Origin of the sequence: Streptomyces sp. NPDC003456 (assembly GCF_042878735.1) — a bacterium.
GTDB lineage: Bacteria > Actinomycetota > Actinomycetes > Streptomycetales > Streptomycetaceae > Streptomyces.
In genome coordinates this window covers 285,442-516,127 of record NZ_JBIAOK010000003.1, presented here as the reverse complement: position 1 = coordinate 516,127, position 230,686 = coordinate 285,442, and the positions used below count along the sequence as shown (strand labels likewise).

Annotated in this window: 191 protein-coding genes, 5 tRNA genes and 2 pseudogenes (1 of these 198 cut by a window edge); 70 read left to right on the top strand and 128 right to left on the bottom strand. The window is 72.9% G+C overall.

Annotated elements, in window-relative coordinates; all coding sequences use genetic code 11:
- The 4 genes from ACFYWG_RS13280 to hrcA all read right to left on the bottom strand — a co-directional run.
- Positions 1-688, bottom strand: the 5' portion of a protein-coding gene (locus ACFYWG_RS13280) for a 16S rRNA (uracil(1498)-N(3))-methyltransferase (RefSeq protein ID WP_383501627.1). Its footprint begins 53 nt before the window's first position; 688 of the gene's 741 nt are visible here — the first part of the coding sequence; it begins with the start codon at positions 686-688; its stop codon lies beyond the left edge, outside the window.
- Positions 685-1,755 (bottom strand): nitronate monooxygenase, encoded by a 1,071-nt coding sequence (locus tag ACFYWG_RS13275; RefSeq protein WP_389201223.1) that lies wholly within the window; start codon positions 1,753-1,755, stop codon positions 685-687. Before ACFYWG_RS13275 ends, ACFYWG_RS13280 begins: the two co-directional genes overlap by 4 nt.
- A gap of 167 nt (positions 1,756-1,922) precedes the next feature.
- On the bottom strand, positions 1,923-3,056 hold the full coding sequence (gene dnaJ, locus ACFYWG_RS13270; RefSeq protein WP_376323050.1) for a molecular chaperone DnaJ: 1,134 nt from the start codon (positions 3,054-3,056) through the stop codon (positions 1,923-1,925).
- Complete coding sequence (gene hrcA / locus ACFYWG_RS13265; protein WP_376323048.1) at positions 3,056-4,072, bottom strand: heat-inducible transcriptional repressor HrcA; 1,017 nt, start codon at positions 4,070-4,072, stop codon at positions 3,056-3,058. The genes dnaJ and hrcA overlap by 1 nt, the downstream gene beginning before the upstream one ends.
- A gap of 171 nt (positions 4,073-4,243) precedes the next feature.
- Between hrcA and ACFYWG_RS13260 the strand changes: the two genes are divergently transcribed.
- Complete coding sequence (locus ACFYWG_RS13260) at positions 4,244-4,975, top strand: MBL fold metallo-hydrolase (RefSeq protein ID WP_385413401.1); 732 nt, start codon at positions 4,244-4,246, stop codon at positions 4,973-4,975.
- Between the two features lie 31 nt (positions 4,976-5,006).
- Positions 5,007-5,816 (top strand): DUF3097 domain-containing protein, encoded by an 810-nt coding sequence (locus tag ACFYWG_RS13255; RefSeq protein WP_383501637.1) that lies wholly within the window; start codon positions 5,007-5,009, stop codon positions 5,814-5,816.
- Between the two features lie 4 nt (positions 5,817-5,820).
- Here the strand turns inward: ACFYWG_RS13255 and hemW are convergent, their stop codons facing one another.
- The 4 genes from hemW to lepA all read right to left on the bottom strand — a co-directional run bounded on the left by hemW (position 5,821) and on the right by lepA (position 13,571).
- Positions 5,821-7,053, bottom strand: a complete 1,233-nt coding sequence (gene hemW, locus ACFYWG_RS13250; protein WP_383501640.1) for a radical SAM family heme chaperone HemW — start codon at positions 7,051-7,053, stop codon at positions 5,821-5,823.
- Between the two features lie 27 nt (positions 7,054-7,080).
- Positions 7,081-9,297 carry a SpoIIE family protein phosphatase gene (locus ACFYWG_RS13245; RefSeq protein ID WP_389201219.1) on the bottom strand — a complete coding sequence of 739 codons (2,217 nt, stop codon included), beginning with the start codon at positions 9,295-9,297 and terminating at the stop codon, positions 7,081-7,083.
- A 268-nt stretch (positions 9,298-9,565) separates the two neighbouring features.
- Positions 9,566-11,440, bottom strand: coding sequence for an AMP-dependent synthetase/ligase (locus ACFYWG_RS13240; RefSeq protein ID WP_389201217.1), 1,875 nt, complete (start codon positions 11,438-11,440; stop codon positions 9,566-9,568).
- Between the two features lie 262 nt (positions 11,441-11,702).
- Positions 11,703-13,571 (bottom strand): translation elongation factor 4, encoded by a 1,869-nt coding sequence (gene lepA / locus ACFYWG_RS13235; protein WP_376323038.1) that lies wholly within the window; start codon positions 13,569-13,571, stop codon positions 11,703-11,705.
- A gap of 227 nt (positions 13,572-13,798) precedes the next feature.
- Between lepA and rpsT the strand changes: the two genes are divergently transcribed.
- A complete protein-coding gene (rpsT, locus tag ACFYWG_RS13230) occupies positions 13,799-14,065 on the top strand; it encodes a 30S ribosomal protein S20 (protein ID WP_086849999.1) in 267 nt (88 codons plus the stop codon).
- Between the two features lie 335 nt (positions 14,066-14,400).
- Here the strand turns inward: rpsT and ACFYWG_RS13225 are convergent, their stop codons facing one another.
- From ACFYWG_RS13225 to leuS, 9 genes are all read right to left on the bottom strand, one after another.
- A complete protein-coding gene (locus tag ACFYWG_RS13225) occupies positions 14,401-14,796 on the bottom strand; it encodes a nuclear transport factor 2 family protein (RefSeq protein ID WP_383501650.1) in 396 nt (131 codons plus the stop codon).
- 324 nt (positions 14,797-15,120) lie between these two features.
- A complete protein-coding gene (gene holA, locus ACFYWG_RS13220) occupies positions 15,121-16,110 on the bottom strand; it encodes a DNA polymerase III subunit delta (protein ID WP_376323034.1) in 990 nt (329 codons plus the stop codon).
- A 61-nt stretch (positions 16,111-16,171) separates the two neighbouring features.
- Entirely contained in the window at positions 16,172-16,417 is a 246-nt protein-coding gene (locus ACFYWG_RS13215) for a hypothetical protein (RefSeq protein ID WP_389201214.1), read from the bottom strand.
- Between the two features lie 236 nt (positions 16,418-16,653).
- Positions 16,654-17,484 carry an arylamine N-acetyltransferase gene (locus tag ACFYWG_RS13210; RefSeq protein ID WP_376323030.1) on the bottom strand — a complete coding sequence of 277 codons (831 nt, stop codon included), beginning with the start codon at positions 17,482-17,484 and terminating at the stop codon, positions 16,654-16,656.
- A gap of 4 nt (positions 17,485-17,488) precedes the next feature.
- Positions 17,489-20,047: a ComEC/Rec2 family competence protein gene (locus tag ACFYWG_RS13205; protein WP_389201211.1), complete on the bottom strand. Its 2,559-nt coding sequence runs from the start codon at positions 20,045-20,047 to the stop codon at positions 17,489-17,491.
- A 236-nt stretch (positions 20,048-20,283) separates the two neighbouring features.
- Positions 20,284-21,117, bottom strand: coding sequence for a helix-hairpin-helix domain-containing protein (locus ACFYWG_RS13200; protein ID WP_389201209.1), 834 nt, complete (start codon positions 21,115-21,117; stop codon positions 20,284-20,286).
- 590 nt (positions 21,118-21,707) lie between these two features.
- Complete coding sequence (locus ACFYWG_RS13195) at positions 21,708-22,553, bottom strand: DegV family protein (protein WP_376323024.1); 846 nt, start codon at positions 22,551-22,553, stop codon at positions 21,708-21,710.
- 72 nt (positions 22,554-22,625) lie between these two features.
- On the bottom strand, positions 22,626-23,429 hold the full coding sequence (locus ACFYWG_RS13190) for a hypothetical protein (protein ID WP_389201207.1): 804 nt from the start codon (positions 23,427-23,429) through the stop codon (positions 22,626-22,628).
- A gap of 232 nt (positions 23,430-23,661) precedes the next feature.
- Positions 23,662-26,532 carry a leucine--tRNA ligase gene (leuS, locus tag ACFYWG_RS13185; protein ID WP_389201205.1) on the bottom strand — a complete coding sequence of 957 codons (2,871 nt, stop codon included), beginning with the start codon at positions 26,530-26,532 and terminating at the stop codon, positions 23,662-23,664.
- Positions 26,533-27,001: 469 nt separating this feature from the next.
- Between leuS and ACFYWG_RS13180 the strand changes: the two genes are divergently transcribed.
- Both ACFYWG_RS13180 and ACFYWG_RS13175 read left to right on the top strand, forming a co-directional pair.
- Complete coding sequence (locus tag ACFYWG_RS13180; protein ID WP_389201203.1) at positions 27,002-28,261, top strand: cytochrome b/b6 domain-containing protein; 1,260 nt, start codon at positions 27,002-27,004, stop codon at positions 28,259-28,261.
- Entirely contained in the window at positions 28,258-29,865 is a 1,608-nt protein-coding gene (locus ACFYWG_RS13175) for an NADH-ubiquinone oxidoreductase-F iron-sulfur binding region domain-containing protein (RefSeq protein WP_376323017.1), read from the top strand. The genes ACFYWG_RS13180 and ACFYWG_RS13175 overlap by 4 nt, the downstream gene beginning before the upstream one ends.
- Before the next feature lie 108 nt (positions 29,866-29,973).
- Here ACFYWG_RS13175 and ACFYWG_RS13170 read toward each other — a convergent pair.
- The 10 genes from ACFYWG_RS13170 to ACFYWG_RS13125 form a co-directional block, all read right to left on the bottom strand.
- A tRNA-Ala gene (locus ACFYWG_RS13170) sits at positions 29,974-30,046 on the bottom strand.
- Between the two features lie 118 nt (positions 30,047-30,164).
- The gene (locus ACFYWG_RS13165; protein WP_006136074.1) at positions 30,165-30,398 is read right to left on the bottom strand and encodes a hypothetical protein; all 234 of its coding nucleotides are present in this window, start codon (positions 30,396-30,398) and stop codon (positions 30,165-30,167) included.
- A 3-nt stretch (positions 30,399-30,401) separates the two neighbouring features.
- The gene (locus ACFYWG_RS13160; protein WP_383509898.1) at positions 30,402-30,575 is read right to left on the bottom strand and encodes a hypothetical protein; all 174 of its coding nucleotides are present in this window, start codon (positions 30,573-30,575) and stop codon (positions 30,402-30,404) included.
- 200 nt (positions 30,576-30,775) lie between these two features.
- Positions 30,776-30,848: transfer RNA gene (locus tag ACFYWG_RS13155), tRNA-Ala, on the bottom strand.
- A 75-nt stretch (positions 30,849-30,923) separates the two neighbouring features.
- Positions 30,924-31,595 carry a histidine phosphatase family protein gene (locus ACFYWG_RS13150; RefSeq protein ID WP_383509922.1) on the bottom strand — a complete coding sequence of 224 codons (672 nt, stop codon included), beginning with the start codon at positions 31,593-31,595 and terminating at the stop codon, positions 30,924-30,926.
- Positions 31,586-32,032 carry a ribosome silencing factor gene (gene rsfS / locus ACFYWG_RS13145; RefSeq protein WP_376323015.1) on the bottom strand — a complete coding sequence of 149 codons (447 nt, stop codon included), beginning with the start codon at positions 32,030-32,032 and terminating at the stop codon, positions 31,586-31,588. Before rsfS ends, ACFYWG_RS13150 begins: the two co-directional genes overlap by 10 nt.
- A gap of 127 nt (positions 32,033-32,159) precedes the next feature.
- A complete protein-coding gene (locus tag ACFYWG_RS13140; protein ID WP_389201200.1) occupies positions 32,160-33,854 on the bottom strand; it encodes a LytR C-terminal domain-containing protein in 1,695 nt (564 codons plus the stop codon).
- Positions 33,855-33,870: 16 nt separating this feature from the next.
- Positions 33,871-34,614 (bottom strand): nicotinate-nucleotide adenylyltransferase, encoded by a 744-nt coding sequence (nadD, locus tag ACFYWG_RS13135; protein ID WP_383509904.1) that lies wholly within the window; start codon positions 34,612-34,614, stop codon positions 33,871-33,873.
- 85 nt (positions 34,615-34,699) lie between these two features.
- A complete protein-coding gene (locus ACFYWG_RS13130) occupies positions 34,700-34,864 on the bottom strand; it encodes a hypothetical protein (protein ID WP_003990192.1) in 165 nt (54 codons plus the stop codon).
- 212 nt (positions 34,865-35,076) lie between these two features.
- Positions 35,077-35,238, bottom strand: coding sequence for a hypothetical protein (locus ACFYWG_RS13125; protein ID WP_376323009.1), 162 nt, complete (start codon positions 35,236-35,238; stop codon positions 35,077-35,079).
- Positions 35,239-35,361: 123 nt separating this feature from the next.
- Here ACFYWG_RS13125 and ACFYWG_RS13120 point away from each other — a divergent pair, with 123 nt between their 5' ends.
- Complete coding sequence (locus ACFYWG_RS13120; RefSeq protein ID WP_383509925.1) at positions 35,362-36,486, top strand: M48 family metalloprotease; 1,125 nt, start codon at positions 35,362-35,364, stop codon at positions 36,484-36,486.
- A 45-nt stretch (positions 36,487-36,531) separates the two neighbouring features.
- Here ACFYWG_RS13120 and ACFYWG_RS13115 read toward each other — a convergent pair whose 3' ends face one another.
- From ACFYWG_RS13115 to proB, 5 genes are all read right to left on the bottom strand, one after another.
- Positions 36,532-37,602, bottom strand: coding sequence for a hypothetical protein (locus ACFYWG_RS13115; RefSeq protein WP_376323007.1), 1,071 nt, complete (start codon positions 37,600-37,602; stop codon positions 36,532-36,534).
- Positions 37,603-37,691: 89 nt separating this feature from the next.
- Positions 37,692-38,291: a hypothetical protein gene (locus ACFYWG_RS13110; protein WP_383509908.1), complete on the bottom strand. Its 600-nt coding sequence runs from the start codon at positions 38,289-38,291 to the stop codon at positions 37,692-37,694.
- A 166-nt stretch (positions 38,292-38,457) separates the two neighbouring features.
- Positions 38,458-39,744, bottom strand: coding sequence for a glutamate-5-semialdehyde dehydrogenase (locus ACFYWG_RS13105; protein ID WP_383509910.1), 1,287 nt, complete (start codon positions 39,742-39,744; stop codon positions 38,458-38,460).
- A gap of 73 nt (positions 39,745-39,817) precedes the next feature.
- A complete protein-coding gene (locus ACFYWG_RS13100; RefSeq protein ID WP_376334937.1) occupies positions 39,818-40,276 on the bottom strand; it encodes a hypothetical protein in 459 nt (152 codons plus the stop codon).
- A gap of 135 nt (positions 40,277-40,411) precedes the next feature.
- Positions 40,412-41,518, bottom strand: coding sequence for a glutamate 5-kinase (proB, locus tag ACFYWG_RS13095; protein WP_376334935.1), 1,107 nt, complete (start codon positions 41,516-41,518; stop codon positions 40,412-40,414).
- 324 nt (positions 41,519-41,842) lie between these two features.
- On the opposite strand from proB, the gene ACFYWG_RS13090 reads away from it, so the two are divergent.
- On the top strand, positions 41,843-43,930 hold the full coding sequence (locus tag ACFYWG_RS13090; protein WP_383509913.1) for a hypothetical protein: 2,088 nt from the start codon (positions 41,843-41,845) through the stop codon (positions 43,928-43,930).
- 60 nt (positions 43,931-43,990) lie between these two features.
- On the opposite strand, the gene ACFYWG_RS13085 is transcribed toward ACFYWG_RS13090, so the two are convergent.
- The 11 genes from ACFYWG_RS13085 to ACFYWG_RS13035 all read right to left on the bottom strand — a co-directional run bounded on the left by ACFYWG_RS13085 (position 43,991) and on the right by ACFYWG_RS13035 (position 59,726).
- Positions 43,991-45,148: a glycosyltransferase family 2 protein gene (locus ACFYWG_RS13085; protein WP_389201803.1), complete on the bottom strand. Its 1,158-nt coding sequence runs from the start codon at positions 45,146-45,148 to the stop codon at positions 43,991-43,993.
- A gap of 247 nt (positions 45,149-45,395) precedes the next feature.
- A complete protein-coding gene (locus tag ACFYWG_RS13080; RefSeq protein WP_389201195.1) occupies positions 45,396-47,528 on the bottom strand; it encodes a hypothetical protein in 2,133 nt (710 codons plus the stop codon).
- 169 nt (positions 47,529-47,697) lie between these two features.
- On the bottom strand, positions 47,698-49,194 hold the full coding sequence (locus ACFYWG_RS13075) for a D-ribitol-5-phosphate cytidylyltransferase (RefSeq protein ID WP_376334926.1): 1,497 nt from the start codon (positions 49,192-49,194) through the stop codon (positions 47,698-47,700).
- Positions 49,195-49,910: 716 nt separating this feature from the next.
- A complete protein-coding gene (gene obgE / locus ACFYWG_RS13070) occupies positions 49,911-51,347 on the bottom strand; it encodes a GTPase ObgE (protein ID WP_376334979.1) in 1,437 nt (478 codons plus the stop codon).
- Positions 51,348-51,457: 110 nt separating this feature from the next.
- Entirely contained in the window at positions 51,458-51,712 is a 255-nt protein-coding gene (gene rpmA, locus ACFYWG_RS13065) for a 50S ribosomal protein L27 (RefSeq protein ID WP_010041940.1), read from the bottom strand.
- A 14-nt stretch (positions 51,713-51,726) separates the two neighbouring features.
- A complete protein-coding gene (gene rplU / locus ACFYWG_RS13060; protein ID WP_333930614.1) occupies positions 51,727-52,047 on the bottom strand; it encodes a 50S ribosomal protein L21 in 321 nt (106 codons plus the stop codon).
- Between the two features lie 269 nt (positions 52,048-52,316).
- Positions 52,317-56,675: an Rne/Rng family ribonuclease gene (locus ACFYWG_RS13055; RefSeq protein WP_389201191.1), complete on the bottom strand. Its 4,359-nt coding sequence runs from the start codon at positions 56,673-56,675 to the stop codon at positions 52,317-52,319.
- Positions 56,676-56,933: 258 nt separating this feature from the next.
- Positions 56,934-57,716, bottom strand: coding sequence for a TIGR03936 family radical SAM-associated protein (locus ACFYWG_RS13050; protein WP_376334358.1), 783 nt, complete (start codon positions 57,714-57,716; stop codon positions 56,934-56,936).
- A gap of 48 nt (positions 57,717-57,764) precedes the next feature.
- Entirely contained in the window at positions 57,765-58,907 is a 1,143-nt protein-coding gene (locus ACFYWG_RS13045; protein ID WP_389201187.1) for a hypothetical protein, read from the bottom strand.
- 91 nt (positions 58,908-58,998) lie between these two features.
- A complete protein-coding gene (locus ACFYWG_RS13040; protein ID WP_385413451.1) occupies positions 58,999-59,229 on the bottom strand; it encodes a helix-turn-helix domain-containing protein in 231 nt (76 codons plus the stop codon).
- Positions 59,229-59,726 carry a DUF2975 domain-containing protein gene (locus ACFYWG_RS13035; protein ID WP_389201185.1) on the bottom strand — a complete coding sequence of 166 codons (498 nt, stop codon included), beginning with the start codon at positions 59,724-59,726 and terminating at the stop codon, positions 59,229-59,231. The genes ACFYWG_RS13040 and ACFYWG_RS13035 overlap by 1 nt, the downstream gene beginning before the upstream one ends.
- A 168-nt stretch (positions 59,727-59,894) precedes the next feature.
- Here ACFYWG_RS13035 and ACFYWG_RS13030 point away from each other — a divergent pair, with 168 nt between their 5' ends.
- Positions 59,895-60,557, top strand: a complete 663-nt coding sequence (locus ACFYWG_RS13030) for a GAF and ANTAR domain-containing protein (protein WP_376334360.1) — start codon at positions 59,895-59,897, stop codon at positions 60,555-60,557.
- Between the two features lie 281 nt (positions 60,558-60,838).
- Here ACFYWG_RS13030 and ACFYWG_RS13025 read toward each other — a convergent pair whose 3' ends face one another.
- The 12 genes from ACFYWG_RS13025 to ACFYWG_RS12970 form a co-directional block, all read right to left on the bottom strand.
- Positions 60,839-61,126, bottom strand: coding sequence for a hypothetical protein (locus tag ACFYWG_RS13025; protein WP_383504843.1), 288 nt, complete (start codon positions 61,124-61,126; stop codon positions 60,839-60,841).
- A gap of 147 nt (positions 61,127-61,273) precedes the next feature.
- On the bottom strand, positions 61,274-63,238 hold the full coding sequence (locus tag ACFYWG_RS13020) for a TIGR03960 family B12-binding radical SAM protein (RefSeq protein ID WP_385413456.1): 1,965 nt from the start codon (positions 63,236-63,238) through the stop codon (positions 61,274-61,276).
- Between the two features lie 88 nt (positions 63,239-63,326).
- Complete coding sequence (locus tag ACFYWG_RS13015; RefSeq protein ID WP_389201182.1) at positions 63,327-64,835, bottom strand: CHAD domain-containing protein; 1,509 nt, start codon at positions 64,833-64,835, stop codon at positions 63,327-63,329.
- Positions 64,836-64,917: 82 nt separating this feature from the next.
- Complete coding sequence (gene rodA, locus ACFYWG_RS13010) at positions 64,918-66,120, bottom strand: rod shape-determining protein RodA (RefSeq protein ID WP_383504853.1); 1,203 nt, start codon at positions 66,118-66,120, stop codon at positions 64,918-64,920.
- Positions 66,117-68,363, bottom strand: coding sequence for a penicillin-binding protein 2 (gene mrdA / locus ACFYWG_RS13005; protein WP_376334343.1), 2,247 nt, complete (start codon positions 68,361-68,363; stop codon positions 66,117-66,119). Before mrdA ends, rodA begins: the two co-directional genes overlap by 4 nt.
- 160 nt (positions 68,364-68,523) lie before the next feature.
- Positions 68,524-69,198, bottom strand: coding sequence for a rod shape-determining protein MreD (mreD, locus tag ACFYWG_RS13000; RefSeq protein ID WP_376334341.1), 675 nt, complete (start codon positions 69,196-69,198; stop codon positions 68,524-68,526).
- A 13-nt stretch (positions 69,199-69,211) separates the two neighbouring features.
- Positions 69,212-70,159 (bottom strand): rod shape-determining protein MreC, encoded by a 948-nt coding sequence (gene mreC, locus ACFYWG_RS12995; protein ID WP_389201179.1) that lies wholly within the window; start codon positions 70,157-70,159, stop codon positions 69,212-69,214.
- Between the two features lie 143 nt (positions 70,160-70,302).
- Positions 70,303-71,322, bottom strand: a complete 1,020-nt coding sequence (locus ACFYWG_RS12990) for a rod shape-determining protein (protein WP_006133575.1) — start codon at positions 71,320-71,322, stop codon at positions 70,303-70,305.
- 276 nt (positions 71,323-71,598) lie between these two features.
- A complete protein-coding gene (gene ndk / locus ACFYWG_RS12985) occupies positions 71,599-72,012 on the bottom strand; it encodes a nucleoside-diphosphate kinase (protein ID WP_376334337.1) in 414 nt (137 codons plus the stop codon).
- Positions 72,013-72,079: 67 nt separating this feature from the next.
- On the bottom strand, positions 72,080-72,436 hold the full coding sequence (locus ACFYWG_RS12980) for a DUF4233 domain-containing protein (protein WP_383504859.1): 357 nt from the start codon (positions 72,434-72,436) through the stop codon (positions 72,080-72,082).
- Between the two features lie 6 nt (positions 72,437-72,442).
- Entirely contained in the window at positions 72,443-73,966 is a 1,524-nt protein-coding gene (locus ACFYWG_RS12975) for a bifunctional folylpolyglutamate synthase/dihydrofolate synthase (protein WP_383504862.1), read from the bottom strand.
- 185 nt (positions 73,967-74,151) lie between these two features.
- On the bottom strand, positions 74,152-76,776 hold the full coding sequence (locus tag ACFYWG_RS12970) for a valine--tRNA ligase (protein ID WP_383504865.1): 2,625 nt from the start codon (positions 76,774-76,776) through the stop codon (positions 74,152-74,154).
- Between the two features lie 138 nt (positions 76,777-76,914).
- On the opposite strand from ACFYWG_RS12970, the gene ACFYWG_RS12965 reads away from it, so the two are divergent.
- A complete protein-coding gene (locus ACFYWG_RS12965; protein ID WP_389201175.1) occupies positions 76,915-77,880 on the top strand; it encodes a hypothetical protein in 966 nt (321 codons plus the stop codon).
- Between the two features lie 61 nt (positions 77,881-77,941).
- On the opposite strand, the gene clpX is transcribed toward ACFYWG_RS12965, so the two are convergent.
- The 5 genes from clpX to ACFYWG_RS12940 all read right to left on the bottom strand — a co-directional run bounded on the left by clpX (position 77,942) and on the right by ACFYWG_RS12940 (position 82,775).
- Complete coding sequence (gene clpX, locus ACFYWG_RS12960; protein WP_031114127.1) at positions 77,942-79,228, bottom strand: ATP-dependent Clp protease ATP-binding subunit ClpX; 1,287 nt, start codon at positions 79,226-79,228, stop codon at positions 77,942-77,944.
- Between the two features lie 181 nt (positions 79,229-79,409).
- Positions 79,410-80,117: an ATP-dependent Clp protease proteolytic subunit gene (locus tag ACFYWG_RS12955; protein ID WP_376334328.1), complete on the bottom strand. Its 708-nt coding sequence runs from the start codon at positions 80,115-80,117 to the stop codon at positions 79,410-79,412.
- Positions 80,118-80,226: 109 nt separating this feature from the next.
- Positions 80,227-80,832 carry an ATP-dependent Clp protease proteolytic subunit gene (locus ACFYWG_RS12950; RefSeq protein WP_030240055.1) on the bottom strand — a complete coding sequence of 202 codons (606 nt, stop codon included), beginning with the start codon at positions 80,830-80,832 and terminating at the stop codon, positions 80,227-80,229.
- A 285-nt stretch (positions 80,833-81,117) separates the two neighbouring features.
- Positions 81,118-82,506 carry a trigger factor gene (gene tig / locus ACFYWG_RS12945; protein WP_383504871.1) on the bottom strand — a complete coding sequence of 463 codons (1,389 nt, stop codon included), beginning with the start codon at positions 82,504-82,506 and terminating at the stop codon, positions 81,118-81,120.
- A 192-nt stretch (positions 82,507-82,698) separates the two neighbouring features.
- A tRNA-Pro gene (locus ACFYWG_RS12940) sits at positions 82,699-82,775 on the bottom strand.
- A 157-nt stretch (positions 82,776-82,932) separates the two neighbouring features.
- On the opposite strand from ACFYWG_RS12940, the gene ACFYWG_RS12935 reads away from it, so the two are divergent.
- Positions 82,933-83,003, top strand: a tRNA-Gly gene (locus ACFYWG_RS12935).
- Positions 83,004-83,353: 350 nt separating this feature from the next.
- On the opposite strand, the gene ACFYWG_RS12930 is transcribed toward ACFYWG_RS12935, so the two are convergent.
- Positions 83,354-86,062 (bottom strand): PQQ-binding-like beta-propeller repeat protein, encoded by a 2,709-nt coding sequence (locus ACFYWG_RS12930; protein ID WP_389201171.1) that lies wholly within the window; start codon positions 86,060-86,062, stop codon positions 83,354-83,356.
- A 94-nt stretch (positions 86,063-86,156) separates the two neighbouring features.
- Positions 86,157-86,351: a hypothetical protein gene (locus ACFYWG_RS12925; RefSeq protein WP_010041885.1), complete on the bottom strand. Its 195-nt coding sequence runs from the start codon at positions 86,349-86,351 to the stop codon at positions 86,157-86,159.
- 694 nt (positions 86,352-87,045) lie between these two features.
- On the opposite strand from ACFYWG_RS12925, the gene ACFYWG_RS12920 reads away from it, so the two are divergent.
- Entirely contained in the window at positions 87,046-88,164 is a 1,119-nt protein-coding gene (locus tag ACFYWG_RS12920) for an acyltransferase family protein (RefSeq protein ID WP_376334322.1), read from the top strand.
- A gap of 108 nt (positions 88,165-88,272) precedes the next feature.
- On the opposite strand, the gene ACFYWG_RS12915 is transcribed toward ACFYWG_RS12920, so the two are convergent.
- The 10 genes from ACFYWG_RS12915 to ACFYWG_RS12870 form a co-directional block, all read right to left on the bottom strand.
- Complete coding sequence (locus ACFYWG_RS12915) at positions 88,273-89,703, bottom strand: DUF6177 family protein (RefSeq protein WP_389201168.1); 1,431 nt, start codon at positions 89,701-89,703, stop codon at positions 88,273-88,275.
- 4 nt (positions 89,704-89,707) lie between these two features.
- A complete protein-coding gene (eccCa, locus tag ACFYWG_RS12910; RefSeq protein ID WP_376334785.1) occupies positions 89,708-93,685 on the bottom strand; it encodes a type VII secretion protein EccCa in 3,978 nt (1,325 codons plus the stop codon).
- A gap of 50 nt (positions 93,686-93,735) precedes the next feature.
- A complete protein-coding gene (locus ACFYWG_RS12905) occupies positions 93,736-95,283 on the bottom strand; it encodes a hypothetical protein (protein WP_389201165.1) in 1,548 nt (515 codons plus the stop codon).
- A 79-nt stretch (positions 95,284-95,362) separates the two neighbouring features.
- Positions 95,363-96,718, bottom strand: coding sequence for a type VII secretion integral membrane protein EccD (gene eccD, locus ACFYWG_RS12900; RefSeq protein WP_389201163.1), 1,356 nt, complete (start codon positions 96,716-96,718; stop codon positions 95,363-95,365).
- A gap of 76 nt (positions 96,719-96,794) precedes the next feature.
- Entirely contained in the window at positions 96,795-97,106 is a 312-nt protein-coding gene (locus ACFYWG_RS12895) for a hypothetical protein (protein ID WP_383505693.1), read from the bottom strand.
- A 115-nt stretch (positions 97,107-97,221) separates the two neighbouring features.
- Entirely contained in the window at positions 97,222-97,677 is a 456-nt protein-coding gene (locus ACFYWG_RS12890; protein WP_376334793.1) for an HD domain-containing protein, read from the bottom strand.
- Between the two features lie 95 nt (positions 97,678-97,772).
- Positions 97,773-98,129, bottom strand: a complete 357-nt coding sequence (locus ACFYWG_RS12885; RefSeq protein WP_389201161.1) for a hypothetical protein — start codon at positions 98,127-98,129, stop codon at positions 97,773-97,775.
- Between the two features lie 181 nt (positions 98,130-98,310).
- Positions 98,311-98,856 (bottom strand): hypothetical protein, encoded by a 546-nt coding sequence (locus ACFYWG_RS12880; protein WP_389201159.1) that lies wholly within the window; start codon positions 98,854-98,856, stop codon positions 98,311-98,313.
- Between the two features lie 114 nt (positions 98,857-98,970).
- Positions 98,971-99,339 (bottom strand): toxin-antitoxin system YwqK family antitoxin, encoded by a 369-nt coding sequence (locus ACFYWG_RS12875; RefSeq protein ID WP_385422001.1) that lies wholly within the window; start codon positions 99,337-99,339, stop codon positions 98,971-98,973.
- The gene (locus tag ACFYWG_RS12870) at positions 99,339-101,552 is read right to left on the bottom strand and encodes a hypothetical protein (protein WP_389201156.1); all 2,214 of its coding nucleotides are present in this window, start codon (positions 101,550-101,552) and stop codon (positions 99,339-99,341) included. Before ACFYWG_RS12870 ends, ACFYWG_RS12875 begins: the two co-directional genes overlap by 1 nt.
- Before the next feature lie 10 nt (positions 101,553-101,562).
- Here ACFYWG_RS12870 and ACFYWG_RS12865 point away from each other — a divergent pair, with 10 nt between their 5' ends.
- Positions 101,563-101,817, top strand: a complete 255-nt coding sequence (locus ACFYWG_RS12865) for a hypothetical protein (RefSeq protein ID WP_389201154.1) — start codon at positions 101,563-101,565, stop codon at positions 101,815-101,817.
- Between the two features lie 139 nt (positions 101,818-101,956).
- Here ACFYWG_RS12865 and ACFYWG_RS12860 read toward each other — a convergent pair whose 3' ends face one another.
- The 4 genes from ACFYWG_RS12860 to ACFYWG_RS12845 all read right to left on the bottom strand — a co-directional run bounded on the left by ACFYWG_RS12860 (position 101,957) and on the right by ACFYWG_RS12845 (position 104,486).
- The gene (locus ACFYWG_RS12860; RefSeq protein WP_384322089.1) at positions 101,957-102,304 is read right to left on the bottom strand and encodes a DUF6507 family protein; all 348 of its coding nucleotides are present in this window, start codon (positions 102,302-102,304) and stop codon (positions 101,957-101,959) included.
- Between the two features lie 99 nt (positions 102,305-102,403).
- Positions 102,404-102,718, bottom strand: coding sequence for a pore-forming ESAT-6 family protein (locus ACFYWG_RS12855; protein WP_376334802.1), 315 nt, complete (start codon positions 102,716-102,718; stop codon positions 102,404-102,406).
- 83 nt (positions 102,719-102,801) lie between these two features.
- Complete coding sequence (locus tag ACFYWG_RS12850) at positions 102,802-103,128, bottom strand: hypothetical protein (RefSeq protein WP_383505708.1); 327 nt, start codon at positions 103,126-103,128, stop codon at positions 102,802-102,804.
- A 179-nt stretch (positions 103,129-103,307) separates the two neighbouring features.
- The gene (locus ACFYWG_RS12845; protein WP_376333785.1) at positions 103,308-104,486 is read right to left on the bottom strand and encodes a PP2C family protein-serine/threonine phosphatase; all 1,179 of its coding nucleotides are present in this window, start codon (positions 104,484-104,486) and stop codon (positions 103,308-103,310) included.
- A gap of 161 nt (positions 104,487-104,647) precedes the next feature.
- On the opposite strand from ACFYWG_RS12845, the gene ACFYWG_RS12840 reads away from it, so the two are divergent.
- Positions 104,648-105,901, top strand: coding sequence for a GNAT family N-acetyltransferase (locus ACFYWG_RS12840; RefSeq protein WP_389201150.1), 1,254 nt, complete (start codon positions 104,648-104,650; stop codon positions 105,899-105,901).
- Between the two features lie 31 nt (positions 105,902-105,932).
- Here the strand turns inward: ACFYWG_RS12840 and ACFYWG_RS12835 are convergent, their stop codons facing one another.
- Together ACFYWG_RS12835 and ACFYWG_RS12830 are read right to left on the bottom strand one after the other, a co-directional pair.
- Positions 105,933-106,742: an Fpg/Nei family DNA glycosylase gene (locus tag ACFYWG_RS12835; protein WP_389201148.1), complete on the bottom strand. Its 810-nt coding sequence runs from the start codon at positions 106,740-106,742 to the stop codon at positions 105,933-105,935.
- Positions 106,743-106,884: 142 nt separating this feature from the next.
- Positions 106,885-107,370, bottom strand: coding sequence for a ribose-5-phosphate isomerase (locus ACFYWG_RS12830; RefSeq protein WP_383508611.1), 486 nt, complete (start codon positions 107,368-107,370; stop codon positions 106,885-106,887).
- A 278-nt stretch (positions 107,371-107,648) separates the two neighbouring features.
- Between ACFYWG_RS12830 and ACFYWG_RS12825 the strand changes: the two genes are divergently transcribed.
- On the top strand, positions 107,649-109,139 hold the full coding sequence (locus ACFYWG_RS12825; RefSeq protein WP_389201144.1) for an amino acid permease: 1,491 nt from the start codon (positions 107,649-107,651) through the stop codon (positions 109,137-109,139).
- A 104-nt stretch (positions 109,140-109,243) separates the two neighbouring features.
- Here the strand turns inward: ACFYWG_RS12825 and ACFYWG_RS12820 are convergent, their stop codons facing one another.
- Positions 109,244-111,205, bottom strand: coding sequence for a serine/threonine-protein kinase (locus tag ACFYWG_RS12820; protein WP_389201142.1), 1,962 nt, complete (start codon positions 111,203-111,205; stop codon positions 109,244-109,246).
- Between the two features lie 247 nt (positions 111,206-111,452).
- On the opposite strand from ACFYWG_RS12820, the gene ACFYWG_RS12815 reads away from it, so the two are divergent.
- On the top strand, positions 111,453-112,178 hold the full coding sequence (locus tag ACFYWG_RS12815) for an LPXTG cell wall anchor domain-containing protein (RefSeq protein WP_389201140.1): 726 nt from the start codon (positions 111,453-111,455) through the stop codon (positions 112,176-112,178).
- A gap of 79 nt (positions 112,179-112,257) precedes the next feature.
- Here ACFYWG_RS12815 and ACFYWG_RS12810 read toward each other — a convergent pair whose 3' ends face one another.
- Positions 112,258-112,839: a biotin transporter BioY gene (locus ACFYWG_RS12810; protein WP_376333771.1), complete on the bottom strand. Its 582-nt coding sequence runs from the start codon at positions 112,837-112,839 to the stop codon at positions 112,258-112,260.
- Positions 112,840-113,385: 546 nt separating this feature from the next.
- Here ACFYWG_RS12810 and ACFYWG_RS12805 point away from each other — a divergent pair.
- The 8 genes from ACFYWG_RS12805 to ACFYWG_RS12770 all read left to right on the top strand — a co-directional run bounded on the left by ACFYWG_RS12805 (position 113,386) and on the right by ACFYWG_RS12770 (position 121,980).
- Entirely contained in the window at positions 113,386-114,585 is a 1,200-nt protein-coding gene (locus ACFYWG_RS12805; protein WP_383508622.1) for an ROK family protein, read from the top strand.
- Between the two features lie 230 nt (positions 114,586-114,815).
- Complete coding sequence (locus ACFYWG_RS12800; protein WP_385420116.1) at positions 114,816-115,874, top strand: ABC transporter substrate-binding protein; 1,059 nt, start codon at positions 114,816-114,818, stop codon at positions 115,872-115,874.
- A gap of 5 nt (positions 115,875-115,879) precedes the next feature.
- The gene (locus ACFYWG_RS12795; RefSeq protein ID WP_383508628.1) at positions 115,880-116,734 is read left to right on the top strand and encodes an ABC transporter permease; all 855 of its coding nucleotides are present in this window, start codon (positions 115,880-115,882) and stop codon (positions 116,732-116,734) included.
- Entirely contained in the window at positions 116,710-117,444 is a 735-nt protein-coding gene (locus ACFYWG_RS12790) for an ABC transporter ATP-binding protein (protein WP_383508631.1), read from the top strand. The genes ACFYWG_RS12795 and ACFYWG_RS12790 overlap by 25 nt, the downstream gene beginning before the upstream one ends.
- Entirely contained in the window at positions 117,441-118,781 is a 1,341-nt protein-coding gene (locus ACFYWG_RS12785) for an LLM class flavin-dependent oxidoreductase (RefSeq protein WP_383508634.1), read from the top strand. The genes ACFYWG_RS12790 and ACFYWG_RS12785 overlap by 4 nt, the downstream gene beginning before the upstream one ends.
- 20 nt (positions 118,782-118,801) lie before the next feature.
- Positions 118,802-119,695, top strand: coding sequence for a TauD/TfdA dioxygenase family protein (locus ACFYWG_RS12780; RefSeq protein WP_389201135.1), 894 nt, complete (start codon positions 118,802-118,804; stop codon positions 119,693-119,695).
- Positions 119,696-119,815: 120 nt separating this feature from the next.
- Positions 119,816-121,198 carry an amino acid permease gene (locus ACFYWG_RS12775; RefSeq protein WP_383508639.1) on the top strand — a complete coding sequence of 461 codons (1,383 nt, stop codon included), beginning with the start codon at positions 119,816-119,818 and terminating at the stop codon, positions 121,196-121,198.
- Positions 121,199-121,332: 134 nt separating this feature from the next.
- Positions 121,333-121,980, top strand: coding sequence for a superoxide dismutase (locus ACFYWG_RS12770; protein WP_385420109.1), 648 nt, complete (start codon positions 121,333-121,335; stop codon positions 121,978-121,980).
- A 114-nt stretch (positions 121,981-122,094) separates the two neighbouring features.
- Here the strand turns inward: ACFYWG_RS12770 and ACFYWG_RS12765 are convergent, their stop codons facing one another.
- Positions 122,095-122,718 (bottom strand): histidine phosphatase family protein, encoded by a 624-nt coding sequence (locus ACFYWG_RS12765; protein ID WP_383508643.1) that lies wholly within the window; start codon positions 122,716-122,718, stop codon positions 122,095-122,097.
- 345 nt (positions 122,719-123,063) lie between these two features.
- Here ACFYWG_RS12765 and ACFYWG_RS12760 point away from each other — a divergent pair, with 345 nt between their 5' ends.
- The gene (locus ACFYWG_RS12760; protein WP_389201132.1) at positions 123,064-124,095 is read left to right on the top strand and encodes an NAD(P)-dependent oxidoreductase; all 1,032 of its coding nucleotides are present in this window, start codon (positions 123,064-123,066) and stop codon (positions 124,093-124,095) included.
- A 126-nt stretch (positions 124,096-124,221) separates the two neighbouring features.
- The gene (locus ACFYWG_RS12755; RefSeq protein WP_383508648.1) at positions 124,222-124,455 is read left to right on the top strand and encodes a hypothetical protein; all 234 of its coding nucleotides are present in this window, start codon (positions 124,222-124,224) and stop codon (positions 124,453-124,455) included.
- A 3-nt stretch (positions 124,456-124,458) separates the two neighbouring features.
- Here ACFYWG_RS12755 and ACFYWG_RS12750 read toward each other — a convergent pair whose 3' ends face one another.
- Positions 124,459-125,097 (bottom strand): DsbA family protein, encoded by a 639-nt coding sequence (locus ACFYWG_RS12750; RefSeq protein ID WP_376333748.1) that lies wholly within the window; start codon positions 125,095-125,097, stop codon positions 124,459-124,461.
- Positions 125,098-125,233: 136 nt separating this feature from the next.
- Between ACFYWG_RS12750 and pepN (ACFYWG_RS12745) the strand changes: the two genes are divergently transcribed.
- Together pepN (ACFYWG_RS12745) and ACFYWG_RS12740 are read left to right on the top strand one after the other, a co-directional pair.
- On the top strand, positions 125,234-127,810 hold the full coding sequence (gene pepN, locus ACFYWG_RS12745; protein ID WP_385420104.1) for an aminopeptidase N: 2,577 nt from the start codon (positions 125,234-125,236) through the stop codon (positions 127,808-127,810).
- Between the two features lie 196 nt (positions 127,811-128,006).
- Positions 128,007-129,047 (top strand): hypothetical protein, encoded by a 1,041-nt coding sequence (locus ACFYWG_RS12740; protein ID WP_376333744.1) that lies wholly within the window; start codon positions 128,007-128,009, stop codon positions 129,045-129,047.
- 108 nt (positions 129,048-129,155) lie between these two features.
- On the opposite strand, the gene ACFYWG_RS12735 is transcribed toward ACFYWG_RS12740, so the two are convergent.
- Entirely contained in the window at positions 129,156-130,916 is a 1,761-nt protein-coding gene (locus tag ACFYWG_RS12735) for a TIGR03767 family metallophosphoesterase (RefSeq protein ID WP_385420100.1), read from the bottom strand.
- A gap of 248 nt (positions 130,917-131,164) precedes the next feature.
- The gene (locus tag ACFYWG_RS12730) at positions 131,165-131,626 is read right to left on the bottom strand and encodes an NUDIX hydrolase (RefSeq protein ID WP_383511538.1); all 462 of its coding nucleotides are present in this window, start codon (positions 131,624-131,626) and stop codon (positions 131,165-131,167) included.
- Positions 131,627-131,873: 247 nt separating this feature from the next.
- On the opposite strand from ACFYWG_RS12730, the gene ACFYWG_RS12725 reads away from it, so the two are divergent.
- Complete coding sequence (locus ACFYWG_RS12725; protein ID WP_389201126.1) at positions 131,874-135,185, top strand: S8 family serine peptidase; 3,312 nt, start codon at positions 131,874-131,876, stop codon at positions 135,183-135,185.
- 57 nt (positions 135,186-135,242) lie between these two features.
- On the opposite strand, the gene ACFYWG_RS12720 is transcribed toward ACFYWG_RS12725, so the two are convergent.
- Together ACFYWG_RS12720 and ACFYWG_RS12715 are read right to left on the bottom strand one after the other, a co-directional pair.
- On the bottom strand, positions 135,243-136,034 hold the full coding sequence (locus ACFYWG_RS12720) for a hypothetical protein (protein WP_389201124.1): 792 nt from the start codon (positions 136,032-136,034) through the stop codon (positions 135,243-135,245).
- 1 nt (position 136,035) lies between these two features.
- Entirely contained in the window at positions 136,036-136,620 is a 585-nt protein-coding gene (locus ACFYWG_RS12715) for an RNA polymerase sigma factor (protein WP_383686079.1), read from the bottom strand.
- A 350-nt stretch (positions 136,621-136,970) separates the two neighbouring features.
- On the opposite strand from ACFYWG_RS12715, the gene ACFYWG_RS12710 reads away from it, so the two are divergent.
- Positions 136,971-137,990: an aspartate-semialdehyde dehydrogenase gene (locus ACFYWG_RS12710; RefSeq protein ID WP_376333736.1), complete on the top strand. Its 1,020-nt coding sequence runs from the start codon at positions 136,971-136,973 to the stop codon at positions 137,988-137,990.
- A gap of 81 nt (positions 137,991-138,071) precedes the next feature.
- Here ACFYWG_RS12710 and ACFYWG_RS12705 read toward each other — a convergent pair whose 3' ends face one another.
- Positions 138,072-138,551, bottom strand: a complete 480-nt coding sequence (locus ACFYWG_RS12705) for a DUF1203 domain-containing protein (RefSeq protein WP_383511810.1) — start codon at positions 138,549-138,551, stop codon at positions 138,072-138,074.
- Positions 138,552-138,747: 196 nt separating this feature from the next.
- On the opposite strand from ACFYWG_RS12705, the gene pepN (ACFYWG_RS12700) reads away from it, so the two are divergent.
- Positions 138,748-141,330, top strand: a complete 2,583-nt coding sequence (gene pepN, locus ACFYWG_RS12700; RefSeq protein WP_385420089.1) for an aminopeptidase N — start codon at positions 138,748-138,750, stop codon at positions 141,328-141,330.
- 92 nt (positions 141,331-141,422) lie between these two features.
- Here the strand turns inward: pepN (ACFYWG_RS12700) and ACFYWG_RS12695 are convergent, their stop codons facing one another.
- Positions 141,423-142,388: an EamA family transporter gene (locus tag ACFYWG_RS12695; protein WP_389201119.1), complete on the bottom strand. Its 966-nt coding sequence runs from the start codon at positions 142,386-142,388 to the stop codon at positions 141,423-141,425.
- 105 nt (positions 142,389-142,493) lie between these two features.
- On the opposite strand from ACFYWG_RS12695, the gene ACFYWG_RS12690 reads away from it, so the two are divergent.
- Positions 142,494-143,006 carry a MarR family winged helix-turn-helix transcriptional regulator gene (locus ACFYWG_RS12690; protein ID WP_376333728.1) on the top strand — a complete coding sequence of 171 codons (513 nt, stop codon included), beginning with the start codon at positions 142,494-142,496 and terminating at the stop codon, positions 143,004-143,006.
- A gap of 58 nt (positions 143,007-143,064) precedes the next feature.
- Here the strand turns inward: ACFYWG_RS12690 and ACFYWG_RS12685 are convergent, their stop codons facing one another.
- The 3 genes from ACFYWG_RS12685 to ACFYWG_RS12675 all read right to left on the bottom strand — a co-directional run bounded on the left by ACFYWG_RS12685 (position 143,065) and on the right by ACFYWG_RS12675 (position 145,758).
- The gene (locus tag ACFYWG_RS12685) at positions 143,065-143,352 is read right to left on the bottom strand and encodes a hypothetical protein (RefSeq protein WP_376333726.1); all 288 of its coding nucleotides are present in this window, start codon (positions 143,350-143,352) and stop codon (positions 143,065-143,067) included.
- Positions 143,353-143,415: 63 nt separating this feature from the next.
- On the bottom strand, positions 143,416-145,500 hold the full coding sequence (malQ, locus tag ACFYWG_RS12680) for a 4-alpha-glucanotransferase (RefSeq protein ID WP_389201116.1): 2,085 nt from the start codon (positions 145,498-145,500) through the stop codon (positions 143,416-143,418).
- Positions 145,501-145,758, bottom strand: a complete 258-nt coding sequence (locus ACFYWG_RS12675) for a hypothetical protein (protein ID WP_376333722.1) — start codon at positions 145,756-145,758, stop codon at positions 145,501-145,503. It abuts the gene before it with no gap.
- A 224-nt stretch (positions 145,759-145,982) separates the two neighbouring features.
- Here ACFYWG_RS12675 and ACFYWG_RS12670 point away from each other — a divergent pair, with 224 nt between their 5' ends.
- From ACFYWG_RS12670 to ACFYWG_RS12655, 4 genes are all read left to right on the top strand, one after another.
- Positions 145,983-148,871, top strand: a complete 2,889-nt coding sequence (locus ACFYWG_RS12670; RefSeq protein WP_389201112.1) for a beta-N-acetylglucosaminidase domain-containing protein — start codon at positions 145,983-145,985, stop codon at positions 148,869-148,871.
- 80 nt (positions 148,872-148,951) lie between these two features.
- On the top strand, positions 148,952-149,485 hold the full coding sequence (locus ACFYWG_RS12665; RefSeq protein WP_383504040.1) for a PadR family transcriptional regulator: 534 nt from the start codon (positions 148,952-148,954) through the stop codon (positions 149,483-149,485).
- A complete protein-coding gene (locus ACFYWG_RS12660; RefSeq protein ID WP_389201109.1) occupies positions 149,482-150,168 on the top strand; it encodes an ABC transporter ATP-binding protein in 687 nt (228 codons plus the stop codon). The genes ACFYWG_RS12665 and ACFYWG_RS12660 overlap by 4 nt, the downstream gene beginning before the upstream one ends.
- On the top strand, positions 150,165-151,505 hold the full coding sequence (locus ACFYWG_RS12655) for an FtsX-like permease family protein (RefSeq protein ID WP_389201107.1): 1,341 nt from the start codon (positions 150,165-150,167) through the stop codon (positions 151,503-151,505). Before ACFYWG_RS12660 ends, ACFYWG_RS12655 begins: the two co-directional genes overlap by 4 nt.
- An 82-nt stretch (positions 151,506-151,587) precedes the next feature.
- Here ACFYWG_RS12655 and ACFYWG_RS12650 read toward each other — a convergent pair whose 3' ends face one another.
- Positions 151,588-152,124 carry an HNH endonuclease gene (locus ACFYWG_RS12650; RefSeq protein ID WP_376332955.1) on the bottom strand — a complete coding sequence of 179 codons (537 nt, stop codon included), beginning with the start codon at positions 152,122-152,124 and terminating at the stop codon, positions 151,588-151,590.
- A gap of 314 nt (positions 152,125-152,438) precedes the next feature.
- Here ACFYWG_RS12650 and ACFYWG_RS12645 point away from each other — a divergent pair, with 314 nt between their 5' ends.
- The 14 genes from ACFYWG_RS12645 (at position 152,439) to ACFYWG_RS12580 (ending at position 171,485) form a co-directional block, all read left to right on the top strand.
- A complete protein-coding gene (locus ACFYWG_RS12645; RefSeq protein ID WP_376332952.1) occupies positions 152,439-153,542 on the top strand; it encodes a mechanosensitive ion channel family protein in 1,104 nt (367 codons plus the stop codon).
- Positions 153,543-153,901: 359 nt separating this feature from the next.
- Positions 153,902-155,110, top strand: a complete 1,209-nt coding sequence (locus ACFYWG_RS12640) for an ROK family protein (RefSeq protein WP_389201104.1) — start codon at positions 153,902-153,904, stop codon at positions 155,108-155,110.
- Positions 155,111-155,162: 52 nt separating this feature from the next.
- Complete coding sequence (locus tag ACFYWG_RS12635; RefSeq protein ID WP_389201102.1) at positions 155,163-156,500, top strand: ABC transporter substrate-binding protein; 1,338 nt, start codon at positions 155,163-155,165, stop codon at positions 156,498-156,500.
- Positions 156,501-156,503: 3 nt separating this feature from the next.
- Complete coding sequence (locus ACFYWG_RS12630) at positions 156,504-157,448, top strand: carbohydrate ABC transporter permease (protein ID WP_389201100.1); 945 nt, start codon at positions 156,504-156,506, stop codon at positions 157,446-157,448.
- Complete coding sequence (locus tag ACFYWG_RS12625) at positions 157,445-158,341, top strand: carbohydrate ABC transporter permease (protein WP_383504034.1); 897 nt, start codon at positions 157,445-157,447, stop codon at positions 158,339-158,341. The genes ACFYWG_RS12630 and ACFYWG_RS12625 overlap by 4 nt, the downstream gene beginning before the upstream one ends.
- Positions 158,342-158,343: 2 nt before the next feature.
- The gene (locus ACFYWG_RS12620; protein ID WP_389201098.1) at positions 158,344-159,609 is read left to right on the top strand and encodes a 6-phospho-beta-glucosidase; all 1,266 of its coding nucleotides are present in this window, start codon (positions 158,344-158,346) and stop codon (positions 159,607-159,609) included.
- Positions 159,606-160,571, top strand: coding sequence for an N-acetylglucosamine kinase (locus ACFYWG_RS12615; RefSeq protein ID WP_389201096.1), 966 nt, complete (start codon positions 159,606-159,608; stop codon positions 160,569-160,571). Before ACFYWG_RS12620 ends, ACFYWG_RS12615 begins: the two co-directional genes overlap by 4 nt.
- Before the next feature lie 141 nt (positions 160,572-160,712).
- Entirely contained in the window at positions 160,713-162,200 is a 1,488-nt protein-coding gene (locus tag ACFYWG_RS12610) for a hypothetical protein (protein ID WP_389201094.1), read from the top strand.
- Positions 162,201-162,229: 29 nt separating this feature from the next.
- Positions 162,230-163,273, top strand: coding sequence for a glutamate ABC transporter substrate-binding protein (locus ACFYWG_RS12605; RefSeq protein WP_389201092.1), 1,044 nt, complete (start codon positions 162,230-162,232; stop codon positions 163,271-163,273).
- A gap of 60 nt (positions 163,274-163,333) precedes the next feature.
- Complete coding sequence (locus ACFYWG_RS12600; RefSeq protein ID WP_389201089.1) at positions 163,334-164,668, top strand: hypothetical protein; 1,335 nt, start codon at positions 163,334-163,336, stop codon at positions 164,666-164,668.
- 17 nt (positions 164,669-164,685) lie between these two features.
- Positions 164,686-167,238 (top strand): tetratricopeptide repeat protein, encoded by a 2,553-nt coding sequence (locus ACFYWG_RS12595; RefSeq protein ID WP_389201799.1) that lies wholly within the window; start codon positions 164,686-164,688, stop codon positions 167,236-167,238.
- Between the two features lie 3 nt (positions 167,239-167,241).
- On the top strand, positions 167,242-168,546 hold the full coding sequence (locus tag ACFYWG_RS12590) for a PP2C family serine/threonine-protein phosphatase (RefSeq protein WP_389201087.1): 1,305 nt from the start codon (positions 167,242-167,244) through the stop codon (positions 168,544-168,546).
- Positions 168,547-168,651: 105 nt separating this feature from the next.
- A complete protein-coding gene (locus ACFYWG_RS12585) occupies positions 168,652-169,998 on the top strand; it encodes a VWA domain-containing protein (RefSeq protein WP_389201085.1) in 1,347 nt (448 codons plus the stop codon).
- A 32-nt stretch (positions 169,999-170,030) separates the two neighbouring features.
- Positions 170,031-171,485, top strand: a complete 1,455-nt coding sequence (locus ACFYWG_RS12580; RefSeq protein ID WP_389201083.1) for an FHA domain-containing protein — start codon at positions 170,031-170,033, stop codon at positions 171,483-171,485.
- A gap of 29 nt (positions 171,486-171,514) precedes the next feature.
- Here the strand turns inward: ACFYWG_RS12580 and ACFYWG_RS12575 are convergent, their stop codons facing one another.
- Positions 171,515-172,495: a methyltransferase domain-containing protein gene (locus tag ACFYWG_RS12575; RefSeq protein WP_376332922.1), complete on the bottom strand. Its 981-nt coding sequence runs from the start codon at positions 172,493-172,495 to the stop codon at positions 171,515-171,517.
- 59 nt (positions 172,496-172,554) lie between these two features.
- Here ACFYWG_RS12575 and ACFYWG_RS12570 point away from each other — a divergent pair, with 59 nt between their 5' ends.
- Positions 172,555-172,968 carry a globin gene (locus ACFYWG_RS12570; protein WP_376332920.1) on the top strand — a complete coding sequence of 138 codons (414 nt, stop codon included), beginning with the start codon at positions 172,555-172,557 and terminating at the stop codon, positions 172,966-172,968.
- A gap of 19 nt (positions 172,969-172,987) precedes the next feature.
- Here the strand turns inward: ACFYWG_RS12570 and ACFYWG_RS12565 are convergent, their stop codons facing one another.
- From ACFYWG_RS12565 to ettA, 3 genes are read right to left on the bottom strand one after another with little or no spacing between them, the layout of a single operon-like run.
- Positions 172,988-173,656, bottom strand: coding sequence for a hypothetical protein (locus ACFYWG_RS12565; protein WP_389201081.1), 669 nt, complete (start codon positions 173,654-173,656; stop codon positions 172,988-172,990).
- Positions 173,653-174,066 carry an acyl-CoA thioesterase gene (locus ACFYWG_RS12560; RefSeq protein WP_376332915.1) on the bottom strand — a complete coding sequence of 138 codons (414 nt, stop codon included), beginning with the start codon at positions 174,064-174,066 and terminating at the stop codon, positions 173,653-173,655. The genes ACFYWG_RS12565 and ACFYWG_RS12560 overlap by 4 nt, the downstream gene beginning before the upstream one ends.
- A gap of 2 nt (positions 174,067-174,068) precedes the next feature.
- Complete coding sequence (ettA, locus tag ACFYWG_RS12555) at positions 174,069-175,733, bottom strand: energy-dependent translational throttle protein EttA (protein ID WP_376332912.1); 1,665 nt, start codon at positions 175,731-175,733, stop codon at positions 174,069-174,071.
- 289 nt (positions 175,734-176,022) lie between these two features.
- On the opposite strand from ettA, the gene ACFYWG_RS12550 reads away from it, so the two are divergent.
- The 4 genes from ACFYWG_RS12550 (at position 176,023) to ACFYWG_RS12535 (ending at position 180,934) form a co-directional block, all read left to right on the top strand.
- Positions 176,023-177,138, top strand: coding sequence for a hypothetical protein (locus ACFYWG_RS12550; protein WP_389201078.1), 1,116 nt, complete (start codon positions 176,023-176,025; stop codon positions 177,136-177,138).
- A 295-nt stretch (positions 177,139-177,433) separates the two neighbouring features.
- Positions 177,434-178,609: a glutathione-independent formaldehyde dehydrogenase gene (locus ACFYWG_RS12545; protein ID WP_389201076.1), complete on the top strand. Its 1,176-nt coding sequence runs from the start codon at positions 177,434-177,436 to the stop codon at positions 178,607-178,609.
- A 214-nt stretch (positions 178,610-178,823) separates the two neighbouring features.
- Positions 178,824-179,762: an SRPBCC family protein gene (locus tag ACFYWG_RS12540; RefSeq protein WP_385420056.1), complete on the top strand. Its 939-nt coding sequence runs from the start codon at positions 178,824-178,826 to the stop codon at positions 179,760-179,762.
- Positions 179,759-180,934: a zinc-dependent alcohol dehydrogenase gene (locus ACFYWG_RS12535; protein WP_389201073.1), complete on the top strand. Its 1,176-nt coding sequence runs from the start codon at positions 179,759-179,761 to the stop codon at positions 180,932-180,934. The genes ACFYWG_RS12540 and ACFYWG_RS12535 overlap by 4 nt, the downstream gene beginning before the upstream one ends.
- A 51-nt stretch (positions 180,935-180,985) precedes the next feature.
- Here the strand turns inward: ACFYWG_RS12535 and ACFYWG_RS12530 are convergent, their stop codons facing one another.
- From ACFYWG_RS12530 to ACFYWG_RS12520, 3 genes are all read right to left on the bottom strand, one after another.
- A complete protein-coding gene (locus ACFYWG_RS12530; RefSeq protein WP_389201070.1) occupies positions 180,986-181,522 on the bottom strand; it encodes a hypothetical protein in 537 nt (178 codons plus the stop codon).
- A 99-nt stretch (positions 181,523-181,621) separates the two neighbouring features.
- Positions 181,622-182,218: a dTDP-4-dehydrorhamnose 3,5-epimerase gene (gene rfbC / locus ACFYWG_RS12525; protein ID WP_383504020.1), complete on the bottom strand. Its 597-nt coding sequence runs from the start codon at positions 182,216-182,218 to the stop codon at positions 181,622-181,624.
- A 27-nt stretch (positions 182,219-182,245) separates the two neighbouring features.
- Entirely contained in the window at positions 182,246-184,255 is a 2,010-nt protein-coding gene (locus ACFYWG_RS12520) for a glycosyltransferase family 2 protein (RefSeq protein ID WP_389201068.1), read from the bottom strand.
- Positions 184,256-184,474: 219 nt separating this feature from the next.
- Here ACFYWG_RS12520 and ACFYWG_RS12515 point away from each other — a divergent pair, with 219 nt between their 5' ends.
- The 3 genes from ACFYWG_RS12515 to rfbD are packed head-to-tail and all read left to right on the top strand — an operon-like array spanning position 184,475 to position 187,406.
- Positions 184,475-185,542, top strand: coding sequence for a glucose-1-phosphate thymidylyltransferase (locus ACFYWG_RS12515; RefSeq protein WP_383504018.1), 1,068 nt, complete (start codon positions 184,475-184,477; stop codon positions 185,540-185,542).
- Positions 185,539-186,525: a dTDP-glucose 4,6-dehydratase gene (gene rfbB / locus ACFYWG_RS12510; RefSeq protein ID WP_383504017.1), complete on the top strand. Its 987-nt coding sequence runs from the start codon at positions 185,539-185,541 to the stop codon at positions 186,523-186,525. The genes ACFYWG_RS12515 and rfbB overlap by 4 nt, the downstream gene beginning before the upstream one ends.
- 32 nt (positions 186,526-186,557) lie before the next feature.
- A complete protein-coding gene (gene rfbD, locus ACFYWG_RS12505; protein WP_389201797.1) occupies positions 186,558-187,406 on the top strand; it encodes a dTDP-4-dehydrorhamnose reductase in 849 nt (282 codons plus the stop codon).
- A 97-nt stretch (positions 187,407-187,503) separates the two neighbouring features.
- On the opposite strand, the gene ACFYWG_RS12500 is transcribed toward rfbD, so the two are convergent.
- The 9 genes from ACFYWG_RS12500 to ACFYWG_RS12460 all read right to left on the bottom strand — a co-directional run bounded on the left by ACFYWG_RS12500 (position 187,504) and on the right by ACFYWG_RS12460 (position 197,623).
- Positions 187,504-187,851, bottom strand: coding sequence for a MerR family transcriptional regulator (locus ACFYWG_RS12500; RefSeq protein ID WP_376332885.1), 348 nt, complete (start codon positions 187,849-187,851; stop codon positions 187,504-187,506).
- Between the two features lie 566 nt (positions 187,852-188,417).
- Positions 188,418-188,744: an SCO5918 family protein gene (locus ACFYWG_RS12495; RefSeq protein WP_376332883.1), complete on the bottom strand. Its 327-nt coding sequence runs from the start codon at positions 188,742-188,744 to the stop codon at positions 188,418-188,420.
- 57 nt (positions 188,745-188,801) lie between these two features.
- Positions 188,802-189,080, bottom strand: coding sequence for a CBS domain-containing protein (locus ACFYWG_RS12490; RefSeq protein ID WP_389201065.1), 279 nt, complete (start codon positions 189,078-189,080; stop codon positions 188,802-188,804).
- A gap of 202 nt (positions 189,081-189,282) precedes the next feature.
- Entirely contained in the window at positions 189,283-190,794 is a 1,512-nt protein-coding gene (locus ACFYWG_RS12485; RefSeq protein WP_389201063.1) for a DEAD/DEAH box helicase, read from the bottom strand.
- A 258-nt stretch (positions 190,795-191,052) separates the two neighbouring features.
- Entirely contained in the window at positions 191,053-191,256 is a 204-nt protein-coding gene (locus tag ACFYWG_RS12480; protein ID WP_028799214.1) for a cold-shock protein, read from the bottom strand.
- A gap of 513 nt (positions 191,257-191,769) precedes the next feature.
- Complete coding sequence (locus tag ACFYWG_RS12475; RefSeq protein ID WP_389201061.1) at positions 191,770-193,176, bottom strand: Cys-Gln thioester bond-forming surface protein; 1,407 nt, start codon at positions 193,174-193,176, stop codon at positions 191,770-191,772.
- A 276-nt stretch (positions 193,177-193,452) separates the two neighbouring features.
- Positions 193,453-193,929: a single-stranded DNA-binding protein gene (locus tag ACFYWG_RS12470; RefSeq protein WP_385420038.1), complete on the bottom strand. Its 477-nt coding sequence runs from the start codon at positions 193,927-193,929 to the stop codon at positions 193,453-193,455.
- A gap of 232 nt (positions 193,930-194,161) precedes the next feature.
- Entirely contained in the window at positions 194,162-196,012 is a 1,851-nt protein-coding gene (locus ACFYWG_RS12465; RefSeq protein ID WP_383506505.1) for a YfjP family GTPase, read from the bottom strand.
- Between the two features lie 3 nt (positions 196,013-196,015).
- The gene (locus ACFYWG_RS12460; protein ID WP_383506501.1) at positions 196,016-197,623 is read right to left on the bottom strand and encodes a dynamin family protein; all 1,608 of its coding nucleotides are present in this window, start codon (positions 197,621-197,623) and stop codon (positions 196,016-196,018) included.
- 321 nt (positions 197,624-197,944) lie between these two features.
- Between ACFYWG_RS12460 and ACFYWG_RS12455 the strand changes: the two genes are divergently transcribed.
- Positions 197,945-198,017: transfer RNA gene (locus ACFYWG_RS12455), tRNA-Arg, on the top strand.
- Positions 198,018-198,330: 313 nt separating this feature from the next.
- Here ACFYWG_RS12455 and ACFYWG_RS12450 read toward each other — a convergent pair.
- On the bottom strand, positions 198,331-199,416 hold the full coding sequence (locus ACFYWG_RS12450; RefSeq protein ID WP_389201058.1) for a CU044_5270 family protein: 1,086 nt from the start codon (positions 199,414-199,416) through the stop codon (positions 198,331-198,333).
- Positions 199,413-200,057: an RNA polymerase sigma factor gene (locus ACFYWG_RS12445; protein WP_389201056.1), complete on the bottom strand. Its 645-nt coding sequence runs from the start codon at positions 200,055-200,057 to the stop codon at positions 199,413-199,415. The genes ACFYWG_RS12450 and ACFYWG_RS12445 overlap by 4 nt, the downstream gene beginning before the upstream one ends.
- 237 nt (positions 200,058-200,294) lie before the next feature.
- Between ACFYWG_RS12445 and ACFYWG_RS12440 the strand changes: the two genes are divergently transcribed.
- Entirely contained in the window at positions 200,295-201,254 is a 960-nt protein-coding gene (locus tag ACFYWG_RS12440) for a D-2-hydroxyacid dehydrogenase family protein (RefSeq protein WP_389201054.1), read from the top strand.
- 154 nt (positions 201,255-201,408) lie between these two features.
- Positions 201,409-201,690, top strand: coding sequence for a chaplin (locus ACFYWG_RS12435; RefSeq protein ID WP_376332866.1), 282 nt, complete (start codon positions 201,409-201,411; stop codon positions 201,688-201,690).
- A gap of 136 nt (positions 201,691-201,826) precedes the next feature.
- Here ACFYWG_RS12435 and ACFYWG_RS12430 read toward each other — a convergent pair whose 3' ends face one another.
- From ACFYWG_RS12430 to chpG, 6 genes are all read right to left on the bottom strand, one after another.
- The gene (locus ACFYWG_RS12430; protein WP_385420028.1) at positions 201,827-202,693 is read right to left on the bottom strand and encodes a tyrosinase family protein; all 867 of its coding nucleotides are present in this window, start codon (positions 202,691-202,693) and stop codon (positions 201,827-201,829) included.
- On the bottom strand, positions 202,677-203,171 hold the full coding sequence (locus ACFYWG_RS12425; RefSeq protein WP_376332863.1) for a tyrosinase family oxidase copper chaperone: 495 nt from the start codon (positions 203,169-203,171) through the stop codon (positions 202,677-202,679). The genes ACFYWG_RS12430 and ACFYWG_RS12425 overlap by 17 nt, the downstream gene beginning before the upstream one ends.
- A 107-nt stretch (positions 203,172-203,278) precedes the next feature.
- Positions 203,279-203,797, bottom strand: a complete 519-nt coding sequence (locus ACFYWG_RS12420) for a hypothetical protein (protein ID WP_389201051.1) — start codon at positions 203,795-203,797, stop codon at positions 203,279-203,281.
- Between the two features lie 173 nt (positions 203,798-203,970).
- Positions 203,971-204,255 (bottom strand): hypothetical protein, encoded by a 285-nt coding sequence (locus ACFYWG_RS12415; protein ID WP_376332859.1) that lies wholly within the window; start codon positions 204,253-204,255, stop codon positions 203,971-203,973.
- A 170-nt stretch (positions 204,256-204,425) separates the two neighbouring features.
- Positions 204,426-205,055 (bottom strand): hypothetical protein, encoded by a 630-nt coding sequence (locus tag ACFYWG_RS12410; protein ID WP_383506483.1) that lies wholly within the window; start codon positions 205,053-205,055, stop codon positions 204,426-204,428.
- A gap of 248 nt (positions 205,056-205,303) precedes the next feature.
- Entirely contained in the window at positions 205,304-205,543 is a 240-nt protein-coding gene (chpG, locus tag ACFYWG_RS12405; protein ID WP_383506480.1) for a chaplin ChpG, read from the bottom strand.
- Positions 205,544-206,017: 474 nt separating this feature from the next.
- Here chpG and ACFYWG_RS12400 point away from each other — a divergent pair, with 474 nt between their 5' ends.
- From ACFYWG_RS12400 to ACFYWG_RS12365, 8 genes are all read left to right on the top strand, one after another.
- Positions 206,018-207,181 (top strand): glycosyltransferase family 4 protein, encoded by a 1,164-nt coding sequence (locus ACFYWG_RS12400; RefSeq protein ID WP_389201048.1) that lies wholly within the window; start codon positions 206,018-206,020, stop codon positions 207,179-207,181.
- Positions 207,178-208,602, top strand: coding sequence for an exopolysaccharide biosynthesis polyprenyl glycosylphosphotransferase (locus ACFYWG_RS12395; RefSeq protein ID WP_383506473.1), 1,425 nt, complete (start codon positions 207,178-207,180; stop codon positions 208,600-208,602). The genes ACFYWG_RS12400 and ACFYWG_RS12395 overlap by 4 nt, the downstream gene beginning before the upstream one ends.
- 6 nt (positions 208,603-208,608) lie before the next feature.
- Positions 208,609-209,952, top strand: coding sequence for an O-antigen ligase family protein (locus tag ACFYWG_RS12390; RefSeq protein WP_389201046.1), 1,344 nt, complete (start codon positions 208,609-208,611; stop codon positions 209,950-209,952).
- Between the two features lie 347 nt (positions 209,953-210,299).
- Positions 210,300-212,093, top strand: a complete 1,794-nt coding sequence (gene murJ, locus ACFYWG_RS12385) for a murein biosynthesis integral membrane protein MurJ (RefSeq protein ID WP_389201044.1) — start codon at positions 210,300-210,302, stop codon at positions 212,091-212,093.
- Between the two features lie 112 nt (positions 212,094-212,205).
- Complete coding sequence (locus tag ACFYWG_RS12380; RefSeq protein WP_389201795.1) at positions 212,206-212,898, top strand: polysaccharide deacetylase family protein; 693 nt, start codon at positions 212,206-212,208, stop codon at positions 212,896-212,898.
- Positions 212,895-214,046: a glycosyltransferase gene (locus ACFYWG_RS12375; protein WP_389201042.1), complete on the top strand. Its 1,152-nt coding sequence runs from the start codon at positions 212,895-212,897 to the stop codon at positions 214,044-214,046. Before ACFYWG_RS12380 ends, ACFYWG_RS12375 begins: the two co-directional genes overlap by 4 nt.
- A complete protein-coding gene (locus ACFYWG_RS12370) occupies positions 214,043-214,693 on the top strand; it encodes a lipopolysaccharide biosynthesis protein (protein WP_383506460.1) in 651 nt (216 codons plus the stop codon). Before ACFYWG_RS12375 ends, ACFYWG_RS12370 begins: the two co-directional genes overlap by 4 nt.
- Positions 214,690-215,793, top strand: a complete 1,104-nt coding sequence (locus tag ACFYWG_RS12365) for a GNAT family N-acetyltransferase (protein ID WP_389201039.1) — start codon at positions 214,690-214,692, stop codon at positions 215,791-215,793. The genes ACFYWG_RS12370 and ACFYWG_RS12365 overlap by 4 nt, the downstream gene beginning before the upstream one ends.
- A gap of 40 nt (positions 215,794-215,833) precedes the next feature.
- Here ACFYWG_RS12365 and ACFYWG_RS12360 read toward each other — a convergent pair whose 3' ends face one another.
- The 4 genes from ACFYWG_RS12360 to ACFYWG_RS12345 form a co-directional block, all read right to left on the bottom strand.
- On the bottom strand, positions 215,834-217,159 hold the full coding sequence (locus ACFYWG_RS12360) for a glycoside hydrolase family 26 protein (RefSeq protein ID WP_389201037.1): 1,326 nt from the start codon (positions 217,157-217,159) through the stop codon (positions 215,834-215,836).
- 360 nt (positions 217,160-217,519) lie between these two features.
- Positions 217,520-218,251: a chaplin gene (locus ACFYWG_RS12355; RefSeq protein WP_389201035.1), complete on the bottom strand. Its 732-nt coding sequence runs from the start codon at positions 218,249-218,251 to the stop codon at positions 217,520-217,522.
- 125 nt (positions 218,252-218,376) lie between these two features.
- Positions 218,377-218,628, bottom strand: a complete 252-nt coding sequence (locus tag ACFYWG_RS12350) for a chaplin (protein WP_383686135.1) — start codon at positions 218,626-218,628, stop codon at positions 218,377-218,379.
- A 207-nt stretch (positions 218,629-218,835) separates the two neighbouring features.
- Positions 218,836-219,231 carry a rodlin gene (locus ACFYWG_RS12345; protein WP_376334374.1) on the bottom strand — a complete coding sequence of 132 codons (396 nt, stop codon included), beginning with the start codon at positions 219,229-219,231 and terminating at the stop codon, positions 218,836-218,838.
- A gap of 246 nt (positions 219,232-219,477) precedes the next feature.
- Here ACFYWG_RS12345 and ACFYWG_RS12340 point away from each other — a divergent pair, with 246 nt between their 5' ends.
- Entirely contained in the window at positions 219,478-219,873 is a 396-nt protein-coding gene (locus ACFYWG_RS12340; protein ID WP_376334375.1) for a rodlin, read from the top strand.
- Between the two features lie 233 nt (positions 219,874-220,106).
- On the opposite strand, the gene ACFYWG_RS12335 is transcribed toward ACFYWG_RS12340, so the two are convergent.
- The 8 genes and pseudogenes from ACFYWG_RS12335 to iolC all read right to left on the bottom strand — a co-directional run bounded on the left by ACFYWG_RS12335 (position 220,107) and on the right by iolC (position 229,927).
- Positions 220,107-221,594 carry a VWA domain-containing protein gene (locus ACFYWG_RS12335; protein ID WP_389201031.1) on the bottom strand — a complete coding sequence of 496 codons (1,488 nt, stop codon included), beginning with the start codon at positions 221,592-221,594 and terminating at the stop codon, positions 220,107-220,109.
- A gap of 149 nt (positions 221,595-221,743) precedes the next feature.
- Positions 221,744-222,610 (bottom strand): ABC transporter permease, encoded by an 867-nt coding sequence (locus tag ACFYWG_RS12330; RefSeq protein WP_376334381.1) that lies wholly within the window; start codon positions 222,608-222,610, stop codon positions 221,744-221,746.
- Positions 222,607-225,261: a CocE/NonD family hydrolase gene (locus tag ACFYWG_RS12325; protein ID WP_389201029.1), complete on the bottom strand. Its 2,655-nt coding sequence runs from the start codon at positions 225,259-225,261 to the stop codon at positions 222,607-222,609. Before ACFYWG_RS12325 ends, ACFYWG_RS12330 begins: the two co-directional genes overlap by 4 nt.
- A 187-nt stretch (positions 225,262-225,448) precedes the next feature.
- Positions 225,449-226,837 carry an APC family permease gene (locus ACFYWG_RS12320; protein ID WP_383509284.1) on the bottom strand — a complete coding sequence of 463 codons (1,389 nt, stop codon included), beginning with the start codon at positions 226,835-226,837 and terminating at the stop codon, positions 225,449-225,451.
- Positions 226,838-227,058: 221 nt separating this feature from the next.
- Positions 227,059-228,561 carry a CoA-acylating methylmalonate-semialdehyde dehydrogenase gene (gene mmsA, locus ACFYWG_RS12315; RefSeq protein ID WP_376334387.1) on the bottom strand — a complete coding sequence of 501 codons (1,503 nt, stop codon included), beginning with the start codon at positions 228,559-228,561 and terminating at the stop codon, positions 227,059-227,061.
- A pseudogene (locus ACFYWG_RS12310) lies at positions 228,558-228,758 on the bottom strand (hypothetical protein); the annotation flags it as partial. The gene mmsA and the pseudogene ACFYWG_RS12310, both read right to left, overlap by 4 nt.
- Positions 228,759-228,824: 66 nt before the next feature.
- Positions 228,825-228,992: pseudogene (locus tag ACFYWG_RS12305) on the bottom strand (5-deoxy-glucuronate isomerase); the annotation flags it as partial.
- Positions 228,977-229,927, bottom strand: a complete 951-nt coding sequence (gene iolC / locus ACFYWG_RS12300; RefSeq protein WP_389201025.1) for a 5-dehydro-2-deoxygluconokinase — start codon at positions 229,925-229,927, stop codon at positions 228,977-228,979. The pseudogene ACFYWG_RS12305 and the gene iolC, both read right to left, overlap by 16 nt.
- Before the next feature lie 401 nt (positions 229,928-230,328).
- On the opposite strand from iolC, the gene ACFYWG_RS12295 reads away from it, so the two are divergent.
- On the top strand, positions 230,329-230,529 hold the full coding sequence (locus tag ACFYWG_RS12295) for a MerR family transcriptional regulator (RefSeq protein ID WP_333933447.1): 201 nt from the start codon (positions 230,329-230,331) through the stop codon (positions 230,527-230,529).
- The last annotated feature ends 157 nt before the right edge of the window (positions 230,530-230,686 follow it).

The following is a 230,686-nucleotide window of genomic DNA, read 5'->3' as shown; positions in this document are numbered from 1 at the left end:
CCGTCGACGTGCGCAGCACGCTGCGCCCGAGGCAGTACGCCCCGGCCCCCGCTTCCCCGAACAGCGCCAGCTCCTCCGGCGCCACGCCCCCTTCGGGCCCCACGACCAGCACGATCTCGCCGGTGGACGGCAGACCGGCCGTCGCCAAGGGCTCCTCGCCGCTCTCGTGCAGCACGGCCGCGAAGTCGGCCCCGGCGAGCAGGGCGGCGACCTGCTTGGTGGTCGCGGCGTCCGCGACGTCGGGGAAGCGCACCCGGCGGGACTGCTTGCCGGCCTCGCGGGCCGTGGCCCGCCACTTGGCCAGGGCCTTGGCCCCGCGCTCGCCCTTCCACTGCGTGATGCACCGCGCGGCGGACCAGGGCACGATCGCGTCGACCCCGACCTCCGTCATGGTCTCCACGGCCAGTTCCCCGCGGTCGCCCTTGGGCAGGGCCTGGACGACGGTCACCCGGGGCTGCTCCGCCGGTTCCTCGCTCACCGAGTCGAGCTGGACGATCAGCCGGTCCTTGCCCTCGGTGCCGAGCACGACGCAGTCCGCCCAGCGTCCCGCGCCGTCCGTGAGGACGACGTCCTCGCCGGCGCGCAGCCGCTTCACCGAGACGGCGTGCCGCCCCTCCGGGCCGTCGAGCACGTACCGGCCGCCGCCTCCCGCGCGGAAGTGCTCGACGACGAACACCGGTGCGGTCATCGCGCACCTCCCGCCAGCGCGGCACGGGCGGCGGCGAGTTCGCCGGCGAGCACCTCGACCAGGCGCCCGGCGGGCATCTCCCGGGCCATCCGGTGGCCCTGTCCGGCCCACAGCGCCATCCCCTGGGGGTCGCCGGCCTTGGCGGCGGCCTTGCGCAGCGGAGCGGTGAGGTGGTGGACGTCGGGGTAGGCGGCGGGGGCGTACGGGCCGTGCTCGCGCAGGAACCGGTTGACCAGGCCGCGCGCCGGGCGGCCGGTGAAGGCCCGGGTCAGCTCCGTGCGGACGAAGAGGGGGTTGGTCAGGGCCTGTTTGTGCAGGGCGTGCGCACCCGACTCGTGCGTGGGCAGGAAGGCCGTGCCCAGCTGGGCGGCGGCGGCGCCCGCGGCGAGCACCGCGGCGATCTGGCCGCCGCGCATGAGGCCCCCGGCGGCGACGACGGGGATGTCCACGGCCTCGCGGACCTGTGCGACGAGGGAGAGCAGTCCGAGGCCGCTGCCGTCGGTCTCGGGGGTGTCGCGGTGGGTGCCCTGGTGGCCGCCGGCCTCGATGCCCTGGGCGATGACGCCGTCCGCGCCGGCCCGCTCCACGGCCCGGGCCTCCTCGGGGGTGGTGGCGGCGGCCAGGACGAACGTGCCGACGCGGTGCAGGGTGTCGACCACCTCGCGGTCCGGGACACCGAAGTGGAACGAGACCACCGGCACCGGGTTGTCGCGCAGGACCACGAGCTTGGCCTCGAAGCCGTCGTCGCGTCCGCTCTCGGGGTCGCCGAGCTCGGTCTCGTACCAGGTCGCCTCGCCGGCCAGCTGGTGGGCGTAGACGTCCACGGCGGCGGGGTCGGCGAGGTCCGGGTGCGGCAGGAAGACGTTGACGCCGAACGGCCGGCTCGTGAGGCTCCTGAGCTGCTTGATCTCCTGGTACATCCCGTCGGCGGTCTTGTACCCGGCGGCGAGGAACCCGAGCCCGCCCGCCTCGCACACGGCGGCGGCGAGCTGCGGGACGGAGATGCCGCCCGCCATGGGGGCCTGCACGATCGGGAGCGGGAAGAGATCGGTCAGAGCGGAGGACATGACCGCATGTTGTCACGTCCTCCGCGCCCGTCCGAATCCGGCCTGCCGCAGGGCACAGACCAGAGGAATGCCCGCTTCCGCAGCCCCGCCGGACGGCCGGCCCACGGGCGACGGGCGGCGCTGCCCGCGCCGCCGGGGGGTCCGCTCAGCACCCCCCGGCCGCTGCGTCAGCGCCCGTTGAACGCGTCCTTCAGGCGCGAGAACAGCCCCTGCTGCCCCGGCTGGAACTGGCCCGTGGGGCGTTCCTCGCCGCGGAGTTTGGACAGTTCGCGCAGGAGGCGTTCCTGCTCGGGGTCGAGCTTGGTCGGGGTCTGGACCTCGACGTGGACGATGAGGTCGCCGCGCCCGCCGCCGCGCAGGTGGGTGACACCGCGGCCGTGCAGCGGGATCGACTGGCCGGACTGGGTGCCCGGGCGGATGTCGACCTCCTCCATGCCGTCCAGCGTCTCCAGCGGCACCTTCGTGCCCAGGGCCGCCGCGGTCATGGGGAGCGTCACCGTGCAGTGCAGGTCGTCGCCGCGGCGCTGGAACATCGGGTGCGGCAGCTCGTGGATCTCGACGTAGAGGTCGCCGGCCGGACCGCCGCCGGGCCCGACCTCGCCCTCGCCGGCGAGCTGGATGCGCGTGCCGTTGTCCACACCGGCCGGGATCTTGACGGTGAGGGTCCGGCGGGAGCGCACCCGTCCGTCGCCCGCGCACTCCGGGCAGGGCGTGGGGACGACCGTGCCGAAGCCCTGGCACTGCGGGCAGGGGCGAGAGGTCATGACCTGGCCCAGGAAGGACCGGGTGACCTGCGACACCTCACCGCGGCCGCGGCACATGTCACACGTCTGCGCGCTGGTGCCCGGGGCCGCGCCCTCGCCGTTGCAGGTGTTGCAGACGACGGCGGTGTCGACCTGGATGTCCTTCGTCGTGCCGAAGGCCGCCTCGTCGAGCTCCACCTCGATGCGGATCATGGCGTCCTGGCCGCGGCGGGTGCGCGAGCGCGGTCCGCGCTGCGACGCCGTGCCGAAGAAGGCGTCCATGATGTCCGAGAAGTTGCCGAAGCCGCCGGCCCCGAAGCCGCCCGCGCCGCCGCCGGCCTGCGAGAGCGGGTCGCCGCCGAGGTCGTAGACCTGCTTCTTCTGCGGGTCCGACAGCACCTCGTAGGCGGCGTTGATCTCCTTGAACCGCTCCTGGGTCTTCGGATCGGGGTTGACGTCCGGGTGCAGCTCGCGGGCGAGCCGCCGGAAGGCCTTCTTGATCTCTTCCTGCGACGCGTCGCGGCGCACGCCGAGTACGGCGTAGTAGTCCGTGGCCACTACGACTCCGCCAGGATCTGTCCGACGTACCGTGCCACTGCGCGTACCGCTCCCATCGTTCCCGGGTAGTCCATGCGGGTCGGTCCGACCACGCCGAGCTTGGCGACTGCCTCGCCGCCCGAACCGTAGCCGACCGACACGACGGACGTGGAGTTGAGTCCTTCGTGGGCGTTCTCGTGACCGATCCGTACGGTCACGCCCGGATCCTTCGCCTCGCCGAGCAGCTTGAGGAGCACGACCTGCTCCTCCAGCGCCTCCAGCACGGGCCGGATCGTGAGGGGGAAGTCATGACCGAAGCGGGTCAGATTGGCGGTGCCGCCGATCATCAGCCGCTCCTCGTTCTCCTCGACGAGCGTCTCCAGGAGTGTGGAGAGCACCGTGGAGACCGTACCCCGGTCCTCGTGCTCGAACGCCTCCGGGAGATCCTCCACCAGACTCGGCACATCCGCGAAACGGCGGCCCGCCACACGGCTGTTGAGGCGGGCGCGCAGATCCGCGAGCGAGGCCTCGCCGAACGGCGCCGGGCAGTCCACCACGCGCTGCTCGACCCGCCCGGTGTCCGTGATCAGCACGAGCATCACCCGCGCGGGTGCCAGGGAGAGCAGCTCCACGTGCCGCACGGTCGAGCGGGTCAGCGACGGGTACTGCACGACGGCGACCTGGCGGGTGAGCTGCGCGAGCAGCCGCACCGTGCGCGCCACGACGTCGTCGAGGTCGACGGCGCCCTCCAGGAAGTTCTGGATCGCGCGCCGCTCGGGCGCGGTCATCGGCTTGACGCCGGCGAGCTTGTCGACGAACAGCCGGTAGCCCTTGTCGGTGGGGATCCGCCCGGCACTGGTGTGCGGCTGGGCGATGTACCCCTCGTCCTCCAGGGCCGCCATGTCGTTGCGCACGGTCGCCGGGGAGACGCCGAGGTTGTGCCGCTCGGTGAGGGCCTTGGAGCCGACCGGCTCCTCGGTGCCGACGTAGTCCTGGACGATGGCGCGCAGCACTTGCAGTCTGCGTTCACTGAGCATCGCGCACACCTCCAGAAGTCGTCCGCCCGTTGCCCGCCGTTCGCGGCCTGGCACTCTGCGCGTGCGAGTGCCAGCATTCCCCGGCCCAGTGTACGGCGGTGGGGTACGCCCCCGGCAAGGCTGGTCGTGCGGCGTCGTGCCGCGGGCGGGGTGCACCGCTAGCGTCGCCCCATGACGGTGACTTGGGAAGAGGCCGGCTGGGAGCGGGTGGCCGCCGGGGTGGGACGGTGCCGGCTGCCGGTGTGGGACTGCACGGCGGGGCTGGTCGCGGGTGAGGGCGCGGTGCTCGTGGTGGACGCGGGATCCAGCCCGGCCGAGGGTGCGCGGGTGCGGGAGCAGGCGCGGTCGCTCACCGGTCACCGTGTGACGCATCTCGCGCTGACGCACCCCCACTTCGACCACGTCTTCGGGGCGGCGGCGTTCACGGGGGCGGAGGTGTTCGCGGCGGTGGGCGCGGACGCGGCGCTGACGCGGGCCCGGGACCGGGAGGAGCTGTACGAGGACGCGGTGCGCAACGGTCTGGCGGGGGATGTGGCACGCGCCTGCGCGGACCGGCTGGCGGCGCCCCGGCACCTGGTCTCCGGCGAGTGGACCCTGGACCTCGGCGGCGGGCGCACCGTGCTGCTGGCGAACGTGGGTCCGGGGCACACCGCGCACGATCTGGCGGTGCTGGTGCCGGGCGATCCCGAGGTGGTGTTCTGCGGGGACCTCGTCGAGGAGTCGGGCGAGCCGCAGGCAGGTCCGGACGCCGTGCCCGCGCGGTGGCCGGCCGCGCTGGACCGGCTGCTCGCCCTCGGCGGCGAGGACGCGCTGTACGTGCCCGGTCACGGAGCGGTGGTCGACGCGGGGTTCGTCCGGGCCCAACGGGACGCGCTGGCCGCGCGTTTCGGCGTGTCGTCGTGACCGTCCGGCGGCTTTCCCTATCGTCGTGCGAATGCGCCAGTACTCGACCGATCTGACTCCGCCGTGGAAGAAGCCGACGCCGGTTCCCGAGGTCCCGGCCGAGCCGGGCCTGGTGGTCGAGGAGCCCGGGACCGGGTTCTGCGGTGCGGTGGTCCGCTGCGAGGCGGGCACGGTGACCCTGGAGGACCGCTTCGGCAAGCACCGGGTGTTCCCCATGGAGCCGCGCGGGTTCCTGCTGGAGGGCAGGGCCGTGACACTGGTCCGGCCCGGCACGGGCGCTCCCGCGCGTCCCTCGCGCACGGCGTCCGGTTCGGTGGCGGTGCCCGGTGCCCGGGCGCGCGTGGCCCGGGCGGGCCGCATCTACGTCGAGGGCCGGCACGACGCGGAGCTGGTCGAGAAGGTGTGGGGCGACGACCTGCGCATCGAGGGGGTCGTCGTGGAGTACCTGGAGGGCGTGGACGATCTGCCGTCGATCGTGGAGTCGTTCGCACCCGGCCCGGACGCGCGCCTCGGCGTCCTGGTCGACCACCTCGTGCCGGGTTCCAAGGAGTGGCGCATCGCGCAGTCGGTGACGAGCGAGCACGCGCTGGTGGTGGGCCACCCGTACATCGACGTCTGGGAGGCCGTGAAGCCGTCGTCCCTCGGCATCGCTTCCTGGCCGCGGGTGCCGCGCGGCCAGGACTGGAAGACGGGCGTGTGCCGGGCCCTGGGCTGGCCGGAGAACACGGGTGCCGCGTGGCAGCGGATCCTGTCCGGGGTCCACTCGTACAAGGACCTGGAGCCCGAGCTGCTCGGACGGGTGGAGGAACTGATCGACTTCGTGACGGCACCGGCGGACTGACGTTTCAGTCGACCAGGTCCCGCACGACGCCGTCCGCCAGCAGCCGCCCCCGCAGGGTCAGGACGGCCCGGCCCTGCTCGTACGGGCCGGGCTGAAGCAGTCCGTCCGACAGCGCCCGGCGCGAAGCGGCCAGGCCCGCGTCGCGCAGCAGCGACAGCGGGACCCCGTCCCGCAGCCGCAGCTCCAGCAGGATCCGCTCGACCCGCCGGTCCTCCGCCGAGAGCACCTCACGCCCGGCCCCGGGCGACCGGCCCGCCGCGAGCGCCGCCGCGTAGGCGCCCGGGTGCTTCACGTTCCACCAGCGCACGCCGCCCACGTGGCTGTGCGCCCCGGGCCCGGCGCCCCACCAGTCGGCGCCCCGCCAGTACAGCTCGTTGTGCAGGCACCGGCCCGCTTCGGAGGTCGCCCAGTTCGACACCTCGTACCAGTCGAACCCGGCGCCGGAGAGCACCTCGTCGGCGATCAGGTACCGGTCGGCGTGGACGTCGTCGTCGGTCATCGGCACCTCACCCCGGCGGATGCGCCGGGCGAGCTGCGTGCCCTCCTCGACGATCAGGGCGTAGGCGCTGACGTGGTCGGGCCCGGCGCCCAGCACCGCGTCCAGCGAGGCCCGCCAGTCGTCGTCGGACTCCCCCGGCGTGCCGTAGATCAGGTCCAGGTTGACGTGCTCGAACCCGGCCGCCCGGGCCTCCGCGACGCAGGCCTCGGGCCGCCCGGGGGTGTGGGTGCGGTCCAGCACCTTCAGGACGTGCTGCCGCGCGCTCTGCATGCCGAAGGAGATCCGGTTGAAACCGCCCTCGCGCAGGGTGGCCAGATACGCCGGGTCCACCGAATCGGGGTTCGCCTCGGTCGTGATCTCGGCGTCCTCCGCGAGGCCGAACTCCTCGCGGATCGCCCCCAGCATCCGGACGAGGTCCCCGGCGTCCAGCAGCGTCGGCGTGCCCCCGCCCACGAACACCGTCCGCACGGCCCGCGGGTCGCCCCCCAGCACCTTGCGGGCCAGCCGGACCTCGTCCACCAGCGTCCCGGCGTAGTTGTCGCGGGAGGCGAGCACGCCGCCGGTGCCGCGCAGCTCGGTCGCCGTGTAGGTGTTGAAGTCGCAGTAGCCGCAGCGGGTCGCGCAGTAGGGGACGTGCAGGTAGAACCCGAGGGGGCGGTCGGCGGCCCCGGCGAGCGCGGACGCGGGCAGCGCGCCGTCGTCGGGGACGGGCTCGCCGTCGGGGAGTGCGGAAGGCATGCCCTCCATTGTCCAGCACCGGCGGGCTCACTCCGCCTGGAGCACCAGCAGCGCCAGATCGTCCGCGGGGGGCCGCTCGCCGAAGTCGTGCACGAGCTGCTGGATCCGCTCGGCTATCAGCTCCGCCCGGAGCCCCGCGCACCCGGCCAGCGCCGCCGCGAGCCCGTCCCCGTCGTCGAACTGCCGGGAACCGGAGCGGCGCTCGGTCACCCCGTCGGTGACGCACAGCAGGGTGTCCCCGGCGCGCAGGTCGAAGCTCTCGCTGGTGTACGTGGCGTCCTCGACCACGCCCAGCAGGGTCTGCGGCTGCGCGCAGGGCTGCACCTCGCCGCCCGCCCCGAGCAGCAGCGGCAGGGGGTGCCCGGCGGAGGCGACGGTGCAGTGGACCCCGCCGTCGAAGGGGACCAGTTCGCCGTAGAGCAGGGAGAGGAAGCGCGTCTGGGGGCCGTCGCCGGGCGGCGTCGGGCGGGCCCCCGCGGCCACCAGTGCCCGGGCCGCGGCGTCGGCGGCCTCGGTGGCGTCGTCGAGCAGGAGCTGGTTGAGGCGGTCCAGGACGTCGGCGACGCGGTAGCCCTCGCGGGCCAGCAGGCGCAGCCAGGGGCGGGCCAGGCCGATGACGACGGCCGCCTCGGGGCCCTTGCCCTGGACGTCACCGACGGCGAAGCACCAGCGTCCGTCGCCGGCCGGGAACAGGTCGTAGAAGTCGCCGCTGGGCCCGCCCTTGTCGCACGGCTCGTAGACGAGCGCGCTGCGCACGCCGGGGATCTCGGCCACGGCGCCGGGCAGCAGGCCGCGCTGGAGCACGGCGCTGATGGTGGCCTGGCGCGCGTACCGGCGGGCGGCGCCGACGGCGAGCGCGACGCGGCGGCTGAGGTCCTCGACGAGGCCGGTGATCTCGTCCGGGAAGCCGGCCGTCCCGGTCCGCCCGATGACCAGGGTGCCCAGGGGCCGGCCCCCGGCGACCAGCCGGTACGCCAGCGCGGCGCCGGGCCCGCCGAGGGCCTCGCCGGGCCAGGGGTGAGCGGCGGGCCCGGGCCGGGACGGGTCGGACGGCTGCGGCGGCTCCTTCTCCAGGGCCCGGCGCAGTTCCTCGACGCGGTGCTCGCTGCGGTGCCAGACGCGCGTGAGGCCGGGGCCGTCGGCGCCGCTCCAGCCGCCGGTGGCCTCGTCCTCCATCCACATCGCGCACCAGTCGGCGAGCCGCGGCACGATCAGCTGCCCGGTGAGCGCGGCGACCAGGTCCTCGTCGAGCTGGCCGGCGAGCAGGTCGGAGGCCTCGGCGAGGAAGGACAGCGCCCCGCGGCCCAGCCAGCCGCCGTCCTGCTCCTCGTACCGCTGCCGGCGCTCCTCCGGGCCGGCCGGGGCCGGCTGCCGCGACGGACCGTCCAGGTCCGGAGCATCGTTGCGACCGGCCCGCTCCCCGGGTCCGGGGGATCCGGCGGATCCTGGCGGCTCGGGTGCGAGGTTCTCCGCGAACCGCAGGTCGCGCGCGAGCGCGTGCTCCCCCGCGTGCTCGCCCGCGTACGCCGCTGCTTGCGCCTCCGCCCGCGCCCGCGCTTCCTCCTCCGCCGCCGCGGGCAGCCGCGCCCACACGGTCTTGCTGCCGGCGCGGTACGTGATCCCCCAGGACTCGGACAAGGCGCCGACGAGCCGCAGGCCCCGTCCGTGCTCGGGCGGCTCGGCGGACGGGTCCGGCCCGGCGCCGCGCGGGGCGCGGGAGGGGTGGTGGTCGCGGACCTCGACGACCAGCGCGGCCGTGTCCGGGACGTCGCCTTCGAGCCGGCACTCCAGCTCGACGACGGTGCCGGCGTGCACGACGGCGTTGGTGACGAGTTCGCTGACGACGAGCCGGGCGTCGGCGGCCAGGCGCTCGGTGAGGTGCGCGGCAGCGGGCAGGCCCGTCTCCGCCCACTCGGCGAAGGCGGCGCGCAGCAGGCTGCGGGCGGCGCCCGGCGCCAGGGAGCTGCCGGGCAGGGTGGCGTGCGCCCGCGCCTGCACCGGCAGGGACGCCTGCCCCTGCGCCTGCGCCGACAGGGACGCCTGCGCGTGCGTCGGGGCGGACGCCCGCGCGGTGGCTGCGGAGGCCCCGGCGACACCCCCGTGGGCGGCGGGTCCCTCGCCGACGGACGCCGCGGCAGCGGGCTCGGTGAGCCCTTCCCCCGCGGGTACGGACGGCCCCCGGGCGGGCGCAGGCGCCTGCTCTGCACGGGAGGCGGTCTCCCGTTGCGTCGGAATGGCCCCCATGGGCGGCTCCCCGGGCAGTTCGTGCGAATACGCCACAGTCGATGCCGACAGGGTGACAGACCGGCCCCGCCCATAAGCGCCGAGTTACCGAAGTGGGCCGCCACGAGTGAGAAGAGTGCTACGGAGGTGGTCGCAGAACGGTCGCGAGACGGTCGGATCCGAGCACCCGGGCGTCACCGCCCGTTCGTGGGGCGCCCCCGCGCCCGCGAGGACGACGACGGGCCGGCGCCTGTGCGGCGCCGGCCCGGGACGGATCACCGGAGACGTACTACGCCTCCCGGGACCCCTCGTACATCTCGTCGATCAGGTGCTTGTACTCCCGCTCCACGACGGGCCGCTTCAGCTTCAGGCTCGGCGTGATCTCGCCGTGCTCCACGTCGAGGTCCCGCGGCAGCAGCCGGAACTTCTTGATGGTCTGCCAGCGCTGCAGCCCCTCGTTGAGCTGCTTCACGTACCCGTCGACCATCTCCACCGTCACCGGCGCCGCCACGATCTCCGCGTACGGCTTGCCCTCGAGGCCGTTGTCCTTGGCCCACTCGGTGAGGGCGATCTCGTCGAGCGCGATGAGAGCCGTGCAGTAGTTCCGGTCCGCCCCGTGCACGAGGATGTTCGACACGTACGGGCACACCGCCTTGAACTGCCCCTCGACCTCCGCCGGCGCGATGTACTTGCCGCCCGAGGTCTTGATGAGGTCCTTCTTGCGGTCGGTGATCCGCAGGTAGCCGTCGGCCGACAGCTCCCCGATGTCGCCGGTGTGGAACCAGCCGTCCGGCTCCAGCACCTCGGCGGTCTTCTCGGGCAGCTTGTGGTAGCCCTCCATGATGCCGGGGCCGCGCAGCAGGATCTCGCCGTCGTCGGCGATGCGCACCTCCGTGCCGGGCAGCGGCTTGCCGACCGTGCCGGTGCGGTAGGCCTCGCCCGGGTTGACGAAGGACGCGGCCGAGGACTCGGTCAGGCCGTAGCCCTCCAGGATGTGGATGCCGGCACCGGCGAAGAAGTAGCCGATCTCGGGGGCGAGGGCGGCCGAGCCCGACACGCAGGCCCGCAGGTTGCCGCCGAAGGCCTCCCGGATCTTGGCGTACACCAGCGTGTCGGCGACCTTGTGCTTGGCGTTCAGCCCGAACGGCACGGTCGCGGTCCCGGTGCGGCGGAAGTTGTCCTGCGAGACCTTGGCGTACTCACGGGCGACCTCGGCGGCCCACTGGAAGATCTTGTACTTGGCTCCGCCGCCCGCGCGGGCCTTGGCGGCGACCCCGTTGTAGACCTTCTCGAAGATGCGCGGCACGGCGGCCATGTACGTCGGCTGGACCACCGGGAGGTTCTCGATGATCTTGTCGACCCGGCCGTCCACGGCGGTGACGTGCCCGACCTCGATCTGCCCGGAGGTGAGCACCTTGCCGAAGACGTGGGCGAGCGGCAGCCACAGGTACTGCACGTCGTCCCCGCCGACCAGCCCGGTCGCGGCGATGGCCTTGGCCATGTACGACCAGTTGTCGTGCGGCAGCCGCACGCCCTTGGGGCGCCCGGTGGTGCCGGAGGTGTAGATGAGGGTGGCGAGCTGGTCCTTGGTGATGGCCCCGACCCGCTCCTTGATCAGCTCCGGTTCCTTCTCCAGCCGGGCGGCGCCGCGCTTCTCCAGCTCGTCCAGGGTGAGGATCCAGTCGGCGGTCTCCGCGCCGGCCGGGTCCACGACGACGACGTGGGTCAGCTCGGGCAGCTCGGCCCGCTTCTCCTTGGCCTTGGCGAGCTGCTCGGCGTTCTCCGCGACGAGGACCCGGCTCTCGGAGTCCGACAGGATGTACGCCGACTCGTCGGCGTTGGTCTGCGGGTAGACCGTGGTGGTGGCGGCGCCGGCGCACATGATGCCGAGGTCCACCAGGATCCACTCGACGCGGGTGCTGGAGGCCAGGGCGACGCGCTGCTCGGGCTGCACGCCCAGCTCGATCAGGCCCGCCGCGATGGCGTAGACCCGCTCGGCGGCCCGGGCCCAGGTGAGCGACTTCCACTCGTCCGGCCCTTCGCCGGAGGACGAGGGCACCGGATAGCGGTAGGCCTCGGCGTCCGGCGTGGCGGCCACGCGCTCCAGGAAGAGGCCCGCCACGGAAGGCGGACGGTTCTCGATCAAAGTCTGTGTGTCGCTCACGACATCCTCCGGGCCCGCGACAGCGCGGCTGGCTCAGGTGCGGCTGGTTGGTCCTCACGAGCTGCAGGTCACGCCTGTTGTTTAACTGGTGAGTAACTATCGAGCAGGGATCAGCGTAAAGGTCGGCCGGTTCCTGCGTAAGAGGCCGCGGCCTGTCACTTCGTACAGAGAGCTACCCCGTCGACGCGTCGGGCCCGCCGCGCTTTCGCACGACGGGCCCTTGTTCTACCCGGTTTGCGGCGTAACCCGCGGTAATCCCCGGTTACTTCTTGGCCTTGCCCGACCCCGCGCTGTCATCGCTCGACAGGACCGCGATGAAGGCCTCCTGGGGAACCTCCACGGAACCCACCATCTTCATCCGCTTCTTGCCTTCCTTCTGCTTCTCCAGCAGCTTCCGCTTGCGGGAGATGTCACCGCCGTAGCACTTGGCGAGGACGTCCTTGCGGATGGCGCGGATGGTCTCGCGGGCGATGACCCGCGAGCCGATGGCGGCCTGGACGGGCACCTCGAACGCCTGCCGCGGGATCAGCTCCTTGAGCTTGGCCACGAGCCGGACCCCGTAGGCGTACGCCTGGTCCTTGTGGGTGATCGCCGAGAAGGCGTCCACCTTGTCGCCGTGCAGCAGGATGTCCACCTTGACCAGGCTGGACGTCTGCTCGCCGGTGGGCTCGTAGTCGAGCGAGGCGTAGCCGCGGGTCTTGGACTTCAGCTGGTCGAAGAAGTCGAAGACGATCTCCGCCAGCGGCAGCGTGTAGCGGATCTCGACCCGGTCCTCGGACAGGTAGTCCATGCCGAGCAGCGTGCCGCGCCGGGTCTGGCACAGCTCCATGATCGAGCCGATGAACTCGCTCGGCGCGAGGATGGTGGCCCGCACGACCGGCTCGTACACCTCCGAGATCTTGCCCTCGGGGAACTCGCTCGGGTTGGTGACCGTGTGCTCGCTGCCGTCCTCCATGACGACGCGGTACACCACGTTCGGGGCGGTCGCGATCAGGTCGAGCCCGAACTCGCGCTCCAGCCGCTCGCGGATCACGTCCAGGTGCAGCAGCCCGAGGAAGCCGACGCGGAAGCCGAAGCCGAGCGCGGCCGAGGTCTCCGGCTCGTACACCAGCGCGGCGTCGTTGAGCTGGAGCTTGTCCAGGGCCTCGCGCAGCTCCGGGTAGTCCGAGCCGTCGAGCGGGTACAGGCCCGAGAAGACCATCGGCTTGGGGTCCTTGTAGCCGCCGAGGGCCTCGGTGGCGCCCTTGGACTGGCTGGTGACGGTGTCGCCGACCTTGGACTGGCGGACGTCCTTCACCCCGGTGATCAGGTAGCCCACCTCGCCGACGCCCAGTCCGTCGGCGGGCAGCATCTCCGGCGAGTTGGTGCCGATCTCCAGCAGCTCGTGGGTGGCGCCCGTCGACATCATCTTGATGCGCTCGCGCTTGTTGAGCTGCCCGTCGATGACACGGACGTAGGTCACCACACCGCGGTAGGAGTCGTAGACCGAGTCGAAGATCATGGCGCGCGCGGGGGCGTCCGCGACACCCACCGGGGCGGGGACCTCCGCGACGACCTTGTCCAGCAGCGCGTCGACGCCGACACCGGTCTTGGCGGACACCTTCAGGACGTCGCCGGGCTCGCAGCCGATGAGGTGCGCGAGCTCCTCGGCGAACTTCTCGGGCTGCGCGGCCGGCAGGTCGATCTTGTTCAGCACGGGGATGATCGTGAGGTCGTTCTCCATCGCCAGGTACAGGTTGGCGAGGGTCTGCGCCTCGATGCCCTGGGCGGCGTCGACCAGGAGGATGGTGCCCTCGCAGGCGGCGAGCGACCGCGAGACCTCGTAGGTGAAGTCGACGTGCCCCGGGGTGTCGATCATGTTCAGGATGTGCGTGTTGCCCTTGTCGTGGGTCGGGGCCCACGGCAGACGCACGGCCTGGGACTTGATCGTGATGCCACGCTCGCGCTCGATGTCCATGCGGTCGAGGTACTGGGCGCGCATCTGCCGCTGCTCGACCACTCCGGTCAGCTGGAGCATCCGGTCGGCGAGCGTGGACTTGCCGTGGTCGATGTGCGCGATGATGCAGAAGTTGCGGATCAGAGCCGGGTCGGTACGGCTCGGCTCGGGCACGTGGCTGGGGATCGCGGGCACGCAGGGTCCTGATTCTTGAGGCGTCCGCAGTGTCTGCGGTCTCGGGTCGGATCGATACGTAGCCTCCATGGTCCCACGGGCGCGGACCGCGGACGGGTTTGGGCCGGGAAAGGGCGCGCTGGTAGCCTGAGTGGCTGTGCCTCATGCCCTCTCGCAGGAGGCGCGCTCAAGAAATCACCGGTACGGGACCCGAGCGGTGCCGTGCCAGAACCTGAGAAGGCTCATTCGTGGCGAACATCAAGTCCCAGATCAAGCGGATCAAGACCAACGAGAAGGCGCGGCTGCGCAACAAGGCCGTCAAGTCCTCCCTCAAGACCGCGATCCGCAAGGCCCGTGAGGCTGCTGCCGCGGGTGACGCCGAGAAGGCCACCGAGTACCAGCGCGCTGCCGCGCGTCAGCTCGACAAGGCCGTCTCCAAGGGCGTCATCCACAAGAACCAGGCCGCCAACAAGAAGTCGGCGCTGGCTCAGAAGGTCGCCGCGCTCAAGGGCTGACGTCTGATGTGACGCCGGAGGGAATCGAGCGGGCCCTCTCTCATCCGCTCCCGTCCGGCACCCCTTTCGGATCCGCGCGCGGCCTGCGTTCGCCACGCGGGCGCGGATCCAGCAGCGTGAACCGAACGGCCGGGTGTCCTCCTGTTCCCCATGGGAGGGCCCCGGCCTTCGGCCTTTTTCGGACCTGTGTCCCCTGGCCCGTGTCCTCGGACCTGTGTCCCCTGGCCCGTGTCCTCGGGCCTGTGTCCTCGGGCCTGTGTCCTCGGGCCCGTGTCCTCGGGCCCGTGTCCTCGGGCCGAGGGCGTGGGGTCTGTCAGCACTCCGGGCCTGTCTCCTCAGGACCAGAACTCGTTGCTCCTGTCGATGTCCTCGACGCATTCGTCGAGGTCGGTGACCTTGTCGCCGACGATCCGGAAGACGATGCATCCGGTGTCGTCGAGGCGCCTGCCGTTGCGCTCGGCCGTGAAGCGGGTCATGCCGACCGCGTGGCCGCGGCCGTCGACCGCGACGCCGATCAGTTCGGCACGCATCGTGCCCTGGGTCTCCGCGCCGAGCCGCTCGTACATCTCGATGATCGCGTTGACCCCTTTGAAGTCACCCGACAGCGGGTGGTCGCCGGGCACGTGGTGCGTGGCGTCCGCGGCCATCAGCCCGCGCAGGGTGTCCATGTCCCCGCGCGAGAAGGCCTCGAAGCCCTTGCGGACGAGCGCTGCGTGCGGGTGTTCAGCCATGATCCTCGCCACCTTTCCTGACTCGGCGACGTACGGCTGACTGCTTCGATTCTCCCTCCGGCCGCGCCCGGCGGCACAGCGGAGACTGGAATGCCGAGCGACGGAATGCTGAGTGGCGGAGTGCTGAGTGGCGGAGTGCTGAGTGGCGGAATGCTGAGTGGCGGAATGCCGAGTGGCGGAATGCCGAGCGGCGAAGCACCGGTGACACGGACGTCCTGGCAGGTGTCCCCGTGGCGGCGACCCGGCTCCCGGCCCCGCCCGGCCCGGGAGCTCGAGCGACAGGCCCGCCGCACATCGGGCGGGTCTGTACCGACCCCCGGTCGGTCAGCCCCTGCCCCGGGAGCGGGCCGCGCGGGCGATGGTGACGACCGCCTTCTCCAGGGCGTACTCGGGGTCGTCGCCCCCGCCCTTCACGCCCGCGTCCGCCTCGGCGACGGCCCGCAGCGCGGCCGCCACGCCGTCGGGGGTCCAGCCGCGCATCTGCTGACGGACACGGTCGATCTTCCAGGGCGGCATGCCCAGCTCCCGCGCCAGGTCCGCCGGCCGGCCGCCGCGGGCCGACGACAGCTTGCCGATGGCCCGGACGCCCTGCGCCAGCGCGCTCGTGATCAGTACCGGCGCCACTCCGGTCGCCAGCGACCAGCGCAGCGCCTCCAGGGCCTCCGCGGCCCGGCCCTCGACCGCCCGGTCCGCGACCGTGAAGCTCGACGCCTCGGCCCGCCCCGTGTAGTACCGCCCGACGACCGCCTCGTCGATCGTCCCCTCGACGTCCGCGACCAGCTGGGACACGGCCGACGCCAGCTCGCGCAGGTCGCTGCCGATGGCGTCGACGAGCGCCTGGCACGCCTCGGGGGTGGCGGACCGCCCGGCCGTGCGGAACTCCGCCCGTACGAACGCCAGCCGGTCCGCCGGCTTGGTCATCTTCGGGCAGGCCACCTCGCGGGCCCCGGCCTTGCGGGCCGCGTCGAGCAGGCCCTTGCCCTTGGCTCCGCCCGCGTGCAGCAGGACGAGGGTGATCTCCTCGGCGGGCGAACCGAGGTAGGACTTCACGTCCTTGACGGTGTCGGCCGACAGGTCCTGCGCGTTGCGCACGACGACGACCTTGCGCTCCGCGAACAGCGACGGGCTCGTCAGCTCGGCGAGCGTGCCGGGCTGCACCTGGTCGGGCGTGAGGTCCCGCACGTCCGTGTCCGCGTCGGCGGCCCTCGCGGCGGCCACCACCTCCTGCACGGCACGGTCCAGCAGCAGGTCCTCCTGGCCGACGGCAAGGGTCACCGGCGCGAGGGGATCGTCGTTCGCACTCTTCCTGGGCATCGCGACAAGCATCCCACGCGGCGGTGACAACGAGCCGAGGCGGCCGGACCCGCGGACGGGCCTACGGCTCCTCCCGCCAGCCCTCCCACTCCCCGGCGAACCGGTCCAGCTCGTCCGGGTCGAGCCGCTCCTCCTCGTCACGCAGGACGACCAGCCACTGCGCGTCCTCGGCATCGTCCTCACCGGCCAGCGCGTCCCGCACCAACTGCGGTTGCTCGGCGATACCGAACCGCTCCCCGAGCGCCTCCACCACTTCCTCGGCCGCGTCCCGGTCGGGCAGCACCAGCACATGTCGCACGTCACTCACGCCGGCCATTCTCCGACACGGGTGTCCGAGCCGGGGCGCCGGGCCGGTCGCGGCCGGGCCGGTCGCGGCCGGGCCGGTCGGGGACGGGGCATGTCGTGGGGCGAGGTGAGGCGGGGCCCGACGGAGCCGGATGCGGCTCGGGCCGGGTGGAGCCGGGGCCGGCTCGGGCCGGGTGGGGCCGGGGCCGGCTCGGGCCGGGTGGGGCCGGGGCCGGCCGGGTCCCCGGCGGCATCGCGCTACACCGGGTCCCGCAGGACCGGCACCTCGGCCAGTTCGATGCCGAACCTCTCGCGGTAGGCCGCGAGCACCTCCTCGTCCGTCTCCAGCTCCCGCTCCTCCCGCGTGCCGTCGGCCGCCGTCGCCGTCAGCTTCCGCCCGCCGAGCGTGATCCGCCCGCCCTCCTCCGTCACGCGGGAGCAGACCAGCGACCGTGTGAAGTGCGACTCCGGGGAGGTCCGGTGCCACCACGCCCCGGCCACGAAGTCGCCGAGCACCCGCGGCCGCACCTCCAGGCGGTACTGCGGCCGACCGTCCCGGATCACGTCCAGGTCCGCCGCCTCCGCGGTCCCGTGGCCGCCGCGCACCCCGGCCGCGTCCGGGCCCGCCTCGACGATCCGGAACGTGCCCGCCGGGTCCTGCTGCTCCCCACGCTCCCCGAACGCCAGCGGCAGATGGCTGTGCGCCCCGAACCCGACGTCGGCCAGCCAGTCCCCCGCGTCCACCGTGCGCACCCGCAGCGCGAGATGGTCGTACGGGATCCCGAGCCGGTCCCCGTCCGCGTGGACCCGCGCCGCCAGCAAGGTCACGTCGTACCCGAGCGCGGCGAGCAACGCCCCGAAGGCCCCGTTGAGTTCGTAGCAGAACCCTCCCCGGCGCGCCCCCACCACCTTGTCCAGCAGCCGCTTCTCCTCCAGCACGATCTCCTCGCCGAGGTGGACCGAGAGGTTCTCGAACGGCACCGTCTGCAGATGACGCAGATGCAGATCGCGCAACGCGTCGACGGTGGGCCACGCCGGCTGGTCGACTCCGAGACGGCGCAGATAGGCATCAACCTGACTTGGGTTCATGCCCTCAGTCTCGCGCCACCGTCAGCCCTCCGTCCCCTCCGGTGACCGCCAGCGCACCGTCCCGGTCCGTGCGCAGCACCACCGCGCCCCCCGCGCGCAGCGCCGCGACCGTGCCGGGGGCCGGGTGACCGTACGGGTTGTCCGCACCGCAGGAGATGAGGGCCAGTCGCGGGGCCACCCGGCGCAGCAGGCCCGGGTCCTGGTACGCCGAGCCGTGGTGGGCGACCTTCAGCACGTCCACCCGTCCCAGCTCCCGGGCCGCCGGCGACCGGGCCAGCGCCCGCTGGGCCGGGGGTTCGAGGTCGCCGAGCAGCAGCAGGCGCAGTCCGCCGGACCGGACCAGCATCGCGACGCTGGCGTCGTTCGGGCCTTCCGGCGCCGGGTGGGCCGGGAGCAGGTGCGGGGGCGCGCCGGGCGGTGGGCTCGGGGGCGGCCACACCACCTGCCAGGACAACTCCCCCGTACGCCGCTGCTCCCCGGCCGCCGCCCGCGTCACGGGCACCCGCTGCGACGCCGCGTGCCGGCGTACGAAGGCGGCCTGGTCCGCCGGTTCCTCGAATCCGGTGGTGGTGATGGCGCCCACCTCCCGGCCTCGCAGGACCCCGGGCAGGCCCGCGACGTGGTCGGCGTGGAAGTGCGTGAGCACGATCAGCGGGATCCGGGTGATGCCGAGGTCGCGCAGGCAGTGGTCCGCGAGCTTCGGATCGGGCCCCGCGTCGACCATCACCCCGGCGCCGTCGCCCGCGGCGAGCACCATGGCGTCCCCCTGGCCCACGTCGCACATGACCATCCGCCAGCCCGGCGGCGGCCAGCCCGTGAGGGTCCGGGTCAGCGGCGGCGGCTGCACCACGGCCAGCACCAGCACGGCACCGAAGGCCCCGCACCACCAGGGGTGGCGGAGCAACCGCCGCCCGACCGGCACGAGGACGAGAGTCACCGCGCCGAGCAGCGCCGCTCCCGCCCAGCTGCCCGGCCAGTCCACTCCCGCGCCGGGCAGCGCGGCCCCCGTACGGGCGATCCATGCGATCCACCCGGCGGGCCATCGCGCGCACCACGCGAGAGCCTCGGCCACCGGCATGGCCGCCGGTGCCGTGGCCAGGGCGGCGAAGCCCAGCACGGTCGCCGGAGCGACGGCGGCCTCGGCCAGCAGGTTGCACGGCACCGCCACCAGGCTCACGCGCGCCGACAGCACCGCGACGACGGGCGCGCACAGCGCCTGCGCGGCCGCGGCGGCGCCCAGTGCCTCGGCGAGCCTCGGCGGCACCCCGCGCCGCCGCAGCCCGGCGCTCCAGCGGGGCGCGAGGGTGAGAAGCGCACCGGTGGCCACGACGGAGAGCAGGAATCCGTAACTGCGCGCCAGCCACGGGTCGTAGAGCACCAGCAGCAGCACCGCCGTCGCCAGCGCCGGGATCATGGATCTGCGGCGGCCGGTGGCGAGCGCCAGCAGGGCGACGGCCCCGCAGGCCGCGGCCCGCACCACGCTCGGATCCGGCCGGCACACCACGACGAACCCGAGCGAGAGGGCACCCCCGAGCACTGCCGTACCGCGCAGGGAGATACCGAGCCGCGGCGCGATCCCCCGCCGTTCGGCCCGCTGGGCCAGGCCCGGTGGGCCGAGGAGCAGGGCGAGCAGGATGGTGAAGTTGGCTCCGGACACGGCGAGCGTGTGGGTGAGGTCCGTCTCCTTGAAGGCCTCCTCCAGCTCGGGGGTGACCCGTGAGGTGTCCCCGACGACCAGACCCGGCAGCAGGGCCCGGGCATCGGAGGGCAGCCCCTCGGTCGCCTCCCGCAACCCGGCCCGCAGCCGCCCGGCGAGCCGCTGGGCCCGCGACGGCTCCCGCACCACCCGCGGTGGACCGGGGCCCCGCACCCGCAGGACCGCCGCGATCCGGTCACCGCCCGTCAGGGCGGGCGCCGCCCGCGCCGCCACCCGGAGCCGCGTCGACGGCAGCAGCCCCAGCCACGGCGAGGGCACGGGTCCGTCGACGGCCCCGTTCCGCGTCGACGCCCGCACGTCGACGATCAGCAACACCGGCGTCCGCGTCGCGACGGTCGCTCCACCCAGGTCCTGCACGCGCCGCACCTCGGCGTCGATCAGCACCACGGTCGGAACCAGGTGATCACCCCTCACCTCCGGCCTGCTGAGCCGCGGATCGGAGGTCAGCTCCACTTCCGCGGTCACGGACCGGTACTCCCTCGCCAGACCGGGCACGGGTCCCCGGCGCAGATCCGCCCCGTGCAGCCCGGCCGAGGCGGCGGCAGCGGCCACACACAGCAGCACGGCGGCGGCCGAGGCGCGCGCCCAGGAGGGCGCGTGGCGGCGCCGGGCCCCCGGCAGCAGGGCGACAGCGACCAGACAGCCCGCCACGACGCCGAGGATCCATCCGGACGAGGCGTCCAGCACCAGCGCCGCCGTGGCCCAGGCCGCGAGGGCCGGCGGCACGAGACGCAGATCGGTGGGACCCTCCTGCCGGGGACGGGAACTCCCCAGCCGCTGCCCGGAGGCGGCGTGCACCTCCGCCCGGGCAGGGCGGGGCTCGGCCGCGGTCCCGGCAGGTCGCACCGCCGTACCGGCATCGTCCGAGGGCGCCGGCGTTCCGACACCGTCCGATGGCACCGGTCTACCGACTCCGCCCGATGACACCGACCTGCCGAGTCCGTCCGACGGCACCGGCCTACCGGAAGCGCCCGATGCCAACGGCCTGGCAACCCCGCCCGATGCCAACGGCACCCGGGCTCCGCCCGCTGGCGTCGGCACACCGGCCCCGCCCTCCGGCCGCGGCGTACCGGCGGCGTACCTCATGGCCGTACGAGAGCGCGCAGGTCGGCGAAGCGGCGGTCGCCGATGCCGTTCACCTCGCGCAGCTCGTCCACGGAACGGAAACCGCCGTGCTGCGTGCGGTAGTCGATGATGTGCTGCGCCAGTACCGGGCCGACGCCCGGCAGGGTGTCGAGCTGGTCGAGGGTGGCCGTGTTGAGCGGCACCGGAGCAGCCGGAGCCGCGCCGCCCGCCACACCCCCGGCCCCTGCCGCACCGGCCGTGCCTCCGGCGCCGGCCGGACCGGCGGGAGGCACCCCGCCCGTTCCGGAGCCAGCCGCACCGACGATCACCTGTTCGCCGTCCACCAGGAAGCGGGCACGGTTGAGCCCGTCGGTCTTCGTGCCCGGTTCCACACCACCGGCCGCACGCAGGGCGTCCGCGACCCTGGAGCCGGCGGGCAGACGGTGGATCCCCGGTTCGCGGACCTTGCCGCCGACGTCCACGACGATCTCCGCCGTCCCCGCCTTCGCCGCGCCCGCCGCCGTCCCGGAGGAAGCCGCAGTGGATCCGGCGGACGCGCCCCCGGCCGCTTCCGCGCCGCCCGGCTCCCGCGCGTCCCCCGCCCGGCCGGTCCCGTCCTGCCCCCCGTAGGGCGCCGCCGCCCTCACCACCTCCGGCGGCCGTACGGGCTGGGTGCGGCCGGCCCAGAAGTGCTGCGCGGCGAACGTCGCGGCGAGCACCAGCACGGCCGTCAGAGCGAGGACGCTCCGCCGCTCCAGACCGCACCGCGCCTGCACCCACAGCGGCATCCGCTCCCGCAGGGCGAGCCCGGCCCGCTCGCGCCAGGTGCCCCCGGCAGCGAAGCCACCCACTCCCTCTGCCGCGGCGCCTCCCCGGTTGTCACCTGCCGCATCACCCTGGTCCCCACACGCCAAGCCGCCACGGCTCTCCGCATTGCCACCACGGCTCTCCTCGGCGAAGCCGCCACGGCCCCTCTCCACACAGCCGCTTCGGCTCTCCGCCGCAGCACCGTCCCGCCCCTGCCCTCCACCGTCCAGGAGAAGCGCGGAAGCCGCCTGCGGCGGTCCCTGCCCCGACTCCGGTCCGCGCCCCGCCTGTTCGGCAGTTCCCGGGGACTCGCCGAACAACAGCCCCGCCCGCCGCCGCAGTTCCTCCGCCGAGGCGTCCGCACGTGCACGCGCATGCCGCTGCCCGGACCGCCCGCGCGTGCCGGAGCGGTGCCGTCGGTCGCGTCGGTCCCGACGGTGCCGTACGCGTCCGTCGGACGTCGGCCCTCGGCCCGGCCCACTGGTCGCCGGCCCCGTGTGTGAACGTGATCGAAGTGCCATGCGGTGAGGATCGGCCACACCGGCCCATCCGCGATGATCTTGTTCGAAACCCGTGGACAACCCACAGCCTGTGGACAACTCCGTCCCTCACGGGAGTGAAGCGCCCGCACCGTTCACCGGGGCGAGACCACGACCCCCAGCAGCCCGGGCCCGGTGTGCGCTCCGATGACCGCCCCGACCTCGCTGACATGCAGATCCGCCAGTCCGGGCAACCGTGTCCGCAACCGGTCGGCGAGGGCCGACGCCCGGTCGGGGGCGGCAAGATGGTGCACGGCGACGTCCACCTGCGCACCGCCCGCGCGGTCGGCCGCGATCTCCTCCAGCCGGGCGATCGCCTTGGACGCGGTCCGCACCTTCTCCAGCGGTTCGATCCGCCCGTCGGCCAGTTGCAGCAACGGCTTCACCGCGAGCGCCGAACCGAGCAGGGCCTGCGCCGCACCGATACGGCCGCCCCGGCGCAGGTAGTCGAGGGTGTCGACGTAGAAGTAGGCGGCGGTGCCCGCGGCCCGCTTCTCCGCGGCGGTGACGGCCTCGTCCACCGTGCCGCCCGACTCGGCCGTCTCCGCCGCCGCGAGCGCGCAGAAGCCGAGTGCCATGGCGATCATGCCGGTGTCCACCACCCGCACCGGCACCGGCGCCCGGCGCGCGGCGAGGACGGCCGCGTCATAGGTGCCGGACAGCTCGGCGGACAGGTGGAGGGAGACGATGCCCGTGGCACCGGACGCGGCGACCTCGCGGTAGGTCTCCTCGAAGAGCGCGGGCGCGGGCCGCGAGGTCGTCACGGGGCGCCGCTTCTGCAAAGCCTGGGCGAGGGCGCGGGTGGAGATCTCGGTGCCCTCCTGCAGGGCGCGGTCGCCGAGGACCACGGTCAGGGGGACCTCGGTGATGCCGTGCCGCTCCATCGTCCGGGCCGGCAGGTAGGCCGTTGAATCGGTGACGATCGCGACATGGCGGGACATGAGCTGGAGGTTACCTGCCGTAGTGGCCGTGCGGCAGCCCGGCCCCGGTGCCCCGGGGCGCGCGTGGCCGGATCAAGTGGTGCTCTCGGGGCGGGGCTTCTTCTGCCAGGGGTAGGTCGGGCGGGGTGCGGGCGCCGTGATGGCCGGCCGGGTCACCGGCTCCTGCTCGGGGCCGGACTCCGTGGTCTCGGGCCAGGTCTGCCCGGCGGCCGGGGCGTCCGCGGCCGGGGCGTCGGGCCACGGGCGTGCGGTGGTCCGGGGCTTCGACGCGGACGTCCGCCCGGCCCCCTGCGCCTCGGGCGTCCCCTGGGCGGGAGCGGGCGTGGGCTCCGCGGTCGTCCAGTGCCGCAGGGCGCCGGCCTCCACGTCGATCTGCGCGCTCAGGGTGTCCAGGTCGTCGCCCGCGAACCGGCGGGCGCGGTCGCGGACGGCCCAGCGCAGCGCGTCCGCCGACTGCGTGATGCGCTCGGTGCGCTCGCGCAGCTCGGGCAGGCGCTCCCGCAGGGCGGTGCGGTCCGGCTCGGACTCCAGGCGCTTGAGCTCGCCGTCCAGTTCGTGGCCGTGCGCGCTGAGCCGCTGGAAGAGGCCGATGGACTCCTGCACGGACTGGTCGTCGGGGGCGGCCGCGTCCAGTGCGTCCTGGGTGGCGCGCATGGAGGTGCGCAGCCTCAGCCGCAGCTGGGCGAGTTCTCCCGCGGCGCCGGTCTGGGCCAGGGACCTGGCCCGCAACGTGTGGTCCTCGACCGTGCGGCGGGCCTGGCTGATGCCGCGGTCCACGCTGCGCTTGGCGGCGCCGACGGCCTTCACTGTGGCGTACGCGCCGAGCGCGACGAGGAGCACGAAGAGCAGGGCGAAGACTGCGATCACTGCTTCCACAAGGGCTCCTCCTCAGGGCGCCACGGCACACCTCACGTCGCTCTCCACGGTAAACGCAACAGGCAGGCCCGGAGTTCCGGAAAAACCCCGAACCTGCCCGTAGGGGACCACTAGGGGGCCACGGGGGGACCGTCGGGGAACCACCGGGAGGTCGCCCCCACCGGCGGCCCCGCGGCCCCGCGATCTCACGGCCTCACGGCCCCGCGATCTCACGGCCCCACGGCCCCGGCGCTCACGCCGGGACGATGTTCACCAGCTTCGGCGCGCGCACGATCACCTTGCGGATGCCGGCCCCGCCCAGCGCGGCGACGACCTTCTCGTCGGCCAGCGCGACCTTCTCCAGCTCGTCGTCGGAGATCGACGGCGGCACCTCCAGCCGCGCCTTGACCTTGCCCTTGATCTGCACCACGCAGGTCACGGTCTCGTCGACGACGTACGCCGGGTCGGCCACCGGGAAGTCCTGGTGGACCACCGAGTCGGTGTGGCCCAGCTTGCGCCACAGCTCCTCGGCGATGTGCGGGGCCAGCGGCGCGACCATCAGCACCAGCGGCTCGGCCACGGAGCGCGGCACGGGCCCGCCCACCTTGGTCAGGTGGTTGTTCAGCTCGGTGACCTTGGCGATGGCGGTGTTGAACCGCATGCCCTCCAGGTCCCCGCGCACCCCGTCGATCGCCTTGTGCAGGGCGCGTAGCGTGTCCTCGTCCGGCTCGGCGTCGACGACGGTGACCTCCCCGGTCGCCTCGTCGACGACGTTGCGCCACAGCCGCTGCAGCAGCCGGAACTGGCCGACCACCGCGCGCGTGTCCCACGGCCGGGAGACGTCCAGGGGTCCCATCGCCATCTCGTACAGGCGCAGGGTGTCGGCGCCGTACTCGGCGCAGATCTCGTCCGGAGTGACCGCGTTCTTCAGGGACTTGCCCATCTTGCCCAGCAGCCGGGAGACCTTCTCGCCCTGGTACCAGTAGGCGCCGTCGCGCTCCTCGACCTCGGCGGCCGGCACGGCGATGCCGCGGCTGTCGCGGTAGACGTAGGCCTGGATCATGCCCTGGTTGAACAGCTTGTGGAACGGCTCCGCGGAGGAGACGTGCCCCAGGTCGTACAGCACCTTGGACCAGAAGCGGGCGTACAGCAGGTGCAGCACGGCGTGCTCGGCGCCGCCGACGTACAGGTCGACACCGCCGTGCGGCATGCCCTCGCGCGGGCCCATCCAGTACTGCTCGATCTCGGGGTCGACCAGGCGCTCGCTGTTGTGCGGGTCCAGGTAGCGCAGCTCGTACCAGCAGGAACCGGCCCAGTTGGGCATGGTGTTGGTCTCGCGCCGGTACTTCTTCGGTCCGTCGCCCAGGTCCAGGGTGACGTTGACCCAGTCCTCGTTGCGCGACAGCGGCGTCTCGGGCTGGGTGTCGGCGTCGTCCGGGTCGAAGGTGCGGGGGCTGTAGTCCTCGACCTCGGGCAGTTCCAGCGGCAGCATCGACTCGGGCAGCGCGTGGGCGATGCCGTCCTCGTCGTAGACGATCGGGAAGGGCTCGCCCCAGTAGCGCTGGCGGCTGAACAGCCAATCGCGCAGCCGGAAGTTGACGGTGCCCTCGCCGACGCCGGTGCGCTCCAGCCACTCGGTGATGCGCGCCTTGGCCTCGGCGACGCCCAGGCCGTCCAGGCTGACCTGGTCGTTGGACGAGTTGATGATCCTGGCGTCGTAGGAGGAGAAGGCGTTCTCCCACGTGGCGGTGTCGGTGCCGCGGCCGTCGGTGGGCTCGACGATGCAGTGGACCGGCAGCTCGAAGGCGCGCGCGAACTCGAAGTCGCGCTGGTCGCCCGCGGGCACGGCCATGATGGCGCCGGTGCCGTAGCCCATCAGCACGTAGTCGGCGATGAAGACCGGGACCTGCTCGCCGTTGACCGGGTTGGTCGCGTAGGCGCCGATGAAGACGCCGGTCTTGTCCTTGGCCTCGGCCTGGCGCTCCACGTCGGACTTGGCCGCGGCCTGGGCGCGGTAGGCGGCGACGGCCTCGGCCGGGGTCGCGTGGCCACCGGTCCACACCTCGCGGGTGCCCTCCGGCCAGGCGGCCGGGGTGAACTTCTCGACCAGCGGGTGCTCGGGCGCCAGCACCATGTAGGTGGCGCCGAACAGGGTGTCCGGGCGGGTGGTGAAGACCGTGATGCGCTCGCCGTCGATGGGGAAGTCGACGCGGGCGCCCTCGCTGCGGCCGATCCAGTTGCGCTGCTGCAGCTTGATGGCCTCCGGCCAGTCCAGCGCGTCCAGGTCCTCCAGCAGCCGGTCGGCGTAGGCCGTGATGCGCATGTTCCACTGGCGCAGCTTGGCCTTGAAGACCGGGAAGTTGCCGCGCTCGGAGCGGCCCTCGGCGGTGACCTCCTCGTTGGCCAGCACGGTGCCCAGCCCGGGGCACCAGTTGACCGGCGCGTCGGAGGCGTAGGCCAGCCGGAACTCGCCCAGGACATCGGCCCTCTCGGCGGCGCTCAGCTCGCTCCACGCGCGCGTATGCCCCGGCACGGGCCGCTCACCGGACTCGAACTCGGCGACCAGCTCGGCGATCGGACGGGCCCGGCCGGCCTCCTGGTCGTACCAGGAGTTGAAGATCTGCAGGAAGATCCACTGGGTCCACTTGTAGTAGTCCGGGTCGATCGTCGCGAACGAGCGGCGCTTGTCGTGGCCCAGGCCCAGCCGGCGCAGCTGGGCCTTCATGTTCTCCATGTTGGCCTCGGTGGACACGCGCGGGTGCGTGCCGGTCTGCACCGCGTACTGCTCGGCGGGCAGGCCGAAGGCGTCGAAGCCCAGGGTGTGCAGGACGTTGTGGCCGGTCATCCGCTGGAAGCGCGCGAACACGTCCGTGGCGATGTAGCCCAGCGGGTGGCCGACGTGCAGGCCGGCACCCGAGGGGTACGGGAACATGTCCATGATGAACTTCTTGGGGCGGGCGACGGTCTCCGGGTCGCCGGCCAGGTCGCCCTTGGGGTTGGGCGCCGCGTAGGTGCCGTCGGCGTCCCAGAAGTCCTGCCAGCGCGCCTCGATGTCGGCAGCCATGGCGGCCGTGTAGCGGTGCGGCGCCGCCACCTCGGCGGCGGCGGGGTTCGTCTCGCTCATGATCCTCAAAGCTCCATCGATCGTCTCTGCCTGCGGCTGTCTGGTTCGAGAAACGAAAAATCCCCTCGCACAGGAGGGGACGCCGCGCCGATGCCGGCCACTCACTTCGTCCGGTGGCCGGGACTGATCAGCGCGGCCCGCTAAGCAGAAGGCGTACGGCACGCATGGCGTTAGGGTACCGCAGGCCCTCAGCGCGCCGCGACGCGCTTGTCGACGGGCCGCTCGGCACTCGGACGCTGAACCAAGGTCAATAGTTACTTCGCGTAACAGTCGCTATGGGGCATCACAACAACCACAATGTCCTTTGATAACAACGCAATAACTCAAACCTGCTACCGATCGGTATGGCTCCGCTTAGAGTGCGGCAGCGGGACCGCTGCTTTCCCGAACCGCTCGGAGTTGCCCCCATGAACCCTCTTCGCAGTATCAGCTCGCCACACCCGGCCGCCGGGACGTGGGGAGGCCGGTCGTGAACCCCTACGACTCCACGGCGGACGACTCGTTCGCCGAGTTCCTGAACTTCGGCGCCGGCGTGCTGTCCCTCGTGTGCCTGTCGTGCTCGGTGATCTGGGGCCTGGTCGCCCAGGACCGGATCCTGCTCGACGCGCGCCGGCGCATCCTGGCGCAGGCCGTGCACCGGACCACGGCGGTCGCCTCGATCGTCTTCCTGCTGGTGCACATCGGGGTGAAGCTGGCACTCGCCCACACCTCGTGGATCGCCGCCGTGATCCCCTTCGGGCTGCTGCTGACCGACGAGGAGCTGGTCACCGGCCGGGCGTTCCTGATCGGCCTGGGCACCCTGGCGGGGCTGCTCATGATCTTCGTGGGCGTCACCGGCGTGCTGCGCAACCGCTTCGCCTCCCCGGCGCCCGTCGCGGCCCGCTGGCGCGCGATGCACATGCTGGCCTACCCGGCCTGGTGCGCCGCCCTCGTGCACGGCCTCTACGCGGGTCGCGCGGCCAAGCCGATCTTCGTCGTCCTGTACTGCCTGTCCCTGGCCGGCGTCACCGCCGCCCTCGCCCTGCGGGCCGCCCCGCGCCCGGTGAAGCGCAAGGTCGCCGACCGGATCGCCGCTCTGATCGGCCCGGGAGAGGGGCAGGGGCGCAGGGGCCTGGAGGAGAGCCGGGCCCGGGCGACCGGCGGCGCGACCCTGCCCGGCTACGAGGGCCGCAAGGCCGGCGCCGGGCGAGAGGACTCCGCACCGCGCTACGAGCAGGCCGAACGCCCCTCGCCGCAGGAGACCACGGGCGGCTTCGCCGCGGCCTACCGCGCGGTGTCGACCCCTCCCCTGGGCCGCCAGGCCTACGCCCCGGGACCCACCACCAGCATGGAACTGCCGCTGGACCTGCAGCCCACCCAGGTCGTCCCGACCGTGGACGGCCCGTCCAGCACCTCGGGCAACTGGCCGATCCCGTCCCCGCCCCCGGTCGGCGAGGCCCCGCCGTCGGCCTACGACCCGCTCCAGGACACGGGCTTCAACATTCCGCCCTACGACCCGCTGCAGGACACCGGACAAAGCATCCCGGCCTATGGCAATCCCGGCGCCGACGGCTACGGATCGAGTGATGTGTACGACACGGGTGAGACGAATGCCGGGCGCGGCACGTACTACCCCGACGACACGTACAACAGCGGTCCCGCCACTGAAACACTGCCCGGTGCGTCCTACGACTTCGACGCACCGGGATCGGGCGAACCTTGGAACACGCCTTCCGGAGGCTTTAAGTGAACGAGGCCCTGCCCGACGTTCCCGAAGTCCGCGTGGTCGGACTTCCCCAGCTCACGTCGGGCTTCGACCTTGTCGATCGGCTCGATCTGCCCATGCACCTCAAGGTGCACGGGCCGCTCGAGCCGATGGGCGGTGAGCAGCTCGCGCAACTCGCCGAACGCATCAACCTGAAGGGCCGCGGCGGCGCGGGCTTCCCCTTCCACAAGAAGCTGCGCTCGGTCGCCGAGGCGGCGATCAAGCGCGGCGTCCGGCCGGTCGTCGTCGTCAACGGCAGCGAGGACGAACCGGCCTGCCGCAAGGACACGGTGCTGATCAACCGTGCCCCGCACCTCATCCTGGACGGGGCGCTGCTGTGCGCCGAGGCCCTGGGTGCCCGCACGCTCGTGGTGGGGGTCACCCGGGAGTCGACGCAGCGCTCCATGGAGGCCGCGCTGGCCGAACGCGGCCTCAGCAACGGCCGCAGGTCGGCCCTGCGCGCCCGCGTGCAGCGCAACCCGGTCCGCATGGTCACCGGCGCCGCGGCGTCGCTGATCCGCTCGATCGACGGGGGCCCCGCCGTCCCGCCCGGCCGCAAGGTCAGCGCCTCGCAGAACGGCGTCGGCGGCGCCCCCACCCTGCTGTCCAACGCCGAGACCTTCGCCCAGCTGGCCATCGCCGCCCGGATCGGCCCGGAGCGCTACGGCAACACGGGCCTGTACGACGAGCCGGGCACCGTCATGCTGACGGTGTCCGGGGCGGTCGCGCGGCCCATGGTGATCGAGGTCCCCACGGGCGTGCCGCTGCGCTACGTCCTGCAGCTGGCCGGCGCGCCGCCGGTCCCCCAGGGGGTGCTCACCGGCGGCTACCACGGCAAGTGGATCGACGCGGCGACGGTCAACGAGGCGATCGTCTCCCGCAACTCCCTGGACGCGGTGGGCGGTTCCCTCGGCGCCGGGGCGATCCTGCCGATCAGTCAGGACACCTGCCCCCTGGGCGAGTCGCTGCGGGTCGCCCAGTGGCTGGCCGAGGAGAGCGCGGGCCAGTGCGGCCCCTGCTACCTCGGCCTGCCGGCCGCGGCGCGCGGCCTGGAGGACATCCTCAACGGCGGCGGGCCGGCGGCCCTGGAGGCCCTCAAGCAGGTCGCCAAGAACGTGAAGCGGCGCGGGGCGTGCTCGCACCCCGACGGCTCCGCGATGTTCCTGGAGTCGACCATCAAGGCGTTCACGGACGACCTGGCCGCCCACGTCCTCGGCAACGGCTGCGGACGGCGCGTGGAAGGTGTCCTGCCGCTCTTCGAGGGGGGCAGGGCCCCGACGGGCCTCCCGGGCGGGGAGTCCGAGGAGCAGGGCCCCAGCCGCCAGAAGATCTTCGTGGACTGGACGCTGTGCCGGGGCCACGGCCTGTGCGCGGACATCCTGCCCGAGGTGTTCCAGCTGGGCGCCGACGGCTTCCCGACGGTGGCGCAGGCGCAGGTGCCGCGGTACGCCGAGGCCAAGGCTCTACGCGCGGTGCGCCGCTGCCCGGCGCTGGCCCTGCGCATCGAGGAGGACACCCGCGGCCAGGCCCCCTCCCGCAACCTTCCGGTCCTCTCCCAGGGCCGCGGCCGCCGCGCCCTGGGCCGCTGACCCCCACCTCGGGGGCGGACTCCCCTCCGGGGGAGCCCGCCTCCGTCGTACGCACGACGACGAAGAAGGCGGGCCATCCTCTTGGATGGCCCGCCTTCTCATCTGCTGTGGAGCTAAGGAGAATTGAACTCCTGACCTCCTGCATGCCATGCAGGCGCTCTACCAACTGAGCTATAGCCCCTTGCGGTGTCGCCCTCCGGGTTTCCCCGGCGGCGACGCCAACATTACTGGTCCTGCGGGCCCAACACCAAATCGGTTTCCTCGTGCCCGATATGACCGCTTTGTCGACCGGCTGCGCCTCAGGCCGTCACGAACGAGTAGAACCGCTTGAGCGTGCAGTGCTCCTCCAGGAGCCGGCCGTAGATCGGCTCGCCCTCCAGCTCGCGGTACGTCTCGATCGGGTCGCCTTTTATGATCAGCGCCCGCGCGCACTCCTCGCACCAGTACTGGTAGTCGGGGTTGATCGGCTCCATGTCGCGGACGATCGGCGTACCGCTGCCGCACCAGTCGCACTTCCGCCTGTGTGCACCCATCGATCAGCTCCAGCTGTGGCCGCAGGCCGTGCACACGTAGGAGATACCGCCGTTGTCGCCGAGCATCTGGGCCACATGCGCGGAACCGCAGGAAGGGCAGCTGAGGCGGGTGGACATCACCGGTGGCACCGCTGAGCCGAGGAGGTGATCGGCCTCCTCGAGGATGCTCGCAGGCATCGCTACTCCCTCCCGTCGGGTCGCGCCCCCTTCCGGCCGTTTGATTCTGCCACGGCCGGACCAATACGGTCAGCGACGCCTCAGTACCAGTCCGGACACGGCACCCGGCGGGGCCGTAGAGATATACGCCCCGAACGGCCCGGACGACTCAACCGCGCGCATGAAAAATCCCGCCCCCTGACGGGAACGGGATCTTGATGTGGAGCTAAGGAGAATTGAACTCCTGACCTCCTGCATGCCATGCAGGCGCTCTACCAACTGAGCTATAGCCCCTGGTGTTCTCTCCCCGCTGGCGGGGCGAACAAGAAGAACTTTAGCCTGCGACCTGCCGGAAAGTGAAATCCGGGGTCAGTCGTCGTCTCCGAGCACCGGCTCCGGCAGGGTGCCGGCGTTGTGCTCCAGCAGCCGCCAGCCGCGGGCGCCTTCGCCGAGCACCGACCAGCAGCAGTTGGACAGGCCGCCCAGGCTCTCCCAGTTGTGGGCGTCCAGCCCCAGCAGACGGCCGATGGTGGTGCGGATGGTGCCGCCGTGGCTGACCACGACGAGCGTGCCGTCCTCGGGGAGCTTCTCGACGTGCCGGAGCACCACCGGGGCGGCCCGCTCGGCCACCTCGGTCTCCAGTTCGCCGCCACCGCGGCGCACGGGCTCGCCGCGCTTCCACGCGGCGTACTCCTCGCCGTGCCGGCTGATGATCTCCTCGTGCGTCAGGCCCTGCCAGACGCCCGCGTAGGTCTCGCGCAGCCCCTCGTCGTGGGCGACGTCCAGGCCGGTGAGCACGGCGAGCTCGGCGGCCGTGGCCGCCGCCCGCCTCAGGTCGGAGGCGATGATCGCGTCCGGCTTCAGCGAGGCCAGCAGACGGGCCGCGCGACGGGCCTGGGCGACACCGGTCTCGGTGAGCTCGACGTCCGTGGTGCCCTGGAAGCGGCGCTCCACGTTCCAGGAGGTCTGGCCGTGCCGCCACAGGATGATGCGGCGGCCGCGGCCCGGCCTGGCGGCCTCACTGAAGGCGCTCACCGCCAGTCACCGTCCAGCTCCGCCGCCTCCTCGGCCGCCTGGAGCTTGGCGTGCTCCTCGGCCTTGCCGCGGGTGGCCCGGGCGTCCTCGGGGAGCTCCAGCTCGGGGCAGTCCTTCCAGAGCCGCTCCAGGGCGTAGAAGACGCGCTCCTCGCTGTGCTGGACGTGCACGACGATGTCGACGTAGTCGAGAAGGACCCAGCGGGCCTCCCGGTCGCCCTCGCGGCGCACCGGCTTGGCGCCGAGTTCCTTGGACAGCCGCTCCTCGACCTCGTCGACGATGGCCTTGACCTGGCGGTCGTTGGGCGCGGAGGCCAGCAGGAAGGCGTCCGTGATGGACAGCACGTCGCTGACGTCGTAGGCGACGATGTCGTGGGCCAGCTTGTCTGCGGCCGCCTGGGCGGCGGTGTTGATGAGCTCCTGGGAGCGGTCGGTCACGGTCACTGCTTGGCTTTCCGTCGGCGGACACTTGTCCTCAAGGGTCTCACGGACGGCAGCGGGCCCCCCACGCGATAAGGACGGTTCGCGTGGGGGGCCCGCTGTGACGGTCCGGCCTTCGCCGCTGCTCGCGCTAGCCGGACGACGGCTCGAAGTCCTGGCCGAGGATCACGACGACGTCGGCGCCGGCGGGGGTCTCGCCCTTGGCGACGGAGCTCGCGGGCAGGCCCAGGGTCTTGGCGACCTCGGTGGCGTGCTCCTTGGCGGCGGCGTCCGCCCACAGGACCCGGGAGGTGGCCCGGGCGGTCGCCGTGCCGCCTTCCAGGAAGGTGAAGCCGCCGTTGAGCAGGACGACGCGGGCCTTCTCGGAGTTGTCCTTCACCCCGGTGGCGTTCCGCACGGAGACGCTCGTGGCGGCGTCCTTGTCCGGGCTCTTGGCGGTGCCGCCGAGGACGTCCCGGACGATCTTCGCGCCGGCCCCGGCGGCGAGCGTCCCGTCGCTCTGGACGGGCAGCAGGTCGGTCCGGTGGTCGCCGCCCTTGGCGAGGTCGGACAGCCCGGCGAGGAAGGTGCCGAGGTCCTTGTCGGTCAGGGACGGGTCGAGGATCTGCGCCAGGGTCTGGATGGTCGTGGTCGCGGCCCCCGGGTCGGAGGACAGTTTGCGCAGCACGCCCTGCATGACCTGGCCGAACCGCTTCAGCTGCGCGGTGTCGGCCTCGCCCGGCGCCCGGTAGGTGGCGTAGGCGACGGCCGTCTTGCCGCTGAGGGTCTGGTCCCGGCCCTCGTTGACCAGGGGGGCCTGGCCCTTCTTCTTCGCTGCCGGGTCGGGGACGTCGGTGTCGGTGTCGACCTCGATGTTGCCGACGAGGTCGACCAGGTTCTGCAGGTAGGGGGTGTCCAGGCGCCAGGTGCCCTCGATGTCGGTGCCGAGCACCGTGTCCAGCGCCTCGCGGGTGCCGTCGGAGCCGTCGTCGTCCACCGACTCGGCCAATGTCGTCGTGGTGCCGTCGTCGCCCGTCAGGGCCAGCGAGTTGGGCACCAGGACGGTCGTGCCCTTCTGCGTGGTGGTGTTGTCCACGAGGAGGGCCGTGGAGGTGCCGCCGCCCTTGGTGTCGTGCAGGTGGACGACGATCACGTCGCGCTTCTGGGCGCCTGCGGCCGTGGTGCCCGTGCCCGTGCCCGTGCCGCCGGAGGACAGTCCGGGCAGCTTGCCCGCGTACCAGAGCCAGCCCACGCCGCCGGCCGCGACGAGCGCGAGGACGACGCTCAGGGCGACGATCCGGCTGCGGGCCCGCCGCCGGGCCTCCTCGCGGCGCTCGGTGCGGTTCTCGGTGAACTTCAGCCAGTCGATGACGTCTTCGGAGTTGTCGTCCGGTTCCTCGACGAAGGCGAACTGCTCGGTGTGGTAGTCCCGTTCCGGCTCGCCGGGGTCCTCGCGCCCGGCCGGGCCGGCCTGCTGCGGGATGTGGGCGGTCTGCGGGAAGGGCTGCTGCGAGGTCTGCTGGGCGGTCTGCCCGCCGTGGGGCTGCCCCGCGTGGAACGGCCCGCCGTACGGGTCGTGCTGCGCGGTGGAGCCGTACGGGTCGTAGCCGTGGCCTTGCGGGTACGTCCGGTCCGCGCCCTGGCCGTACGCGGCCGGGGGCTGCTGCCCGCCGGCGGCGTAGGGGTCGTAGCCGTAGCCCTGCTGGTGCTGCTGGGCGTACGGGTCGTAGGTGTGCTGCTGCGTCTGGACGTGCCGGTAGACGGGCCGGCCGTACTCGTCGTAGCCGACGAGCTCGTACTGGCCGGCGCCGTGGTCGGCGGCCCCCGCGTCGTATCGGTCGTTCACCGGTGCCCCTCTCGGCTCACTCGCCGCGGTACAGCTCGCGCTTGTCGATATAGCGCACGACTCCGTCGGGCACCAGGTACCAGATGGGGTCGCCCTTGGCGACTCTCGCGCGGCAGTCGGTGGAGGAGATGGCCAGCGCCGGGACCTCGACGAGGGAGACGCCCCCCTCGGGGAGTCCGGGGTCGTCCAGCTGGTGGCCCGGGCGGGTGACCCCGATGAAGTGCGAGAGGGAGAACAGCTCCGCCGAGTCCCGCCAGGTGAGGATCTGGGCGAGCGCGTCGGCGCCGGTGATGAAGAACAGGTCCGTGTCGGGGTTGAGGGCGCGCAGGTCGCGCAGGGTGTCCACGGTGTAGGTGGGCCCGCCCCGGTCGATGTCGATGCGGCTGACGGAGAACTGGGGGTTCTCGGCCGTCGCGATGACCGTCATCAGGTAGCGGTCCTCGGCCGGTGAGACGCTGCGGTGGCTCTTCTGCCAGGGCTGCCCGGTGGGCACGAAGACCACCTCGTCGAGGTGGAACGCGGCGGCGACCTCGCTGGCGGCCACCAGGTGGCCGTGGTGGATCGGGTCGAAGGTGCCGCCCATGACGCCCAGGCGGCGCTTGCCGGTCTCCGACGGGCTCTTGCCGGGTCCGTCGATCTGGCGCGACGCCGCGGCGGCACGGCGGGGCTCCGGGTGCCGCTCGGTGCCGCTCACGGTGTCCGGTCGGTCGTCGTGCGGCGTGTCGTTCGCCGGACCGGTAGGCATGTCCTGCTCTCCCATGCGTGCAGACCCTACCGGCCCCGCCCGAGGGCTCCGGCCGCCCCCGTGGTCCCCGGGGCGCCCCGCGGGGGGCGCCCGGCCGGGCTCAGCGGTCGCGGTTGAAGCGGGTGGTGATCCACAGCAGGAGCAGCAGGATGAAGAGGGCGCCGCCACCGGTGAGGTAGGGGCTGAGGCTCTCGTGGTTTCCGCCGTGCTCCTCGCCCTCGGCGGCGAGGGTGACCAACTGGGCAGCGGTGCTGTGGAAGCTCATCTTCGGCAGGACCTATCGCGTGTGGGCGGGATAAAGACGTCGGCTCATCGTAAGCGGGCGCCCCCGCCGCGATCACCCCGACTCCGCCTGTTCGTGCCGCGGACCCGCGCGGCCCCCCGCGGCACGGCCGCCGGGCCGCCCCCGACGCCCACCGGACGGGCACCGGCCCGGTCCCCCGGGGCCGGGGCCCGGTGGGGAACCTTCCCGATCCGTCAGTCGTCCTTGTGTCTGTAGCCACGCAGCAGGAACCACGCGGTCAGCGCGGAGCCCACGAGCATCACCAGGAGCACGATCCGGAGGATCCCCGGTCCTCCTCGGCCGTCGGCGGTGTTCGCGGCCTGCGTGAGCCAGGCGGCCGCGAGGTGGTGCTCCATGGCGGTGGTCTCCTTCGCTGTACTGCCCGACCACCGTAACTCCGCCTAGTCTGGGCTCCGCCCAGCAAGGGCAAAGGGCCGCACAAGGGGCCGCAAAGGTCATACAGACGCATGGGGGAAGACATGTCCGACGGCCACGAGCACCACGGGCACGAGCGGGTGCCGAGCAGGCAGCGCAGGCGCTTCCCCGGGATCTCCTCGCGCGCCTACGAGCATCCGGCCGACCGCTCCGCCCTGGTGGCGCTGCGCAAGCTGAGCGGTTTCGACACGGTGTTCAAGGCGCTCAGCGGCCTGCTGCCCGAGCGCAGTCTGCGGCTGCTGTTCCTGTCCGACTCGGTGCGCGTCTCGGACCAGCAGTTCTCGCACCTGAACGTGATGCTGAGGGACGCCTGCTACATCCTGGACCTGGAGAAGGTCCCGCCGATGTACGTGACGCAGGACCCGCAGCCCAACGCGATGTGCATCGGCCTGGACGAGCCGATCATCGTCGTCACGACGGGCCTGGTCGAGCTGCTGGACGAGGAGGAGATGCGGGCGGTCGTCGGCCACGAGGTCGGCCACGCGCTGTCCGGCCACTCCGTCTACCGGACGATCCTGCTGTTCCTGACCAGCCTCGCGGTCCGCGTGGCCTGGATCCCGCTGGGCAACCTCGCGATCATGGCGATCGTGACGGGGCTGCGGGAGTGGTTCCGCAAGTCGGAGCTGTCGGCGGACCGGGCGGGGCTGCTGGTCGGGCAGGACCTGCAGGCGTCCATGCGCGGCCTGATGAAGATCGCGGGCGGCAACCACCTGCACGAGATGAACGTGGACGCCTTCCTCGCCCAGGCCGAGGAGTACGAGGCGGGCGGCGACCTGCGCGACTCGGTGCTGAAGATCCTGAACGTGCTGCCCCGCTCCCACCCCTTCACCACCGTGCGGGCGGCCGAGCTGAAGAAGTGGGCCGCGTCGCGGGACTACCAGCGGCTCATGGACGGCCACTACGCGCGCCGTGAGGACGACAAGGACACCTCGGTCCGCGACTCCTGGCGCGAGTCGGCGAACCACTACGGCAGCACCGTGAAGAACTCCAAGGACCCGCTGATGAAGCTGGTCACGGACATCGCGGGCGGCGCCGGCGACCTGGGCGACCGGGTGCGCCGCGGCTTCGGCGGATTCACCGGATCGGCGCAGCAGCGCCCCGGGGACACGGACACGCCGGGTTCGTCGGACACTCCCGGGGACGACCGTCCGCCGGGCGGCGGCAGGTAGCCGGGCGGCGGCAGCCGTCCCGGCCCGGTGGGGCCGGGACCGTCCTCAGACCTTCGGCTGCGCGCTCCTCGCCAGGGAGCCGCACAGGGCGGTGGCGCTGCCCGTCGCGTAGGGGTCGGTGCCCGCGGGGCCGCCCTCCTTGGCCGTCTGGCCGGCCAGCAGGGGCCGGAGGTGGTTCGTGGAGTCCTCGGCGCAGGACAGCGGGCCGGCCTGGACGTAGGAGACGACGAGCCGGGCCTGGTGCAGGCGCAGGTCCTCGCGGTCGAAGCGGAACTGCAGCTCGCGCCGCAGGGTGAACAGGGACACCTCGTCCTTCGCGGCGGCCCCCGCCGGCCGCAGGGCGTAGACGAAGGTGTGGTCCGCGGTGACCTCCAGCGTGGAGGAGTCGGCCTCGGCGGCCTGCAGGGTGCCCTGCACCCGGACCTCGCGCTCGGCCAGCTCGGCACGGGAGGGGTCGAAGCGGACCAGCCAGCCGGTGGGCGCGTGGCGTCCGTCGGCGGTCGGGCGGGCGAAGCTCTGGTCGAACTGCTCCAGCTGGTCGGGGTCGAGCAGGACACGCACGGAACGCACCTCGCGCCCGGTGAGCACCTCCGGGTCGAGGGCGGAGCGGACGATGTAGTCCTTGGCCGTGGTCAGGGCCGTGACGACCTGGCTGTCGGAGAAGTGCGCGGTGCGCCGTGACGCCGGCAGCGGCACGCCCTCCGCGCCGGACTTGAACTGCGCGGCGGGGCTGTGGGCGTACAGGGACGCCGGGTCGGCCGTCCCGGGCACCTCGCCCTCCGGGGCGAGCGGGATGACGGTCATCCGCAGGGGTTCGCCGGGCCCGCGGGCGGCCGGGGTCTGGTAGGGGTTGCGGACGCCCATGTAGATCGCGGTGCCGAAGGCGACGGCGATCAGCAGGACCAGGACCAGGGCCTGCCGGGACAGGCCCCGGCGCACGGGCGTGCGGCGGCGTACGGCGGGCGCGTGGTCGGCGATGCGCTCCTGGGCGGAGAACTCCTGGAGGCGGGCAGCGCGGACGAACGATTCGTCGAAGACGACGGATCGGTACTCGTCCTCGCCACCTCCGGGAACGCCCTCGGGAGTCCCCTCAGGTGGGTTGCCAGGCCCGCCCATATCTTCACTGTAGGTTCCCCGGGGCCCGGGTAAACGCCGGGTTGCTCCACAAGTTCTGACAGGTTCTCACCAGGGCCGGCGGGTTCCGGTCAGGGGGTGCGCGGGATCACCGACATGGCGGGCCGGGAGTGGTCGGCGGACGCGGAGGGGGCGGCCCCGCTGCCCTGCTCCGGCCCGGTCGAGGTGGGCGGGGGCAGCGGTTCCTCGCGGTCGGAGGCCCCGCGGTAGACCGCCGTGAAGGCCAGGGCGACCATGCCGACGCCCATCACGAGGGCCAGCACCCAGGCGACCGGGCGGTGCCAGCGGACCTGTCGCGCGTAGGACCCGGGGTAGCGGTGGTGGTCGTCCAGGATGTCCGGGTCGTCGAAGTCGTCGAGGTCGGGATCACGGCCGTACGCGCCCCGTGCGTCGGCGCCGAACCCCTCGTCGTGGCGCTCGCCTCTGGCGTGGGCGCGGCGGGCCTCCGCCTCGGAGGCCTCGGCTCTGGCCTGGGCCGCGGCCAGGAGGCGTTCGACGGCGGTCGGCTCGTGCACCACGGCCGCGCGTACGAAGGCCTCGTCGAAGACCACGGAGGCGAACTCTTCGTCCGACACCCCGCGGTCGTGGTCGTCGTCGGGCTCCCGGCCGTCCGCGAACGGCGTGCCCCCCACGTCCTCCGGCACGGATCCAGAGTAGACCTGGGGGGTCATTTTGGGCAGACGGTATGGAAATTCATCCGCCTTCGGGGACGGCTCTCGCGGGGCGCCGGGCGGCGCGCGTCCGGCGGGTCCGCGCCCGCGGCACGCGCGTACGCCGCCGGGGCCCGTCCCCGGCGGGGTGTGCGGGGACCCGCACACCCCCGTTGCGCCGTTCGGGTCAGCGCCGTACGTGGCCGTCGCCGGTCACGATGTACTTGGTGCTGGTCAGCTCCGGCAGGCCCATCGGGCCGCGGGCGTGCAGCTTCTGCGTGGAGATGCCGATCTCGGCGCCGAAGCCGAACTGGCCGCCGTCGGTGAAGCGGGTCGAGGCGTTCACCGCGACGGTGGTGGAGTCGACCAGCTGGGTGAAGCGGCGGGCGGCCTGCTGGGAGGTCGTCACGATGGCCTCGGTGTGGCCGGAGGTCCACAGCCGGATGTGCTCCACGGCCTTGTCCAGGGAGTCCACGACGGCCGCGGCGATGTCGTACGAGAGGTACTCCGTCTCCCAGTCCTCGGTGGTCGCCTCGACCACGGTGGCCTTGGAGTCCGCGGCGTAGGCCCGCACGCGCTCGTCGGCGTGCACGGTGACCCCGGCCTCCGCCAGGGCGTCCAGGGCGCGGGGCAGGAACGCGGCGGCGATGTCCTGGTGGACCAGCAGGGTCTCGGCGGCGTTGCAGACGCCGACCCGCTGGGCCTTGGAGTTGACCAGGATCTCGACGGCCATGTCCAGGTCGGCCTGGGCGTCGACGTAGACGTGGCAGTTGCCGGTGCCGGTCTCGATGACGGGGACGACGGACTCCTGCACGACCGTGTTGATCAGGGAGGCGCCGCCGCGCGGGATGAGTACGTCGACCAGGCCGCGGGCGCGCATCAGCTCGCGCACGCTGTCCCGGCTCTCGCCGGGCACGAGCTGGACGGCGTCGGCGGGCAGGCCGGCCCCGCCCACGGCGTCGCGCAGGACGCGCACGAGGGCGGTGTTCGACCGGTAGGCCGAGGAGGAGCCGCGCAGCAGGACGGCGTTGCCGGACTTCAGGCACAGGGCCGCGGCGTCGACGGTGACGTTGGGCCGGCCTTCGTAGATGATGCCGACGACGCCGAGGGGCACGCGGACCTGGCGCAGGTCGATGCCGTTGGGCAGCGTGGAGCCGCGGACGACCTCGCCGACCGGGTCGGGCAGGGCCGCCACGTCGCGCACGTCGGAGGCGATCGAGCGGACCCGCTCGGGGTTCAGGGTGAGCCGGTCGATCATGCCTTCGGCGAGACCGGCCTCACGGGCCCGGGCGACGTCCTCGGCGTTGGCCTCCACGATCTCGCTCGTGCGGACCTCCAGCGCGTCCGCGATGGCCAGCAGCGCGTCGTCCTTGTCGGCCCGCGGCAGCGGCGCGAGGGACGCGGCGGCGGCCTTGGCGCGGTAGGCGGCCTCGGTGACCGGGGACATGGAGTCGTACGGAGAGAGCGTGGTCATGAGGGAAGGGTAGTGCGCCGGACGCGCCGGTTCATCGCGTGTTCCACAGCCCGAGACGCCTCCCGGACAGCCGTCAGAACGGGTGGATGCCGACGGGCGAGGCGGGCGGCGGGCCGTACCCCTCGGCGACGCGCTGGTGGTAGGTGGCCCGGTCGATGACCTCCAGGCCCACGATCTCCCAGGGCGGCAGCCCGGCGGTCTGCCTGTGCTCGCCCCACAGGCGCAGGGCCACCGCGGCCGCGTCGTGCAGGTCGCGGGCCTCCTCCCAGTAGCGGATCTCCGCGTGGTCGACGGCGTAGCGGCTGGTGAGCAGGAAGGGGTGGTCGTGGGCGAGCTGCTCCAGGGCGCGCCGGACCTCCGGCAGCGGGGCCTGCCTGCCGGAGACGCTGAGGGTGACGTGCCACAGGCGCGCGGTGTCCGCGGGCTGCTCCCCGTCGAACCGGTCTCCGGCCGCCACGCTGGTCAGGGCGCGCTCCTCACCGGCCGCGCGGGAGCCGGGACCACCACGGGACACGGTGGCCCCAGGGCGCACTCGTCTCACGACGGCCTCCTTCGCTCAGCGGCGATGCTGCGGGACAGTTCCCCCGAGACAAAGTTGAGCAGGCCGCAAGGGTTCGTGGGGCCGTTTTGCGGAACGTCCACCACCGGGGGCGGATGTTTCGGAACATTACGGGTGCAGGACCACCAGGTCGTCCCTGTGTACGACCTCGCGTTCGTACGCGGGGCCCAGGTCCCGGGCCAGCTCCCGGGTGGAGCGGCCGATGAGCCGCGGGATCTCCCTGGCGTCGAAGTTGACCAGCCCCCGGGCCACGGCGTGCCCCGCCCGGTCGCGCAGCTCGACCGGGTCGCCGGCGCTGAAGTCGCCCTCGACGGAGGCGATGCCCGCGGGCAGCAGCGACTTGCGGCGGTCCACGACGGCCTGCACGGCACCGTCGTCCAGGGTGAGGGCGCCCTGCGGGGTGGAGGCGTGCTGGAGCCACAGCAGCCGGTCGGCGGAGCGCTTGCCGGTGGGGTGGAAGAAGGTGCCGGTGTCCTGCCCGGCCAGGGCGTCGGCGGCGTGCACGGCGCTGGTCAGCACGACGGGCACCCCGGCGGCGGCCGCGATGCGGGCGGCCTCGACCTTGGTGACCATGCCGCCGGTACCGACACCGGCCCGGCCCGCGCTGCCGATCTCGACGTGGGCGAGGTCGGCGGGGTCGCGGACCTCGGCGATGCGGGAGGTGCCCGGCCTGGCCGGGTCGCCGTCGTAGACGCCGTCCACGTCGGACAGCAGGACCAGCAGGTCGGCGTGGACGAGGTGGGCGACGAGCGCGGCCAGGCGGTCGTTGTCGCCGAAGCGGATCTCGTCCGTGGCGACGGTGTCGTTCTCGTTGACGATCGGGAAGGCGCCCATCGCGAGCAGCTTGTCCAGGGTGCGCGAGGCGTTGCGGTGATGGGCGCGGCGGCTCATGTCGTCGCTGGTCAGCAGCACCTGGCCGACGCGCACGCCGTAGCGGGCGAAGGAGGCGGTGTAGCGGGCGACCAGCAGGCCCTGGCCGACGCTGGCGGCGGCCTGCTGGCGGGCCAGGTCCTTGGGGCGGCGGCGCAGGCCCAGGGGGGCCAGTCCGGCGGCGATGGCGCCGGAGGAGACCAGGACGATCTCCTTCTCCCCCCCGCTGCGGACCTTGGCGAGGACGTCGACCAGCGCGTCCACGCGGTCCGCGTCGAGGCCGCCCGAGGCGGTGGTCAGCGAGGAGGATCCGACCTTGACGACGATCCTGCGGGCCTCGCCCACGGCCTGCCTTGCCCCTGCCACGTCCCCGCCGTCCCCTCGCGCCGCTCCGGTCCCTCGCCGGGGGATTCTTCCGGTGTCCCACCAGGAAAGTCCTCCGGTTTTCCACCACGGAATCTACGGGACGACGCGGCGTCACGCCTTGCCGGTCCACGCTCCGGACGGCGCGTCCCACCTGACGTGACCACGATCTCCATACCCCGATGACGACAGCCGCGCAATCTTCCGCTACGGTCCCTGGGCACGGCAGGACAACGATCGTCCCTACACTCCGACGTCACGCACGTGTCGTCGGGAGACTGCCGCGCGTTAACCCGGACGGCCGACATGCGCCGAACCGACGCATCTGGAGTGACCGCAGTGCCCCTATCTCTCCCTCGTCCGCCTGCCCTGTACAAGGGGCTGGCGGCCGTCGCCCTGGCCGCAGCCTTCGCCGCTCAGGCGGTCGCTGCTCTGCTGCCCAACGTGCCGCTGCTCCTCGCCTCGACCGCCCTCTCCCTGGCCGTGGAGGGGGTGCTGTACAAGTGGCAGCGCGGGGTGCAGTCGCTGTTCGCCAAGTCGCACGCGGACATCACCGTACGGCACGTCCTGCGGGACCTGCTGCTCGTCGTGGGCCTGCTGCGGCTCGGCGAGCAGGACCGGGAGACGGTCTACGCCCCGCTCGTGGCGGGGCTGCTGCTGTTCTACGTGCTGCACTTCGCGGTGCAGGCGGTCTCGGTCCTGGTGCGGCGCAGCCGCACCCTGCCGGTGGTGACCCGGAACATAGACGCCTCCGCGCTGCGGCTGTCCCCGGCCCCGGCCGCGGTGCTGCGCCGCCCCGGCCAGCGGCTGCTGGTGTTCGGTCTGCCGGCGACGGCCGGCCTGCTGGCCGCCGCGCCGGGCGACGACCCGGTGTACGCCGCGGTGGGCATCGCCCTCTCGGTGGTCCTGTGCCTGGGCGGCCTCTGCGCGATGCTGGTGCGCCTGCTGCCGAGCCGCCGGCCGGCCGGCGAGGAGGAGGTGCTGGCGTGGTTCGACCAGTGGCTGGCGGAGTACAAGCCGACGGCCGGTCTGTACTTCTCCGGCGGGGTCTCCTCGGCCTACCAGGCCAACATGTGGCTGGAGCCCCTCGCGCACATCGAGGGCAAGCCGATCATCGTGCTGCGCGAGCGGTTCATGGTGCAGAAGATCGCGGCGACGGACATCCCGATCGTGTGCCTGCCGAAGGTGTCCACGCTGATGCGGCTGGAGCACTCCACGCTCCAGGTGCTCATCCACCCGTCGAACTCGGGCAAGACCTCCCAGGTGCTGCGCATCCCGACGATACGGCACACCTTCGTCAACCACGGTGAGAGCGACAAGCTGTCCTCGTGCAACCCGTACGCGAAGGCGTACGACGAGGTGTGGGTGGCCGGGCCGGCGGCGCGCGAGCGGTACGCCCTGGCCGAGGTGGGTGTCGAGGACAAGGACGTGGTCGAGACGGGCCGCCCGCAGCTGGACGGCGTCCTGCCTCACGCGGGCCCGCCGCAGGGCGCGTACACGACCGTCCTGTACGCCCCGACCTGGGAGGGCTGGGACGGCAACCCCGGCAACACCTCCGTGGTCGCGGCCGGGGAGAACCTGGTGCGGGCGCTGCTGGCCGACCCGGGCGTGCGGCTGCTGTACAAGCCGCATCCGCTGACGGGCTCCGTGGACCCGCGTGCGGGCGCGGCCGACCAGCGCATCCGCGAGCTGATCCGCGCGGCGAACCGGCAGCGGCAGCAGGCCCAGCCGCAGGGCGCCGGTGAACTGGCGCGGCTGACGGCGGAGCTGGAGCGGCTCACCACCTCCGTGTTCCGGTCCGGGTCCGACGTGGCGGAGCGGATGCTCGTGCAGTCGGCGCCCGAGCCGGGCCGTGCCGCGGCGGTGCGCCGGGCGACGGCCGCGTGGGAGGCGGCGTACTGGGCCTCGCTGCCGGCCGGTGAGCACCAGATCATCACGGACGCCCGGCCCGCGCTGTACTCCTGCTTCAACGCGGCCGACCTGCTCATCAGTGATGTGTCGAGCGTGATCAGCGACTTCCTGGCGAGCGAGAAGCCGTACGCGGTGGCCAACACCAGCGGGCTGCCCGAGGACGCCTTCCGTGCCGCGTTCCCGACGGTGGCGGCGGCGACCGTGCTGACGCCGGACGCGGCGGGCGTGCCCGCGCTGCTGGAGTCGGTCCGGCACCCGGAGAACGACGAACTGGCCGAGGCCCGCGCCGCGTTGAAGCTGCGGCTGCTGGGTCCTGCCGAGCCTTCGTCCCAGGAGCGCTTCAACGCGGCCGTGCAGGCGCTGTGCGAGGAGGCCCGGGAGCACCGGGCCCGGGTGGCGGAGCGGCTGACCACGGAGCGTCTGGCGGCGGAACTGCCGGGCCAGCGCACGGAGACGGCCGTGTCCACCACCGCACCGCGCTGACCGGCGGCGCACAGCCACCGCGGGGGTCGCCGGCGTTGCCGGCGGCCCCCGCCGCGCTGTTCACGCCGCCGCCCGGGGCCCGCGGGCCCGCCACACGCTGCGCGCCTTGCGCGCGGCCCGGCGCACGAACAGGCCGACGCCGCCCTCCCGGTGGCCCGGGACAGCCCGCGCCTCGCGGGACTCGGCGAGGTAGACCGCGTCGGGGACGGCCGCGGCGCGGTCGCGGAAGTGCGGGTAGGCCAGGTAGACGCGGCGGCCCCTCCGCTCCAGGACGGCGGGGGCCTGCTTCCCGGCCTTGACGAACTCCACCACGGCAGGCAGCAGATCGGGCCGCTGCTCGGCGACCAGGTGCAGCCGCAGCCGCTCGTGCACCTTCAGGCGCCGGGCGACGCCCTCGGTCCAGTACGCCTCCATCAGCGGCGCGGCCAGCTCGAACTTGTGCCGCCGCACCTCCTCGCCGTCCGTGAGGTACGTGGGCCCGAACTGCGGCAGCAGCGTCACCAGGAACGGCCGGACCATCAGCTGGTCGCGCCGGCCGCCCGCGGGGACGTGCTGCGCGATGAGGTGCATCAGGGCCCGCGCGGAGTCGAAGCGCAGGGCGTGACCGCCGCTCCGGGTCACGTGCTTGCCGTCGTCGCGGCCCACCAGGTAGTAGCAGGTGTGGTCGGCCACGATCGAGACGCCGTCCGCCCGCAGGTACGCCTCCATGGTGAACAGCGCGTCCTCGCCGGTGAACAGCGACTCGTCGAAGCGCATGCCGTGCCGCTCCAGGAGCTCCCGGCGGAACAGCTTCTGCGCGCTGAGCGTGAACTTGATCCGGGAGGAGAAGACGTCCGTCCGCTCCACCGTCGCACCCCACATGGACTTCGGTGCCGAGCGGTTGACGCCCTCCACCTTCCCGAGCACCACGTCCGTGCCGGCCCGGTCGGCCATGGCGGTCATCCGCTCCAGCGCCTCGGGGCCCAGCCGGTCGTCGGCGTCCAGGAAGAAGACGTAGCGTCCGGTGGCCTTGCCCAGGCCGACGTTGCGCGGGCCGCTCGGGCCGCCGGAGTTCTCCTGACGGATCACCAGGACGGGCATGGGAGCCCGCTCGGCGAACTCCTCCAGGTACTCCCCGGTGCCGTCCGTCGAACCGTCGTCCACCGCGATGACCTCGACGCGCGCCGGATCGATGGTCTGCGCCTCGACCGAGGAAAGGCACTCGATCAGGTACGGCATCGCCTCGTACGCACCGATGATCACGCTGACCTCAGGTCGCGCGGCCACGTTCCCTCCCCGGTCAATGGGATGTTCCCCCCGTACCGCCTCATTCACTACCTGACAGACGGATGCCGGGAACAAGCGGTTGCCTCTCGGCCAGGTGTTCCTGGACCACCTCCCTGTACGTCGCGCAGGGCCGGAAACGTCGAAGAGTCCGGCCCCGGGACGACTCCCTCGGGGCCGGACTCCTCGGCGCGGCAGCCGGTCAGGCCGGGGCGGCTCCGCCGGTGTCACCGGCGGCGGGCACCCGCTGCCCGGACACGGCGTCGGTCAGCTCGGCCTCGGCCGCCGTCTCGGCCTCCGCCTGGTCGAGGGCGGCCGCGTCCCGTGACCGCAGGCCGACGTTGCGCGTCTCGGCCTTCAGCGCCAGGTCCGCGACGGCCGCGTTGAACTGCTCCAGGGAGGTCGGCTCGTCCGGGCCCAGCAGGTACTGCTTGAGTTCCCTGCGGTCCTCGGCCAGCGGGTCGGCGGCCGGGTCGCGGACGGCGCTCAGCAACTCGCCCAGTCCGGCGGCGCTGTTGGTGAGGATCACCGCGGCACGCACCGCCGTGTTGTTCCGCTTGAATTCCTCGGCGCCCACCCCGGCGGAGTCGGTGACCGCGTAGGGCTTGCCGCTGGCGATGAAGTCGGAGACCACGCTGGAGATGTCGGAGACCATCGCGTCGGAGACGTTGAAGCAGTCGTACAGGGGCGGCTCGGCGCCGGTGATGACGCGGTGCTCCCAGGTGGGGAAGGAACGCCAGTAGGCGTCGTTCCACTCGGCGCGCAGCCGCGCAACCTCCTCGTGCGTGGCGGTGTCGAGCAGCCCGTCCCGGCTGGCCTCGGCCTCGTCGCCCCGGTCGGATCCGGCACCCGACAGCTGGGCGAGGCGGGCCTCGACGCGCTGCAGTTCGGCCGCGGCCCGCGCCTGGGCGGCGGGGTCCGGGACGAAGCGGGGGTCGGCTGCGCGCTCGGCGGCGGCCTTCTCCACCAGGGCGGTGATCCGCCCGTGCGCGGCCGCGGCCTCCTGGCTGACGGTGCCGGTGAAGGGGTGCGGCTTGTACAGGACGCGCACGGGCGGGTCGGCCGCGACCAGTTCCCGCACGATGTTCTCGCCGGCCAGCACGATCGAGGTGTTGCCCGGGTTGCCGTCCCAGCCCTCCCAGGTGGGGGCGTACAGCACGGTCGGCATGCGGCCGTCGGGCACGCCCTGCCAGGTCCGGATCGGGGCGAGCTGGGGGCGGCCGACCTCGACGATGTCCTCGTCGCGGACGCCGACGTCGGCGAGGGCGTAGCGGTCGCGGCCCGCGCGGCCGGCCGTCCAGACCTCGTCGTAGACCTTGCTGTACGGGTTGACGCTGGCGAGCTTGTCGCTGTCGCCGTGGCCGATGAAGACGTGCTTCATGGTGGGCACGCGCAGCAGGTGGATGTTCTTGCCGACGTTGGCCGCGTACAGCGCGACGCGCACGGTGGACAGGTCCAGGTTCATCAGGTGGACCCCGCCGGGCACGCAGACGACGGGGACCGTGGTGGGCGCGAGGTTGGCGAGGATGACGCGCTCACGCAGGATGATCAGCGGCCTGGAGTCCAGCTTCTCCATGGTGTCCAGCCACATGTTGACCTGGTACGCGGAGTCCTTGGACCCGGAGAAGTACAGGACGGTCTCCGGCTTGTACTCCGCCAGCCATTCGTCGACGGCGGCCAGCACGCGCTCGGCGTTCGGCGGGATCCGCCGGCCCCACACGTACGGCGCGAGCGCGAGGACGTACAGGGTGGCGAGGGTCAGGGTGAGACCGATGCCGACGAAGCCGATCAGGGACGACTTCACCTGGGCGGCGATCAGTATGCCGACGACCGCCGCCAGGTCGAGGTGCAGCATCTTCTCGGCGGAGCGGTGCAGCAGCACGTACGGCGGGGCGTCGGGGATGCGGATGCGCGAGCTGAGGTCGACGTTGCGGGTGACGACCGGCATGCGGCGGCGGTTGCGGATCAGCTGGACCAGCGCGCCGTGCGGTGCCTGCAGGCCGTAGAAGGCGATGAAGCAGGCGATGGCCCCGTAGTAGATCAGGTTGTCCGCGAGGGACAGCCGGGCCAGCAGCAGGACGAGCAGCAGCTCCCGGATCAGGAAACGGATCGGCAGGCCGGCCCGGACCTTGCCGAGCCGGTTGATCAGGTAACTGCCCTTGTGGTGCAGATAGTGGTCCGCCAGGTACGTCACGGCGGCCGCTGCCGCGAAGGCGGGGACGCTCGGCACGAGCGCGGCCAGCATGAGGACGGGGAAGCCCGCCACCATGAGGATCGCCGCGGCCAGCTCGGCCGCGCTGCCCACCCTGGCTACGCGAATGGCTGTGGATATCACGGAGGAACCTGCTCTTGTGAGGGATGTGCCGGTCTTGCTCACGGATGCGGCTGGTCTGTGAATCTGCCCAGGGGTACGGATGCGGGCCCCCGCGAACACGCGTGTTGCCCTAATGGACAACAAGCGTGCATAGAAGCCCGATTTGCCGGAGTTTGATGGGCGGCAAATGTTACACGCCGTCCTGCCGGTCCAGCACCGAGGCCAGGGCCTGCTCGAAGCCGGACGCCCGGGCTGCGCCGGCGGTGGGGTCCTGCTGGCGGACGTCGATGACGTGGCCGGTGAGTGCGGAGAGCAGCACGTCGAGCGAGGCGCGGGCCACGGCCTCCGAGGACAGCAGCGAGCCCGCGGGCTCCTCGCCGAACGCCATGGTGCGCATGGGGGTGGCGGTGCGCTCGGGGTTGATGCAGTTGACGCGGATGCCGTCGGCGGCCCACTCGTCGGACAGGGCCTGGGTGAGGTTCACCATGGCGGCCTTGGTGGAGGAGTACAGGCTGTACTCGGCGCGGCCGCGGGTGTAGCTGCTGGACGTGTAGAGCAGCAGCTGGCCCTTGGTCTCGGCCAGGTACTTGTGCGCGGACCGGGCGATCTGCACGGGAGCCAGGTAGTTGACCTTCAACGCCTCCTCGATGGTGGCGTTGTCGGTCTCGGCGAGCTTGCCGATGCGCAGCACGCCGGCGGTGTTCACCACGTGGTCGATGCGGCCGGTCTCGGCGTACGCCCTGGACAGGGCGTCGTCGACCTCCTCCGGGTTCTCCACGTGGGTGCCGGTGGTGGAGCGGCCCAGGGCGTAGACGTGGGCACCGTAGGCCCCGGCCAGCTCGGCGATGTCCTTGCCGATGCCGTAGGAGCCGCCGAAGACGACGACGGTCTTGCCGGTGAGCAGTTCGCGGTAGGCGTCCTCGGTGACCCGCTCGGGCGCGGCGGTGGAGGCGAGCTGGAAGAGCTTGTCGGCGATGAAGACGTCGACGGGCTGGGTGACCTTCATGTTGTACTCGTCACCCGCGACGACGTGGATCGGTACGTCCGGCAGGTACTTGAGCACGACGGAGCAGTCGTCGGTGGCCTGGAAGTTGGGGTCGCCCGAGGCAACCTCATAGGCCCGCCTGATGGTGGACAGCTTGAAGGCCTGCGGGGTCTGGCCGCGGCGCAGGCGGGAGCGGTCCGGGATCTCGGTGATGAACTCGCCGTCCTGACCGTGGGTGCGCGTGACGATGATGGTGTCCGCGGACGGGATGGCCACGTCGACGGCCTCGTAGCGCTCCAGCGCGGCCACGCAGTCGTCGATGACGCGCTGCGACAGCAGGGGGCGTACGGCGTCGTGGAAGAGGACGTTGAGGTCCTCGCCCTCGGCCAGGCCCTCGCCGAGGGCGGCGATGGCGCGCTCGGTGGTCTCGTTCCGGGTCGAGCCGCCCTCGATGACCTTCGAGACCTTCGTGAACCCGGCCTTCGCGACGATCTTCTCGACGTCGGGCACGTAGCCCTGGGCCATCAGCACGATGACGTCGTCGATCGAGTCGGCGTTCTCGAAGGTGGCCAGAGTGTGCTCGATGACGGCCTTGCCGGCGATCTTCAGCAGCTGCTTGGGGATCGACAGTCCCACCCGCTGACCGGTGCCCCCGGCCAGGATCACCGCGGTGGTACGGGGCTTGGCTATGTGCTGAGGCACAGGTTACCTACCTTGAGACGACAGGGAACCACAAAAGGGTCCCACTTGTGGTGAACGCAGTGCAAGGTGAGCGACCTGTACCGCCCATGTGCGCGCAACCTGTCATTCACCTCCCACTGCTGGTGATCGGTAAGACGGTTGTGCGGGCCATTTGGAGGCCCCACTGTGAGTAACTCCACAAGATTTCAACGATCGGTGAGCCGCGCGGGGCGGCGGTGGCCGAGGATCTCGCGGTGAGCACCCGCGGACGAAGTCCGCTGTGCGGCGGGCGTGTTGACGGTGTCCGGACGAACCGGCGAGCGCGGCGCCCGGGGCCGGGTGGCCCGAAACACGGTCCGGCGCCGAGGGCCCGTCGGGGAGGACCGGCGACCGCGCGGCGCCGAATGCCGAGCGTCCGTCCGCCGTTCACGGCGGAATTCCGGTCGCCATTTCCGCGCCATTAAGTGCGGCCCGGCACGGCCGAGATCAAAAACGCCGATTCACCTGGTCCGGACCGGTATCAGGGCCGATCCAGGGCTCGCGCGTCCCCTCCCCCGGAGGGAGGAGTACGCAAAGGGAAACCCGCCGCCGGCACGGGAACGAGCCCTTGCAGGGGGCGGGTCTGACGGAGGTTCAGCAGTTGAGGCGTGGCGTCCGAGCACAACGGACCGCGCCGGCCGCGGTGCAGGGCGGTGCCCCGCAGCGCGGCCGGCGCGGTCCGTCGGCGGTGAGACCGGTCAGAACGGCTCGAAGTCGTCGAACTCCTGCTGCGCCTCGTCGCGCTCGGCCTGGCGGTCCCTGCGGCGCTGCGCCGCGGGCCGTGCCGCCTCCAGCCGGTGGTCCTCGCCACGCCGGCCGAGCATCTCGGCACCGGCCATCATGGACGGCTCCCAGTCGAAGACGACCGCGTTCTCCTCGGGACCGATGGCGACGCCGTCGCCGCCCCGGGCGCCCGCCTTGAGCAGCGCGTCCTCGACACCGAGCCGGTTGAGCCGGTCCGCGAGGTAGCCGACCGCCTCGTCGTTGTTGAAGTCGGTCTGCCGCACCCAGCGCTCGGGCTTCTCGCCGCGCACCCGGTACAGGCCGTCCTCCTCCTGCGTCACGGTGAAGCCGGTGTCGTCCACGGCCTTGGGCCGGATGACGATACGCGTGGCCTCTTCCTTCGGCTTCGCGGCCCGGGCCGTCGCGACCAGCTCGGCGAGCGCGAACGACAGCTCCTTGAGGCCCATGTGCGCCACGGCCGACACCTCGAACACGCGGTAGCCGCGCGCCTCCAGGTCGGGCCGGACCATCTCGGCCAGGTCCTTGCCGTCCGGTACGTCGATCTTGTTCAGCACGACGATCCGCGGACGCCGGTCCAGACCGCCGTACTGGCGCAGCTCCTCCTCGATGATGTCGAGGTCGGAGACCGGGTCGCGGTCGGACTCCAGGGTCGCGGTGTCCAGGACGTGCACGAGCACGCTGCACCGCTCGACGTGCCGCAGGAACTCCAGGCCGAGGCCCTTGCCCTGGCTGGCCCCGGGGATCAGCCCGGGCACGTCGGCGATCGTGTAGACCGTCGAACCGGCCGTGACGACACCGAGGTTGGGCACGAGCGTGGTGAAGGGGTAGTCGGCGATCTTGGGCTTGGCCGCGCTCAGCACCGAGATCAGCGACGACTTGCCCGCGCTCGGGTAGCCGACGAGGGCCACGTCGGCGACGGTCTTCAGCTCCAGGACGACGTCCCGCAGGTCCCCCGGCTCGCCCAGCAGCGCGAAGCCGGGCGCCTTGCGCCGGGCGGAGGCCAGCGCGGCGTTGCCGAGGCCGCCCCGGCCGCCCTGCGCGGCGACGAAGGAGGTGCCGTGGCCGACCAGGTCGGCGAGGACGTTGCCCGCCTTGTCCAGCACCACCGTGCCGTCGGGCACCGGAAGGACCAGGTCCTGGCCGTCCTTGCCGGAGCGGTTGCCGCCCTCGCCGGGCTTGCCGTTGGTGGCCTTGCGGTGCGGCGAGTGGTGGTAGTCGAGGAGCGTCGTGACGGACTGGTCGACGGTGAGGATCACGTCGCCGCCACGGCCGCCGTTGCCGCCGTCCGGGCCGCCGAGCGGCTTGAACTTCTCACGGTGGACGGAGGCACAGCCGTGGCCTCCGTTACCCGCGGCGACGTGCAGTTCGACGCGGTCCACGAAGGTGGTCATGGGATGTGCCTCCAGTTACTGCCTACTGCGGGGATGTCTCTTGGGTAACACGCGAAAGGCGGACCCGCTTCCCCTCGGGGAAGTGAGGCCCGCCTCGCGAAGGTTTCCGATCAGGCGACCGGAACGATGTTCACGACCTTGCGGCCACGGTGGGTGCCGAACTGCACCGAACCGGCCTGCAGGGCGAACAGCGTGTCGTCGCCGCCGCGACCGACACCGGCGCCCGGGTGGAAGTGGGTGCCACGCTGGCGGACCAGGATCTCACCCGCGTTGACGACCTGACCGCCGAAGCGCTTCACGCCGAGCCGCTGGGCGTTGGAGTCGCGACCGTTCCGGGTGGACGATGCGCCCTTCTTGTGTGCCATTTCTCCTCAGTCCCTTACTTCGCAGCCGTGGGGATCTCAGTGACCTTGATCGCCGTGTACTGCTGGCGGTGGCCCTGGCGACGGCGGTAACCCGTCTTGTTCTTGTAGCGCAGAATGTCGATCTTCTGGCCCTTGTGGTGGTCCACGACCTCGGCCTGGACCTTGATGCCGGCCAGCACCCACGGGTCGCTGGTCACGGACTCGCCGTCGACAACGAGCAGGGTCGAGAGCTCGACCGTGTCGCCAACCTTGGCAGTGGAAATCTTGTCAACCTCAACGATGTCGCCGACAGCAACCTTGTGCTGGCGACCACCGCTGCGCACGATGGCGTACACGCGGAACTCACTCTCTCGCTCGGGAAACGGCACCCCCGCAGGCCAGCAGCCCGACACAGCGGGCAGCCTCTCCTGGGCGCCCGGCGCCCTGGAGGATGAGGTTTACGGGGATGTGACGCGTCAGTCGACACGCCGACGGTCAAGGTTACGGGGCCGCGGCCGAAAGGGTCAAACCGAGCCGGGCCCGCCCCCTGTGCGACCGGTCACGCCGGTCGCGTCCACCGGGGCGTGCGCGTGGTGCACGCACGCCCCGGGGACGTTCGGGCCGGTCAGGCCTCGTCGGTGGAGGCCGTGACGGAGGCCCCGGAGGACTGCTCCGCCGCGACCGTCTTCTTCGACGTGGCCTTCTTGGCGGCGGTCTTGGTGGTCTTCGCCGCCTTCTTGGCCGTCGTCTTCTTGGCCGCGGTCTTCTTCGCCGCGGTCTTCTTGGTGGCGGCCTTCTTCGCCGTGGCCTTCTTGGCCGTCTTGCGGGCCGTCTTCTTGGCGGGGGCGGCCTCCTCGGCGGCCTCCTCCGCGACGGCATCGCCGGACGCGTCGGAGGGGTCGGACGCGGGCACCTCGGCGGCCGGCTCGGCAGCGGCCTCGGACCCGTCCGTCCCGGTCACGGCTCCCCCGGACGCGGCCTCCTCGGGCGCGGCCGACGGGACGACCACGACGGCCGTCTCCTCGGACGCCGTGGACACCGTGGGCTTGCGCACGGCGCGACGCCGCGGGCGGGCCGGGGCGGCGCTCTCGGCGGGCGCCTCGGCGACCGGCTCGGCGGCCTCGGAGGGAGCGGCCGGCTCGGGCGCCGCGGTCTCGGCCACGGGGGCGGTCTCGGCGACGGTCACGACCGTCGCCTCGGCACCCGCCGGGGAACCGGCCGGAGCGGACACCTTGCGGGTGGCCCGGCGCCGCGTACGGCCCTTGGGCGCGGCTTCCTCCACCGGAGCGGCGTCGGAAGCCCGGGCGGCGTCGGACGCCGCAACGGCTTCGGCAGCCGGAGCGGCGGACGGGGCCTGTGCGGCCTCGACCACCGGGTCCTCCACGGCCGTCGGCTCGGCCTGCGCCTCGGCGGCCGACTCCGGCTGCACCGGGCGGGCGGCCTCGAGCTCGGCGGTCACGTCCTGCGCCGTCGGCACCTCGGCCTCGGCCTGCTCGGCCTGCTCGGCCCTGCCCCGGCCGCGCCGGGTCTTCTCCCTGCCCTGCTCGGCCTTCGGCTCGGCGGCCTCACCGCGCGGAGCACCCGCCGGGGCCGACGCGCGCCGGCTCGCCCGGCGCCGGGACCGGCCGCGCGTGGCAGCGGCCTCCGCCTCGGCGGCGCTGCTGTACAGCTCCTCGTCCGGCTCGAAGGCCGGCTCGGGCAGGGCCACCGGCTCGGCGACCTCGGCCACGACCTCGGCCTCGGCCTCCGCCTCCTGCTCGGCGGTCTCGACGGCCGCCTCGTGGACGTGCGGCTGGTCGGCGGCGCCGGCGCGGGCGCGCTTCTTGCGCTTGCCGCCGCCCCCGGCCGAGGTCGGCTGCTCCATGTGCACGATGACACCGCGGCCGTTGCAGTGGACGCAGGTCTCGGAGAAGGACTCCAGCAGCCCCTGGCCGACCCGCTTGCGGGTCATCTGCACGAGCCCCAGCGAGGTCACCTCGGCCACCTGGTGCTTCGTGCGGTCCCGGCCCAGGCACTCCAGCAGGCGCCGCAGCACCAGGTCCCGGTTCTGCTCCAGCACCATGTCGATGAAGTCGATGACGATGATGCCGCCGAGGTCGCGCAGCCGCAGCTGGCGGACGATCTCCTCGGCCGCCTCCAGGTTGTTGCGGGTGACGGTCTCCTCGAGGTTGCCGCCCTGGCCGGTGAACTTGCCGGTGTTGACGTCGACGACGACCATCGCCTCGGTCCGGTCGATCACCAGCGAGCCGCCGCTGGGCAGCCAGACCTTGCGGTCCAGGGCCTTGGCGAGCTGCTCGTCGATCCGGTACGTGGCGAAGACGTCGACCTCGGAGGTCCACCGCTGCAACCGCTCGGCGAGGTCGGGCGCCACGTGCGAGACGTACCCGTGGATCGTCGACCAGGCCTCGTCGCCGCTGACGACGACCTTGGAGAAGTCCTCGTTGAAGATGTCGCGCACGACCCGGACGGTCATGTCCGGCTCGCCGTACAGCAGGGTCGGGGCGTTGCCGCTCTTGGCCTTCTTCTGGATGTCCTCCCACTGCTGCTGCAGCCGCTCGACGTCCCGGCGCAGCTCGTCCTCGCTCGCGCCCTCCGCGGCGGTGCGCACGATGACGCCCGCGTCCTCGGGGACGATCTTCTTGAGGATCGTCTTCAGCCGGGCCCGCTCGGTGTCGGGCAGCTTGCGGCTGATGCCGGTCATGGAGCCCTCGGGCACGTACACGAGGTAGCGGCCCGGCAGGGAGACCTGGCTGGTCAGCCGGGCGCCCTTGTGCCCGATGGGGTCCTTGGTCACCTGGACGAGCACGGACTGCCCGGACTTCAGGGCGGACTCGATGCGGCGCGGCCCGTTGGCCATGCCGAGCGCCTCGAAGTTGACCTCGCCGGCGTAGAGCACGGCGTTGCGGCCCTTGCCGATGTCGATGAAGGCGGCCTCCATCGACGGCAGCACGTTCTGCACCTTGCCGAGGTAGACGTTGCCGACGTACGAGGTCGACTGCTCCTTGTTGACGTAGTGCTCGACGAGCACGTTGTCCTCGAGGACGCCGATCTGGGTGCGGTCGCCGTGCTGGCGGACGACCATCACGCGCTCGACGGCCTCGCGGCGGGCCAGGAACTCGGCCTCGGTGATGATCGGCACGCGGCGGCGGCCCTGCTCGCGGCCTTCGCGGCGGCGCTGCTTCTTGGCCTCCAGACGGGTCGAGCCCTTGATGGACTGCACCTCGTCGGACGGCTCCGCCTTGGGGCGGGGCTCGCGGACCTTGACGACCGTGCGCTCGGGGTCGTCGTCGGAGGGCTCGGCTTCGGTGCCGGAGTCACCGGCGCGGCGCCGGCGGCGGCGTCGGCGGCGGCTGCTGCTCGAACCGCCTCCGGCCGACTCGTCCCGGTCGCCGTCCTCGGAGTCCTCGCGGTCCTCCTCGGTCTGCTCGGCGGTGTCCTCGGCGTCCTGCGCGGCCTGGGCGGCGGCGACCTGGTCGGACTCGTCGTCCCCGGTCTCGCCGGACTCGGCGTCGAGGTCGGCGGACTCGCCACGGCGACGGCGGCGGCCGCCCCGGCGGCGGCGACGGCGCGAGCCGCCGCCCTCGGAGTCGTCGTGGTCCTCGCCGTCGGCCTGGTCGTCACCGGAGTCGTCGACGGCGTCCGCCTCGTCCTCGTCGGCGGCGGCGTCCTGCTCGGGGGTGTCGGCGGTCCGGGTCTCGGCGGCGCGGTCCTCGGTCTCCTCGGCGGAGCCGCGGCGGCGACGGCGGCGGCGCGCACCGGCGGACTGCTCCTCGCGGGGCTCCTCCGCCTGCGCGCTGTCCTGGGGCTCCTCGGGCTCGCCGGCACCGGCGGCCTCGGCGGCGGCCGCCGCGGCGGCCCGCTCCGGGGTCTGGAACTGGGGCTCGGCGAACACCGGGGCCTGGAACAGGGCGACGGCGGGCCGCGCCGGACGCGCCGGGGCCTCGCTGTCGCCGTCGGCGGCACCGGCGTCGGACTTCGGGGCCCGCTTCGCGGACCGCGCGGGGCGGGCGGGCTCGGCGAAGCCGCCGGCGGCCCGGCGCACGACCCGGCGACGGCGGCGCGGACCGGCGTCCTCGGCCGGCTCGGCGGACTCCTCGGCCCGGTCGGCGGACGCGGTCCCGGCGGCCGGGGCCTCGGAGGTCCCGGCGGCGGGCCGCGTGGCGGCGGACTCCACCTCGGGGGCGGGCGCGGGCTGGGCGGCCGGGGTCACGCTCGCGGCGGACTCCTCGGCGCTCTCGTCCGCCGCGGCGGGCGTGGCCGCGGGGGCGGAGGCCCGTCGTGAGGCGCGCCGGCGGGTCCGGCGCGGGGCGGCGTCCTCGGTGTCGGCGGCAGTCGGCTCGGAGTCGCCCGACGCGCTCTGCGCGGTCTCGGCCGGCACGGCGGCGGCGGGCGCGGTCACGGGCTGCGCCGCGGCGGGCTCGGCGGCGGCCGGTGCGGGCTGCGCGGTCTCCGCCTGCGTCGTGGCCGTCTCGGCCGTCTCGGCCGGGGAGGTCACCGTGCGGGTGGCGCGGCGGCGGGTGCGGCGGGGAGCGGGCTCCGCGGACACCTCGGCGCTCGCGGGGGCCGCGGCCGGCTCGGTGGTGGGGGCGTCCGCGGCGGAGGTCGCGGGCACCACGGTCTCGGCGGCCCCGGCGTCGGACGGGGAACCGGCGGGCGCGGAGGCCCGGCGTACGGCGCGCCGCCGCTTGGGGGCGGGGGGCGCGGTGTCCGCGGCGGCTGCGGCCTCGGGGGTCTGCTCGGTCTCGGCGGCGGCTGCCTCGACCTCGTCGGTCTCGACTCCGTCGGCGGCCAGTTCGTCGGCCTCGGCGGCCGCTACGGCCGGCGCGACGGTCTCCGCCGCGGCCTCGGCGGCGCCACCGGCGGGGGGACCCGCCGGGCGGGAGGCGGCACGCCGCCGCCGGCGGGGCGGCAGGGTGTCGCTGGGCGTGTTGTTGTTCTCGTCAGAGCCGGTCGAGGACTCTGCGGGTTCGGTCGGTTCGAGCATGCGGGCTTGTCTCCCGTCAGGCTCCCGGGCGCCGCGCCTGGCCCGGCGATGCCGGTGACGTCCGCGGCTCGCGCTGTGCGCGTCGCCGCCGTCCGGGGCGCGGGCGCCGCACGGGAGCTGTCCGTGTCCTGTCTCGCCGGTTCCGTACGCCGAATGCGTACGGCCTGGCGAAAGTCTTCTGGTCGGTGCGCTGCCCGACCCAGGTGGCTCCCGAGTCCGAGGGCGGCGCTACGACGTCCGTCCCTACGCGGGACCTTCTTACGCCGGCGCCGTCGCGGCGGCAGCCTCTTCGGCCGTTGTGGGGCCCTCGGCTGCCTCGCGGTCGGGCGCGAGCGGGTCGGTCACCGTGCCGGTCTCTTCATCGAGCAGCCCCTGCGCCAGCCTGGTCACCGCTGCGGGGACCGGCGGCGCCAGGTCGGCCACGGCGCGGAGACCGGACAGGACGTCGTCGGGTCGAACGGCAGGCGTCACGTGCCGAACAACCAGCCGCAGTATCGCACAGGGCTGGTCGGTCGGCCTATCAGCCTGCGAACCGTGCGTCTCCGGGAGGTCGCGCACCTCCAGGCTCACGACGGCGGAGCGGGCGTCGAAGGTACGCACGCCGTTCTTGGCGAGTCGCTGGACCTCGACGGTCGCCGCCGCCTCGAAGGCGTCCGCCGCGCGGCGGGCCTCCTCCGGCGCGACGCCGTCCAGCCGCAGCTCCCACACGGAAGCCGTCAGCCGGTCGGCGAGGCCCGAGGTGCGGGCCTCGACCGCCTCGACGATGTCGAGCCCGGTGGGCATGGACTCGTCGAGGAGGACCCTGAGCTGCTCCGGGTCGCGCGGCGCGGTGAGCGCGATCTCCAGGTACTCCGCCTCACTGCCCGTGCCGGTGGGTGCGGCATTGGCGTACGACACCTTCGGGTGCGGTGTGAAACCGGCCGAGTAGGCCATCGGCACCTCGGCACGGCGCAACGCACGCTCGAAGGCGCGCTGGAAGTCACGGTGGCTGGTGAACCGGAGGCGGCCGCGCTTGGTGTAGCGCAGTCGGATGCGCTGCACCGCGGGTGCGGGCGGCGGGCCTTCGGGCTGTCGCTTGCCCAGTGTCGTTCAGTCCTTCGTGAGAGCGGTCGTACTGCTGCCAAGAGTACGCGGCTCGCGGCCGGAAGGTTCCCTCCGGTCGACCGGTGCGGGCCGCTCCGGCCCGCCGAACAGCAGGCGCCGCAGATCGGCGCGCGCCTGGCGTGCGGAGTCCCGGGCGGCGGCCAGGGCCTGCCGCGCGGTCCGCCCGGCGGCGCGGGCGGCCTCGGCGGCGGGCCGCAGGACGGCGTCCCGCAGGGCGTGCCCGACGGGTGTCAGGACCCTGAGGTACGCCCACCGCACCGGCTCCACGAAGATCCACCGGAAGAGAGCGGCCAGGAACCGGCCGACGGCGAGGGAGAGGTGCCCGGCGACGCGCCAGGCGTGCCCGAGGGCGTCCGCCACCTCGCGTCCGACGACGGCGAGGGCGCGTCCGACCGGGGCGAGGACCCAGCGCCACAGGGCGAGGACGGGCAGGACGAGCAGGATCCGCGCGATCCAGTACAGCCCCGTCCCGATGCCGCCGACGACGGTGCTCACCAGCCACACCAGGCCCCTGCCGCACCGGGCGAGCGCGCGGCCGGCCGGCGCCAGCACCCAGGTGTACAGCCAGAGGCCCAGCCCTTTCGCCACCCACGTCAGGGCGTGCCCGACGGGCGTGAGCAGACGGCCGTACACCCAGCCGAGCGCCGCCCCGACGCCCCGGCCGAGCCAGGCGAGCGCGGCCCACAGGCAGCGGGCGGCCCGGGCGGCGGCGTGCCCGAGCGGCGTCAGCAGGTGCCGGTGGAGCCACACCGCGGGCACGACGAGAAGTACGTGGCCCAGCCGGGCGAGGGCCTTGCCGACCGGCACGGCCACGTACCGCCACAGCCCGACGAACGGCCGGACGAACACCGCCCGGGCCAGCCACAGCAGGGCCCGGCCGAGCGGCCGGAGCAGGACGTCGTTGAGGAACCGCCCGGACACGGCCAGCGCGTCCCACAGCATGCGCAGCGGGACGACGAGCACGAGCACGACGATCCGCACGGGGATCCGGACGGCCACGGTGAGGCACCCCCCGGGCTCCTCCGACGCCCGCCGGGCCGGCTCGGGCGCCCGGGCCGTCCCGGCACTCCGCCCATGGGGTTCGGTCCGCGCTGCGGGCTGCTCGCGGGACGGTTTCTGCAGGTCCATGTCGTCGTAGACGCGCCGGGACCCGGTTCGGATGCGGCGGCGACCGGACCGTGACGTGCGGCAGGCCCGGGCCCCGGGTGCCGGCCCGCCGTCAGGGCTTGGCCGGGCCGGCGGGCCCGTCCGCCTCCCAGCGCAGCAGGTCGCCCGGCTGGCACTCCAGCACCTCGCACAGCGCGGCGAGGGTGGAGAAGCGGACCGCCTTGGCGCGGCCGTTCTTGAGCACGGCCAGGTTGGCGGGGGTGATGCCGACGCGCTCCGCCAGCTCGCCCACGGACATCTTCCGCTTGGCCAGCATCACGTCGATGTCGACGGCGATCGGCATCAGATGACCTCTTCCAGCTCGGCCTGCATCCGGTGGGCCTCGATGTCGCGGGCGACGGCCTGCGCGAGCAGCATCCGCAGCACGAGCACGACGAGCGCGACCCCCAGCACGGCCACGCCGACGCCGCCCAGCAGCAGCACCACTCCCGGTGCGACGGCCTCACCCGGGGCGAGGACGACTCCGAGCGCGAACACCAGGCACGCGGCGGCGACGAACGCCCCGATGACGAGATGCACGTACCGGAAGGCACCGTGCGAGAACACCGTGCCGCGGCGCACCATCGTCACCAGCCGCCACACGCACACCGCGACGACCTGGGCCGTCAGCACCCCGAGGACGATGATCACGAGGATCGGTGTGCGCAGGTGGGCGTACTCCGGTTTGAGCCCGTTCAGGTCGGCGGCGAGCAGCGGGACCATCACGCCCTGCACGAACAACGACCCCGCGAGCAGCACCACGAGCACCACGCGCAACGCCACCACGGCCAACTTCCCCATTGCCACTCCTCCATATCGACCTACGATGGAAAGCTATCGAAATTCGATAGATCCAGCAAGTGGCCGTCCCCTCGGAGGCGTGGAATTCGTGACACCGTGGCAAGAGGAACCAAAGGCCGGTACACGGACGAGGAGGAGACGGTGGACTGGCGCGTGTTCGCACGGGAGATGGCCTCCATGGCGCGCGACCTGCTCGCCCAGGACTCGGTCGAGGCCACCCTGAAGCGCATCACCGGCTCGGCCACCGAACTCGTCGAGGGATGCGACGCGGCCGGTGTCCTCCTCCTGCACGGGACACGCGTGGAGTCCCTCGCCCCGACGCACGAGCTGGTCGCCCGCAGCGACAAGCTCCAGGAGCGCCTCGCGGAGGGGCCGTGCTTCGACGCGGCGCGCACCGGCACCGACGAGCGGGTGTTCCGCATCGCCGACCTCACCGCCGAGCAGCCGCGCTGGCCCTCCTACGCCGTGCAGGCACGTGAGCTGGGCCTGGGCAGCATGATGGGTTTCCTGCTGTACACCGAGGACGAGGACCTGGGAGCCCTCAACTTCTACGCCCGGCGGCCGGGGTCCTTCTCCGAGGACAGCGAGACGGCGGGCTGGCTGCTGGCCTCGCACGCGGCCGTCGCCTTCTCCAGCGCCCGCAGCCACGCCCAGATGGAGCAGGCCATGGCGACCCGCCACACCATCGGCGAGGCCATGGGCATCATCATGGGCAGCCACCACCTCACCGAGAAGCAGGCCTTCGACGTGCTGCGCCGCTACTCGCAGGAGAACAACCTCAAGCTGCGCGAGGTCGCCCGCCGGGTCTGCGAGCAGGGCGCCCTCGTCTGACGGCTCCCCCGGCACACAGTCTGAACCGAGGGAGCCTGGCCGGGCCGATCCCCCGGGGGAGCGTCACCGACCCGACTTGTTCAGCGGGTCCCCCGGCGAAGGGCCGTCTCACCTCCCGCGAGCGGATCTCGGAGCCCGGGCGAGGGCTTCCGCCGCCGCGGCGCACACCGACAGGCAGCGCTCCGCTCCGGCGGGCCCGGCGTCCCACCGGCCCGGAACAACTGCCTGAGTCTGCTGCCGGTTGGGGCTGTCGGCCGTCGGCCGTCGGCCGTCGGTGTCGGCTAGTTCGCGAGCGAGCCGTCGTGCGCGTGGGACGCGGAGTCGTGCCACGCCTGCACGCCCGCCCGGGACGCCTCCTTGGCCTGATGCCACTTCGCGGCCGCCTGCTGGGCCGGGGGCACGTCCATGGTGCGGATCATGCGCCGGCCCGCCGCGAACACCGCGACGGCTCCGAGGGCCATGCCGATGCTCGCCACCACGGCACCGGCCGCGGTGATCACGGCACCGGCCCTCAGCAGCCGGGTGTCGATGTCGATCGTCCGAGAGGAGAGCTGATGGTGCTGGTTCATGCCAACACCATCCGCCCCACCGCCCCACCTCGCATCCCGGCAGCCCCTGCCCACTCCCCCGACGGCCGTCCGGGGACGTGGAACTGGGAACCCGGAACCCAGGACTCAGGGACCAGGGCTCAGGACTCGGAACGCAAGGCTCAGGACTCAGTGCGAGTGGCCGCTGGGTGCAGGGGCCGCGTTCTTGACGGTCAGGGGCAGGAGCTTCTTGCCCGTGGGGCCGATCTGGATGTGCGTGTCCATCTGCGGGCACACGCCGCAGTCGAAGCACGGCGTCCAGCGGCAGTCCTCGACCTCCGTCTCGTCGAGGGCGTCCTGCCAGTCCTCCCACAGCCAGTCCTTGTCGAGGCCCGAGTCGAGGTGGTCCCAGGGCAGGACCTCCTCGTAGGTGCGCTCGCGGGTGGTGTACCAGTCGACGTCCACGCCGTACGGCTCCAGCGCCTTGTCCGCGCACGCCATCCAGCGGTCGTAGGAGAAGTGCTCGCGCCAGCCGTCGAAGCGGCCGCCGTCGTCGTACACCGCGCGGATGACCGCGCCGATGCGGCGGTCGCCGCGGGAGAGCAGGCCCTCGACGATGCCGGGCTTGCCGTCGTGGTAGCGGAAGCCGATGGAGCGGCCGTACTTCTTGTCGCCGCGGATCTTGTCGCGCAGCTTCTGCAGGCGGGCGTCGGTCTCCTCGGCGGACAGCTGCGGGGCCCACTGGAACGGGGTGTGCGGCTTGGGCACGAAACCGCCGATGGAGACCGTGCAGCGGATGTCGTTGGAGCGGGAGACCTCGCGGCCCTTGGCGATGACCTTCGTCGCCATGTCGGCGATCTGCAGGACGTCCTCGTCGGTCTCGGTGGGCAGACCGCACATGAAGTACAGCTTCACCTGCCGCCAGCCGTTGCCGTACGCGGTCGCGACCGTGCGGATCAGGTCCTCTTCCGAGACCATCTTGTTGATGACCTTGCGCATGCGCTCCGAGCCGCCCTCGGGGGCGAACGTCAGACCGGAGCGGCGGCCGTTGCGGGTCAGCTCGTTGGCCAGGTCGACGTTGAAGGCGTCCACGCGGGTCGACGGCAGCGACAGGCCGATCTTGTCGTCCTCGTAGCGGTCGGCGAGGCCCTTGGCGATGTCGCCGATCTCCGAGTGGTCCGCGGAGGACAGCGACAGCAGGCCGACCTCCTCGAAGCCGGTCGCCTTCAGGCCCTGCTCGACCATGTCGCCGATGCCCGTGATGGAGCGCTCGCGGACCGGGCGGGTGATCATGCCGGCCTGGCAGAAGCGGCAGCCCCGGGTGCAGCCGCGGAAGATCTCCACGGACATGCGCTCGTGGACCGTCTCGGCCAGCGGGACCAGCGGCTGCTTGGGGTAGGGCCACTCGTCGAGGTCCATGACGGTGTGCTTGGACACCCGCCACGGCACGCCCGACCTGTTGGGCACCACCCGGGCGATACGGCCGTCGGGCAGGTACTCCACGTCGTAGAACGCCGGGATGTACACCCCGCCGGTCTTGGCCAGGCGGAGCAGGACCTCCTCGCGGCCGCCCGGACGGCCCTGGGCCTTCCACTCGCGGATGATGCGCGTCATGTCGAGGACGGCCTGCTCGCCGTCACCGATGACGGCCGCGTCGATGAAGTCGGCGATGGGCTCGGGATTGAACGCCGCGTGGCCGCCGGCCAGGACGATCGGGTCGTCCAGGCCGCGGTCCTTGGACTCCAGCGGGATCCCCGCCAGGTCCAGGGCCGCCAGCATGTTCGTGTAGCCCAGCTCCGTGGAGAAGGACAGGCCGAACACGTCGAAGGCCTTCACCGGCCGGTGGCTGTCCACCGTGAACTGGGGGACGCCGTGCTCGCGCATCAGCTCCTCCAGGTCCGGCCACACGCTGTACGTGCGCTCGGCGAGGACGCCCTCCTGCTCGTTCAGCACCTCGTAGAGGATCATGACGCCCTGGTTGGGCAGGCCGACCTCGTAGGCGTCCGGGTACATCAACGCCCAGCGGACGTCGCAGGCGTCCCAGTCCTTGACCGTGGAGTTGAGTTCTCCGCCGACGTACTGGATCGGCTTCTGCACGTGCGGGAGCAGAGCTTCGAGCTGCGGGAAGACCGACGCAGCGACTTCGGCAGGCATGTCGCGCACCTTCGTGAGCTGGACTGAACTGACAGGGGTGACCATCCAGCCTAACGCGAGCGCGGAGCACCTCCGTACGCCCGCGGGCTCACAGGCCCGACGCCCCGCCCTTGATCCGCCCCCACAGCCCGGGCAGCTCGGCCTCGGCCCGAAGGGCGCGCTGCTCCTCGCGCTCGTGGAGCAGGCCGTAGGTGAAGGCGTTCTCACCGGCGGCGTGGGCGACCGCCGACAGCTCGCGCAGGGTCTGCCGGGCCATGACGCTGTCCTGGTGCTCGCCGAGCAGGTTCTGCAGGTCCTTCATGGACGCGGTGAGCTTCCTGGCGGGCTTGCCCAGGACCGGGTCGGCGGCCTCCGCCGCGTAGCGGGTGCGCTTGGCCTTCTTGCGCGCCTCGTGCAGGGCGAGGTCCCGCTCGGTGCCCGGCTCGAGCTCCAGGGCGCGGCCGACCAGCCCGGTGACCTTGCGGAAGTCCTTCTTCACCGCCCGGGCGACCGGTTTGGCGGGCTTCTTCCCGGCCGCGTCGACCAGGGGCGGGTCGGCGATCAGCGCGTCGAGGGTGTCCAGGAGGGTGAGGTAGCGGCGCGAGTCGAGCACACCGGCGAGGCGGCCCTTGGCGCCGCCGTGCTCCGCCTTCGACCAGGCGAGCATCCGCTCCTTCACCGGGCCGCGGACCAGACCCGCCGGCACCTCGGCCAGGGTGTCCGTGAGCCGCTCGGTGAGGACCTCGCGGTCCCGGTCCACGCCCAGTTCCCCGGCGAGCCACTTCAGCTCGTCGGCGACGGGGTCGGTGACGGTCCGGTCGAGGACGTTGCGGAACGTCTTGAACGTGCTGCGCAGCCGGCGGGTGGCCACGCGCATCGAGTGCACCGAGTCCTCGACGCCCTGCCGCACGGCCGGGTCCAGTCCGACGATCGCGTCGCGCTGCTCCCGCACGTAGGCCAGGACGAGATCCCCGGCCGTCTCGGTCTTCTTCACGGCGGAGGTGGGACGGCGCCGGCGCTGCGGTGCCGTGTCGGCCAGCGCCCGGGCCAGCTTCGAGGCCGACCGCGACGGCCGCACGCCCGCCTTGCGCAGCCGCTTGTCGACCTTGTCGAGGAAGGCCGGGTCGCCGTCGTCGGCCAGCTCAACCTCGATCTCGGTCCACCGCACCTCGCCCCCGGCGCCGGTGAGCCGCTCGGCGCGCACGGAGTCCGTGCTGACCTCGGCGAGCAGCCGGCCCTCGCTGTCGAGCAGGTGCCGTACGTCGCGGTCGGAGCGCAGCCGCACCAGCGGCAGCAGTTCGCCGTCGCGGACCCGGGAGCGGACCAGCGCGGCGAGTTCGCCGGGGAGGGCGTCGGTCAGCGGGCTGCGGATCTCGTCGCGTACGCCCGGGCCGACGGGGAGCTTGAGGTGCCAGCCCGCGTCGGAGCCGCCGGTGCGGCGCCGGAGGGTGACGGACGACGCCGCGAGGCGTTCGTCTGCGGTGTCGTAGTAGGTGGCGTCCAGGTGGGTGATCCCCCGGTCGGCGACGGTCGCGACCCCCGGCACGCCGGTCAGCTCGGGCAGGCCGCCGTCCGGGGCCTCGTACTTCCGCTCGATCTCGCGCTTGGTGTCCGCCATGCAGTGAATCTAACCGTCCGGGCCCGGGCGCGACACGACGCCGGACGCGGTACGGGGCGCCACCCGGGCGCCCCGTACCCGCTCAGGCCGACATCGGCCGCTGCACTCTGATCGACTGCAGCAGTCCCACCGCTATCCACACGGCGAACATCGACGATCCGCCGTACGAGACGAAGGGCAGCGGCAGACCGGTGACGGGCATGATGCCGAGGGTCATGCCGACGTTCTCGAACGTCTGGAAGGCGAACCAGGCGACGATGCCCGCGGCGACGATCGTGCCGTAGAGGTCCGGGGTGTCCCGGGCGATCGCGCAGGCCCGCCACAGGACGATCCCGAGCAGCAGGATGATCAGGCCGCCGCCGAGGAAGCCGAGCTCCTCCCCCGCGACCGTGAAGACGAAGTCGGTCTGCTGCTCGGGCACGAACTGCCCGGTGGTCTGCGAGCCGTGGAAGAGGCCGGAGCCGGTCAGTCCGCCGGAGCCGATGGCGATGCGGGCCTGGTTGGTGTTGTAGCCGACGCCGGCCGGGTCGAGCTCGGGGTTGGCGAACGCGGCGAACCGGTTGATCTGGTACTCGTCGAGGATCCCGAGCTGCCAGACGGTGACCGCCCCGAGGGCGCCGGTGCCGATCAGGCCGAACACCCAGCGGTTGGAGGCCCCGGAGGCCAGCAGCACGCCCAGCACGATGATGACCATGACCATCACGGACCCGAGGTCGGGCATGAGCATCACGATGGCCATGGGCACGGCGGCCAGGCCGAGCGCCTGCACGACCGTGCGGTGGTCGGGGTAGGTCTTGTCGCCCGCGTCGACCCGGGCCGCGAGCAGCATCGCCATGCCCAGGATGATCGTGACCTTCACGAACTCCGAGGGCTGCAGCGAGAAGCCGCCGGGCAGCTTGATCCAGGAGTGGGCGCCGTTGATCGTCGAGCCGAGCGGCGTGAGCACCAGCAGGATCAGCAGCACCGAGACGCCGTACAGCAGCGGCACGACGGTGCGCAGGCCGCGGTGGCCGAGCCAGATCGTGCCGACCATCAGGGCGAGGCCGATGCCGGTGTTCAGCAGGTGCCGGACCAGGAAGTAGTACGGGTCGCCCTGGTTGAGCTCGGTGCGGTTGCGGGTGGCCGAGTAGACCAGCAGGGTGCCGAGCAGCGACAGGGCCAGCGCCGCGAGCACGATCGGCCAGTCGAGGCGCCGGGTGACGGAGTCGCGGGCGAGCAGCCGCGTCCAGCCGGAGCGCTCGGGCCCGTAGCCGGAGACCTGGAAGCTGTTCACACCGCCGGTCATGTGGGCAACCTCCGGCTTCCCCGCCGGCGCCGGCGCCTTCGGGTGTCGCGGTTCTCGGGCGACGGCGGGGCCGACGTCGCGGGCTGGAGCGGATCGGCCGGGGCGTTCGGGTCCTGCTTCTTCGCCTGCTGGTCCTTGGCCGGGTCCTTGGGCACCTTCGGCGAGGCGATGGTGCCGTCGACCTTGATCTTGGGCAGGGTCTTCTGCGGCGTGGGCAGCAGGGCCTTCTTGGTGTCGATGTCGCCGTCCGGGGAGACGCCGTACAGCGCGTTGTAGATGTTGCGCACGGCGGGGCCGGAGGCGCCGGAGCCCGTACCACCCTGGGAGATCGTCATGACGATCGAGTAGTCCTTGGTGTACGTGGCGAACCAGGAGGTCGTCTGCTTGCCGTAGACCTCCGCCGTACCCGTCTTGGCGTGCATCGGGATCTTGTCCTGCGGCCAGCCGCCGAACCTCCAGGCGGCGGTACCGCGGGTGGCGACTCCCTCGAGGGCATCGTCTATCTCGCTGCGCGTCTTCTCGCTCATCGGGAGCTTGCCGTGGGCCTGCGGCTTGATCGGCGTCACGGTCTTGCCGTCGGCGCTGATGACCGCCTTGCCCACCGAGGGGTTGTACATCGTGCCGCCGTTGGAGATGGCCGCGTAGATGGTGGCCATCTGGATCGGCGTGACGAGGGTGTCGCCCTGGCCGATGGAGTAGTTGACGGAGTCACCGGCGCGCAGGCGGTTGCCCTCGAGGCAGTTCTCGTAGGCGATCTTCTCGGCGTAGCTCCCGCTGCGCTTGCCGGTGCGGCACCAGACGTCCTTGTTGGCCTTCCAGTAGTCGAGCTTCCACTGGCGGTCGGGGACGCGGCCGGTGACCTCGTTGGGGAGGTCGATGCCGGTCTCCTTGCCGAGGCCGAACTGGTGGGCGGTCTTGTAGAACCAGTCGTTGGCCTTCTTCTTCGGCTTGGTGCCGCCGTCGCGCTTCCACTCCTCGTGGGAGAGGCGGTAGAAGACCGTGTCGCAGGAGACCTCCAGGGCGCGGCCGAGGCTGATCGCCCCGTAGCCCTTGGACTCGAAGTTCTTGAAGACCTGGCCGCCGATGGAGTACGAACTGGAGCACTCGTAGGGGCCGTTGAAGGAGTATCCGGCGTTGACCGCGGCGGCGGTCGGGATGACCTTGAAGATCGAGCCGGGCGCCGACTGGCCCTGGATGGCGCGGTTCAGCAGCGGGTAGTTGGAGCTCTTGCCGGTGAGGCGCGCGTAGTCCTTGGCGGAGATGCCGCCGACCCAGGCGTTCGGGTCGTAGGTCGGGTTGGAGGCCATCGCGACGACGCGGCCGGTCTTGGCCTCCATGACGACGACGGCGCCGGAGTCGGCCTTGTAGGTGGTGCCCGTGTTGCGGTCGTGCTCCTTGCGGGCCTGCTTCATGGCCTCGTTCAGCTCGTACTCGGCGATCCGCTGGACGCGGGCGTCGATGCTGGTGACGAGGTTGTCGCCGGGGTGGGCCGGGTCGGCTTCCGCCTGGCCGATGACACGGCCGAGGTTGTCGACCTCGTAGCGCGTGACGCCCGCCTTGCCGCGCAGCTGCTTGTCGTACTGGCGCTCCAGGCCGGAGCGGCCGACCTGGTCCGAGCGCAGGTAGGGCGAGTCGGTGTCCTGCGCCTTCGTGATCTCCTCGTCGGTGACCGGGGAGAGGTAGCCGAGGACCTGGGCGGTGTTGGCCTTGCCGGGGCTCGGGTAGCGGCGCATGGCCTGCGGCTCGGCGCTGATGCCGGGGAAGTCCTCGGCGCGCTCGCGGATCTGCAGGGCCTGCTTGGGGGTGGCCTCGTCGGTGATGGGGATGGGCTGGTAGGGCGAGCCGTTCCAGCAGGGCTGGGGCGTCTCGGCGTCGCACAGCCGGACCTTCTCCCGGACCTCCTTGGCCGGCATGCCCAGGACCCCGGCGAGTTTGGTGAGGACTTCCTTGCCGTCGTCCTTCATCTTCAGCAGGTCCGTGCGGGACGCGGAGACCACCAGTCGCGTCTCGTTGTCGGCGAGGGCCACGCCCCGGGCGTCCAGGATGGAGCCGCGCACGGCGGGCTGGACGACCTGCTGGACGTGGTTGCCGGAGGCCTCCTTGGCGTAGGCCGCGCCCTCACGGATCTGGAGGTACCACAGGCGTCCGCCGAGGGTGAGCAGGAGGGAGAGGACGAGGACCTGGATGACGACGAGCCGGATCTGGACGCGTGAGTTACGCCCGGTCTCGGGAATGTTGGTCACTGCGGCTGCCTCCCCCTCTCAGTGCGTGTACGGCTGTGCGGAACCGGCTGTCCGCCGGTGCGGGTGTGTGCGGTGTCGAGTGATGAACGCCCGGTCCCTGAACCGGCGTTCCCACCGGACCGGCCCGTTCGGGTGAACTTCCCCGTGTCTTCCCCCGGGTTCACAGCCGCTTGACCCCCTTGATGCGTCCGGCGCGCGCCATCCGCGCGCGGGCGGCCTTCACCCGCAGCCCGTTGCGCTGGCTGCCGATCTTCAGGCCGGTGCCGCCGGCGAGCCAGCCGGAGGAGATGTCGGTGGCCTTGGCGGCCGCCGAGGTGGACTCGGCGAGCGGATCGTTGTCGACCCGGCGGGCCAGGGCCATGACGCCCGGCACCACGAACGGGGCGAGCAGCAGGTCGTACAGGGCGGCCGTGAACAGCAGCCCGCCCAGGCCGACGTGGCGGGCGGCGGTGTCCCCGACGAGGGCGCCGACCCCGGCGTACAGCAGGGTGGAGCCGACGGCGGCGGCCACCACCACGGCCATGGGCCCGGTGGCGGACTTCAGCTGGCCGGTCTCGGGCTTGACCAGGCCCGCGAGGTAGCCGATGACGCACAGCACGAGGGCGTACCGCCCGGCCGCGTGGTCGGCCGGCGGGGCCAGGTCGGCCAGCAGTCCCGCGCCGAAGCCGATCAGGGCGCCGCCCACGTGCCCGTACACCAGCGCCAGGCCCAGGACGGTGAGCAGCAGCAGGTCGGGCACGGCGCCCGGCAGGTGGAGGCGGGCGAGGACGCTCACCTGGATCACCAGGGCGACGACGACCAGGGCGGAGGAGAGCAGGATCCGGTTGACGCGCATGGGATGTGAGCTCCTACTGCTCTTGCTGGTTCTGGCCGTCCACGGGGGCCTCGGCGGACGGCGTCACGGTCACCGTCACCGTCGGCCTCGGGGTGGGCTTGGGCTTGGGCGGGAGCACCGTGTCGCGCGGGTCCTTCTTCGGGGCCTGGACGACGACACCGACGATGTCGAGCTTGCTGAAGGCCGCGTACGGCGTGACGTAGAGCGTGCGGGTCAGGCCGCCGCCGGAGGGGTCGACGCGGGAGACCACGCCGACCGGCACGCCGGGCACGAACGGCCGGTCGGCCTGCGAGCCGAAGGTGACCAGGCGGTCGCCCTTCTTCACCTCGGCCTTGCCGTTGAGCAGTTCCACGCGCAGCGGGCGGTCGCCCTGGCCGGAGGCGAAGCCGAGTTCGTCACCGGACTCCATGCGGGTGCCGACGGTGAAGTCGGGGTCGCTGGCGAGCAGCACGGTGGCGGTGTGCGGTCCGACGGTGGTGACGCGGCCCACGAGCCCGTCGCCGTTCAGCACGGTCATGTCGCGCTTGATGCCGTCCTCGGCGCCGACGTCGATCGTGATGGTCCAGGAGAAGCCCTGCGCCGCGCCGATGGCGATGACCTCGGCGCCCTTGATGCCGTACTGGCCCTGGCCCGCGACCTTCAGCATCTTGTCGAGCTGCTTGAGGCGGCTGCGGCTGCGGTCGTCGCTGCCGAGGCGGGCCTTCAGTGCCGCGTTCTCCTGCTCCAGGCGGGCGAGCCGGTCGTGCCGCTCGCCGGAGTCACGGATGGCGGAGACCGCGTTGCCGACCGGGTCGACCGCGGCCGAGACGCCGCTCTCGATCGGGCCGAAGACCGTCGCCGCGCCCCGGCGGGCACCGTCGACGGGCGAGTCCTCCCCACCGCGGATGTCCACCGTGATCAACGCGAACGCGATGGCGATCAGCAGCACCAGGAGCAGCCGGCTCTCTCGTGTGTCCCTCACGTGCGGCGGCCGTGCCTTCCTCGTAGGAATTCGGGAAGCCCCAGGGAATACCGAGGGGCTGCTTTGTGGGAGCTTATGCCTCTATATCAACGATCCGCCGTACGGAAGGAGATCGTCCCGTACGGCGGAATCGAAGAGTTATGTCATCTGCGCGGCTGGGCGTCGAGCACCTGCTGGAGCGCCTCGAACTCCTCGACGCACTTTCCGGAACCGAGCGCCACGCTGTCCAGCGGGTCCTCGGCGATGTGGATCGGCATGCCGGTCTCCCGGCGCAGCCGCTCGTCCAGGCCCCGCAGCAGCGCTCCGCCGCCGGTCAGAACGATTCCTCGGTCCATGATGTCGCCGGACAGCTCCGGCGGGCACTTGTCGAGGGTCGTCTTGACGGCGTCGACGATCGCGTTGACCGGCTCCTCGATCGCCTTGCGGACCTCGGCGGCGGAGATGACGACGGTCTTCGGCAGGCCGGACACCAGGTCCCGGCCGCGGATTTCGGTGTGCTCGTCGGTGTCGAGGTCGTACGCCGAACCGATCGTGATCTTGATCTGCTCGGCCGTCCGCTCACCCAGCAGGAGCGAGTACTCCTTCTTGATGTGCTGGATGATCGCGTTGTCCAGCTCGTCGCCCGCGACGCGGATGGACTGGGCGGTGACGATGCCGCCGAGGGAGATGACCGCGACCTCCGTCGTGCCGCCGCCGATGTCGACCACCATGTTGCCCGTGGCCTCGTGGACCGGCAGGCCGGAGCCGATGGCCGCGGCCATGGGCTCCTCGATGATGTGCACCTGGCGGGCGCCGGCCTGGGACGACGCCTCGATGACGGCACGGCGCTCGACGCCCGTGATGCCCGAGGGCACACAGACGACGACCCGCGGACGAGCCAGATACCGCCGCTTGTGGATCTTCAGGATGAAGTAGCGGAGCATCCGCTCGGTGATCTCGAAGTCGGCGATCACGCCGTCCTTCAGCGGACGCACGGCAACGATGTTGCCGGGCGTGCGCCCGATCATCTTCTTCGCTTCGGCGCCGACCGCGAGGATGCCACCGGTGTTGGTGTTGATCGCGACGACGGACGGCTCGTTGAGTACGATCCCGCGACCCCTGACGTACACCAGCGTGTTGGCGGTCCCGAGGTCGACAGCCATGTCACGGCCGATGAACGACATTGAGTTCCCCATCGAGATTCGTCTGGCCTTCCCGTGAGCTTTTTGAGGGCTTTTCAGGTAGGCAAAGGTGGGTGCTGTGACGTGAAGGCTTCCATGGTAGACGCGCCTTCGCGAACACTGCGGGAGGGTCCTGGCCATTGTCAGCAGATGGCGACCGCATCCGCTTGTGGAGACGGGCGTTCGGGGCGCTTCGTTCCCTCGATCGCCACGCATATGCCGCAAAGCCCGGGGGCCTCGGCCCCCGGACCCGCAGAATGTGCCGGTGCGGTGTGGAGGCTAGGACCGACCGGGGAAGAAGATCTTCACCTCGCGCTCGGCGGACTCCTCGGAGTCGGAGGCGTGGATCAGGTTCTCCCGGACGATCACACCGAAGTCACCGCGGATGGAACCGGGGGCCGCGGCGATCGGGTCGGTGGGGCCGGCCAGCTGGCGCACACCCTCGATGACCCGCTCGCCCTCGACGATCAGCGCCACGACCGGACCGGAGGACATGAACGCCACCAGCGGCTCGTAGAAGGGCTTGCCCTTGTGCTCGCCGTAGTGCTGCTCCAGCGTCTCCTGGTCCAGGGTGCGCAGCTCCAGCGCGGTGATCGTCCAGCCCGCCTTGCGCTCGATGCGGCTGATGATCTCGCCGGTCAGGCCGCGACGGACGGCGTCGGGCTTGAGGAGGACGAGGGTGCGCTGGCTCACGACGGGCTCCTTATTGCAATCACGGTGGTGCGGTGGGACGAGGTTACCCGGCGTGTCGGCGTGCCCGTCACGCAGCGTCAGGCGTGGAGGAGCCCGCCTGGGCCGCGAATCTCGCCTTGGCCTCGTCGACCTTCCGCCCGTAGTGCACCGACGCCCACCACAGCGCCGCGAAGACCGCGCCCAGGAAGAACATCATCGGGACCGCGAAGCCCGACGCGATGAGCGCGATCTGCAGCGCCCAGCCCAGGACGACCCCGCCGGGGCGCGTCACCAGGCCGCACAGCAGCAGGCACAGGAACATCGCGACACCGCTGACCGTCCACACGGTCGTCGTGGACAGGTCGGGGTCCTTCATGGCGACCAGGCCGGCGAAGCCGATGATGAAGAACTCGCCGATCAGCGTCGAGGAACAGAGCGTACGCACGGGATCTCAGCCCCTTCCCAGGAGCAGTCGGGCCTCGCCGACGGTGATGACGGAACCGGTGACGAGCACGCCGCCACCGGCGAACTCGCCCTCCTCCTCGGCGAGCGTGATCGCGGCCTCCAGGGCGTCCGGCAGCCGCGGCTCGACCTGCACGCGCTCCTCGCCGAACACCTCGACGGCGATACCGGCCAGCTCGTCGGCGTCCATCGCGCGGTGGCTGGAGTTCTGCGTGACGACGACCTCCGCGAACACCGGCTCGAAGGCCTCCAGCAGCCCCCGCACGTTCTTGTCGCCGCTGGCGCCGACCACGCCGATGAGCCGGCTGAACTGGAACGCCTCCCCGATCGCCTCGGCCGTGGCCCGGGCACCCGCCGGGTTGTGCGCGGCGTCCAGCACGACCGTGGGCGAGCGCCGTACGACCTCCAGCCGGCCGGGCGAGGCCACGGCCGCGAACGCCTTGCGGACGGTGTCCAGGTCCAGCGGCTCGGGCCGCTGGGCGCCGACCCCGAAGAAGGCCTCCACCGCGGCCAGTGCCACGGCCGCGTTGTGCGCCTGGTGCGCGCCGTGCAGCGGCAGGTAGACCTCCGGGTACTCGCCGCCGAGCCCGCGCAGTGTCACCAGCTGCCCGCCGACGGCCACCTGCCGGTCGACGACCCCGAACTCCAGGCCCTCCCGGGCCACCGTCGCGTCCACGTCCACGGCCTTCTTCAGCAGCACCTGCGCGGCGTCGACCGGCTGCTGCGCCAGGATCACCGTCGCGTCCTGCTTGATGATCCCGGCCTTCTCCGTGGCGATCTCGGCGTGCGTGGAGCCCAGCCGGTCGGTGTGGTCGAGGTCGATGGGCGTCACGACGGCGACGTCACCGTCGATCACGTTGGTGGCGTCCCAGGAGCCGCCCATGCCGACCTCGACGACGGCCACGTCCACGGGGGCGTCCGCGAACGCCGCGTAGGCCATGCCCGTGAGCACCTCGAAGAAGGACAGCCGGTACTCCTGCTGCGCGTCGACCATCTCCACGTACGGCTTGATGTCCTGGTACGTCTCGATGAACCGCTCGGCGGCGATCGGGGCGCCGTCCAGGCTGATGCGCTCGGTGATCGACTGCACGTGGGGCGAGGTGTAGCGCCCGGTGCGCAGCTCGAAGGCGCCGAGCAGGGCCTCGATCATGCGGGCGGTGGAGGTCTTGCCGTTCGTGCCCGTGATGTGGATGGAGGGGTACGACCGCTGCGGCTCGCCCAGGACGTCCATCAGGGCGGCGATGCGGGCGACGGAGGGCTCCAGCTTGGTCTCGCCCCAGCGGGTGGCGAGCTCCGTCTCGACCTCGCGCAGGGCCTTGTCGACCTCGGGGTCGGCGGGCCGCGCGGGGACGTCGGCGTCGGGCGGGCCGCCCTGGGTGCGCAGGGTGCGGCTGCCGGCCTCGATGACGGCGAGGTCGGGGTCGCGGGTGGTCTCCTCCGCGACGATCTCGTCGAACGCGTGGAGGGGATCGGGCTGGTCGTCGGCGCTGGGGTCCGGGGGGAGCTCGCTCACGGGGCCCAGTCTACGGAGCCGGGGTGACAGGGGTCGGGGGTGGCTTGTGTCGTGGCGGGTGTGCGGGCTCGTCGTGGCCGTGCGCGCGGTTCCGCACGCCCGCACGCCCCCGAGCGCGTGCCCTGCTCCACGGGCGAGGCCCCCGGGCCTGACGGCTCCGGGGGCCTCGCCCACCCTGCGCTGCCTCAGCCCTGCGGCAGGCGCTCCAGCTGGGACCGGATGCGGGTGATGTCCTCCTCCGCCTTCGCCAGGCGGGTGCGGATCTTGTCCACGACGTGGTCGGGGGCCTTCGCCAGGAAGGCCTCGTTGCCGAGCTTGGCGCCCGCCTGCGCCTTCTCCTTCTCGGCCGCGGCGAGGTCCTTGGCCAGGCGCTTGCGCTCGGCCGCCACGTCGATGGTGCCGGAGAGGTCGAGGGCGACCTCGGCACCGGCGACCGGGAGGGTCGCCGTCGCCGTGAAGGACTCGCCCTCCGGCTGCAGACGCAGCAGCTGGCGGATGGCGGCCTCGTGGGGCGCGAACGGCGTGCCGTCCAGGGTGAGCCGGGCCGGGACGCGCTGGCCCGGCTGGAGGCCCTGGTCGGCGCGGAAGCGGCGGACCTCGGTGATGACCGACTGGAGCGACTCGATCTCGCGCTCGGCGTCGGCGTCCCGGAAGCCGCTGTCCTTCGGCCACTCGGCGATGACGACCGACTCGCCACCGGTCAGCGTCGTCCACAGCGTCTCGGTGACGAAGGGGACCACCGGGTGCAGCAGCTTCAGCGTGACGTCGAGGACCTCGCCGAGGACGCGCCGGGAGACCTCGGCCGCCTCGCCGCCCGCCTGGAAGGTCGTCTTGGACAGCTCGACGTACCAGTCGAAGACCTCGTCCCAGGCGAAGTGGAACAGGGAGTCCGACAGCTTGGCGAACTGGTAGTCGTCGTAGTACGCGTCGACCTCGGCGACGACCGAGTTCAGCCGGGACAGGATCCAGCGGTCCGTCGGGGACATCCTCGACAGCTCGGGCAGCGGGCCCTCGACCGTCGCGCCGTTCATCAGCGCGAAGCGCGTGGCGTTCCAGATCTTGTTGGCGAAGTTGCGCGAGCCCTGGACCCAGTCCTCACCGATCGGCACGTCGACGCCCGGGTTGGCGCCGCGGGCGAGGGTGAAGCGCAGGGCGTCGGAGCCGTACTTGTCCATCCAGTCCAGCGGGTTGACCGCGTTGCCGAAGGACTTCGACATCTTCTTGCCGAACTGGTCGCGGACCATGCCGTGCAGGGCGATGGTGTGGAACGGCGGGGTGCCGTCCATCGCGTACAGGCCGAACATCATCATCCGGGCGACCCAGAAGAAGAGGATGTCGTAGCCGGTGACCAGGACGGAGTTCGGGTAGAACTTCGCGAGCGACTCGGTCTGCTCGGGCCAGCCGAGCGTGGAGAACGGCCACAGGCCCGAGGAGAACCAGGTGTCGAGGACGTCGGTGTCCTGACGCCAGCCCTCACCGCTCGGCGGCTCCTCGTCGGGGCCGACGCAGACGACCTCGCCGTCCGGGCCGTACCAGACGGGGATGCGGTGGCCCCACCACAGCTGGCGCGAGATGCACCAGTCGTGGAGGTTGTCGACCCAGTCGAAGTAGCGCTTCTCCATCTCCTGGGGGTGGATCTTGACCCGGCCGTCGCGGACGGCGTCACCGGCCGCCTTGGCCAGCGGGCCGACCTTGACCCACCACTGCATGGACAGGCGCGGCTCGATGGTCGTCTTGCAGCGCGAGCAGTGGCCGACGGAGTGGACGTAGGGCCGCTTCTCGGCGACGATCCGGCCCTCGGCGCGCAGCGCGGCGACGATCGCCGAGCGGGCCTCCAGCCGGTCCAGGCCCTGGAAGGGGCCGTGGGCGGTGATGACCGCGTGCTCGTCCATGATCGTGATGGCCGGCAGGTCGTGGCGCTGGCCGATCTCGAAGTCGTTCGGGTCGTGCGCCGGGGTGACCTTGACGGCACCCGTGCCGAACTCGGGGTCGACGTGCTCGTCGGCGACGACCGGGATGGAGCGGTCGGTCAGCGGCAGCTTGATGAGCTTGCCGACCAGGTGCTTGTAGCGCTCGTCCCCGGGGTGGACGGCGACGGCCGTGTCACCCAGCATCGTCTCGGCGCGGGTGGTGGCGACGACGATGGTGTCGTCCCCGTCGCCGTACTTCATCGAGACGAGCTCGCCGTCGTCGTCCTGGTACTCGACCTCGATGTCCGAGATGGCCGTCAGGCAGCGCGGGCACCAGTTGATGATGCGCTCGGCGCGGTAGATCAGCTCGTCGTCGTAGAGGCGCTTGAAGATGGTCTGGACGGCCTGGGACAGGCCCTCGTCCATCGTGAAGCGCTCACGCGACCAGGCGACGCCGTCGCCCAACCGCCGCATCTGGCCGCTGATCTGGCCGCCGGACTCGCCCTTCCACTGCCAGACCCGCTCGACGAAGGCCTCCCGGCCCAGGTCGTGGCGGGACTTGCCCTCCTTGCCGAGTTCGCGCTCGACGACGTTCTGCGTGGCGATGCCGGCGTGGTCCATGCCCGGCTGCCACAGCGTCTCGTAGCCCTGCATGCGCTTGCGGCGGGTCAGGGCGTCGATGAGCGTGTGCTCGAAGGCGTGGCCGAGGTGCAGGCTGCCCGTGACGTTCGGCGGCGGGATGACGATGGTGTACGGCGGCTTGTCGCTCTTGGCGTCCGCCTCGAAGTAACCCCGCTCTACCCAGCGCTCGTACAGCGGCCCCTCTACGTCGGCCGGCGCGTACTGGGTCGGCAGGTCGGTGCTGGGCGCTGGTGGCTGCTGCTGAGCGTTCTCGGTCACGGGGGTCAGTTTAGAGGTGTCACGACCCCGTCCCGAAACGCGTTTCCTTTGTAACGGTGGCGGCCCCGATGCCATGCACACGGCGGGTCTGCGCCAGGATGTCGGAAAGACCTGACCATCTGGAGGGGAACCCAGAAGATGAGCTACAACCAGCCGGGCCCGTACGGCGGGCAGCCCCAGCAGCCCGGACCGTACGGCCAGCCGGGCCCTTACGGCCAGCAGCCGCAGGCGCCCCAGCCCGGCTACGGCTACCCCCAGCAGGCCCCTCCGCCCCAGCCCGGTTACGGCTACCCGCAGCAGCCCCCGCAGGGCGTCCCGCCGCAGCAGCCGCCGTACGGTCAGCAGCCTCCTTACGGCCAGCAGCCGCAGCCGCCCTACGGCCAGGCGCCGTACGGCATGCCGCAGCCCCCGGCGCCGGGCGGCGGCAAGAAGAAGACGGGCCTGATCATCGGCGCGGTCGCGCTCGTCGCGGCGCTCGGCGTGGGCGCGTACCTGGTCCTCGGCGGCACGGGCGGCGCGGGCGCGCTGGAGGACGACGGCCCGCACAAGCTGGCGACGCCGGCGAAGGTGCTGGGCGAGTACAAGCGCGTCACGAAGGACGGGCAGACCGCCGGTGACGACTCCACCAAGGAGTTGGAGAAGAGCGGCGTCGAGAACGGCAAGTCGGTACTGGGCTCCTACTCGACTCTGGACATGAGCAAGTACGACCCCAGCGACCCCTCCTCGGCCGCCGAGATGGCAACGGCCAAGGGCGTCACCTTCGTCGGTGTCTACGGCGAGATCTCCGACCCCGAAGCGGCTCTCGACTCCTTCTTCGACAACTTTAAGAAGTCGACGCAGGAGAACTCCTCCGGCGGCAAGCAGAAGGCCGAGCTGATCGGCGAGCCCGAGGAGGCCGAGCTCGAGGGCGCGCTCATGAAGTGCCAGGCGGCCAAGGGCCAGGACATCACGACCAAGAAGGAGAAGACCGACTGGTTCTGCGCCTGGGCCGACTACAGCACCATCACCATGGTGTCGCCGGGTCAGGTCGGCGGGAACGTCTCCAAGGACACGGCGATCGACCTCACCACCAAGCTCCGCGAGGAAGTCCGCGTGAAGGCCTGACACCCAGTACGCGGAAGGCGCCCGGCGATGTCGCCGGGCGCCTTTTGTGTGGCGGGTGGGGTCAGGCCGTCTTCTGCTCGCCCGGGCCGCGGCCGCGGGCGTCCCTCGGGATGAGGGTCGGGTTGACGTTGGACTGGACGACGTCCGCCGTGATGACGACCCGGGCCACGTCCTTGCGGGACGGGACCTCGTACATGACGCCTTGGAGGACCTCCTCCATGATGGCGCGCAGGCCGCGGGCGCCGGTCTGGCGGAGGATGGCCTGGTCGGCGATGGCCTCCAGCGCCTCCCGCTCGAAGTCCAGCTCCACGCCGTCGAGTTCGAACAGGCGCTGGTACTGCTTGACGAGCGCGTTGCGCGGCTCGACGAGGATCTGGAGCAGCGCCTCGCGGTCGAGGTTGTGGACCGAGGTGATGACGGGCAGGCGTCCGATGAACTCGGGGATCATGCCGAACTTGACCAGGTCCTCCGGCATGACCTCCTGGAACTGGTCCTTGGACTCCATCTCGCGCTTGGAGCGGATCTGCGCGCCGAAGCCGATGCCCTTGGCGCCGGCCCGGGCCTCGATGATCTTCTCCAGCCCGGCGAAGGCACCGCCCACGATGAACAGCACGTTCGTCGTGTCGATCTGGATGAACTCCTGGTGGGGGTGCTTGCGCCCGCCCTGCGGCGGCACGGAGGCCGTGGTGCCCTCCAGGATCTTCAGCAGGGCCTGCTGGACGCCCTCGCCCGACACGTCACGCGTGATGGAGGGGTTCTCGCTCTTGCGCGCGACCTTGTCGATCTCGTCGATGTAGATGATCCCGGTCTCGGCCTTCTTGACGTCGTAGTCGGCCGCCTGGATCAGCTTGAGCAGGATGTTCTCGACGTCCTCGCCGACGTACCCGGCCTCCGTGAGGGCGGTGGCGTCGGCGATCGCGAACGGGACGTTCAGCATGCGCGCCAGGGTCTGCGCGAGGAGGGTCTTGCCCGAGCCCGTGGGGCCGAGCAGGAGGATGTTGGACTTCGCCAACTCGATGGCGTCGTCACGGCCGTTGGCCCCGCCGTTCTCCCCGGCCTGGACGCGCTTGTAGTGGTTGTACACCGCGACGGACAGGGCCTTCTTGGCGGCCTCCTGGCCGACCACGTAGCCCTCGAGGAACTCGTAGATCTCGCGCGGCTTCGGGAGTTCCTCCCAGCGGACCTCGCTGGTCTCCGCCAGCTCTTCCTCGATGATCTCGTTGCAGAGGTCGATGCACTCGTCGCAGATGTACACACCGGGCCCTGCGATGAGCTTCTTGACCTGCTTCTGGCTCTTGCCGCAGAACGAGCACTTGAGCAGATCGCCGCCGTCACCGATGCGTGCCACGGTGTGCTTCCCCTTCGCCTGGGAGACTCCTGGACGCCGACGTCCAGCGGACTCCTGGTGCTGCCTTATGTCCGACGGTACCTTGCCGGGCCCCCCGTCCGGGCCCCCCTTGGCGCGGTTCGCTTTGACGTGGACCGTGTCAAACCGTGCCAAGGGGCGGCAGACGTTACAGCCTCTCGCCTCAGCGCAGGCTCGAGTTGTCCATCTTCCGGGTGGTGATGATCTGGTCGATCAGGCCGTAGCTCAGGGCGTCCTCGGCCGTGAGGATCTTGTCGCGCTCGATGTCCTCGCGGATCTTGTCGATCGTCTGGGTCGAGTGCTTGGCCAGCATCTCCTCCAGCTGCGTACGCATGCGGAGGATCTCGTTCGCGGCGATCTCCAGGTCGGACACCTGGCCGCGGCCGGTCTCGCTGTAGGGCTGGTGGATCAGCACGCGCGCGTTCGGCAGGGCCATGCGCTTGCCCGGCGTGCCGGCGGCCAGCAGGACGGCGGCGGCGGAGGCCGCCTGGCCCATGCAGACCGTCTGGATGTCCGGCTTGACGTACTGCATGGTGTCGTAGATCGCCGTGAGCGCGGTGAAGGAGCCGCCCGGGCTGTTGATGTAGACCGAGATGTCACGGTCGGGGTCCATCGACTCCAGGCACAGCAGCTGCGCCATGACGTCGTTGGCGGAGGCGTCGTCGATCTGGACGCCGAGGAAGATCACGCGCTCCTCGAAGAGCTTCGCGTACGGGTCGTACTCGCGGATGCCCTGCGAGGTGCGCTCGACGAAACGCGGGATGACGTAGCGGGACTCGGCCTGCGGGCCGGTGTAGCGGCCCTGCGAGCCGCTCATGTCCTGCACGGCGGGCATGCGGTCGTAGATCCCGCTGCCGGGGAACTGGTTCACGGTGTCTCCTGAAAAGGGCTGAGGCGGTCGGCTGGGGCTGGCTGGGGTCGCTGGGGCCCGGGAGGGGCTCCCTGGCCTCACGGGGCGCCACAGGCCCCGTGAGAGCCGCTCAGGCCCCGGTGCCGCCGCCGCCCGGCATGCCGGCGGCCGTGGGGATCACGTCGTCGATGAGGCCGTACTCCTTGGCCTCGAAGGCGTCGAACCAGCGGTCGCGGTCCGAGTCGCGGGTGATCTGCTCGACCGTCTGGCCGGTGTGCTGAGCGGTGAGCTCGGCCATGCGCTTCTTGGTGTGCAGCAGCCGCTCGGCGTGGATCTTGATGTCCGAGGCCGAACCCGCCAGACCCGCGGAGGGCTGGTGGATCAGGATCTCGGCGTTCGGCAGCGCGAAGCGCTTGCCGGGGGTGCCCGCGCTGAGCAGGAACTGACCCATGGAAGCCGCGAGACCCATGGCGATGGTCACCACGTCGTTCTTGATGAACTGCATCGTGTCGTAGATCGCCATGCCGGCCGTGATCGAACCGCCGGGGCTGTTGATGTACAGGTAGATGTCCTTGTCCGGGTCGGCGGCAAGGAGCAGCAGCTGTGCGGTGATCTTGTTGGCAATGTCGTCGTCGACCGGCTGGCCGAGGAAGATGATCCGCTCGTTGAGCAGCCGGTTGTAGACCTGGTCGCCGAGGCCACCACCGATGGAAGGCTCGCCGGCGGCTGAAGGCATCAGATTCGTCACGTATCCACCTGCTCGTCTTACGACGGCGCCGGGCCGTCTCACGTTTCCCTGCGGGGCTCGGAGCCGTTCGGGGACTCCTCTGCCCTGGTATTCATGGACCCTAACGCGCGGGTCCCTTCGGGGAATCCCGGAGATGGGAGTGTTCGCCGGGGGCGTAGCGCGGCGGGCTCCGCCGCGGCGCCGTGCGGTCTTGTCCTCGGGTGGCCCCCTGAAGGGCGAGAAGGCCCTGGGGCGTGCCCCAGGGCCTTCTCACGCACTCACCGGTGCCGGGGCTCAGCCCTCGGTCTTCTCCTCGGCGGACTCGGCCGGGGCCTCCTCGGCGGCGGCCTCGGCGGACTCCGTCTCGTCTTCTTCGTCGTCGAGGTCGACGATCTCGCCGTTGGTGTCCTTGACCGTGGCCTTCTCGACCACGACGGCCAGGGCCTTGCCGCGGGCGACCTCGCCGACCAGGAGCGGAACCTGGCCGCCCTCGACGACCGCCTGGGCGAACTGGTCGGGGGACATGCCGGAGGAGGCGGCGCGGCGCATGAGGTGCTCGGTGAGCTCCTCCTGGTTCACGTTCAGCTTCTCCTGCTTGACCAGCTCGTCGAGGACGAACTGGGTCTTGATGCCCTTGACCGCGGCCTCACGGGTCTCGGTGTCGAACTCCTCCTCGGTCTTGCCCTGGATCTCCAGGTACTTCGCGAGGTCGAGGCCCATCTGGCCGAGCTGGTGGTGCTCCAGGTTGTGCTTGCGGGTGTTGATCTCGTCCTCGAGCAGCTTCTCGGGGACGGGCACCTCGACCAGCTCGAGCAGCTTCTCCAGGACGCGCTCCTGGGCCTGCGTGGCCTGGTCGTACTGCTTCATGTTCTCCAGGCGCTTGCGGCTGTCGGCACGCAGCTCCTCGAGGGTGTCGAACTCGGAGGCGAGCTGCGCGAACTCGTCGTCCAGCTCGGGCAGTTCGCGCTTGGCGACCTGGGTGACCTTGACGGTGACCTCGGCCTCCTTGCCGGCCGCCGAGCCGCCCTTGAGCTCGGAGGTGAAGGTGGCCTCGCCACCGGCCTCCAGGCCCTTCACGGCGTCGTCGATGCCGTCCAGCAGCTCGCCGGAGCCGATGGTGTAGGAGACGCCGTTGGCGATGCCGTCCTCGAGGACCTCGCCGTCGACCTTGGCCTCCAGGTCGATCGTGACCACGTCGCCGTCCTCGGCGGCGCGCTCGACCGGGGCGGTGGAGGCGAAGCGCTCGCGCAGCTCCTCGACGGCCTTGTCGATGTCCTCGTCGGTGACCTCGACCGCGTCGACCTCGACCTCGATGCCGGAGTAGTCCGGGATCTCGATGGCCGGGCGGATGTCGACCTCGGCGGTGAAGTTCAGCGTCTCGCCGTCCTTCAGCTCCGTGATGTCCACCTCGGGCTGGCCCAGCGGGCTCAGCTCGGCCTCGTTGACCGCATCGGTGTAGAACTTCGGCAGCGCGTCGTTGACGGCCTCCTCCAGCACCGCACCGCGGCCGAACCGCTGGTCGATGACCCGGGCCGGGACCTTGCCCTTGCGGAAGCCCTTCACCGTGACCTGCTGGTTGATCTTCTTGTACGCCGCGTCGAGGCTGTCCTTGAGCTCCTCGAAGGGCACCTCGACAGTGAGCCGAACCCGGGTCGGGTTCAGGGTCTCCACGGCGCTCTTCACGGTTCGGTCTCCTTGTGGCTGACTGCTTGGGTTCTGCCGGGGCCAGAACGGCCCGGCGGATTTCGCCGCCCGGAGGACTTCAGACGTTGAGACACACGGGCGTGCAGCTTGCATAGTAACGGCAGGGACTACACCGCCCAAAAGGCGATCACGTCAGTGGCCGGGAGACGATCACCGAGGTGACCGGGTGGCTGGTCGGGGTGGCGGGATTTGAACCCACGGCCTTCCGCTCCCAAAGCGGACGCGCTACCAAGCTGCGCCACACCCCGTCTGGTGCGACACGTAGGGTACATGCCGCCGGGCGCCGCGGCCGCCGTATTGCGCGGCGCCGCGTCGGGCCGGGCGGGAATGCGGTGTGCGGCGAAGGGGGGCGACCCGCTACGATGCCTGCAGTGCCGCGGTCACCCGACCTGCGGCGCGTGCTGTGCGGGCGTAGCTCAATGGTAGAGCCCTAGTCTTCCAAACTAGCTACGCGGGTTCGATTCCCGTCGCCCGCTCTTCATGGCTCAGGGCCAGGCCGGAGGATCATTCCTCCGCCTGGCCCTGAGTGTTTCCGGGGCTGGTCGGAGGATGGCTTCCTCGGCCTCCGGGAACGTGCGCACCGCTGGCGCGAACCCGGTCGGGTCGGTCGCGTGGACGGTGTGAGCGGTGGTGAGCCGGGCGAACCGGGTGCGGGGCCGACGAGCCACCTTCTCCTCCGCCGTCTCCTCCGCGTGTCGCGCGGTGAGCGTGTCGCTCCGGGTGCCGTGGATGAACAGGGCGGGGCGGCCGCCCGGACGGGTCCGGGCCGGGAGGGCGACGTCGTGAGGGTCAGCCTTCGCGTCAGGTGGGGCCGGCCGCCCGGGGGTCAGAGGGCGCGCACATTCAGGGTGTGGACGGAGCGGGTGCCGTAGGGGACGTACAGGGCGTCGCCGACCAGGGTGGGGGGTGCGCCCGTGGCGTTGTCCGGTTCTCCGCCGTCGTCCCGGCCGTCCCGTACGCCCTCGACCTTGCCCGTGCGCACGTTCAGGGCGGCGACCCGGCCGCTGGGCGACGCGACGTACACGTGCGTGGCGGAGGCCGCCGGGGGGCCCTGCCGCTCCACGGTGGAGTTGCTGTTCCACAGCGTCCGTCCGGTGCGCGGCGAGACCGCGCTCACCCCGCCGCTGCCGCGGGTGAAGTAGACCCTGCCCCGCAGCAGGTGGGCGGCGGAGGCGTCGGCCAGCCGGCCGGAGACCGGGACGGCGGTCACCGCGTGGGTGCGGGTGTGGACCAGGGTCAGGCCCTTGCCGGGCGTGTGGGGGGCCGCCAGCAGCAGGTGGTCGCCGTCCCGGCCGAGCAGTTCCAGGTCGCCCTTCGCCTCGGCCGTCCAGCGGGCCTTGCCGGTGGCCACGTCCAGCTCGGACACGGTCGTGCGGGCGGTGTCCTGCTGCCACGTGCCGATCGTGCAGATCAGGTAGGGGCGTTCCCCCACAGCACGCGGTGCGCAGGTGTCCGCGCCCGGCGGTTCGGGACGCTTCCAGCGGACCTCGCCCGTGGCGGCGTCGAGCAGGGCGTACTCGTCGCCCGTCGCACCGTGAACGGTCAGGACCCCCTCGGGGACGGTGGCGGCGCCGCCGGTCTCGGCGTCGGGCACGCGGGCGGTCTGGCCGTCGGCCGTGCGGGTCCGCCAGAGCACCTTGCCGGTCTCGGCGGACAGGGCCGCGACCGTGTAGGTGAACAGGGGACCGGCGCCGTTCGCCATCTCCCGGCTGTCCGCCTGGTAGGCGTAGACGCGGTCGCCGTCCGTGCCGATGATCGAGCCCTGCGCCGAGGACAGGCCGTCCGGGGCGGTCGGGTCGACGAAGCGGGTCCAGGTGCGCTCGCCGCGGGCGAGGTCGTAGCGGGCGGCCATGACCTGGCCGCCCGCGCACACCAGGGACGTCTCCACCGCGGCGCACCGCTGGAAGGCGGAGTTGCCGGGCAGGCGTGCGGCCCCCTTCAGGGGCACCGGCCCGGCGGCCCACGCCCGCCAGCCCTCGGGGAGGTCGGCCGGGACGGTGGACGACGAGGGCGTGCGCCCGGTGTCGCGGGTGAGGGTGAGCGTGGTGGTGACGAGCGCGGCCAGGACGACCGAGACGGCGGCCCCGGCCAGCATCAGGGCGTTCCTGCGGCGCCTGCGGGCACGGTCGGCGGCGGGTGCCTGCGGCTCCGCCGACGGGCTCTCGGGGCCGGTCGGGGTGCGGCCGGTCCCCCGCTCCGGCCGCTCCGCCGGCAGGTCCTCCGGGCCGGTAGGGGCGTGGTCGGCCCCCGGCTTCGGCGGCGCGGCCGACGGGTTCTCCGGGCCGGTCGGGGTGCCGTCGGTCCCCCGTTCCGGCCACGCGGCCGGCAGGTTCGCGGGGCCGGTCGGGGTGCGGTCGGTGGAGGGTGCCGGCCGGGCGGCGGGCGGCCCGCCGGAGACTCCCGGAGCGCCGGGGACTCCCGGAGCGCCGGGGACTCCCGGAGCGCCGGGGGCTTCCGGGGTGCCGGGGGATTCCGGGGTGCCGGTTGCCGCAGGAGTGTCCGGTGCCGCCTGTGCACCCCGTGGTGCCGGAGGGACGTCGAGGCGGCCTCGCGTGGGCCGTTCGGCGTCCGCTTCTCCGGGGGCGGATTGGGGGGCCATGCCCCGCTCCGTGCGGGCCGCCTCGGGCCAGGCCGGGCCGGACGGCTCGGTTGGGCGGGTGCCCGGCCAGGGGCGTGCGGGGCGGGTGGCCGCGGTGGTGGGGGCGGGGTGTCCGGCGAAGGCCGTCGCTCCCTCGCGCAGCAGCGTGAAGAGCTCGTCCGCGGCCGGGCGGGCGCGGTGGTCCTTGTCCAGGCACAGGCGCAGGCAGGGCAGCAGTTCCTCCGGCACCTCGGTGAGGTCCGGCTCGCCCTCGACGACCTTCAGAGCCGTCTCGTAGGCGCTCGGGCTGTCGAAGGGGCCGCGCCCGGTGGCCGCGTAGGTGAGGACCGAGCCGAGGGAGAAGATGTCGGCGGCCGGGCCGACGTCCTGCGGGGAGGCGAACTGCTCCGGGGACATGAAGGGCGGCGTGCCCATGACCCGGCCGGTCTGGGTCAGGGCATCGGAGGCGGCCGCCTCGGCGGCGCGGGAGATGCCGAAGTCGATGACGCGCGGGCCGTCCTCGGCGAGCATCACATTGGCCGGCTTCAGGTCGCGGTGGACCACTCCGGCGCGGTGGATGTCGCGCAGCGCCTCGGCGAGTCCGGCGGCGAGTGCGCGCAGGCGGGGCGGCTGGAGCGGGCCGCGGGAGCGGACGTGGGTGCCGAGGTCCGCGCCCGGGATGTAGAGCGTGGCCATCCAGGGGCGGGGCGCGTCGGCGCCGGCGTCCACGACGGGGGCCGTGAAGGCGCCGCTGACCCGCCGGGCCGCGGCCACCTCGCGGCGGAACCGGGCGCGGAACTCGTCGTCGTCGGCGTACTGGCCGTGGACGACCTTGATCGCGAGGCGCCGGCCGGAGGCCGAGCGGGCGAGGTAGACCACCCCCATGCCACCGGAGCCCAGGCGGTCCTCGATGCGGTAGCCGCCCACCTCGGCCGGGTCGGAGTCGCGCAGCGCCATCCCCGTACGTTCCCCCCGTCACGCACCGTCCTGTGGTCGGGGCGAGCGTAACCGTCCGGGCCGGGGAGCCGGGGCGCGGGGCGGGCCCCGCCGGTCAGAAGCTGATGGAGTTGATGGTTTCCGCTATCGAGTTGAGGAACCTGTTGATGGACGGGGCCATGCCGGTCGAGGCGAGGAAGAAGCCGAAGAGGATCGCCACGATCGCGGGTCCTGCCTTGATGGAGCCTCCTCTCAGCAACACCACAAGGATGATCGCCAACAGCAGCACCACAGACAGTGAAATGGCCACAACTGATCACACCCTCGGTCGGTCCGCTCTCCCGGCCCGGGGACGCGACCCCGCGCACCCCCGCCAGAACCATCGTGCCACCAACACGGCCGCGCTATGCGGCCGGTGACGCAACGACCACCGTGCGGCGGGGCCGGCCCGGCGTGTCGCCCCGGCGCCGGGCAGCCAACCGCCGGTAGTCGCACGGCAATTCGATACATCACCCGCGCAGGAAATTCAGCCGGATCGTTTCCGTCCCCACACAACGCGTTCGCAGTTAATTCAAATCACCGCCGCGGACTCGCCAACACCGGCCCGGGAAGCTCGCGAAGACGACGGAAGCAGACATTCCACCGGAGTCGCCCGCTGGTCTTATGCCCGGCTTAGTGCGGATGTATCACCCCAATCAGGCCCCGGTCGGGGCACTTACCGCAGCTCCGAAGTGTGGCGCCCGTCACGCATGTTGTGATGTCAACTACCGGTTATCCGGGGGTACCCGGACTGAATAGCCAGGATTAACGTCCGGCGTTTTACGAATAGCCGCAGGGAACGCTAGGGTGCCTCGAATGTTCCACGCTGCCTCGTCCCCCGCACGCGCAGCGAGGTCCCGGATCGTCTCCCCGAGCTCCTGGTGGGAGGGTCTGTGACGAACTCGCTGCGACCGAACGGCGACCAGAGGGCGCCACTTCCCCCGGCACAGTCGCCGGCGGGCGGAGTGCCGAGCCCTCGCTCGCCGCAGAGCCCGCAGAGCCACCGGAAGAAGCAGAACGGCAAGCAGCGCGACGCGTTCTTCGACAACGCGAAGTACCTGGCGATCGTGCTGGTGGCGATGGGCCACTCCTGGGAACCGCTCCGGGGCGACAGCCGCGTGATCGACGCCGCCTACCAGGTCGTCTACGCCTTCCACATGCCGGCGTTCATCATCATCTCCGGCTACTTCTCCCGCAGTTTCGACATGCGGCCCGACCGGCTCAAGCGCCTGGTCACCGGTGTCGCCGTGCCCTACGTCGTCTTCGAGACGGCGTACTCGCTCTTCAAGCGCTGGATGGACGACGACCCGGGCCACGACATCAGCCTCCTGGACCCCTGGTACCTGACCTGGTTCCTGGGCGCGCTGTTCGTGTGGCGGCTGACCACGCCCCTGTGGAAGACGGTGCGCTGGCCCCTGCCGCTCGCCCTGGTCCTCGCCGTGCTGGCGACCGTCAGCCCCTCGATCGGGGACGACCTCGACCTCCAGCGCGTGCTGCAGTTCCTGCCGTTCTTCGTGCTGGGCCTGTCGATGAAGCCCGAGCACTTCCACCTGGTGCGCCGCCGTTCGGTGCGGATCGCCTCGGTGCCGGTCTTCGCGGCCGCGCTGGCGGTCAGCTGGTGGGCGGCGCCGCGCATGAACGCCGCCTGGTTCTACCACCGCGACTCCGCTCAGGAGCTGGCCGCGCCGTGGTGGACCGGCCCGGTGATGGTGCTGGCACTGTTCGGCTGCTCCCTGGTGCTGACCGCCTGCTTCTTCGCCTGGGTGCCGCGCCGCCACATGTGGTTCACCTCGCTGGGCGCCGGCACGCTGTACGGCTACCTGCTGCACGGCTTCCTGAAGAAGGCCGGTGACTACCAGGGCTGGTTCGAGCCGTCGTGGCTGCACCACCCGGCCGGTGAGATCGCGGTGACCGTCCTCGCCGCCGCCGCCGTGACCCTGCTGTGCACCGCGCCGGTGCGCCGGGTGTTCCGGTGCGTGATGGAGCCGGGGATGGACTGGGCCTTCAAGCGGGACGCGGCCGAGGCCGCGCGCGAGCGCCAGGGCGTGGAGCGGCGCGAGCGCGAGAAGGTGACCGTGGGCTGAGCCCCGCCCCGCGTCGACGACGGCGGACGGCCCGCGCTCCTCGCGAGGAGCGCGGGCCGTCCGCCGTCGTGCGTACGTGTGCCGAGCGGGTGGGACCAACGACAGGCCCTAGTCGCCCTTCAGGTGGCGCATGAGCCGCTCGAAGTCCTGCCAGCCGGACAGGTCGGACGGATCGCCCGGGAACGTGTAGCAGAGCGCCGGTCGGGTCTTCGGTCCCAGCTCCCGCGGCGCCTCGGGCAGCGGGGTGCGGCGGGCCCGGTCGCCCGGCATCTCGCGGACCTCCTCCGCGCCCAGGACGAACGCGTACGGCACGCCCGGGCCCTCGAAGCGCGGCGGGACCGACAGGTCGCGGCGGGCCCTGCGGATCTGCACCAGCATGGACTGCAGGTCGTGCCGGGTGGCGAGGGCCTCGGCGGCCGCGATCACGGTGTCCGTGGGGAGGTGCTCGCCCGGTCCGTAGCCGAGGACCATCGTGACGTCCTCCTCCACGCCGGCCGTGGTCCGGGTGACGCGGACCGTCGCCAGGCCCGGCCGCTCCGGGGTGCCGACGACCACGAACCAGCTGGGTTCGGGGGCCCGTTCGTGGGCCACGTCGGTCAACTGGCGCAGCGACCAGGGGAGGTTGGCGGGCTCCTCCGTGCCCCAGCCGGCCGGGGGCTCTCCGGTGATCTCCCGCCACACCGCCTCCACGGCGCCGCCGAGCACGAGCCGGTCGTCGGCGGGGTGGACTGCGCGGAAGGAGATCGCCAGCTGGCGCTCCCCCGTGTCGCCCCGGTCGACGACCCCCTGCTGGAAGGAGGCGGCCAGGGGCGTGCGCGGGTCCTCGGGGGTGGCCTGCGGGGACTCGACCGTCACGAACAGGCCGTTGCTCCACTGCAGGACGGCCCCGGTGAGGCCGTCGTAGTAGCCGTCGCGCTCGTCCTGCACGACCCAGCGCGAGGGCCAGCCCGGGAGGCTGTTGCGCACCGCCGGGGACAGGCGGGTGCCCGCCGGGGTGACGATCTGCAGGCCGAGGCCGGCGTTCGCCGCCGCACGGAAGGCGTCCGACAGCCAGGCCGTCATCGCCACCACGGGGCGGTCCTGGATGACGACGGCGACCTTGTCGGTGAGCACGTCCACGGCGGGCTGCGCGGCGGCCGGGGCCGGCGCCACCGTCATCCCGTCGGTCTTGACCACCGCGAGGGACCACGCGGTCTGCGGCGGCCAGGCCGTGCCGCCGACCAGGGTGGCGATCCGGGCGGCGAACGTCCCGGCGAGCTCCTCGGCCTCCTTGACCCCGGTCGTGGCGCGGGCCTCGGTCCACCAGTACGGCACCTCGGGCTCCCGTGCCCCGAGCAGCCGCTCGGCCTCTCCCCTGACCTGCACGAGCAGCGGCGCCTCGACGGACACGAGCGGGCGGCCCTGCGGGTCGCACAGCTGCACCACGGCGCCCTCGCCCTCGGTGCCCACCAGCAGGTCCGGCCCCCCGGACAGCAGGCCCGCCAGCACGCTCAGCGGATCGGGCATCTTCTTGGTGAGGGCGATGACATCCTTCGTCACGCGTTTACCTCGTCCCCTCGTAGACGGTCTGGATGAGCCGGCTCGGTTCGCCCCTGCGGACCAGCACGCCGCGGCCGGGCGGCTGGTGGCTTGCGTACACGTTCGAGAAGAGCTGCCCTTCGCTGCGGTCGCCCGCCATGACCAGCGCCGAGGCGCCCGACTCGCGCAGGCTCTGCATCAGCGGCTCGTACAGGCCGCGCGAGGCGCCCGCGACACGGCGGGTGAGGACGAAGTGCAGCCCGATGTCGGCGGCCGAGGGGATGTACGGCACGAAGGGCGCCAGCGGCTGCTGCCCGGCCGTGGTGAGGACGTCGTAGTCGTCGACCAGGATCACGATGCGCGGGCCGGAGAAGCTGCCCGGTTCCAGGTCGGCGTTGTCGGCTGCCTCGTCGGGCAGCCGCTTGTCCAGCTCGGAGGCGATGCCGGCGGCCAGACCGGCGCACAGCTTGGCGTTGTAGGCGTAGCCGCCCCGGTACTCCTCCGGCACGACGCCGCGCAGGCCGCGGCGCGGGTCGAAGACGCCGAAGACCAGCTCGTCCTCGCTGTAGCGCTCGATCAGGCTCCGGGCGATCACCTTCAGCAGGTTGGTCTTGCCGCACTCGCTGTCGCCCATGACCAGCAGGTGCTGGTCGCGGTGGAAGAGGTCGACCAGGACGGGCGCGAGCTGCGTCTGGTCCAGGCCGATCGGCACGCGCCGCGGTTCGGCGGCGGGGCCGGGCAGCTGGTGGGCCTCCAGGACGTGCGGCAGGACGCGCACGGGCTGGGCGACGTCCCCGGTCCAGGTGGCGCGGATCGCCCGGGCGGTGGTCTCCAGCACGGCGCCGAGGTCGGCGGTGTCGGCGAGGCCGTCGGTGCGGGGCAGGGCGACCTGGGCGAAGAGCTTGCGGTCGATGAGGACGCGGCCCTTCTCCTCGGGCGAGAGGGTCTCGCCGAGCTTGCGGTCGATGCTGGACTCGCTCGGGTCGTTCAGCCGGAGTTCCACCCGGGTGCCGAACTGCGACTGGGTGGCGATGCGCACGTCGTTCCAGCGGAGCATGCCGGCGACGACGTGGATGCCGTAGCCGCTGCCCCGCTTGAGGATGTCCACGACCGGGTCGTCGAGGTCCTCGAAGTCGTCGCGCAGGGCGCCGAACCCGTCGATGAGCAGCACGATCTCGGTGCTGGCCAGGTCGGGCAGGCGGCCGGCGGCGCGCAGGGTGCGCAGCTGCTCCAGCGAGTCGATGTTGTGGATGCGGAAGAGTTCCTCGCGCTGGTCGAGCATGGCGCGCACCGAGTCGATGGTGCGGGCGGCGCGCTCCCGGTCGGCCCGGCCCGCGATGCCGCCGACGTGCGGCAGCCCGGACAGGGCCTGCAGACCGCCGCCGACCAGGTCGAGGCCGTAGACGCCGACCTCCTGCGGGGTGTGGGTCAGGGCCAGGGAGAGGGCGAGGGTGCGCAGCAGGGTGGTCTTGCCGGACTGGGGGCCGCCGATGATCGCGGCGTGGCCGCCGGCCAGTGTGAGGTCCAGGTACCACTGGCCCTGCCACTGCTTGGTCGGGTCGTCGAGGACGCCCAGCGGCACCTGGAGCGGGCCGCGGCGCTTGGCGAGCTGCATGCCGCGCGGACCGACCTGCACGGGGCCCGCGACCTTGTCGAGCGGGACGGCGGCGGGCAGCGGCGGGAGCCAGATCTGGCGGACCGGGCGGGCGCCGGAGCGCTCCAGCTGGTCGATCATCATGCCCATCTCGGTCGGTCCGGTCTCCCGGCGCCGCATCTGCGGCTCCTCCGCGGAGGCGGTGTCCTCCTGGCCGAGCGTGTTGTACGCGTCGTACTCCAGCACCAGCGGCCCGGTGTCCTCCTCGCTCTCGCGCCGGACGGGGCCCCGGTAGGCGCCGGAGACGTAACCGGCCTTGAACCGCTCGTAGTGGCTGGTGTCGACCTTGAGGTAGCCGAAGCCGGGCAGCGGGGGCAGGTGGAAGGCGTCGGTGGTGTCCAGGACCGTGCGGGACTCGTCCGGGGAGAAGGTGCGCAGCCCCAGCCGGTACGACAGGTAGGTCTCCAGGCCCTTCAGCTTGCCGGCCTCGATGCGCTGGCTGGACAGCAGCAGGTGCACGCCGATGGACCGGCCGATCCGGCCGATGGACAGGAACAGGTCGATGAAGTCCGGCTTGGCGGTGAGGAGTTCGCCGAACTCGTCGATCACGACGAACAGGTGCGGCAGCGGCTCCAGATCGGGGCGCTTCTCGGCGCGCAGCGCGGCGTAGTGGCCGATGTCGGCGACGTTGCCCGCGTCCTTGAGGACCTGCTGGCGGCGCTTGACCTCGCCCGCGAGGGAGGCGTGGACGCGTTCGACCAGGCCGGCCTGGTTCTCGAGGTTGGTGATGACGCCGGACACGTGCGGCAGGTTCGCGAACGGGGCGAAGGTGGCGCCGCCCTTGTAGTCGACCAGGACCAGGGCGAGGTCCTCCGGCGGGTGGGTGGCGACCAGGGCGAGGACGAGGGTGCGCAGCAGCTCGGACTTGCCGGAGCCGGTGGCGCCGACGCACAGGCCGTGCGGGCCCATGCCCAGCTCGGAGGACTCCTTGAGGTCGAGCAGCACGGGTTCCTTGGCGTCGCTGACGCCGATGGGCACGCGCAGGAAGGCCCGTTCGCCCCGGGGCGCCCACAGGCGGCCCAGGTCGAGCCCGGCGACGTCGTCGATGCCCAGCAGTTCGGCGAAGTCGACCGGCCCGGTCAGGGGTGCGTCGACCATCGACTCCGCGGACAGGCGCAGCGGGGCGAGCATCCGGGCCAGGCCCTCGGCGAAGGGGGCGCCTATCTCGTCGACGGTGCCGTGCGCGCTGATCGGCTCGCTCTCGCGCAGGTCCTCGATGAGGACCCGTTCACCGTCGACCGTGATGCGCACGCCCACGCTGCCCGGCTCCTGCACGCGCTGATCGAGCAGGTGCAGCACGGTGACGCTCATGTCGCGCAGGCCGACCGCGTCGTCGGGGCGCGGCAGGTCGACGGCGTCGCCGCCGTGCGCATCCGCCACGACCAGCAGCCGCGCGGACATGGCCAGGGCGTCCTTGTCGGACAGGCCGCGCCGGACCTCGGCCGCGTAGGAGGCGCGGCGGCGCAGTTCGCCGCCGATCCGCCGGGCCAGCTGCGGCAGCGAGGGGGCGATGCGGCGGGCCGCGACGGGGCCGTCGAACTGCTCGGGGTCGAGCAGGTGCGGCAGCCACTTGGCCCACTCCCAGTCGGCGATCCGGTCGCCGGGCACGGCCAGCGCCATGGCGACGTCGTCGGGCGCGTGGGTGGCGGCGGCCTGGGCGAGCAGCGCGCGGGCGACGCGGAGCGTGTCCTCGCGCGGGCCGATGACGGTGACGTTGCCGACGCGGTCGAGGGGGACGGTCAGCGGCAGTTCGGTGCCGTTGCCGAAGCGGGCGACGAGGGCGGAGGCCTCGTTGAGCATGAATTCGTCGGGCGGGGTGAGCACGGAGGAGCCGGGCGGGTCCACCTTCAGGTCGCGCACGGGCATCTCGCCGGTGCCGACGCGCACCCGCAGGAAGTCGGCGTCCAGCCGGCGCCGCTCCCACAGCCGGGCGGGGTCGCGCACGATGTCGTACAGCGCGTCCGGCGGCGGGTTGAGGACCTGGGTGCTCTCGCGCCGCTCGCGCTCCTCCCCGGACAACTCCTCGCGCAGGTCCTCCAGATAGGCCAGGTAGGCCTCGCGCTGGGTGCGGCGGGTGCGCTGGGCCTTGCCGCGCTGGGAGAAGACCAGCACGAGCGAGCCGAGGATGGTGACGACGAGGATGATCGCGCCGAGCGCGGCGAACTGGCTGTTGCGCACGACCGTCATCATCACGACGGAGGACATCACACCCGCGACCGGCAGCAGCGAGGTGGCGATCGAACCCGACTTGCCGTCGGGCAGGTTGGGCGGCGCCTCGATGGAGCGCGGTTCGGGTGCGGCCGGCGGGCGGGTGGTGCGGGCCGGCCGGTGGATCAGTCGGGTGCTCATCGTCGTCGCCTCGTCCTGTGAGTCCTTCGGTTCCCTTCTGCAGGGCGGGTTCAGCGGCGCCTGTGGGAGAGCGAGAAGGCCTGGGCCGCCAGGCGGGCGGCGGCCTGCCGGGTGCCGCGTGCCAGCAGTTCGGTGCGGATGGTGCCGCCCGCCGCCAGGTGCCGGTCGTAGGGCAGGACGCACACGCTCGCCCCCGTCGCCTTCAGCTGCTCGGCCGCCTTGGCGAGGTCGACGCCGGTGTGCGGCGCGGTCTCGGTGAGGACGACGACGGTGGAGGTGGTGATGTCCCGGGGCAGGCCGCGCATCCACTCCAGGACCGCGTGCGTGCTGGCGATCCCCTCCAGCGTCGCCGGCACCGTCAGGATCCGGGCCTGGGCGGCGGACAGGGCGGTCCGGGCGACCTCGGCGGGCAGCGTCTCGCAGTCGGCGACGGTCACGCCGAAGTAGCGGCGCATCGACACCATGATCCGCTCGTAGCCCTTGGTGTCGAGCATCGCGCCGACCTGGCCCTGGCTTCCGGGCAGCAGCCAGGCGTTGTCGGGCAGTTGGACCAGATACCCGGTGATGTCCAGCAGCGTCATCTGCGGTTCGAGGACGTCGGCGAGGTCGCCGGTGGTCCAGCGCAGGTTCTCCGCGCCGAGCCGCAGCGGCAGCGAGCCGAGCGCCGGGTCGGCCTCGACGACCAGGACGGGGTCCTGGCGGTAGTGGGCGTACGTGGTGGCCAGGAGCGCGGCGACGGTCGTCTTGCCGGAGCCGCCGCGGATGCTGGTCACCGCTATCTGGCGGCCGGTGGTGACGGGCTGCTGCAGCGTCTCGGCGGTCGCGGTGGTCTCGGCGACCTCCCGGGACGCCGAGGAGGCGAGGGTACGGCGAACCGCGCGCACGGCACGGGCCCCGAACGACTCACCGCGCCGGGGGCCCTTGCCCGCGCCCAGCAGCTTCTTGTCGACCACCGGCCGGCTGTCGGGGGCGGTACGGGAGGAACGGGCCCGGGGGGCGGGGGCCTGCTCGGCGTACGGCACCGGCCGCTCCTGACGCCGCTGCCCGGCCGCCACCTGCTGCGGAGCCGCGTGGGGCGCCTGCTGCTGGGCCTGCTGGGGCTGTGCCTGCTGGGCGTGGGCCTGCTGGGCGTGGGCCTGGTCCGGGTACGGCTGGTGCGGCTGCCCGGGGTGGGCGTGCTGCGGGGCGGCGTACTGACCGGCGTACGGCTGGGGCTGCTGCGGGTGCTGCGGGTACTGCTGACCGGCCGGTGCGGGCTGCTGGAGCTGCTGGGGGTAGCCGTAGGCGGGGGGCTGTCCCTGGGGCTGCGGGCCCGGTCCGGCCTGCTGGGCGGCCTGCGGCTGCGGCTGTGGCTGTGGCTGTGGCTGTGGAGAAGGCGACTGCGGGAACGGCTGCGGGTGCGGTGCCGCCGCCTGCGGCTGTGCGGACGGCTCGGGCCGGGACGCCTGCTGCGGGGCGGACGCCTGTCGGGGGCCGGACGGCTCCTGCGGTGCCGCCGCCTGCTGCGGCTGCTCGTCCGGTTCCGCGGCACGCTGCCGGGGCGTGCCGCCCCTCAGGTCGCGCAGCACGTCGTTCTGCCAGTTGTCGCCGCTCGGCATGTCGCCCTTCTCTCCTGCCGCGCCCCTGCCCTGTCGCACCGCGGAAGCGGCGGAAGGCGGGCGCCTGGTCCTCGAAGCCTCAGAACTTGTCGAGCAACTGCCCGTAGATGCCGAACGCCCCGATGGCGAGCGGGAACAGCGCGATCACGCCGAGGGACTCGACCAGGTCGGCGCTCCTGCGCAGCCGCACCCGGACGTGGTCGGGCGGTTCGACGCCGAGGACCAGCAGCGGCAGCAGCGCCGCGGCGCCCAGCAGCACCAGGGCGCCGACACCCCCCGCGTGGTCCAGCCACAGCACCGCGAGCCGGACGACGAGCGCCGCCGCCGCGGCGAACAGCGCCACGACCTCGGCGACCAGCGGGAAGGCCCGCGCGCGGGAGAGCAGCACCACGGCCACGACGGAGGCGAGGGCCACCGTCCAGACCGTCGGCTCCTTCGCGGTGGTCAGCATCCAGCCGCCGGCGGCGGCCGACGCCGCGGTGACGACGGTGGCGAGGGCGAGCCCGCGGTGGGTGGCGGCCAGGGCGTTGCCGACCTGGTGCCGGCTCACCGACGTGCCGGTGGAGCGCTTGTCGTCGAGCGCCGTGAGCCCGGAGGCCATCAGCGCGAACCGCGGCAGCAGCCCGAGCAGGACGATGGAGAACACGGCCATCACGGCGCCGATCCGGTCCACCCGGTCCTGCAGGAGGGCGACGGCCTCCCACACCAGGGTGACCGTGACGACCGCCCCGGCCCCGATGAGCCCGCCCCTGCCCAGCGGGGAGCAGTAGGCCAGCAGCACGAGGGTGACCACCAGTGCGGCGGTGATCCCGGCCAGCCGAGCCGTCCCGCCCCAGCCGTACGCGTCGGCGGCCGTCCACGCCGTGAGCAGGCCGAGCCCGCCGGAGGCCAGCAGCAGCGCGGTCGCCAGGCCCTGGTTGCCCCTGCCGATCTTCGCGGTGGCCGCGCCGGCGAGCAGGAACAGGACGGTGACGACGGCGAGTGCCGTCGTGACGGACTCCAGGGAGAACTCCTGGCGGGCCAGCACGGCGGCGGCGACGGTGAACACCACGGTGGCCACACCGGCGCTCACCCGGCGGGCCGCCGGACGCCAGCGCCAGGTCCGCAGGTCCAGGTCGTCCGCGACCTGGTCGGTGACGTCGTGCACGACCGGCGCCGGGGGCGCGGCGTGGGCACGGACCAGCCGGAGCACCGCGCCGTCGGGCACCCCGGTCGACGACAGCGTCGCGTCATGGGGCAGCGCCGAGCCGTCGGAGGTGATCAACTGCCGGGTCGTGGGCCTGGCGGCCGCACGGTCGTCCAGCAACTGGAGTATGTCGGGGAGCAGTTGGCCGATCGGGGTGTCCGACGGCAGGACGAGGTCGGCTCGTCGCCGCTCGCCGATCAGGGTGACCCGGCTCAACTGGGTCCGGGACGTCGTCGCTGCGCTCACCACTCACCGGAACCTATCATCGCGTCGTTTCTGGCCCGGCCGCGTCCCGCCCGCATCGCGCCGGCCGCACACAGCCCGTTCACTGCTTCTCCGTACTCTTGCCGCCGGCGCCGCTCGCGGAGGCGGAGGGCGTCGGGTCGTACATCTGCTCCTGCTGCTGCCGCTGCTTCTTCTCCTCCGCCTTCTGCTTGGCCAGCGTGGCCTGGAGGAAGGACCAGCCGATGCAGCCGGCGCACAGGACGGCCGCGATCGCGATGCCCGCGAAGAGTTTGCCGAACCGTTCGTCGGCCGTCCGCCGGGAGCGCTGGGCGCCGAAGAGCAGCGCGTCGCGCATCCGGCGCCGGCGCACCGCCACCGACTCCAGCAGCTGGCTGTCGTAGTCCCGTGCCATTCAGTCGTCCTGTGCCTCGTCGATGCGTCCTGTGGTGGGTGCGTGCCGTGCCGTGCCGGTGCGTGCTGTGCGTGCGCGCGGGGGCCGTGCGGTGCGTGCTGTGCGTGCCGGGCGGTCAGTCGTCCGGTCCGAGGCCGAGGTGCGCGCGCATGTCGGCGTACTTCCGGGTGAGCCGCCGGGCGGTGGCCGGGTCGAGGACGGCGAGGCGGGCGGGGTCCGCGTTGTGCGCGAGGTCGGCCGTCTTCACCAGCCGGGCGCCGGGTGTGGCCAGGATGCGGCTCGCGTACGCCTCCGGCTCCTCCCCCGGCCGCTTGGTCATGGCCCGTACGACGTCCTTGGTGTGCTGCGTGAGCGCCGCCGCGTCGAGCCAGTCCTCGCTGAGGACGCCGTCCTCCAGCGCGTCGTGCAGCCAGGCCGCGGCGACCAGTTGGTCGTCCCCGCCGCGTGCGCGCACCCCCGCGGCGACGGCCGCAAGGTGCTCGGCGTACGGGCGACCGGCCTTGTCGGTCTGCCCGGCGTGCGCGGCGCGAGCGACGGTCTCGACCTCGGCGAGACTCATTGTCTGCGGCATGCCGACCCCCCTTGCTACGCCTCCGCAACATAAGACATGAACGCGCCAGGAGTACAACCGGGGTGCACCCGTCCTGCCTGGTCCCCCCGGCGCGTTCACATCCCTCGGGACAGTCCCGTCACGACCATGAACAGCACCCCCAGTACAGGGATCAGGGCGAGGTAGGCACGCGGCCTGCGGCGCACCGGCACCCCCGGGTCGTAGCGGGGCCCGAGCGTGCCCGGCCCCGGCGCGGGGAGCCGCTTGACCTTCCGAACGGCCAGGACGTTGCGGACCAGCGTGAGCGGCGCGAAGACGAAGAGGGACAGCGGGCTCCACCACCCCCAGGCGAGGGTGTGGGCGGTCAGCGCCCGGTGGACCGCCAGCCCGCACGTCAGGCACATCGGGCCGTCGGTCCTGCGGAAGCCGAGGAGCAGGACGAGACCCCGGTGGGCCCGGAAGGCGACGTCCACGGCGGGAGAACCTCCGCAGAACCTGCACATGAGGAGGGCGGGATCCGGACGTTCGGCCGGCTCGGGAAGGTCGGCCGGGGGGAGAAGCGCGAGGGCCCCGGTTGCTCACTGCTCATGTGTCCATCCTCATCAAGCGTCTCGACGATGAGTTCTGTCGCCCACTCGCCGCTGTGACGGAGGGTCAGGACGTTCGGAGCTGGTCTGTAAGGTCCGGGCCGCGTCCGTCCATGACGACTGGTTCGTCGACCCCGTATCCCACAGCCTTCCCGAAGGTGGTCGCCTCGCCGGGCTCAGGAGGTACACCCAGCAGGGCTTCAAGGTCTCTCAGGGCTGCGGCAAGACGTGGGGCGTTCCGCTGATGCACTTCCGGGTGCGGCTCACCACGGAAGTCGAACGGGCCCCAGATGTCGTGGAAGACAGAGATCTCGGCCGACAAGCCCAGGTGCTCCGGAGAAACAGTCAGTTCCACGAGCCTGTACTCGCCGTGCGGCGTCCCGTGTTCGTCGAGCCATACACCCGGACCCGCCACGAGCAGATCCCCTTCAACTGCTTCCGGGAATCCCACGGGACGCATCGCTTGAACGCGTTGAAATACCAGTTCGTCATCGATCGGACCAGTGAGCGACAACCGCGTCACCGCTGGGGCCCCGCCCGTTCCGGGGATGAACCACGGCCATTCCACGTGGCGCGGCTCCAGCAATTCATGCTGGCGCAGCACGGCGGCCATCCTCGAAGCGGTGCGCAATGCAGATCGCAGTCCGGGCGGCTCGTGATCGTCAAGGTTCCAGAACCAGGACGCGCACTCTCGGGGTGCCCGCATCAGCGACACGTACGCAGACACTCACGTGTCCTTGCGCCACGTCCGAGTCGGCCGGCCCTGGTCGTCCCACGTGGATTCCTCCAAGAGGGTCATCCCGTTGTCTGCGAAGACCTGCCTGGAGGCAAGCACTCCATTGGCATGCCATTCCTTGAACTCACCGACCGGGAGACCCTCGCGCAAGGTTCCCTCCGAGCGGAGGGTTCCGTCCGTGTACCACTCACGGGACGGCCCGTGCTTGTAACCGTCGACATAGGTGTCGAGGCTGACGATGTCCTCGCCGAAGTGTTCCGTCACTTCACCGGTGAACGGTTCGCCCTCGTAGTACAACCGCTCCGAGTCGTCCATGTCCACTGCGGGATCGTCGATGTCGATGCGCTGCACTGCTGTCATCAGGGGATCCAGTTCTCGTCACTCGGCGGGAAGCCCGTATAGCGGCCGTGGGTACTCGGCACCCCTTCGAGCATATGGTTGCAGTTCGCGCAGAAGGGGGCCGGGCGCCCGGGCAGGCCGGTCTCCTTGTGCTTCATGAACGGGAACTCGACGGATGCGCGAAGCTCGGTGAGCACGTCCGGGCCGTCCGGCAGGCCGCGCTTCGTTCGTTCCCACAGCAACTGGTTCGCGGCTTTGACCTCGGCGTGGCCCAACGGGTGGTCCTTGTGCGGCGGCGGATCGCCGATGGTGCCGTACCGCTCCGCGAGCGTCGGGTGGAGCTGATCCTCCGGAATGACGTTGTTCGACCGTCCGTTGATTCCCTCGAAGATCTGCCCCGTCCGCAGGTCGATGACGGCCCCCACGCACTCACCGGCCTCCTTGCGCGAGAAGGTCTTGGCGTCTTTCGCTTCCCGGTAGGCGGCCCCCCGTTCCCGGGACAAGTCGTCCAGCCAGGCGCCGACCGGACGATTGTCGATGTGCGTGATCAGCTGGGATTCCGGGTCCACGGTGAGACGGTGTTCCGGCACAGTGCCGAAGTCCTTGTCTCCGGCTCCCGGCGGCGGCAGGGGCGTGTCGTCCTCCACGCGTACGCCTTCCGGGGTGTCGCCGTGACGCGGGGATTCGGCGGGGTGCTCACCGTGATCGGTTCGTGCACCGTCGTCGCCGTGTCCGCTGAGGCTCGGAGTGTGATGCCCTCCGTCCTCCCCGTGACCGTGAGGCGGTGTCGGGCCGTCGTGCGGCTGCGCCGGGCCGTCGTGCGGCGGCGTCGGACCGTCGTGCGATATTGCCGGGGAGTGTGAACCCGTCGGCGCTTCGTGGCTTGCGGAAGGGCCGTGGCCGAGGTCGTCTGCGTGGCCTCCCGGCAGATTGTCCGTCGACCGACCGGCGGGCATGTGGTCACCCGCCGCCCCCGCGGACGGAACGTCACCACCGGCATGCATCGTCGGTATGTCGCCTCCGGCGTGGACGGCCGGTGTGGTGGCCGGGTTGTCCGTGGTCCGGCCGACGTCCCCCAGGCCGGTGTCGAGGCTGTCGCCCAGGCGCACGTGCCGGCCGGCCTGTTCGGCGGTGTGTGTGCCCGCACCGACCAGGACCGGCTGCCGGTCCGGGGAGTCCACCCGCGGATGGTCCGCACCGGAGGCGGGAGCGTCCGGGGAGCCCGGCTGGTCCACGACGTCACCGGGACCGTCGGCGGACCGCTGCAGCACATTGCCGCGCTCGTCCAGCAGATTGCCGTCCGGGTCGTAGTAGCGGGCCGGGGCGCCGTCCTCGGTGGGCAGCCGCGTCGTGCCCTCCGGCAGGACCGGCACATCATCCGGCAGGCGCACCGTCCCGTCCGGCAGCCGCGTCGCACCGTCCGGGATCGCCGCGCCTTCCGGCAGCTGCACCGTGCCGCCCGGAAGCCGCACACTGCCCTCCGGCAGCGTCAGCGCGTTCTCCGGCAGCGCGGGAATGTCGATGTTGCCCACTCCGCGCAGGCCCTTGGTGATGTCGCCGATCTTCGACAACCCCGCGCCCGCGCCCTTGGCGATGTAGGTCATCGGGTCGATGACCCGGCCCGCCTTGCCCGCCACCGACAACGCCTTCGCCACCGCACCGGCCTTGCCCGCACCCGACGCAGCAGCACCCGCACCACCCGTGAACACCGTCGTCACCACATTGAAGGTGACCGCACCCGCAGCCCGCGCAGGATTCTTGCCCCACTGATCCCACGCCACCAGCGCCTTGCCGGTCTCCTTCATCGCCGTGCGCGAATCACGGATCCACGACGGCAACTTGTCGTCCGGCAGCGCCCAGAACGCCGTCGCCACCCCCGGAATCGACGACAGCGCCAGACCCGTCGCGAGCTGCGCCAGACCCTTCCACGCCTGGCCCATCGCCTCCCAGCCGCCGAAACCGACCAGCGTGCCCAGGCCCTTGATCGTGCCCCACACACCGTCCACGATCAGCCCGTCCCACACAAAGGACTTCACCCAGTGGCCGACCTCGTACCAGTAATGCTGCTCGTCCACCGGGTCACCCCAGGGAAGCTTCGCGTTCTTCAAGTCCTCCGCGTTGAAGCCGTACTGGTTGTCCTTCTCCGAGCCGTCCCCCGCCACCATCTGCGCCCCGCCCCACAAGGCGGTGATCTTGTTGTGGCAGGTGCGCTCCGCCGCCCAGAACGCCGCCACCGTCGCGGTGATGTCCTCCCGCAGCCGGTTGTGCTCGCCGACCTTGTCCTCGTCGTACTCCCACTCGTCGTCGTCCTTCACCGACGACACGAACGCCGCCGCGTCCGCCTTCAACTGCTTCAGCTTCGCCACCAGCGGACGCACCTCGGTGGCATACGACGACAACGCCCCCGACACCGTCTCCAACTCGTCGGCGAACCCGTCCGCCCTGTCCTTCACCGGCTTCGTCGTGGCGAAGAGCTGCTCCGCCTCCGGAGCGGTGTAGTACGCCGACAGGCCCTGGAACCGGGAATGGATGTCCCCACCCGCACCCCGGACATCACCCGCGTCCTTCTTCAGAGCCGCGTAATCGGACTCCAGCTGCTCCAGATCACCCGTGAACTGCGGGATCTTCTCCGGCTGGATCACTGCTTACCGACTCCCGGCAGGTCCACCACCGGTGCCTTCAGCGTGTTGCGCTGCGCCTCGGCGGCCATCTCCTGGTCGCCGTTCAGGTATGCCGTGGTCGCGTCCACCACGCCCTGCAGCGACTTGCCCGCACGCGCCGCGATGAACTTCAGGTCCTCCGTCGCGTGCTCCGCCCACTGCGACAACGCGAGGGCCACCAAACCGCCTTGGGCCTTCTCGCCGCCCTCGCCGCCGCCCTCGGCGGAGATGGTGCCCGCACTGGTCGCCGCCGACGACAGATGCTCACCGAACGACGTCGCGTACTTCTCCAGCTTCGCCGCCTCTTCACCTGTCGACTTCAGCACATGAGAAATACCCTGAGGCTTCAAATCCCAGCCGGGCACCGCAAACCCCCGTCACTCACAACCGGTCATCACTTCAACGACTCGACGTCAGCGGCCTGTTCAGCCGATGTTGTCGACGGCCGCCTTCGCCCGCTGGAGGGTCGACTGCGCCGTGCCGTCGTTCTTCTCCAGCGTCGTCTTCAGCAGGTGGATGATGTTCTTCACCTCTTGCGAGGCGTTGTTCCACCGCTGCTCCTTGCCGTGGTACTCATCCGCCACACCGTCCGCCGTGAAGTCCGCCATCGCCGCCTTCACCTGACGGTCGCGCTCCGCGATCAGCGACTCCAGCCGCCCGATCACGGTCTGGATGTTCGACTGCGCGTCCGTCGACGCACCCACGTCGTACGACCGGCGATCCGCACCCGCGCCTGCCATCACACACCACTCCCCGAAAGCTCAACAGACCGAAAAGACTGACCAGATCGGACGAGCCGGACTCCGCCGGCCCGTCGCGCGGCTCAGCGGAAGCGCGCGGCGTCGAAGTTCGCCGCGGACATCTGCTGACGCGCGTTGTCGCCCTGCTCCTGGTCACCCGAGGAGAACGCCCCGTCCATTCCCGCCTGACCGCCGAGAATCGCCGACAGCGACGAGTTCAGATCCGACGCGATCCGGTCCGCCCGCCCCTTGAACTGGTCGAACATCACCCGGCCCGTACCGTTGAACTTCCCCTCCAGCGGCGCCGCCGCCGCCACCAACTGCCGGACCAGACCCCCCAGATCGTCCGTCGAACCACGCGTGTCACGCTGCAACGACGACAGCGTCTGCGCACCCATGTCGAACTTCATCGTGCTGACTCGCCTCCCCCGTGTGGGCTACCTCGGCGACCGCTCCCGGCCGGCCTCACGTCTCTCCACCATCTCTACCAACACCGTGGTTGCCCGTGCAATCGAGGTTCGCGTCGCTTACAGAAGTGGCACAGAACCATGACCGACCCGTGCGGCGGGTCCGCGGGGGCTGCCGGGCGTCAGCGCGTCGCCGCCGCCGTCGGCCCTTCCCGGCAGATCAGCAGCAGGGCCCGGTCGTCGTTGACGTCCTTGGCGACCGCCTCGATGAGGTGCCAGGCGGCGCCGTGGAAGCCGCCGGCGACATAGCGGTCGGCCTCGCCGGTGAGGCGGTCGATGCCCTCGACGATGTCGCGGTCGGAGGTCTCCACCAGGCCGTCCGTGAACAGCATCAGGACGTCCCCGGGCCGCAGCGAGCCCTTCACCGGGTCGAACTGGGCGCCGTCGTAGACGCCGAGGAGCGGGCCCTCGGCGGCCTTCTCCTCCCAGCGGCCGCTGCCCGCGCTGAGCTGGAGGCCCGGCGGATGGCCCGCGGAGTACAGCTCGTAGTCGCCGGAGTCCAGGTCGAGGACGAGGTGGATGGAGGTGGCGAAGCCCTCGTCCCAGTCCTGGCGGAGCAGGTAGCCGTTCGCGGCCGGGAGGAAGGCGTGCGGCGGGAGGGAGCCGAGGAGGCCGCCGAACGCGCCGGACAGCAGCAGGGCGCGCGAGCCCGCGTCCATGCCCTTGCCGGACACGTCGGTGAGGACGACCTCCAGGGTCCGGCCGCCGTTGGTGCGGGCCGCGACCACGAAGTCGCCGGAGAAGGACTGGCCGCCCGCCGGGCGCAGGGCCATCTCGCGGTGCCAGCCGTTCGGCAGGCCGGGCAGCTTGCTCTGCACCCGGATCCGTTCGCGCAGGTCGAACAGCATGGTGCCGCCGCGGCGCCAGGGCACGCCGACCCGGCTGCGGAACTGGGCGAGCAGCAGACCGAAGAAGCCGCAGGCCGCGACGACGAGCACGGTGCCCGGGGTGACCCGGGAGGGGCCCTCGGTGTAGGGGCCCAGTTGCACCGACTCCACGATCAGCGCCGTGGCGGCCGCCGCGTACAGGCCGAGCAGGCTGGCCGGGCGCAGCAGCAGTCCGCCCACGACGACCGGCAGGACCAGGGCGGCCGGGGAGAACCACACGGCGTTGGCCAGGGTGGCCGCCGCGATCAGGGGGACGGTCAGCAGCAGGCCGGCCAGGGCGATCCAGTCCGAGCCGTCGCCGCGAAAGTAGTCCACGGCGGCTCGGCGCAGCCCGACGCGGGCCCGGTGCCACTGCTTCTTCAACCGGGCCGTGAACGTGTCGGCTTCCGACCGCCGCTCTCGTCCTGATGCCATTAGTTCGGGACCCTATCCATCGGACCAGCCCCTTGGCACGGGAGGTCCTACTTGTCCCCCCTGCGAGGCCGACTTCACAGTGAACGTCACCGGGCGCACGGGCGCCGCCGCCCGGCGGAAATTCCCTCGCTCGTCCCGCATTGCCCTGGTAGGCATGGCCCATGGCGACTGATGCGAGCGGCTCTTCGGCCGGCCCCCGGGTGCTGCGGCGTGACGAATGGGACAAGTGGTACAACTCCCTGCTCAGGGGCTTCGGCGGGGTGCCGGAGGCCGCCGAGGAACGGGAGTTGTGGAACGCGCTGACCGAGTTCGACCGTTCGCTGGGCGTCTGGGACGGTGACGAGTGCGTGGGGACGGCCGGGGCGTTCAGCTTCCGGCTCACCGTGCCCGGCGGCGCCCCGGTGCGGGCGGCCGGCGTCACGATGGTCAGCGTCGCGGCCACGCACCGCCGGCGCGGGGTGCTGACGTCGATGATGCGGCGGCAGCTGGACGACGTGCGCGCCTGGGGTGAGCCGCTGGCCGTGCTGACGGCGTCCGAGCCGGCGATCTACGGCCGGTTCGGGTACGGCGCGGCCACCTTCCATCTGGGCGCCGAGATCGACACGACCCGGGTGCGGCTGTCGGTGCCGGACGGGACGGACGGGGTGCGGGTCCGTTTCGCGGCGCCGGGCGACGTCCTGGACGTGTGCGAGGCGCTGTACGCCCGGCTGGTGCCCACGCGGCCCGGGCTGCTGGCGCGGCAGCCGGGCTGGGAGCGGCTCGGGGTGCTCGACCCGGAGAGCGAGCGGGGCGGGGCGTCGCCGCTGCAGTGCGTGCTCGCCGAGCGGGACGGGGAGGCGGTCGGCTACGCCCGCTACCGCGTCAAACCGGAGTGGGAGCTCGCCGGGCCGAACGGCACGGTCGTCCTGGAGGACCTGGTCGCGCTGGATCCGGCGGCGGACGCGGCGCTGTGGCGCTTCCTGTTCGGCATCGACCTGACGTCGAAGATCACCGTGCGGGGCCGTCCGGTGGACGACGCCTGGCAGTACATGGTGTCCGACATGCGGCGGTGCCTCACGCGGCTGCGGGACTCGCTGTACGTGCGGCCGGTCGAGGTCGGGGCGGCGCTCGGGGCGCGGACGTACCAGGCGCCGGTGGACGTGGTGTTCGAGGTGGAGGACGCGTTCTGCCCCTGGAACGCCGGGCGCTGGCGGCTCAGCGGGGACCAGAAGGGGGCGTCCTGTGAGCGCACCTCGGATGCGGCCGAGCTCGCCCTGTCCGTGCGGGAGTTGGGCTCCGCGTACCTCGGGGGCGTGTCGCTGACGGCGCTGGCCGCGGCGGGGCGGGTCCGGGAGGTGCGGCAGGGGGCGCTGGCGGAGGCGTCGGCGGCGTTCGGCAGCGGGGGCCCGGCCCCATGGCTCCCGCACGGGTTCTGAGGCGGTTGCGGGCTCCCGGCCTGCGGTCCGGTCAGGGGCGCTGGCAGGTGGGGCACCAGAAGAGGTTGCGGGCGGCGAGGTCGGCGGTGCGGATCTCGCCGCCGCACACGTGGCAGGGCAGGTTCGCCCGGCGGTAGACGTACACCTCGCCGCCGTGGTCGTCCTTGCGCGGCGGGCGGCCCATCGCCTGCGGGGTGTGCTCGGGGCGGACCGTGTCGATGCGGTTGTTGCGGACGCCCTCGCGCATGAGGGCGACGAGGTCGGCCCAGATCGCGTGCCACTCGGCGGGGGTGATGTCCTTGCCGGGGCGGTAGGGGTCGATGCGGTGCCGGAAGAGGACCTCGGCGCGGTAGACGTTCCCGACGCCGGCGATGACCTTCTGGTCCATGAGCAGGGCGGCGATCGTCGTGCGGCTGCGGGAGACGCGCCGGTAGGCGGCGTCGGGGTCGGCGCCGTCGCGCAGCGGGTCGGGGCCGAGGCGGTCGTGTATCGCCTGCTTCTCCGGGGGCGTGATCAGGGCGCAGGTGGCGGGGCCGCGGAGGTCGACGTGGGCCGTGTCGTGCGCCAGGCGCAGGCGGACGGTGTCGGTGGGGGGCGGCGCGGGGGCGGGGCCGAAGGCGACCTTGCCGAAGAGGCCGAGGTGGATGTGCACCCACCGTGCGCCGGCGAAGCCGAGGAAGAGGTGCTTGCCGTGGGCTTCCGTGCCGGTGAGTTCGGTGCCGGTGAGGAGGGCGGCGGCGGAGGCGAACTTGCCCTGGGGGCTGGTGACCCGGGGCGCGCTGCCGGCGAAGGCCGCGGCGTAGTCCTGGGCCAGGCGGTGAATGGTGTGGCCTTCCGGCACGGGGTTCGTCCTCCGACGGGGGTCTGTGCGGTCCGGACACGGGCGGCGTCACGTTCGGTGCACGCGGGTGACCGTGCGGACATCGCGGCGGCCCGGGGATCGCTCGGTGCGATCGCCCGGGCCGCCGGCCGGCTGTGCGGTGTTACGACTGCGGGTGGTGCGGCGGGATCGGCGGCAGGTCGCCGGTGGTCTCGTACGCGGCGAGCATGTCGATCCGGCGGATGTGGCGCTCGTCACCCGAGAACGGGGTGCCGAGGAACGTCTCGACGAACGTGGTCGCCTCGTCCTGGGAGTGCATGCGGGCGCCGACGGCCACGACGTTGGCGTTGTTGTGCTGACGGCCGAGCGCCGCCGTCTCCTCGCTCCAGGCGAGGGCCGCGCGGACGCCCTTGACCTTGTTCGCCGCGATCTGCTCGCCGTTGCCGGAACCGCCGATGACGATGCCGAGCGAGTCGGGGTCGGCGGCCGTGCGCTCCGCCGCGCGGAGGCAGAAGGGCGGATAGTCGTCCTGGGCGTCGTAGAGGTGCGGGCCGCAGTCCACGGGGTCGTGCCCCGCCGCCTTGAGCCACTCGACGAGGTGGTTCTTGAGTTCGTAGCCCGCATGGTCCGAGCCGAGGTACACGCGCATGGCACGAGTGTGACACGGGCGATCGCGGGAAGGCGCGCGGGGTGGTGGTCGGAAAAGCCCGCCCAAATGTGAAGTGGATTACGGAAGCTCAGGAAAACCTCAAGTAACAATCTGGATTCAAAGGTTTTCCTATACGTTCGCCTCCGATTCACTGGACCGGCTCGTACGCCGCTCGTATGAGCCCCGCACCACCGTCACGCCGCGGCACACCCCTTCCGCACGGCGTGCGCGGGTGAGGTGCGGACGTACCACTCCCCGGCGCAAAGGAAATTCGTTCCATGACCTCGCAGCCGACGACGAAGACGACCGAGAAGGACCGTGTAGGACCCGGGGACCCCGGGGCGCACGGTTCCGGGCTCCAGGCCGGGCTGAAGAACCGGCACCTGTCGATGATCGCCATCGGCGGCGTGATCGGCGCCGGCCTCTTCGTCGGGTCCAGCTCCGGTATCGCCACCGCCGGACCCGGCATCCTGCTGTCCTACGCCCTCGTCGGCACGCTCGTGGTGCTGGTGATGCGGATGCTCGGCGAGATGTCCGCCGCCAACCCCACCTCGGGCTCCTTCTCCGCCCACGCCGACCGGGCGCTCGGCTCGTGGGCCGGCTTCTCCATCGGCTGGCTGTACTGGTTCTTCTGGGTCGTCGTGCTCGCGGTCGAGGCGACCGCCGGCGCGGTGATCCTGGAGGGCTGGATACCGGCCGTGCCGCAGTGGGCCTGGGCCCTGATCGTGATGGTCGTGCTGACCGCCACCAACCTGGTCTCCGTCGCCTCCTACGGCGAGTTCGAGTTCTGGTTCGCGGGCATCAAGGTCGTCGCCATCGCCGCGTTCATCGTCATCGGCGGACTGGCCGTGTTCGGCGTGCTGCCGGGTGTCGACAGCGAGCAGGCCGGATTCGGCAACCTCACCGAACACGGCGGCTTCCTGCCGCACGGGGCCGGGGCCATCCTGACCGGTGTGCTGCTCGTCGTCTTCTCCTTCATGGGCAGCGAGATCGCCACCCTGGCCGCCGGCGAGTCGGAGAACCCGCAGCAGGCCGTCACCAAGGCCACCAACAGCATCATCTGGCGCGTCGCCGTCTTCTACCTCGGCTCGATCCTCGTCGTGGTCTCCCTGCTGCCGTGGGACAGCAAGTCCATCACCGAGGACGGCTCCTACGTCGCGGCGCTCGACTCCCTCGGCATTCCGCACGCCGGTCAGATCATGAACTTCATCGTGCTGACGTCGGTGCTGTCCTGCCTCAACTCCGGCCTGTACACCGCTTCCCGCATGGCCTTCTCGCTCGGCCAGCGCGGGGACGCGCCGAAGGCCTTCGCCCGCACGACCTCCAACGGCGTGCCGCGCACCGCGATCCTCGCGTCCGTCGCGTTCGGCTTCGTCGCCGTGTTCTTCAACTACAAGTTCCCGGACTCGGTCTTCCTGTTCCTGGTGAACTCCAGCGGTGCGGTCGCCCTGTTCGTGTGGCTGGTGATCTGCTTCTCCCAGCTGCGCATGCGGAAGATCATCCAGGCCGAGGCGCCGGAGAAGCTCGTCGTGAAGATGTGGCTGTACCCGTACCTGACCTGGGCGACGGCCGCGCTGATCGTCTTCATCCTGGGCTACATGCTCACCGACACCGAGCACGACGGGCGCACCACCATCTCGCTGTCGCTGCTGGTGGCGGCGGTGGTGCTGATCATCGCCTTCGTCAAGGAGAAGACGCGGGGCGGCCGCCGGCCCGCCGACGCGGTCGAGGCCCCCGCCGACCGGCGTGACGAGGTCTCGGCCGGCTGAGCCCGACGGCAGCGTGCCGTTCCGGGTGAACGGACGGGCCTGTGCCGGTGCCGCCTCGCGGCGCGCGGCACAGGCCCGTCTTGCTTTCCGTCCGCCGCGTCGCCTCACAGCACCGTGAAGCCGTCCCTGACCTTCTCGTAGACCGGCAGGGCCTCCTGCTCGGCGGCGGCGTGGTACCAGGTGCTGACCTGGTAGGTCTTCGCCTTCGCCCGCACCGTGAAGGCGAGCAGCCGGGCGTGCCAGTGGACGCCGCCCAGCGAGAACGCGTACTCCCAGACGACCGCCGGACGACCGCGGAACGTCGTCTCCTCCAGGCGGATCTTGCGGTACCCCTCGCCCTGCCGGGCGTTGCGCTCCGAGGTCTGCCAGGTCTCCAGCAGATCGCCCCGGGCCAGGGAGGACTTGCCGACCAGTTCCTGGGTGCCGTCCGGCGAGGTGTAGTGCACCTCGGCGCCGGTCTTGACGTCCCGCCGCCAACCCGCGGGCGGCGCCCAGGCGAATCCGCCGGCCTCCCGGTGCGCGCCGGGTGGCAGGGTCTGCGGCCGGGCGGTGCCGCCCACGGTGGGGGCGGGGCCGGAGTCCGTGGCGGGAGCCGCGGAGGCGGAGGAGCCCGCGCGGGGTGTGTCGCCGCCGGGCGAGCCGGTGGAGGTCGCCATCAGGACGCCCGCGACGGTACCGGCGGTGGCGAGCGCGGCCGCCGTCACGGCGAGCAGCGTACGGCGACGGGCGGACGTCGTCCGGCTGCCGTCGCCCGGGCCGGAGCGGGGACCGGCCGGGGCGGTGGGGCCGGGCGGTTCACCACCGGGCCCGGGCGGCACCGGGTCGGGCGGCGGAACCGGGTGGGCGCGCAGCCCGGTCTCCGTCTCGGCCCGGGTGAGGGAGACGGAATCGGGGGTGGGGCCTGTCCGGCGCAGGGACGCGGTCCGGCCGGCCTGCGCCTGCGCCTGCGCCTGCGCCTGCGCCTGCGCCTGCGCCTGCGATGATTCCCCCCGCACCGGCTCCTGTGCCGACGGGAACGCGGAGACGGTTCCGGGCTCGGGCCTTGGCTCTCCTCGGGGATCGGGCCCTCGATCCGTGAACTCGTCTCGATCGGCGGGGACTTGCGTCACCGGCGGTAGCGCGCCGCTCGGCGGCCGTGGTGGCGGTGGTGTCTCGGCCGTACCCGCCGCAGGCCCGGGGTGGGTGCGTTGCGAGCCGGATGGCGGGGTGGAGCCGGGTGGGCGTCCGGGTACCCGGATCGTCGGGGTCGGGTTCGGGAAGGCGAGCGGGTCCAGGGCTGTTTCGAGGTCGTCCAGGGTCGGCCGGGTCGTCGGGTCCTTCTCCAGGAGGGACGTCAGGATGCCGTGCAAGGGGCCCGTACCCGCGGGGAGTCGGGGCTCCTCGTAGAGGACCGCGTGCAGGGTCGCCAGCGTGGTGTCGCGGGCGAACGGGGAGCGGCCGCCGAGGGCCGCGCAGAGGGTCGCGCCGAGGGACCAGACGTCGGACGGCGGGCCCTGCGGGCGTCCGGAGATGCGCTCGGGGGCCATGTAGTCGGGGGAGCCCACCAGCGTCCCGACCATGGTGAGCGCCTTCGCGTCCTGGAGCGCGGCGATGCCGAAGTCCGTCAGGACGATCCGCCGGGAGCGGGAACGGGGGTGGCCGGCACGGCCGTCCTCCTGTCCTCGCCCCGGCCCGGACGCGCCGGACGCGTGCTCGACCAGCACGTTGCCGGGCTTGATGTCCCGGTGGAGGACGCCCCGTTCGTGCACCTGCCGCAGCGCCGCCACCAGACCCAGGCCGACCCGGGCCGTCTCGCAGACGCTCAGCGGGCCGTCCTCCGCGAGGATCCGTTCCAGGGAGCGGCCCGCCACCAACTCCATGACGATCCAGAGCCGTTCGCCCTCGTCGACGACGTCGTAGATCCGAACGACGTTGGGATGGTCGATCCTGGCCGTGGCCCTGGCCTCGCGCAGGGTCCGCTCGCGGCGGGTGCTGCCGTCCTCCGCGTCGAGACCGTCGATCCGCATTTCCTTGACGGCCACCTGCCGGTCGAGTATTTCGTCGGCGGCTCGCCACACGCGCCCCATTCCCCCCTGGCCGATACTCTCGACCAACCGGTAGCGCCCCGTCACCAATATCCCTGGAATCCCGCCCCAGTTCGCATTCCCCGGCAATTCGCTGCACCCCCTCCACGACGCCGCGACCGACTCCAGTGAAACACAACGGTCACACTTCGCGCCGCACCAGGATAGGGGAAGAAATCTTGTGGTACTTATTTCAGTGCGCAGGACGCTAATTCCGGCGCAGTGCAGGGGGAACGCAAGGGGGGCGAACATGAGTTCTTATCGTGCGGCCGTGGTCGTGGGGCCACTGGTCGCGGCATCGTTCTCGGCGGTGCTGGTCCTGTCAGGAACCGCCGGGGCACAGGACGAGGGGCCCGCGAGCGGCAAGGGGGGAAAGGCGGTCGACAAGGCACCGGCGGGGGTGGAGCTCACCACGCTCCTCCCCGAGAAAATCTCGGTGGACAACGGTTCGGAAAAAACGTCGATCACCGCCACCGTGAAGAACGGGGGCAGCAAGGACAGCGGCAGGATCAGGCTGCTGGTCGTCGGATTCGACGGGCTTGTCGTCAAGAACGTCGAGGGATGTTCCGCAATACCCGAAAAGAATCTCCCGGCGGGTTCGAACAGCGGGTTCGCCTGCCCGATCGGCAATCTCGCCGCCGGGAAGTCGGCGTCGTACACCGTCCAGGCGACGTACGACCTGGGGAAGACCGGCAAGATCTGCCTGCCGGTGCAGACGGGCGACGGGAAGAAGACGTTCTGGCAGCAGGGGCCGGTGCCGTTCGGCACCGACAACCCCTCGCCCGACGCCCCCGCCACTCCCCTGCTGCTCGGCACGGACAACGAGCCGGCGGGTCCGGGAGCCGAGGAACTGCCGCGGACGGGCCCGGCCGATGCGGTGCTGCCCCTGGGGGCGGCCGGTGCGGCACTGTGCGCGGCGGGCGCGGCCGGTCTGTGGTGGTCGCGACGCCGGCGCACGGACACCGGGTCGGGCTGATCCGGCCGCGGTGACGCCGGGCACGCGAAAGGCCCGCCGGGGTGTTCCCCGGCGGGCCTCTTCGACGGTCTCGCGGCACTCAGCGCTTGCCGGCGAACTTCCACGCGGTGGGCAGCGCGCCCATGGCCAGGGCCGCCTTCAGCGCGTCGCCGAGGAGGAACGGCGTGAGACCGGCCGCGACGGCCGCGGTGGCGGACATGCCGGTCGACAGGGCGAGGTAGGGCACGCCGACGGCGTAGATGATCGCCTCGCCGACGAGCATCGTGCCCGCCATGCGCCACACCGAGCGGTCGGCGCCCCGGCGGGCCAGGGCGCCGACGACGGTCGCGGCCAGGATCATGCCGAGGATGTAGCCGAAGGAGGGGGCGACCCCGGACGTGCCGCTCGCGAACCACGGCACACCGGCGACGCCCGCCACCGCGTACAGCGCGAGGGCGAGCAGGCCCCGGCCGGCGCCGAGCGAGGTGCCGACGAGCAGCGCGGCGAACGTCTGGCCGGTCACCGGCACCGGGGAGCCGGGCACGGGCACCGACAGCTGGGCGGCGAGGCCGGTGAGCGCGGCGCCGCCGAGCACGAGGGCCGCGTCCCGGACGCGGGAGGACGGGAGCAGGTCGGCGAGGACCTGTCCGGTGCGGGCGGGTGTGGCGGCGGCGGTGCTCATGGGGACTCCGCGGGGTGAGGGCCGGTGGGACATCGTGACGCTATCCCAGCGCCCTCGCGCCGATCACCGTCAGCGCTCGACAAAGGCACGCGGCGGGCTGTGGTCGGCTCCGGACAAAGGATGGCGGCTACACCGGGTGCGGCGTGACGCCGGTCACGGAGTTCAGGTGGCCCGCGGCACGCCGGCGGCCGGAGGGGCCGCTGTAGGTTTCCGCCAAAGACACGCGTGCGCCGCACCGATGACGGTGTCCGCCGCGTCGATGGCGGTGTCCGCCGCTTCAGTGGCGGTTTCCGCCGATGGCGCGCCCCCCTCCGTCCCGGGAGCGAGCGGCCCCGTCTCACCCGTCGGGCACGCTCTGTCCGCCGCAGGGGCGTTTTGCTAGCGTCTCGCCCATGGTTGCCCAGGCCCGGTACTTCTCGCAGCGTCGCTACGTCGACCTGCGCCGCCAGGGCACGGCCACCTGTCGCCGCCCGGAGTGAGGCGGGGCGGCTCTTCCGGCCCGCCGATCGAGACGGCACAGTGTCGGACCGGCCCCAGGAAGTTGCCATGCCCCGTACCGCGGCTCCCCTTCTCACGTCCCCCATCCCCCGTGTCGCCGACAGCGACCGGCGCCGCACCAGCGCCAGCGTCGTCCTGCGGTCCGTGCTGGAGCACGGGCCCGTCGCGCGCAGCACCATCGCCCGGCTGACCGGACTGTCGCCGGCGTCGGTGACCGACTACTGCGCCCGGCTGGCCGAGTCGGGCCTCATTCGCGAGTCCGCCGTGCCGCTGCGGTCCAAGGGGGTGGGGCGGCCCCACCTGCCGGTCGACCTGGACGGCTCCCGGTTCGTGGTGGGCGGGGTGCACGTCGCGGTACCCCACACCACGGTCGCGCTGCTGGACCTGCGCGGGCGGGTACTGGCCCGGCGCGAGCTGAAGCACGACGGGGCCGGTGCGGCGCGGGTGCTGGCCCGGGCCGCCGACGGGCTGGCGGCACTGCTCGCCGGGACCCGGCGCAGCAGGCCGCTGGGCCTCGGGTTCGCGGCGGGCGGCTGGGTGGACCGCGACTCGGGCACCGTCGTCGAGCATCCCCTGCTGGGCTGGCGCGAGGTGCCGGTACGTGACCTGCTGGGCGCGCACACCGGCCTGCCGGTCCATGTGGACGGGCACGCCCGGGCGTTGCTCAACGCGGAGCGGCTGTTCGGTCGGGCCCGGGGCAGCCGCAGCGTGCTGCACCTGTTCGCGGGCAACATGGTCGACGCGGCGTTCGCGACCCACGACGAGGTGCACCACGGGCCGCGCTCCCAGGCCGGGGCCATCGCCCATCTGCCGGTACCGGGCGGCTCGGAGCCCTGCGACTGCGGCCGGACCGGCTGCCTCCAGGCCGAGTTGAGCGAGCGGACCCTGTGCCTGCGGGCCCGCGAGGCAGGGGTCGTCGACGGGGTGAACCCGATGCACGTGGTCGCAGCGGCCGCCGCCGGTGACACCGTGGCCGCCGCGCTGCTGCGGGAGCGCTCGCGCCGGGTCGGGCGCGCGGTGGGGCTGCTGCTCGACGTCCTCAACCCGGAGCGGGTGGTGGTGACGGAGATCGGTGCCATGCACCGCGAGGACTGCCTCGCCGCCCTGCGTGAGGAAGTCGGGCCGGATCGCGCGGACACCGTGTCGCCGATCGGTTTCACGGATTCCGTGCCGGCCGTCGCGGGTGGCGCGGTGGCGCTCGACGTTCTCTACCGGGATCCGCTGGGCGCGTCACCTGAGGCTATTTAATTCAGAAACTCGGAATGTTGACAGGCCGGGCCGCTGACCAGGAACATCCTGTTCATGAGCCCGCTCACGAGCTGTCGCACCCTCTGTTGCTGACCCGTTGACGCGCCCCAGGCGCCCCTTCACGGAGCGCCTTCTCCTTCCTTTGTGACATTCCCGTGAATTCCCGGCCGGATTTTTCCCGGCCCGGAATTGCGTGTGCTGTTCCGCCTTCATACCCAGGGAGCCCTCCCATGTCCTCGCCCCCCGTTTCCGGTGTCGACCGGCGTCTGTTCCTCACCTCGCTGCTCGGCGTCACGGCCGCCGCGGCCGGGCTCAGCGGCTGCGCGGACGGCAGTGCCGCGGCCGGTGAGCCGGCCTCCGACGCCCCGCTGGCCACCAAGGTTCCGGCGGGCACCAGCCTGAAGATCGCGTCGTACCAGAACGCGCAGGAATTGCAGTTGAAGCTGGCCGGGTTGGACGACCTGCCGTTCACGGTGTCGAACTGGCTGAACATCGGCGCGGGTCCCGACGTCATCAACGCCTTCCGCGCGAAGTCCCTGGACGTCGCCAACAACGCCGGCATCCCGCCCATCCAGGCGCACTACCAGGGCTTCGACGCGAAGATCGTGGCCATCAACATCACCCGCAAGCCCAACTACCTGTTCGCCACCAAGCCCGGCAGCGACATACGGAAGGTGGCGGACTTCCGGGGCAGGCGGCTCGCCTTCTCCCAGGGCCAGGCGCAGGGCGTGGTCCTGCTGCGGGCGCTGAAGAAGGCCGGGCTGGCGTACGACGACGTGGAACTGGTGCCGCTGACCAGCAACCAGTTCCTCACCGCCCTGCAGTCCGGGCAGGTGGACATCGCGCCGCTGGCCAACACCCAGGCACCGGCGTACCTGAGCAAGTACACGTCGGCCCGCACCATCAGGACCGACGTGGTGGACCTGCTCAACCTGCTGTGGGCGCCGGTGGCGGTGCTGAACGACCGGGCGAAGGCCGCCGCGGTCGCCGCCTACATCCCGCACTGGGCGAAGGGCCAGGTGTGGACCTACGAGCACCCCGACGAGTGGAACGAGCAGTTCTACGTCGGGACGCAGAACCTGACCCCCGCCCAGGCCAAGGCGGTGACGGCGCTGGCCAACAAGCCGCTGTTCCCGCCGCGCTGGGACGAGGCGATCCGCTGGGAGCAGGAGACCGCCGATCTGCTCGCCGAGGGCGGGTTCGTGAAGAAGTTCGACGTGTCCGAGCTGTTCGACCACCGCTTCGAGCCCCTGGCGGCCCGGGCCGTGCCGGCGGAGTACCGGAGGTGACCGCGATGACCACGACGACGCACACGACGTCGGCCGCCGCCGTGCCGCCGGCCGAGGTGGACGAGGCGCACCAGGTGCGCAGGCGCCGGCGGCTGGCCCCGGGCAGGCGGCTGCCCGCCGCCCGGCTCGCCGGGCCGCTCGCCGTCCTCGCCCTGTGGATCGGCGCCTCGGCCGCGGGGCTGCTCGACACCGGGGCGATACCGGCGCCCTGGACGGTCCTGGAGACCGGCACCCGCCTGTGGACCGAGGGCACGCTGCCGAACGACATCCTGACCTCGCTGCGGCGGGCGGCGAGCGGGTTCGCGATCGGCCTGACCGGCGGGGTCCTGCTGGCGCTGGTGTCGGGGCTGACCCGCACCGGCGAGGCGCTGATCGACGGGACCGTGAACCTCAACCGGGCCATCCCCACCCTCGGTCTGATCCCGCTGTTCATCCTGTGGCTGGGCATCGGCGAGACCTTCAAGATCGCCATCATCGCGATCGTCGTCTACATCCCCATCTACCTCAACACGCACGCGGCGCTGTCCGGCATCGACAGCCGCTTCGTCGAACTGGCCGAGGTGCAGGGGCTGTCGAAGTACCGGTTCATCCGGCAGGTCGTGATCCCGGGAGCGCTGCCCGGGTTCTTCGTGGGGCTGCGGCTGGGCGTCACGGGCTCCTGGCTGGGCCTGGTGGTGCTGGAGCAGATCAACGCCACCAGCGGCCTCGGCTACCTGATGTTCCAGGCGACAAATTACGGCCAGACGGACGTGATCCTCGTCGGCCTGGTCGTCTACGGCGTCTTCGGCCTGATCTCCGACAGCGCGGTCCGTCTCATCGAACGGAGGGTGCTGGTATGGCGCCGCACACTGAGCAGCTGACCCGCCCGGCCGTGCAACTGCGGGGCCTGACTAGGTCGTTCGAGGGGCGCACGGTCCTCGACGGCATCGACCTGGACCTGCCCGCGGGGCAGCTCACGGCCCTGCTCGGGCACAGCGGCTCGGGCAAGAGCACGCTGCTGCGGGCCATCGCCGGACTGGACCACGGCGTCACGGGCAGCGGGCAGCTGACCGCGCCCGAGCGGGTGTCGGTGGTGTTCCAGGACTCCCGGCTGCTGCCCTGGCGGCGGGTCCTCGACAACGTGCTGCTCGGCGCGGAGGGCAAGGACGCCGGCCGCCGGGGCCGGGCGGCGCTGGAGGAAGTGGGGCTGAAGGGCCGCGAGCGGGCCTGGCCGGGCGAGCTGTCCGGCGGCGAGGCGCAGCGCGCCGCGCTGGCCCGCTCCCTGGTGCAGGAGCCGGAACTGCTCCTGGCGGACGAGCCGTTCGGCGCGCTGGACGCCCTGACCCGGATCCGGATGCACGGCCTGCTGCGGGAACTGTGGGAGCGCCACCGGCCCTCGGTGCTGCTGGTCACCCACGACGTGGACGAGGCGATCGTGCTCGCCGACCGGGTGCTCGTCCTGGAGGACGGCCGCATCGGCCTCGACCTGACCATCGACCGCCCGCACCCGCGGTCGTACCGCGACCCCCTGCTCGGCGAGTACCGGGAGCGGCTGCTGGCCGCGCTCGGTGTCACGGAGGACCACCGATGACCCGCGGACAGCTGCATCTGAACGCGTTCCTGATGACCACCGGCCACCACGAGGCGTCGTGGCGGCTGCCGGAGAGCGACCCGTACGCGAGTGTGGACCTGGCCCACTACGTGCGGCTCGCGCGGATCGCCGAACGGGGCACCTTCGACTCGCTGTTCCTCGCCGACGGCCCGCAGCTGTGGAGCAGTGTGGGGCAGCGGCCCGCGGGGGCGCTGGAGCCGATCACGCTGCTGACCGCGCTGGCGACGGCCACCGAGCACATCGGGCTGATCGCCACGGCCTCCACGTCGTACAACGCGCCCTACAACCTGGCGCGCAAGTTCGCCTCGCTCGACCACATCAGCGGCGGCCGGGCGGGCTGGAACATCGTCACCACCGCCGGTGCGGACGCGGCCCGCAACTTCGGTCTGGAGGCCGAGCCGGCGCACGCCGAGCGGTACGCGCGGGCCGCGGAGTTCCTCGACGTGGCGCTGAAGCTGTGGGACAGCTGGGAGGACGACACGATCGTCGCCGACAAGGCGGCGGGCGTGTGGGGCGACGACGCGAAGATCCACCCGCCGCGCCACCAGGGGCGGTACTTCAGCGTCGAGGGCGCGCTCAACGTGCCGCGCTCGCCGCAGGGTTACCCGCTGCTGGTGCAGGCCGGCTCCTCCGAGGACGGCAAGCGGTTCGCGGCCCGCTACGCGGAGGCGGTGTTCACCGCGCAGCAGACGATCGAGGACGCGCGGGCCTTCTACGCCGACCTCAAGGCCCGCACCGTCGCGGCCGGCCGGGACGCCGGGCACATCAAGGTGCTGCCCGGCATCGTCCCGGTGATCGGCTCGACCGAGGCCGAGGCGCGGGCGCACGAGCGGGTCCTGGAGGACCACATCGTGCACACGCACGGCGTGCAGCACCTGGAGCGGCTGCTGCACCTGGACCCGGGCACCCTCCACCTGGACGGCCCGCTGCCGGCCGACCTGCCGCCGGAGAGCGCCATCGAGGGCGCCAAGAGCCGCTACACGCTCGTCGTCGAGCTGGCCCGGCGCGACCGGCTCACCGTGCGGCAGCTGATCGGTCGGCTCGGCGGCGGCCGCGGGCACCTCACCTTCGCGGGCACGCCCGAACAGGTCGCCGACACCATCGAGCTGTGGTTCACCACGGGCGCCGCCGACGGCTTCAACATCATGCCCGCGGTGCTGCCGTCCGGCCTGGAGGCCTTCGTCGACCACGTCGTGCCCCTCCTGCGCGCCCGCGGGCTGCTGCGCACCGAGTACGGCGCCCGGACCACCCTGCGGGGCCGCTACGGCCTGCCGCGCCCCGCCAACCAGCACGTCCTCGCCCCGGTACCCGCCTGACCACCCGGAAGGAAACCGCCATGAGCATCGAGATCCACAAGATCACCGCGCGTATCGGCGCCCGCGTCGAGGGCGTCGACCTCACCCGCCCCCTCGACGAGGCGACGACCACCGCCCTGCGCGAGGCACTCAACGCGCACAAGGCGCTCGTCCTCGACGCCGAGGGCCTGGACGACGCCGGCCAGCAGGCGTTCGTGCGGCACTTCGGCGACATCACCACCGCCCATCCGACGGTGGCCGCCGTCGACGGCGCCCCGAACGTGCTGCCCGTCGACAGCGAGGGCGGCCGGGCCGCCAACCACTGGCACACCGACGTGACCTTCGTCCTCAACCCGCCGCAGGCCACCAGCCTGCGCAGTGTCACCGTCCCGCCCTACGGCGGCGAGACGCTCATCGCCAGTTCGGCCGCCGCCTACCGCGACCTGCCCGACTCGCTGCGGCGCCTGGCGGACACGCTGTGGGCGGAGCACACGAACGACTACGACTACGCCGTGCCGGGGGAGGACGTCGACGAGGAGCAGGCGGCCCGGCGCGCGGAGTTCACCTCGATCACGTACCGCACGGTCCACCCCGTCGTCCGGGTCCACCCCCTGACGGGCGAGCGCGGCCTGTTCATCGGGGGCTTCGCCCAGCGGATCGTGGGCCTGTCGGCGGGCGAGTCCCGCAAGGTCCTGGACCTGCTGCAGGCCTATGTGACCCGGCCGGAGAACGTGCTGCGCCACCGCTGGTCGCCGAACCAGCTCGTGCTGTTCGACAACCGCATCACCCAGCACTACGCCGTCGACAACTACGACGGGCTGCCGCGCCGGCTGCACCGCGTCACGGTCGCCGGGGAGGTCCCGGTGGGCGTGGAGGGCAAGGAGAGCTACGCCATCGAGGGCGACGCCTCGCACTACAGCCCGCTCGCCGCCTAGGCACGCAGAGCGACCGGCACGTCCACATGGTGGGATGCCTCTCCGCGCGGGCGGGGAGGCATCCCAGACTGGCGGCGTTTTGCCCCCGTACGCCCCTCACGCATTGGACGAGCCGCGCCCATGCCCAGCAGCACCACCCAGGAGACGCCGACCGGCACGGACGGCGCCTCCCTCTCCCACGGCCTGAAGCAGCGCCACCTGTCGATGATCGCCCTCGGCGGTGTGATCGGCGCCGGTCTGTTCGTCGGCTCCGGTGCCGGCATCGCCGCCGCCGGACCGTCGATCGTGGTCGCCTACGCCCTGTCCGGCCTCCTCGTGATGCTGGTGATGCGGATGCTGGGCGAGATGTCGGCCGCGTACCCCTCCTCGGGCTCGTTCTCGGCGCACGCCGAGCGGGCCATCGGACCCTGGGCCGGGTTCACCGCCGGCTGGTCGTTCTGGGTGCTGCTGTGCACGGCGGTCGGCCTGGAGGGCATCGGCGCCGCGAAGATCGTCAGCGGCTGGCTGCCGGGCACCCCGGAGTGGGCGTGGGTGGCGCTGTTCATGGTCGTCTTCTGCGGCACGAACCTGGCGGCCGTGAAGAACTTCGGCGAGTTCGAGTTCTGGTTCGCGGCGCTGAAGGTCGCCGCGATCAGCCTGTTCCTGGTGCTCGGCGTCCTGGCGGTCCTCGGCGTCCTGCCCGGCACCGACTCGCCCGGCGCGAGCAACCTCACCGACTTCCTGCCCAACGGCAGCGAGGGCCTGGTCATCGGCCTGCTCGCCTCGGTCTTCGCCTACGGCGGCCTGGAGACGGTCACCATCGCGGCGGCCGAGTCGGAGAACCCCGTCCAGGGCGTGGCGCGCGCCGTCCGCACCGCGATGTGGCGCATCGCGCTGTTCTACATCGGCTCCATGGCGGTCATCGTCACCCTGGTGCCCTGGGACTCCGAAGAGGTCGTCGAGAAGGGCCCGTACGTGGCCGCCCTCGACGAGCTGGGCATCCCCGGCGCCGGCCAGCTGATGAACGTGGTCGTGCTGGTGGCACTGCTGTCCGCGATGAACGCCAACGTCTACGGCGCCTCGCGCATCGCCTACTCGCTGGTGGAGCGCGGCCAGGGCCCGAAGGTGCTGGGCCGGGTCTCGGGCGGGGTGCCGCGGGTCGCGGTGCTGGCGTCGTCGGTGTTCGGGTTCCTGTGCGTGCTGCTGAGCTACTGGCGGCCCGACGACGTCTTCGCCTGGCTGCTGAACATGATCGGCGCGGTGATCCTGGTGGTGTGGATCCTCATCGCCGTCTCGCAGCTGCGGCTGCGCCGCCGGCTGGAGCGGGAGGCGCCGGAGCGGCTGGCCGTGCGGATGTGGGCGTTCCCGTGGCTGACCTGGGTGGCCCTGGCCGGGATGGCCGGCGTGTTCCTCCTGATGGCCCGCGAGCCGGACACCCGGGTCCAGCTGTACTCGACGGGCGCCATGATCCTCGTCCTGGCGGCCGTCGGCTACGCCTGGCAGCGCGCCCGCGCCAAGCAGTAGGAGTTCCGTACGAAGAGGCCCCCGCGACACCGCGGGGGCCTTTTCGCATGCCCTCGCCCACGCATCCACCCTGTTGCTGCTAGCGTGCAGTTGCAAGCTGGTTGCAATAACAGGTCCGGAGGGGATCCCCGCCCATGCCCGTGTACACGCTGCCCGAGCTCCCGTACGACTACTCGGCCCTCGCTCCGGTGATCAGCCCCGAGATCGTCGAGCTGCACCACGACAAGCACCACGCGGCCTACGTGAAAGGCGCCAACGACGCGCTGGAGCAGCTCGCCGAGGCCCGCGACAAGGAGACCTGGGGCTCGATCAACGGGCTGGAGAAGAACCTGGCCTTCCACCTGTCCGGGCACATCCTGCACAGCATCTACTGGCAGAACATGACCGGCCCGAAGGACGGCGGCGGCGAGCCGCTGGCGCAGGACGGCGTGGGCGCACTCGCCGACGCCCTCACCGAGTCCTTCGGCTCCTTCGCCCGCTTCAAGGCCCAGATGTCCAAGGCGTCGGCGACGACGCAGGGTTCCGGCTGGGGCGTGCTCGCCCACGAGCCGCTCAGCGGCCGGCTGATCGTCGAGCAGGTCTACGACCACCAGGGCAACGTCGGCCAGGGCTCGATCCCGATCCTGGTCTTCGACGCCTGGGAGCACGCCTTCTACCTGCAGTACCGCAACCAGAAGGTCGACTTCGTCGAGGCCATGTGGCAGGTGGTGAACTGGCAGGACGTGGCCCGGCGCCACGAGGCGGCCAAGGCCCGCGCGGACGTCCTGCTCCAGGCTCCCTGAGAGCCGCCCGGCGTCCTGCCTCGTGATCGTCTTCTCACCCTTCACGCACGGCAGGCGGTATGGAGGAAGCCCCCGCGAGGACGTGACTCGCGGGGGTTTCCCGTGCCCGGCCCGCTACGCCGCGTCCTCCTCGCACGGCACGTTGAGGGACATCAGCCCGGCCGTCCCGTCGGGCCGCACGCGCAGTTCGCTGACCGCGGCGTTGCGCAGCCGCGGGAGCATACGGCGGTACTCGGGCAGGGGGATCGACAGCAGGGTGCACAGCACCAGGCGCAGCAGCGTGTTGTGGGCGACGACCAGCACCCGGCCGCCGGGGTGGCCGGCCGCGATCTCCCGCAGGGCGCGCACCCCGCGGGCGGCGGCCGCCCGCGGATCCTCCGCGCCGGGGAAGGAGTGGGCCACCGGGTCGGTCCGATAGGCCGCCGCCCACTCCGGGTCCTCCGTCTCGAACTCGGCGAGCGTGCGGCCCTCGACGACGCCGAAGTCGCACTCGCGCAGGCCGGGTTCACGCTGCGGGACGAGGCCGAGCGCGCGGCAGGCCGGCTCGGCGGTGGCGACGGCCCGCAGCAGCGGGGACGTCCACACGGCGTCGACGGGACGGGCGGCGGCCCAGCGCCCCAGGGCCTCTGCCTGGGCGCGGCCGGTGTCGGTGAGGTCGATGTCGCTGACGCCCGCGTAGCGGTTCTCGGCGTGCCAGACCGTCTGCCCGTGGCGGGCCAGCAAGAGGGTCGTCGTCATGGGTCGGGAGTATCCCGGCTCGGGCGGTCGCGCGCACGGGCGGCGACCGGGCCGGACGGCCGGCCCGCTCCCTCGTCCAGCCCTCCGTGCGCTCCCGCGCCGCCGCAGCCGCTGCCGTGAACGTCCCACTGTGGCAGCGCACTTCGGGGTGCGCGAGGCATTGACGGCCCACCTCTGCCGCTCCACCCTCGGTTGACGAGTCGCCCCGCCGTGTGAACCGCCCCCCCCCACACGGCACACGCCGCCCTGTCGCCCCGGACGCGGTCCGCGCGGCGCGGGGGGGCGGCCCGGGCGAGCGCAACGGCACACCCATGTCCTCGACGCCGAGACAGGAGCCGCACCGCGATGACATCCGACAACGACGTACGTGTCGTGGCCGCCGGTGACCCTCTCGTCCTGCCCGCGCTGATCACACAGGCGGTGCGGCACGAGGTGGAGCGGGCCGAGGTGACGGAACTGCGGCTCGCCCCGCCGCCGCAGCCGACCGGGCCGGCCGCCGGGGCGCCGGACGCCTGCGACGCCGAGGAGGCGGTGATCGAGGCGCTGGCCGGGGCGCAGGTCCTGGTCACCCAGGTGGGTCCGGTCACCGGGAAGGTGCTCGCGGCCTGCCCGGACCTGCGGCTGGTGGTGGTCTGCCGGGGCGGGCCGGTCGACGTCGACCTGGACGCGGCCAAGGCCCGTGACGTGCGGGTGTGTCACACGCCCGGCCACGATGCCGCCGCCACCGCCGAGTTCACCGTCGGCATGATGCTGGCCGCCCTGCGCCGCATCCCCCAGGCCCACGAAGAGCTGGTGCGGCGGGCCGGCTGGGAGGACGCGGCGTACCGCACGTACGAGCGCGGCGGGCTGGAGCTGGAGGACCTGGCGGTGGGCCTCGTCGGGTACGGGGCCGTGGGCAGCCGGGTGGCGCGGGTGCTGTGCGCGTTCGGGGCGCGGGTGATGGTCCACGACCCGTACGTGCACGGCGAGATCCACGGCCTGCGCGTGACCTCCCTGGACGACCTGCTGCGCCGCTCCCGGGTGATCACCCTGCACGCCCGGCTCACCCCGCGGACCCGCGGCCTGATCGGCGCCCGGGAGCTGGCGCTGCTCCCTCACGGCGCGGTGGTCGTGAACGTGGCCCGCGGCCCGCTGCTGGACGAGGACGCGCTGTGCGACGCGCTGGCGGGCGGACAGGTCGCGGCAGCCGCTCTGGACACCTGTGAACGAGCACCGCTGCCGGCCGGTTCGCGGCTGCTCGGCTTCCCCGAACGCGTCGTGCTCACGCCCCGGGTGGGCGGCGTCTCGCGGGCGGCAGCGGAGAAGGCGGCGCGCCTCGCCGCCGAGGAGGTGGGCCGCTGGGTGCGCGGCGAGCCCCTCGCGCACTGCCTGACCTGAGCGGAGGCGTACCGGACCGGGCGATTTCGGGGACGCGCCCGCGCGGGACGCGCTGTACTACCGGACGGAGGTCGACGCGGTCGCGGCCGACTTCCCGGACCTGGCGGCGGCGGCGAGGAGGAGCTGATGGGGACGCGCGTGCTGGACTGCCCGGACTGCGGCGGGATGCAGGTGTTCCGGGCGCTCAACCGGGAGGAGAGAGAGGCGGTCCGGGCCGAGAGGAAGGACGCCCGCTCCTATGTGGACAACCTGTGGCGCTGCACGGCCCGCGGCTGCCGGACCTACTACCCGCAGTTCCACAAGGCCGGGCGCGGGCTCCTCCCCGAACGGTTCGGCGAGGAGCCCGCGGCCGGGCAGTGAACCTCAGAGGTTGGAGAAGTCCGGGCCCTTGGTGCGGCTGCGCTTGATCTCGTAGAAGCCGGGGACCGAGGCCACGGCGAGGGTGCCGTCCCAGAGGCGGGCGGCCTCCTCGCCCTTGGGCGCGGGCGTGACGACCGGGCCGAAGAAGGCGATCTGCTCGCCGTCGGCACCGGGCACCGCGATGACGGGCGTGCCGACGTCCTGGCCGACCTTGTCGATGCCCTCCTTGTGGGAGGCGCGCAGCTCGGCCTCGTACGGGGTGGAGTCCCAGTGCTCCAGGAGGGACTCGGGCAGGCCCGCGTCCTTCAGGGCCGCCGCGACGGTCTCCTTGCCGGGGCCCGCGCCCTGGTTGTGGATGCGCGTGCCGAGGGCGGTGTAGAAGTCGCCCAGGACCTCGGGACCGTGCTCCTGCTGCGCCGCGATGACGACCCGGACGGGGCCCCACGCCTTGTTCTCCAGCATGTCGCGGTATTCCTCGGGCAGCTCGTCCAGCTTGTCCTCGTTGAGGACGGCGAGGCTCATGACGTGCCAGCGGACCTCGATGTCCCTGACCTTCTCCACCTCCAGCACCCAGCGGGAGGTCATCCACGCCCAGGGGCACAGCGGATCGAACCAGAAGTCGACGGGCGTCTTGTCCGACATGTCTCTCCTCAGCAGGAAACCGTTTCTCCGGGAACGCCGCTGCGCCCGGCGCCATTCCCGGCTGCCCGCGGTCAGGGGCACATGGCAGGATCGGTGCTGTTCAGCCGTACCCCACGACACCTGAGGAGTGCCGCCCGTGCCCGGTGAGAATCTGTCCCGCGACGAGGCCCGCGAGCGGGCCGCCCTGCTGAGGGTCGACGGGTACGAGGTGTCCCTCGACGTGCGGTCCGCGGTCGGCGAGGTCACGGGAGACGGGCCCCGCACCTTCCGTTCCGTGACCGTGATCCGCTTCCGCTGCAACGAGCCGGGGGCGAGCAGCTTCGCCGACCTGATCGCGCCGAGCGTGACGGCCGTCTCGCTCAACGGCCGGGATCTGGACCCGGGGGAGGTCTTCGACGGCTCCCGGATCCTCCTGGAGGACCTGGCCGCGGACAACGAGCTGGTGGTCGACGCCCGGTGCGCCTACTCCCGCACCGGCGAGGGCCTGCACCGCTTCGTCGACCCGGAGGACGGCGAGGTGTACCTGTACACGCAGTACGAGCCGGCCGACGCGCGCCGGGTCTTCGCCAACTTCGAGCAGCCGGACCTCAAGGCCCCCTACCGCTTCGAGGTGCGCGCGCCCGAGGGCTGGACGGTGTGGAGCAACGGCGCCGGCGAACAGGCCGACGGGGTGTGGCGGTTCGCGGAGACGAAGCCGATCTCGACGTACATCACCTGCGTGGTCGCCGGCCCGTACCACTACGTGACGGACTCCTACGCGCGCACGTTCGCCGACGGCACGACGCTGGAGATCCCGCTCGGCGCCCTGTGCCGCAAGGGTCTCGCGCCGCACTTCGACGCCGAGGACGTCTTCCTGGTCACCAAGCAGGGCCTGGACTTCTTCCACGACCACTTCGACTACCCGTACCCGTTCGGCAAGTACGACCAGGCCTTCGTGCCGGAGTACAACCTGGGCGCGATGGAGAACCCGGGGATGGTGACGTTCCGGGAGGAGTTCATCTTCCGCGGGAAGGTGACGCAGGCGTCCTACGAGGGCCGCGCCACCGTGGTGCTGCACGAGATGGCGCACATGTGGTTCGGTGACCTGGTCACCATGGAGTGGTGGGACGACCTGTGGCTGAAGGAGTCCTTCGCGGACTTCATGGGCACGTTCTCGCTGGTCGGGGCGACCCGCTTCCAGGACGGCTGGATCACCTTCGCCAACCGGCGCAAGGCGTGGGCGTACCGGGCCGACCAGCTGCCCTCCACGCACCCCGTCACCGCGGACATCCGCGACCTGCAGGACGCCAAGCTGAACTTCGACGGCATCACGTACGCCAAGGGCGCCTCCGTGCTGAAGCAGCTCGTGGCGTACGTCGGCGAGGAGGCGTTCCTGGAGGGCGCCCGGCGCTACTTCAAGCGGCACGCGTACGGCAACACGCGCCTGGGCGACCTGCTGTCGGCGCTGGAGGAGACCAGCGGCCGGGACATGAGCGCCTGGGCGCGGTCCTGGCTGCAGACGGCCGGGGTGAACGCGCTGACGCCGCAGGTGCTGCTGGGCGCGGACGGCCGCGTCGAGGAGCTGGCCGTGCTGCAGGAGGCGGCCGAGTCGCACCCGGAGCTGCGCCCGCACCGGATCGCGGTGGGGCTGTACCGGGTGACGGACGGCGCGCTGGAGCGCTATGCGCGGGTGGAGACCGACGTCGAGGGCGCCCGGACGGTCGTGGCGGACCTGGCGGGGGCCGACGCGCCGGACCTGGTGCTGGTCAACGACGACGACCTGACCTACTGCAAGACCCGCTTCGACGCGACGTCGCTGGCGACCCTGCGCGAGCACCTGGGCGCGGTCACCGACCCGCTCGCCCGCGCCCTGTGCTGGTCGGCGCTGTGGGGCATGACGCGCGACGCGCTGCTGCCCGCGCGGGACTTCGTGGACCTGGTGCTGCGGTTCGCGGGGCGCGAGTCCGGGATCGGCGTGCTGCAGATGCTGCACGCCTGGGCCGAGTCGGCGGTCACGCACTACTCGGCGCCCGCCCGCCGCGAGGCCACGGCCCGGCTGCTCGCCGAGGGCGCGCGGCGCGAGCTGTACGCGGCGCCGGCCGGCAGCGAGCACCAGCTGGCCTGGGCCCGGTTCTTCGCCCGGACGGCCGCGGCCGAGGCGGACTTCGCGCTGCTGGGCGAGCTGCTGGCGGGCACGAGCACCGTCGAGGGCCTGGACGTGGACCAGGAGCTGCGGTGGGCGTTCCTGGAGCCGCTGGCCGCGCGGGGAGCCGTCGACGAGGCGACGCTGACGCGGGAGCTGGCCCGGGACGACACGGCGTCCGGCAAGCGGCACCAGGTCCGCTGCCTGGCCGCCCGCCCGTCCGAGGCGGTCAAGGCGCAGGCGTGGGCGCAGGTCGTGGAGTCGGACGCGCTGTCCAACGCGATGGTCGAGGCGACCATCGCGGGCTTCGCGCAGGACACGCAGCGCGAGCTGATCGCCCCGTACGCGCAGAAGTACTTCGCCGCCATCGAGCGGGTGTGGGACGAGCGGTCGATCCAGATCGCGATGCACGTGGTGCAGGGCCTGTTCCCCTCGCTGCAGCAGTCCCGCGCGACCCTGGACGCCACGGACGCCTGGCTGGACTCCCACAAGGAGGCCGCCCCGGCGCTGCGCCGGCTGGTGCTGGAGTCGCGGGACGACCTGGCCCGGGCGCTGCGCGGCCAGGCGTGCGACGAGGCCGCTGACCAGTAGCTTTGGCCTGAGATCGGGGTGTTCTCGCTTCGTTACGAGATGCGTGCCCCGCACGCCGTAACCCCTGGTCCGCACGTGAGCGGACCAGGGGTTTTCGGCACCCGAACATCCGTCCTTTAGTGCGGTGTTGTCCGTGTTTGTCGACGGACCTGTAACAGCGGTTCAAAGCAGCCCCGGGCGCGGGAAATTGCGGGGCATGACGCACAACACCCCCCTCTCCCCCCGCCCCCTGCACGAGCTGTCCGGCCTCGGCCGCCCCCGGGTGATGACGGCGGTCCAGCTCCGTTCGCACGGCGTCTCCCCGGCCGAGACCAGCGAGCAGTGCCGGCCCGGCGGCCCCTGGCAGCAGCTCCTTCCCGGCGTGGTGCTGCTCCACCCGGGCCCGCCGACCAGCGAGGAGCGGCTGCACGCGGTGCTCATGTACGCGGCACGGGAGCGCGGGACCGGTGTCCCGGCCCAGCCGGGGGCGGCCCAGGCGCACACCGCCGCCTACCCCGAGGTGATGATCACCGGCCTGGCCGCGCTGACCCTGCACGGCTTCGCCTCCACTCCCCCGCTGCCGTCCCTGGACGCCTTCGACGTCCTGGTCCCCCGCATGCGGCGGCTGCGTTCGGCGGGGTGCGCCCGCATCGTCCGCACGCCGGTCCTGCCCGACCCGGACCGGGTGACGGGCCTGCCGGTGGCCCCCGTCCCGCGCGCCCTGGCCGACGCGGTGGCCGGGCTCGCCGACGCCGAGGTGGTGCGCGGGCTGCTGACGGAGGCGGTGCGCGCCGGCCACTGCGACGCCGCGTCCGTGGTCCGCGAGCTGACCGAGGCACGGCTGCTGAACCGTCCGCACGTGGTGGACGCGGTGGACGCGCTGCTCGCCGAGGGCCGGGCCCGCGCGGAGGACCGCCTGTACCGCATGGTCGCCCAGTACGGCCTGCCCGACCCGGTGTGGAACGTCGACCTGCGCCTGCCCGGCGGGCCCTACCTCGGCGGCCTGGACGCCTACTGGCCCGAGCACGCGGTGGCGGTCGAACTCGACACCCGTGCGCCCCGCCAGGACGACGACGCCCTGTGGTCGGAGTACGCCCGCAAGCGCGAGCACCTGGAACGCCTCGGCATCACGGTCGTCCACGTCACGCCGAGGAAGCTGCGCGACTGCCCCGAGCAGCAGGCGACGGTCGTGCGCACCGCCCTGATGGCCGCGGCCGACCGCGACCCGGCCGCGTACGTCCTGGTGCTGCCCCGATAGGGAGGATCCGGGTTCGCCCAGGAGGGGAGAGGAGGGGGCCACCGGTGCCGCACCGGTGGCCCCCTCCTGGTGTCGGCAGGGGTACTTGCTCCCGGACCGGGTGCGGGGTCAGCCCTTCTTGAGGACGAGCTCGGTGTTGCGGTCCTCGGGGGCGCCGCCGAGGGTCGTGTGCGCACCGGGGGCGTTGAGCGACAACTCGCGGTACAGGGCGGCCAGTCCGGTCTGGGAGAGGTCGGAGAAGTCCGTGCGGTGCGGGGCGGCGGACTCCACCAGCGTGGTGAACAGGGAGATCGTGCCGTCCTTGTTGTCGGCCAGTTCGACGATCCGGGCGAGCTGCGGGTAGTCGACGTGGGAGGCGGTGGAGATCTCCCAGAAGGAGCGGCCGCCGGGCGCGGAGTGCGCAGTGACGACGTTCTTGTGGACGTGGCCGTTGACCCAGGCCAGCACGTTGCGGTGGCTGCCGAGCAGGGCCAGGACGGCCTGGCCGTCGCGCCGCCGCTCCCCGGGGCGGGCCGGGTCGGGGCGGGTGTTGGTCATCGTCCTGCTCGTGTGGTGGCTGAAGACCACCGCGTAGGAGTCCTTGTTCTCCCGCAGGGTCCGGTCGAGCCACCTCATCTGGGCCGAGCCGATGGAGCCCTCGTAGTGGCCGCCCGGGTCGGTGGTGTCCAGGCTGATGCCGATGACGTCGTCGGAGATGCGGAAGGCGTAGTACTGGGTGCCCGCGTCGAGGTTGGCCCGGGTGTAGCCGTGGCCGGCCGGGCCGACGCCGCGGTGGGCGGGGTCGAGGTGCGCCTCGAGGTACTCGGCGGGCGTGAAGGGGGCACGTCGCTCGTCCGGGGTGACCGAGCGCATGGACCGGGCGTGGGACTTGAGGAACTCGCGGTAGAGCACGCCCTGCGGGTCCCCGGCCTTCTTGATCAGTTTCCGCAGTCTCTTGGCCTCCGTGGCCGGTGCGTCCATCAGCTTCCTGCCGCCCACGGCCAGGTCGGTGAGGTAGGGATCGCCGTGCGAGCCGTAGCAGCCCATGGGCAGGAAGTCGTGGTTGCCGACGGTGGAGTACCAGGGGAGGTTGAGGCCGGGGCTGCGCACCTCGCGGATCGCGGCCTCGAGGAAGCCGTCGAGCCGGGGGAAGCCGGCCAGCTTGTCGAGGTCGCGCAGCGCGGCGTCCGGCTGCCAGTACTGCTTGAGGCCGCTGTTCTGGACGCCCTCGTAGCGGCGCGGGTCACCGGTGTTGGGCGTGATGCGCCCGCCGCTCATGACCTTCAGGAACCACTCCAGCTCGGACCTGGAGTTGTTGTCGGTGTTGTCGCCCGTGGTCATGGCGAAGTGCAGCGGGGCGCCGGTGACGGGGGCGCCGCGCAGCGCGTTGATCCGCTCCACGAGCGCGATCGCGCCCTGCACGGTGAGTGCCTCCTGCGGCCGCCAGGCGTGCACGTCGGCCGCCCGCAGGTACTCCAGGCGCAGCGGGTGCTGCGCGTCGATGATGTGCAGGTCGGTGAGTTGCACGAACGCCGCGAGCGCGGTGCGGCGCCCGGCGCGGCCGGCCTTGGGCGCGGCCAGTTCGGAGCGCACCACGCGCCGCCAGCCGGGCCCGTCGCCCAGGCGCCGGTAGCCGGAGGTGCCCCGGGGGGCGGCGACGCTCGCCAGGGTCGTGCCGCGGGTGTAGGGGGCGAGGGGGGCCGCGGGTGCCTGCCGGGAGGAGGCGGCCGCGGCGGCCGGTGCGCCCTCCCCTGCCGCGGCGGCCGGGCTCTCGCCGGTCCGCAGGGCGAGTCCGGCGCCCGCGGAGAGGGCGACCGCCCCGGTGGCGGCGAGGACGGAACGACGGTGGATGCCCTGGCCGGAGCCGGCGTCTGAGCGTGTGCGCGCCATGCGCTTGTCTCCCCGGGTGCGAACGCGTCGGCAGTGGTCGCGGGGTGCTCGTGACGTGAACACCCCGCTCGTACCGGATCGTTGGCACCGGGAATGACCTGTGTGTGAACGCGGCCGCAACGGGCAGCGCCGATCACCGAACGTGGATCTTGGACCACCCGGGGTGTCGGCGACCGCTCCGGGAGCGGCCCGGAGGCGGTCACCCGGCGTTCATCTGCCGGGGTAACCGGGGTGCGGGGCGGGCCGGTTCAGGCCTCGGGCAGAGGTGCCCCGCGCTGTGCCGTCAGGTGCCCGGTCGCCGGGCGTTCACGCCACATCCGCAGCGCGATGTCGACCATCCGCACCCGCGTCAGGCCCGGCACGGCGTCCAGGTCGTGCCAGGCGGCCAGGTCGGTGGAGCCGTCGACCTCGGGACGCAGCTCGCCGCCGGTGATCCGGGCCTCGTAGACGCAGCGGACGGCGTGGTGGTCCAGGGAGCGCCCGCCGAAGCCCTCGCGGAAGACGCGGTGGGAGGAGTCGACGCCGAGCAGGGCGGTGACCTCGACGCGGTAGCCGGTCTCCTCCTCGACCTCGCGACGGACGGTGTCGTAGGGGTCCTCGCCGTGTTCCATGCCGCCGCCGGGCACGACCCACTCGGGTGTGCCGTCCCGGGCGGGCGAGCGGGCGAGCAGGATCCGTCCGTCCCGGACGCATATGGCGTAGGCCGCCACCCTCAACTTCTGTCGCACTCCGGGACGTTAACCGATTCGGCCGTCTTCGGGACCGATACCCGCAAAACGCATCGGGGGTTTTCCCCATACATCCATTTCGTTTCGGTCAACCCTCCCCAAAGAACATCCCCTTGCGTAAAGCTGTGCGATCGTCCGGGCCTGCCGTTCCGGACCGTAGCGACCGGTGCCGATCGGAGCCGATCCGCACCGGACGCTGCCGCTCGTTCCTTTACCTCAAGGGATGCCGATGACCTCCACCCCCCAGCACGACCCGATACCGGGCCGGAGACGCGTGGCGCGTATCGCCGTGGCCGCCGGCCTCGTCGCCGCGCTGACCGCGGCCGGGCCGATTCCGCTGGCCTTCTCCGCCGACGGACCCAGCGCCTCGGCACCGGCCGACGCCGACGTCAAGTCCGCGCCCGACAAGCTCGGTTCGAACGACGCGGACCTGCTCGCGGAGGCCAAGGCCGACGGCGACAAGACCGTCACCATGATGATCGCCACCGCACCCGGCAGGACCGAGCAGGTCGCCGGGCAGCTGGACGCGGTCAAGGGCGGCTCGGTGGGCCGGGCCGACGACAAGCTGGGCTACGTCCGCGCCACCGTCCCGACCTCCCGCGCGGACGCGGCCATCGCGGCCGCGGCCAAGCTCTCCTCGGTGCACGGCATCGACCTGCGCGAGGAGATCCCGCTCGACGACCCGACGCCGAGCGGCGACGCCGCCAAGGGCGCCGAGGCCGCCAAGGGCACGTACCCCGCCCCGGGCCGCAGGACCCCGGCCGAGAACCCGTACAACCCGTCGTTCGAGACGGGCGCGGTCGACTTCGTCGAGGACCACCCGAAGGCGGACGGCCGCGGCGTCACCATCGGCATCCTCGACTCCGGCGTGGACCTCGGCCACCCGGCGCTGCAGAAGACCACCACCGGTGAGCGGAAGATCGTCGACTGGGTGACGGCGACCGACCCCCTCATCGACAACGACAGCACCTGGCGCCCGATGGTCTCGGCCGTGTCCGGCCCGACCTTCACCTACCAGGGCCAGTCCTGGAAGGCCCCGGCCGGCTCCTACGCGGTCAGCCTGTTCAAGGAGTCGTACACCACCGGCGGCGACGCGGCGGGCGACGCCAACCGCGACGGCGACACCACCGACGTCTGGGGCGTGCTCTACGACGCGGCGACGGGCACGGTCCGGGTCGACCTGAACAACAACAACGACTTCGGCGACGACGTCGCGATGAAGCCGTACAAGGACGGCCACCAGGTCGGGTACTTCGGCACCGACGACCCGAAGACCGACATCGCCGAGCGGCAGCCGTTCGTCGTGGAGATCCGCAAGGACGTCCCGATGGACCCGCTGGGCGGCTCCTGGGTCGGCAAGAAGTCCGACTTCGTCAACATCGGCGTCATCGAGTCCGAGCACGGCACGCACGTCGCCGGCATCACCGCCGCCAACGGCCTGTTCGGCGGGAGGATGGACGGCGCCGCGCCCGGCGCCAAGCTGGTCTCCTCCCGCGCCTGCACCTGGTCCGGCGGCTGCACCAACGTGGCGCTGACCGAGGGCATGATCGACCTCGTCACCAAGCGCGGTGTCGACATCGTCAACATGTCCATCGGCGGCCTGCCGGCCCTGAACGACGGCAACAACGCGCGCGCCGAGCTGTACACCCGTCTCATCGACGAGTACGGCGTGCAGCTGGTGATCTCCGCGGGCAACTCCGGCCCCGGTGCCAACACCATCGGCGACCCGGCCCTGGCCGAGAAGGTCATCTCGGTCGGCGCGTCCGTCTCCCGGGAGACCTGGGCCGCCAACTACGGCTCGGTCGTGGAGAAGAAGTACGCGATGATGCCGTTCTCCTCGCGCGGCCCGCGTGAGGACGGCGGCTTCACCCCGACCCTGGTCGCCCCGGGTGCCGCGATCAACACCATCCAGACCTGGCTGCCGGGCGCCCCGGTCGCCGAGGCGGGCTACTCCCTGCCGGCCGGCTACGGCATGCTCCAGGGCACCTCGATGGCCTCCCCGCAGGCCGCCGGTGCCTCGGCGCTGCTGATCTCGGCCGCCAAGCAGAAGAAGATCGACCTCACCCCGGCGACCCTGCGCACGGCCCTCACCTCCACCGCCGACCACATCAAGGGTGTGCAGGCGTACGAGGAGGGCGCGGGCCTGATCAACATCCCGGACGCCTGGGACGCCATCCGGGACGAGGCCACCGCGCACGCCTACACGGTCAAGGCGCCGGTCGACACCGCGATCGACCAGTTCCTGAAGACCCCGGGCTTCGGCACGGGCCTGTACGACCGTGAGGGCGGCCTGAAGGCCGGCCAGAAGAAGACCTACGAGGTCACGATCACCCGTACGTCCGGCGCCGACAGGGCGATCCGGCACGAGCTGCACCTCGAGAACAACGCGGGCGGCGCGTTCCGCATCGTCGGCTCCGACGAGGTGAGGCTGCCGCTGAACCAGCCGGTGACCGTCAAGGTCCAGGCCGCGCCGAAGTCCGCGGGCATCAAGAGCGCCATCCTCGAGGTCGACGACCCGCGCACCGAGGGCATCGACAAGCAGGTCCTCAGCACCGTCGTGGTCTCCGCGCCGCTGAAGCACACCTTCACCGCCGAGGACTCGGTGCAGCGCAACAGCTCGCACCACTACTTCGTCACCGTCCCCGAGGGCGCCAAGACCCTCGAGGTCGCGATGAGCGGGCTGAAGGACAAGAGCCAGACCCGGTTCATCTCCATCCACCCCTACGGCGTCCCGTCCGACCCGACGTCGACGATCAACTGCTACCCGAACTACTCGAACCAGGCCAACACCTGCCGCCCCGACGTGCGTGCGTACGCCGACCCGCAGCCGGGTGTCTGGGAGATCGAGGTCGAGTCGCGCCGGACGTCGCCGCTGCTGGACAACCCGTACACGCTGGACGTCGCCGTCCTCGGCGCGGCCTTCGACCCGGAGACCGTGACCGTGCCCGAGGCGAAGGTCGGCACCCCGGCCACCGCCTCCTGGAAGGTGACCAACGGCTTCGCCGCGCTCGACGGCAAGCTGGTCGGCGGCCCGCTCGGCTCGGCGAAGACGGCCCGTCCCTCGATCAAGCAGGGCGAGACGCAGACCACCACGGTCGAGGTGCCCGCGGGCGCCAAGTCCCTGGACGTGGCCATCGGCCGGGTCTCGGACACCGCCGCCGACCTGGACCTCGCCGTGTACGACGCGGCCGGCAAGCAGGTCGGCAGCTCCGCGGACGGCGACTCGGAGGAGTCGGTGTCCGTGCCGTCCCCGGCCGCCGGCACCTACACCGTCGAGGTCGTCGGCTACGCGGTGCCGGCCGGCACCACGGAGTACGACTACCAGGACGTGTTCTTCTCCGCCTCGCTCGGCACCGTCACGGTCGACGGCTCGGCGCCGGTGAAGCTCGGCACGGGCGACTCGGCGACCGTCTCCGGCAGCGTCACCGCCGCGGCGGCCGCTCCCGAGGGCCGCGAGTTCTTCGGTCAGGTCCAGCTGGTCAACGCGCGCGGCACCGTCGCGGGCCTGGGCAGCGTGAAGATCGAGAAGGTCCTGCCGTAACCCTGCGGGACCGGTGAGGGGCGGGCGTCCGGACGGGCGCCCGCCCCTTCGTCGTGTTCAGGGGCAGGGCAGGGTGCGGGCCTCGGGGAGGGCGGCGGTGAGCCGGGCCCGGTCCCGGGCGATCTCCTCCTCCCCCGTCGTCCACAGGTCCGGCTCGTCCTGCCCCTGCGGGATGCCGACGAGGACGTGATCGCCCGCCCTCGGTCGCGGCCGCGCGTCGCCGTCCAGGGGGAAGACCACCCGGTCCCGGCCCTTGCCGGGCTTCCACCGGCGCGTCACGTCGAGCGTGACGCGGACCCGCCCGGTTCCGGGGACCGCCTCGGTCCCCGCGACGGTGCCCTCGGCGACGAGCCGGGCGCAGGCCAGGTAGCCGGCGAGGCCGGTCTTGTGGTCCTCAGCGCTCTTGCCCTGTCCGGCCGCGGCGTCGGCGGCCGAACTCGCGCCCCGGTCGGCCTGGGCGCCGATGCCGTCGCCGTGCACCACCAGCCAGCCTCCGCCGAGGACGACCGCGGCCCCGGCGGCGGCGACGAGGCCCCTCAGGGCGAGACCCCGGGACGAGGGCCGGGGGCGCCGTGCGGGCAGCGGGGTGACGGCGGTGGCCGGGGGGTGCGGCGCGGCCCCGGGCGGGGGCCCGGCCAGGGCGGTGCCGATGAGCCCCAGCTGCTCGCGCAGCACCGCCACGTCGGCGGCCGCGGCCCGGTACGCCTCCGCGAAGGCCTCGTCGGCGAGCGCGGCCCGGTCCGGCGGCTCCCCGGCGACCGCGGCCATGAGCGCACCCTGGTCGCCGGGCGGGGTCGTCCCGTCCGGCACGGGCTCGCCGGGCCGGTTCTCCTCGTGTTCGGCGGGCACCTCACACCACCTCGTCCTCGTGCAGGCGGGCGCGCAGGGCCCGTACGGCCGTGTGCAGCCGGCTCTTGACCGTGCCCTCCGGGACGCCGAGCTGCTCGGCGATGGACCTGACCGGCAGGTCGGCGTAGAAGCGCAGGACGACCACCTGGCGCTGGGCGTCGGGCAGCTCGTCCAGGCCCTGGGCGACGGCGACGGACAGCACGCTGGTGTCCTCGCCGGAGGGGTGCTCGTGCTGCCGCAGGGCGGCCAGCCGCTCCCCGAGCCGCTCCTGGCGGCGCTTGGCCCGGTGCCAGTCCATGGCGAGGTGGGAGGCGACCACCGCCGCCCAGGCGGAGACGTCCCGCGGCGCCTCCTGCCCGCTCGCGGCCCGCTCCAGCAGCCGCAGGCGGACCTGCTGCACCCCGTCCGGCAGGTCCGCCTGCGGCACTCCCCCGAGTGCGAGCACCGCCCGCACCCGGCGCTCCTGCGCCGGGTCCAGCGGATCGGCGCCGTCCGGCAGCCCGGCACCGCCGACCGCGCCGGCGCGGCCCGGCGGTCCCTCCCCGGGCCGCGCCTCCCGGCCGCGCCGGGCCCTTCCGCGCAGCAGCACAAGCCACCCCCCTCACCGTGTTTCCCCTACGACGCCGCAACCGCCCGGAACGTTCACCGGTCCGCCCGGCGAGTCCCGGCGGGCCGATGGAGGCATACGTCACACTTCCGTGTGGCCGAGACCGGCATGGGCAGGCGAGCTTGCGGCGCACGACCCCCGGCGGATGAATTCCTGCAGCTCAGAGGGGTCGGAACCGCAGGTCCGCAACCGTGGGGCGGCACAGGTCGTCCCACTCCTCGGACAGGTGCGGCGAAAGAAGTGGACAGGCGGGCCGTGGTCGGCCGCATGATGGAAAAGCCTCGGCCAAGCAACGAGCACGTGAAGAGACGCAGGAGAGGGAGTTCGCCGTGAGGGTCGGAATCGTCGGAGCCACCGGACAGGTGGGCACGGTCATGCGCAGGATCCTCGCGGAGCGGAACTTCCCGGTCACGGAGCTGCGCCTGTTCGCCTCGGCCCGTTCGGCGGGCACGGAGCTGGACGGCGTGACGGTGGAGGACGCGGCGGCCGCCGACTACACCGGCCTGGACATCGTGCTGTTCTCCGCGGGCGGTGCCACGTCCCGGGCGCTGGCCGAGAAGGTCGCCTCCCAGGGCGCCGTCGTGATCGACAACTCCTCCGCCTGGCGCAAGGACCCCGAGGTCCCGCTGGTCGTCTCCGAGGTGAACCCGCACGCGATCGCGAACCGCCCCAAGGGCATCATCGCCAACCCGAACTGCACGACGATGGCCGCCATGCCGGTGCTGCGTCCGCTGCACGAGGAGGCGGGCCTGGAGGCCCTGGTCGTCGCCACCTACCAGGCGGTCTCCGGTTCCGGTCTCGCGGGCGTCGCCGAGCTGCACGGGCAGGTGCAGAAGGTCGTCGCCGACGCCGACAAGCTCACCCACGACGGTGAGGCGGTCGACTTCCCGGAGCCCGGCGTCTACAAGCGCCCCATCGCGTTCAACGTGCTGCCGCTGGCCGGCTCGATCGTCGACGACGGCCTGAACGAGACCGACGAGGAGCAGAAGCTCCGCAACGAGTCGCGCAAGATCCTGGAGATCCCGGAGCTGAAGGTCTCCGGCACCTGCGTGCGCGTCCCGGTCTTCTCCGGCCACTCCCTGCAGATCAACGCCCGCTTCGCCCGCCCGATCAGCGCCGAGCGCGCGACGGAGCTGCTGAAGGACGCCCCCGGCGTGGAGCTCTCCGACATCCCCACCCCGCTCCAGGCCGCCGGCAAGGACCCCTCGTACGTCGGCCGCATCCGCCGCGACGAGACGGTGGACAACGGCCTGGCCCTGTTCGTCTCCAACGACAACCTCCGCAAGGGCGCGGCGCTGAACGCCGTGCAGATCGCGGAGCTGGTGGCCCAGGAGCTGTCCGCCCGGTAGGGCGGCGGCGCCACACGCGCAGCGGGCGGTCACCTCCAGCCGGGGGGTGGCCGCCCCGAGCGCTGTCCGGGGCCCGCTCCCTCAGGGCCGGCGCACCTCGTACAGGAAGCAGCCGTACTCCACGGCCCGGACGTGCACGAGCGCCACGGCCGGGTCCGCGAAGGCCTCGGCGAAGGCCGCCTCGAGGTCCGCGGGCTCCCCGGTCAGCCGCCCGCCGAGGATGCGCCCGTCGGCGGAGTAGCGGCGGACCGTGCGGTGGCTGTGCGTGAAGGGCAGGGCTTCACCGAGGTACCCCTCGCAGGGCTCGGCGTGGACGAAGACCGGGCCCTGTTCGTCGTACGGCCCGGGGTCCGCTCCGGTGGCGCAGGCCCAGCGGCGCAGGGGCGCGTAGGAGACCAGGGCGATGCGCTCGCCGGGCGCGCTGCGCCGCAGGCAGCAGCGGAGCGGGGCGCCGCCCTCGGGGTCGGTGAACCCGGCCGCGGGACGGCCCGCGTCGTCGGTGGTGCGCAGTTCCTCCAGGGCCCGCGGGTCGATGGGGCGCGCAGTGTACGTCGTCGTCATGGTCCCCAGGGTCGTGCGCGCGGGGCGGGATCACCGGCGGATTCCGGACGCGGCAGCACCCCGGGCACCCGCCCGGCAGCCGGTCGCCGCCACCCCCCGAGCCGAGGGGTATCCCTACCGGACGCCCCGGTCGTCGCCCCGCGCCGAGCCGCCGTGGAAAGATGACGCAACCCACCCATAACGAGGAGATGACCGCGTGCCTGGCACAAACCTGACCCGCGAAGAGGCGCAGCAGCGGGCACAGCTGCTCGCCGTCGAGTCGTACGAGATCGAGCTCGATCTCTCCGGCGCGCAGGAGGGGGGCACCTACCGGTCCGTGACCACGGTGCGCTTCGACGTGAGCGCCGAGAACGGCGCCGAGTCGTTCATCGACCTGGTGGCGCCCGCCGTGCACGAGGTGACCCTGAACGGTGACTCCCTCGACCCGGCCGAGGTCTTCGCGGACTCCCGGATCGCGCTGCCCGGGCTGCTGCACGGCCGCAACATCCTGCGGGTCGTCGCCGACTGCGCCTACACCAACACCGGCGAGGGCCTGCACCGCTTCGTCGACCCGGTCGACGACCAGGCCTACCTCTACACCCAGTTCGAGGTGCCGGACGCCCGCCGGGTGTTCGCCAGCTTCGAGCAGCCGGACCTCAAGGCGACCTTCCAGTTCACCGTGAAGGCCCCCGAGGGCTGGACCGTCGTCTCGAACTCGCCGACGCCCGAGCCGCAGGACAACGTCTGGGTCTTCGAGCCGACGCCGCGCATCTCGACGTACATCACCGCGCTGATCGCCGGCCCGTACCACTCGGTGCACAGCGTGTACGAGAAGGACGGCCAGTCCGTCCCGCTCGGCATCTACTGCCGTCCCTCGCTCGCCGAGTACCTCGACTCGGACGCCATCTTCGAGGTGACCCGGCAGGGCTTCGCGTGGTTCCAGGAGAAGTTCGACTACGCGTACCCGTTCGAGAAGTACGACCAGCTGTTCGTGCCGGAGTTCAACGCGGGCGCGATGGAGAACGCGGGCGCGGTGACCATCCGCGACCAGTACGTGTTCCGCTCGAAGGTGACGGACGCGGCGTACGAGACGCGCGCGGAGACCATCCTGCACGAGCTGGCCCACATGTGGTTCGGCGACCTCGTGACCATGGAGTGGTGGAACGACCTGTGGCTGAACGAGTCGTTCGCCACCTACACCTCCATCGCCTGCCAGGCCGCCGCGCCCGGCTCGCGCTGGCCGCACTCGTGGACGACGTTCGCGAACTCCATGAAGACCTGGGCGTACCGGCAGGACCAGCTGCCCTCCACGCACCCGATCATGGCGGACATCCGCGACCTGGACGACGTGCTGGTCAACTTCGACGGCATCACGTACGCCAAGGGCGCCTCCGTGCTGAAGCAGCTGGTCGCGTACGTGGGCGAGGACGAGTTCTTCCGGGGCGTGCAGGCGTACTTCAAGGCGCACGCCTTCGGCAACACGCGCCTGTCGGACCTGCTGGGGGCGCTGGAGGAGACCTCCGGCCGCGACCTGAAGACCTGGTCGAAGAAGTGGCTGGAGACGGCCGGCATCAACGTCCTGCGCCCGGAGATCGAGACGGACGCCGACGGCGTCATCACCTCCTTCGCCGTCCGCCAGGAGGCCCCGGCCCTGCCCGCCGGCGCCCAGGGCGAGCCGACGCTGCGCCCGCACCGCATCGCCGTGGGCCTGTACGACCTGGACGCCGGCAGCGGCAAGCTGGTCCGCACCGAGCGCATCGAGCTGGACGTCGACGGTGAGCTGACCGCCGTCCCGCAGCTGTCGGGCACGCGCCGCCCGGCCGTGGTGCTGCTCAACGACGACGACCTGTCGTACGCCAAGGTCCGCCTGGACGAGGAGTCCCTGGCCCAGGTGACCGAGCACCTGGGCGACTTCGAGTCCTCCCTGCCGCGCGCCCTGTGCTGGGCGTCGGCCTGGGACATGACCCGCGACGCCCAGCTCGCGGCCCGCGACTACCTGTCCCTGGTGCTGTCCGGCATCGGCAAGGAGTCCGACATCGGTGTCGTGCAGTCGCTCCACCGGCAGGTGAAGCTGGCGATCGACCTGTACGCCGACCCCGCCGCCCGCGAGACGCTGCTGGCCCGCTGGACCGACGCGACGCTGGCCCACCTGCGTGCGGCGGCCCCCGGCGGCGACCACCAGCTGGCGTGGGCGCGTGCCTTCGCCGCGACGGCCCGCACGCCGGAGCAGCTGGACCTGCTGGAGGCGCTGCTGGACGGCTCGCAGAGCGTGGAGGGCCTGGTCGTCGACACGGAGCTGCGCTGGGCGTTCGTGCAGCGGCTGGCGGCGGTCGGCCGGTTCGACGAGGCGGAGATCGCGGCCGAGTACGAGCGCGACCGCACCGCCGCCGGTGAGCGGCACGCCGCCACGGCCCGCGCGGCCCGGCCGACCGCGGAGGCCAAGGCGGAGGCGTGGGCGTCGGTCGTCGACTCCGACAAGCTGCCCAACGCGGTGCAGGAGGCGGTCATCGGCGGCTTCGTCCAGACCGACCAGCGCGAGCTGCTCGCCCCGTACGCGGAGCGGTACTTCGAGGTGGTCAAGGACATCTGGGCGTCCCGTTCCCACGAGATGGCCCAGCAGATCGCGGTCGGCCTCTACCCGGCGGTGCAGGTCTCCCAGGAGACCCTGGACCGGACGGACGCGTGGCTGTCCTCCGCCGAGCCCAACGCGGCCCTGCGCCGTCTGGTCTCGGAGTCCCGCGCGGGCGTGGAGCGCGCGCTGCGGGCCCAGCGGGCGGACGCGGCGGCGGCCGGGCAGTAACCGGCGGCACCGGACACGCGGGGGCGCCCGGCCTGTGCCGGGCGCCCCCGTGCGTCCCCCTACGGAACCGTCGCCGGACCGTTCCGGCCGGCCTACCGCCGCGGCACCGCCGCGGTGACGTCCGCCCGGCCCCTCCCCTCGTCCCCCGCCCGGCCCCTCCCCGCGTCCCCCGCCCGGCGCGCCCAGGTCCCGCGAAGCGGCCGGCGGGGGACGAACTGGCCCGCCACCGTCGCCCCGAGGGCCAGCGCCATGCCCACGAGCTGCACCGGCGTCAGGGCCTGCCCGAGCGCCGCCCAGCCGGTGACGGCCGCGGTCAGCGGGGAGAGCGGCCCGAGGAAGGTGACCTGGGTGGCGCTGAGGCGGCCGATGCCGCGGAACCACAGCCAGTACGCGACGGCCGTGCCGGCCAGGGCGAGATAGAGGTAGCCGCCCACGGCCCGGCCGTCCAGCGCCGGCGGTGCCCCCTCGGCGAGGAAGGCGAGCGGCGCGATGAGCAGCCCTCCCGCGGTCAGCTGCCAGGCGGTGAGGGCGAGCGGCCCGGCGCCCTCGGGGCGTCCCCACCGCTGGATGAGCACCACGCCCGCCGACATCGAGGCGGTGCCCCCGAGGGCGGCCAGCAGCCCGAGCGCGTCCAGCGCCCCGGCGGCCCGCAGCACCACCAGGCTCACCCCGAACGCCGCCACGACCCCGGTCAGCAGGGTCCGCGCCGTCGGCCGCTGCCCGAGCAGCAGCGCCGACAGCCCGGCCACGAACAGCGGCCCGGCCGACCCCACGACCGCCGCGAGGCCGCCGGGCAGCCGGTAGGCCGACAGGAACAGCAGCGGGAAGAAGGCGCCGATGTTCAGCGCACCGAGTGCCGCCGCCTTCCACCACCAGGAGCCGCGCGGCAGCACCCGGGCCAGGGCGAGCAGCAGCAGTCCGGCGGGCAGGGCGCGCACGAGGGCGGTGAACAGGGGGCGGTCGGCCGGGAGGAACTCGGTGGTGACCGCGTAGGTCGTGCCCCAGGAGACGGGGGCGAGTGCGGTGAGGGCGACGAGCGCCGGACGGGACAGGGCCATGGAGGCACCCCCAGGAGTAGGTCAGCCGTAAGTAGCTTAGCGCTAAGCAACTTTCCGTCAAGCTACTTTCTTGCGGGTGACCGAAAGCCCTTCGATACTCGTGCCATGAGCGAACGCCCCGAGCAGCGCAAGGACCCCGTCGACGCGATCGTCGACCAGTGGGCGAGGGTCCGGCCCGACCTGGACACCGCCGCCATGGAGGTCTTCGGCCGGATCAACCGGCTCTCGGCGGCGATGGCCGAACGGGTGGCGAAGGCGTACGCGCCCTTCGGGATCTCGCGCGGGGAGTTCGACGTGCTGGCGACGCTGCGGCGCTCGGGCGAGCCCTACACGCTCTCCCCCCGGCAGCTCTCGGCGACGCTGATGCTCACCACGGGCGGGATGACGGGACGCCTGGACAAGCTGGAGCGGGCGGGGCTGCTGCGCCGCTCACCCGATCCGCACGACCGGCGCGGGCTGCACGTGACCCTCACCGGCAAGGGCCTGGACCTGGTCGACGAGGCGGTCGGCGCGGGGCTGGCCGTGCAGACCGAGGCCCTGTCCGCACTCGACGCCGAGCGGGCCGGCCTGCTGGCCGGGCTGCTGCGCGAGCTGCTCGCGGGAGCGGAGCGGCCCTGAACGCGCCGGGGCGCCGCCGCGGTGACCGCGACGGCGCCCTCGGTGAAGCGAAAGCCGGTCAGACCTTGACGTCGGTGCCCGCCTCGGCCTTGGTCGTGATGTTGGAGCTGGTCGGGTCCTTCTTCTTGTGCGTCTTGTCGCCGACCATCACCAGACCGGCGATGACCAGGTAGAGCACGATCGGGGCCACGACGAAGAGACCCAGCGTCTCGATGACGCTCAGGCCCGGGCCGGGATCGTCACCGTCGTCGCGGGTGAGCGCGCTCGCGGGGGACGACATGAGCAGCATCATCAGCGTCGTACCGGCTGCCAGGGCGCCGGCGCGCAGGGCGTTCTTCTTGTCCACGGTGTCAAAGTATCCAACGCCGGACGGGCACGCGCGCCCGGGGTGCCGTAAGAGGCCCCGGCCTCATGAGCCGGGCTCCCCGAGGACGTCCATCAGCGCGCGCAGCCGCGGGGAGGCCGCCAGGTCCTCCAGGGTCACCGGGCGCCCTTCGGCGTCGGCGACGGGCAGCCGCCAGTTCGGATACTGGTCCCAGGTCCCCGGGAGGTTCTGCGGGCGGCGGTCGCCCACCCCGTCCGGGAGCCAGACGCCGATCATGCGGGCGGGCGTGCGCAGCAGGAAGCGGTGCACGGCCTGGATCTGCGCCTCCTCCGAAGAGGCGTCGCCACCGCCTCCCGTGCCGTGCAGCAGGCCCAGGCGGGACAGCTCCGACAGCCACTCCCCCGTGTCGCGGGCGGCCTCCTCGCGCTCCTGTGCCAGCGGGCGGGTCAGCAGGCCGAGGCTGTCGCGCAGCTCCACGTGCTCGCCGGTGAGCCGGGCGGCGGTGGAGGGCAGGTCGTGGGTGGTGGCGGTGGCCAGGCAGTCGGCCCGCCAGCTCTCGGGGGGCAGGGGGCGGCCGTCGCCCTCCCAGTCGCGCTCGAACCACAGCACCGACGTGCCGAGCACCCCGCGCTCGCGCAGCGCCTCGCGCACGCCGGGCTCGACGGTGCCGAGGTCCTCCCCGATGACCGGGGCGCCGGCCCGGGAGGCCTCCAGGACGAGGACGGCGAGCATCGCCTCGGCGTCGTAGCGGACGTAGGTGCCCTCGGTGGGCGGGTGGCCCTGGGGCACCCACCACAGGCGGAACAGGCCCATGACGTGGTCGATGCGCAGGGCGCCCGCATAGCGGAACAGGGCCCGCAGCAGGTCGCGGAAGGGGGCGTAGCCGGACTCGGCCAGGCGGTCGGGCCGCCACGGGGGCAGGCCCCAGTCCTGGCCGAGGGCGTTGAAGGCGTCCGGCGGGGCGCCCACGGACATGCCGGCGGCGAAGTGCTCCTGCTGGGCCCAGGCGTCGGCGCCGCCCGGGTGCACGCCGACCGCGAGGTCGTGCACGACACCCACCGGCATCCCCGCCTCGCGCCCGGCGCGCTGGGCGGCCCTGAGCTGCTCGTCGGTGAGCCAGGCCAGCCGGGACCAGAACTCCACCCGGTCCAGCAGGCCGTTGCGGGCCCGCTCGGTCTCGGCCGAGCGCGGGTCGCGCAGCCCGGTCGGCCAGCGGTGCCAGTCGGATCCGTGCACCTCGGCGAGCGCGCACCAGGTGGCGTGGTCCTCCAGCGCCTTGCCCTGCTCCGCGAGGAAGTCGCTGTAGGCGGCGCGCCTGCCCGGGCCGAGCGGGACCTCGGCGATCAGCCGCAGCGCCTCGCGCTTCAGCTCCCACACGGCGTCCCGGTCGATCAGCTCGCTCTTCTCCAGCACCGCCGCGCGCAGCCGCCCGCCCTGCTCCAGCAGCGCGTGCAGACGCTCGCGGTCCGCCACGTACGCGGCCTCGGGCACGTCCTCGACGCGCAGGTGCACTGGGTCGGGGAAGCGGCGGGAGGAGGGACGGTACGGGGAGGGGTCGGTGGGTGCTCCCGGTACGGCCGCGTGCAGCGGGTTGACCTGGAGGAACCCGGCGCCGAGCGAGCGCCCGGCCCAGGCGGCCAGCTCGCGCAGGTCGCCGAGGTCGCCCATGCCCCAGGAGCGGCGGGACAGCAGGGAGTACAGCTGGACGAGGAGGCCGTGGGTGCGTCCGGCGGGGGCGGGCAGGCGGGGCGGCGCGACGATCAGGTGGGCCTCGGCCGTGCGGCCGTCCGGGGCGGTGGCGGTCAGCCGGTGCACTCCGGGGGGCAGGCCGTCGGCCGAGGTGCGGGTGGCGCCGTCCTCGGTGTCGATGCGCAGGCGGCTGCCCGCGGGCAGTCCGGCGAGGGCGGCCGGGGCGCTTCCGGTCCAGCCGACCACGGTCGGCGGCAGCAGTCGCCCGGCCTGCTCCCGCTCCCGGGCGGCGAGCGCGGCGCGTACGGCGCCGGGCGTGCTCGCGTCCACGCCGAGGGCGGTCAGGACCGAGGTGACCGCGGTGGCCGAGGCGGCCACGATGCGGTCCGGGGAGGGACTGTAGGAGGTCGCGACGCCGTACAGGGCGGCCAGTCGCGTCAGGTCCTCGGAGGGCGGGTCGGCCGGCTCGGGTGCGGTCATCTACGGCCTCGGCTGGTCCGGGACGAAGGCCGGCGGCTCGCTGGTGAGGGGGGTGGCCTCGGCGAGCGGCGGCTCACTGGTGAGGGGCTCGGCGTCGGGGAGCGGGGGCTCGCTGGTCAGCGGCAGTTCCGTGCAGGTGCTCTCGGAGCTGAAGACGCAGTACACGGGGTCGTCGTGGGGACGGTCGTCGAGGTCGGCGGACGGGTCCGCCACGGGTTTGGACGGGGCCGGGAGCGGGAGGAACGTCATCGCAGCCACGGGGGCCTCCTTGCCGGGTACGGGTTCGGTGGGTCGTTGCAGCCCTACCCAGTCGTCGGGAAGGCAGACGCCCCGGGCCGAACATCGTGCTTCTGCTCACATGCCGCTGCACAGCGCTGTTCCCATATTCCGGCAAACCACGGCACACCGACCACTGCCGTTGACACCTTCACCGGGCGGGTGGTGGGCTCGTCCCGCCGGTCGGACACATCGGGAGGCGGCCTGTGGGACTGCGGCACGGGAAGCGGGCGGCGGCCCTCGCGATCGCCGTCGCGGCATCGGGCCTCGGCCTCCCGCCCGCGGCGGCGGCCGCGCCGCCCGCCCCGGGGGTGACCGCGCGAGCGGTGCCCGGCTCCCCCGCGCCGGGCCCCTCCGTCTGGCCGCGCCCGCAGACGCTGCGCCCCGGCGGCGCCCCGGTGGCCGTGCCGCGCGAGGTGGCGCTGATCGCCGGCGCGGGCGCCGATCCGCACGCCCTCGACGCGTTGCGCGCGCTGCTGCGCCGGGCCGGTGCCCGGCGCGTCACGGACACGCCGGCGCCCGGCGCCCTGGTCGTGCGCGCCGTGGCACGGCCGGCCCACCCGGGCGACCGGCACGCCCTGCCCGCCGGGGGATACGAGCTGTCCGTCGGCCGCGGCGGTGTCCTGCTCGACGGGACGGGCGGGGACGGCCTCTTCCACGCGGTGCAGACCCTGCGGCAACTGCTGCGCCCGGACGGCACGTTCACCGCGGCCGTCGTACGCGACTGGCCCGCGACCGGGGTGCGAGGCGTCACCGAAGGCTTCTACGGCACGCCCTGGACCCACCGGCAGCGGCTCGCGCAGCTGGACTTCCTGGGCCGCACCAAGCAGAACCGCTACCTGTACGCCCCCGGCGACGACCTGTACCGGCAGGCCCGGTGGCGCGAGCCGTACCCGCAGCGGCGGCGGGCCGAGTTCCGCGAGCTGGCCGCGCGGGCGGAGCGCAACCACGTCACGCTCGCCTGGGCGGTGGCCCCGGGCCAGGCGATGTGCTTCTCCTCGGACGCCGACGTGCGGGCGCTGACGCGGAAGCTGGACGCGATGTGGGCGCTGGGCTTCCGCGCCTTCCAGCTGCAGTTCCAGGACGTCAGCTACAGCGAGTGGCACTGCGGCGCGGACGCCGGGCGGTTCGGCTCCGGTCCGCGGGCGGCGGCACGGGCCCAGGCACGGGTGGCGAACGCCGTGGCCCGGCACCTCGCGCGCCGCCACCCCGGCGCCGCCGCGCCGTCCCTCATGCCGACCGAGTACTACGAGGACGGCTCGACCGCGTACCGGCGGGCGCTTGCGGACGCGCTGGACGAGGGCGTCGAGGTGGCGTGGACGGGCGTCGGCGTGGTGCCCCGCACCATCACCGGCCGCGAACTGGCCGCCGCCCGCGAGGCGTTCGCGCACCCGCTGGTCACCATGGACAACTACCCGGTCAACGACTACGAGCCCGGCCGCCTCTTCCTCGGGCCGTACCGGGGCCGGGAGCCGGCCGTCGCGACCGGCTCGGCCGGGCTGCTCGCCAACGCCATGCAGCAGCCGGAGGCCTCCCGCATCCCCCTGTTCACCGCGGCCGACTTCGCCTGGAACCCGCGCGCCTACCGGCCCGAGCGCTCCTGGCGCGCGGCGATCGCCGACCTGGCGGGCGGGGACCGGCGGCGGGAGCAGGCCCTGGCCGCGCTCGCCGGGAACGACGCCTCCTCGGTGCTGGACGCCGAGGAGTCGGCGTACCTGCGGCCGCTGACGGAGGCGTACTGGGCGTCGCGCACGGCCGCCGGCCCGCGGCGGGACGACGCGGCGGCGGACCGGCTGCGCGCGGCCTTCACCGTGCTGCGCGAGCTGCCGCACCGCCTGGCGGGCACCGGCCTGGCCGCCGAGGTGTCCCCCTGGTCCGGGCAGCTCGCCCGCTACGGCGAGGCGGGCACGGCCGCGCTGGACCTGCTGGACGCGCAGCGCGCGGGCGACGCGGCGGCGGCCTGGACGGCGTACCGCAGGATCGGGCAGCTGCGGTCCGCGCTGGGCGGCGCGCGGGCCGAGGTCGGCACGGACGTGCTCGACCCCTTCCTGCGGCGGGCGCAGAAGTCGTACACGGCCTGGTCGGGCATCGACCACGAGCCGCCCCGCGCCCCCGGCGACGCACGCACCCTGCGCTTCCCGCGCCCCCGGGCGCTGACGGCCGTGACGGTGCTGACCGATCCGGGCACGCCCGGCACCGTCGAGGCCCACGTGCCGGGGCGGGGCTGGCACGCGGTGGGCCGCCTGGACGCTTCGGGCGCGACGGAGGTCCGGCAGGTGGACACCGGGCGCGTGGACGCCGGGCCGGTGGAGGGCGGGCTGGTGGACGCCGTGCGGGTCGCCGGGGGCGGGGCGTCCCGCGTCCGGCACCTGGTGCCCTGGTTCGGCGACTCCCCCGCCGTCTCCCTGGGGCTGGCGCGCGACCGCACGGACGTCGAGGCCGGCCGCACGCAGAAGCTGACGGTCCGGCTCGGCTCCCTGCGCCCCGCAGGCGCCCGCGGCCGGCTCACGGTCGAGGCGCCGGAGGGCGTACGGGTCCGGGCACCCCGGGGCGAGCTGGACGTCCCGCGCGGTCCGGCGGCGGAGGTGCCCGTCGAGGTCACGGTCGAGCGCGGCACGCCGCTGCGGTCCTACGGCATCCGGCTGGGCTTCGCGGGCGCGACCCGCACGCTCACCGTCCGGGCCGTCCCGCCCACCGGCGGCCCCGACCTCGCCCGCTCGGGCACGGCCCGTTCCTCCGGCGACGAGACGCCCGCCTTCCCCGCGTCCGCGGCGAACGACGGCGATCCGGCGACCCGCTGGTCGTCACCGGTGGACGACGGCGCCTGGTGGCAGGCCGAACTGCCCCGCCCGGCCCGGATCGGGCACGTGGTCCTGCACTGGCAGGACGCCCACCCGTCGGCGTACCGCGTCCAGGTCTCCCCCGACGGCCGCCGCTGGCGCACGGCCGCGGCGGTACGGGACGGCCGCGGCGGCCGGGAGAGCGTCCGCATGGACGAACGGGACGTGCGCTTCCTCCGCGTCCAGGGCGAGAAGAGGGCGACCCCGTACGGCTACTCCCTGTGGTCCGTGGAGGCGTACGCGGTCGCGGACTGAGCCGCCGGGGTCCGGCCGGCGCGCTCTTTCCCCGGCCCAACTATTCACTCAGTACATGTACTCAGTACATAATGCTCGCCATGAGCACCCGCCACATCCTGCTGGGCCTGCTCGCCACGGGTCCGAGCCACGGCTACGACCTGAAGCGACGCCATGACGAACGCTTCCCGCAGGCCCGCCCGCTGGCCTACGGGCAGGTCTACACGACCCTGCAGCGCCTGGTCCGGGACGGTCTCGCCGAGGTCGAGGGCACCGACTCGGACGGCGGCCCGGAGCGCACCCGCTACCGCACCACCGACGAGGGGACGCGCGAGCTGGCCCGCTGGGCCGGCCAGACCGCCCCGCCCGCCCCGTTCGTGGCCAACGAGATCTTCGCCAAGGTCGTCGTGGCGATCCTCTCGGGCGGCGACCCGGCCGGATACCTGAGCGCCCAGCGCGCCGCCCACAAGGAGCGGATGCGGGAGCTGACGGCGGTCAAGGCCGCCGTGGGAGCCGACCTCGCGACCGTGCTCTCGGCGGACTACGCCCTCAACCACCTCGACGCCGACCTCCGCTGGATGAACACCACGGCGGCCCGGCTCACCACCCTGACCGCGGAGGTCGACGCAGAATGAACGAACCCGTGCCTCTCCTCACGGCCCACGGCCTCGCCAAGACGCACGGGCGCACGCCCGCCCTGCGCGGTGCGTCCCTCCGGCTGCACGCGGGCGAGACAGTGGCCGTGACGGGCGCGAGCGGCAGCGGCAAATCCACTCTGCTGCACTGCCTGGCCGGCATCGTCCGCCCGGACGAGGGCTCCGTGACGTACGACGGGCAGCGGCTGGACCGCCTGCCCGAGAAGCGGCTGAGCGAGCTGCGGCGCACCGAGTTCGGCGTGGTGTTCCAGTTCGGCCAGCTCGTCCCCGAGCTGACGGCCGTGGACAACGTGGCCCTGCCCCTCCTCCTGGCCGGCACCGGCCGGGCCCGCGCCCGCGCCCTGGCCGGCGAGTGGCTGGAGCGCTTCGGCGTGCGCGGGCGGCAGGAGTCGCGCCCGGGTGAGCTGAGCGGCGGTCAGGCACAACGCGTCGCGCTGGCCCGGGCGCTGGTCACCGGCCCGAGGATCGTCTTCGCCGACGAGCCGACGGGGGCCCTGGACTCCCTGTCCGGCGAGCAGGTGATGACGGCCCTGGTGCACACCGCCCGGGAGTGCGGCACGGCGGTACTGCTGGTCACGCACGACGCCCAGGTCGCGGCCTACGCGGACCGCGAGGTCCAGCTGCGGGACGGGGCCGTGGCGGCGCTCGGGGTGACGGCATGAGGTCACTGCGCACGGATCTGCGGCTCGCCTGGCAGCTCACGCGCGGTACGGACCGCCGGGAGTGGTGGCGGGCCGCGCTGACGGCGGTGGGAGCCGCTCTGGCGACCGCGTTCGCCCTCGCGGCCGTCGTCCTGGCGTCGCTGCGCGGCAGCCGGTCGATCCCGCTCGCCGCGGGGCTCCTGAACAGTCCCGGCACCCGGTCCGGAGTCGTCCTGGGGCTGCTCCTGCTGCTCCTGCCCGTGCTGGGGTTCCTCGGCCAGTGCGCCCGGATCGGGGCCGCGCACCGCGACCGGAGGCTCGCCGGGCTGCGGCTCGCCGGCGCCACCCCCTGGCAGGTGCGGCGGATCGCCGCGCTGGAGACCGGGCTCGCCTGTGCGCTCGGCTCGGCGGTGGCCGCCGTCTGCGCGGTGCCGGTCTCGGCGCGCCTGGGGGACGGCCCCGCCGTGCCGGTCTGGGCCGCGATCGCCCTGGTCGCCGTCGCGGTGCCCGTGCTGGGTGCGGCGGCGGGCGTCCTGGCGCTGCGCCGGGTCGTGGTCTCGCCTCTCGGCTCGGTGCGGCGGACAGGGCCGCGCGACGGCCGGGGTTCGGGGGCGCTGTTCCTGTGCGGGCTCCTGCTCGCCGCCGTGGCCGCGCTGCTGACCGCTGCCGCCGCCTCCGGCGCACCGCAGGGGTCCTCCGGCGGGCCGCCGCTGCCCCTGGCGGGCGGGATCCTGGCGGCCGGCGCGGGTGCGGTGTGGCTGTCCGGGGCGACCGCACGGATCACCGGGCGGCTCCTGGCCGTCCGGGCCCGCTCGGCGGCGACCCTGATCGCCGCGGAGCGGCTGCGCGACGACCCCTGGTCGGCCGCCCGCACCCATGCGGCCGTGCTGCTGGTGACGGTCGCCGGGACCGGCTTCCTGGGCGTCCGGCAGGTACTGGCCGACGTGGTGCGCGACCGCCCGAACGCCTCCTACTACCTCACGGGGGTGAACCTCACCGGCACCGCCCTCGCCGTCGCCCTGGCGATCACCCTGTCCGGACTCGCCGTCGGCACCGCCGAGTCCCTGGCCACCCGCCGCCGGGGCCTGGCCGCGCAGGCCGCGGCGGGAGTGCCGCGGTCGGTGCTCGGCCGCGCCCTGCTGCTGGAGACGGCCCTGCCCCTGGCTCCCGCGGTGCTGCTCGCGGGTCTCGGCGGCACGGCCATCGGCGTCCGGTACGCCGTGTTCGCGGGCGAGGCCGTGCCCTGGACGCCCGCGCTGGCCCCCGTGGCCGTCTACGCCGCCTGCCTGCTCGCCGCGGCCACCTCGCTGCCCCTGCTGCGCCGCACGGTGTGCCCCGGGGAGCTGCGGTACGCGTAGGCGCGCTGCGCTACGCGTAGGCGCGCGACAGGGCGCCGGCCCGCCCGGAGACGGGCCGGTGCCGACACGAAAGCCCGGATCGTCAGGCGGAGATGCCGTCGATCCGGGCCAGGGCGTCGTCCGCGCCGAACGGTTGCAAGTACGGCAGCCAGCGCGGATCCCGATGGCCGGTCCCGATGATGCGCCAGGCCAGGCCCGACGGCGGGGCGGGTTTGTGGCGCAGCCGCCAGCCGATCTCGACGAGGTGGCGGTCGGCCTTGACGTGGTTGCAGCGGCGGCAGGACGCGACGACGTTGTCCCAGACGTGCTTGCCCCCGCGGCTGCGCGGGATGACGTGGTCGACGCTGGTTGCGACGCCACCGCAGTACATGCACCGGCCCCCGTCGCGGGCGAACAGCGCCCGGCGGGTCAGAGGAACGGGCCCCCGGTAGGGAACCCGCACGAAACGCTTGAGCCGGACCACGCTGGGTGCGGGGACTGTGACGGTCGCGCTGTGCAGATAGGCGCCGGACTCCTCGAGGCAGACGGCCTTGTTCTCGAGGACGAGGACGAGCGCGCGGCGGAGCGGTACGACGCCGAGCGGCTCGTACGACGCGTTGAGGACCAGGACATGCGGCACGGATGCCTCCTTGGACGCCGGCGGCGCGTGGCTCGCGCCGGGACGATTCGTAGCCAGTCTCCCCTCATGCCTGGTGGAAGCGCCACCATGTCCCCGTAACGGGCTGGGAGTGTTTTCGACCACATCCGATGGATGCCCGAGAACGTGGCCTGTTCAAGCCCAGGTGAGGCCCGTCTCCCTTTCACACATTCTGCGAGAGCACACACAATGCCCCGTTAGTGTGGTGGTTCTGCCCTTTCGGTGACCCAGCCGTGACCTTCGACCCCCCGGAACCGCCGCACCGGGGCAGACCGCTGCACCTGGAGGTACCTGTCGTGTCCTTGTCCGTCGCGGACGTCGTCCTGTGGGCCGCCGGCCCGTCCCCCTCGCCGACCCCCTCGGAGACGGAGACCCCGAGAGTGCCCTCGCTGGAGGACGCCCACGAGAGCGCGACGAACGCCGCCGGCTGGGTGGAGCAGAACTGGTCGACCTGGCTGGCGATCGGCCTGCGCGTGCTGCTGATCCTGGTGATCGCGGCGGTGCTGCGCGTGGCGGTGCGCCGGGCGATCACCAAGCTCATCGACCGCATGAGCCGCAGCGGGCAGACCGTGGACGGCGCGGGACTGGGCGGCCTGCTGGTCAACGTCGAACGCCGCCGCCAGCGCTCGCAGGCGATCGGCTCGGTGCTGCGCTCGGTGGCCAGTTTCCTGATCATGGGCACCGCCGCCCTGATGATCCTCTCCGCGTTCAACATCAACCTGGCCCCGCTGCTGGCGTCCGCCGGTGTGGCCGGTGTGGCGATCGGTTTCGGCGCCCGCAACCTCGTCACGGACTTCCTGTCCGGCGTGTTCATGATCCTCGAGGACCAGTACGGCGTCGGCGACACCATCGACGCGGGCGTCGCCTCCGGCGAGGTGATCGAGGTCGGCCTGCGGGTGACCAAGCTGCGCGGCGAGGGCGGCGAGATCTGGTACGTCCGCAACGGCGAGGTCAAGCGCATCGGCAACCTCTCGCAGGGCTGGGCCACGGCCAACGTCGACGTCACCGTGCACGCGGGCGAGGACCTGGACAAGGTCAAGGCCACGCTGGACGAGGTCGCCGAGAAGATGGGCGCCGAGGAGCCCTGGAACGAGCTGCTGTGGGGCCCGATCGAGGTCCTGGGCCTGGACAGCGTGCTGCTGGACTCGATGGTCGTGCGCATCTCCGCCAAGACGATGCCGGGCAAGTCCCTGACCGTGGAGCGCGAGCTGCGCTGGCGCGTCAAGCGGGCCTTCGACGCGGCCGGCATCCGGATCGTCGGCGGCGCCACGGCCCCGGTGGAGGAGGCCGAGACCGACCCGACGGCCTCGATGGCGGCTCCCTCGGTGTACGCGAACACCGCGTCCCCGCAGTCGGCGGCGGCGTCCCCGCTCGCCCCGCCCACCAGCACCACGAAGTAGCGGCCGGCCCGCTCCCGAGGGCGGCACCCGGAAGCCCGGGTGCCGCCCTTCCGCATGCCCGCACGCGGCACGCACCACCCCCTGCCGCGCCCGCACCACGCGACACGCCACCCGGTGCCGCCCCCGGTCACCCCCCTGCGGAGGTGCACCGCCCCTATTGACGCCCGCCCGGCGACGGGCATACCTTCCTCCCCACCGAATAGGAAACTTTCCTAACAGTGATCGGGGGCCGGCCTCCCGGGGCCTTCCCCGGCTCACGGGGAAACAGCCGTCCGGTGACCGCCTACCGGTGATCACCGATGGACTTCCCCACCGGATCACTGAGAGGCTGAGCAGCCGAAGGGCAGGTGTGGACACGCATGGCAGGAACCGCCGGAACGCCGGGCACCCCGCGCGTCCTGCGCGCCATGAACGACCGGGCCGCCCTGGACCTGCTCCTGGAGCACGGGCCGCTGTCCCGCACCCGGATCGGCAAGCTCACGGGGCTGTCGAAACCGACCGCCTCCCAGCTCCTGGCCCGCCTGGAGGCGGCCGGCCTGGTCCTGGCCACCGGCACCACCGAGGGCCGCCCCGGCCCCAGCGCCCAGCTCTACGAGGTCAACCCGGCCTCCGGCCACGCCGCCGGACTGGACGTCACCCCCCAGCGCATCCTCGCCGCGGTCGCCGACATCACCGGCCGCACGGTCGGCCGCTTCGAACTGCCCACCGGCCGCCGCCCCGGCACCCCGGTCGTCCAGCAGGTCACCGACGCCCTGGACGGCGCGGTGAAGGCGGCCGGCCTGGCCCGCGACGACGTCCACCGCCTGGTCATCGGCACCCCCGGCGCCTTCGACCCCACCACGGGCCGGCTGCGCTACGCCTCCCACCTGCCCGGCTGGCACTCCCCCACCCTGCTGGACGAACTCGCCGCCGCCCTGCCGATGCCGTTCGAGTACGAGAACGACGTCAACCTGGTCGCCCTCGCCGAGCAGCGCCTCGGGGCGGCCCGGGGCCACAGCGACTTCGTGCTGCTGTGGAACCAGGAGGGCCTGGGCGCCGCCCTCGTGCTCGGCGGCCGGCTGCACCGCGGCTGGACCGGCGGCGCCGGCGAGGTCGGTTTCCTGCCGGTGCCGGGCACACCCCTGGTGCGCAAGGTCACCCAGGCCAACAGCGGCGGCTACCAGGAGCTGGCCGGCTCCCAGGCGGTCCCCCGCCTGGCCCGCGACCTCGGCATCCGGGACCTCCCGCAGGGCTCGTACGCCGAGGCCGCCGCCCTGCTGGTGGCCCGGGCCGCACAGGCCGGCGACGAGCCGCACCGGGAGCTGCTGCGCGCCTACGCGACCCGGCTGGCCACCGGTCTGGCGTCCCTGGTGTCGGTGCTGGACCCCGAGCTGGTCGTGCTGAGCGGCGCGGCCCTCACCGCGGGCGGCGAGCCGCTGCGCGCCCTGGTCCAGGCCGAACTGGAGGAACTGGCCGCCTCGCGCCCCCGCCTGGTCGTGGGCGACGTCCGCGAACACCCCGTGCTGCGCGGCGCGCTGGAGAGCGCGCTCGCGACCACCCGCGACGAGGTCTTCGACACCTCCCGCTAGCTCCACTTCTTTCCCGCGTCCCTTCCTCACCCGCGCCTCAGGGAGCTTCGCCATGCCCGGAATGCCCAGGAAAGCGGCCCTCGTGCTCGCCGCGTCCGCCTCCGTCGCCCTCCTCGCCACCGCCTGCACCGGTCAGCCCGGCGCCGGTGCGGACGACGACGCGTCCAAGGAGACGACCCTCACCTTCTGGCACGCCTGGAGCGCGCCCTCGGAGGTGAAGGCCGTCGAGGAGCTGATCGCCGGCTTCGAGAAGGCCCACCCGAACATCCACGTCGACGTCGTCGGCAACATGACCGACGACAAGATCAACCAGTCGCTGCGGGCCGGCGGGGCCAAGGCCCCGGACGTGATCTCGTCGTTCACCACGAACAACGTCGGCAAGTTCTGCTCCTCGGGCGCGCTGGTCGACCTCGACCCCTTCTTCGCCAAGTCGGGCATCGACCCGGAGAAGACCTTCCCGAAGGCCATGAACGAGTACACGCAGTTCGAGGGCAACCGCTGCGCGGTCCCCCTGCTCGGCGACGCCTACGGCCTCTACTACAACAAGACGGCCTTCGAGAAGGCCGGCATCACCGCCCCGCCGAAGACCTGGTCGGAGTTCGAGCGGGTCGCGAAGAAGCTCACGATCCGCCGGGGCGAGACCTACGAGCAGCTGGGATTCATGCCGAACTACCACGGCTGGGAGACCACCACCGAGCACTACCTCGGCCAGTTCTCCCCGACCTATTTCGACAAGGACGGCAAGTCGAACGTCGGCAAGGACCCCGCGTTCAAGAAGGCCTTCACCCTCCAGAAGAAGCTGGTCGACACCCTCGGCGGCTACCGCAGGCTGGAGACGTACCGCGCGAAGCTCGGCGACGAGTGGGGCCCCAAGCACCCCTTCCACACCGGCCAGGTGGCCATGCAGCTCGACGGCGAGTGGCGCCTGGGCATGGCGCTGGAGACCGAGCCGGCGTTCGAGATCGGCGTGGCCCCGCTGCCCGTCCCCGACGACCAGGCCGACCAGTACGGCAAGGGCTACATCACCGGCACCATCGCCGGCATCGCCGCGACCAGCAGGAAGCAGAACGCGGCCTGGGAGCTGGTGAAGTACATGACCACCGACACCGACGCGGTCGTGGACTTCTCCAACGCCATCCACAACGTCCCCTCGACGCTCGCGGCGCTGAAGTCCCCCGCGCTGAAGTACGACCCGCGCTTCAAGACGTTCCTGGAGATCGCCGCCAACCCCCACTCCACCACGTCCCCCGCCTCCGTCAACGGCGGCGTCTACCTCACCACGATCCAGCAGTTCGGCTACGAGTACGAGAGCGGCAAGGCCACCGACCTGGAAGCGGGCCTGAAGAAGGCGGCCCGGCAGATCGACACGGACATCGCGCAGGCGCAGTAGGCCATGAGCACCCACACGCTGCGCGCGAAACGCCGCCGCTCGGCCCTGCGCACCCTCGCGTTCCTCTCCCCCTGGCTGATCGGCTTCTCGGTCTTCTTCGCCTACCCCCTGGTGTCCACCGTCTACTTCTCCTTCATGCGCTACGACGGCTTCCAGCCGCCGGTGTGGGCGGGCACGAAGAACTGGGCGTACGTCTTCGCGCACTACCCGCTGTTCTGGCCCGCCCTGCGCAACACCCTGTGGCTGGTGGTCGTCATGGTGACGCTCCGGGTCGCGTTCGGCCTGGGCGTGGGCCTGCTGATCACCCGGATCAGGACGGCCACGGGCGTCTTCCGCACCCTGTTCTACCTGCCGTACCTGGCGCCGCCCGTGGCGGCCACGATGGCCTTCGCGTTCCTGCTCAACCCCGGCACGGGCCCCGTGAACGCGGTCCTCGGCGAGCTGGGCCTGCCGGCCCCGGGCTGGTTCGGCGACCCCGCCTGGTCCAAACCGGCCCTGACCCTGCTGGCCCTGTGGGGCATCGGCGACCTGATGGTCGTCTTCATGGCGGCCCTGCTCGACGTGCCGAAGGAGCAGTACGAGGCGGCCGAACTGGACGGCGCCTCCCCCTGGCAGCGGTTCCGCTACGTCACCCTCCCGAACATCTCGCCGATCGTCGTGTTCGCGGTCGTCACCGGGGTGATCCAGACGATGCAGTACTACACGCAGCCGCTGATCGCCGGGAAGGTCGCCTCGGGCGTGATCCAGGGCGCGGGCACCATGTTCGAGCCCGGCTACCCGGACAAGTCGACCCTGACCCTCCCGCAGCTCGTCTACAACCTGGGCTTCCAGCGCTTCGACTACGGCTCGGCCTGCGTGGTCGCGCTGGTCCTGTTCGCCCTGTCCATGGCCTTCACGGCCCTCCTGATGCGCCACAGGGGCGGCCTGATCCAGGCAGGTGGGAGATGACCCAGGTACTCGAACGCCCCCGGGAGTCCGCCGCGCCGCCGCCCTCGCCCGCGGCCCGCACGGCCCGGCGCAGGGTCCTGCTGGAGTGGATCGCCGTCCACTCCCTCGGCATCGCGGCCGCGCTGTTCTTCACGCTCCCCTTCGTCTTCGTGCTGCTCACCTCCCTGATGAGCGACGCCCAGGCGCTCAGCCGCGACCTGGTCCCGCGCACCTGGGAATGGGGCAACTACACCCGGGTCCTCGACACCCCGGGCTTCCTCACCTGGTGGCGCAACACCCTGCTGTACGCGGGACTGGGCACGGTCCTCACGGTGGTCTCCTCGATCCCCGTGGCCTACGCCCTGGCCACGTTCCGCTTCCGCGGCCGGAACGCGGCGCTGATGCTGGTCATCTCGATGATGATGCTGCCGCCGCAGGTCGTCGTCATCCCGATGTACCTGTTCTGGGCGAAGCAGCTGGACCTGTCGGGCACGCTGTGGCCGCTGATCGTCCCCATGGCGTTCGGCGACGCGTTCTCGATCTTCCTGCTGCGCCAGTTCCTCACCACGATCCCCGACGAGTACCTCGACGCGGCCAGGGTGGACGGCTGCGGCGAGCTGCGGACCCTGCTGAGGGTCGTCCTGCCGATGGCCAGACCGGGCATCGCCGCCGTGGCCCTCTTCCAGTTCTTCTACGCGTGGAACGACTACTTCGGCCCGCAGATCTACGCCTCGGAGAACCCCGGCGCGTGGACCCTGTCCTACGGCCTGGAGTCCTTCAAGGGCGCCCACCACACCGACTGGAACCTCACCATGGCCGCCACCGTGCTGGTCATGGCCCCCGTGATCCTCGTGTTCTTCCTCGCCCAGAAGGCGTTCGTCGAGGGCGTCACGCTCACCGGAGTAAAGGGTTAGACATGAAACTCACCGTGGTCGGCGGAGGCTCGACCTACACGCCCGAACTCGTGGACGGCTTCGCCCGTCTGCGGGACACCCTGCCCGTCGAGGAACTGGTCCTGATGGACCCGGCCGAGGACCGGCTGGAGCTCGTGGGCGGCCTGGCCCGCCGCATCTTCGCCCGCCAGGGCCACCCCGGCCGCATCACCACCACCACCGACCTGGACGCGGCGGTGGACGGCGCGGACACGGTCCTGCTGCAACTGCGCGTGGGCGGCCAGGCCGCCCGCGAGCAGGACGAGACCTGGCCCCTGGAGTGCGGCTGCGTGGGCCAGGAGACCACCGGCGCCGGCGGCCTGGCGAAGGCCCTGCGCACGGTCCCGGTCGTGCTAGGCATCGCGGACCGCGTCCGCCGCGCCAACCCCGACGCCTGGATCATCAACTTCACCAACCCGGTCGGCATCGTCACCCGCGCCCTGCTCCAGGCCGGCCACAAGGCGATCGGCCTGTGCAACGTGGCGATCGGCCTCCAGCGCAAGTTCGCGGCCCTGCTCTCCGTGGAGCCGTCCGAGCTCCACCTGGACCACGTCGGCCTCAACCACCTCACCTGGGAGACGGCGGTGCGCCGCGGCGGCCCGGAGGGCCCGGACGTCCTGCCCGAGCTGCTGGCCGGGCACGGCGACACCATCGCCGCCGACCTGCGCCTGCCCCGCCAGCTCCTCGACACCCTGGGCGTGGTCCCCTCCTACTACCTGCGCTACTACTACGCGCACGACGAGGTCGTACGGGAGATGGGCACCAAGCCCTCGCGGGCGGCGGAAGTGGCCGCGATGGAGCAGCGGTTGCTGACGCTGTACGCCGACCCGGCCCTCGACGAGAAGCCTGCGCTGCTCGCGAAGCGGGGCGGCGCCTTCTACTCGGAGGCGGCCGTCGACCTGGCCGCCGCCCTGCTGGGCGGTGCGGGCAGCCCCTACCAGGTGGTGAACACGCGCAACAACGGCACGCTGCCCTTCCTCCCCGACGACGCGGTCGTCGAGGTGCAGGCCGCGGTGGGCGCCAAGGGCGCCTCCCCGCTGCCGGTCGCGCCGGTGGACCCCCTGTACGCGGGCCTGACGGCCGCCGTCACGGCCTACGAGGACCTGGCCCTCCGGGCGGCCCTGCACGGCGGCCGGGAGCGCGTCTTCCGCGCCCTGCTCGCCCACCCCCTGATCGGCCAGTACGCGTACGCCGAGCAGCTCACCGACCGGCTGATCGCGCACAACCGGGAGCACCTGGCGTGGGCGTGAGGGGACATGTCCTCGCCGTCGACGCGGGCAACAGCAAGACGGACGTCGCGGTCGTGTCGGCGGACGGGGAGGTGCTGTCCGCGGCGCGCGGCGGCGGCTTCCGCCCGCCGGCGGTGGGCGTCGACACGGCCGTGCGCGGACTCGCCGAGACCGTCGACCGGGCCCTGGCCGACGCCGGACTCGCCTCGGTCGACCATGTCTCGGCCTGCCTCGCCAACGCCGATTTCCCCGTCGAGGAGGAGGAGTTGGCCCGGGCGCTGGACGCCCGCGCCTGGGGCGCGAGTGTGACCGTGCGCAACGACACCTTCGCGATCCTGCGGGCGGGCGTCACCGAACCGCGCGGGGTCGCGGTCGTCTGCGGCGCGGGCATCAACTGCGTCGGCATGCACCCCGACGGCCGCACGGCCCGCTTCCCCGCGATCGGCAGGATCTCCGGCGACTGGGGCGGCGGCTGGGGGCTGTCCGAGGAGGCCCTGTGGCACGCCGCGCGGGCGGAGGACGGCCGGGGCGGTCCCACCGCCCTGTCCCGCACCCTGCCCGCGCACTTCGGCCTGCCGTCGATGCACGCCCTCATCGAGGCGCTGCACCTGGAGCACGTGCCCGCGCCCCGGCGCCACGAGCTGGCCCCGGTCCTGTTCGCCACGGCGGCGCAGGGCGACGGCGTCGCCCGGGCGATCGTGGACCGCCAGGCGGAGGAGGTGGTCGCCATGGCCGTGGTGGCCCTGACCCGCCTGGACCTGCTGTCCGAACCGGCCCCGGTCCTCCTCGGCGGCAGTGTGCTGGCCGCCCGGCACCCCCGACTGAACGACCGCGTCGCCCAGTTGCTGGCAGACCGCGCCCCCAAGGCGGTCCCCCAGGTGGTCACGGCCCGCCCGGTGCTCGGCGCGGCCCTGCTGGGCCTGGACCGGCTGGGGGCGCGGGAGGGGGCGCAGCAGCGGCTGCGGGCGCACTACGGCGTGTGAGCCGCCCGCACGGGAACCGAACCCCTCTCCCGGACGTGTACCTGGGCGGGGGGTGGCGCTCCACGCTGCGATCCGATCAAGATCGGGCAAGGCCGGTGCGGATGTCGGTCCCGGCAGCGATACTTGCCGCGACGGATGACCATGGGGGAGGTCACAGTGACACACGTGCCGCGGGGCAGCACACCGCCACCACCGGGTCCGAGCCTGCCCGTCCTGCCGCCCGTTCCGGCGCAGCCCGCCCCGCCGGCCCGGCCCGCCGCCGGTCCCGCCGCGGCGCCCGGTCCGTCCTCCCCGCCTTCCCCGGCCGGTCCTCCCCGGCGTACCGCCTTCGCCGAGGGCGCCGAGCGGCTGCGCGCCGCCGCCACGACGGAACCGGGCCGCCTGCGCGTCATCGGCGCGCTGCTGGCCGCCCTCGTCGTCGCCTTCGGGGCCGTCAGCGCCTGGCAGATGACCGACCGCGCGGCCGCCGCCGACGACGTCCTCACCAGCAGCCAGCCGCTCAGCTCCGACGCGGCCGACATCTACCGGTCCCTCGCGGACGCCAACACCGCCGCCTCCAGCGGCTTCCTCGCCGGCGGGCAGGAGTCGGCGGCGTACCGCGACCGCTACGAGAAGGACATCCGCACGGCCGCCGAGAAGCTGGTCAACGCGGCCGCCGCCTCGGAGCCGGGCTCCCCCTCCGCGCGCACGATCGCCGAACTCAACCGGCTGCTGCCCGAGTACAAGGGCCTGGTCGAGCGCGCCCGGACCTACAACCGCCAGGGCTTCCCGGTGGGCGGGGCCTATCTGCGCTACGCCAACGAGAAGATGCAGCAGCGGATGCTCCCGGCCGCGGAGGACCTGTACACGAGGGAGAACCAGCGCCTGCGGGCGGACTACGCGTCCGCCACGCCCTACCCCTGGGCGGCGATCGCCCTCGGCGTGCTCGCCCTGGCCGCCCTCGCCTGGGCCCAGCACCGCACCTACCGGCGCACCAACCGGGTCCTGAACCACGGCCTGGTCGCGGCCACCGCCACCGCGACGGTCGTCCTGCTCTGGCTCGTCGCCGGGCACAGCATCGCCCGCGCCGGCCTGAACGACTCCTACGACCACGGCGTGCGCTCCCTGAACGTGCTGCACGACGCCCGGATCGCCTCCCTGAAGGCGCGGGGCAACGAGAACCTCACCCTGGTGGCCCGCGGCGCCGAGACGAAGAAGGTCGGCGAAAAGACGTACGACGCCTACGACTTCGACTTCGGCGCGGACATCGAGGCCCTGGGCGCCCGGCTGGCGGCGGCGCGGAAGCTCGCCGACGACGCGACGGGCGAGAAGCCCGTCACGACCGCGATGGGCAACATGGAGGAGTGGCGGAAGCGCCACGCCGCGGCCCGCGACCAGGACGAGAACGGCAACTACCAGCAGGCGCTGGACCTGGTGATCGGCGCCGAGGGCGCGACCGGCGAGTGCTTCGACAGCGTCGACGCGAACCTGCGCACGGCGCTGGCGCACGAGGAGCGGGAGTTCCAGCGGGCGGCCGGCGACGGCCGGGGCGCGCTCACCGGCCTGCCCGCCGGGGCGGCCGCCCTCGCGGTCCTGGGCGCCGCGGGAGCGGTCCTGGGCATCGGGCGCAGACTGTCGGAGTACCGGTGAACGGGCCGCGGGCGAAGGGAGGCACCTCCGTGCGAGCAGGACGTGTGCGCACCCCCCTCAGGGGCTGGGGCGGAGTGAGCGCGATGGCGGTCGTGTGCGCCCTGGTGGCGTTCGTCGCCCTGTGCCTGCCCAGGAAGGCCGTCACGGCGGACGGCACCGGGCCCGCCGGGACCACCGCCACCGCGGACATCGCCCGGTCCGGCGCCGAGGAGGACTGCGAGGCCCCCGAGAAGCAGACGCTCGCCCCGTCCCGGGCCGACGGCGACACCATCGCGGCGATCAAGAACCGGACGGGCGAGAAGCGCAAACTGGTCGTCGGCGTCGACCAGAACAGCTACCGCTGGGGCTACCGCGACCCCAACAGCGGCGAGTCGGGCGAGCTGGAGGGCTTCGACATCGACCTCGCGCACCGCATAGCCGAGGAGATACTCGGCGACCGGGACGCGGTGCAGTTCAAGGCGATCCCCACCGACCAGCGCATCCCGGCGATCCAGGCCGGCCGCGTCGACATGGTGGTCCGCACGATGACGATCAACTGCGACCGCATCCGGGACGTCGCCTTCTCCGCGCCGTACTTCAAGACCGGCCAGCAGGTCCTGGCGCCCAGGTCGTCGCCCGTCGAGGGCTACGACGACACGCTCGCGGGCCGCAAAGTCTGCACGGCGGCGGGCTCCACGGCGTACGCGAAGCTGGAGGCGGACAAGAAGGAGGGCCGGCTCCCCGCCGGCACGGACATCTCCACCACGGTCCCGAACCAGCTCGACTGCCTGGTGCGGCTCCAGCTCGGCGAGGTCGACGCCGTGGTCACCGACGGCGCCCTCGCCGCGAGCCAGGCGGCCCAGGACCCCACGGTCCAGCTCAAGGGCGACGCCTTCACTGCCGAGTACTACGGCGTGGCGATGAAGAAGGGCGCCGACGACCTGGTGCGCCGGGTCAACCAGATCCTGGTGGACTACCGCAAGGACGGCGACGACGGCTGGCAGGCGTCGTACGGGAAATGGCTGGCGGCCACACTGGGCAAGGATGCGAAGAAGTCGGAACCCCCGGCACCGGAGTACCTGCGCACGAGCTGACCACGACCGCGACCTACGACCAGGCCCCCGACCGGCACAACCGTTAGCGAGAGGTGATCGATGGGCGTCACGGGATCCGCCGGGCCGGTGATGGACCGGGACGAGGTGGACCGTGCGCTGGCGCGGCTCGGCGCGGAGCACGAGGCGATCGAGACCTCGCTCCTCGCCCTGCAGGACCACGCGGGCCGCAGACTGCTGGAGGGCGCCGAACTGACCGGCGTCACCCGGGAGCGCTGGGCGGCCACGGACGCGTCGATCACCCTGCTGTGGACCTACTTCGACGCGTACACGGACGCGTTGCGCTCCGCCCGCGACATCCGCGCCCGGCGCCGCTGGTCCAGCCGCGAGGACCTGGTGGAGCTGACCGACCTGCTGAACGGCGAGTCCGTCACGGTCGCGGGCAGTGCCGCGGCGACGGCCAACGCGCCGACGCTGCACGCAGGTGCGACGAAGCTCAGCGAGCGCTACTCGCTGTCCGGGCTCGTGGACCGGATGAACGAGCTGTACGCGACCAGCCTGGACGTGGTCGTCGCCGCCGACGCCGTCTGGTCGGCCCTGCCGGCCCGGATCGACCTGCTGGCCGCCGAACTCCAGCGCACCCGGCGCCTCGCGCACTCGGTCGGGGTGCGGCCCGGCGAGCATCCGGCGGGTGACGACCTGGAGCGCATCACCCGCACGCTGACCCGGCTGCGCGAGCAGGTGATCTCCGACCCGCTGGCGTTCTGGGTGGCGGCCGAGGGCAGTTCGGCGCCGGGCGGCGGCCGCCCCGACACCCAGGTGTACGACCGGGAGGCCCGGGCCCTGGAGGACGTGCGGCGCGAGATCGACGCGGTGCTGACGGTTCGTCAGGACGCCGAGACGCGCATCGTGAAGCTGCGCGACGTGCTGAGCCGCGCGGACCGCACCCTCGCCGAGGCGCGCACCGCCCGGGGCGAGGTGCTGGCGAAGATCGCGGCCACCGAGGTGCCGGTGGTCAGCGGCCCCCCGACCGCGCTGCAGGAGCAGCTCGCGGCCGCCGCGGAGTACCGCAGGCAGGCCCAGTGGCACCGGCTGTCCCCGCTGCTGGAGGCGCTGGAGGAGAAGGCCGAGGACGAACTGCTGCGGGCCCGCGAGTCGTTGACGGCGGTCACCGCGCCGCTGGCGGTCCGGGCCGAGCTGCGCGGCCGGCTCGACGCGTACCGGGCGAAGGTCGCCCGGCACGGCTTCGCCGAGGACGGGCTGCTGGTGGAGCGGTACGAGAAGGCGCGCCGCATGCTGTGGAGCGCCCCCTGCGACCTGCGCGCCGCCGAACAGGCCGTGCTGCGCTACCAGCAGGCGGCGGCCGAGCTGCTCGGCGGCCCGCGGGTGCCGGACCAGAACGCGCCGGAGGACGACCGGAGGGGACCGGACGCATGAGCGACGAGGGGGAGCCGATGAGCCGGCCACCGCAGGAGCCGCCGGGCTGGTCCGGGCGCCCGTGCCAGCGCCCCGGCTGCGGCGGTGCGTACGAGGACGTGGGCGGCGGCGAGCTGTACTGCGACACCTGCGGCCTGGCCCCGGTCGTCGGGGCCGGTGCCCCCTCCTCCGAGGCGGGGCTGGTCGGTTCGGCTCCCACCGGCGTCACCGCCGAAGGCCGGAGCGGGTCCGGCAGCCAGGCCGCGCGCACGTCCTCGCAGTCGTCGCGGTCCCGCCGCTCGGTCTCGGGCCGTCTGTCGCGCTCGGAGTCGGGCGGGTCGACGGGCCGCTCGGTGTCCGTGCGCAGTTCCGGGTCCGCCTCCGGCTCGGCCTCCCGGGCGCGGCTGGGCGCCGGCCTGGTGCAGGTGCCGCCGATCCCGCGCCCCGATCCGCGCGCGATGGTGCTGGACAAGGCCGAGGTGCCCGAACGCAAGCGGTTCTGCTCCCGGTCGGACTGCGGTGCCCCGGTGGGCCGGGCGCGCGGTGACCGGCCGGGCCGCACGGAGGGCTTCTGCACCAAGTGCGGGCACCCGTACTCGTTCGTGCCGAAGCTGCGCGCCGGTGACGTGGTGCACGGCCAGTACGAGGTGGTGGGCTGCCTGGCGCACGGCGGTCTGGGCTGGATCTACCTCGCCGTGGACCGGGCCGTCTCGGACCGCTGGGTGGTCCTGAAGGGCCTGCTGGACACGGGCGACCAGGACGCCATGGCGGCGGCCATCTCCGAGCGGCGCTTCCTCGCGGAGATCGAGCACGCCAACATCGTGCGGATCTACAACTTCGTGGAGCACCTGGACCAGCGCACCGGCTCCCTCGACGGCTACATCGTCATGGAGTACGTGGGCGGCAAGTCGCTCAAGGAGATCGCCAACGCCCGGCGCACCCCGCAGGGCCGCCGCGACCCGCTCCCGGTGGAGCAGGCGTGCGCGTACGGCATCGAGGCACTGGAGGCGCTCGGGCACCTGCACAGCCGCAACCTGCTGTACTGCGACTTCAAGGTCGACAACGCCATCCAGACCGAGGACCAGCTGAAGCTGATCGACATGGGCGCGGTGCGCAGGATGGACGACGAGGAGTCGGCCATCTACGGCACGGTGGGGTACCAGGCGCCCGAGGTCGCCGAGACCGGCCCGTCCGTGGCGAGCGACCTGTACACGGTCGCCCGCACCCTCGCCGTGCTGACCTTCGACTTCCAGGGCTACACGAACGTGTACGCCGACTCCCTGCCCGACCCGGACCACATCGACGTCTTCCGGCGGTACGAGTCCTTCTACCGGCTCCTGGTGCGCGCCACCGACCCCGACCCGGCCCGCCGGTTCGCCTCCGCGCAGGAGATGGCCGAGCAGCTCACGGGCGTGCTGCGCGAGGTCGTCTCGCTGCAGACGGGCCGGGCCCGGCCCGCCCTGTCCACCCTGTTCGGGCCGGAACTGCGCGTCACGGACACGGAGTTGTTCCCCCGGCTGGACGGTGAGGTGTCCCGGCTGGGGGCGCGCACGGCCCGGACGGGACGCGGCTCCGGCGGCGCGCTTCCCGCCCGTACCGCGCTCGCCGCCGCGTCACCGGCCGGTGCGGCCGGATCCGCGTCCGGACTCGTCAAGCGGCTCGACACCCGCGCCGCCGCGCTGGCGCTGCCGGTGCCCCGGGTGGACCCGACCGACCCCAACGCCGGTTTCCTGGCGGGCCTGATGACCTCCGCCCCGGCCGAGCTGCTCGGCGCCCTGGCGGCCGCGCCGGCCCCGTCGACCGAGACGCGGCTGCGGCAGGTCCGGGCCCGGCTGGAGACCGGTGAGCCGGGCATCGCGCTGGAGTCGCTGGCCGCGCTGGAGGACGAACGGCCCGACGACTGGCGGGTGGTGTGGTACCGGGGGCTGACCGCGCTGGTGACGGGCGACGACGAGGGCGCCGCCCTGGCCTTCGACGCGATCTACGACGCCTTCCCGGGCGAGATCGCGCCGAAGCTGGCGCTCGGCCTGTGCGCGGAGGTGCTCGGCCAGCTCGACAACGCCGCCGAGTACTACCGGCTGGTGTGGTCGACCGACCCGAGCCATGTGAGCGCCGCGTTCGGCCTGGCCCGGGTCCGGCTGGCGACCGGGGACCGGCGCGGTGCCGTGCGGACGCTGGAGTCGGTGCCGGAGTCGTCCATCCACTACACGGCCGCGCGCGTGGCGGCCGTCCGCGCCCGGTTGCGCGGGCGCACGGCGACGGTCTCGGACGTGCCGTTCCTGGAGGACCTGACGGCCGCCGCGGCGCAGGTGGAGGCGCTGGAGTCGTACGGACTGGATCCGGCGCGGCGCGAGCAGTTGTCCGCCGAAGTCCTCGGTTGCGCCCTGGACTGGGTACTCTCCGGGGGCCAGGGTTCCTCCCCTCCCGCCGCCGGGGGACGGACGCTGCTCGGCAGCGGCCTGGACGAGCGGGGCCTGCGTTTCGGACTGGAGCGCTCGTACCGCATGCTGGCCCGGCTGGCGCGGGGCGGCGAGGAGAGGATCGACCTGGTGGAACGTGCCAATCGTTACCGCCCCCGGACGTGGGTGTAGTTGATGTCGCAGATGCCCCGGTTGTCCGCCTGCCCGAGCTGCGAGGAACCCCTCGAGTCGGGTGACCGTTTCTGCGGCGCGTGCGGATACGACCTGTCCGCCGTGCCGGCACGGCCCGAGGACAACCCGACCATCGCCCTGAACGGCGTGGTGCCCGCCCAGGGCGCCCCCGCCGGCGCGTACCCCGAGCCGCCGCAGGCCCCGCCCGCCGGCGCGGCTCCGCCACCACCCGGGGCGCCCCCGGCACCGGCCGCGGGCGTGCGGTTCGACCGTCGCGCGCAGCCCGAGGGGTACGCGCCGGAGATCTACCGCACGCAGCCCGACGAATACCCCCTCCAGGCGCCGGACCCCCGGGTGTCCGCCGAGCCGGCGGCCCCGGCCGCGGGCACCGGCGCAACGGTCTGCGTCGCCTGCCGGGCCGGCCGCGTGGACGACGACGGCTACTGCGAGAACTGCGGCCACGCCCAGCCGCGCGAACGGGACCACATGGAGCAGGAGTCCGGCCCGGTGGCCGCGGTCAGCGACCGCGGCCTGCGCCACCACCGCAACGAGGACGCGTTCGCCATCGGCACGACCGCGCTGCCCGACGGCTCCCCCGCCAGCGTGGCGATCGTCTGCGACGGCGTCTCCTCGGCGACCCGCCCCGACGACGCCTCGGCGGCCGCGTCGAAGGCCGCGAGCGAGACGCTGCTGGCGGCCCTGCCGCGCGGCACGCACCCGCAGCAGGCCATGCACGAGGCGATCGTCGCCGCCTCCCGCGCGGTCAACTCACTGGCGCAGGAGCCCGCGACGGCCCGCGAGCACGCCCCGCACCAGAACGCCCCGGCCTGCACCATCGTCGGCGCCGTGGTGACCTCGGGCCTGCTGGTCGTCGGCTGGGTCGGCGACAGCCGCGCCTACTGGGTCCCGGTCGACCGCGGCGCTCCCCCGGCCCGGCTCACCGAGGACGACTCCTGGGCGGCGCAGATGGTCGCCGCGGGCCTGATGAACGAGGCCGAGGCCTACGCCGACGAACGCGCCCACGCCATCACCGGCTGGCTCGGCGCGGACGCCTACGAACTGGAGCCGCACACCGCCGCGTTCAAGCCGGACCGGCCCGGCGTGGTGGTCGTCTGCACGGACGGCCTGTGGAACTACGCCGAGGCCGCCGACGAGATGGCCCGCGTCGTGCCGCTCGACGCCGCCGCGCAGCCGCTGCACAGCGCCCGCGTCCTGCTCGGCCACGCCCTGGACGGCGGGGGCCACGACAACGTAACAGTGGCCCTCGTGCCGTTCCCGGCGGTGCCCCAGGGGGCAGGATCGGCCTGAGGCCACGGTTCGGGGGTGGCTCGGCGGACCGGAGGGGACCGGTCCGCCCACCGTCGTGACCCCGCCGCTCGCCGGCGGGGGCTCAAAAGGGGGATCGGAACAGGCATGGCCAATTTCTCGAAAGCGAGCGCGCCCCGGTTCTCGGTGGACGTGTACCAGAACGAGTACCTGCCGGAAGGCGCCCGCGAGGTCAACGCCATCGTGACGGTGACGGCGGCCGGCGGCGGCACCATCGGCAGCGCGGTCGGGGCGCCCCACCTGTACGCACCCGGGCAGGGCCCCTCGGCGGCGGTCGCGATCATGGTCGACTGCTCCGGCTCGATGGACTACCCGCCGGCCAAGATGCGCAACGCCCGCGACGCCACCGCCGCCGCGATCGACACCCTGCGCGACGGCGTCCACTTCGCGGTGATCGGCGGGACGCACGTCGCCAAGGAGGTCTACCCGGGCGGCGGCCGGGTCGCGGTCGCCGACGCCACCACCCGCGCGCAGGCCAAGCAGGCGCTGCGCTCGCTCGGGGCGGGCGGCGGCACGGCCATCGGCACGTGGCTGCGCCTGGCCGACCGGCTGCTGTCCTCGGCCGACGTCGCCATCCGGCACGGCATCCTGCTCACCGACGGCCGCAACGAGCACGAGTCGGACCGCGACCTCAAGGCCGCGCTGGACGCGTGCGCGGGCCGCTTCACCTGCGACGCCCGCGGGGTCGGCACCGACTGGGAAGTGAAAGAAGTCACAGCGATCGCCTCGGCGCTGCTCGGCACCGCCGACATCGTCGCCGACCCGGCCGCCCTGGCCGCCGACTTCACGCGGATGATGGAGACGGCGATGGGCAAGGAGGTCGCGGACGTCTCCCTGCGGCTGTGGACCCCGGTCGACACCACCGTGAAGTTCGTCAAGCAGGTCGCCCCGACGGTCGAGGAACTGACCGGCCGGCGCACCGAGGCGGGCCCCCGGGCCGGCGACTACCCCCTCGGTTCCTGGGGCGACGAGTCCCGTGACTACCACCTGTGCGTGCAGGTCCCGGCCGCGCACATCGGGCAGGAGATGCTGGCGGCCCGGGTCTCGCTGGTCGTCCCGCTGCCCGACGGCGGCGTCCACAACCTCGGCGCGCAGGGCCTGGTCCGGGCCGTGTGGACGGACGACATGGTCGCCTCGACGTCGATCAACCCCCAGGTCGCCCACTACACCGGGCAGGCCGAACTGGCCCAGGTCATCCAACAGGGGCTGGATCTGCGCAAGTCGGGCGATATCGACGGAGCAACGGCCAAACTGGGCAGGGCCGTTCAGCTCGCGAGTGCCTCGGGGAACGCGGATACTGCGAAACTGCTTGCGAAGGTGGTGGACGTGGTCGACGCGGCGACCGGTACTGTGCGACTGAAGGCGAAGGTCGCGGAGGCGGACGAGATGACGCTCGAAACCCGGTCCACCAAGACTGTTCGTGTCAAGAAGTGACCTGGAAGAGATCGAAGGAGGGACGCGCCGACATGCCGACCTGCCCGAACGGACACCAGTCGGGTTCCGACGACTGGTGCGAGGTCTGCGGTCACCGCATGGCGGGTGCCGTGCCTCCGCCTCCTCCCCCGCCGCCCCCCGGCGGTTACGGCTTCCCGCCCCCGGCCGGCCAGGGCGGCCCCGGCGGTCCCGGCCCCGGCGGCCAGCCCGGCGGGCGTCCGCCGCACCTGTCCGCCGTGCCGAACGCCGAGCCGCAGCTCTGCCCGCAGTGCCGTACGCCGCGTGAGGGCGGTGCCCCGTTCTGCGAGGAGTGCCGGTGGAACTTCCTCACCAACACGGCGACCTCGTACACCCCCGCGGCCCCGCCGCCGCCCGGCCCGGGCGCGCGCTTCCAGCCGCCGGGCCCGGGTGGCCCCGGCGGTCCGGGCGGCCCGTCGTACGGCGGTGGCGGTGACGCGTTCGACTACCAGAGCTCGCGCCCGTCGCAGGTGAACCGCCCGGCCGAGCCGATCCCGCCCTTCGGCGGCGACCCGTCCGGCCGTCCCGGCCCCGGGGGTCCCGGTGGCCCCGGTGGCTACGGGGCGCCCGGCGGTCCGGGTGGTCCCGGCGGTCCGTCCGGCCCGCCCGCCTTCGGCAACGACCCCTCGCGTCCGGTCCCGCCGCCGCCCGGCCCGGGCGGCCCCGGCGGCTACGGCGGCCCGGGTGGACACGGCGGTCCGGGCGGACACCCCGGCGGCCCCGGTGGACACGGCGGACACGGTGACGGTCCCGGTGGTCACGGAGGTCACGGAGGCGGCCCGAGCGGCCCCGGTGGCCCCGGTGGTGCTCCGCAGGCCTTCCACCAGTCCGGCCCGTCGGCTCCGCCCGCCTTCCCGCAGGAGACGCAGCGGCCCCCGCAGCAGGGCGGCCCCGCCTTCGGCGGCGGTGACGACGACTGGGTGATCTCCCCGCCGTCGCACGGCCCCGGCGGACACGGCGGCCCGGCCGGCCCCGGTGGCCCCGGCCAGGGCGGCTACGGCTACCCGCAGCCCGGCGCCACCCAGGCCCCGCCCGGCCCCGGCGGCTTCCCGCAGCAGGGACCGGCGACCTGGACCGCGACGATCGGCCCGGACCGCGAGTACTTCATGGCGATGATGCAGCGCTCCGGCCCCGAGGCCGCGGGGCTGAACCTGCCCGCCTACTCGCCCGAGCAGCAGCGCACGCTCACCGGGAACCAGATCACCATCGGCCGCCGCCGCCACTCCACCGGCGACACCCCCGACATCGACCTGTCGGTGCCGCCGGAGGACCCGGGCGTCTCCCACCAGCACGCGGTGCTGGTGCAGCAGCCGGACGGCAGCTGGGCGGTCGTCGACCAGAACTCGACGAACGGCACGACGGTCAACGGCTCGGAGGAACCCATCCAGCCGTTCGTCCCCGTGCCGCTCCAGGACGGCGACCGGGTGCACGTGGGCGCCTGGACGACGATCACGATCCGCCGCGGCTGAGCCGCACCGCCGGCGCCGCGGGACGGCCGTCAGGACGGGAGGGGCCAGGCGTACGGCCCCTCCGGGTCGTCCAGCCAGGCCCACTCCCGTTCGCCGCTGACGGTGATGCCGTAGCGCTCGCGCTGCGGTCTGCCCTCCTGCTCCCACAGCGACAGCGCCTCCTCCGGGTCGAGGCTGCCGCGGGTCAGGGCCAGCAGGAAGCGGAACAGGTCGTCCTCCCTGGCCCGGCGCGGCACCCCGCCCAGCTGGAACGGCTCCGCGGCCCGGCCGGTCCCGCGCAGCGGCACGAAGTAGGCGGGTGTGTGCAGGAAGCGCCCCTCGGCGTGCGCGGCGTCGGTCACCGTGAGCGCGATCAGGCCGGTGGCCAGGGGCAGCAGGATGCGGCCGCCGGGACGGCTCTGCGCGAGCCAGGCCAGCGGCACGGTGCTCAGGGCGCAGGTCGCGATGATCCGGTCGAACGGCGCGCGCTCCGGCACGCCCCGGGTGCCGTCGCCGGTGACGACGACCGGGTGGTGCCCGGCAGCGGCCAGGTGCCGGCGGGCCGACTCGGTGATCTCCGGGTCGAGGTCGACGCTGGTGACCTTGTCGTCGCCGAGCCGGTGGCACAGCAGCGCGGCGTTGTAGCCGGTGCCCGCGCCGATCTCCAGGACGGTGTCCCCCTCCCGCACGTCCAGCACGGTCAGCATGTCCGCCATGAGCGAGGGCTGGCTGCTGGAGGAGAGCAGTTCCCCGTCGCGCAGCCGGGTCGCCAGCGGGACGTCCTCGTAGGCGCCCCGCATCCACCGCTCCCGGGCCTGCGGGTCGGGGCTCTCGCCCCAGCGGCGCTCGTAGCCGCCCGCGACCGCCACGTAGTAGTACGGCACGAAGAGGTGGCGCGGGACGGCCGCGAACGCCTCCCGCCAGGCCGGATCGGCCGTCCAGGCCCCGCTCGCCTCGATGCGCCGCACCAGCGCCGCCCGCGCCCTGGCGCCGACGTCGTCCAGTTCCCTGCCGGGTGCGTGCCCGCCCATGCCTCCACAGTAAGCGGCGGGTCCTAGGTCTTGAGTCCTATGCCGGGGCGTCTGAGACCATGGAACGCGTGACAGAGATTCGGCGCGGCACGCTTCAGGAGCAGACCTTCTACGAGCAGGTCGGCGGGGAGGAGACCTTCCGCCGGCTCGTCCACCGTTTCTACGAGGGGGTCGCCGGGGACCCGCTGCTGCGGCCCATGTACCCCGAGGAGGACCTCGGCCCCGCCGAGGAGCGCTTCACGCTCTTCCTCATCCAGTACTTCGGCGGCCCGACCACCTACAGCGCCCACCGCGGACACCCGCGGCTGCGGATGCGGCACGCGCCGTTCCAGGTGGACCGCGCGGCGCACGACGCGTGGCTGAAGCACATGCGGGTCGCGGTCGACGAGCTCGGGCTGTCCGAGGAGCACGAGCACACGCTGTGGAGCTACCTGACGTACGCGGCGGCCTCGATGGTGAACACCCCGGGCTGACGGCCGTCCCGGCGGCAGGTCAGCGGACGCTGACGTCCAGGGCCCCGAGCCCGGCACGCCGCACGGCGACCGACCCGTAGGGCGTGCGCAGCCGCAGCCACGCTCCCGAGGAGAGCAGGCCCAGGGGGGCGCCGGGCCGCAGGAAGCCGAGCGACTGCGCCGCGTGCACGGCCCGGACCGGCAGTGCCGTGTCCCCGACCGTGCGGGACCAGATGTCCCGCCCGATGCGGTCCAGCTCGGTGCGGGTGCGCCGCTCCTCGGTCAACTCCCCTGTCCGGGCGCGGAACTCGGCCACCGCGGCGGCCACCAGCGACCTGAGGGCGTCGGGCCCGGGCAGGCCCGGCTCGGTCCGCCAGCCGCTGCGGGGCGGCAGCACACCGGCCCACGGCGGCCCGGTCACGGCCTGCGGCACGGCGGCCGTGGCGGCCTTCTCGTCCACCGACTCCAGCAGTTCGCCGGCGGACACGGTCACGTCCAGCGTGACCTCCAGGCCCTTCTCGTACGGCTTGGCCAGGCGCACCGCGCGGACCGCGAGCACCTCGAAGGACGGCGGCCGGCCGAACACGGCCAGCGCGGTGCCGACGGCCTGCAGGCGCACCGCGGCCCCGCGGTCGTAGTGGAGCAGCCGGGAGAGGAAGGCCGCGAGGTCCGCCGCCTCCCCCTCGTCGGCGAGGTGGAGGACCGTCATGCCGCGACGGCCCCCTCCTCCGCGTCGTCCATGTACGTGCGGAGGAACTCGCGCTCCTCCGCGGTGATCCGGCGCGGGCGCTGCGCCTCGAAGTCGAACGGCACGATCACCGTCGACGCCCGCACGTAGACCTGGTCGCCGTCCTTCACCTCGTAGGTGAGGGTGAAGGACGCGGCCCTTATCTCGGTGACCCACAGCTCGACGTCGACCGGGTGGTGCCGGTGCACGAGCTGCCGCTTGTAGTCGATCTCATGGCGTGCCACCACGGACCCCTGCTGGAAGTCCTTCTCCGGGCGGAACAGGAAGTCGATACGGGCCTCCTCCAGGTAGCGGAGGAACACCACGTTGTTGACGTGGCCGTACGCGTCCATGTCCGCCCAGCGCAGCGGGCAGCGGTAGATGTGCCGCAAGATCAGCCCCGGGTCAGCTTCTTGTAGGTGGCGCGGTGCGGACGGGCGGCGTCCGGGCCGAGCCGCTCGACCTTGTTCTTCTCGTACGACTCGAAGTTGCCCTCGAACCAGAACCACTTCGAGTCGCCCTCGTAGGCGAGGATGTGCGTGGCCACGCGGTCCAGGAACCACCGGTCGTGGGAGACGACCACGGCGCAGCCGGGGAACTCCAGCAGCGCGTTCTCCAGGCTGGAGAGGGTCTCGACGTCGAGGTCGTTGGTCGGCTCGTCGAGGAGCAGCAGGTTGCCGCCCTGCTTGAGGGTGAGCGCGAGGTTCAGCCGGTTGCGCTCACCGCCGGAGAGCACCCCGGCCGGCTTCTGCTGGTCCGGGCCCTTGAAGCCGAAGGCCGAGACGTACGCCCGCGACGGCATCTCGACCTGGCCGACGTTGATGTAGTCCAGCTCGTCGGAGACGACGGCCCACAGCGTCTTCTTCGGGTCGATGTTCTCGCGGCTCTGGTCGACGTAGGAGATCTTGACGGTGTCGCCGACCTTGATGGCGCCCGAGTCCGGCTGCTCGATGCCCTGGATCATCTTGAACAGGGTGGTCTTGCCGGCGCCGTTCGGGCCGATGATGCCGACGATGCCGTTGCGCGGGAGCGTGAAGCTGAGGTCGTCGATGAGGAGCTTCTCGCCGAAGCCCTTGCTGAGGTTGTTGACCTCGACGACGACGTTGCCCAGGCGGGGGCCCGGCGGGATCTGGATCTCCTCGAAGTCCAGCTTCCGCATCTTGTCGGCCTCGGCGGCCATCTCCTCGTAGCGGGCCAGACGCGCCTTGGACTTGGCCTGGCGCCCCTTGGCGTTGGAGCGCACCCACTCCAGCTCTTCCTTGAGGCGCTTCTGCCGCTTGGCGTCCTTCTGGCCCTCGACCTTGAGGCGGGCGGCCTTGGTCTCCAGGTACTTGGAGTAGTTGCCCTCGTAGGGGTAGAGGCGACCGCGGTCGACCTCGCAGATCCACTGGGCGACGTTGTCGAGGAAGTACCGGTCGTGGGTGACCGCGACGACGGTGCCCGGGTACTGGGCCAGGTGCTGCTCCAGCCAGTTCACCGACTCGGCGTCGAGGTGGTTGGTGGGCTCGTCGAGCAGCAGCAGGTCGGGCTGCTCCAGCAGGAGCTTGCACAGCGCGACGCGGCGGCGCTCGCCACCGGAGAGGTTGGTGACGGGCCAGTCGCCGGGCGGGCAGCCCAGGGCGTCCATGGCCTGCTCCAGCTGCGCGTCGAGGTCCCACGCGTTGGCGTGGTCGAGCTGCTCCTGGAGCTTGCCCATCTCGTCCATGAGCTCGTCGGTGTACTCGGTCGCCATCTGCTCGGCGATCTCGTTGAACCGGTCGAGCTTGCCCTTGATCTCGGCGACACCCTCCTGGACGTTCTCCAGGACGGTCTTGTCCTCGGTCAGCGGGGGCTCCTGGAGCAGGATGCCGACCGTGTAACCCGGCGTGAGGAAGGCGTCACCGTTGGACGGCTGCTCGATCCCGGCCATGATCTTGAGGATCGTCGACTTTCCGGCGCCGTTCGGGCCGACGACGCCGATCTTCGCCCCCGGGAGGAAGCTCGTCGTCACGTCGTCGAGGATCACCTTGTCGCCGTGCGCTTTGCGCGCCTTGCGCATGGTGTAAATGAACTCAGCCAAGAGAAACCGTCCGGCAGCTTGAATCTGACAGTGGGCAGATACACCCCATCTTGCCGTACCGCCACCCCTGGGCGGAAACGCGTCGGCGACGGCAGCGCTGACCTGGGGCTTCCCGAAGGTGGCTGAGACTCGCCCGTTCGGCCCGCCCGCAGGACCGTTTCGCCCGGCCTGCTCAGCCGGTGCCGCCTCGGCTGCCGGCAACGGGCCCCGTGCCGCCGAACGCGGGCGTTACCCGCGGGACATTGTGGGCACTGCTGAACGCCGGAGCGGACGACGAGAAGGGACCGTCATGGTTGAGTCGTCGCAGAACGTCACGGTCGTGGCTCTCCTGACGGATCCGGACGCGCCGACCGAGGTCGCGCAGCACATGGCCCGGGACCTGCCCGCCCGGCTCGCGGACGCGTCCGGTCAGCACCGGCGGTTCGACGTCGAGGTGGTGAGTGAGCCCTTCACCGCGGGGACCGAGGACCTGCCCACGGTGACACGCCGGCTCGTGGAGCGCGGACAAGGGGAGGACTGGGACGTCGTCGTGGCCCTCACCGACCTGCCGTTGCACACGCAGGGGCGCAAGCTCGTCGCGGATCTGAGCCATGAGCACAACCTGGCGCTCCTGTCCCTCCCCTCGCTGGGGGGCCTGCGTCTGCGGAGAAGGGCCCGGCGGGCGGTCGAAGAGGCCGTGCTCAGCTTGGCGGACGGGCAGGCCGCCGGGGCCGGCAAGCCTGACCACCGTCGGCCGCCGCGAGAACTCACCGGTCGCCTTGCGCCCGTTCACCCGGCCCCGGTCGGCGACGAGGAGGCCGCGGATCTCCGGTACGTCCTCGACGGGCCGCGCGGCTACCTGAGGGTGCTCGGCGGCATGGTCCGGGCCAACAGGCCGTGGCGCTTGGTCCCGGGACTCTCCAAAGCCCTCGCGGCCGCCCTCGCCACGGGGGCGATCGCCGCGGTGAACTCCACGCTGTGGAGCCTGGCCGTGTCCCTCGACACCCCACGCCTCGTGATCGCCACGGTCGGGTCCATCGCGCTCATGATCGGCTGGCTGATCGTGGACGCGCACCTGTGGCACCGGGCGGCGCAGGACTCACCGGAGGCGAAGAAGCGGGCGGCTCTCTACAACGCGTCGACGGTCGTGACCGTCGCCATCGGGGTGTTCGTCTGCTACGCGGGGCTGCTGGTCGTGAACCTGGTGTGGGCGCTCTTCATCCTCAACGACCAGGTGTTCGCCTCCACGACGCGGACACCACTGACCGCCGCGGAGTACTGGACCCTGGCCTGGTTCGTCGCCTCGGTCGCCACCGTCGGCGGCGCGCTGGGATCGGGCCTGGAGAGTGACGAGGCGATCCGGGCAGCCGCCTACTCCAAGCGTGAGCAGGAACGGCGCCGCATGCTCGAGGACGACGGTGATTAGCGGCCGATCGACGCCGCAGGCGCCGTCTGCGACCGGTGGCCGCCCCGGCCGGAACCACCGTCGATCCGCACGCCGATAACAGTTTCGGCCGGAGGCCGGCGGGGACCCGCACGGGACGCCGCCGGAGCACAGAGGCTCCGCCCGGCGGACCGGGTGAAACAACCGTTCTGCCTGATCCAGGTGAACGGCTCGCGCATGCGTGCCGATACCACCGGCTCCGTCCTCGCGCGGTCGAGAGTCAGGCTCCTTGCGCCGTCTCCATCACCGCCATGCAGCGACATCCAGGGAATACATCATGAAGGCAGCGGTATACGAAGGACCGCGAACGGTCACCGTGAAGGACGTACCGGACGCGAAGATCGAGCACCCCTGCGACATCATCGTCAAGATCACCACCACCAACATCTGCGGTTCGGACCTGCACATGTACGAGGGCCGCACCTCGTTCGAGTCCGGCCGCACGCTCGGGCACGAGAACCTGGGCCAGGTGGTGGAGGTCGGCTCGGCCGTGCGCAAGGTCCAGGTCGGCGAGTACGTGGTTCTGCCCTTCAACATCGCCTGCGGCTTCTGCAAGCAGTGCGAGCGAGGGCTGACCAACTACTGCCTGACCATGCAGCCGGAACCGGCCCTCGCCGGTGCCGCCTACGGCTTCGCCGACATGGGCCCCTACCAGGGCGGCCAGGCGGAGCTGCTGCGTGTGCCCTACGGCGACTTCAACGCGCTGCGCCTGGGCGAGGACGCGGCCGAGCGGCAGACGGACTACGTGATGCTCGCCGACATCTTCCCCACCGGCTACCACGCCACCGAGATGGCCAACGTCAAGCCGGGCGACCAAACCATCATCTTCGGCGCCGGTCCCGTCGGGCTGATGGCGGCCTACTCCGCCGTGCTCAAGGGCGCCGGCCGCGTCTGGGTGGCCGACCACCAGCCCGACCGGCTTGCCAAGGCGGAGGAGATCGGGGCCATCCCGATCAACACGGCCGAGCAGGACCCGGCGGAGGTCGTCAAGGAGGCCACCCTCGGTCTGGGCGCCGACAACGGGTGCGAGTGCGTCGGGTACCAGGCACACGACCACGAGGGGAACGAGGACGCCAGCCTCACCCTCAACGGGCTGATCGACTCGGTCCGGTTCACGGGCGACATCGGCGTGGTGGGCGTGTTCCTGCCCCAGGACCCCGGCGGCGAAGAGGCGCAGGGCGAGTGGGAGGCACAGGGCAAGGTGCCCATCGACTTCGGGCTGATGTGGTTCAAGGGCCAGCGCATGGGGACCGGCCAGGCGCCGGTGAAGAAGTACAACCGGGCGCTGCGGGACCTGATCGCCGGCGGGAAGGCGACGCCGAGCTTCATCGTCTCCCACGAGCTCGGCCTGGACGAGGCCCCCACCGCCTACGAGCACTTCGACGCCCGTGACGAGGGCTGGACGAAGGTGGTGCTGCACCCCGACGGCCAGAGCAACGGCCACAAGAAGTAAGGAGACCGGTGTCGTCGGCCGCTCCGGCTCCGCGCCGGGCGGGCGACGACCGGCAACCGGCCCCGGTTCGGCCCGGGGCCGGGCGGGCCTTCCTCATCGGCGGCCGGCTGCCCGGATGCGGACCACGCCGATGCGACGGCGTCGTCCGCTGCGGGTCCTCCCGCACCTGAAGCGGCTCGCTTCCCGTTCACCTCACCGCTCGTGAGGAGCACTGATGACAACGGACACCCGCTCCACCTCCCGCCTGCGACGCGATCCGCTCGTGCGTGGCCTCGGCTGGGCCAGTGCGCTCCTGGGGGTGCCCCAGGTCGTCGCCCCGGCAGGCTTCGCGCGGGCCCTGGGCGTGGGCGACGCCCCCCGGCACCGCTCGGCCACGACGGCCGTCGGCGTGCGCGAACTGGCGGCGGCGACCGGGCTGCTGGGACGGCCGCATCCCGTCTGGCTCTGGGGTCGCGTCGGTGGCGACCTCATGGATCTGACGATGCTCGCCCGGGCCCTGAAGAACCACGACGGTCGCGGCCTCGGACGCACCGTCGCCGCGACGGCAGCGGTCACCGCCCTCACCGCCACGGACGTCTACGCGGCCGTGACCCGCACTCGTAGGAGCACCCCCATGGAACTGACCGCGGCCACCACCGTCACCCGATCACCGGACGAGGCGTACACACTCTGGAGGGACCTGGAGCGGCTTCCGGACTTCATGGTGCACCTGGACGAAGTGCACGTGACCGGCCCGCGCACCAGTCACTGGCGGGCCGGCGCACCGTTCGGCAAGACCGTCGAATGGGACGCCGAGATCACTCAGGAGGTCCCGGGCCAACTGGTCGCGTGGCGGTCGGTGGAGGGAGCCGACATCGACAACTCCGGCGAGGCCCGCTTCGTGCCGGCCCCGGGCGGCCAGGGCACGGAGATTCGGGTCTCCCTGCGCTACGAACTGCCCGGCGGAGCGGCGGGCAAGGCGGCGGCGCGCTGGTTCGGCGAGGAGCCGCACCAGCAACTGGACGACGACCTCCGCCGCTTCAAGCAGATCGCGGAGATCGGTGAGGTCGTCCGCTCCGAGGGCGCACCGGGCGGCAAGCGGGCCCGGGGCGAGTTCCCGCAGCACCCGGCCCGGCCGCTGACCGAGGACGAACTGAAGGAGGCCCTGTCATGAAGGCCAACTGCTGGACGGGACGCAACTCGGTCGAGGTGCAGGACGTCCCCGATCCCTCGATCCTGAACAGCCGCGACGCCATCGTGAAGATCACCTCGACGGCGATCTGCGGCTCCGACCTCCATCTGGTCGACGGCTACGTGCCCACCATGGAGAAGGGCGACATCCTGGGCCATGAGTTCATGGGAGAGGTCGTCGAGGTGGGCCCCGGCATCAGGGACGGCTCACTGCGCGTCGGCGACCGGGTCGTGGTGCCCTTCCCCATCGCCTGCGGCGCCTGTGCGTCCTGCCGCGCGGAGCTGTACTCGTGCTGCGAGAACAGCAACCCCAACGCCGGCATCTCGGAGAAGATGTTCGGCCATCCCACCTGCGGCATCTACGGGTACTCCCATCTCACCGGCGGTTTCGCCGGCGGCCAGGCCGAGTACGCGCGGGTGGTGCTCGCCGACACCAACGCCCTCAAGATCGAGTCGGATCTGACCGACGAGCAGGTGCTCTTCCTGTCCGACATCCTGCCGACGGGCTACATGGGCGCCGACATGTGCGACATCCAGCAGGGTGACGTCGTCGCCGTCTGGGGGGCCGGGCCGGTCGGCCAGTTCGCCATGGACAGCGCCCGGGTCCTGGGCGCGGAGAAGGTCATCGCCATCGACAAGGAGACCTACCGCCTCGACATGGCCGCCGCCCAGGGCTACACCACCATCAACTTCGAGGACACCGACGTACGGTCCGCGCTCCTCGAACTCACCGGCGGCCGGGGCCCCGACAAGTGCATCGACGCGGTCGGCATGGAGGCCACGCACGGCGCCTCCCACGTCCACCTCTACGACCGTGCCAAGCAGGCGGTCCGCTCCGAGACCGACCGGCCGCACGTCCTGCGCCAGGCCATCATGTCCTGCCGGAGCGGCGGCGTGGTCTCGGTCATCGGCGTCTACGGCGGGATGGTCGACAAGTTCCCGGCGGGTGCCTGGATGAACAGGTCGCTGACCCTGCGGACCGGCCAGTGCCACGTGCAGCGGTACATGGAGCCGCTGCTGGGCATGATCGAGCAGGGCAAGATCGACCCCACCCGCGTCATCACCCACCGGCTGCCCCTGACGGAGGCACCGACCGGCTACAAGCTGTTCAAGAACAAGAAGGACCACTGCGAGAAGGTCGTCCTCACGCCGTGAGGTTGCCCCGGTGAACCGGGGCGCCCCGCGCCCCTGACACCGCCGCGCCCGTCAAGGCCCAGGTCCCCGACCTGGGCCTTGACTCCGAGGGGACGACCCGGCCGGACTCGCGTCCGGGAGCGCCTCCGGGTGGGCGGCGAGAGCGGAGGAAGCGGTCAACGTGCGGGCCGCGGCCCTCAAAGCCTCCTCCCAGCGGGGGAGTTCGTCCGCGCCCGTGTCTTCGCCGCGGGCTACTGCGACGGAGAGGAACCGCATCTCCTCCGGGGTGCGGGCCGCGACCGTCATCGACAGCTGGCCGGCCACGTCCTCGGGGCTCAGCTCCGCCGTCGCGAGACCGGCCGCGAGGTCCACGAGGAGCCGGCGGCCGGCGGTCTCCTCGTCGGGAAGGGGTACGCCGAGTTCGTGCAGGGCCTGGACGAACAGCTCGCGGATCTCCCTCTCGTCGCTCCTGCCCGGCAGGCCGGCCAGTTCGCGCAGGGCAGGGGAATCACAGCCGTCGACCAGTGCCTGGGCGGCGAGCATCGGCAGCTCCGCGGGTGGGAGCACTTCTGCCACGTACTGCCAAGCGCTGCGCTGCAACCGGTCCATGCACGCATCGTGCCGGGCGACGGGACCTTGCGGCCACCCGATTGCCGAGCCGGCCGCGGCTGTTGCAGCAGAGGCTGCCCCTCCGGGACGGAGCGGGTGTCAGTCGCCGCGGAGCGTCTTGCGGTAGGCGACGCAGTCCTCGTACGCCGGAAGCAGCCCCTGCGCCTCCGCCTCGGCCAGTGTCGGTGCCTGCGCGTCCTTCGGGGACAGCAGTGGTTCGATGCCGGCCGGCCACTCGATGGCGAGGCCGGGGTCCAACGGGTGGATGCCGTGTTCCCGCTGGGGGGCGTAGCCCTCGGAGCAGAGGTAGACCACGGTGGCGTCGTCCGTCAGGGCGAGGAAGGCGTGGCCGAGGCCCTCGGACAGGTAGACGGCGTGATGGCTCCGGTCGTCCAGCCGGACCGCTTCCCACTGCCGGTACGTCGGTGAGCCGACGCGGATGTCGACGACGACGTCGAGGACCGCGCCGCGGACGCACGTGACGTACTTGGCCTGGCTGGGCGGGACGTCGGCGAAGTGGATGCCGCGCAGGGTGCCCCGCCGGGAGACGGAGCAGTTGGCCTGGGCGAGGTCGAGGTCCTGCCCCGTCGCCTCCCGGAACTCCGCGCCGCGGAACCACTCGTGGAAGCTGCCGCGGTCGTCCGGGAACACCTTGGGCTCCAGCACCCAGGCTCCCTCAATCCCCAGTGGTCGCATGTTCTGATCCTTGTTCGCGTGGTCCGGTCACTTCTTCAGGGTCCGGCGGATCCTGCGGGCCGCGCGGCGCAGGAACGTCGGCTTCGCGGGCCCGGAGCCCGGCCCGCGTCGTGCGGGGCCCTTGGCTGCCAGGTCGGCGGCGGCGGCAGCGAGGCGCTTGACCACGGCATCACCGCTCGCCGCGGCCTGGAGCGCCAGCGGGAGGTGCACCGGTTTGCCGGCTCCGGGCGACGGCAGGGTCAGATCCATCCGCCAGTGGCCTTCCGCCGGCTCACCGGACGGGAGGTCGGCGCGCAGGTCGGCGTCCCCGGTCGTGCGGCCGGTCAGGGTGGCGACGGCTTCGACGGAGCGGCCGGACGTGACCTCGGTGAGCTTCAGGGTCGCCGCGCTCTCGCTCTGGACGTGGAGCGGCAGGACGGCCGTCAGGCGCCCGGGGTTCGTCGTGACGGTCACGTCCTCGGGAGCCAGACCGGAGAACTCGTAGGCGAGGCGGTTGGTCTTCTGGTCCACGTCGAGCGAGAGGTTGCCGTGCGGGTCGGTCCAGTACGGCAGGACCAGGTGCGCCGGGGAGCCGACGACGGCGGCGCGGCGCCCGCGTCCGGCCTCGTCGGAGCGCACGGAGCCCAGGCGCGTCTCCTTGGTCCAACCGCAGGAGCTGATGCGGATGAGGACGTCCCAGATGCCCGCCTCCAGCGGGGCGCCGCCCGCCGCCGACAGCGGGTCGATCAGCGAGGTGGCGTGCAGCACGTGGCGGAAGTGGCCTTCCCCGCCCTCCACGGCGACCTTCTCCCGGGTGAGCTCGACGGGCTGGAAGAACTCCGCAGCCGTCGCGCGCTCACGCACGACCAGGTCCACCTTGGACTTGGCCAGCGGGGCGGAGGTGTCCGCGCCGAGCAGGGCGATGGCGTGCAGACCGGTCTGCGACAAAGGCGGAACCAGTACGTCCTTTTCCCCGTCGGCACGGAAGGTGAGGGGCTCGCCTTTCGACCGGTACTCGGCGGTGAAACCGATGGACAGCTTGCCGTTCTCCCAGCCGAGGCTCTCCAGGGAGCCGAAGGGCTTGATCCCCGCCTCCCATTGGGCGAACTCCTCGATCTCGGCCGGCCGATCGGCCGAGATCAGGCCGGCGACGATCTGCTGGGTGGGCTGCAGACCCGCTGCGACACCGGGCCCAAAACGCTCGACGACCACCTTGTGGATCTCGTCGAACAGCTCTTGGCGATAGTCCTCCGGCAGGCTCAGCAGTCGCTGTCCGCGCAGGCGCTCGACCATTTCGTTGCGCAGCCAGCGGCGGAAGAGCCGGTCGCGCAACGGCCCCGGTTCGGTGAGCTCCTCGACGACGTCGAGGGCCTCACGCAGATTCTCGAAATAACCGACCGGGTCGAAACGCTGGAAGCCCGCGTTCGAGGCGTCCTCGCGCTTGACGTGGTAGTAGCAGAGATAGTCGCTGAGAACGGCGACGTTCCCGGCCCGCAGGTAGGCCTCGGTGACGAAGACGTGGTCCTCGAGACGGCGACGCCCCTCCTTGTAGCGGAGGTTGTGCTTGTCCAGGAACTCCTTGCGGAACATCTTGTGCGGGGTGAGGCTGTCGATCAGCGGGGCATTCTCGACGTTCGCGTGCGGCCGGTTCCTGCGGAACAGTTCGAGCGGGACGGGGCGGCCTTTTCCGGCCATCTTGCCGACGATCACGTCGGCGTCGTTCCGCACCCCGTAGTCGTACATGCGCTCAAGGGCCTCGTCGCCCAGCCAGTCGTCGTTGTCCACGAACTGGATGAACTCGCCCTTGGCGGCCTCGATGCCGACGTTGCGCGGCTTGCCCGACCAGCCGGATCCCTCCTGGTGGATGACGTGCATGTGCGGGTGCTCGGCGGCCAGCCGGTCGAGGCGCTCGGGGGTCTCGTCGGTGGAGCCGTCGTCGACGAAGATCGCCTCGAACTCGTCCTCCGGCAGGCTCTGGCGCAGAAGAGAGGCGATGCAGTCCTCGATGTACTTGCCCGGGTTGTAGACCGGGATCACCACGCTCACCTTGATGGACATGTCTCTTCTTCCGCCTCAGTTGCTGGAACTCACCCCGGCACGGCCCGGCGCGCGACGCCGCCCGCTGAAGGCAAGGCTAACGGGTGACGACCAAGCCGTGGTCACGTCAAACAGCGGCCGCCCGAGGGAACGGAGCATGCAACACCCGTGAGATTCAAGCGAACTGCGGCGGAACACAGGACGGGAGCCCGGCGCGACCCCCTGGTTAGGATGCCTTGTATGAAGGCTCTCGTTCTGTCGGGTGGCTCGGGCACGCGCCTGCGTCCCATAACCCACACATCGGCCAAGCAACTGGTGCCTGTCGCCAATAAGCCCGTGCTCTTCTACGGGCTGGAGGCCATCGCCGATGCCGGCATCACCGATGTCGGCATCATCGTCGGCGACACCGCCGAAGAGATCCGGGAAGCCGTCGGTGACGGATCGAAGCTCGGCATCGACGTCACCTACATCCCGCAGGACAAGCCGCTCGGTCTGGCCCACGCCGTGCTCATCGCACGCGAATTCCTGGGTGACGACGACTTCGTGATGTACCTCGGCGACAACTTCATCGTCGGCGGTATCACCGGCCTCGTCGACGGATTCCGCGCGGAACGCCCCGACGCCCAGATCCTTTTGACCCGGGTGCCCGATCCCACGTCCTTCGGTGTCGCCGAGCTCGACGAGAGCGGCCGGGTCAAAGGGCTGGAGGAGAAGCCGAAAGAGCCGAAGAGCGACCTGGCCCTGGTGGGGGTGTATCTCTTCACCCCCGCGATCCACGAGGCGGTCCGCGAGATCGTGCCGTCCTGGCGCGGCGAGCTGGAGATCACCCACGCCATCCAGTGGCTGATCGACCAGCACAAGGACGTCCGCTCGACGACCATCTCCGGCTACTGGAAGGACACCGGGAACGTCGCCGACATGCTGGAGGTCAACCGCTCCGTCCTGGAGACGCTGGAGCGCAGCATCGAGGGCAGCGTCGACGACTCCAGCGAGATCATCGGCCGCGTGCGGATCGAAGCCGGCGCCGAGGTCCGCGGATCACGCATCGTGGGCCCCGCGGTCATCGGCCCCGGCACGGTGATCAGCGACTCGTACATCGGCCCCTTCACCTCCATCTCCGAGGAGTGCCGGATCGACGACAGCGAGGTCGAGTACTCCATCGTCCTGCGGGAGTCCTCCATCACCGGCGTACGGCGGATCGAGACCTCGCTCATCGGCCGCAACGTCCAGGTCACCCCCGCGCCCCGCAACCCCGCAGCCCACCGCCTCGTTCTCGGCGACCACAGCAAAGTGCAGATCTCCTCATGACGACCCGCATCCTGGTGACCGGCGGCGCCGGTTTCATCGGCTCCCACTACGTCCGTACCCTGCTCGGCCCCCAGGGCCCGGGGGATGTGGCGATCACCGTCCTGGACAAGCTCACCTACGCCGGCAACCCGGCCAACCTCGACGAGGTGCGCGGCCATCCCGGCTTCGCCTTCGTCCAGGGCGACATCTGCGACCCCGAGCTGGTCGCCGGCCTGATGGCCGGACACGACGAGGTGGTGCACTTCGCGGCCGAGTCGCACGTGGACCGGTCCATCGACGGCGGCGCCGAGTTCGTCCGCACCAACGTCGTCGGCACGCACACCCTGGTCGACGCGGCCCACCGCGCCGGCATCAAGGTGTTCGTGCACATCTCCACCGACGAGGTCTACGGCTCCATCGACGAGGGCTCCTGGCCGGAGACCCATCCGCTGCAGCCCAACTCGCCCTACTCGTCGGCCAAGGCGTCCAGTGACCTGATCGCGCTGTCGTACCACCGCACCCACGGCCTCGACGTGCGGGTGACCCGCTGCTCCAACAACTACGGGCACCACCACTTCCCCGAGAAGGTCATCCCGCTGTTCATCACGAACCTGCTGGACGGCAGGAAGGTCCCGCTGTACGGCGACGGCGGCAACGTCCGCGACTGGCTGCACATCGACGACCACGTCCAGGGCATCGAGCTGGTCCGCACCGGGGGCCGGGCCGGGGAGATCTACAACATCGGCGGCGGCACCGAGCTGTCCAACAAGGAGCTGACCCGGCTCCTGCTGGAGGCGTGCGGCGCCGACTGGGACAAGAGCGTCGAGTACGTCCAGGACCGCAAGGGCCACGACCGCCGCTACTCCGTGGACTGCACCAAGATCCGGCAGGAACTGGGGTACGAACCCCGCAAGGACTTCGCCACCGGCCTCGCCGAGACCGTCGCCTGGTACCGGGACAACCGCGCCTGGTGGGAGCCCCTGAAGGAGCGCGCGGCCCTGTGACCTCCACCTGGCTGATCACCGGAGCCGGCGGAATGCTCGGCCGGGACCTTCTGGCCCGCCTGGCCGCCGACGGCGTGCGGAGCGTGGGCCTGACCCGCGGGGACCTCGACGTCACGGACGAGGAGGCGGTACGGCGGGCCGTCGCGGCGCACCGGCCCGACGTCGTGGTCAACTGCGCCGCCTGGACGGCCGTCGACGACGCGGAGACCCGGGAGGCCGACGCCCTGCGGATCAACGGCGACGGGCCCCGGAACCTGGCGGCGGCGTGTGCCGGGACCGGGGCCAGGCTGCTCCAGGTCTCCACGGACTACGTCTTCGCGGGCGACAGCGGCTCCCCGTACCCCGAGCAGGCCCCCACGGGCCCTCGAAGCGCCTACGGGCGGACCAAACTGGCCGGCGAGCAGGCGGTGCTGGCCGCTCTCCCCGACGCGGGCTACGTGGTACGCACGGCGTGGCTGTACGGCGCGGGCGGCGGCAACTTCGTCCGCACGATGATCAGGCTCGAAGGCGTCAAGGACACGCTCGACGTGGTCGACGACCAGCGCGGCCAGCCCACCTGGACCGTCGACCTCGCCGACCGGCTCGTGCGTCTCGGGCTCGGCGCGCTGGCCGGCGCCGCTCCGGCCGGGATCTACCACGGGACCAGTGGCGGCGAGACGACCTGGTTCGGCCTCACCCGGGAGATCTTCCGGCTGCTCGGCGCTGACCCCGACCGGGTGCGCCCGACCACCAGCGCCGCCTACGTCCGTCCGGCGCCCCGGCCCGCTTACAGCGTGCTGGGCCACGACCGCTGGTCCGCCGCCGGCATCGAGCCGATCCGCCACTGGCGCGGGGCGCTGCACGAGGCGTTCCCGGCACTGCTGGCGGCCGAGCGGCCGTAGTCCGGGCGGGGGCACATCGAGGGGGCGTCCGAGCGTCCGGACGGCCGAGCGGCCAAGGGCGTGGTGTGCCGGACGGCTGAGCGTCGCGCAGTCGCCGTCAGTCGGTGCCGGAGGCTTCGGGGGCCGCGTGGCCGGCGCGGCGCCGGTACTCGGCGTTGATGCGCTGCGCCTCCTCGAGCTGGTCCTCCAGGATGACGATGCGGCAGGCGGCCTCGATCGGGGTGCCCCGGTCGACGAGCTCGCGCGCCCGGGCCGCGATCCGCAGCTGGTAGCGGGAGTAGCGACGGTGCCCGCCCTCCGAACGCAGCGGAGTGATCAGACGGGCCTCGCCGATGGCCCGGAGGAAGGCCGGGGTCGTGCCGAGCATCTCGGCGGCCCGGCCCATCGTGTAGGCGGGGTAGTCATCGTCGTCCAGACGATCACTGAGGGGTCTGTCTGCCGTCATGTCACCTCGATGTACGAACGCGTCGAGGGGCCCTGGTGCCGTACGGCACCAAGGCCCCGAAGGAAATTGAACACCATCTGTCGGCCCTCATGCTGTGCCGACCTTGTGTGTCCGCTACCGGCCCTGAGCAGGCGGGTGCGGGGATCGCGGCTGCGTGACCGGGGACCACCTTCCAATCCGGGGTCTTGCGGTACCCGGCCGTCGGTTCTCCGGCCGGGCGATCCCGATGGCGTCGACTCCTCCGTTCTTCCTCTGCATCGACCACTACGTTGCTTCGTCCGTCCCGGCTCCTCGTCTCCGCCGGGCTCGTTCGACCTTCTGTATGGAAGAGAGACTAACCGAGCGAGCAACGAAAATCTACTCCCGGCGATAGAGATTTTTGGACACACGGGAACCTGGATTCCTCTCCCGGTCACCAACGGGTACCTGTCGTCGTCGGGTACCGGTGCCCACGGCCGCTGAACCGACGTGCCGCCCGGCCCCGGTCCGGGACAGCAGTGAGGGCCCTGCCGACGCGCGTCGGCAGGGCCCTGACCGGGCTTGCGGCGGCGGTCTCCCGCCTCGGCTCAGACGCCCTGGGGCACGTGATCGTCCGGGGCGGGGGCGCCGAGCAGGGCCGACGCGGTCTCCCACGGCGTCAGGACGCGCGCGGGCGGCGCCGCGAGGTCGTGGCAGGTGAACCCGAGGCGCGTCAGAGCCCGGACGACCTCGCCGGCGCTGAAGTCACGACGGTCCTGCCGGGTGATGACCTGGCCCACCTGCTTGACGGGGTAGCGGCGGCGGCCGATGGCCACGGACTCGGCCGTGACGGGCTCCGGCGTGACGCCCTTCATCAGGGCCAGCACGCCGTGTCTGGTCAGGTCGAACGGATAGCGGGCGATGACACAGCGCATGGTGCTCCTGCCGGGAGAACGGGGGGAGAAGGGGTCGGGCCGGCCCGCGAGCGCGGCTCAGCGGGAGAAGACGAGCACGTCCCGCAGCCGCAGCCGGTCCGTGTACGAGGGACTGCCGCGGTGCGCGCTGAGTTCGGCCCGGGTCACCGAGCCGGTGCACTGGTCGTCCTCGTCGCACAGGAGGAGACGCCCGACGCGGGCGCCGTCCATGACGGACAGGGCGACCTCGACCGTCATGTCGCCCGGGACCCGGGGACCGTACGCGTCCCCGTCGTCGTGGACCAGGGCCCGGCCGAAGGGTGCCGTCTGTGGCAGCGGTGTCAGAAGCGTGGGCAAGAGTGCCTCCTGGAGGTGAGTGGTGGGCCGTCAGCCACAGCCGCCCGGGCGGCGGGGCCGGTGGTCGGGCCGCCGGGGCGACGTCGGGGCGTCGGCGTCGGGGCGTCGGCGTCGGGGCGCCTGGGCGCCGGAGGCGTCGAGCCGCCGGGGCACCGGGGCTTCGAGCGGAGCTGATGGTCGCCGGGACGAAGCCCGGCCCCTGCTAGGCCGTCCGGTCTGCGGCGGCCCGCGGCGCCCTGCGCCGGCCCGGCCGTCCACCGGTGCGCCCCTGGGACGCACGGTCACCGCGCCCCCGGGACGAGGGAGCACCGGACATTCCGCCCCGGCGGGGACGGGGCACGGCCGGCGGGGTGATGACGACCGGGACACCGGAGGGGGTCTGGGCGCCGGTGATCCGGCCGAGCTCCGCCTCACCGGAGCGCACCGCGGTCACCTGCGGGGTGATCGCGGCCGAGGCCATCAGCCGGTTCATGCCGCGGCGCTGGCCGGGTGTCACGAGGGTGACGACGCTGCCCGACTCGCCGGCGCGCGCGGTGCGGCCACCGCGGTGCAGGTAGTCCTTGTGGTCGACCGGCGGATCGACGTTGACGACCAGGTCGAGCTGGTCGACGTGGATGCCGCGGGCCGCCACGTTGGTCGCCACCAGGACCGTCACATGGCCGGTCTTGAACTGGGCCAGCGTCCGCGTGCGCTGCGGCTGCGACTTGCCGCCGTGCAGCGCCGCCGCGCGGACACCGCTGTGCAGCAGGTGCTCGGTCAGCCGGTCCACGGCGTGCTTGGTGTCCAGGAACATGATGACCCGGCCGTCGCGCGCCGCGATCTCGGTGGTGGTCCGGTGCTTGTCCGCCTCGTGCACGTGGAGCACGTGGTGCTCCATCGTGGTGACGGTGCCCGCCGACGGATCGACGGAGTGGACCACCGGGTCGGACAGGTAGCGGCGCACCAGGAGGTCGACGTTGCGGTCGAGCGTCGCCGAGAAGAGCATCCGCTGCCCGCCGGTCCGCACCTGGTCGAGCAGTGCGGTGACCTGGGGCATGAAGCCCATGTCGGCCATCTGGTCGGCCTCGTCGAGAACGGTGACGGCGACGTCGTCCAGCAGGCAGAGCCCGCGGTCGATGAGGTCCTTGAGCCGCCCCGGTGTCGCGACGACGATCTCCGCCCCGGCCCGCAGGGCGTTCGCCTGCCGGCCGATCGACATGCCGCCGACGACGGTCGCGAGCCTCAGCCGCACCGAGCGGGCGTACGGGGTCAGCGCGTCCGTCACCTGCTGGGCCAGTTCGCGGGTCGGTACGAGGACCAGGGCGAGCGGCTTGCGCGGCTCCGCCCGCAGACCGGCGGTACGGGCCAGCACCGCGAGGCCGAAGGCCAGTGTCTTGCCCGATCCCGTACGGCCGCGCCCCAGCACGTCCCGTCCGGCGAGGGAGTTCGGCAGCGTCGCGCCCTGGATCGGGAACGGCACGGTCACACCCTGGTGGCCGAGCTCGGTCAGCAGCGGAGCCGGCAGGGCGAGGTCGGCGAACGACTCGACGGCGGGCAGCGCGGGCGTGATCGTGACCGGAAGGGCGAACTCCCCCTGCGGGGTGCCCTGCCGGCGTCCCTGACCGGCGGAACGCCGCGGGGCCCCGGAGCGCCGGGACTCCGAGCGGCGGGACTCCGAGCCCCGGAAGCGGTCATGGGAGCGGGTGGAGGTGCGGGGGGTGCGTGCGTAGGTCATGCGGAACCTTCCTCGATGTGGCACGTGGGCGCGTAGCAAGGAAATTCCGCAGCAAAAAAGCACGGCGCAGAGAATCGCGAGAACGAGCCGGAAAGCGAAGGGCGCCGATTCGATGGATCGACGGAGTGGACGGGCGGTCGCCGCCGTTCGGCGGGGCCGTCGAATTTTTCGTCCGTCGTGCGCCCTGAAAATGAAGCGAGCTGGGGCCCGCACCCCAAGGTGCGGGCCCCAGCTGCGAAGTACGCGTTGCCGCGTGGGTCAGGCGGGAACGATGTTCTCGGCCGTCGGGCCCTTCTGGCCCTGCGCGATGTCGAACGACACCTTCTGGCCTTCCAGCAGCTCACGGAAGCCCTGGGTGGCGATGTTCGAGTAGTGCGCGAAGACGTCGGCGCCGCCGCCGTCCTGCTCGATGAAGCCGAAGCCCTTTTCCGCGTTGAACCACTTCACGGTGCCAGTAGCCATGTCATTTCTCCTTCGGAGACGGTGTTCGAAGATCCACCCTGTGTGGATTTCGAGTCGCCGTGTTGATCAACCGTCGGAAAATGAACCTTCTGGCAACCACACCTGCAACTGAGAACGACGTTAGCACGGCACCCTCCGACCTGCGGGGCCAGCATTTTCCATTTCGGCCCGCGAGAGAGGAATACTCGCCGTGCGCCGCAACTGATTCTGTCGCCCCGGCGACAGATATTGGCCGGGCGCCGGCACCGGGTTTCTGTCGGCCGGCGCACACGCGACGCCGTGACCTCCGGCGATCAACGGTGGACCGCTCACGCGGGTCCCGGTACGCGGGCCGGCAGCGCGAGGTGTCCGACGCCCTCGATGCGACGAGGGTCACATCCACCGAATGGCCGCACGTCCGCGGCGCGGCGGCACCCCACGGCGGCCGATCGCACGCCACCCGGTCGGTCGGCGCGTGAGGTCCACGGTGGCGCGCAGGCGCTCCGCCACCGCACGCGGTCCGGGCCGCCCCGGTCACTCCCCGGCCGTGGTCTCCCTGCGCCGCAGCACGACGAGGGTGGCCCCGCCGATGAGCACGAGGCCGATGGCGGTTCCCGCGATGAGGGGGGTGAGGGCCGAGCCGCCGGTTTCGGCGAGATTGGTGTCGGCGGCCGTGCCGCCGAGGGTGGCCGGGGACGGCTCCCTCAGCGTCTGCGTGGTCGTGCCGGACGCGCTGCCCCGGGTCCGGCAGTCGAGCACGCCCGTGAAGCGCTTCTCCAGGCCGCCGGGGCCGTGGATCGTGAAGTCGTAGGACTGGTCCTCCTGCAGAGGGACCGTGATCGTGCGGGTCTCACCGGGGGCGACGGTGTGCTCGAGGCCGGCCAGGTCGAAGGTGAACGGCTCGTCGCCCTTGTTGGAGGCGATGACGTCGAGCCCTCCCTCGGCGCAGTTCTTCGCCGCGGACAGCGCGGGGACCGGCCCCTTCTCGGCCCAGGTGACCCCGGCCGTCGCCGACACCGTCGACTCGCTGGACCCCGCGAGGATCTGCGTCTGGCTGCGGCTCTCGGAGGCGAAGGCCCGGCCGACCGGGACGGTGGTCGAGGCCTGCACGGTCACGTCGGCCGTACCGGCGTCCGCCTCTTCCGGGACCTCGAAGTACACCTGTCCGCCGTCGGTGGTGGCGGTGACGGGCTCGCCCTGCCGGTCGACGACGCGCAGACCGCTCGTGGCGGCGTCCGCCGGCGGCGTCAGCGTCGCGCTGCCGGCGTTCGTCCGTACGGTCACCGGACCGATCCGCTCGCCGGGCCTGCCGGAGACCGCCGGCGGGTCGAGGGTGAGCGAGGCCCTCGGTTCCGTCATCGGCCGGGCGCTCTTCTCCAGGTAGTCCGCGAGCTGCTCGGCCTGCGGGTCGACGGCGTCGACCTCCGCGTCGTCCGAGTAGCGCCAGATCGCCACCTGCGTGCCGGCCGCGGCGTCCTGCTCGGTCAGCGGCCCCTTGACACCGGCCTTCCGGGCCAGCGCGGCGAGGTCGTTCACCTGCGGGTAGGAGTGGTGCAGGATCCAGCGGATCTTCCCGGCGTCCCGGTTGGCGCCCAGGGACGTACCGCTCCACGGCGTCTCGTGGTACTTGGCGTCCCGCTGCGTGGGGTTGTGCAGGTCGACGCAGTACGTCTGCAGCATGCCGCCGCCGTCGACGGACATCTCGAACAGCCCCGCCGAGATCTCCTGGTCGCCGGCGCCGCCGTGTATGACGGCCGCGCCGAAGGTCTTGAGGCCGCCTATGGTCGCCGCCGCTCCGCCCTGTCTCTGCGTCGTCTCGTCGGCGGCGGCCCGGCCGGCACCCGCGAGTCCGCCCGCGGTGACCATCCCGGACACCAGCGTCGCGGCGACCAGGCGGGTCCCTCGCCTGCGTGCGAACAGCTCAGAGAACGAAGCAAGCACCAAATTCCCCTTCGAGCAGGACCGGTTGTCGTGGGGGACGGTCCCACCAGCAGAATCAGAAGTCTCCCGGGCCACCCCGGCCCCAGAAAGCCATGTCCGGCATCCTAGGGACGCGGCGGACCCCGGCCGGCGGTCAGACAGTCGGACGAGTGATCCGACTCGGAATCGTTATCGCCAAGGCCCTTGCGGGCAGGGCCAGTCGACGAAATGCAGCTGCCCGTAAAGGGCTTTGCCGCCGATAAGCCGCAACCCGGGCAGCCGCCGACGTGACCGGCGCTACGTCAAAGCCGGTGCAGCCAAGGGCTGTTGCTCATCGACACCCGCACGCTCGGATGAACCCGTCTGCGGTGTCTCCCAGTTGGGCTCGGGGCGGTGAGGAGGGGATGCCGTGTCCGTCCTGCCGCCGCGCCGGAACGCCGAAGTCCCCCAGGCCAGGTCATGGCCGATCGCCACGGCGTCGATGTCCGCCGACGTCCGGCTCTGCCCCTCGTGCACGTCGCTGCGCACCTTCAGCCGGCCCTGCACGATCACCGGCTCCCCGACGGTCAGGGACGCCGCCGTGTTCGTGGCCAGTTGCCGGTTGGCCCAGACCGTGAAGAAGTTGGTGTGCCCGTCGGCCCAGGTGCTCTTCTCGCGGTCCCAGTAGCGCGCGGTCACCGCCAGCCGGAACCGCGCCGACGGCCCCGATGCCAGCTCCCGGTACACCGGCTGCGTCGCCACCCTGCCGACCGCGCAGACCATGGTCTCGTTCATGGTGAACCCCTCCCCGCCCGGCTCGCAGCGCCGGGCCGGCATGCGTACGGGCCCGTCCCGTACGGCTGTGTCCCCCAGACTGCCGCCGCCGGGCCGGGCCCGCTGAGCCCTGTGGATGCGCCCCCGGCCTGTGGACAAGGCCGTCACCCGGGTCGGTGACAAGCGTCCTGGACGGGTGAAACGAGAACCGCCGCAAGGGCCGGCGCCGCAGCGGCGACGACCCCGGGGGCCGTCAGCGCCCGGCCCCCACCACCCTCCCGTACTGCTCACGGACCTCCCGGTAGCGCAGCAGCTCCGCGGCCACCGGGTCCAGTACACGGGCCCTGCCGCACCCGGCCGCGGCCTCCCGCAACCGGCGTTCCGCGTCCTGCCCGTAGCGCCGGGCCGGGCCGCGTGCGGCCATGCGACAGCTCCACTCGATGAGCGGACCGCCCACGATGCCGACGACCATCAGCAGGACCGGCACACCGAGGTTGGGCGCCATGACGCCGACGATCTGGCACAGCAGCCACAGACCGCCCAGGAACTGCAGGATCGTCATGCACGCCTGCGTCAGCACCGCCACCGGCCACCACCCCGGCCGCGGCGGCCGGCCGGTCGGCACTCCCGCGCGCACGGACAGTTCGTCCAGTGCCTCGGGCAGCCCCTGCGCGCCCCGGGCGGCGGCCTCGCGCACCGCCAGGGCCCAGGGGGCGGGCAGTCCGGCCGAGGCCCGGTCGGCCACCGTGCGCACCGCCTGTTCCACCCGCTGGCGGGCGGTGGCCTCCTCATCGGCCTGCGTGCGGGAGACCCGGCCGGTGGCGGGCTCGCCCCGGTCCTGGTACCAGCGCCACAGCCGCAGCCAGGGGGTGCCGCAGGCGCGGTTGGCGTTGCGCAGCCAGGCCCGTTCCGCTGCCTCGCCCGCCGCCGTGGCACCGACCGCGTCCGCGAGCCGGTCGGCGAACTCCTCCCGCGCCTGCTCGCTGAGCCCGGTGCGCCGCTGGGTGGCGTAGACGGGCCACAGCCGGGCCGCGGCGATGTCCACGTCGGCCGCGATGCGGCGCGTCGGCGCGCCGCGCTCCGCGACGAACTGGCCGAGCGCCTCGCGCAGTTCACCGACGCCGTCGCCGGTGAGGGCGGACAGCGCGAGCACGCTCGCCCCCGGTTCGCCGTACTCGCCCAGTGCGATGCCGTCCTCGTCCAGCAGGCGCCGCAGGTCGTCCAGGACCTGCTCGGCGGCCTCGCCGGGCAGCCGGTCGACCTGGTTCAGCACGACGAACATGATCTCGGCGTGCGCGGCCATCGGCCGCAGGTACCGCTCGTGCAGGACGGCGTCGGCGTACTTCTCCGGGTCGACGACCCAGATGACGGCGTCGACCAGGCCCAGGATGCGGTCCACGTGCTCGCGGTGCTGCACGGCCGCCGAGTCGTGGTCGGGCAGGTCGATGAGCACCAGGCCGCGCAGCGGCGACTCGCCGTCCCCGGCCGGCAGCGGCCGGCGGCGCAGGCGGGGCGGGATGCCCAGCCGTTCGATGAGGCTCGCGGCCCCGTCGCTCCAACTGCAGGCGATGGGCGCCGCGGTGGTGGGGCGGCGCACTCCGGTCTCGGAGATGGTCACCCCGGCGAGCGCGTTGAACAGCTGTGACTTGCCGCTGCCGGTGGCACCCGCGATGGCGACGACGGTGTGCTGCCCGGAGAGGCGGCGCCGCGCGGCGGCCTCGTCGAGCACCCGGCCCGCTTCGGACAGGGTGCGGCTGTCGAGGCGGGTGCGGGACAGCCCGACGAGTTCGCGCAGCGCCTCCAGGCGGGCCCGCAGCGGCCCGTCGTAGACGAGCGGGGTGACGGCGGGCGGGGCGGCGGATCGGCTGTCCGCGGCCGGGTAGCGGGTGCTCTGGGCGGTCTCGTCGACGCGGCGGGCGATCAGCCCGTCGTCCCAGGCGTCGCCCGCGGACTCCGTACGGCCGTCCTCCGCGCGCGCGTGCCCGCCGTCCGCGGCATCGCCCTGCGGGGCCTTGCCGGCCGGGTTCCCGCCGGACTTCGTGCCCTTCGCGTCGTCCGGCCGGTCGGCGTGCTCGGTGTGGTCCTGGTCAGTGACGGCGGTCACCGGTCACCTCTCCTTCTGCAGTACGGACAGCGCGGCGATGAGTTCGGCCTGGGGCTCGGGGTGGACGTCGAGGGCGTCCAGCGGGGCGAGCCGGCGCTCGCGTTCGGCGTGCAGGACACGGTCGACGTGCTCGCCGAGCAGCCGTGCGGCCCGGTCGCGCAGCCGCAGCGCGCCGTGGGCGCCGATCCGCTCGGCGAGTCCCTCCCCCGCCGTGCGGCCCCGGCGGCCGCCCAGCAGCGAGGTGGCGACCAGGGCGGTGACCAGCTCGGGGTCGGGGGCGAGGGTGCGGTCGACCTCGCGGATCTCCTCCTCGGCGAACTCCTCCAGCTCCCGCCGCCAGCGCCGTACGGCCAGGCCGATGCGGTGTTCGGCGGTCTCCGAGGCGGCGTCGGACACGGTCAGCTCCGCGGCGGCGGAGGCGGGTTCGCGGCGCCAGGCGTCGTCGACGCGTTCGTCGGCCGCCGTGACGGCGCACAGCAGCAGGGCGCTCAGGCTCTCCACGAGGGCGTCGAGGAGCTCACCGGAGGTGCAGTCCAGCGGGAAGGCGCGCCACCGCTTGAGCGCGTCCCCGGCGAGGACCGCCCCGGACTGCAACCGGCCCCGCACGCGCGCGTGCTCGCTGTCGTACGCCGCCTCGACGGCGGAGGTGAGCCGCAGGGCGGCGGCGTACTGCGCGGCGGCGGCACCGGCCAGTTCGGGCATGCGGGACTTCAGGGAGTCCAGGACGCCGTACGCGGTGCGCGCCAGGACCTGCTGCCGGGCGGCGGGGTCCTGCGCCTGGTGGACGAGCCAGGTGCGCAGCTGGGCCACGGCGGACGCCGGCAGGAGCCCGCCGCCCCAGGCCGACTCGGGCAGTTCGGGGACGGTGAAGCGCGGCACCTCGCCGAGGCCGGCCTTGGTGAGCAGGGCCCCGTACTGCCGGGACACCTCGTTGACGACCTGGTGGGGCACCCGGTCGAGGACGGTGACCAGGGTGACGTCGTACTCCTTGGCGGTGCGCAGCATGTGCCAGGGGACGGCGTCGGCGTAGCGGGCGGCGGTGGTGACCATCACCCAGACGTCGGCGGCGCTGATGAGCTCGGCGGCCAGGGTGCGGTTGTCGGCGACCAGGGAGTCGATGTCCGGCGCGTCCAGCAGGGCGAGTCCGGGCGGCAGCGTCTCGGCGGTCTCCACGCGCAGCACGCGCGCGGGGTTCTCGCCCGGCAGCAACAGGTCGTCGGGGGCGTCCTGCTGAGGCATCCACACGCGCGTGAGGTCGGGCAGCACTCTCATGCCGCTGAACCAGTGGTGGTCCTCCGGATGGCAGACCAGCACCGGGGTCCGTGTCGTGGGCCGCAGCACCCCGGCCTCGCTGACCCGCCGTCCCACGAGGGAGTTCACGAGCGTGGACTTCCCCGCGCCGGTGGAACCGCCCACGACGGCCAGAAGCGGCGCTTCGGGGTCCCGCAGCCGGGGCACCAAGTAGTCGTCGAGCTGCGCGAGCAGTTCGTCGCGGTTGGCACGCGCGCGTGGGGCCCCCGCCAGGGGCAGCGGGAAGCGTGCGGCGGCGACACGGTCGCGCAGGGCGGAGAGTGCGTCGAGCAGCTGAGGCCGTACGTCCAAGGTCACCACATGTGCAGAATGCCCAATTTTAGGGGAATTCTGAAGCATATGAGCATGTCTGCGCGCCGACCGAGCGCAAGAGACGGAAGGGACGAACGGGACACGGGCGTACTCCAGGCATAACGAGTGCACAACACCCGATGCCGCAGACGCCAAAAGCGATGCACGATTCGTACCTGCCTGCGATTATCAGGACCGCTTCACCGAACCTCCACATCGAGCCACGGAGGCGAAGCAACAGGGGCAAGGACGCGGGAGCCCTATCCTTGTCCCCGGCAACGTCACGGTTCGGCCCACACCCGGGCACCACGACAGAGGCCACCACACCCGGCCCCCGTAGCTCAGTGGATAGAGCAGGCGCCTTCTAAGCGCTTGGCCGCAGGTTCGAGTCCTGCCGGGGGCGCAAGTCTCCGCCCTCCCTTTGGGGAGGGCTTTTTGCTGGTCAGGGTGGGTGCCGGCCGGCAGGGTGAAACCCAGGACGCCCCCTTGATGATCAAGGGGGCGTGGATCCGGGTGTCGTTCTTGACCTCCGAGATCCGGGTGACCTGGCGCCGCGCCGACGCCACCGCGCCGGCTGATCGACACAGGGCATCGACGGTGGCGGCCCCCTGCCTCCGCAAGCCGAGGCCGGAGCCCGTGGCCGCCACCGGGACGCCCGTCATCAGCCCTGCCACCAGCAGGGCTGCCGGCGAGGCGCTCAGGGTCCTGTCGCGCGTTCAGCTCGCTTGCCCGGGGACCTGCTTGCCGGCGTCGACGACCGCGCGCTCGGTGATCGCGCTGGTGTGCGTGACGGTGCCGACCTTGAGGGGGTTGCCCGGCGTGGCCTTGACCACCACGATGCGCTCGCCGAGGAACCGCAGCGTCTTCTTGTCGAAGATCCACTCGGTGCGCTCGCCGGCGACGGGGTTCTCCCGCGCGATCGCGACTCCGTGCCGGCCCGTGGCGTCGACCGCGTCGTCCACCGCGACGACGCCGGGGATCTTGGCCGCGGCCTTGTACAGGGCGGCGCCGACCTCGGCGGGCGGGTAGCTCTCGGTCAGCAGGTCACCGATGGCGACGAAGGCGGCCTGGTCGCGCGGGACTTCGGGGTCCCGGTCGGCGTCCGACGCACGGTAGATGCGCTGGAGCAGCGCCTCGGGGTCGGTCGGCAGCGCGGCCAGGGCGTCGTAGGCGCCGCTGAACGGGGTGTCGCTCTTCAGGGTGATGCCCTCGTCGCTCGTCTTCCCGGCCTCGATCAGCCAACCGTCCCTGCCGTCGAGGGAGTTCCAGACCTGGCGGGAGTGCAGCTCGTCGCTGACCGCCTCGCGCCGGTCGCCGTCGACCTTGATGTAGCTGTCGGCCACCTTCGAGGCGATGTAGATGTACTGGCCCTTGCGCGGGGCGGACGCGGAGGTGTCGGCGGCGGCCAGGGAGATGCGTTCGAGGAGCTGGGGGGCGCCCTTGGCGTCGGCGGCGCCGATCTTGGTGGTCAGTGCCGGGCCGGTGGCCAGGGCGGTCGTGCCGCCGTCGGTCCCGCCACCGGCGAGGGTGAGGCCGCCCGCGACCGCGCCGACCAGGGCGAAGGCCGCCGCGGGCAGGAGGATCGTACGGCGCAGGAACGGGTTGGAGCGCTTCACGGGCGCGACCGGAGAGGTACCGGACGTACGGGAGGAGGTGCGGAGGTCTTCGTGGATCCGGGCCATCATCTGCTCCTTGTGGAACTGGTGGCGGCCCGCCGGCAGATCCCGCTCGGCGGAGGGCAGCAGACTCTGCGTCTCCGTCCACTCAGCCGGGTGGGGCCGGTGGGAGGGGCTGGCGTTCATCGGTTTCCTTCCTGTGCGGACCGGACCGCGTATCCGCGATCACCTGTTGTCTGCCGGTTTCTGCGGATGGGTTCCCGTTTTTCTGCGAGCAGTTGCGCGTCGGAGAGCTTGCGCAGCTTGGCGCGGGCGCGGGAGAGGCGGGAGCGGACGGTGCCGACCGCGATGCCGAGGGCGCAGGCCGCCTCGGCATACTCCATCCCCTCCCACAGGCACAGCGTCAGGACCTCGCGCTCGGGGCGCTTGAGCAGGCTGAGGGCGGCAACCGTGGCGTTGATACGGCGCCGGTCGTCCAGGCGTCCGGCGGTCTCCTCGGCGTGGTCCTCGACCCGTTCCTCGGCGGCCTGCGCGGCGGCCGCGGCGCTCGCCGCGTTGCGGTAGCGGCGGTTGCTGCGGTGGTGGGAGCGGGCGACGTTGGTGGCGATGCCCAGCAGCCACGGCCGCAGCGAGCCGCCTTCGGCCTCGACCGAGGCCCGGCGCCGCCACGCCTCCATGAAGGTCGTCGACATCACGTCCTCGGCCAGCGACCAGTCGGCGGTCAGCCGGAAGGCGTGGTTGTACACCGCGCGGGCGCACTCGTCGAAGAGTTCCGCGAAGGCGTCCGGATCTCCGTTTCGCACCCGGGTTCGCATATCTGTGGTCACGTTCTGAGCTGACCTACGGTGCGGGCGAGTTCCGGTGAGACACGTCACACCGACCGTACAGGGCACCGGGGCGGTGACCGCACGAGGACTCGGTGGAGAGGGCAGCCGCTCAGCCGCGCACCGCTCAGGCTGCGAGGCGTCCAAGCCGAACGGGCTTCCCGCTCCGCCCCCGCGGCGCGATCATGGTCACGGAACCCACCGGCAAGCCGGCCCCCGCGGCCGTGGAAGGGGCGAGACGTGCGGCTGCGCTGCGCTGTGCTGGACGACTACCAGGACGTGGCGGCCGAGGCCGCCGACTGGTCCGCGGTCGCGGACGAGGTGGAGGTCGTGCCGTTCGGCCGGCACGTCGACAGCGAGGACGCCCTGGCCGCCGCCCTGGCCGGTTTCGACATCGTGGTGACCCTGCGCGAACGCGTCCCCTTCCCCGCCTCGCTGATCGCGCGGCTGCCCCGGCTGAAGCTGCTCGTCGCCTCCGGGATGCGCAACTCGGTGATCGACTACGCGGCCGCCGAGGCGCACGGCGTCACGGTGTGCGGCACGGCCAGCTCCTCCACCGCGCCGGTCGAACTGACCTGGGCCCTGCTGCTCGGCCTGGCCCGCGGCATCGTCGAGGAGAGCAACGCCCTGCGCTCCGGCGGCCCCTGGCAGAGCACGGTCGGCGCCGACCTGCACGGCCGCCGGCTCGGCCTCCTCGGCCTGGGGAGGATCGGCGGCCGGGTGGCGCGGGTCGGCCTCGCCTTCGGCATGCGGGTGAGCGCCTGGAGCCAGAACCTCACCCGCGAGCGCGCCGACGAGGTGGGGGCCGAACTCGCCGCGTCCAAGGAGGAGCTGCTCGCCGACAGCGACTTCGTCTCCGTCCATCTCGCCCTCGGCGACCGCACCCGCGGCCTGCTGGGCGCCGCCGAGCTCGCCCTGCTCAAGCCGACCGCGTACCTGGTGAACACCTCGCGCGCGGCGATCGTCGACCAGGACGCGCTGCTCGACGCGCTGCACGCGGGCCGGATCGCCGGTGCCGGAGTCGACGTCTTCGACGTCGAGCCGCTGCCCGCCGGCCACCCGATGCGCACGGCACCGCGCCTGCTGGCCACCCCTCACCTGGGGTACGTCTCCCGCGCCACCTACGCCACCTACTACGGCCAGGCCGTCGAGGACATCCGGGCCTTCCTCGACGGCGCCCCGGTGCGGCGACTCCCCTGAGCCGCCATGAGCACGGCACCCCCTCCCGTACCCCGTCGGCTTCAGGACGGGTGATCCGGCCATGATCACCGTGACCACCCGTCAGCGGGCGCGTTGAACGGGAAGCACGGTGGCGCCACCTGCCGCCGTGCTCACCGATCAGAAGGAGTACGTGATGTCTCGCATCGCGAAGGCGGCCGGCGTCGCACTCGGCACGGGTGCCGTGGTACTGAGCGGGGCCGGGCTGGCCATGGCCGACGCGGGTGCCCAGGGCAAGGCCGTCGGGTCGCCGGGCGTCGCCTCGGGCAACATCCTCCAGGTGCCGGTCCACATCCCGGTCAACGTCTGCGGCAACACCATCAACGTCGTCGGGCTGCTCAACCCGGCGTTCGGCAACGAGTGCGAGAACAAGGACGAGCCCAAGAGCCACCACGGCGGCTACGGGTACGGCCACTGATCCGCACACCCCCGTGCACACCCTGTGCACAGCGAGGAGCCCCGGCACCTGACGCGCCGGGGCTCTTCTCGTGCACCGCCACACCACCGGGGCACCGGCCCCCCGCGCTCCCGGTCGGGGCCGGAGCCCGGCCGTGTCACGCGTACCGGTAGATCCGCCCGTGGTCCTCCAGCTGATCCGGTGTCACGTCCCACGGCGGCAGCTTCTGGTGCCGCGCCACGACCCGGCGGTACTGCGCACTGCCCCGCGCCGGCGGCTTCGCCGGGAGGTAGCGGTGCTCGCGGTGGCGCCGCTGCCAGCGCGACCACACCAGGTCGACGAAGGCGTGGTGCATCCAGAAGACCGGGTCGTTGACCGAGGCCCCGCCGACCATGGCCCCGCCGACCCAGCGGTGCACCCGGTTGTGGTTGAGCCAGGAGGCGCTGCCCCGCCCGCTCCCCCAGCCCTCCAGCTTGTTGCGGAAGCCCTTGCGCACCGTCGAGTCCCACGGGGACACGTCGTAGACCGGGTCCTTGAGGGCCTGCTCCAGTTCGCTCTTCGTGGGCAGCCGGATCGGGTCGCGGGCGCGGCCGAGGTCCCGGGTGAGGTACTCCTCGTCCGTCACGCCCTCCTTGATGGTCCAGTTGCCCTCCGCGTAGGCGAACGGCCCGGTCATCACCCGGCGGTCCGAGCGCCGGCCGGTGCCGCCGAGGAGGTCGTCCGTCCAGGGGGTGGCGGTGGCCGACCGGTTGCGCGTCCAGTCCCAGTACGGCACCGACACCGACGCGTCGACCCGCCGCAGGGCCCTCTCCAGGTCCAGCAGGAACTGCCGGTGCCAGGGCAGGAAGGAGGGCGCCATGTGGGCGGTGCGCAGGCCGTCCTCGCCGTCGGAGGTGTAGTACTCGATGTGCGTGCGCACGAACTCGTCGTACTCGCCGCGCCGCTTGACCTCCAGCAGCGCGTTGACGAACCGGCGCTTCTCGCTCCTGGTGAGCGTGCTGACGTCCTTACGCGTGTACGCCATGCGCTCCCCCCTCCGGCCGGCGCGGGCCGTGACCGGGCAGCTCGCGCAGGCGCTGCCCCGGGCCGAGTTCGTCGACGGCCGCCCGGGTCGCGGCCAGCGGGGTGGGGTAGGAGCGGTAGTGGTCGACCATGCTCAGCCAGCTGCCGTCGGCGCGGCGCATCAGGTGCAGCGGCCGGCCGTCCACGGTGACGTGCCACTGCTCGTCGCCGGAGGCGTCCTCCGGGACGACCGGCACCCCCTGGATGCGGCGGCCGCGGTAGGTCTCCTCGAACCCGCCGTCGCCGGCCCAGGGTTCCGTGGTGCCGCCGTCCGCGGCCTCGGGCTCGCCGAACCGGGTGGCGGCGACGACCGGCACGGCGGCGGCGCCCACCGCCACGGCGAACAGTCCCCGCACGAGACCGCGCCGTGTGTGCGGGGCCCGGTCCCCCGCCGCTGTGCCTTCGGCCCCCACCGGTACTCCGCCGACCCCTGTGACCATCCTGTGCTCCTCGTGCTCGTTCTCGGTGTCCGTAGCGCTAACAGCGCGAAGGCCCCCGCGGTCACCACCGCGGGGGCCACACGAGAACTCCCGTCACGGGCGCACGCCTACAGGCCGGGGCCGATCCCCAGGTCGGCCGCCGGCCCGGTCTGCACCAGCGGGGCGAGCAGGCCCACCTGCGGCAGCTGCGCCTGGGGCAGGCCGAAGCCGGCCGGGTTGGGCGCGCCGAGGGGCGCGTCGACGGACAGGCCCGGGGCGAGGGTGTGCAGGTCGGAGGCGGGGGCCTCGACACCGAGGTGGTCGAAGCCGTTGCCGAGGACGTGCGGCAGGGGCGCCCGTACGTCGGCGCCGGGCAGCCCGCTGTGGACGGGCAGCTGCGGGACGGCCCGGTCGGGCAGGAGCCGGCCCTCGACGTAGCGGGGGCCGTCGGGCGAGCCCGGCACGGGCACCGGAAGCCGGCCGCCGGCCTCGGGCAGCTCCATGCCGAGCGCCTTCTCGGCGCCGCCCAGCGGCAGGGGGACGGGGACCGTGCCGACCGCGGCGGCGGGGGTCGCGGCGGCGGCGCCGGCTGCGGCCGCCACACACGTCATCACTGCGGCGAGGGTTCCTCGGGTGGTCGACTTCATCAGGGGTGCGGTCCCTTTCCTGGGTCGGGGGCTCGGCGTGCGTAGCGAGTAACGAGCCGGGGAACCGCATGAGCGCACAATTCCCCCGACTGCCGCAGTAATACGACGGACGCCCGGTCCGGCGGACGCCCCGCCGGCGCCCGCCGGGCGCGCTGCGGGACGCGCGGAGGGGGTCACTTCGGCAGCGGAAGGCCGCCGAGCAGACCGCCCTTGGAGTTCAGCTTGGTCGTCGCGTGCTTGACGGTGCTGAGCACGGAGTCCTCGTTCTCGGTGTCCAGGGCGTTCGACTGGTGCTTGAGCGGCATCGGGTCGATGGGCTCGCGGGTGAGGGCGTTGACGGCCCCGTTGAGGCTGGTGGGCGTGACGTCGGCCGGGTCGTAGGCGGCGTGCGCGGGTGCGGCGGCGGCTGCGGCGGCGAGGGAACCGGCGAGGACGGCGGCGGCCTTCAGGGACTTCATCGGGGTCCTTCCTGGGCGACTGTTGTCACCGTGCGGGGTGAATGTCCGGCGCCGTGCCTAACGAGGGCCGTGCGGAGCGGAAACCCCGTGAGCGGAACCTCATATGAGTCGCTGAAACAGAAAGTCGTGCCGGTCGGGGGAGGCCGGCACGACGTTCGGGGGGTGCGGCGTCAGGGCGCCTTCACCAGGGAGGACAGGCCCGCCAGGTCGGGGGCGGGCAGCTCGCTGCCCACCAGGGTGGCGGCGACGGTGTTGACGAGCCCGTTGACGACCTGGTCGACCGCCGGGGTGACGCCGGAGGTGTCGCCGGAGGTGACGGCCGTGACCAGGACGTCGGTGGCCTTCGCCAGGGCGGCCAGGGCCTCGGCCTCCAGGCCCTCCGGCACCTCGGTCCGTCCGTCGACCGGGGCGGGCAGGGTGCTGGCCTGGGGCAGGGGGCTGCCCGGGGTGGCGGTGCCCGTCGCAGGGGCGGTCTGCCCGGACGCGGCGGCCGCCTGGGCGATGGCGTCCTTCACTCCGGTGCCGAGCTCGGCGGCCTGCGAGGGCGGCAGCTGCCCGCCGTCCGCCTTGAGGACGGCGGTGAGCAGATCGGCGACCGGGGTCAGCACCCCGCCCAGGCCGCCGAGGGCCTGCACCTGCTCCAGGGTTGCGTCCGCGTCGGGGACGGGGGCCCGGGTCGCCGTGCGGGCGCGCTCCCGGTCCGGGGCGGTGTCGGCGGCCATGGCCGCGGGCCCGGCGACCCCGAGCAGCAGCGTGGCGCAGAGCGCGGTGGTCGCGATTCGCCGTGCGGGCAGACGCATGGGAGTTCCTTTCGATGGTGCGTCGGATCTTGTGCCCACCGTGCGAGTGGCGGCAACGCTCCGCAACCGAGCGAACGCACCAGGTCAGACGCGTCCGGCCGCGTCGGCGATGTCCCCCCTGGTGAGGCGGCGTGAGCCCGGCCGCCCGCCGGGCGGCCGGCCCGCCCCCGTTCGGGGCAACGCGAAACCGGCCGCCCTCCCGCGTGGGTCCCACGGGAGAGCGGCCGGCCAGGGTTTCCGGAACGACGTCAGTCGTTCACGCACTCGTTGCCGAACGCCGGGTTCAGCAGGCCGATGATGTCGACCGTGTTGCCGCAGACGTTGACCGGGATGTGCAGCGGAACCTGGACGACGTTTCCGGACAGCACGCCCGGGGAGTGGGCGGCGGCGGCCTGCGCGCCGCTGTCGGCGGCGGCGATGCCGGTGCTGCCCGCGACAGCGGCAGCGGCAGCGGAGGTCAGGACCAGGCCCTTCGCGATACGCGACATGGAGAGGTGCTCCTTGGGGGTTGACACAAACATCCGGGCGGCTGCCCGGCGCTGTGTCAACGGGGTGGCGTGCGCGCGAGTTGTGCCGCCAAAGGAGTGATGTCACCGCGGGGCCCGCTCGGCCGACGCCGACACCAATGTCCGGTTTCTCCCTAATCGCATAGATGGCTACTACAGTGACGCACCTCCTCACCCAGCCCGGTGCGGCGCAGTTCTGACGGTCCCTCGACTCCTTCGTGAAAGGCCTCGCCGGTCATGCGCACCTCGCATGCGCCTCGCTCGCTCTTTCGATCGGCCACCCAGGGGGGAACGCCTTCCGCCTCGCCCGGCCGTGCGGTGGTGACCGGTGGGCGTCCGGCTCGTTGGCCAGCGGGACGCGGTGTGCGCCGGCGCGCTCCGCGGCGCCGTCGGCACCCGGCAGCCAGGCGCGTTCCCGCCGTCCCGAGCGCCGTCCGTGAGCGAGGAAAACCGCGCATGCACCTGTCACCGATCGACCCTCCGCCGCGGGTCCTGCACCTCACCCAGCCCGTGGACGGCGGCGTCGCCCGCGTCGTGACGGACCTGGTGGGCGCCCAGCTCGCCGACGGCCTGCACGTCACCGTCGCCTGCCCCGACAGCCCCCTGGCGGCCCGGCTGGGTGAACTCGGCGCGGACGTGCGCCCCTGGGCGGCGACGCGCTCGCCGGGCGGCTCCACCGCCGGTGAGACCCGTCGGCTGGCCCGGATCGCCGCAGAGGTACGGCCCGAACTGGTGCACGCGCACAGCGCGAAGGCCGGCCTGGCCGGGCGGCTCGCGCTGCGCGGCCGGATCCCGACGGTGTTCCAGCCGCACGCCTGGTCGTTCGAGGCGGTCGACGGCACGGCCGCGGCCCTCGCACGCGGCTGGGAGCGGTGGGGCGCCCGCTGGGCGGCCCGGGTGGTGTGCGTGAGCGAGGCGGAGCGCCGGCTCGGGGAGGCGGCCGGGGTGCGGGGGCGGTGGAGCGTGGTGCCCAACGGCATCGACGTCGACCGCTTCCGGCCGGCCGACGCCGGCACCGTACGGGCGGCGCTGCTGCCGGACACCGATGGGCGGGGGCCGCTCGTGGTGTGTGTGGGGCGGCTGTGCCGGCAGAAGGGCCAGGACGTCCTGCTGACGGCGTGGGAGTCGGTGCTGCGGCGCGTGCCCGGGGCGCGGCTGGTGCTGGTCGGCGACGGCCCCGACCACGGCCGGCTGCGGGCCCTGGCCCCGCCGTCCGTGCGGTTCGCGGGGGACGTCGCCGACGTCGTGCCCTGGTACCAGGCGGCGGACGTGGTCGTGCTCCCCTCGCGCTGGGAGGGCATGGCCCTGGCCCCGCTGGAGGCCATGGCGTGCGGGCGGCCGGTGGTGGTGACGGACGTGGGCGGGGCCCGCGAGAGCCTGCCGCCCGGACTGGTGCCGCACTGCCTGGTGCCCGCCCTGGCCCCGGCGGCCCTGGCCGGGGCCGTGGCCGGTCTGCTGCTCGATCCGGCGCTGCGCCGGTCCCTCGGCGACCGGGGACGCCGGCATGTCCTGTCCACGCACGACGTGCGCCGCACGGCCCGGGCGGTCGCGGACGTGTACCGCGAACTCCTGGGCGCGCGCGCCGAGTCCACCGAGCGCAGGGAGTCAGTCGCCTCGTGACCGCGGAAAGCACCGTCCCCCCTCCCACCGGGCAGTCCCACCGGCTCGGACGCCCACCCGTGTCGCTGCTGCCGCCGCGCGGCACCCCGGCCGGCTTCCGCGTCCCCGAGCGGCGCCCCCCGGTCCGGGCCGTGTCACCGCTGCCGCTGCTCGCCGCCGACGGGACGGCCGCCGTACTGGGCGCACTGGCGCTGTCCGGCACCCAGCGCCACCCGCTGCTGCTGGCGGTGCTGGTGACCGCGTCGCTGCTGCTGCACTCCCAGCGGCCGGCCCGGCTGCCCGCACTGCTCGACGAACTGCCCGCCGTCAGCGGGCGGATCGCGGTGGCCTGGCTGGCGCTCGGGGCGTTCACCGCGGCCTGGGCGCCGCAGCACACGCTGTCCCTGCGGACCCTGGCCACCGGGATGCTGCTGCAGACGGCGGTCTGCTGCGCCGGGCGCGCCGCCGTGCACGCCTACCGGCGGGCCGAACTTCTGCACCGGCCGCAGACCGCCCTCGTGGTCGGACCCGCCGCGACCGCGCAGCGCGTGGCCGCCGCCGTCCTGCGCCACCCCCGCTACGGGGTGCGGCCGGTGGGGGTCGTCACCGGCGAACCCGACGGCAGCACGGGACTTCCCGTGCTGACCACGGGCGAGGAGGTGCAGCGGGCGGTCGTCCAGAACGGGGTGCGCGAGGTGCTGGCGGTGCGCGGCTCCGCGCGGACCGCGCAGGGGCCGCTGCTGCGGGCGCTGGCCGAGTCGGGCTGCACGGTGTGGGAGGTCGACCCCGACGTGCCCTCCAGCCGGTCGGGCGACCGGCTCGCCGGCTTCCCCTGCCGTCGCCTGGACCTCGGGACGCGGCGGCGCGGCAGCGCCGGCAAGCGCGCCCTGGACGTCGTGGCGTCCGGCACGCTGCTCCTGCTGGTCAGCCCGCTGCTGCTGGTGTGCGCGGTGGTGCTGCGGCTGACCGGCGGGCCGGGGGTCGTCTTCCGGCAGGAGCGCATCGGCAAGGACGGCCGGCCCTTCACACTGCTGAAGTTCCGCACCCACCGCCCGGCCGACGAGCACGAGTCGGCGACCCGCTGGAGCGTCGCGGACGACCGGCAGATGCCCTGGTTCTGCCGGTTCCTGCGCCGCACCTCCCTCGACGAGCTGCTCCAGCTGTGGAACGTCCTGCGCGGCGACATGAGCCTGGTCGGCCCGCGCCCCGAACGCCCCTACTTCGTCGCCCAGTTCGGCCAGACCTACCCGGGCTACGCCGCCCGCCACCGGGTCCGGGTCGGCGTCACCGGGCTGTCCCAGGTGCACGGGCTGCGCGGCGACACCTCGATCGAGGACCGGGCCCGGTTCGACAACGCGTACATCGACGACTGGTCGTTGTGGCAGGACGTCTGCATCCTGCTGCGCACGGCGGCGGCGCTCGTGCGTCCGACGGGGAGCTGACCGCGCATGACCCGGGTCGGGGCGTACGCGCCCGTGCTTCCCCTGCTGGCCGTCGTCGTCCTGCTCGCCCTGCCCCTGGGGCCGGGCGGCGAGGGCGGGGCCGGCCCGGCGGACGCCGTGTCCGCGCTGGTCGTGCTGTACTGCGCGATCCGTCTCGTGCGGGACCGCAGGCGGCCCCTGTCCCCCGCGGCGGCCGTGGTGCTGGGTCTGCCGGTGCTGGGGATCGCCGTCGCGGCGGCCGGGGCGGTGTCGCCGGGCGAGGGACTCGTCGGCCTCGGCCGGTACCTGCAGGTCTTCGTGCTGGTGCCGCTGGCCGTGCTGCTGCTCCTGCGGGACCGGGCCGATTTCCGCCTGCTGGCCTGGTCGTTCGTGGGGCTGGCGGTGTGGCAGGGCGCCGTCGGCGTGCACCAGTACGCGACCGCGACCGGCGCCTCCTACCAGGGCCGCCCGGTACGGGCCGTGGGCACGTTCGGGGCGCAGGACGTGATGGGCATGGCCACGGTCGTCTCCCTCGGCCTGGTGTGCGCGGTGGGTCTCGCGCTGGGCAGTGCGCCGGTACGCCAGCGGGTGACCGCCCTCGCCTGCGCGGCACTGCTGCTGCCGCCGCTGGCGGTGTCGTTCAGCCGCGGGGCGTGGATCGCGACGGCGGTGACCCTCGTGGCGCAGCTGCTGCTGTCCGGGCTGCGGCGGGCGCTGTCGGCCGGGGCGGTGGTGGTCGCGGCGAGCGTGATCCTGGTGGGCGGCTTCGGGGTCGGTACGGCGATGCTCCAGGAGCGGATCAGCAGCATCACGCGGGTCGCCGACGCGCCCGACCAGTCGGTGACCGACCGGTACACCATGTGGGCGGCGGCGACGGGCATGTGGGGCGAGCACCCGCTGGCCGGCGTCGGCCTGAAGGGCTTCCCCGAGCACCGCGACGGGCATTCCTCTCTGGCCCTGTCCGCGGGCAGCGACACCGAGGGCGCGGGAGCGGCCTTCCGCAAGCAGCCGCTGCTGTCCCCGCACAACATGTACCTGCTCGTCCTGGCCGAGCAGGGGCTGATCGGCCTGCTGGCCCTGGCGGGCAGCTGGCTGGCGCTGCTGGTGTGCGCGGTGCGCGCCCTGTGGCGCACCCGCCGGACGGCCGGACCCGGCCTGGACTGCGGTCTGGTCGCCTCCGGCCTGCTGGTGTGGCAGCTGACCGACTTCGCCTACGCCGACATCGGCGGCCCGTCGACCGTTCTGACGGCGATGTGCTTCGGCCTGGCGGCCTGGTGGGGCCTGTCGGACCGGACGGGCCTCACCGCGCGGGGACCGGCCGTCGCCGTGCCGGACGCCCGGGGTGCGGCACAGGGGGCGGCGACACGATGACGGTGACACCAGAGCAGACGGGTCCGGGCGGGACGACCGGGTTCCCGGGACCGGCACCGGCGACCTGGGGCCCCTCGGCGGTCCCCTTCATCCCGGCGGCCGGCCGCCCCCGGGAGGCCCCGCCGGCCGACCCGGCCCGGGCGACCCCGTCGGCCGGTCCGGCCGTGCCGAGTCCGGCCGCCGGGCGGGGCGGGGCCGGCGGGACGAGGGCGGCCGCCGGACCGCCGAGCGCCGGCGGACCGGCTCGGGCCACCGCACCGGTTCCGGGCTCCGCGTCCGCTTCGGCCGCCGGTCCGCCCCCGGCTCCGGGCGGCGGGCCGCTTCCCGAAGGGCTGGTCTTCCCCGCCATGTCGGAGGGACCCGGCCCTTCGGTCGGCGCGGCGGCCGGGACGGCCACGGGTCCGTCGGCCCAGCGCCGAGGCACGGGTGACGTAGCGCCACCTGCCGTGGCGAAGCCGCCCGTTGCTGAGACACCGCCTGTCGCCGGGGGGCCGCCCCCGCCCCCGGCGTCGGCCGGCCCCGGGGCGTCCACCGCTCCGGGGCCCGAGGTCTCGCCCCGGCCCGCGGACGTGCCCGTCACCCGGGGGTTCCTCGCCCGGGCCGCCCTGCTCACGGCCGTGCTGTCGGCGGCGGGGGCCCTGCTCGGGCTGGTGCGGGACCAGACGCTGGCGCGGATGTTCGGGGCCGGGAGTGCGACGGACGCGTTCCTCGTGGCCTGGACCGTGCCGGAGTTCGCCGCCACGCTGCTCATCGAGGACGGACTGGCGATCGCCCTGATCCCGGCGTTCAGCATGGCCCTGGCCCGGCGGGCCGGTGGCGCGGCCGGGGACCCCGTCCGCTCCCTGGTCGCCCACACGCTGCCCCGGCTGGCCCTCGCCTTCGCCGCCACGGGCGCGCTCCTGGCGGTCCTCGCGCCGCAGGTGGTGGGGGTCCTGGCCCCGGGTCTGCCCGACCCCGGGCTCGCGGTCGACTGCACCCGCCTCACCGCCACGTGCGTGCTGTCGTTCGGGCTCGCCGGCTACTGCAGCGCGGCCCTGCGCGCCCACAGCCGGTTCCTCGCCCCGGCGGCGATCTACGTCGCGTACAACACCGGCATCATCACGGCCGTGCTCCTGCTGGGCGGGCGGTGGGGCGTGCGGGCGGCCGCGGCCGGCGTGGCGATCGGCGGCTGCCTCATGGTGCTGGCGCAGCTGCCGGTGCTGTGGCGGGAGCTGCGCCACAAGGACACCGCGGCCGTGCGGCCCGCCACCGGCGAGGGCGACGGGCGCGCGATGGGCGTCGCGCTGCTGGCCGCGGTCCTGCTGTTCGCGCTGTGCCGCCAGTCCCAGGTGCTGATCGAGCGGTTCCTCGGTTCCACGCTGCCCGCCGGCGCCATCTCGCACCTCAACTTCGCGCAGAAGATCGCCCAGATCCCCATGACCCTGTCGCTGATGCTGTGCACGGTGACCTTCCCCGTGGTCGCCCGGGCCCTGGCCGAGGGGGACACCGAGCGGGCCCGCGAGCGGGTCGAGCGCGACCTCGCGCTGGCCGCCTCGATGGTGCTGGCCGGTGGGGCGGTGGTCGTGGCCTGCGCCCCGCAGATCGTCGAACTGCTGCTTCAGCGCGGTGCGTTCACCGCCCAGGACACCGCGGCGACGGTCGAGGTGATGCGTGTCTACTCCCTCGGCCTCCTGGCCCACACCCTCGTCGGCGCCCTGATCCGCTCCTACTTCTCGGCCGGGCGCGTCACCTGGTTCCCGCTCGGCGCGATGGCCGCGGGCCTCGCCGTCACCGCCGTGGCGGGCGCCTGGGCGGTGGGGCCGTGGGGCGTACGCGGGATCGCCGCCGCGAACGCCGCCGGCATCACCGTCACGGCCGCCCTCCTCCTGGCCGGGCTGGCCGGGCGCGGTGTGCCGGTGCGCACCCGGCGGGTCTGGGCCCATGTGGCCCGGCCGGTGGGTGCGGCGGTGCCCGCGACGCTCGCCGGTGCCTGGGCGGCGGGCCGGTCCGGCTCCCCGCTGCTCGCCCTCGCCGCCGGTGCCGTCACCGTCGCCGTCGTCTTCCTCCCGCTCGGCCGCGCCCTGGGCGACCAGGGCTGCGTCGCCGCGCTGCACTCCCTCCGTTCCGTCTCACGAAGGCTCCCTCATGGCCGCACCCGTTGACTCCCCCGACGCCGGAACCGACGCCGGGACCGAAACCGACACCCCGATCGGCGCCGAGGCAAAGGCCGGCGCCGGCAGCCGGCCCGGTACCGGCCCGGCCCTGTTCGTGGCGATGTACCACTCCGTCGGCGATCCCACGGACGACCCGTACCGCGTGACGGTCTCGCCCGAGCGGCTGGACCGGCAGCTGGGCTGGCTGCGGCGGCGCGGTCTGCGCGGGGTGAGCATGGCGGACCTGCTGGCGGCCCGGGCCCGGGGCGCGGGCCGCGGCCTGGTCGGGCTCACCTTCGACGACGGGTACGCCGACTTCGTCGCCGGGGCCCTGCCCGTGCTGCGCCGGCACGACTGCGGCGCCACCCTGTTCGTCCTGCCGGGCCGGCTCGGCGGCGACAACGCCTGGGACCCGCTGGGCCCGCGCAAGCGGCTGCTGACCGCCGACGGCGTCCGGCAGGCCGCGGCCGAGGGCATCGAGATCGGCTCGCACGGCCTGACCCACGTCGACCTGACGAAGGCCGACGACGTCACGCTGAGGTCGGAGACCGAGGGCAGCAGGACCGTGCTCGCGGAGCTGACGGGCACCGCGCCCGCCGGCTTCTGCTACCCGTACGGCACCCTCGACGCCCGGGCCGTCGAGGCCGTGCGGACGGCGGGCTACGCCTACGGCTGCGCGATCGACCCCGGCCCGCTCGGCGGCCCGCACGCCCTGCCCCGGGTGCACATCGGCCAGAACGACACCGGCCCGCGGCTGTTCCTGAAGTACCGGCTGCACCGGCTGCGCCGCCGAGCCGTGCAGGAGCCGCGGTGAAGGCCCTGCACGTCATCACCGGCCTCGGCGTGGGCGGTGCCGAGCAGCAACTGCGGCTGCTGCTGCGGCACCTGCCCGTCGACTGCGACGTGGTGACGCTGACCAACCCGGGCTCCGTCGCGGCCGGGCTCGCCGCCGACGGGGTGCGCGTGCACCACCTCGGCATGGCGGGCAACCGCGACCTGGCCGCCCTGCCCCGGCTGGTGCGGCTCATCCGCCGCGGCGGCTACCAGCTCGTGCACACCCACCTGTACCGCGCGTGCCTCTACGGCAGGATCGCCGCGCGCCTCGCGGGGGTCCGGGCCGTCGTCGCCACCGAGCACTCCCTGGGCGACTCGCAGATGGAGGGCCGGCCCCTGAACGCCGGGGTGCGCGCCCTGTACCTGGCGGGCGAGCGGCTGGGCCGGACCACGGTCGCCGTGTCCCCCACGGTCGCCGAGCGGCTGCGGCGCTGGGGCGTGCCCGGCCCGCGCATCGAGGTCGTGCCCAACGGCATCGACGTGGCCCGCTTCCGCTACGACCCGGCCCGCCGCGCCGAGACCCGCCGCCGGCTGGGCCTGCCGGAGGACGCGTACGTCGTCGGCGCGGTCGGCCGCCTCGCTCCCGGCAAGCGCTTCGGGACGCTGATCCGGGCGCTGGCCCACCTGCCCGCCGACCACCGGCTGCTGCTGGTCGGCGCGGGCCCGGAGGAGGACGTGCTGCGCCGCACCGCCCGGGCGGCCGGGGTCGCCGACCGGGTGCTGTTCACCGGCGAACGCCCCTACGTCCCGGACGGCTCGCCCGGCCCCGACCTGCCGTCGCTGACCTCCGCGATGGACGTCCTGGCCTCCCCGTCCGCCGAGGAGGCGTTCGGCCTGGCCGTCGTGGAGGGCCTGGCGGCCGGGCTGCCCGTGCTCTACGCCTCGTGCCCCGCCCTCCAGGACCTGCCCCCGTCCGCCGCCCCCACCGCCCGGCAGGTCACCGGCGGCCCGGACGCGTACGCCCGGGCCCTGATGGACGTGCACCGGCAGGGGCCCGGGCCGCGCACGGTGCCCGAGGCCGCCCACCACTACTGCATCACCCGCAGCGCCGCACGGCTCATGGACGTCTACGCCGCCGCGGTCTCCCGTCCCCTGTCCGCCCCGTCCCAGGAAGCCCGCACCTCATGACCGACACCCCCGCACGGCAGCACCGCCAGGCCTCCGCCCTCTCCCGGTCCCTGCCCCCCTGGTCCCTGCTCGCGGCCGGGGCCGTGGCAGGCGGTCTGCTCGGTGGCGCGTACGGACTGGTCCGGACACCCGAGTACACGGCGACCAGCTATGTCGTGGCCGTGCCGACGGCGAGGTCCGACACCGCCACCGCCCTCGGTTTCGCCCAGGCCTACGGCCGGGTCGCCCCCCAGCTCGCGGTGCTCGGGGACGCGCAGGTGTGGGCGGGCGTGCCCGTGGAGACCCTGCGCGGCAGTGTCCGGACGGCGACCTCGCCGGACGCGCCGATGGTGTCGGTCACGGCCACCTCGGAGCGCCCGGAGCTGGCCGCCGACATGGCCAACGCCGTGGCCCGGGCGCTGACCCGGCACGCCGAGGACGCCGAGCAGTCCACCCACGTCGAGCTGCGGCAGTTCGCGCGGGCCGTGCCCCCGGACGAGCCGTCGTCGGCGTCCGCCGGGGTGACCGGCCTGGTCGGGGCCAGCGCGGGCGGGCTGCTGGGCGGCCTCGCGCTGCTGGTCCGGCCCCGGCGGGCCGCCGCCGGCCCCGGCCGCCCGGCCTCCGTGCCCGGCCCCGCCTTCGCCGCCGACGCACAGCGGCAGCTGTGACGTACCGCGCGGAACTGGTCACCGACGAGCGGGGCTTCGCGGGACTGGCCGACGACTGGAACCGCCTGTACCGGCGCTGCCCCTGCGCCACCCCGTTCCAGAGCCACGCCTGGCTGCACTCGTGGTGGCGGTCCTACGGCGACCACGCCCGGCTGCGGCTGGTGCTGGTGCGCGCCGCGAGCGGTGAACTGGCCGCGGCGGCCCCGCTGATGCGCGTACGGCACCCGCTGCCGGCGCTGGTGCCGCTCGGCGGGGCCATCTCCGACTACGGGGACGTCCTGCTGGCCGAGGAACACGGCGACGCGCCGCTGCCGGTGCTGTCGGGCGCGCTGTCGGAGGCAGCCCGCGGCGCGCTGATCGACCTGCGCGAGGTACGTCCGGGCGGGGCGGCCGAGCGGCTCTACGAGCAGTGGCCCGGGCCGCGGCGGCGGGTGGACGACTCGGTGTGCCTGGAACTGCCGGCCGCGCCCATGGGCGACCTGATCGCCCGGCTGCCGTCGAAGACGCAGCAGCGGCTGCGCGCCAAGCTGCGCAAGCTGGACACGCTCGGCGTCCAGCGCCACGTCGTCGCCCCGGGCGGGGTCGAGACCGCCCTGGTGCGGCTGCTGGAGCTGCACCGCCTGCAGTGGCAGGGGCGGAAGGTGACGTCGGAGCATCTGCGGCCGAGGTTCCGTGAGCACCTGGTGCGGGCGGTCGGCGCGATGGTGTCCTCCGGGGACGCGGTGGTGACCGAGTTCCGGCTGGACGACGAGGTCGTGGCGGTCGACGTGACGCTGCTCTCGCCGCTCCTCGCGGGCGGATACCTGTACGGCGCGCACCCGGTGCTGCGCGAGCGCAGGGCGGACGTGGCGGCGATGCTGCTGGACTCGACGGCCACCCACGTCAAGGACGGCACGCCCGGCACCCTGAGCCTGCTGCGCGGCAACGAGCCCTACAAGCACCACTGGCGTCCGCGGGCGGTGGTGAACCAGCGGCTGCTGCTGGCCCGCCGGCACGCGGCGCCGCTGCTGGCCGCGGCGCTGTGCGACGTGGCGGCACGCCGGCACGGCAAGGAACTGCTGCGCGGCCCCCAAGAGCACGACCGCGGCGGCCGGCCCTGACCGGACCCGCCGCCGCGGCAACGCTCTCCTCTTTCCCGGTCTAGCGCGTGGTGCGCGACCACCAGTCCAGGCGCAGGCAGAGCCTCCCGCCGATCCAGTACTCCACCCACTCGCCGAGGTTCAGCGGCGAGCAGTCCGCCGGCCGCGCCGGGGCCGGCCGACTCGGCTGCGGCGTGGGCGTCGGGGCCGGGCTCGGCGACTGGGCCGGTGCGGTGGGCGTGGAGGACGTGGTGGGGGCCGGGTCGGGGCTCTTGCGGCCGAAGAGGAACGAGCGGTAGACCTCGGACGCGCGGGGGTTGGCCCCGCACTGCCACACGCCGTGCGGGCAGTAGTCGGTCAGCGTCTGGTACAGCGGCTTGTGCTCGTCCATCCACGCGAGCATGCGCTGCATGTACTCGGGGTTGTCGCCGTTGCGGAACAGCCCCCACTCGGGGAACGAGATGGCCTTGCCGTGCGCCTCGGCGAAGTCCACGTGGTGCTGCAGGCCGTACGGCTCGGACTTCTGCTCCTCGAACGACATGCCCCGGGGCTGGTCGTAGGCGTCCAGGCCGATGATGTCGACGGTGTCGTCACCCGGGTAGCACTCGGTCCAGGGCACGGCGTCCCGGCCCCGGCTCGGGGTGAAGTCGAACCGGAACTTCTGGCCCGGCACCGCGCGCATGGTGGTGACGATCCGGTTCCAGTACTGCTTCCAGGACTGAGGGTCGGGCCCGCAGCGGTGGGTGTAGGTGATGCCGTTCATCTCCCAGCCGAGCACCAGCACGGTGTCCGGCACACCCAGTTCGACCAGTCGCTCGCCGAGTGTGCGGAAGTGGTGGTCGAACCGGCCGGCCGCGGCCTCGCGCAGCAGTCGGCGCACCTCGCGGTCGGAGACGTTCTCCTCGTTGCGCTCCATCATCGGCACGTTGAGGACGAGCAGCCGGTCGGCCTTCTCGCGGCGCCAGTTGGCCCACACGTCGAGGAATCCGGGCAGGCCCTCGATGTTGCTCCAGCGGTCGCCGGGCAGGTAGGTGTGCCCGACGCGCAGGTCGGCGCCGCCGAGCCAGGTGCTCAGCTGGGCCATGCGCGCCACCCCGCGGGGGCCGTAGTCGAGGTAGGCGCCGATGGCCGGGGCGGTGCGCGCCGGCGGGGCGGACGCGGTGGGTGCCGGGGTGGCCGTACCCGGGTCCGTGGCGCCCGGTGCGGGTGTCCCGGTGCCGGCCGGGGGCGCGGTGGCCGCCACCGCCGGTGGTGCCGGTTCGTCGGACCGTGCCGTTCCCGCGCCCGCGGCGATCGTCTGACCGGAGGCCAGGACCGCTGCCGCGGCCACCGCCGCCGCGACGAATGCCAGCCGCCGGGACCGTGCGCGTCGCTGCCGTGTGGCCATGGGCGCCCCTTTCGCTCGTCTCCGCTTACTGACACTCAGTCATATGAGAGTCACGCACGCCACCGACGCTGGGGCTTTCGAGTGGCCGCCTCACCCACACCGGTGACCGGGTTTGAAGGAAACGAGGTTGTGCCGTCGCGCTGGGAGCAGGGGGGCCGAGGTCGTCCCTCGGGTCGCACGCCTGGGGCTGCCCGTGGTGGCGACGTGGATCTGACACACCGTCCGCTGCCGGAGGGGCACCGCGGCGCCCGGGGCCTTCCGGCGCGGGAGGCCTCCCCCGGGTGGCCCGACAGCCCGCAGACGCTCGTCGACGGGTGCCGGCGCTTGCGTCCGGCACCCGTCGTGTCAGTGTCAGTCGTGTCAGCGGTGGGAGGCGGCCCGGCCGCGTCGGTAGAGCACGACGCCGCCCGTGATCATCACGACACTGGCGGCGGCTGCTCCCCACATTTCCTCGGCACCGGTCTCGGGGAGACTCGGCGGCTGCTCGGGACCGCCCGGGGGCGTCGCCGGGGGCGTCGACTCGTGGCCGCTCGGCGGGGGCGTGTGCGGGGGTGTGGTCGGCGGAGGGGTGTGCGGGGGCGTGGCCGGGGGCGTCTGCGGGGGCTTGGTGGGCGGGGTGTCGCCGTAGCCGTACCCGCCGTCGTCGTCGCCGTATCCGCCGTCGTCCTCGCCGTACCCCCCGTCGCCGTAGCCGCCGTCGTCGTGCCCGTCGTTCCCGTAACCCTCGTCGCCGTAGCCGCCGCCGGACGGCGTGTCCTCGGCGTGGCCGCGGGACGGGCCGTCATCGCCGGACTCGGAGGTGCCGGAGGAGTCGTGCCGCTCGTCCGCGTGGCGGCCCTTGCCCCCGTCCCCTCCGTTGGCGCAGGAGTTGCCGAAGGCGGGGTTGAGCCCGGCGGCCACGTCGACGGTGTTGCCGCAGGCGTTCACCGGCACCTCGACCGGGACCTGGACGGTGTTGCCGGACACCACGCCCGGTGAGCCCTTGGCCACTCCGTCGGCCGTCGTGTCGGCGAGCGCGGCACCGCCGCACAGGGACAGGATGCCCGTCGCGGCCGCCGCCGCGACCACTCCCCTGTTCAGGGTCTGTCGCAATCTCGTTGTCCTTCCGCTCGTGAGCTCGTGGAAGCTCATGGAAGTGGGAAAAGCCGGCCCCGGAACGGAAGGTGGTGTCCCGGGGCCGGCCAGGTCGCAGCCGGTGCTGCTGGCGCGTTACCGCGTCAGTCGTTCACGCACGCGTTGCCGAACGCCGGGTTCAGCAGGGCGAGGACGTTCACGGTGTTGCCGCACAGGTTGATCGGGACGTGCACGGGGATCTGGATCACGTTGCCGGACAGGACGCCGGGGGAACCCACAGCGGCACCCTGGGCACCCGCGTCCGCCATGGCCGGGGTGGCCATGCCCAGGGCCATGATCGCGCCCGCGACGACAGCAGCGCTCTTCTTCATGAGACTTCCCTTCTCTGCGGTCATGCCCCTTTGACGGCCGAAACCGAGCGAGCACAGCTTGTACGGCTCGCACCATGACCTGCAGCCTGCAAACGAGGAATTGACGGTCGGGGAAACTGAGCAACGTGTCGCACCGTCAAATTCACTCGAATGCCCCAGAAAAAGTTGCGGATACGGCCGAGCGGCCCGCCGGGAATCCGGTGGGCCGCTCGGGCTCGGTGCGGTACTTGCTCAGTCGCCGTTCGCCGACAGGACCGACAGGTCCTCCAGGATGTGGTTGAGCGCGCCGTCCCGCTTGCTGTTCGTGGAGTTGTCCGCGCACTGCTGCTGGACGTGGTCCGACAGGACCGGGATGTCCTGCACGACCACGCCGATGAGGGCGGCGACACCGACGTCGAGGTCCTGAACGGCGACACAGGGCTTGTTGAGCGTCCCGTCGACCAGCGAGAGCTGCGGGCTCATGTCGCCCTTGGTCGCCGAGTTGCCGAACGACGACGACGCGCCGTTGCCGTTGGCGACGGACGGTCCGGAGTCGTCCCCGACGGCAAGAGCCTGGGGAGCTGCCGCCACCGACATTCCGATGACACTGGCGGCGGCCGCCGCGGCGACCATTGCCTTCTTGAGCACTTCGCGTTCCTTTCCTCGTAGCGACGCACTGTCCTACGGCCTCATCAACACGGCTCCTGATGATTGGTTGCGGGTGTTCACCCGGTTGGCCCGCAGCGCCGGAAACTCCCGATAATCAGCCGGGGGCGAAGAACACACAAACTGTCCTGGCGTGGGCCGACAGGGTGACGAGGAGAAACCATGCACCGCTCGGGCAGTTGACCAGAACGCTCCGTAGGACGGGGTTTCCTCAGAAAGGACTGGTCAGTGATCAAGAAGGTTATTGCCACCGCGGCCATGGCCGCTTCCGTCATGGGAGCCTCCGCCGCCGCGGCCCCGCAGGCCCTGGCGATCGGCGACGACAGCGGTCCCACGGCCGTGAACGGCAACGGGGCGATGCAGAGCTTCGGCAACTCCTCGACGTACGGCAACATGAGCCCGCAGATGGCGCTGATCCAGGGCTCGTTCAACAAGCCGTGCATCGCGGTGAACGACCTGCCCATCGGCGTCGGCGCGCTCGTCGGTATCCCGATCCAGGACATCCCGATCCTGTCGGACCACCAGCAGCAGCAGTGTGCGGAGAACAGCACCAACGCCAAGCGCGACGGCGCCCTGGCGCACCTGCTGGAGGACGTGTCGATCCTGTCGGCCAACGGCGAGTGACGCACCGGCTCCGCTGAGGCGGGCCGTCGGGCTGCTGCCCGGCGGCCCGCTCTTTCGTGTGCCGGCGCCCGGGCGCGTCAGGGGCGGCCCGCGTACAGCGCCTCGATCTGCTGCGCGTACGCGGCCGTCGCCGCCGCGAGACGGCCTCGTTGGCGTGGTCGACGGCCTTCTGGACGTCGGTGGGTGCGGGACATGATCGTGACGGCGTAGCCGGGGGGCAATGGGGGCGGGGGTCACATCAGGCGGTGCGCGGTGCGGATCGCCTCGGCGAGGCGGCGGACGTCCCCGTCCTCGGTGCGGTCCGCCAGGTCGTCCGCCCGGTCGGCGAGCCGCCCGAGCCGCGGGGCGCCCGGCAGGGCGGCTTCGCCCCGGCGGAGGGCGTCGGCGAAGTAGGCGGCCGTGGCGGCGGTGCGCAGACCGCGGCCGGCGCCCCACACGTCGTCGCCGAGGGCGTCGGTCTCCAGGTCGCCGCTCTCCTCGTGCGGGGCGCGGGTGCCCGGGTCGAGCCAGCGGACGGTGGCCGTGGCGAGGTGCCCGTCGGCGCCGGGCCGGGTGCGCACGACGTACAGGGCGGTGACGGTGTGTCCGGGGCCGACCTCGCCGCCGTCGACGCGGTCGTCGCGGAAGTCCTCGTCGGCGACGCGGCGGTTGTCATAGCCGATCAGCCGGAACTCCTCGACGGTCGCCGGGTCGAAGGCGACCTGCGCCTTGGCGTCGCGCGCGGCGAGGTCGACGTGGCGCGGCAGCTGCTCGGCGAACACCGTGCGGGCCTCGGCCTCGTCGGACACGTAGGCGGTGTGGCCGTCGCCCCGGTCGGCGAGGCGTTCCATGAGGGCGTCGCCGTAGTCGCTGCCGACTCCGACGCCGAAGAGGGTGATGCCGTGCTCGCGGCGTTCTCCGGCGATCTTCTCGAGGATCGAGTCGGCGTCGGTGTCGCCGGTGTTGGCGAGCGCGTCGGAGACGAGGACGACCCGGTTGGTGGCGCCCCGGCGCAGCCCCTCGACGGCGGTCTCGTAGCCGGTCTCGACGCCGGCGCCGAGGTTGGTGGAGTCCCGGGTGTCCAGGTCGTCGACGGCGTCGAGGATCTCGTCGCGGTTGCCGCCCAGGCGGGTCATGGGCAGGACGGTCTCGGCCTCGTCGCTGAAGGTGACGAGCGCGACGGAGTCGTCGTCGCGCAGCCGGTCCGTCATCAGGGTGAGCGACCTCCTCGCGAGGTCCAGGCGGCCCGGTTCGGCCATGGACCCGGAGACGTCGATGACGAAGGTGAGGGCGGCGGGCGGGCGTTCGCCGGCGCGCCCTGCCGTGCGGGTGGCCAGGCCGACGCGGACCAGGGACCAGTCCTCGTCCGCGGTGCGGGCGCCGTCGACCGTGACGGTGAAGCCGTCGCCGCCGGGGCGTTCGTAGTCCTGGCGGAAGCTGTTGACGAACTCCTCGGGGCGGACCGTCGAGGGGTCGGGCAGCCGGCCGTCGGCCAGGGTGCGGCGGGCGTAGTCGTAGGAGGCGGTGTCGACGTCGAGGGCGAAGGTGGAGAGGTGACCGGGCCGCTCACGGCGGTCGTCGTACCGGTCGGTGCCCTGGCTGCGGGCGGGTGCGGGGCCGGAGAGGTCGCGGTCGGCGCTCTTGCTGCCGTCGGCGTCTCCTCCCCCGCCGCACGCGGTGAGCAGCAGTCCGCCCGCCGCCGTCAGGGCGAGCAGCAGTGTGCGCGTCCGGTACCGCTCCATCGTCCGTACCCCCTGGGTCCGTTGCTGTCGGCTTACTGGTGACTGTGACGGCGCAGGGGGGCGGAACGTGCGGTACGGGGCGTTGCGGATGCGTCTCGAAGCGGCCACGGGACGGGCCCGCCGAGACCGGTGGGTGATCCTCCGGTGACCTAGGAGACGACGTCCTTGCGGGCGAAACCGCGGAAGGCCAGGGCGAACAGCACCAGGGCGTAGGTCACGGAGATCGACGTGCCCTGGATCATGTCCGACCACTCCAGGCGGGGCCGGACCGCGTCGAGCCAGGCGTACTGCCAGTGCGCGGGCAGGAAGTGGCGCCAGTCGCCGAGGGCGGTCACCTCGTCCAGGACGCTGCCGATGATGGTGAGGAACACCGCGCCGCCGACCGCGCCGAGCGGGGCGTCCGTCCGGGTGGACAGCCAGAACGCCAGGGCGGCGGTGACCAGTTGGGACACCATGATGTACGCCACGACGATCAGCAGGCGCTGGGCCGCCGTGCCGGTGGGCAGGGCGCCGCCGGTGGGCAGCTCCAGCGGGCCCCAGCCGTAGGCGGCCGTGCCGGCGATCAGCGCGACCACCGGGAGCAGGACGAGGGCGGCCAGGCTCAGGGTGAGTCCGACGGCGAGCTTGGACCACAGCAGCCGGGCCCGCGGCACGGGCGCCGCGAGCAGGTAGCGCAGGGACGACCAGCTCGCCTCGGAGGCGACGGTGTCGCCGCAGAACAGGGCGACGGGGATGACGAGCAGGAACCCGGCGGCGGCGAAGAGGTTGACGGCCGCGAAGTTGGCCCCGGACGCGGTGGCCGTGTCCATGAGGTTGACGCGGTTGTTGTTGCCGCCCGGGTCGCCGCCGACCTGGAAGGCGATGAGCAGGATGACCGGCAGGGCGAACAGGACGCCGCCCATGACCATCGTGCGGCGCCGCTTCAGCTGCCGGACCAGCTCCACGCGGAAGGGCAGGGTGCGGCCCGCGCGGTAGCCGTCGGCGACCTCGGCGGGCGGCTCGGCGAGCTGGCTCATGCTTCGGCTCCGATCAGGGTGAGGAAGGCGTCCTCCAGGCGGCGGTGCGCTCCGACCGAGGCGACCGGCACGTCCAGCCGGACCAGGTCGGCGACCAGGCGCTGGGGGCTGCCCTCGGGGCCGAGCCGGACGAGCAGGCCCTCGTCGGTGCGCACGGCCGAGGCGACGCCCGGCAGGGCGGTGACCTTCTCCAGCACGGGCTCGTCCACGGGTGTGGCCGTGCCGACGAGGAGCGTGTCGCCGGAGCCGGTGATGTCCGCGACCGGGCCCGCCTGGACGAGCCGGCCGTGGTCCATCACGACCAGGTGGGTGCAGGTCTGCTCGACCTCCGCGAGGAGGTGGCTGGAGACGATGACGGTGCGGCCGGCGGCGGCGTAGCGGATCATCACCTCGCGCATCTCGCGGATCTGGGGCGGGTCGAGGCCGTTGGTGGGCTCGTCGAGGATGAGCAGGTCCGGCAGGCCGAGCATGGCCTGGGCGATGGCCAGGCGCTGGCGCATGCCCTGGGAGTAGGTGCGCACCGCCCGGGCGAGGGCGTCGCCCAGGCCCGCGATCTCCAGGGCCTCCTCCATGTGCGCGTCCCCGGCGGGCCGGCCGGTGGCGCGCCAGTACAGCTCCAGGTTCTCGCGGCCGGACAGGTGGGGCAGGAAGCCCGCCCCTTCGACGAAGGCGCCGACCCGGGAGAGGACCGGGGCGCCGGGCGCGATGGCGTGGCCGAAGACGCGGATCCCGCCGCCGTCGGGCTTGATCAGGCCCATCAGCATGCGCAGGGTCGTGGTCTTCCCGGCGCCGTTGGGGCCGAGGAGGCCGAGGACCTGGCCCTTCTCCACGCGGAAGGAGAGGTCCTTGACCGCGTACCGGTCGGCGGACCTGGCGTAGCGCTTGGTCAGGCCGGTGATCCGGAGGGGGACCTCGGCGAGGGCGGGGTCCGGCGGGGCGGGGGCCGCCGTACGGCGGCGGCCCGTGACGATCAGGGCCAGGGCGATCGCGGCGCCGGCGAGCGGCAGCCACCACACCCAGGCGGGCAGCCCGGCCCCGGAGTCGCGTCGGCCGAGCGCCGAGGGCACCGCCAGCTCGCCCTGGAGGGCGACGGTGTAGGTCGCCGGGGCGGTCGGGGAGGCGTAGCCGAGGTCGGTGGAGGCGAGGACCAGCCGCAGGCGGTGGCCGTCGGCGATCTCGTGGTCGATCGCGGGGAGGGTGATGCGGACGTCCTTGCCGGCCTTGGCGCCTTCGACCCTGACGGGCGTCACGAGCTGGGAGGGCAGGACGGGCTGGGTGCGGCCGGGGCCGACGTCGTAGAGCTTCGCGAAGAGCACGGCGTCGTCGCTGGTGGACTTCACGCGGACGGTCACGGTGGGCGAGCCGGTGATCTGCAGGTCCTCGCGCTGGGGCGCGGACTCGAACGCGGCGAACTGGCCGGGGAAGTCCAGGGAGACACCGACGCCCAGCGTGGACAGCTGACCGAGGCCGCCCGCCGCTCCGAGGCCGGGCAGGGCGGAGACGCCGGGCGGGCTGGCGCCGGGCGGGTTGGCGAAGCTCTGCTCGCGCCCGGTCAGGGCGAGGGAGGTCCGCTTGCTCTCCAGGCCCGGGTAGCGGTCCGCGCTGACGCCGGCCAGGCGGGGTTCGCCGTCGCCGGAGCCGGCGCCGAGGGTGCGGGTGACGCGGAAGGCGGGGCCGGTGGCGGCGTTCTTGTCGCCCTTCAGGTAGCGGTCGAACCAGGTCTTCACGCGGCCCTGGACGCGGCCGGTCTCCATGTCGCCGCCGTCGTGGCCGCCGGCGATCCAGTCGACGTCGACGGGGGCGCCGTTGGCGCGGATCGCCCGCGCGGCCTCGTCGGCCTGACCGAGGGGGAAGAGGGAGTCGGACTGGCCCTGGGTCAGCAGTGTCGGCACCCTGATGTCCTTGCCGACGGCGGACGGCGAACGCTCGTCGAGCAGTTCGCGCGCCTCGGCGTCGGGCGTGCCCGACTCGGCGACCCGCTCGTACATCCGGCACAGGGCGGGCTCGAACTTCTCGCAGCCGCCGCCGGAGTTGACGAAGATGCCCGCCCACAGCTTCTTGAACACGCCGTTCGGGAAGAGGGCGTCGGCGAGGTTCCAGTACGTGATGGCCGGGGCGATGGCGTCCACGCGCCGGTCGTGGCCGGCGGCGAGCAGGGCCACGGCACCGCCGTAGGAGGCGCCGGCCATGCCGGCCCTGGGGTCGCCCCGGCCGTCCAGCTCGACCTGGGGCTGCCGCGCGAGCCAGTCGATGAGCCGGGAGACGTCGGCGACCTCGCCCTGCGGGTCGTTCAGCCCGATCTTCCCGGTCGACTTCCCGAAGCCGCGGGCGGACCAGGTCAGGACGGCGTACCCGTCCCGGGCGAGGTCCTCGGCCTGCTGCCGTACGTCGTCCTTGCTGCCGCCGAAGCCGTGTCCGAGCAGGACGGCGGGGCGGCGGCCGTCTCCCGGGGAGGTGAAGAACGAGGTGTCGACGCGGACGCCGTCGCCGGTGGTCAGCAGGTGGTCGGCGCGGCGGACCGGGGGCGTCTCGTCGGATGCGACGGCCGACCACGTCCCCGCGCCGGCGAGGACGGCGACGGCGGCCCCGGCGGCCATCAGGCGCCGGGGCCGCCGGAGCAGCCCGCGCAGGTCGGGCAGTCGAAGATCCATGCGTCAACGGTACGGGGTGAACCTGTCGATGAGGTGTCGACCGGAGACCGAGGTGCGGGGCCTTCCAGGGGTGTACACGGAGTTCGCGGCGTACTGCGGGTGGTGTACGGCTTCGAGCGCGAGGGGTTGCTGTCGTCTGCCGGGTGCGGGCGCTTCGGGGTGTTCCCGGCGCTTCACGAAGCCGGTCTCACTCCTCCGGCACCGACACCAGCCAGCGGGTCTCCGGGCGCGGGCGCAGGTACAGGGCCCAGTACAGGGTGGCCGCCGCCGTGATGCCGCCGGTCCACAGCAGGTAGACCGGCTCCTGCTGCACCAGCACGTAGACCAGGACCACGATCAGCAGGACCGGGGCGGCCGGCCACAGGGGCATGCGCCAGGCCGCGGTGTGCCGGTGGGTGCCGCGGCGGGACAGCAGCGCGGCGACGGCGACCAGCAGGTACATCCCGGTCACCGAGACACCCGTGACGCCGTACAGGGTGTCCAGGTTCACGAAGCACAGGGCCGCGCCGGGGACGCCGACGGCGAGCGTGGAGACCCAGGGCGAGCCGAAGCGGCCGAGGCGGGAGAAGAGGGCGTTGACCGGGGAGGGCCACGCCTTGTCGCGGGCCGAGGCGAACAGCACGCGCGAGTTCTGGATGACCATCACGATCCCGGCGTTGATGATCGCCAGCGCCACGCAGAGGCTGACGAAGGTGCCGACGGCCGAGTTGGACCAGGCGGTGACCATGGTGCTGATGTCGCCGCCGGTCAGCGCGGCGAGGTCCGGGGCGCCCACGGTGATGGCGGCGACGGGGACGAGGATGATCACCGCGGAGATGGCGAGGGTGGCCAGGACCGTGCGGGCGACCGAGCGGCGGGGGTTCTCCAGTTCCTCGGAGAGGTAGACGGCGGTGGAGAAGCCCTGGGTGACGAACAGGGCGATGGCGAGGCCGGAGACGACGAGCAGGGCGGTCACCGTGTCCGGGGCGCCGTTCGGGCCGGCCACCTCCATCGAGGCCAGGGCGCCGGGGCCGCGCTCGGCGTGGGTGAAGCCGAGGACGGCCACCACCGCCGCCGCGATGACCTCCAGCACGAGGAAGACGCCGGTGATCCAGGCGTTGGCGCGCAGGTCGAGCAGGCCGGCCAAGGTGGCCAGGAGCATCACCGAGGCACCCGTCCAGGACGGGTCGAGGTGGACCAGGGGTGCGAGGTAGTCGGCGGTGCCCATGGCGATGACCGGCGGGACGATCATCACGACCAGGAGCGAGAGCACGAAGACCAGCCAGCCCGCGAGCCGGCCCGCCAGGGTCGACACCATCGCGTACTCCCCGCCGGCGCTGGGGATGAGGGTGCCCAGCTCGGAGTAGCAGAACGCCACGGCGACGCAGAGCAGCGAACCGATGGCGATGGTGAGGGCGGTGGCGGTGCCGAGCGTGCCGAACAGGTCGGGGACCACGACGAAGAGGGTGGAGGCCGGGGTCACGCAGGACAGTGTGAGCAGCGTGCCGCCGACCACGCCGATGGAGCGCTTCAGCTTCTTGGGGCCGCCCGACGCCTGCGCGACGGCGGCCTCGACAGGGGTGAGGGTGTCGGTCACGTGAGGGATGCAACATCGACGGAAACCGTCACGTCAATGGCTGTTCACCTACGAAATCCGCAGCCGGAAGGCAATTGCGCGCGCGTTAACGTTGCGTCAAGGCGTCCACGCCACATGGATCGGGCAGGTGCGGGAACCGCAGGGCGGGCGGGCAAAAAAGTGGGGCCGTCCGCGATGCGGACGGCCCCCGTGCCCGGTGCCGGCGGCCCCGGTGTCCCGTGTCAGTGGTTGCGCGGGAAGCCCAGGTCGACGCCCGTGGGCGCGTCGGCCGGGTCCGGCCAGCGGGTGGTGACGACCTTGCCGCGGGTGTAGAAGTGCGTGCCGTCGTTGCCGTAGATGTGGTGGTCGCCGAAGAGCGAGTCCTTCCAGCCGCCGAAGCTGTGGTAGCCGACGGGGACCGGGATCGGGACGTTCACGCCGACCATGCCGGCCTCGACCTCCAGCTGGAAGCGGCGGGCCGCGCCGCCGTCCCGCGTGAAGATCGCGGTGCCGTTGCCGAACGGCGAGGCGTTGATCAGCTCCAGGGCCTCCTCGTAGGTCTCGGTGCGCAGCACGCACAGGACCGGGCCGAAGATCTCGTCCTGGTAGGCCTTGGCGGACGTGGGGACCTTGTCGAGCAGCGAGATGCCGATCCAGTGGCCGTCCTCGAAGCCCTCGACGGTGTGGCCGGTGCCGTCCAGGACGACCTCGCAGCCCTCGGCCGCCGCGCCCTCGACGTAGGAGGCCACCTTGTCGCGGTGGACCTTGGTGATCAGCGGGCCCATCTCGGAGACCGGGTCGTTGCCGGGGCCGATCTTGATCTTCTCGGCGCGCTCGCGGATCTTCTGGACGAGCTCGTCGCCGATCGCGCCGACCGCGACGACGGCCGAGATGGCCATGCAGCGCTCGCCCGCGGAGCCGTAGGCGGCCGAGACGGCGGCGTCGGCGGCCGCGTCGAGGTCCGCGTCGGGGAGGACCAGCATGTGGTTCTTGGCGCCGCCGAGGGCCTGGACGCGCTTGCCGTTGGCGGAGGCGGTGGTGTGGATGTAGCGGGCGATCGGGGTCGAGCCGACGAAGGAGACGGCCTTGACGTCCGGGTGCTCCAGCAGGCGGTCGACGGCGACCTTGTCGCCGTGGACGACGTTGAAGACACCGTCGGGCAGGCCCGCCTCGGCGAGCAGCTCGGCGATCCTGACGGACGCGGAGGGGTCCTTCTCGGAGGGCTTGAGCACGAACGTGTTGCCGCAGGCGATGGCGAGGGGGAACATCCACATCGGCACCATGGCCGGGAAGTTGAACGGCGTGATGCCGGCGACCACGCCGAGCGGCTGGCGGATCGAGGCGACGTCGACGCGGCTCGCCACCTGCGTCGACAGCTCGCCCTTGAGCTGCACGCTGATGCCGCAGGCCAGGTCCACGATCTCCAGGCCGCGGGCGACCTCGCCGAGGGCGTCGGAGTGCACCTTGCCGTGCTCGGCGGTGATCAGCTCCGCGATCTCGTCGCGGTGCGCGTCCAGCAGCGCCCGGAACGCGAACAGGATCGAGGTCCGCTGCGCCAGGGAGGACTGGCCCCAGGTGGCGAAGGCCTCCTTGGCGGCGGCCACCGCCGCGTCCACCTCGTCGACCGAGGCGAAGGCGACCTTCGTCGTCACCGCGCCGGTCGCCGGGTCGGTGACCGGCCCGTACGTGCCCGAGGCGCCTTCGGCGGTCTTGCCGCCGATCCAGTGGTTGACGATCTTCGTCATGGCCGGGAACTCCTTCGCAGATGGCGGCGTCGGGTGCAGACGTGCCGTTCGTACAGCTCATGTGCCTCGACCGCGGACAACGCTGCCGGGGTCTCGGCCACGGGTCCATCCCACCAGTCCCGGGCGACGGGCGCGCCCGACACTGTGTCTGCCGTTCGGGTCTCCGAGTGGACACTTGTGGGAGTGCCGGCGGCCCGGCCGCACGCGGGAACCGGGGCCTTCGGCGCGGGGCCGTGGTGGACGGGGGCCTCGGGCGCTCGGCCGAGGTGGACGGGGACCTCCGGCGCGGGGCCGTAGCGGGCGGGGAGTTGTCGCTCGCACTTCGCTCCTGCCAAAGCAAAGCGGCCTCCCGCGCCGGAGGCGTCGTGGACCCGGGCGCCGCGGGGCGCGTCCGGGTGGCGGGGCATACCGGAGCTCACCTGACGGCCCCCGCGGTGACCGCCGCCTCGATCTCGTCCGGGGTGGGCATCGCGGAGGAGCACTCCAGACGGGAGGCGACGATCGCCCCGGCGGCGTTGGCGTACCGCATGGTCTTCTCCAACTCCCAGCCCGCCAGCAGCCCGTGGACCAGGCAGCCGCCGAAGGCGTCGCCCGCGCCGAGGCCGTTGAGGACGTCCACCGGCAGCGGGGGGACCTCGGCGGTGGTGCCCTCGCGGTCCACGGCCAGGACGCCCTTGGGGCCCTGCTTGACGACGGCCAGTCCGACGCCCGCGTCGAGCAGGGCGCGGGCGGCGGCGTGCGGTTCGCGCACGCCGGTGGCGACCTCCACCTCGTCGAGGTTGCCGACCGCGACCGTGGTGTGGCGCAGGGCCTCGGCGTAGAAGGGGCGGGCCGCCTCGGGGTCGGTCCAGAACATCGGCCGCCAGTCGAGGTCGAAGACGGTGGTGCCGGTCCTGGCCCGGTGGGCGAGGGCCGCGAGGGTCGCCGTGCGGCTGGGCTCCTCGCTCAGCCCGGTGCCGGTGACCCAGAAGACGCGCGCCTCGCGCACGGCGTCGAGATCGACCTCGTGGGCGTCGATCTCCAGGTCGGGGGCCTTGGGCTGCCGGTAGAAGTACAGCGGGAAGTCGTCCGGCGGGAAGACCTCGCAGAAGGTGACCGGGGTGGGCAGTCCGGGCACGGGCGTGACCCAGCGGTCGTCCACGCCGAAGCCCTTCAGGGCCTCGTGGAGGTAGGCGCCGAAGGGGTCGTCGCCGGTGCGGGTGATCACCGCGGTCCGCTGTCCCAGGCGGGCCGCGGCGACGGCGACGTTGGCGGCCGAACCGCCGAGGAACTTGCCGAAGGACGTGACCCGGTGCAGGGGGACGCCCGTCTGGAGCGGGTACAGATCCACTCCGATGCGCCCCATGGTGATCAGGTCGTACGCCATCGCGGTCCCCTCGTGCTCGGCTCTCCCCGGCTTTCTAGTGCCCTTCCCGAAGCCATGTCAATGTTTTGTCCGGACATTCGGACGAGATCGTGGCGGCGCGCCCGGCGCGGGCCCTCGCGCACGCTCCCCCGACGGCCGACGTAGGCCCGCGGGCCCCCGGTCAAGACGCCCCGCCGCCCGGAGGGCGCGTGCCTTTGCCCCGGGTCTGTCACAAAGACCTCCCCCGTGTCACACATGTCGCGCGTACGCGGGTCTTGCGTCACATACGTCCCACAGGGCCTGCCCGGTCCCACGGGGTGTCGTTGACCGGACACAGGCTTGTTGATCGCCAGCGCAGCACCCGGCTCCCCCGGACGGCCGTCCCCGGCCGCCGCCGCGGTGCGCGCGGGGAGGTGCACGTCATGACCGACCGAAGGCTCTGGTCGTACAAGGAGATCGCGGCACACATCCGGGTGCAGCCGGACACCGTGCGGTCGTACCGAAAACACGGGCTGCTGCCGCCGCCCGACCACGTGGAGGGCGGCAAGCCCTTCTGGTATGCCGACACCGTCCGGGCCTGGGTGGCCGCCCGGCCCGGCAACAGGGGCCGCAGAGCGGACTGACCCGCCGCTCGTGGCGACCCCACCGCGCCGTGGCCCCCCCCCCGGGGGGGGCCCGGCGGGGCGGGGGGGGGCCCCCCCCCCCGCCCCCCCCCCCGGGGGCGCCCCCCCGGGGGGGGCGGGGGGCCCCCGGGGCCCGGGCGGGGGCCCGCCGGGGGGC

Excerpts from the sequence above, each read along its gene's own strand:
- ACFYWG_RS13275 (WP_389201223.1), bottom strand. The coding sequence starts at position 1,755 with ATGTCCTCCGCTCTGACCGATCTCTTCCCGCTCCCGATCGTGCAGGCC.
- hrcA (WP_376323048.1), bottom strand. The coding sequence starts at position 4,072 with ATGCTCAGTGAACGCAGACTGCAAGTGCTGCGCGCCATCGTCCAGGAC.
- ACFYWG_RS13260 (WP_385413401.1), top strand. The coding sequence starts at position 4,244 with ATGACGGTGACTTGGGAAGAGGCCGGCTGGGAGCGGGTGGCCGCCGGG.
- ACFYWG_RS13255 (WP_383501637.1), top strand. The coding sequence starts at position 5,007 with ATGCGCCAGTACTCGACCGATCTGACTCCGCCGTGGAAGAAGCCGACG.
- hemW (WP_383501640.1), bottom strand. The coding sequence starts at position 7,053 with ATGCCTTCCGCACTCCCCGACGGCGAGCCCGTCCCCGACGACGGCGCG.
- ACFYWG_RS13245 (WP_389201219.1), bottom strand. The coding sequence starts at position 9,297 with ATGGGGGCCATTCCGACGCAACGGGAGACCGCCTCCCGTGCAGAGCAG.
- ACFYWG_RS13225 (WP_383501650.1), bottom strand. The coding sequence starts at position 14,796 with ATGGCTGAACACCCGCACGCAGCGCTCGTCCGCAAGGGCTTCGAGGCC.
- holA (WP_376323034.1), bottom strand. The coding sequence starts at position 16,110 with ATGCCCAGGAAGAGTGCGAACGACGATCCCCTCGCGCCGGTGACCCTT.
- ACFYWG_RS13210 (WP_376323030.1), bottom strand. The coding sequence starts at position 17,484 with ATGAACCCAAGTCAGGTTGATGCCTATCTGCGCCGTCTCGGAGTCGAC.
- ACFYWG_RS13195 (WP_376323024.1), bottom strand. The coding sequence starts at position 22,553 with ATGTCCCGCCATGTCGCGATCGTCACCGATTCAACGGCCTACCTGCCG.
- leuS (WP_389201205.1), bottom strand. The coding sequence starts at position 26,532 with ATGAGCGAGACGAACCCCGCCGCCGCCGAGGTGGCGGCGCCGCACCGC.
- ACFYWG_RS13165 (WP_006136074.1), bottom strand. The coding sequence starts at position 30,398 with ATGGGTGCACACAGGCGGAAGTGCGACTGGTGCGGCAGCGGTACGCCG.
- ACFYWG_RS13160 (WP_383509898.1), bottom strand. The coding sequence starts at position 30,575 with ATGCCTGCGAGCATCCTCGAGGAGGCCGATCACCTCCTCGGCTCAGCG.
- nadD (WP_383509904.1), bottom strand. The coding sequence starts at position 34,614 with ATGGGAGAGCAGGACATGCCTACCGGTCCGGCGAACGACACGCCGCAC.
- ACFYWG_RS13130 (WP_003990192.1), bottom strand. The coding sequence starts at position 34,864 with ATGAGCTTCCACAGCACCGCTGCCCAGTTGGTCACCCTCGCCGCCGAG.
- ACFYWG_RS13125 (WP_376323009.1), bottom strand. The coding sequence starts at position 35,238 with ATGGAGCACCACCTCGCGGCCGCCTGGCTCACGCAGGCCGCGAACACC.
- ACFYWG_RS13120 (WP_383509925.1), top strand. The coding sequence starts at position 35,362 with ATGTCCGACGGCCACGAGCACCACGGGCACGAGCGGGTGCCGAGCAGG.
- ACFYWG_RS13115 (WP_376323007.1), bottom strand. The coding sequence starts at position 37,602 with ATGGGCGGGCCTGGCAACCCACCTGAGGGGACTCCCGAGGGCGTTCCC.
- ACFYWG_RS13110 (WP_383509908.1), bottom strand. The coding sequence starts at position 38,291 with ATGACCCCCCAGGTCTACTCTGGATCCGTGCCGGAGGACGTGGGGGGC.
- ACFYWG_RS13105 (WP_383509910.1), bottom strand. The coding sequence starts at position 39,744 with ATGACCACGCTCTCTCCGTACGACTCCATGTCCCCGGTCACCGAGGCC.
- ACFYWG_RS13090 (WP_383509913.1), top strand. The coding sequence starts at position 41,843 with ATGCGCCGAACCGACGCATCTGGAGTGACCGCAGTGCCCCTATCTCTC.
- ACFYWG_RS13085 (WP_389201803.1), bottom strand. The coding sequence starts at position 45,148 with ATGCCGTACCTGATCGAGTGCCTTTCCTCGGTCGAGGCGCAGACCATC.
- obgE (WP_376334979.1), bottom strand. The coding sequence starts at position 51,347 with ATGACCACCTTCGTGGACCGCGTCGAACTGCACGTCGCCGCGGGTAAC.
- rpmA (WP_010041940.1), bottom strand. The coding sequence starts at position 51,712 with ATGGCACACAAGAAGGGCGCATCGTCCACCCGGAACGGTCGCGACTCC.
- ACFYWG_RS13055 (WP_389201191.1), bottom strand. The coding sequence starts at position 56,675 with ATGCTCGAACCGACCGAACCCGCAGAGTCCTCGACCGGCTCTGACGAG.
- ACFYWG_RS13045 (WP_389201187.1), bottom strand. The coding sequence starts at position 58,907 with ATGGACCTGCAGAAACCGTCCCGCGAGCAGCCCGCAGCGCGGACCGAA.
- ACFYWG_RS13040 (WP_385413451.1), bottom strand. The coding sequence starts at position 59,229 with ATGCCGATCGCCGTCGACATCGACGTGATGCTGGCCAAGCGGAAGATG.
- ACFYWG_RS13035 (WP_389201185.1), bottom strand. The coding sequence starts at position 59,726 with ATGGGGAAGTTGGCCGTGGTGGCGTTGCGCGTGGTGCTCGTGGTGCTG.
- ACFYWG_RS13030 (WP_376334360.1), top strand. The coding sequence starts at position 59,895 with ATGGCCTCCATGGCGCGCGACCTGCTCGCCCAGGACTCGGTCGAGGCC.
- ACFYWG_RS13025 (WP_383504843.1), bottom strand. The coding sequence starts at position 61,126 with ATGAACCAGCACCATCAGCTCTCCTCTCGGACGATCGACATCGACACC.
- ACFYWG_RS13020 (WP_385413456.1), bottom strand. The coding sequence starts at position 63,238 with ATGCCTGCCGAAGTCGCTGCGTCGGTCTTCCCGCAGCTCGAAGCTCTG.
- ACFYWG_RS13015 (WP_389201182.1), bottom strand. The coding sequence starts at position 64,835 with ATGGCGGACACCAAGCGCGAGATCGAGCGGAAGTACGAGGCCCCGGAC.
- rodA (WP_383504853.1), bottom strand. The coding sequence starts at position 66,120 with ATGACCGGCGGTGTGAACAGCTTCCAGGTCTCCGGCTACGGGCCCGAG.
- mreD (WP_376334341.1), bottom strand. The coding sequence starts at position 69,198 with ATGCGCGTCAACCGGATCCTGCTCTCCTCCGCCCTGGTCGTCGTCGCC.
- ACFYWG_RS12990 (WP_006133575.1), bottom strand. The coding sequence starts at position 71,322 with ATGTCGTTCATCGGCCGTGACATGGCTGTCGACCTCGGGACCGCCAAC.
- ACFYWG_RS12965 (WP_389201175.1), top strand. The coding sequence starts at position 76,915 with ATGAGCTACAACCAGCCGGGCCCGTACGGCGGGCAGCCCCAGCAGCCC.
- ACFYWG_RS12950 (WP_030240055.1), bottom strand. The coding sequence starts at position 80,832 with ATGCCTTCAGCCGCCGGCGAGCCTTCCATCGGTGGTGGCCTCGGCGAC.
- ACFYWG_RS12930 (WP_389201171.1), bottom strand. The coding sequence starts at position 86,062 with ATGGCGCTGCGCGACTCCGACCCGGCCGAGGTGGGCGGCTACCGCATC.
- eccCa (WP_376334785.1), bottom strand. The coding sequence starts at position 93,685 with ATGAGCACCCGACTGATCCACCGGCCGGCCCGCACCACCCGCCCGCCG.
- ACFYWG_RS12905 (WP_389201165.1), bottom strand. The coding sequence starts at position 95,283 with ATGCCGAGCGGCGACAACTGGCAGAACGACGTGCTGCGCGACCTGAGG.
- ACFYWG_RS12895 (WP_383505693.1), bottom strand. The coding sequence starts at position 97,106 with ATGGCACGGGACTACGACAGCCAGCTGCTGGAGTCGGTGGCGGTGCGC.
- ACFYWG_RS12890 (WP_376334793.1), bottom strand. The coding sequence starts at position 97,677 with ATGCCGCAGACAATGAGTCTCGCCGAGGTCGAGACCGTCGCTCGCGCC.
- ACFYWG_RS12880 (WP_389201159.1), bottom strand. The coding sequence starts at position 98,856 with ATGGCCGCCGTGCTGCGCCAGCATGAATTGCTGGAGCCGCGCCACGTG.
- ACFYWG_RS12875 (WP_385422001.1), bottom strand. The coding sequence starts at position 99,339 with ATGACAGCAGTGCAGCGCATCGACATCGACGATCCCGCAGTGGACATG.
- ACFYWG_RS12865 (WP_389201154.1), top strand. The coding sequence starts at position 101,563 with ATGTCCTCCCGCAGCCGGTTGTGCTCGCCGACCTTGTCCTCGTCGTAC.
- ACFYWG_RS12855 (WP_376334802.1), bottom strand. The coding sequence starts at position 102,718 with ATGGCAGGCGCGGGTGCGGATCGCCGGTCGTACGACGTGGGTGCGTCG.
- ACFYWG_RS12850 (WP_383505708.1), bottom strand. The coding sequence starts at position 103,128 with ATGAAGTTCGACATGGGTGCGCAGACGCTGTCGTCGTTGCAGCGTGAC.
- ACFYWG_RS12845 (WP_376333785.1), bottom strand. The coding sequence starts at position 104,486 with ATGGCATCAGGACGAGAGCGGCGGTCGGAAGCCGACACGTTCACGGCC.
- ACFYWG_RS12840 (WP_389201150.1), top strand. The coding sequence starts at position 104,648 with ATGGCGACTGATGCGAGCGGCTCTTCGGCCGGCCCCCGGGTGCTGCGG.
- ACFYWG_RS12830 (WP_383508611.1), bottom strand. The coding sequence starts at position 107,370 with ATGCGCGTGTACCTCGGCTCGGACCATGCGGGCTACGAACTCAAGAAC.
- ACFYWG_RS12825 (WP_389201144.1), top strand. The coding sequence starts at position 107,649 with ATGACCTCGCAGCCGACGACGAAGACGACCGAGAAGGACCGTGTAGGA.
- ACFYWG_RS12820 (WP_389201142.1), bottom strand. The coding sequence starts at position 111,205 with ATGGGGCGCGTGTGGCGAGCCGCCGACGAAATACTCGACCGGCAGGTG.
- ACFYWG_RS12815 (WP_389201140.1), top strand. The coding sequence starts at position 111,453 with ATGAGTTCTTATCGTGCGGCCGTGGTCGTGGGGCCACTGGTCGCGGCA.
- ACFYWG_RS12810 (WP_376333771.1), bottom strand. The coding sequence starts at position 112,839 with ATGAGCACCGCCGCCGCCACACCCGCCCGCACCGGACAGGTCCTCGCC.
- ACFYWG_RS12805 (WP_383508622.1), top strand. The coding sequence starts at position 113,386 with ATGCCCCGTACCGCGGCTCCCCTTCTCACGTCCCCCATCCCCCGTGTC.
- ACFYWG_RS12800 (WP_385420116.1), top strand. The coding sequence starts at position 114,816 with ATGTCCTCGCCCCCCGTTTCCGGTGTCGACCGGCGTCTGTTCCTCACC.
- ACFYWG_RS12795 (WP_383508628.1), top strand. The coding sequence starts at position 115,880 with ATGACCACGACGACGCACACGACGTCGGCCGCCGCCGTGCCGCCGGCC.
- ACFYWG_RS12790 (WP_383508631.1), top strand. The coding sequence starts at position 116,710 with ATGGCGCCGCACACTGAGCAGCTGACCCGCCCGGCCGTGCAACTGCGG.
- ACFYWG_RS12785 (WP_383508634.1), top strand. The coding sequence starts at position 117,441 with ATGACCCGCGGACAGCTGCATCTGAACGCGTTCCTGATGACCACCGGC.
- ACFYWG_RS12780 (WP_389201135.1), top strand. The coding sequence starts at position 118,802 with ATGAGCATCGAGATCCACAAGATCACCGCGCGTATCGGCGCCCGCGTC.
- ACFYWG_RS12775 (WP_383508639.1), top strand. The coding sequence starts at position 119,816 with ATGCCCAGCAGCACCACCCAGGAGACGCCGACCGGCACGGACGGCGCC.
- ACFYWG_RS12770 (WP_385420109.1), top strand. The coding sequence starts at position 121,333 with ATGCCCGTGTACACGCTGCCCGAGCTCCCGTACGACTACTCGGCCCTC.
- ACFYWG_RS12765 (WP_383508643.1), bottom strand. The coding sequence starts at position 122,718 with ATGACGACGACCCTCTTGCTGGCCCGCCACGGGCAGACGGTCTGGCAC.
- ACFYWG_RS12760 (WP_389201132.1), top strand. The coding sequence starts at position 123,064 with ATGACATCCGACAACGACGTACGTGTCGTGGCCGCCGGTGACCCTCTC.
- ACFYWG_RS12755 (WP_383508648.1), top strand. The coding sequence starts at position 124,222 with ATGGGGACGCGCGTGCTGGACTGCCCGGACTGCGGCGGGATGCAGGTG.
- ACFYWG_RS12750 (WP_376333748.1), bottom strand. The coding sequence starts at position 125,097 with ATGTCGGACAAGACGCCCGTCGACTTCTGGTTCGATCCGCTGTGCCCC.
- ACFYWG_RS12740 (WP_376333744.1), top strand. The coding sequence starts at position 128,007 with ATGACGCACAACACCCCCCTCTCCCCCCGCCCCCTGCACGAGCTGTCC.
- ACFYWG_RS12735 (WP_385420100.1), bottom strand. The coding sequence starts at position 130,916 with ATGGCGCGCACACGCTCAGACGCCGGCTCCGGCCAGGGCATCCACCGT.
- ACFYWG_RS12725 (WP_389201126.1), top strand. The coding sequence starts at position 131,874 with ATGACCTCCACCCCCCAGCACGACCCGATACCGGGCCGGAGACGCGTG.
- ACFYWG_RS12705 (WP_383511810.1), bottom strand. The coding sequence starts at position 138,551 with ATGACGACGACGTACACTGCGCGCCCCATCGACCCGCGGGCCCTGGAG.
- ACFYWG_RS12695 (WP_389201119.1), bottom strand. The coding sequence starts at position 142,388 with ATGGCCCTGTCCCGTCCGGCGCTCGTCGCCCTCACCGCACTCGCCCCC.
- ACFYWG_RS12690 (WP_376333728.1), top strand. The coding sequence starts at position 142,494 with ATGAGCGAACGCCCCGAGCAGCGCAAGGACCCCGTCGACGCGATCGTC.
- malQ (WP_389201116.1), bottom strand. The coding sequence starts at position 145,500 with ATGACCGCACCCGAGCCGGCCGACCCGCCCTCCGAGGACCTGACGCGA.
- ACFYWG_RS12665 (WP_383504040.1), top strand. The coding sequence starts at position 148,952 with ATGAGCACCCGCCACATCCTGCTGGGCCTGCTCGCCACGGGTCCGAGC.
- ACFYWG_RS12660 (WP_389201109.1), top strand. The coding sequence starts at position 149,482 with ATGAACGAACCCGTGCCTCTCCTCACGGCCCACGGCCTCGCCAAGACG.
- ACFYWG_RS12655 (WP_389201107.1), top strand. The coding sequence starts at position 150,165 with ATGAGGTCACTGCGCACGGATCTGCGGCTCGCCTGGCAGCTCACGCGC.
- ACFYWG_RS12640 (WP_389201104.1), top strand. The coding sequence starts at position 153,902 with ATGGCAGGAACCGCCGGAACGCCGGGCACCCCGCGCGTCCTGCGCGCC.
- ACFYWG_RS12635 (WP_389201102.1), top strand. The coding sequence starts at position 155,163 with ATGCCCGGAATGCCCAGGAAAGCGGCCCTCGTGCTCGCCGCGTCCGCC.
- ACFYWG_RS12630 (WP_389201100.1), top strand. The coding sequence starts at position 156,504 with ATGAGCACCCACACGCTGCGCGCGAAACGCCGCCGCTCGGCCCTGCGC.
- ACFYWG_RS12625 (WP_383504034.1), top strand. The coding sequence starts at position 157,445 with ATGACCCAGGTACTCGAACGCCCCCGGGAGTCCGCCGCGCCGCCGCCC.
- ACFYWG_RS12620 (WP_389201098.1), top strand. The coding sequence starts at position 158,344 with ATGAAACTCACCGTGGTCGGCGGAGGCTCGACCTACACGCCCGAACTC.
- ACFYWG_RS12610 (WP_389201094.1), top strand. The coding sequence starts at position 160,713 with ATGGGGGAGGTCACAGTGACACACGTGCCGCGGGGCAGCACACCGCCA.
- ACFYWG_RS12600 (WP_389201089.1), top strand. The coding sequence starts at position 163,334 with ATGGGCGTCACGGGATCCGCCGGGCCGGTGATGGACCGGGACGAGGTG.
- ACFYWG_RS12595 (WP_389201799.1), top strand. The coding sequence starts at position 164,686 with ATGAGCCGGCCACCGCAGGAGCCGCCGGGCTGGTCCGGGCGCCCGTGC.
- ACFYWG_RS12590 (WP_389201087.1), top strand. The coding sequence starts at position 167,242 with ATGTCGCAGATGCCCCGGTTGTCCGCCTGCCCGAGCTGCGAGGAACCC.
- ACFYWG_RS12585 (WP_389201085.1), top strand. The coding sequence starts at position 168,652 with ATGGCCAATTTCTCGAAAGCGAGCGCGCCCCGGTTCTCGGTGGACGTG.
- ACFYWG_RS12580 (WP_389201083.1), top strand. The coding sequence starts at position 170,031 with ATGCCGACCTGCCCGAACGGACACCAGTCGGGTTCCGACGACTGGTGC.
- ACFYWG_RS12575 (WP_376332922.1), bottom strand. The coding sequence starts at position 172,495 with ATGGGCGGGCACGCACCCGGCAGGGAACTGGACGACGTCGGCGCCAGG.
- ACFYWG_RS12570 (WP_376332920.1), top strand. The coding sequence starts at position 172,555 with ATGGAACGCGTGACAGAGATTCGGCGCGGCACGCTTCAGGAGCAGACC.
- ACFYWG_RS12565 (WP_389201081.1), bottom strand. The coding sequence starts at position 173,656 with ATGACGGTCCTCCACCTCGCCGACGAGGGGGAGGCGGCGGACCTCGCG.
- ACFYWG_RS12550 (WP_389201078.1), top strand. The coding sequence starts at position 176,023 with ATGGTTGAGTCGTCGCAGAACGTCACGGTCGTGGCTCTCCTGACGGAT.
- ACFYWG_RS12545 (WP_389201076.1), top strand. The coding sequence starts at position 177,434 with ATGAAGGCAGCGGTATACGAAGGACCGCGAACGGTCACCGTGAAGGAC.
- ACFYWG_RS12540 (WP_385420056.1), top strand. The coding sequence starts at position 178,824 with ATGACAACGGACACCCGCTCCACCTCCCGCCTGCGACGCGATCCGCTC.
- ACFYWG_RS12535 (WP_389201073.1), top strand. The coding sequence starts at position 179,759 with ATGAAGGCCAACTGCTGGACGGGACGCAACTCGGTCGAGGTGCAGGAC.
- ACFYWG_RS12530 (WP_389201070.1), bottom strand. The coding sequence starts at position 181,522 with ATGGACCGGTTGCAGCGCAGCGCTTGGCAGTACGTGGCAGAAGTGCTC.
- rfbC (WP_383504020.1), bottom strand. The coding sequence starts at position 182,218 with ATGCGACCACTGGGGATTGAGGGAGCCTGGGTGCTGGAGCCCAAGGTG.
- ACFYWG_RS12520 (WP_389201068.1), bottom strand. The coding sequence starts at position 184,255 with ATGTCCATCAAGGTGAGCGTGGTGATCCCGGTCTACAACCCGGGCAAG.
- ACFYWG_RS12515 (WP_383504018.1), top strand. The coding sequence starts at position 184,475 with ATGAAGGCTCTCGTTCTGTCGGGTGGCTCGGGCACGCGCCTGCGTCCC.
- rfbB (WP_383504017.1), top strand. The coding sequence starts at position 185,539 with ATGACGACCCGCATCCTGGTGACCGGCGGCGCCGGTTTCATCGGCTCC.
- rfbD (WP_389201797.1), top strand. The coding sequence starts at position 186,558 with ATGCTCGGCCGGGACCTTCTGGCCCGCCTGGCCGCCGACGGCGTGCGG.
- ACFYWG_RS12500 (WP_376332885.1), bottom strand. The coding sequence starts at position 187,851 with ATGACGGCAGACAGACCCCTCAGTGATCGTCTGGACGACGATGACTAC.
- ACFYWG_RS12495 (WP_376332883.1), bottom strand. The coding sequence starts at position 188,744 with ATGCGCTGTGTCATCGCCCGCTATCCGTTCGACCTGACCAGACACGGC.
- ACFYWG_RS12485 (WP_389201063.1), bottom strand. The coding sequence starts at position 190,794 with ATGACCTACGCACGCACCCCCCGCACCTCCACCCGCTCCCATGACCGC.
- ACFYWG_RS12480 (WP_028799214.1), bottom strand. The coding sequence starts at position 191,256 with ATGGCTACTGGCACCGTGAAGTGGTTCAACGCGGAAAAGGGCTTCGGC.
- ACFYWG_RS12470 (WP_385420038.1), bottom strand. The coding sequence starts at position 193,929 with ATGAACGAGACCATGGTCTGCGCGGTCGGCAGGGTGGCGACGCAGCCG.
- ACFYWG_RS12450 (WP_389201058.1), bottom strand. The coding sequence starts at position 199,416 with ATGAACGCCAGCCCCTCCCACCGGCCCCACCCGGCTGAGTGGACGGAG.
- ACFYWG_RS12435 (WP_376332866.1), top strand. The coding sequence starts at position 201,409 with ATGTCTCGCATCGCGAAGGCGGCCGGCGTCGCACTCGGCACGGGTGCC.
- ACFYWG_RS12430 (WP_385420028.1), bottom strand. The coding sequence starts at position 202,693 with ATGGCGTACACGCGTAAGGACGTCAGCACGCTCACCAGGAGCGAGAAG.
- ACFYWG_RS12425 (WP_376332863.1), bottom strand. The coding sequence starts at position 203,171 with ATGGTCACAGGGGTCGGCGGAGTACCGGTGGGGGCCGAAGGCACAGCG.
- ACFYWG_RS12420 (WP_389201051.1), bottom strand. The coding sequence starts at position 203,797 with ATGAAGTCGACCACCCGAGGAACCCTCGCCGCAGTGATGACGTGTGTG.
- ACFYWG_RS12415 (WP_376332859.1), bottom strand. The coding sequence starts at position 204,255 with ATGAAGTCCCTGAAGGCCGCCGCCGTCCTCGCCGGTTCCCTCGCCGCC.
- ACFYWG_RS12410 (WP_383506483.1), bottom strand. The coding sequence starts at position 205,055 with ATGCGTCTGCCCGCACGGCGAATCGCGACCACCGCGCTCTGCGCCACG.
- chpG (WP_383506480.1), bottom strand. The coding sequence starts at position 205,543 with ATGTCGCGTATCGCGAAGGGCCTGGTCCTGACCTCCGCTGCCGCTGCC.
- ACFYWG_RS12400 (WP_389201048.1), top strand. The coding sequence starts at position 206,018 with ATGCACCTGTCACCGATCGACCCTCCGCCGCGGGTCCTGCACCTCACC.
- ACFYWG_RS12390 (WP_389201046.1), top strand. The coding sequence starts at position 208,609 with ATGACCCGGGTCGGGGCGTACGCGCCCGTGCTTCCCCTGCTGGCCGTC.
- murJ (WP_389201044.1), top strand. The coding sequence starts at position 210,300 with ATGTCGGAGGGACCCGGCCCTTCGGTCGGCGCGGCGGCCGGGACGGCC.
- ACFYWG_RS12380 (WP_389201795.1), top strand. The coding sequence starts at position 212,206 with ATGTACCACTCCGTCGGCGATCCCACGGACGACCCGTACCGCGTGACG.
- ACFYWG_RS12370 (WP_383506460.1), top strand. The coding sequence starts at position 214,043 with ATGACCGACACCCCCGCACGGCAGCACCGCCAGGCCTCCGCCCTCTCC.
- ACFYWG_RS12360 (WP_389201037.1), bottom strand. The coding sequence starts at position 217,159 with ATGGCCACACGGCAGCGACGCGCACGGTCCCGGCGGCTGGCATTCGTC.
- ACFYWG_RS12350 (WP_383686135.1), bottom strand. The coding sequence starts at position 218,628 with ATGACCGCAGAGAAGGGAAGTCTCATGAAGAAGAGCGCTGCTGTCGTC.
- ACFYWG_RS12335 (WP_389201031.1), bottom strand. The coding sequence starts at position 221,594 with ATGGAGCGGTACCGGACGCGCACACTGCTGCTCGCCCTGACGGCGGCG.
- ACFYWG_RS12330 (WP_376334381.1), bottom strand. The coding sequence starts at position 222,610 with ATGAGCCAGCTCGCCGAGCCGCCCGCCGAGGTCGCCGACGGCTACCGC.
- ACFYWG_RS12325 (WP_389201029.1), bottom strand. The coding sequence starts at position 225,261 with ATGGATCTTCGACTGCCCGACCTGCGCGGGCTGCTCCGGCGGCCCCGG.
- mmsA (WP_376334387.1), bottom strand. The coding sequence starts at position 228,561 with ATGACGAAGATCGTCAACCACTGGATCGGCGGCAAGACCGCCGAAGGC.
- iolC (WP_389201025.1), bottom strand. The coding sequence starts at position 229,927 with ATGGCGTACGACCTGATCACCATGGGGCGCATCGGAGTGGATCTGTAC.
- ACFYWG_RS12295 (WP_333933447.1), top strand. The coding sequence starts at position 230,329 with ATGACCGACCGAAGGCTCTGGTCGTACAAGGAGATCGCGGCACACATC.